General features: G+C 71.7%; 208 protein-coding genes, 2 tRNA genes, 3 pseudogenes and 1 riboswitch (1 of these 214 cut by a window edge). Of the genes and pseudogenes, 110 read left to right on the top strand and 103 right to left on the bottom strand.

Annotation, left to right across the window (positions count from 1 at the left end):
• The 3 genes from cofC to BAY60_RS12105 all read left to right on the top strand — a co-directional run.
• Positions 1-16, top strand: partial view of a 2-phospho-L-lactate guanylyltransferase gene (gene cofC, locus BAY60_RS12115; protein WP_112281052.1) — the 3' portion only. Its footprint begins 602 nt before the window's first position; the window shows 16 of its 618 coding nt (coding positions 603-618); the start codon falls outside the window, past its left edge; the stop codon is at positions 14-16.
• A gap of 64 nt (positions 17-80) precedes the next feature.
• A complete protein-coding gene (locus tag BAY60_RS12110; protein ID WP_245992460.1) occupies positions 81-2,306 on the top strand; it encodes an RNA degradosome polyphosphate kinase in 2,226 nt (741 codons plus the stop codon).
• On the top strand, positions 2,303-3,277 hold the full coding sequence (locus BAY60_RS12105) for an NUDIX hydrolase (protein ID WP_245992459.1): 975 nt from the start codon (positions 2,303-2,305) through the stop codon (positions 3,275-3,277). The genes BAY60_RS12110 and BAY60_RS12105 overlap by 4 nt, the downstream gene beginning before the upstream one ends.
• 73 nt (positions 3,278-3,350) lie before the next feature.
• Here BAY60_RS12105 and BAY60_RS12100 read toward each other — a convergent pair whose 3' ends face one another.
• The 3 genes from BAY60_RS12100 to leuC all read right to left on the bottom strand — a co-directional run bounded on the left by BAY60_RS12100 (position 3,351) and on the right by leuC (position 6,314).
• A complete protein-coding gene (locus BAY60_RS12100; RefSeq protein WP_112281050.1) occupies positions 3,351-4,022 on the bottom strand; it encodes an HU family DNA-binding protein in 672 nt (223 codons plus the stop codon).
• Positions 4,023-4,251: 229 nt separating this feature from the next.
• On the bottom strand, positions 4,252-4,854 hold the full coding sequence (leuD, locus tag BAY60_RS12095) for a 3-isopropylmalate dehydratase small subunit (RefSeq protein WP_112281049.1): 603 nt from the start codon (positions 4,852-4,854) through the stop codon (positions 4,252-4,254).
• Positions 4,855-4,898: 44 nt separating this feature from the next.
• Positions 4,899-6,314, bottom strand: coding sequence for a 3-isopropylmalate dehydratase large subunit (gene leuC, locus BAY60_RS12090; RefSeq protein WP_112281048.1), 1,416 nt, complete (start codon positions 6,312-6,314; stop codon positions 4,899-4,901).
• Between the two features lie 90 nt (positions 6,315-6,404).
• On the opposite strand from leuC, the gene BAY60_RS12085 reads away from it, so the two are divergent.
• Positions 6,405-7,124 carry an IclR family transcriptional regulator gene (locus BAY60_RS12085; RefSeq protein ID WP_112281047.1) on the top strand — a complete coding sequence of 240 codons (720 nt, stop codon included), beginning with the start codon at positions 6,405-6,407 and terminating at the stop codon, positions 7,122-7,124.
• 53 nt (positions 7,125-7,177) lie between these two features.
• Here BAY60_RS12085 and BAY60_RS12080 read toward each other — a convergent pair whose 3' ends face one another.
• Positions 7,178-8,431: an MFS transporter gene (locus BAY60_RS12080; RefSeq protein WP_112281046.1), complete on the bottom strand. Its 1,254-nt coding sequence runs from the start codon at positions 8,429-8,431 to the stop codon at positions 7,178-7,180.
• Between the two features lie 97 nt (positions 8,432-8,528).
• Between BAY60_RS12080 and pdxR the strand changes: the two genes are divergently transcribed.
• A complete protein-coding gene (gene pdxR, locus BAY60_RS12075; RefSeq protein ID WP_112281045.1) occupies positions 8,529-9,941 on the top strand; it encodes a MocR-like pyridoxine biosynthesis transcription factor PdxR in 1,413 nt (470 codons plus the stop codon).
• 61 nt (positions 9,942-10,002) lie between these two features.
• On the opposite strand, the gene BAY60_RS12070 is transcribed toward pdxR, so the two are convergent.
• The 4 genes from BAY60_RS12070 to gltX form a co-directional block, all read right to left on the bottom strand.
• A tRNA-Glu gene (locus tag BAY60_RS12070) sits at positions 10,003-10,075 on the bottom strand.
• A gap of 53 nt (positions 10,076-10,128) precedes the next feature.
• A tRNA-Gln gene (locus BAY60_RS12065) sits at positions 10,129-10,200 on the bottom strand.
• A gap of 91 nt (positions 10,201-10,291) precedes the next feature.
• A complete protein-coding gene (locus BAY60_RS12060; RefSeq protein WP_211330308.1) occupies positions 10,292-11,074 on the bottom strand; it encodes an HAD family hydrolase in 783 nt (260 codons plus the stop codon).
• An 86-nt stretch (positions 11,075-11,160) separates the two neighbouring features.
• Positions 11,161-12,642, bottom strand: coding sequence for a glutamate--tRNA ligase (gene gltX, locus BAY60_RS12055; protein ID WP_112281044.1), 1,482 nt, complete (start codon positions 12,640-12,642; stop codon positions 11,161-11,163).
• 88 nt (positions 12,643-12,730) lie between these two features.
• On the opposite strand from gltX, the gene BAY60_RS12050 reads away from it, so the two are divergent.
• Positions 12,731-13,975 (top strand): FAD-dependent oxidoreductase, encoded by a 1,245-nt coding sequence (locus BAY60_RS12050; protein ID WP_112282326.1) that lies wholly within the window; start codon positions 12,731-12,733, stop codon positions 13,973-13,975.
• 160 nt (positions 13,976-14,135) lie between these two features.
• Here BAY60_RS12050 and BAY60_RS12045 read toward each other — a convergent pair whose 3' ends face one another.
• The 9 genes from BAY60_RS12045 to BAY60_RS12005 form a co-directional block, all read right to left on the bottom strand.
• Positions 14,136-14,906 (bottom strand): fumarylacetoacetate hydrolase family protein, encoded by a 771-nt coding sequence (locus BAY60_RS12045; RefSeq protein ID WP_112281043.1) that lies wholly within the window; start codon positions 14,904-14,906, stop codon positions 14,136-14,138.
• Positions 14,907-14,909: 3 nt separating this feature from the next.
• Positions 14,910-16,550: a citramalate synthase gene (gene cimA / locus BAY60_RS12040; protein ID WP_112281042.1), complete on the bottom strand. Its 1,641-nt coding sequence runs from the start codon at positions 16,548-16,550 to the stop codon at positions 14,910-14,912.
• A 244-nt stretch (positions 16,551-16,794) separates the two neighbouring features.
• Positions 16,795-16,995: a hypothetical protein gene (locus tag BAY60_RS12035; protein WP_112281041.1), complete on the bottom strand. Its 201-nt coding sequence runs from the start codon at positions 16,993-16,995 to the stop codon at positions 16,795-16,797.
• Positions 16,996-17,033: 38 nt separating this feature from the next.
• A complete protein-coding gene (locus BAY60_RS12030; RefSeq protein ID WP_112281040.1) occupies positions 17,034-18,074 on the bottom strand; it encodes a 3-isopropylmalate dehydrogenase in 1,041 nt (346 codons plus the stop codon).
• 318 nt (positions 18,075-18,392) lie between these two features.
• Complete coding sequence (gene serA / locus BAY60_RS12025; RefSeq protein ID WP_112281039.1) at positions 18,393-19,988, bottom strand: phosphoglycerate dehydrogenase; 1,596 nt, start codon at positions 19,986-19,988, stop codon at positions 18,393-18,395.
• 212 nt (positions 19,989-20,200) lie between these two features.
• Positions 20,201-20,461, bottom strand: a complete 261-nt coding sequence (locus BAY60_RS12020) for a DUF397 domain-containing protein (protein WP_112281038.1) — start codon at positions 20,459-20,461, stop codon at positions 20,201-20,203.
• Between the two features lie 108 nt (positions 20,462-20,569).
• Positions 20,570-21,583, bottom strand: a complete 1,014-nt coding sequence (gene ilvC, locus BAY60_RS12015; RefSeq protein ID WP_112281037.1) for a ketol-acid reductoisomerase — start codon at positions 21,581-21,583, stop codon at positions 20,570-20,572.
• Positions 21,584-21,641: 58 nt separating this feature from the next.
• Positions 21,642-22,148, bottom strand: a complete 507-nt coding sequence (gene ilvN, locus BAY60_RS12010; RefSeq protein WP_110342136.1) for an acetolactate synthase small subunit — start codon at positions 22,146-22,148, stop codon at positions 21,642-21,644.
• Positions 22,145-24,007 carry an acetolactate synthase large subunit gene (locus tag BAY60_RS12005; protein ID WP_112281036.1) on the bottom strand — a complete coding sequence of 621 codons (1,863 nt, stop codon included), beginning with the start codon at positions 24,005-24,007 and terminating at the stop codon, positions 22,145-22,147. Before BAY60_RS12005 ends, ilvN begins: the two co-directional genes overlap by 4 nt.
• A gap of 308 nt (positions 24,008-24,315) precedes the next feature.
• On the opposite strand from BAY60_RS12005, the gene BAY60_RS12000 reads away from it, so the two are divergent.
• Positions 24,316-24,786: a PH domain-containing protein gene (locus tag BAY60_RS12000; RefSeq protein WP_170160389.1), complete on the top strand. Its 471-nt coding sequence runs from the start codon at positions 24,316-24,318 to the stop codon at positions 24,784-24,786.
• A 3-nt stretch (positions 24,787-24,789) separates the two neighbouring features.
• Here BAY60_RS12000 and BAY60_RS11995 read toward each other — a convergent pair whose 3' ends face one another.
• Positions 24,790-25,629 carry an alpha/beta fold hydrolase gene (locus BAY60_RS11995; RefSeq protein ID WP_170160388.1) on the bottom strand — a complete coding sequence of 280 codons (840 nt, stop codon included), beginning with the start codon at positions 25,627-25,629 and terminating at the stop codon, positions 24,790-24,792.
• Between the two features lie 43 nt (positions 25,630-25,672).
• Here BAY60_RS11995 and ilvD (BAY60_RS11990) point away from each other — a divergent pair, with 43 nt between their 5' ends.
• Positions 25,673-27,517: a dihydroxy-acid dehydratase gene (gene ilvD, locus BAY60_RS11990; protein WP_112281034.1), complete on the top strand. Its 1,845-nt coding sequence runs from the start codon at positions 25,673-25,675 to the stop codon at positions 27,515-27,517.
• A gap of 77 nt (positions 27,518-27,594) precedes the next feature.
• On the opposite strand, the gene BAY60_RS11985 is transcribed toward ilvD (BAY60_RS11990), so the two are convergent.
• A complete protein-coding gene (locus BAY60_RS11985; protein ID WP_112281033.1) occupies positions 27,595-28,257 on the bottom strand; it encodes a DoxX family protein in 663 nt (220 codons plus the stop codon).
• An 83-nt stretch (positions 28,258-28,340) separates the two neighbouring features.
• Complete coding sequence (locus BAY60_RS11980) at positions 28,341-29,246, bottom strand: 2-hydroxyacid dehydrogenase (protein ID WP_112282324.1); 906 nt, start codon at positions 29,244-29,246, stop codon at positions 28,341-28,343.
• A 72-nt stretch (positions 29,247-29,318) separates the two neighbouring features.
• Here BAY60_RS11980 and BAY60_RS11975 point away from each other — a divergent pair, with 72 nt between their 5' ends.
• Positions 29,319-30,506 carry a PQQ-dependent sugar dehydrogenase gene (locus BAY60_RS11975; RefSeq protein ID WP_112281032.1) on the top strand — a complete coding sequence of 396 codons (1,188 nt, stop codon included), beginning with the start codon at positions 29,319-29,321 and terminating at the stop codon, positions 30,504-30,506.
• A 95-nt stretch (positions 30,507-30,601) separates the two neighbouring features.
• Here BAY60_RS11975 and BAY60_RS11970 read toward each other — a convergent pair whose 3' ends face one another.
• The 4 genes from BAY60_RS11970 to gatC are packed head-to-tail and all read right to left on the bottom strand — an operon-like array spanning position 30,602 to position 34,478.
• A complete protein-coding gene (locus BAY60_RS11970; RefSeq protein WP_112281031.1) occupies positions 30,602-31,129 on the bottom strand; it encodes a hypothetical protein in 528 nt (175 codons plus the stop codon).
• Between the two features lie 7 nt (positions 31,130-31,136).
• Complete coding sequence (gene gatB, locus BAY60_RS11965) at positions 31,137-32,642, bottom strand: Asp-tRNA(Asn)/Glu-tRNA(Gln) amidotransferase subunit GatB (protein ID WP_112281030.1); 1,506 nt, start codon at positions 32,640-32,642, stop codon at positions 31,137-31,139.
• Positions 32,643-32,676: 34 nt separating this feature from the next.
• Positions 32,677-34,182 (bottom strand): Asp-tRNA(Asn)/Glu-tRNA(Gln) amidotransferase subunit GatA, encoded by a 1,506-nt coding sequence (gene gatA / locus BAY60_RS11960; RefSeq protein WP_112281029.1) that lies wholly within the window; start codon positions 34,180-34,182, stop codon positions 32,677-32,679.
• Positions 34,179-34,478: an Asp-tRNA(Asn)/Glu-tRNA(Gln) amidotransferase subunit GatC gene (gene gatC / locus BAY60_RS11955; protein WP_112281028.1), complete on the bottom strand. Its 300-nt coding sequence runs from the start codon at positions 34,476-34,478 to the stop codon at positions 34,179-34,181. Before gatC ends, gatA begins: the two co-directional genes overlap by 4 nt.
• 340 nt (positions 34,479-34,818) lie before the next feature.
• Between gatC and BAY60_RS11950 the strand changes: the two genes are divergently transcribed.
• Both BAY60_RS11950 and BAY60_RS11945 read left to right on the top strand, forming a co-directional pair.
• The gene (locus BAY60_RS11950) at positions 34,819-35,472 is read left to right on the top strand and encodes an ACT domain-containing protein (RefSeq protein WP_112282323.1); all 654 of its coding nucleotides are present in this window, start codon (positions 34,819-34,821) and stop codon (positions 35,470-35,472) included.
• Positions 35,473-35,503: 31 nt separating this feature from the next.
• Complete coding sequence (locus tag BAY60_RS11945) at positions 35,504-36,190, top strand: hypothetical protein (RefSeq protein ID WP_245992457.1); 687 nt, start codon at positions 35,504-35,506, stop codon at positions 36,188-36,190.
• On the opposite strand, the gene BAY60_RS11940 is transcribed toward BAY60_RS11945, so the two are convergent.
• Genes BAY60_RS11940 through BAY60_RS11925 form a run of 4 tightly spaced genes read right to left on the bottom strand, consistent with a single transcriptional unit; the run spans position 36,100 to position 40,515 of the window.
• Complete coding sequence (locus tag BAY60_RS11940) at positions 36,100-36,624, bottom strand: GNAT family N-acetyltransferase (protein ID WP_112281027.1); 525 nt, start codon at positions 36,622-36,624, stop codon at positions 36,100-36,102. The two genes, BAY60_RS11945 and BAY60_RS11940, sit on opposite strands and share 91 nt — an antisense overlap.
• The gene (gene ligA, locus BAY60_RS11935; RefSeq protein ID WP_112281026.1) at positions 36,617-38,758 is read right to left on the bottom strand and encodes an NAD-dependent DNA ligase LigA; all 2,142 of its coding nucleotides are present in this window, start codon (positions 38,756-38,758) and stop codon (positions 36,617-36,619) included. The genes BAY60_RS11940 and ligA overlap by 8 nt, the downstream gene beginning before the upstream one ends.
• Positions 38,759-38,769: 11 nt before the next feature.
• On the bottom strand, positions 38,770-39,468 hold the full coding sequence (locus BAY60_RS11930) for a CBS domain-containing protein (protein WP_112281025.1): 699 nt from the start codon (positions 39,466-39,468) through the stop codon (positions 38,770-38,772).
• Between the two features lie 9 nt (positions 39,469-39,477).
• Positions 39,478-40,515: a uroporphyrinogen decarboxylase/cobalamine-independent methonine synthase family protein gene (locus BAY60_RS11925; protein ID WP_112281024.1), complete on the bottom strand. Its 1,038-nt coding sequence runs from the start codon at positions 40,513-40,515 to the stop codon at positions 39,478-39,480.
• A 132-nt stretch (positions 40,516-40,647) separates the two neighbouring features.
• Between BAY60_RS11925 and BAY60_RS11920 the strand changes: the two genes are divergently transcribed.
• The 4 genes from BAY60_RS11920 to BAY60_RS37055 all read left to right on the top strand — a co-directional run bounded on the left by BAY60_RS11920 (position 40,648) and on the right by BAY60_RS37055 (position 43,155).
• On the top strand, positions 40,648-41,481 hold the full coding sequence (locus BAY60_RS11920) for a nitrilase-related carbon-nitrogen hydrolase (protein ID WP_112281023.1): 834 nt from the start codon (positions 40,648-40,650) through the stop codon (positions 41,479-41,481).
• A gap of 96 nt (positions 41,482-41,577) precedes the next feature.
• Positions 41,578-42,618, top strand: coding sequence for an MBL fold metallo-hydrolase (locus BAY60_RS11915; protein ID WP_112281022.1), 1,041 nt, complete (start codon positions 41,578-41,580; stop codon positions 42,616-42,618).
• 106 nt (positions 42,619-42,724) lie between these two features.
• Entirely contained in the window at positions 42,725-43,000 is a 276-nt protein-coding gene (locus BAY60_RS11910) for a PIN domain-containing protein (protein ID WP_146771001.1), read from the top strand.
• On the top strand, positions 42,997-43,155 hold the full coding sequence (locus tag BAY60_RS37055; protein ID WP_170160387.1) for a PIN domain-containing protein: 159 nt from the start codon (positions 42,997-42,999) through the stop codon (positions 43,153-43,155). Before BAY60_RS11910 ends, BAY60_RS37055 begins: the two co-directional genes overlap by 4 nt.
• A 126-nt stretch (positions 43,156-43,281) precedes the next feature.
• On the opposite strand, the gene BAY60_RS11905 is transcribed toward BAY60_RS37055, so the two are convergent.
• From BAY60_RS11905 to BAY60_RS11885, 5 genes are read right to left on the bottom strand one after another with little or no spacing between them, the layout of a single operon-like run.
• A complete protein-coding gene (locus tag BAY60_RS11905) occupies positions 43,282-44,799 on the bottom strand; it encodes an acyl-CoA synthetase (RefSeq protein ID WP_112281020.1) in 1,518 nt (505 codons plus the stop codon).
• A 24-nt stretch (positions 44,800-44,823) separates the two neighbouring features.
• The gene (gene mnmA, locus BAY60_RS11900; protein WP_112281019.1) at positions 44,824-45,912 is read right to left on the bottom strand and encodes a tRNA 2-thiouridine(34) synthase MnmA; all 1,089 of its coding nucleotides are present in this window, start codon (positions 45,910-45,912) and stop codon (positions 44,824-44,826) included.
• A gap of 3 nt (positions 45,913-45,915) precedes the next feature.
• Positions 45,916-47,127: a cysteine desulfurase family protein gene (locus BAY60_RS11895; protein WP_112281018.1), complete on the bottom strand. Its 1,212-nt coding sequence runs from the start codon at positions 47,125-47,127 to the stop codon at positions 45,916-45,918.
• Between the two features lie 44 nt (positions 47,128-47,171).
• On the bottom strand, positions 47,172-48,527 hold the full coding sequence (locus BAY60_RS11890) for an MFS transporter (RefSeq protein ID WP_112281017.1): 1,356 nt from the start codon (positions 48,525-48,527) through the stop codon (positions 47,172-47,174).
• 49 nt (positions 48,528-48,576) lie between these two features.
• Positions 48,577-49,929 carry a TrpB-like pyridoxal phosphate-dependent enzyme gene (locus BAY60_RS11885; RefSeq protein ID WP_112281016.1) on the bottom strand — a complete coding sequence of 451 codons (1,353 nt, stop codon included), beginning with the start codon at positions 49,927-49,929 and terminating at the stop codon, positions 48,577-48,579.
• 138 nt (positions 49,930-50,067) lie between these two features.
• On the opposite strand from BAY60_RS11885, the gene mtnA reads away from it, so the two are divergent.
• The 3 genes from mtnA (at position 50,068) to BAY60_RS11870 (ending at position 52,513) form a co-directional block, all read left to right on the top strand.
• Complete coding sequence (mtnA, locus tag BAY60_RS11880; protein ID WP_211330306.1) at positions 50,068-51,060, top strand: S-methyl-5-thioribose-1-phosphate isomerase; 993 nt, start codon at positions 50,068-50,070, stop codon at positions 51,058-51,060.
• An 11-nt stretch (positions 51,061-51,071) separates the two neighbouring features.
• Complete coding sequence (locus BAY60_RS11875) at positions 51,072-51,959, top strand: phosphotransferase family protein (RefSeq protein ID WP_112281014.1); 888 nt, start codon at positions 51,072-51,074, stop codon at positions 51,957-51,959.
• A 68-nt stretch (positions 51,960-52,027) separates the two neighbouring features.
• Positions 52,028-52,513 (top strand): pyridoxamine 5'-phosphate oxidase family protein, encoded by a 486-nt coding sequence (locus BAY60_RS11870; RefSeq protein ID WP_170160386.1) that lies wholly within the window; start codon positions 52,028-52,030, stop codon positions 52,511-52,513.
• 83 nt (positions 52,514-52,596) lie between these two features.
• On the opposite strand, the gene BAY60_RS11865 is transcribed toward BAY60_RS11870, so the two are convergent.
• The 3 genes from BAY60_RS11865 to BAY60_RS11855 are packed head-to-tail and all read right to left on the bottom strand — an operon-like array spanning position 52,597 to position 56,300.
• On the bottom strand, positions 52,597-54,273 hold the full coding sequence (locus BAY60_RS11865) for a beta-propeller domain-containing protein (protein WP_112281012.1): 1,677 nt from the start codon (positions 54,271-54,273) through the stop codon (positions 52,597-52,599).
• Positions 54,274-54,324: 51 nt separating this feature from the next.
• Positions 54,325-55,104: an SDR family NAD(P)-dependent oxidoreductase gene (locus BAY60_RS11860; RefSeq protein WP_112281011.1), complete on the bottom strand. Its 780-nt coding sequence runs from the start codon at positions 55,102-55,104 to the stop codon at positions 54,325-54,327.
• 44 nt (positions 55,105-55,148) lie between these two features.
• Positions 55,149-56,300, bottom strand: a complete 1,152-nt coding sequence (locus BAY60_RS11855) for a CaiB/BaiF CoA transferase family protein (protein ID WP_112281010.1) — start codon at positions 56,298-56,300, stop codon at positions 55,149-55,151.
• A 43-nt stretch (positions 56,301-56,343) separates the two neighbouring features.
• Here BAY60_RS11855 and BAY60_RS11850 point away from each other — a divergent pair, with 43 nt between their 5' ends.
• The 5 genes from BAY60_RS11850 (at position 56,344) to BAY60_RS11830 (ending at position 62,564) form a co-directional block, all read left to right on the top strand.
• Entirely contained in the window at positions 56,344-57,051 is a 708-nt protein-coding gene (locus BAY60_RS11850; protein WP_112281009.1) for a GntR family transcriptional regulator, read from the top strand.
• A 111-nt stretch (positions 57,052-57,162) separates the two neighbouring features.
• On the top strand, positions 57,163-58,440 hold the full coding sequence (locus tag BAY60_RS11845) for a hydroxyacid-oxoacid transhydrogenase (RefSeq protein WP_112281008.1): 1,278 nt from the start codon (positions 57,163-57,165) through the stop codon (positions 58,438-58,440).
• A 78-nt stretch (positions 58,441-58,518) separates the two neighbouring features.
• Positions 58,519-61,224, top strand: a complete 2,706-nt coding sequence (locus tag BAY60_RS11840) for an FAD-binding and (Fe-S)-binding domain-containing protein (RefSeq protein ID WP_112282322.1) — start codon at positions 58,519-58,521, stop codon at positions 61,222-61,224.
• A gap of 49 nt (positions 61,225-61,273) precedes the next feature.
• Positions 61,274-62,047 carry a 2-keto-4-pentenoate hydratase gene (locus BAY60_RS11835; RefSeq protein WP_112281007.1) on the top strand — a complete coding sequence of 258 codons (774 nt, stop codon included), beginning with the start codon at positions 61,274-61,276 and terminating at the stop codon, positions 62,045-62,047.
• A 250-nt stretch (positions 62,048-62,297) separates the two neighbouring features.
• Positions 62,298-62,564 (top strand): hypothetical protein, encoded by a 267-nt coding sequence (locus tag BAY60_RS11830; RefSeq protein WP_112281006.1) that lies wholly within the window; start codon positions 62,298-62,300, stop codon positions 62,562-62,564.
• Here BAY60_RS11830 and BAY60_RS11825 read toward each other — a convergent pair whose 3' ends face one another.
• Positions 62,565-63,746, bottom strand: coding sequence for an acyl-CoA dehydrogenase family protein (locus BAY60_RS11825; protein ID WP_112281005.1), 1,182 nt, complete (start codon positions 63,744-63,746; stop codon positions 62,565-62,567). It lies immediately after the preceding gene.
• Between the two features lie 417 nt (positions 63,747-64,163).
• On the opposite strand from BAY60_RS11825, the gene gltB reads away from it, so the two are divergent.
• The gene (gene gltB / locus BAY60_RS11820; protein WP_112281004.1) at positions 64,164-68,696 is read left to right on the top strand and encodes a glutamate synthase large subunit; all 4,533 of its coding nucleotides are present in this window, start codon (positions 64,164-64,166) and stop codon (positions 68,694-68,696) included.
• Positions 68,689-70,140, top strand: a complete 1,452-nt coding sequence (locus BAY60_RS11815; RefSeq protein ID WP_112281003.1) for a glutamate synthase subunit beta — start codon at positions 68,689-68,691, stop codon at positions 70,138-70,140. The genes gltB and BAY60_RS11815 overlap by 8 nt, the downstream gene beginning before the upstream one ends.
• An 86-nt stretch (positions 70,141-70,226) precedes the next feature.
• On the opposite strand, the gene BAY60_RS11810 is transcribed toward BAY60_RS11815, so the two are convergent.
• Positions 70,227-70,415, bottom strand: coding sequence for a hypothetical protein (locus BAY60_RS11810; RefSeq protein ID WP_112281002.1), 189 nt, complete (start codon positions 70,413-70,415; stop codon positions 70,227-70,229).
• A 209-nt stretch (positions 70,416-70,624) separates the two neighbouring features.
• Between BAY60_RS11810 and BAY60_RS11805 the strand changes: the two genes are divergently transcribed.
• The 3 genes from BAY60_RS11805 to BAY60_RS11795 all read left to right on the top strand — a co-directional run bounded on the left by BAY60_RS11805 (position 70,625) and on the right by BAY60_RS11795 (position 73,647).
• Complete coding sequence (locus BAY60_RS11805) at positions 70,625-72,490, top strand: LamG-like jellyroll fold domain-containing protein (protein ID WP_245992456.1); 1,866 nt, start codon at positions 70,625-70,627, stop codon at positions 72,488-72,490.
• 166 nt (positions 72,491-72,656) lie between these two features.
• The gene (locus BAY60_RS11800; RefSeq protein WP_112281000.1) at positions 72,657-72,872 is read left to right on the top strand and encodes a CbtB domain-containing protein; all 216 of its coding nucleotides are present in this window, start codon (positions 72,657-72,659) and stop codon (positions 72,870-72,872) included.
• Positions 72,873-72,888: 16 nt separating this feature from the next.
• Positions 72,889-73,647 carry a CbtA family protein gene (locus tag BAY60_RS11795; protein WP_112280999.1) on the top strand — a complete coding sequence of 253 codons (759 nt, stop codon included), beginning with the start codon at positions 72,889-72,891 and terminating at the stop codon, positions 73,645-73,647.
• On the opposite strand, the gene BAY60_RS11790 is transcribed toward BAY60_RS11795, so the two are convergent.
• Positions 73,638-74,555, bottom strand: a complete 918-nt coding sequence (locus BAY60_RS11790; RefSeq protein WP_245992454.1) for a cobalamin biosynthesis protein — start codon at positions 74,553-74,555, stop codon at positions 73,638-73,640. The genes BAY60_RS11795 and BAY60_RS11790 overlap by 10 nt on opposite strands.
• A 45-nt stretch (positions 74,556-74,600) precedes the next feature.
• On the opposite strand from BAY60_RS11790, the gene BAY60_RS11785 reads away from it, so the two are divergent.
• The 3 genes from BAY60_RS11785 to BAY60_RS11775 are packed head-to-tail and all read left to right on the top strand — an operon-like array spanning position 74,601 to position 77,053.
• Positions 74,601-75,236 carry a bifunctional adenosylcobinamide kinase/adenosylcobinamide-phosphate guanylyltransferase gene (locus tag BAY60_RS11785; RefSeq protein WP_112280997.1) on the top strand — a complete coding sequence of 212 codons (636 nt, stop codon included), beginning with the start codon at positions 74,601-74,603 and terminating at the stop codon, positions 75,234-75,236.
• A gap of 25 nt (positions 75,237-75,261) precedes the next feature.
• Positions 75,262-76,311 (top strand): nicotinate-nucleotide--dimethylbenzimidazole phosphoribosyltransferase, encoded by a 1,050-nt coding sequence (gene cobT / locus BAY60_RS11780; RefSeq protein WP_112280996.1) that lies wholly within the window; start codon positions 75,262-75,264, stop codon positions 76,309-76,311.
• A complete protein-coding gene (locus BAY60_RS11775) occupies positions 76,304-77,053 on the top strand; it encodes an adenosylcobinamide-GDP ribazoletransferase (protein ID WP_245992452.1) in 750 nt (249 codons plus the stop codon). Before cobT ends, BAY60_RS11775 begins: the two co-directional genes overlap by 8 nt.
• Before the next feature lie 348 nt (positions 77,054-77,401).
• On the opposite strand, the gene cobC is transcribed toward BAY60_RS11775, so the two are convergent.
• The 4 genes from cobC to BAY60_RS11755 are packed head-to-tail and all read right to left on the bottom strand — an operon-like array spanning position 77,402 to position 82,341.
• A complete protein-coding gene (gene cobC / locus BAY60_RS11770; protein WP_112280995.1) occupies positions 77,402-78,433 on the bottom strand; it encodes an Rv2231c family histidinol phosphate aminotransferase CobC in 1,032 nt (343 codons plus the stop codon).
• Positions 78,426-79,757 (bottom strand): cobyrinic acid a,c-diamide synthase CobB, encoded by a 1,332-nt coding sequence (locus tag BAY60_RS11765; RefSeq protein WP_112280994.1) that lies wholly within the window; start codon positions 79,755-79,757, stop codon positions 78,426-78,428. Before BAY60_RS11765 ends, cobC begins: the two co-directional genes overlap by 8 nt.
• A complete protein-coding gene (gene cobO, locus BAY60_RS11760) occupies positions 79,751-80,353 on the bottom strand; it encodes a cob(I)yrinic acid a,c-diamide adenosyltransferase (RefSeq protein ID WP_112280993.1) in 603 nt (200 codons plus the stop codon). The genes BAY60_RS11765 and cobO overlap by 7 nt, the downstream gene beginning before the upstream one ends.
• Complete coding sequence (locus tag BAY60_RS11755) at positions 80,353-82,341, bottom strand: putative cobaltochelatase (RefSeq protein WP_112280992.1); 1,989 nt, start codon at positions 82,339-82,341, stop codon at positions 80,353-80,355. Before BAY60_RS11755 ends, cobO begins: the two co-directional genes overlap by 1 nt.
• A 56-nt stretch (positions 82,342-82,397) precedes the next feature.
• A riboswitch (adenosylcobalamin (AdoCbl) riboswitch) is annotated at positions 82,398-82,486 on the bottom strand.
• A 41-nt stretch (positions 82,487-82,527) separates the two neighbouring features.
• On the opposite strand from BAY60_RS11755, the gene cbiE reads away from it, so the two are divergent.
• Together cbiE and cobM are read left to right on the top strand one after the other, a co-directional pair.
• A complete protein-coding gene (cbiE, locus tag BAY60_RS11750) occupies positions 82,528-83,721 on the top strand; it encodes a precorrin-6y C5,15-methyltransferase (decarboxylating) subunit CbiE (protein WP_245992451.1) in 1,194 nt (397 codons plus the stop codon).
• Complete coding sequence (gene cobM / locus BAY60_RS11745) at positions 83,718-84,464, top strand: precorrin-4 C(11)-methyltransferase (RefSeq protein ID WP_112280991.1); 747 nt, start codon at positions 83,718-83,720, stop codon at positions 84,462-84,464. The genes cbiE and cobM overlap by 4 nt, the downstream gene beginning before the upstream one ends.
• Positions 84,465-84,531: 67 nt before the next feature.
• On the opposite strand, the gene BAY60_RS37845 is transcribed toward cobM, so the two are convergent.
• The gene (locus BAY60_RS37845) at positions 84,532-85,596 is read right to left on the bottom strand and encodes a cobalt-precorrin-5B (C(1))-methyltransferase (RefSeq protein WP_245992449.1); all 1,065 of its coding nucleotides are present in this window, start codon (positions 85,594-85,596) and stop codon (positions 84,532-84,534) included.
• Positions 85,597-85,605: 9 nt separating this feature from the next.
• On the opposite strand from BAY60_RS37845, the gene BAY60_RS37840 reads away from it, so the two are divergent.
• A complete protein-coding gene (locus BAY60_RS37840; RefSeq protein WP_245992448.1) occupies positions 85,606-86,394 on the top strand; it encodes a cobalt-precorrin-6A reductase in 789 nt (262 codons plus the stop codon).
• A gap of 11 nt (positions 86,395-86,405) precedes the next feature.
• Positions 86,406-89,597 carry an arabinosyltransferase domain-containing protein gene (locus tag BAY60_RS11730; protein ID WP_112280989.1) on the top strand — a complete coding sequence of 1,064 codons (3,192 nt, stop codon included), beginning with the start codon at positions 86,406-86,408 and terminating at the stop codon, positions 89,595-89,597.
• A 29-nt stretch (positions 89,598-89,626) separates the two neighbouring features.
• Here the strand turns inward: BAY60_RS11730 and BAY60_RS11725 are convergent, their stop codons facing one another.
• The 3 genes from BAY60_RS11725 to BAY60_RS11715 all read right to left on the bottom strand — a co-directional run bounded on the left by BAY60_RS11725 (position 89,627) and on the right by BAY60_RS11715 (position 92,974).
• Entirely contained in the window at positions 89,627-91,138 is a 1,512-nt protein-coding gene (locus BAY60_RS11725; protein WP_112280988.1) for a precorrin-2 C(20)-methyltransferase, read from the bottom strand.
• A 73-nt stretch (positions 91,139-91,211) separates the two neighbouring features.
• Positions 91,212-91,841 carry a precorrin-8X methylmutase gene (locus BAY60_RS11720; RefSeq protein ID WP_112280987.1) on the bottom strand — a complete coding sequence of 210 codons (630 nt, stop codon included), beginning with the start codon at positions 91,839-91,841 and terminating at the stop codon, positions 91,212-91,214.
• A complete protein-coding gene (locus BAY60_RS11715) occupies positions 91,838-92,974 on the bottom strand; it encodes a precorrin-3B synthase (RefSeq protein WP_112280986.1) in 1,137 nt (378 codons plus the stop codon). Before BAY60_RS11715 ends, BAY60_RS11720 begins: the two co-directional genes overlap by 4 nt.
• Before the next feature lie 83 nt (positions 92,975-93,057).
• Between BAY60_RS11715 and cobN the strand changes: the two genes are divergently transcribed.
• Complete coding sequence (gene cobN, locus BAY60_RS11710) at positions 93,058-96,627, top strand: cobaltochelatase subunit CobN (protein WP_112280985.1); 3,570 nt, start codon at positions 93,058-93,060, stop codon at positions 96,625-96,627.
• Positions 96,628-96,905: 278 nt separating this feature from the next.
• Here the strand turns inward: cobN and BAY60_RS11705 are convergent, their stop codons facing one another.
• From BAY60_RS11705 to ilvD (BAY60_RS11695), 3 genes are all read right to left on the bottom strand, one after another.
• Entirely contained in the window at positions 96,906-97,292 is a 387-nt protein-coding gene (locus tag BAY60_RS11705; protein WP_112280984.1) for a DUF7715 family protein, read from the bottom strand.
• Between the two features lie 68 nt (positions 97,293-97,360).
• Complete coding sequence (rpiB, locus tag BAY60_RS11700) at positions 97,361-97,831, bottom strand: ribose 5-phosphate isomerase B (RefSeq protein ID WP_112280983.1); 471 nt, start codon at positions 97,829-97,831, stop codon at positions 97,361-97,363.
• 177 nt (positions 97,832-98,008) lie between these two features.
• A complete protein-coding gene (gene ilvD / locus BAY60_RS11695; RefSeq protein ID WP_112280982.1) occupies positions 98,009-99,682 on the bottom strand; it encodes a dihydroxy-acid dehydratase in 1,674 nt (557 codons plus the stop codon).
• A 33-nt stretch (positions 99,683-99,715) separates the two neighbouring features.
• Here ilvD (BAY60_RS11695) and BAY60_RS11690 point away from each other — a divergent pair, with 33 nt between their 5' ends.
• Together BAY60_RS11690 and BAY60_RS11685 are read left to right on the top strand one after the other, a co-directional pair.
• On the top strand, positions 99,716-102,112 hold the full coding sequence (locus BAY60_RS11690) for a Tex family protein (RefSeq protein ID WP_112280981.1): 2,397 nt from the start codon (positions 99,716-99,718) through the stop codon (positions 102,110-102,112).
• Positions 102,113-102,177: 65 nt separating this feature from the next.
• Positions 102,178-102,639 carry a GreA/GreB family elongation factor gene (locus tag BAY60_RS11685; RefSeq protein WP_112280980.1) on the top strand — a complete coding sequence of 154 codons (462 nt, stop codon included), beginning with the start codon at positions 102,178-102,180 and terminating at the stop codon, positions 102,637-102,639.
• A gap of 119 nt (positions 102,640-102,758) precedes the next feature.
• Here the strand turns inward: BAY60_RS11685 and BAY60_RS11680 are convergent, their stop codons facing one another.
• The 3 genes from BAY60_RS11680 to mftR are packed head-to-tail and all read right to left on the bottom strand — an operon-like array spanning position 102,759 to position 106,692.
• Positions 102,759-104,777 carry a CocE/NonD family hydrolase gene (locus tag BAY60_RS11680; protein WP_170160459.1) on the bottom strand — a complete coding sequence of 673 codons (2,019 nt, stop codon included), beginning with the start codon at positions 104,775-104,777 and terminating at the stop codon, positions 102,759-102,761.
• Between the two features lie 6 nt (positions 104,778-104,783).
• Positions 104,784-106,058, bottom strand: a complete 1,275-nt coding sequence (locus tag BAY60_RS11675) for an ATP-grasp domain-containing protein (RefSeq protein ID WP_112280978.1) — start codon at positions 106,056-106,058, stop codon at positions 104,784-104,786.
• A 28-nt stretch (positions 106,059-106,086) separates the two neighbouring features.
• A complete protein-coding gene (mftR, locus tag BAY60_RS11670) occupies positions 106,087-106,692 on the bottom strand; it encodes a mycofactocin system transcriptional regulator (protein ID WP_112280977.1) in 606 nt (201 codons plus the stop codon).
• Positions 106,693-106,771: 79 nt separating this feature from the next.
• On the opposite strand from mftR, the gene mftA reads away from it, so the two are divergent.
• The 13 genes from mftA to BAY60_RS11605 all read left to right on the top strand — a co-directional run bounded on the left by mftA (position 106,772) and on the right by BAY60_RS11605 (position 119,618).
• Positions 106,772-106,861, top strand: coding sequence for a mycofactocin precursor MftA (gene mftA, locus BAY60_RS11665; protein ID WP_112280976.1), 90 nt, complete (start codon positions 106,772-106,774; stop codon positions 106,859-106,861).
• On the top strand, positions 106,851-107,171 hold the full coding sequence (gene mftB / locus BAY60_RS11660; RefSeq protein ID WP_112280975.1) for a mycofactocin biosynthesis chaperone MftB: 321 nt from the start codon (positions 106,851-106,853) through the stop codon (positions 107,169-107,171). The genes mftA and mftB overlap by 11 nt, the downstream gene beginning before the upstream one ends.
• Positions 107,172-107,261: 90 nt before the next feature.
• A complete protein-coding gene (gene mftC, locus BAY60_RS11655) occupies positions 107,262-108,512 on the top strand; it encodes a mycofactocin radical SAM maturase (protein WP_112280974.1) in 1,251 nt (416 codons plus the stop codon).
• Positions 108,509-110,491 carry a mycofactocin system FadH/OYE family oxidoreductase 1 gene (locus BAY60_RS11650; RefSeq protein ID WP_245992447.1) on the top strand — a complete coding sequence of 661 codons (1,983 nt, stop codon included), beginning with the start codon at positions 108,509-108,511 and terminating at the stop codon, positions 110,489-110,491. Before mftC ends, BAY60_RS11650 begins: the two co-directional genes overlap by 4 nt.
• A complete protein-coding gene (locus BAY60_RS11645) occupies positions 110,488-112,452 on the top strand; it encodes a mycofactocin system FadH/OYE family oxidoreductase 2 (protein WP_112280972.1) in 1,965 nt (654 codons plus the stop codon). Before BAY60_RS11650 ends, BAY60_RS11645 begins: the two co-directional genes overlap by 4 nt.
• Entirely contained in the window at positions 112,449-113,387 is a 939-nt protein-coding gene (locus BAY60_RS11640) for a mycofactocin-associated electron transfer flavoprotein alpha subunit (protein WP_112280971.1), read from the top strand. Before BAY60_RS11645 ends, BAY60_RS11640 begins: the two co-directional genes overlap by 4 nt.
• On the top strand, positions 113,380-114,729 hold the full coding sequence (locus BAY60_RS11635) for an FAD-dependent oxidoreductase (protein WP_112280970.1): 1,350 nt from the start codon (positions 113,380-113,382) through the stop codon (positions 114,727-114,729). Before BAY60_RS11640 ends, BAY60_RS11635 begins: the two co-directional genes overlap by 8 nt.
• An 80-nt stretch (positions 114,730-114,809) precedes the next feature.
• Positions 114,810-115,106, top strand: coding sequence for a ferredoxin family protein (locus tag BAY60_RS11630; protein ID WP_112280969.1), 297 nt, complete (start codon positions 114,810-114,812; stop codon positions 115,104-115,106).
• Positions 115,099-115,953 (top strand): mycofactocin-associated electron transfer flavoprotein beta subunit, encoded by an 855-nt coding sequence (locus tag BAY60_RS11625; RefSeq protein WP_112280968.1) that lies wholly within the window; start codon positions 115,099-115,101, stop codon positions 115,951-115,953. The genes BAY60_RS11630 and BAY60_RS11625 overlap by 8 nt, the downstream gene beginning before the upstream one ends.
• The gene (locus BAY60_RS11620) at positions 115,950-116,729 is read left to right on the top strand and encodes a mycofactocin-coupled SDR family oxidoreductase (protein WP_112280967.1); all 780 of its coding nucleotides are present in this window, start codon (positions 115,950-115,952) and stop codon (positions 116,727-116,729) included. Before BAY60_RS11625 ends, BAY60_RS11620 begins: the two co-directional genes overlap by 4 nt.
• A complete protein-coding gene (mftF, locus tag BAY60_RS11615) occupies positions 116,726-118,045 on the top strand; it encodes a mycofactocin biosynthesis glycosyltransferase MftF (RefSeq protein WP_112280966.1) in 1,320 nt (439 codons plus the stop codon). The genes BAY60_RS11620 and mftF overlap by 4 nt, the downstream gene beginning before the upstream one ends.
• Entirely contained in the window at positions 118,042-118,710 is a 669-nt protein-coding gene (gene mftE, locus BAY60_RS11610) for a mycofactocin biosynthesis peptidyl-dipeptidase MftE (protein WP_112280965.1), read from the top strand. The genes mftF and mftE overlap by 4 nt, the downstream gene beginning before the upstream one ends.
• A 44-nt stretch (positions 118,711-118,754) precedes the next feature.
• A complete protein-coding gene (locus BAY60_RS11605; RefSeq protein WP_112282318.1) occupies positions 118,755-119,618 on the top strand; it encodes a PaaX family transcriptional regulator in 864 nt (287 codons plus the stop codon).
• 113 nt (positions 119,619-119,731) lie between these two features.
• Here BAY60_RS11605 and BAY60_RS11600 read toward each other — a convergent pair whose 3' ends face one another.
• The 6 genes from BAY60_RS11600 to BAY60_RS11575 form a co-directional block, all read right to left on the bottom strand.
• A complete protein-coding gene (locus tag BAY60_RS11600) occupies positions 119,732-120,589 on the bottom strand; it encodes an amidohydrolase family protein (protein WP_112280964.1) in 858 nt (285 codons plus the stop codon).
• On the bottom strand, positions 120,586-122,163 hold the full coding sequence (locus BAY60_RS11595) for a benzoate-CoA ligase family protein (protein WP_112280963.1): 1,578 nt from the start codon (positions 122,161-122,163) through the stop codon (positions 120,586-120,588). Before BAY60_RS11595 ends, BAY60_RS11600 begins: the two co-directional genes overlap by 4 nt.
• 11 nt (positions 122,164-122,174) lie before the next feature.
• Entirely contained in the window at positions 122,175-123,596 is a 1,422-nt protein-coding gene (boxB, locus tag BAY60_RS11590) for a benzoyl-CoA 2,3-epoxidase subunit BoxB (protein WP_112280962.1), read from the bottom strand.
• A 3-nt stretch (positions 123,597-123,599) separates the two neighbouring features.
• Positions 123,600-125,303, bottom strand: a complete 1,704-nt coding sequence (gene boxC / locus BAY60_RS11585) for a 2,3-epoxybenzoyl-CoA dihydrolase (protein ID WP_112280961.1) — start codon at positions 125,301-125,303, stop codon at positions 123,600-123,602.
• Between the two features lie 153 nt (positions 125,304-125,456).
• Positions 125,457-126,758: an NAD(P)/FAD-dependent oxidoreductase gene (locus BAY60_RS11580; RefSeq protein WP_112280960.1), complete on the bottom strand. Its 1,302-nt coding sequence runs from the start codon at positions 126,756-126,758 to the stop codon at positions 125,457-125,459.
• A gap of 9 nt (positions 126,759-126,767) precedes the next feature.
• Positions 126,768-127,001 carry a DUF6480 family protein gene (locus tag BAY60_RS11575; RefSeq protein WP_112280959.1) on the bottom strand — a complete coding sequence of 78 codons (234 nt, stop codon included), beginning with the start codon at positions 126,999-127,001 and terminating at the stop codon, positions 126,768-126,770.
• Between the two features lie 146 nt (positions 127,002-127,147).
• Between BAY60_RS11575 and BAY60_RS11570 the strand changes: the two genes are divergently transcribed.
• On the top strand, positions 127,148-127,327 hold the full coding sequence (locus BAY60_RS11570; protein ID WP_112280958.1) for a hypothetical protein: 180 nt from the start codon (positions 127,148-127,150) through the stop codon (positions 127,325-127,327).
• A gap of 13 nt (positions 127,328-127,340) precedes the next feature.
• Here BAY60_RS11570 and BAY60_RS11565 read toward each other — a convergent pair whose 3' ends face one another.
• Together BAY60_RS11565 and BAY60_RS37050 are read right to left on the bottom strand one after the other, a co-directional pair.
• The gene (locus BAY60_RS11565) at positions 127,341-127,586 is read right to left on the bottom strand and encodes a hypothetical protein (RefSeq protein WP_112280957.1); all 246 of its coding nucleotides are present in this window, start codon (positions 127,584-127,586) and stop codon (positions 127,341-127,343) included.
• Between the two features lie 85 nt (positions 127,587-127,671).
• Positions 127,672-127,830 (bottom strand): hypothetical protein, encoded by a 159-nt coding sequence (locus tag BAY60_RS37050; protein WP_170160384.1) that lies wholly within the window; start codon positions 127,828-127,830, stop codon positions 127,672-127,674.
• A 158-nt stretch (positions 127,831-127,988) separates the two neighbouring features.
• On the opposite strand from BAY60_RS37050, the gene BAY60_RS11560 reads away from it, so the two are divergent.
• The 3 genes from BAY60_RS11560 (at position 127,989) to BAY60_RS11550 (ending at position 132,135) form a co-directional block, all read left to right on the top strand.
• Entirely contained in the window at positions 127,989-129,362 is a 1,374-nt protein-coding gene (locus BAY60_RS11560) for an FAD-binding protein (RefSeq protein WP_112280956.1), read from the top strand.
• A 72-nt stretch (positions 129,363-129,434) separates the two neighbouring features.
• Entirely contained in the window at positions 129,435-130,844 is a 1,410-nt protein-coding gene (locus tag BAY60_RS11555; RefSeq protein WP_112280955.1) for an FAD-binding oxidoreductase, read from the top strand.
• Positions 130,845-130,875: 31 nt separating this feature from the next.
• Positions 130,876-132,135, top strand: coding sequence for an SAM-dependent methyltransferase (locus tag BAY60_RS11550; RefSeq protein ID WP_112280954.1), 1,260 nt, complete (start codon positions 130,876-130,878; stop codon positions 132,133-132,135).
• Positions 132,136-132,186: 51 nt separating this feature from the next.
• Here the strand turns inward: BAY60_RS11550 and BAY60_RS11545 are convergent, their stop codons facing one another.
• Both BAY60_RS11545 and BAY60_RS11540 read right to left on the bottom strand, forming a co-directional pair.
• Positions 132,187-133,467 (bottom strand): RNA polymerase sigma factor, encoded by a 1,281-nt coding sequence (locus BAY60_RS11545; RefSeq protein WP_112280953.1) that lies wholly within the window; start codon positions 133,465-133,467, stop codon positions 132,187-132,189.
• Positions 133,468-133,482: 15 nt separating this feature from the next.
• Positions 133,483-133,902 (bottom strand): YciI family protein, encoded by a 420-nt coding sequence (locus BAY60_RS11540; protein ID WP_112280952.1) that lies wholly within the window; start codon positions 133,900-133,902, stop codon positions 133,483-133,485.
• A gap of 169 nt (positions 133,903-134,071) precedes the next feature.
• Here BAY60_RS11540 and BAY60_RS11535 point away from each other — a divergent pair, with 169 nt between their 5' ends.
• Complete coding sequence (locus tag BAY60_RS11535) at positions 134,072-134,905, top strand: alpha/beta fold hydrolase (RefSeq protein WP_112280951.1); 834 nt, start codon at positions 134,072-134,074, stop codon at positions 134,903-134,905.
• Here the strand turns inward: BAY60_RS11535 and BAY60_RS11530 are convergent.
• A complete protein-coding gene (locus tag BAY60_RS11530; protein ID WP_112280950.1) occupies positions 134,895-136,268 on the bottom strand; it encodes a chloride channel protein in 1,374 nt (457 codons plus the stop codon). The two genes, BAY60_RS11535 and BAY60_RS11530, sit on opposite strands and share 11 nt — an antisense overlap.
• A 60-nt stretch (positions 136,269-136,328) precedes the next feature.
• Between BAY60_RS11530 and BAY60_RS11525 the strand changes: the two genes are divergently transcribed.
• Both BAY60_RS11525 and BAY60_RS11520 read left to right on the top strand, forming a co-directional pair.
• Entirely contained in the window at positions 136,329-136,796 is a 468-nt protein-coding gene (locus BAY60_RS11525; RefSeq protein ID WP_112280949.1) for a MarR family winged helix-turn-helix transcriptional regulator, read from the top strand.
• A 51-nt stretch (positions 136,797-136,847) separates the two neighbouring features.
• Complete coding sequence (locus BAY60_RS11520) at positions 136,848-137,255, top strand: VOC family protein (protein ID WP_112280948.1); 408 nt, start codon at positions 136,848-136,850, stop codon at positions 137,253-137,255.
• On the opposite strand, the gene BAY60_RS11515 is transcribed toward BAY60_RS11520, so the two are convergent.
• The 3 genes from BAY60_RS11515 to BAY60_RS11505 form a co-directional block, all read right to left on the bottom strand.
• Positions 137,252-138,622 (bottom strand): pyridoxal phosphate-dependent decarboxylase family protein, encoded by a 1,371-nt coding sequence (locus BAY60_RS11515; protein ID WP_112280947.1) that lies wholly within the window; start codon positions 138,620-138,622, stop codon positions 137,252-137,254. The genes BAY60_RS11520 and BAY60_RS11515 overlap by 4 nt on opposite strands.
• A 182-nt stretch (positions 138,623-138,804) precedes the next feature.
• Positions 138,805-139,299 carry a GNAT family N-acetyltransferase gene (locus BAY60_RS11510; protein WP_112280946.1) on the bottom strand — a complete coding sequence of 165 codons (495 nt, stop codon included), beginning with the start codon at positions 139,297-139,299 and terminating at the stop codon, positions 138,805-138,807.
• 24 nt (positions 139,300-139,323) lie between these two features.
• A complete protein-coding gene (locus tag BAY60_RS11505; protein WP_170160383.1) occupies positions 139,324-140,112 on the bottom strand; it encodes an alpha/beta fold hydrolase in 789 nt (262 codons plus the stop codon).
• Between the two features lie 169 nt (positions 140,113-140,281).
• Between BAY60_RS11505 and BAY60_RS11500 the strand changes: the two genes are divergently transcribed.
• The 5 genes from BAY60_RS11500 to BAY60_RS11480 all read left to right on the top strand — a co-directional run bounded on the left by BAY60_RS11500 (position 140,282) and on the right by BAY60_RS11480 (position 147,352).
• Positions 140,282-141,466 carry a YncE family protein gene (locus BAY60_RS11500; RefSeq protein ID WP_112280944.1) on the top strand — a complete coding sequence of 395 codons (1,185 nt, stop codon included), beginning with the start codon at positions 140,282-140,284 and terminating at the stop codon, positions 141,464-141,466.
• Positions 141,463-143,490 (top strand): neutral/alkaline ceramidase, encoded by a 2,028-nt coding sequence (locus BAY60_RS11495; protein WP_112280943.1) that lies wholly within the window; start codon positions 141,463-141,465, stop codon positions 143,488-143,490. The genes BAY60_RS11500 and BAY60_RS11495 overlap by 4 nt, the downstream gene beginning before the upstream one ends.
• Before the next feature lie 132 nt (positions 143,491-143,622).
• Positions 143,623-145,194, top strand: a complete 1,572-nt coding sequence (locus BAY60_RS11490; protein ID WP_112282317.1) for a prenyltransferase/squalene oxidase repeat-containing protein — start codon at positions 143,623-143,625, stop codon at positions 145,192-145,194.
• Positions 145,191-146,435: a cytochrome P450 gene (locus BAY60_RS11485; protein WP_112280942.1), complete on the top strand. Its 1,245-nt coding sequence runs from the start codon at positions 145,191-145,193 to the stop codon at positions 146,433-146,435. The genes BAY60_RS11490 and BAY60_RS11485 overlap by 4 nt, the downstream gene beginning before the upstream one ends.
• The gene (locus BAY60_RS11480; protein ID WP_170160382.1) at positions 146,423-147,352 is read left to right on the top strand and encodes a UbiA prenyltransferase family protein; all 930 of its coding nucleotides are present in this window, start codon (positions 146,423-146,425) and stop codon (positions 147,350-147,352) included. The genes BAY60_RS11485 and BAY60_RS11480 overlap by 13 nt, the downstream gene beginning before the upstream one ends.
• Before the next feature lie 19 nt (positions 147,353-147,371).
• Here BAY60_RS11480 and BAY60_RS38300 read toward each other — a convergent pair whose 3' ends face one another.
• The 3 genes and pseudogenes from BAY60_RS38300 to BAY60_RS11470 form a co-directional block, all read right to left on the bottom strand.
• Positions 147,372-147,887 carry an SAM-dependent methyltransferase gene (locus tag BAY60_RS38300; protein ID WP_249043286.1) on the bottom strand — a complete coding sequence of 172 codons (516 nt, stop codon included), beginning with the start codon at positions 147,885-147,887 and terminating at the stop codon, positions 147,372-147,374.
• An 82-nt stretch (positions 147,888-147,969) separates the two neighbouring features.
• Positions 147,970-148,176, bottom strand: a pseudogene (locus BAY60_RS38295) (SAM-dependent methyltransferase); the annotation flags it as partial.
• A 210-nt stretch (positions 148,177-148,386) separates the two neighbouring features.
• On the bottom strand, positions 148,387-150,177 hold the full coding sequence (locus tag BAY60_RS11470) for a thiamine pyrophosphate-requiring protein (protein ID WP_112280940.1): 1,791 nt from the start codon (positions 150,175-150,177) through the stop codon (positions 148,387-148,389).
• 76 nt (positions 150,178-150,253) lie between these two features.
• On the opposite strand from BAY60_RS11470, the gene BAY60_RS11465 reads away from it, so the two are divergent.
• Positions 150,254-151,102, top strand: coding sequence for a phosphoribosylaminoimidazolesuccinocarboxamide synthase (locus BAY60_RS11465; protein ID WP_112280939.1), 849 nt, complete (start codon positions 150,254-150,256; stop codon positions 151,100-151,102).
• A 9-nt stretch (positions 151,103-151,111) separates the two neighbouring features.
• On the opposite strand, the gene BAY60_RS11460 is transcribed toward BAY60_RS11465, so the two are convergent.
• Complete coding sequence (locus tag BAY60_RS11460) at positions 151,112-151,411, bottom strand: DUF3040 domain-containing protein (protein WP_112280938.1); 300 nt, start codon at positions 151,409-151,411, stop codon at positions 151,112-151,114.
• A gap of 131 nt (positions 151,412-151,542) precedes the next feature.
• Here BAY60_RS11460 and BAY60_RS11455 point away from each other — a divergent pair, with 131 nt between their 5' ends.
• Positions 151,543-152,613 (top strand): AI-2E family transporter, encoded by a 1,071-nt coding sequence (locus BAY60_RS11455; protein WP_112280937.1) that lies wholly within the window; start codon positions 151,543-151,545, stop codon positions 152,611-152,613.
• A gap of 3 nt (positions 152,614-152,616) precedes the next feature.
• Here the strand turns inward: BAY60_RS11455 and BAY60_RS11450 are convergent, their stop codons facing one another.
• Entirely contained in the window at positions 152,617-153,078 is a 462-nt protein-coding gene (locus BAY60_RS11450) for a hypothetical protein (RefSeq protein WP_112280936.1), read from the bottom strand.
• Positions 153,079-153,206: 128 nt separating this feature from the next.
• Between BAY60_RS11450 and BAY60_RS11445 the strand changes: the two genes are divergently transcribed.
• Positions 153,207-154,043, top strand: coding sequence for a maleylpyruvate isomerase family mycothiol-dependent enzyme (locus BAY60_RS11445; RefSeq protein ID WP_112280935.1), 837 nt, complete (start codon positions 153,207-153,209; stop codon positions 154,041-154,043).
• Between the two features lie 9 nt (positions 154,044-154,052).
• On the opposite strand, the gene BAY60_RS11440 is transcribed toward BAY60_RS11445, so the two are convergent.
• From BAY60_RS11440 to BAY60_RS11420, 5 genes are all read right to left on the bottom strand, one after another.
• Positions 154,053-154,877, bottom strand: coding sequence for an SAM-dependent methyltransferase (locus BAY60_RS11440; RefSeq protein WP_112280934.1), 825 nt, complete (start codon positions 154,875-154,877; stop codon positions 154,053-154,055).
• 79 nt (positions 154,878-154,956) lie between these two features.
• Positions 154,957-155,766: a carbohydrate ABC transporter permease gene (locus tag BAY60_RS11435; protein WP_112280933.1), complete on the bottom strand. Its 810-nt coding sequence runs from the start codon at positions 155,764-155,766 to the stop codon at positions 154,957-154,959.
• Positions 155,763-156,701: a carbohydrate ABC transporter permease gene (locus BAY60_RS11430; protein WP_112280932.1), complete on the bottom strand. Its 939-nt coding sequence runs from the start codon at positions 156,699-156,701 to the stop codon at positions 155,763-155,765. Before BAY60_RS11430 ends, BAY60_RS11435 begins: the two co-directional genes overlap by 4 nt.
• Positions 156,698-158,062: an ABC transporter substrate-binding protein gene (locus BAY60_RS11425; protein ID WP_112280931.1), complete on the bottom strand. Its 1,365-nt coding sequence runs from the start codon at positions 158,060-158,062 to the stop codon at positions 156,698-156,700. Before BAY60_RS11425 ends, BAY60_RS11430 begins: the two co-directional genes overlap by 4 nt.
• The gene (locus tag BAY60_RS11420; RefSeq protein WP_112280930.1) at positions 158,055-159,062 is read right to left on the bottom strand and encodes a zinc-dependent alcohol dehydrogenase family protein; all 1,008 of its coding nucleotides are present in this window, start codon (positions 159,060-159,062) and stop codon (positions 158,055-158,057) included. The genes BAY60_RS11425 and BAY60_RS11420 overlap by 8 nt, the downstream gene beginning before the upstream one ends.
• A gap of 130 nt (positions 159,063-159,192) precedes the next feature.
• On the opposite strand from BAY60_RS11420, the gene BAY60_RS11415 reads away from it, so the two are divergent.
• Positions 159,193-160,167 (top strand): sugar-binding transcriptional regulator, encoded by a 975-nt coding sequence (locus tag BAY60_RS11415; protein WP_112280929.1) that lies wholly within the window; start codon positions 159,193-159,195, stop codon positions 160,165-160,167.
• 252 nt (positions 160,168-160,419) lie between these two features.
• Positions 160,420-160,812, top strand: a complete 393-nt coding sequence (locus tag BAY60_RS11410; RefSeq protein WP_170160381.1) for a type II toxin-antitoxin system VapC family toxin — start codon at positions 160,420-160,422, stop codon at positions 160,810-160,812.
• Positions 160,813-160,819: 7 nt separating this feature from the next.
• Here the strand turns inward: BAY60_RS11410 and BAY60_RS11405 are convergent, their stop codons facing one another.
• The 3 genes from BAY60_RS11405 to BAY60_RS11395 all read right to left on the bottom strand — a co-directional run bounded on the left by BAY60_RS11405 (position 160,820) and on the right by BAY60_RS11395 (position 163,624).
• Positions 160,820-161,752: an RluA family pseudouridine synthase gene (locus BAY60_RS11405; protein ID WP_112280927.1), complete on the bottom strand. Its 933-nt coding sequence runs from the start codon at positions 161,750-161,752 to the stop codon at positions 160,820-160,822.
• 64 nt (positions 161,753-161,816) lie between these two features.
• The gene (locus tag BAY60_RS11400; RefSeq protein WP_112280926.1) at positions 161,817-162,491 is read right to left on the bottom strand and encodes a response regulator transcription factor; all 675 of its coding nucleotides are present in this window, start codon (positions 162,489-162,491) and stop codon (positions 161,817-161,819) included.
• Entirely contained in the window at positions 162,488-163,624 is a 1,137-nt protein-coding gene (locus BAY60_RS11395; RefSeq protein ID WP_112280925.1) for a sensor histidine kinase, read from the bottom strand. The genes BAY60_RS11400 and BAY60_RS11395 overlap by 4 nt, the downstream gene beginning before the upstream one ends.
• Positions 163,625-163,802: 178 nt before the next feature.
• Here BAY60_RS11395 and BAY60_RS11390 point away from each other — a divergent pair, with 178 nt between their 5' ends.
• Positions 163,803-164,414, top strand: a complete 612-nt coding sequence (locus BAY60_RS11390; protein WP_112280924.1) for a YHS domain-containing protein — start codon at positions 163,803-163,805, stop codon at positions 164,412-164,414.
• Between the two features lie 69 nt (positions 164,415-164,483).
• On the opposite strand, the gene BAY60_RS11385 is transcribed toward BAY60_RS11390, so the two are convergent.
• The 3 genes from BAY60_RS11385 to BAY60_RS11375 all read right to left on the bottom strand — a co-directional run bounded on the left by BAY60_RS11385 (position 164,484) and on the right by BAY60_RS11375 (position 171,550).
• Entirely contained in the window at positions 164,484-168,254 is a 3,771-nt protein-coding gene (locus BAY60_RS11385) for a DNA gyrase subunit A (RefSeq protein ID WP_112280923.1), read from the bottom strand.
• 16 nt (positions 168,255-168,270) lie between these two features.
• Positions 168,271-170,328, bottom strand: a complete 2,058-nt coding sequence (locus tag BAY60_RS11380; RefSeq protein WP_112280922.1) for a DNA gyrase/topoisomerase IV subunit B — start codon at positions 170,326-170,328, stop codon at positions 168,271-168,273.
• A gap of 190 nt (positions 170,329-170,518) precedes the next feature.
• Positions 170,519-171,550 (bottom strand): DNA polymerase IV, encoded by a 1,032-nt coding sequence (locus BAY60_RS11375; protein ID WP_112280921.1) that lies wholly within the window; start codon positions 171,548-171,550, stop codon positions 170,519-170,521.
• Between the two features lie 147 nt (positions 171,551-171,697).
• Here BAY60_RS11375 and BAY60_RS11370 point away from each other — a divergent pair, with 147 nt between their 5' ends.
• The 4 genes from BAY60_RS11370 to BAY60_RS11355 all read left to right on the top strand — a co-directional run bounded on the left by BAY60_RS11370 (position 171,698) and on the right by BAY60_RS11355 (position 174,565).
• Positions 171,698-172,117, top strand: coding sequence for a CBS domain-containing protein (locus BAY60_RS11370; protein ID WP_112280920.1), 420 nt, complete (start codon positions 171,698-171,700; stop codon positions 172,115-172,117).
• Positions 172,118-172,155: 38 nt separating this feature from the next.
• Positions 172,156-173,091, top strand: coding sequence for a ribonuclease Z (locus BAY60_RS11365; protein ID WP_112280919.1), 936 nt, complete (start codon positions 172,156-172,158; stop codon positions 173,089-173,091).
• Between the two features lie 82 nt (positions 173,092-173,173).
• Positions 173,174-173,437 (top strand): WhiB family transcriptional regulator, encoded by a 264-nt coding sequence (locus BAY60_RS11360; RefSeq protein ID WP_112280918.1) that lies wholly within the window; start codon positions 173,174-173,176, stop codon positions 173,435-173,437.
• 393 nt (positions 173,438-173,830) lie between these two features.
• A complete protein-coding gene (locus BAY60_RS11355) occupies positions 173,831-174,565 on the top strand; it encodes a class I SAM-dependent methyltransferase (RefSeq protein WP_112280917.1) in 735 nt (244 codons plus the stop codon).
• Between the two features lie 14 nt (positions 174,566-174,579).
• Here BAY60_RS11355 and BAY60_RS11350 read toward each other — a convergent pair whose 3' ends face one another.
• Positions 174,580-175,482: a DMT family transporter gene (locus tag BAY60_RS11350; RefSeq protein WP_211330305.1), complete on the bottom strand. Its 903-nt coding sequence runs from the start codon at positions 175,480-175,482 to the stop codon at positions 174,580-174,582.
• Positions 175,483-175,574: 92 nt separating this feature from the next.
• Between BAY60_RS11350 and BAY60_RS11345 the strand changes: the two genes are divergently transcribed.
• The 3 genes from BAY60_RS11345 (at position 175,575) to BAY60_RS11340 (ending at position 178,197) form a co-directional block, all read left to right on the top strand.
• Entirely contained in the window at positions 175,575-176,912 is a 1,338-nt protein-coding gene (locus tag BAY60_RS11345; RefSeq protein WP_112280916.1) for an MBL fold metallo-hydrolase, read from the top strand.
• Between the two features lie 71 nt (positions 176,913-176,983).
• The gene (locus tag BAY60_RS37045) at positions 176,984-177,151 is read left to right on the top strand and encodes a hypothetical protein (RefSeq protein WP_170160380.1); all 168 of its coding nucleotides are present in this window, start codon (positions 176,984-176,986) and stop codon (positions 177,149-177,151) included.
• A gap of 74 nt (positions 177,152-177,225) precedes the next feature.
• Positions 177,226-178,197 carry a hypothetical protein gene (locus tag BAY60_RS11340; protein ID WP_146770999.1) on the top strand — a complete coding sequence of 324 codons (972 nt, stop codon included), beginning with the start codon at positions 177,226-177,228 and terminating at the stop codon, positions 178,195-178,197.
• Between the two features lie 40 nt (positions 178,198-178,237).
• Here BAY60_RS11340 and BAY60_RS11335 read toward each other — a convergent pair whose 3' ends face one another.
• Positions 178,238-178,492, bottom strand: a complete 255-nt coding sequence (locus BAY60_RS11335) for a hypothetical protein (RefSeq protein WP_146770998.1) — start codon at positions 178,490-178,492, stop codon at positions 178,238-178,240.
• A gap of 364 nt (positions 178,493-178,856) precedes the next feature.
• On the opposite strand from BAY60_RS11335, the gene BAY60_RS11330 reads away from it, so the two are divergent.
• From BAY60_RS11330 to BAY60_RS11320, 3 genes are all read left to right on the top strand, one after another.
• On the top strand, positions 178,857-179,882 hold the full coding sequence (locus BAY60_RS11330; RefSeq protein ID WP_112280913.1) for a helix-turn-helix domain-containing protein: 1,026 nt from the start codon (positions 178,857-178,859) through the stop codon (positions 179,880-179,882).
• Positions 179,864-181,690 (top strand): LbetaH domain-containing protein, encoded by a 1,827-nt coding sequence (locus BAY60_RS11325; RefSeq protein ID WP_147239504.1) that lies wholly within the window; start codon positions 179,864-179,866, stop codon positions 181,688-181,690. The genes BAY60_RS11330 and BAY60_RS11325 overlap by 19 nt, the downstream gene beginning before the upstream one ends.
• A gap of 73 nt (positions 181,691-181,763) precedes the next feature.
• Positions 181,764-183,347: an alkaline phosphatase D family protein gene (locus BAY60_RS11320; protein ID WP_112280911.1), complete on the top strand. Its 1,584-nt coding sequence runs from the start codon at positions 181,764-181,766 to the stop codon at positions 183,345-183,347.
• A 108-nt stretch (positions 183,348-183,455) separates the two neighbouring features.
• On the opposite strand, the gene BAY60_RS11315 is transcribed toward BAY60_RS11320, so the two are convergent.
• Positions 183,456-184,811, bottom strand: a complete 1,356-nt coding sequence (locus tag BAY60_RS11315) for an IS4 family transposase (RefSeq protein ID WP_112280480.1) — start codon at positions 184,809-184,811, stop codon at positions 183,456-183,458.
• 350 nt (positions 184,812-185,161) lie between these two features.
• Here BAY60_RS11315 and BAY60_RS11310 point away from each other — a divergent pair, with 350 nt between their 5' ends.
• Positions 185,162-185,758 (top strand): chemotaxis protein CheB, encoded by a 597-nt coding sequence (locus tag BAY60_RS11310; RefSeq protein WP_112280910.1) that lies wholly within the window; start codon positions 185,162-185,164, stop codon positions 185,756-185,758.
• Between the two features lie 12 nt (positions 185,759-185,770).
• Here BAY60_RS11310 and BAY60_RS11305 read toward each other — a convergent pair whose 3' ends face one another.
• Positions 185,771-186,514, bottom strand: coding sequence for an ANTAR domain-containing protein (locus tag BAY60_RS11305; RefSeq protein WP_112280909.1), 744 nt, complete (start codon positions 186,512-186,514; stop codon positions 185,771-185,773).
• Positions 186,515-186,570: 56 nt separating this feature from the next.
• Between BAY60_RS11305 and BAY60_RS11300 the strand changes: the two genes are divergently transcribed.
• From BAY60_RS11300 to BAY60_RS11290, 3 genes are read left to right on the top strand one after another with little or no spacing between them, the layout of a single operon-like run.
• A complete protein-coding gene (locus BAY60_RS11300) occupies positions 186,571-187,461 on the top strand; it encodes an ANTAR domain-containing protein (protein WP_112280908.1) in 891 nt (296 codons plus the stop codon).
• 40 nt (positions 187,462-187,501) lie between these two features.
• On the top strand, positions 187,502-187,711 hold the full coding sequence (locus BAY60_RS11295; RefSeq protein ID WP_245992629.1) for a MerR family transcriptional regulator: 210 nt from the start codon (positions 187,502-187,504) through the stop codon (positions 187,709-187,711).
• Positions 187,681-188,364, top strand: coding sequence for a hypothetical protein (locus tag BAY60_RS11290; RefSeq protein ID WP_112280906.1), 684 nt, complete (start codon positions 187,681-187,683; stop codon positions 188,362-188,364). Before BAY60_RS11295 ends, BAY60_RS11290 begins: the two co-directional genes overlap by 31 nt.
• On the opposite strand, the gene BAY60_RS11285 is transcribed toward BAY60_RS11290, so the two are convergent.
• Positions 188,355-189,965: a phytoene desaturase family protein gene (locus tag BAY60_RS11285; protein ID WP_245992444.1), complete on the bottom strand. Its 1,611-nt coding sequence runs from the start codon at positions 189,963-189,965 to the stop codon at positions 188,355-188,357. The two genes, BAY60_RS11290 and BAY60_RS11285, sit on opposite strands and share 10 nt — an antisense overlap.
• Positions 189,966-190,024: 59 nt before the next feature.
• Between BAY60_RS11285 and BAY60_RS11280 the strand changes: the two genes are divergently transcribed.
• Positions 190,025-191,086 (top strand): NAD-dependent epimerase/dehydratase family protein, encoded by a 1,062-nt coding sequence (locus BAY60_RS11280; RefSeq protein WP_112280904.1) that lies wholly within the window; start codon positions 190,025-190,027, stop codon positions 191,084-191,086.
• Here the strand turns inward: BAY60_RS11280 and BAY60_RS11275 are convergent.
• On the bottom strand, positions 191,071-191,520 hold the full coding sequence (locus tag BAY60_RS11275; protein ID WP_112282315.1) for an SRPBCC family protein: 450 nt from the start codon (positions 191,518-191,520) through the stop codon (positions 191,071-191,073). The two genes, BAY60_RS11280 and BAY60_RS11275, sit on opposite strands and share 16 nt — an antisense overlap.
• 70 nt (positions 191,521-191,590) lie before the next feature.
• Between BAY60_RS11275 and BAY60_RS11270 the strand changes: the two genes are divergently transcribed.
• The gene (locus tag BAY60_RS11270) at positions 191,591-192,013 is read left to right on the top strand and encodes a hypothetical protein (protein ID WP_112280903.1); all 423 of its coding nucleotides are present in this window, start codon (positions 191,591-191,593) and stop codon (positions 192,011-192,013) included.
• Here the strand turns inward: BAY60_RS11270 and BAY60_RS11265 are convergent.
• On the bottom strand, positions 191,985-192,623 hold the full coding sequence (locus tag BAY60_RS11265) for a TetR family transcriptional regulator (RefSeq protein ID WP_112280902.1): 639 nt from the start codon (positions 192,621-192,623) through the stop codon (positions 191,985-191,987). The two genes, BAY60_RS11270 and BAY60_RS11265, sit on opposite strands and share 29 nt — an antisense overlap.
• A 97-nt stretch (positions 192,624-192,720) precedes the next feature.
• On the opposite strand from BAY60_RS11265, the gene BAY60_RS11260 reads away from it, so the two are divergent.
• The 3 genes from BAY60_RS11260 (at position 192,721) to BAY60_RS11250 (ending at position 197,654) form a co-directional block, all read left to right on the top strand.
• Positions 192,721-193,914: an FAD-dependent oxidoreductase gene (locus BAY60_RS11260; RefSeq protein WP_112280901.1), complete on the top strand. Its 1,194-nt coding sequence runs from the start codon at positions 192,721-192,723 to the stop codon at positions 193,912-193,914.
• A 9-nt stretch (positions 193,915-193,923) separates the two neighbouring features.
• Positions 193,924-194,397 carry a DUF1707 SHOCT-like domain-containing protein gene (locus BAY60_RS11255; RefSeq protein WP_112280900.1) on the top strand — a complete coding sequence of 158 codons (474 nt, stop codon included), beginning with the start codon at positions 193,924-193,926 and terminating at the stop codon, positions 194,395-194,397.
• A gap of 119 nt (positions 194,398-194,516) precedes the next feature.
• Positions 194,517-197,654, top strand: coding sequence for an ATP-binding protein (locus BAY60_RS11250; protein ID WP_112282314.1), 3,138 nt, complete (start codon positions 194,517-194,519; stop codon positions 197,652-197,654).
• Here the strand turns inward: BAY60_RS11250 and BAY60_RS11245 are convergent.
• On the bottom strand, positions 197,638-198,381 hold the full coding sequence (locus BAY60_RS11245; protein ID WP_112280899.1) for an ABC transporter permease: 744 nt from the start codon (positions 198,379-198,381) through the stop codon (positions 197,638-197,640). The two genes, BAY60_RS11250 and BAY60_RS11245, sit on opposite strands and share 17 nt — an antisense overlap.
• On the bottom strand, positions 198,378-199,322 hold the full coding sequence (locus tag BAY60_RS11240; RefSeq protein WP_112280898.1) for an ATP-binding cassette domain-containing protein: 945 nt from the start codon (positions 199,320-199,322) through the stop codon (positions 198,378-198,380). Before BAY60_RS11240 ends, BAY60_RS11245 begins: the two co-directional genes overlap by 4 nt.
• A 298-nt stretch (positions 199,323-199,620) precedes the next feature.
• Here BAY60_RS11240 and BAY60_RS11235 point away from each other — a divergent pair, with 298 nt between their 5' ends.
• On the top strand, positions 199,621-200,277 hold the full coding sequence (locus BAY60_RS11235) for a DUF1326 domain-containing protein (RefSeq protein ID WP_112280897.1): 657 nt from the start codon (positions 199,621-199,623) through the stop codon (positions 200,275-200,277).
• Positions 200,274-201,089, top strand: coding sequence for a DUF2182 domain-containing protein (locus BAY60_RS11230; protein ID WP_112280896.1), 816 nt, complete (start codon positions 200,274-200,276; stop codon positions 201,087-201,089). The genes BAY60_RS11235 and BAY60_RS11230 overlap by 4 nt, the downstream gene beginning before the upstream one ends.
• Before the next feature lies 1 nt (position 201,090).
• Here BAY60_RS11230 and BAY60_RS11225 read toward each other — a convergent pair whose 3' ends face one another.
• Positions 201,091-202,170 carry an amidohydrolase family protein gene (locus BAY60_RS11225; protein ID WP_112280895.1) on the bottom strand — a complete coding sequence of 360 codons (1,080 nt, stop codon included), beginning with the start codon at positions 202,168-202,170 and terminating at the stop codon, positions 201,091-201,093.
• Positions 202,171-202,254: 84 nt separating this feature from the next.
• Here BAY60_RS11225 and BAY60_RS11220 point away from each other — a divergent pair, with 84 nt between their 5' ends.
• Positions 202,255-202,980, top strand: a complete 726-nt coding sequence (locus tag BAY60_RS11220) for a TetR/AcrR family transcriptional regulator (RefSeq protein ID WP_112280894.1) — start codon at positions 202,255-202,257, stop codon at positions 202,978-202,980.
• Positions 202,981-203,034: 54 nt separating this feature from the next.
• Here the strand turns inward: BAY60_RS11220 and BAY60_RS11215 are convergent, their stop codons facing one another.
• Positions 203,035-203,640 (bottom strand): TetR/AcrR family transcriptional regulator, encoded by a 606-nt coding sequence (locus tag BAY60_RS11215; protein WP_112280893.1) that lies wholly within the window; start codon positions 203,638-203,640, stop codon positions 203,035-203,037.
• Positions 203,641-203,740: 100 nt separating this feature from the next.
• Here BAY60_RS11215 and BAY60_RS11210 point away from each other — a divergent pair, with 100 nt between their 5' ends.
• The 4 genes from BAY60_RS11210 (at position 203,741) to BAY60_RS11195 (ending at position 207,553) form a co-directional block, all read left to right on the top strand.
• The gene (locus BAY60_RS11210; protein ID WP_112280892.1) at positions 203,741-204,478 is read left to right on the top strand and encodes an SDR family oxidoreductase; all 738 of its coding nucleotides are present in this window, start codon (positions 203,741-203,743) and stop codon (positions 204,476-204,478) included.
• A gap of 102 nt (positions 204,479-204,580) precedes the next feature.
• Complete coding sequence (locus tag BAY60_RS11205) at positions 204,581-205,714, top strand: PQQ-dependent sugar dehydrogenase (RefSeq protein WP_245992442.1); 1,134 nt, start codon at positions 204,581-204,583, stop codon at positions 205,712-205,714.
• Between the two features lie 328 nt (positions 205,715-206,042).
• Complete coding sequence (locus BAY60_RS37835; RefSeq protein WP_245992440.1) at positions 206,043-206,768, top strand: hypothetical protein; 726 nt, start codon at positions 206,043-206,045, stop codon at positions 206,766-206,768.
• A 41-nt stretch (positions 206,769-206,809) separates the two neighbouring features.
• Complete coding sequence (locus tag BAY60_RS11195; RefSeq protein WP_245992627.1) at positions 206,810-207,553, top strand: DUF2637 domain-containing protein; 744 nt, start codon at positions 206,810-206,812, stop codon at positions 207,551-207,553.
• Between the two features lie 539 nt (positions 207,554-208,092).
• On the opposite strand, the gene BAY60_RS11185 is transcribed toward BAY60_RS11195, so the two are convergent.
• Positions 208,093-208,653, bottom strand: coding sequence for a cysteine dioxygenase (locus BAY60_RS11185; RefSeq protein ID WP_112280888.1), 561 nt, complete (start codon positions 208,651-208,653; stop codon positions 208,093-208,095).
• 66 nt (positions 208,654-208,719) lie between these two features.
• A complete protein-coding gene (locus BAY60_RS11180; protein ID WP_112280887.1) occupies positions 208,720-209,001 on the bottom strand; it encodes a metal-sensitive transcriptional regulator in 282 nt (93 codons plus the stop codon).
• A gap of 77 nt (positions 209,002-209,078) precedes the next feature.
• On the opposite strand from BAY60_RS11180, the pseudogene BAY60_RS38585 reads away from it, so the two are divergent.
• The 6 genes and pseudogenes from BAY60_RS38585 to BAY60_RS11145 all read left to right on the top strand — a co-directional run bounded on the left by BAY60_RS38585 (position 209,079) and on the right by BAY60_RS11145 (position 214,646).
• A pseudogene (locus BAY60_RS38585) lies at positions 209,079-209,923 on the top strand (P-loop NTPase).
• A 159-nt stretch (positions 209,924-210,082) separates the two neighbouring features.
• A complete protein-coding gene (locus BAY60_RS37530; RefSeq protein ID WP_211330304.1) occupies positions 210,083-211,357 on the top strand; it encodes a SulP family inorganic anion transporter in 1,275 nt (424 codons plus the stop codon).
• 118 nt (positions 211,358-211,475) lie between these two features.
• Positions 211,476-211,739: a metal-sensitive transcriptional regulator gene (locus BAY60_RS11160; RefSeq protein ID WP_112280886.1), complete on the top strand. Its 264-nt coding sequence runs from the start codon at positions 211,476-211,478 to the stop codon at positions 211,737-211,739.
• Between the two features lie 271 nt (positions 211,740-212,010).
• A complete protein-coding gene (locus tag BAY60_RS11155; protein WP_245992438.1) occupies positions 212,011-213,285 on the top strand; it encodes a PQQ-like beta-propeller repeat protein in 1,275 nt (424 codons plus the stop codon).
• A 39-nt stretch (positions 213,286-213,324) separates the two neighbouring features.
• Positions 213,325-213,684: a BlaI/MecI/CopY family transcriptional regulator gene (locus BAY60_RS11150; RefSeq protein ID WP_112280884.1), complete on the top strand. Its 360-nt coding sequence runs from the start codon at positions 213,325-213,327 to the stop codon at positions 213,682-213,684.
• Complete coding sequence (locus tag BAY60_RS11145; RefSeq protein ID WP_112280883.1) at positions 213,681-214,646, top strand: M56 family metallopeptidase; 966 nt, start codon at positions 213,681-213,683, stop codon at positions 214,644-214,646. Before BAY60_RS11150 ends, BAY60_RS11145 begins: the two co-directional genes overlap by 4 nt.
• Positions 214,647-214,758: 112 nt before the next feature.
• Here the strand turns inward: BAY60_RS11145 and BAY60_RS11140 are convergent, their stop codons facing one another.
• On the bottom strand, positions 214,759-215,241 hold the full coding sequence (locus BAY60_RS11140; protein WP_112282311.1) for a hypothetical protein: 483 nt from the start codon (positions 215,239-215,241) through the stop codon (positions 214,759-214,761).
• A gap of 78 nt (positions 215,242-215,319) precedes the next feature.
• Between BAY60_RS11140 and BAY60_RS11135 the strand changes: the two genes are divergently transcribed.
• Positions 215,320-216,051: a DsbA family protein gene (locus BAY60_RS11135; RefSeq protein ID WP_112282310.1), complete on the top strand. Its 732-nt coding sequence runs from the start codon at positions 215,320-215,322 to the stop codon at positions 216,049-216,051.
• Complete coding sequence (locus BAY60_RS11130) at positions 216,048-216,911, top strand: cytochrome c biogenesis CcdA family protein (protein ID WP_112280882.1); 864 nt, start codon at positions 216,048-216,050, stop codon at positions 216,909-216,911. Before BAY60_RS11135 ends, BAY60_RS11130 begins: the two co-directional genes overlap by 4 nt.
• A 234-nt stretch (positions 216,912-217,145) precedes the next feature.
• Here BAY60_RS11130 and BAY60_RS38500 read toward each other — a convergent pair whose 3' ends face one another.
• From BAY60_RS38500 to BAY60_RS11105, 6 genes and pseudogenes are all read right to left on the bottom strand, one after another.
• A complete protein-coding gene (locus tag BAY60_RS38500) occupies positions 217,146-217,388 on the bottom strand; it encodes a Chromate resistance protein ChrB (RefSeq protein ID WP_342769778.1) in 243 nt (80 codons plus the stop codon).
• Between the two features lie 317 nt (positions 217,389-217,705).
• Entirely contained in the window at positions 217,706-218,116 is a 411-nt protein-coding gene (locus BAY60_RS11120; protein ID WP_112280881.1) for a GtrA family protein, read from the bottom strand.
• A 272-nt stretch (positions 218,117-218,388) separates the two neighbouring features.
• A complete protein-coding gene (locus BAY60_RS11115) occupies positions 218,389-218,655 on the bottom strand; it encodes a YgaP-like transmembrane domain (protein ID WP_211330303.1) in 267 nt (88 codons plus the stop codon).
• Positions 218,656-218,712: 57 nt separating this feature from the next.
• On the bottom strand, positions 218,713-218,844 hold the full coding sequence (locus tag BAY60_RS38495) for a HoxN/HupN/NixA family nickel/cobalt transporter (protein WP_342769777.1): 132 nt from the start codon (positions 218,842-218,844) through the stop codon (positions 218,713-218,715).
• Between the two features lie 118 nt (positions 218,845-218,962).
• A pseudogene (locus BAY60_RS38490) lies at positions 218,963-219,529 on the bottom strand (HoxN/HupN/NixA family nickel/cobalt transporter); the annotation flags it as partial.
• Positions 219,530-219,801: 272 nt separating this feature from the next.
• Positions 219,802-221,871: an MMPL family transporter gene (locus BAY60_RS11105; RefSeq protein WP_211330301.1), complete on the bottom strand. Its 2,070-nt coding sequence runs from the start codon at positions 221,869-221,871 to the stop codon at positions 219,802-219,804.
• A 731-nt stretch (positions 221,872-222,602) separates the two neighbouring features.
• On the opposite strand from BAY60_RS11105, the gene BAY60_RS11100 reads away from it, so the two are divergent.
• From BAY60_RS11100 to istB, 7 genes are all read left to right on the top strand, one after another.
• A complete protein-coding gene (locus BAY60_RS11100) occupies positions 222,603-222,995 on the top strand; it encodes a TSUP family transporter (protein ID WP_112280878.1) in 393 nt (130 codons plus the stop codon).
• Positions 222,996-223,021: 26 nt separating this feature from the next.
• Positions 223,022-223,342, top strand: coding sequence for a helix-turn-helix domain-containing protein (locus tag BAY60_RS11095; protein WP_112280877.1), 321 nt, complete (start codon positions 223,022-223,024; stop codon positions 223,340-223,342).
• Entirely contained in the window at positions 223,339-223,554 is a 216-nt protein-coding gene (locus BAY60_RS37830) for a hypothetical protein (protein WP_245992436.1), read from the top strand. Before BAY60_RS11095 ends, BAY60_RS37830 begins: the two co-directional genes overlap by 4 nt.
• An 18-nt stretch (positions 223,555-223,572) precedes the next feature.
• Positions 223,573-223,932 carry a hypothetical protein gene (locus tag BAY60_RS37825; protein ID WP_245992435.1) on the top strand — a complete coding sequence of 120 codons (360 nt, stop codon included), beginning with the start codon at positions 223,573-223,575 and terminating at the stop codon, positions 223,930-223,932.
• A 5-nt stretch (positions 223,933-223,937) separates the two neighbouring features.
• Positions 223,938-224,282 carry an integrase core domain-containing protein gene (locus BAY60_RS37820; RefSeq protein ID WP_245992434.1) on the top strand — a complete coding sequence of 115 codons (345 nt, stop codon included), beginning with the start codon at positions 223,938-223,940 and terminating at the stop codon, positions 224,280-224,282.
• 425 nt (positions 224,283-224,707) lie between these two features.
• Positions 224,708-225,946, top strand: a complete 1,239-nt coding sequence (gene istA, locus BAY60_RS11085; RefSeq protein ID WP_112280876.1) for an IS21 family transposase — start codon at positions 224,708-224,710, stop codon at positions 225,944-225,946.
• Positions 225,946-226,621 (top strand): IS21-like element helper ATPase IstB (gene istB / locus BAY60_RS11080; protein WP_112280875.1); only part of this gene is annotated, 676 nt, incomplete at its 3' end. The genes istA and istB, both read left to right, overlap by 1 nt.

Here is a 226,621-nt window from a genome sequence, read left to right as displayed (position 1 = left end):
CTGCGCCGTCAGCTAGGGATTTACCGAGACGTCGACTTCAGGGGGCGGCATCGCGCCGACTCGTGAGGAACAATGCTGATGTGAGCAACGACGAGAGCACTCCCGCGCCGGAAGGGCCGCCGGACGACGGAAGGCGGGTCACCACCACTCCCCCGCCGGGAGCGACGGGTGGCAACGGGCGGGCCAAGGACGTCACCAGCGCCGTGCCGTCGGCGCCGCCCGCGGCCACCGGCGGCGAGCAGCTGGCCGACGCCCTGCCCGACGACCGTTACTTCAACCGGGAGCTCTCCTGGCAGGACTTCAACGCCCGGGTGCTGGCGCTGGCCGAGGACGAGTCCCAGCCGCTGCTCGAGCGAGCGAAGTTCCTCGCCATCTTCGCGTCCAATCTGGACGAGTTCTACATGGTCCGGGTGGCCGGGCTGAAGCGCAGGGACGAGACCGGCCTCTCCGTGCGCAGCGCCGACGGGCTCACCCCGCGCGAGCAGCTGTCCTACATCGCCAAGCGCAACCAGGACCTGGTGGAACGGCACACGGCGGCCTTCGAGGAGCGGGTGCGGCCCGCGCTCGAGGCCGAGGACATCCGCATCGTGCGCTGGTCCGATTTGGAGGCCTCCGACCGGGCTCGCCTTTCCCACTACTTCAGCGAGCAGATCTTTCCCGTGCTCACGCCGCTCGCCGTCGACCCCGCACACCCCTTTCCGTACATTTCGGGCCTCTCGCTCAACCTGGCGGTCACCGTGCGCGACCCCGAGGGCGGTATGGAGCGCTTCGCGCGGGTGAAGGTGCCCAACAACGTGCCCCGGCTCGTGCGCATCGAGCGCCAGCGGGAGAGCAGGACCGCGACCTTCCTGCCGCTGGAGGAGCTGATCTCCGCCCATCTCGGGGAACTGTTCAGCGGCATGGAGGTGATCGAGCACCACGTGTTCCGCGTCACCCGCAACGCCGACTTCGAGGTGGAGGAGGACCGCGACGAGGACCTGCTGCAGGCCCTGGAACGCGAGCTCGCCCAGCGCCGGTTCGGTCCGCCCGTGCGGCTGGAGGTGGCGCAGGACATGAGCGAGCACATGCTCGATCTCCTGCTGCGCGAGCTGGAGGTCGATCCGCGCGACGTCGTGGAGGTGCCGGGGCTGCTCGACCTCAACTGCCTGATGCAGCTCGCCGCGGTCGACCGCAAGGAGCTCAAGGACCGTCCGTTCGTGCCGGCGACGCATCCGGCGTTCGGTGAGCGGGAGACGCCGAAGAGCGTGTTCTCGACCCTGCGCGACGGCGACGTGCTCGTGCACCACCCCTACGACTCGTTCTCCACGAGCGTGCAGCGGTTCATCGAGCAGGCCGCGCACGACGACAAGGTCCTCGCCATCAAGCAGACGCTCTACCGGACCTCGGGCGACTCGCCGATCGTCGACGCGCTCATCGACGCCGCCGAGGCGGGCAAGCAGGTGGTGGCGCTCGTGGAGATCAAGGCCCGCTTCGACGAGCAGGCCAACATCACCTGGGCGCGCACGCTGGAGCGCGCCGGTGTGCACGTCGTCTACGGGCTGGTGGGGCTCAAGACGCACTGCAAGGTCGCGCTCGTGGTGCGCCAGGAGGGCTCGACCATCCGCCGCTACTGCCACCTCGGCACGGGCAACTACAACCCGAAGACCGCGCGCATCTACGAGGACGTGGGCCTGCTGACGGCCGACCCGGCGATCGGCGCCGACCTCACCGACCTGTTCAACGTGCTCACGGGCTACTCGCGGCAGGCGAGCTACCGCAACATCCTCACCTCACCGCACGGCATCCGGCACGGCATCCTCCGCTGCATCGCCACGGAGATCGACCTCGCCCGCGAGGGCAGGCCCGCGGGGGTGCGCATCAAGTGCAACTCGCTGGTCGACGAGCAGGTGATCGACGCGCTGTACCGCGCGTCCCAGGCGGGCGTCCCGGTGGAGATCGTCGTGCGCGGCATCTGCGCGCTCAAGCCGGGTGTGGAGGGGCTCTCGGACAACATCGTGGTGCGCTCGATCCTCGGGCGGTTCCTGGAGCACTCCCGGGTCTTCCACTTCCGTGGCGCGAACGAGTACTGGATCGGCAGCGCCGACATGATGCACCGCAACCTCGATCGCCGGATCGAGGCCATGGTGCAGGTCAAGGACCCCCGGCTGGCCGCACAGCTGGACGAGGTGCTCGACTCGGCGCTCGATCCGCTGACCCGGTGCTGGGTGCTGGGCGCCGCGGGCGAGTGGATACCCTCCCCCGCCGACACCACCGAGGTGCGCGACCATCAGGTCGAGCTGCTGCGCAAACATGGAGCCATCGGGTGAGTGGAGTGAACCACCGGCCGGACACGCGGGCCGCGGGAGCCGTGCTGTGGCGGCACGGTGCGGGTGCCGAGACGGAGATCGCCGTCGTGCATCGGCCCCGTTACGACGACTGGTCACTGCCGAAGGGAAAGCTCGATCCCGGGGAGACGACCCCCGTGGCGGCCGTCAGGGAACTGGCGGAGGAAACCGGCTTCGCCGCGGTTCTCGGCCGTTTCCTGACGCGCGTGGAATACACCGTCGGTGGAGGGGACAAAACCGTCGACTACTTCTCCGCGCGAGCGGGCGAGGGCGGTTTCGTCCCCAATGAGGAAGTCGACGAACTGCGCTGGCTTTCGCCGGGCGACGCCGCCACGCTGCTCAGCTACGACACCGACCGTGGCGTGCTGCACGCCTTTCTCGAGCTGCCCGCGGACCTGACCACCGTGCTGCTCGTGCGGCATGCCAAGGCGGGCAGCAGGGAGAACTGGACCGGCGACGACGACCTGCGCCCGCTGTCGGCGGCCGGTCAACGCCAGGCCGACGGCCTGCGCCCGCTGGCCCGCGCGTTCGGTGCGGACCGGGTGTTCTCCGCGCCGAGGCTGCGGTGTGTGCAGACGGTGCGGGGCGTCGCCGACGATCTGGGCATCGACGTCGCCCACGAGGCCCTGCTGTCCGAGGAGGGCTACACGGACGACCCCGCCGGCGCCGTGGCACGGCTGCTCGCGATCGCGGGCGGGGGCGGCACTCCGCTCGTGTGCAGCCAGGGCGGGGTCATTCCCGGTCTCGTGCGGGCGCTGGCCGAGCGGGACGGCGTCCGGTTGCCCGCGACCAAGGCCGACGGCGGCGTGGCGAGCAAGAAGGGCTCGCTGTGGCTGCTGTCGTTCGCCACCAGCGCCACGGGCGGCAACGGCAACGGCCCGAGGCTCGTCGCCGCGCACTACCTGCCGAGCCCGCTGCCCTCGCCCGCGGTGCGGCTGTCCGAAACCCCCTGAACATGCGGCAGGGCCCCACGCGGGATGCGCGGGGCCCTGCCGAGCGGTGCCTGGCCTGACGGCCTGATGCCGCTTACTTCTTCTTCCTGGCGGCCGCCGTGGTCTTCTTCGGGGCGGTCGTCTTCTTGGCGGCGGCGGTGGTCTTCTTCGCCGTCGACCTCGACGCCGTCTTCGGCGCCGCCTTGCTGGTGCTCTTCGCCGTGGAGGCCTTGGCGGGGGCCTTCTTTGCCGTCGTCGCCTTCGCGGCGGTGCTCTTCGGCGCCGCCTTGGCGGTGGTCTTGGCAGCGGTCCTCGTCGAGGCCGCCTTGGTGGCGGTGCGGCTCGTCGTGCTGCGAGCCGTCGTCGCACGGGTGCGGGTGGTGGTGCTGCGGGTCGCGGTCGGGCGGCTGGCAGCCGTCCGGCTCGTCGTGCCCGTGCTGCGCGTGCTGGCCGTCGCCCGCTTGGCCGTGGTGGCCTTGGGCAGCTTCTTCGCGCCGCTGACCACGTCCTTGAAGGTCGTGCCGGCACGGAAGGCCGGGACGTTGGTCTTCTTCACGCGCACGGTCTCGCCGGTCCGCGGGTTCCTGGCGGTACGGGCAGCGCGGGCGCGCTTCTCGAACACACCGAAGCCGGTGATGTTCACCTTCTCGCCCTTGTTGACCGTACGGATGACGATGTCGACGAGGTTGTCGACAGCCTGCGCCGCGACCTTCTTGTCGCCCAGGCGCTCGGCGAGCGCCTCGATCAGTTGGGCCTTGTTGGCCATTCCAGTCCTCCAAGAAGAACTACTTGTTACCCGGCCACACCGGCCGACATGCGCACACGGTATTACCAACGCAGCACAAATTCCAAACGGCACGCGGATTTTTTCCTTATCGGGTGCGCCCTTACGCCCCCGATGGCCCCGTTCGGGGCCCCTTCCGGCACCGTTTGGCGTGGTTCGCCGACCCCTCGGACCCGGCCCGGATTCCCTTTCTGAGCAGGGAATCCGTGTCTCAGGAAGCCGCTGAAGGGGTGGTCACGGGCTTCCAGGAGGGCCGCTGGGCCTCGAACGCCGCGATCTCGTCGGCGTGTCGCAGGGTGAGAGCGATGTCATCGAGTCCTTCGAGCAGCCGCCAGCGGGTGTAGTCGTCGATCTGGAAGCCCGCGACGAAGTCCTTGGCTCGCACTGTCTTCGCCTCGAGGTCCACCGTGACCTCCGTGCCGGGCTCGTTCTCCAGGATCTTCCACAGCAGTTCGACGTCCGCCTGCTCGCACTGGGCGGCCACCAGACCCTGCTTGCCGGCGTTGCCCCGGAAGATGTCGGCGAACCGGGAGGAGATGACCACCCGGAAGCCGTAGTTCATGAGGGCCCACACGGCGTGCTCCCGGGACGAGCCGGTGCCGAAGTCCGGGCCCGCGACGAGCACGCTGCCGTTCGCGAACGCCTCCTGGTTGAGCACGAACGTCTCGTCGCCGCGCCAGGCGGCGAACAGGCCGTCCTCGAAGCCCGTGCGGCTCACACGCTTGAGGTAGACGGCCGGGATGATCTGGTCAGTGTCCACGTTGGACCTGCGCAGGGGCACCCCCACGCCCGTGTGCTTGGTGAACGGTTCCATGGTCAGCTACTCCTTGAGTCCAGGCTCGGTGTGCGAGGCGGGGGCTAGTCCAGGTCCTCGGGGGAGGACAGCGTCCCCCGGACGGCGGTCGCGGCGGCCACGAGCGGGGACACCAGGTGGGTCCGGCCGCCCTTGCCCTGCCTGCCCTCGAAGTTGCGGTTGGAGGTGGAGGCGCTGCGCTCCCCCGGCTTGAGCTGGTCCGGGTTCATGCCCAGGCACATGGAGCAGCCCGCCTGGCGCCACTCGGCACCGGCCTTCGTGAAGACCTCGTCGAGCCCCTCGGCCTCGGCGGCCTGCCGGACGCGCATCGAGCCGGGCACGACGAGCATCCGCACGCCGTCGGCCACCTTGCGCCCGCGCAGCACCTCGGCGGCGGCCCGCAGGTCCTCGATCCGGCCGTTGGTGCACGAGCCGAGGAAGACGGTGTCCACCGAGATCTGCCGCAGCGGGGTGCCCGGTTCAAGATCCATATAGGACAGGGCCTTCTCGGCGGAGAAGCGCGCCGTCTCGTCGGCGATCTGGGCCGGGTCGGGCACACTGGCGTCCAGCGGGAGGCCCTGACCGGGGTTGGTGCCCCAGGTCACGTACGGGGTCAGCGTGCCTGCGTCGATGTCGACCTCGGCGTCGAACACCGCGTCGTCGTCGGTGCGCAGCCGGCGCCAGTTGGCCACGGCGGCGTCCCACTCGGCGCCCTTGGGGGCGTGCGGGCGGTCCTTGAGGTAGGCGAAGGTGGTCTCGTCCGGGGCGATCATGCCCGCGCGGGCGCCCGCCTCGATCGACATGTTGCAGATGGTCATCCTGGCCTCCATGGACAGCTGCTCGATGGCGCTGCCCCGGTACTCCAGGACGTAGCCCTGCCCGCCGCCGGTGCCGATCTTCGCGATGACGGCCAGGATGATGTCCTTCGCCGTCACCCCGGGACGCAGGCTGCCGCCCACGTTGATCGCCATGGTCTTGAAGGGGCGCAGGGGCAGGGTCTGCGTGGCGAGCACGTGCTCGACCTCGGACGTGCCGATGCCGAAGGCCATCGCGCCGAACGCGCCGTGGGTGGAGGTGTGGCTGTCGCCGCAGACCACGGTCATGCCCGGCTGCGTGAGGCCGAGCTGCGGCCCGATGACGTGCACGATGCCCTGCTCGGCATCGCCCATCGGGTGCAGCCGGATGCCGAACTCCTTGCAGTTGCGGCGAAGGGTGTCGACCTGCGTGCGGGACACCGGGTCGGCGATGGGCAGCTCGATGTCCACCGTCGGGACGTTGTGGTCTTCGGTCGCGATCGTGAGATCGGGCCTGCGCACCGGCCGGCCCGCCAGCCGCAGACCGTCGAACGCCTGCGGGCTCGTGACTTCGTGCACCAGGTGCAGGTCGATGTAGAGCAGATCGGGCTCGGCGCCTTCGCCGCGGCGGACGGTGTGCGCGTCCCACACCTTCTCCGCCAGTGTGCGGCCCCGGTTGTCAGCCATCAGGGCTCCTTCATTGAACGTGTGCTGGGAGCTGCGGGAACGGTTCCCAGATCCTGGACTTCCCAAAGTACGGGATTATAGTATCGCTTCGTGGGACAGCCTAACCCTGAGAGCCAGCAGAGCGGTATCGGTGTCTTGGACAAAGCCGTCGCGGTACTGCACGCCGTGGCGGAGCAACCGTGCGGCCTCGCCGAACTGTGCTCGCGCACGGGCCTTCCGAGGGCCACCGCCCACCGCCTCGCGGTGGGCCTGGAGGTGCACCGGCTCCTGCGCAGGGGCGCCGACGGGCGCTGGCGTCCCGGTGCCGCGCTGACCGAGCTGGCGGGCGGCACCACCGACCCGTTGCTCGACGCGGCCAGCGTGATCCTGCCCAAGCTCCGCGACATCACCGGCGAGAGCGTGCAGCTGTACCGCAGGGACGGCGTGCAGCGCATCTGCGTGTCCACCGCCGAGCCACCGAGCGGGCTGCGCGACACCGTTCCCGTGGGCTCGCGCCTGCCGATGACGGCGGGCTCCGGGGCCAAGGTGCTCGCGGCGTGGGCGGATTCGCACACGCAGCGCGCCGTGCTCGCCGACGCCGTCTACGGGGAACGCACACTGCTGGAGGTCCGCAGGCGCGGCTGGGCCCAGAGCGTGGCCGAGCGGGAGCCGGGAGTGGCCAGCGTCTCGGCCCCGGTGCGGGACTCCACGGGCACCGTGATCGCCGCCGTGTCGGTGTCCGGACCAGTGGAACGCATCGGCCGCAAGCCCGGAGCCCGCTGGGCCGCCGACCTGCTCGCCGCCGCCGACGCGCTCCAGGAACGTCTCTAGCGGACCTTCCGCCACGAGGCGGCCCCTTCCGGCACCCTCGCGAACGCTCAGTATCAGAAGCAGGTCGCACGGTTCGCGGCCGGCGCGTCGGCACAGCCGCCACACGTGCGTGCGCGCCGCCTCGCCACGGCCCAGCGCAGCGCGGGTCCCGTCGCCAGTGCGGCGCCGAGGAACAGCGATCCCAGCGCCAGCCAGCCGAACACGCCCCACGCGGCGAGCGCCGTCGTCACCACGACCGGGCCCAGCATCCGCGCGGCCGCCATCCCGGAGCCGAAGAAGCCCTGGTACTGCCCCATCGCATCGTCCGGCGCGAGCCCGAACCCAATCTCCCAGGACCCGGACGAATGCAGCATCTCCCCCACCACCTGCAGCACGGCCGCCGCGACGAGCACGCACGCCGCCACCCATCCCGCCGTGCCCGCACCGGACACCGCGTAGACCACACAGGCCGCCAGCAGCAGCACACCCGCCAGCCGCACCGAGCGCGCGGCGGCAGGCAGATCCCGCACGCGCCTCGCCACCCGCACCTGGAACAGCGACACGGCCAGCATGTTCACCACCAGCAGCACCGACACCATCCAGTCCGGCGCCTGGGTGCGCAGCACGATCCACAGCGGAACGCCGATGCTGAGCATCGGCAGATGCAGCAGCAGGATCAGGTTGAGCACCGCCAGTACCGCATACGGCCGGTCGCGCAGCACCGCCGCCGCGGGCGCCCGGCCACCGCGGACCGGCGCCACGGCAGGCACCCGGCGCAGCAACACCGCCGCCACACCGAAACTCACCGCCGCCAGTCCGAAGGCGGCCACGTACGCGGCGCGCTCGCCCGCGTACAGCGCGAGGCCGCCGAGTGCGGAACCCAGTGCCAGCCCGGCGTTTCCCGCCGACTGCAGGCGAGCCCGGATCGCGGTGCGCTCGGCGGGCGCCGCCAGCCCGGCCAGCAGCGCCTGCCTGGCCGCGGCCAGGCCACTGTGGGCAGTCGCGAACAGAGCCGCCACCAGCAGGAAGCCGAGCATCGAGCGCGCGAGCCCGAACGCGGCGACGGCGACACCGGCGACGGCCGCGCAGACGATCGCGACCCGGCGGGCTCCCCAGCGGTCCGCGAGCCTGCCCAGCGGTGTCCCCGCGAGCATCCCCGCGCCCCAGCCGAGCGCGAGCCCCGCACCGAGTCCGGCCGGGGACAGCCCGACGATCGTCGTGAAGTACACGACCACGCACACGAGATAGCCGCCGAGACCCACCGAGTCGGCGAACTGCGTCAGCGCCAGCGTCCGTGACGGCGCCGGCGCCTCACTCCCGCCCGCCATGTCCGGCTCCTTCCTTCGTCCCGCACGCTAATCTCGGCACCGGCCCTGTCGAAGTGCCAATGCGGCACCGGTTGTTCGGGCCAATCGGGAGGCGGGCGTGGACGTGCACGTGAGCATCGAAGGGCCTGGGGACAAGAGCGCGCGGATCTATCGCAGGCTGCGCGACGCCGTGCTGGAGGGCACGTTGCGACCCGGCGAGCGGCTGCCGCCCACCCGCGAACTCGCGCGCACGCTCGGCGTGTCCCGCAACACCGTCGCCACCGCCTACGAACGCCTCACCGCCGACGGGTTCCTCGAAGCGCGAGTCGGTTCGGGCACGTTCGTCACCGAGGGCCTGGACCTTCCCCGCCCTGCACGGTCCGCGCGGCCGGCGGGCGTGCGGCCCCGCGCACTGTGGCGCTCGCCGCCGCCCGTCGCGGACACCGCACCGCCGCCGGTCTTCGACTTCCGGGTGGGCCACCCCGACGGCACACTGTTCCCCCTTCCCGCCTGGCGCCGAGTCGTCAGCCAGGCTCTGCGGCCCTCCATCGCGGCCACCTCCGGCTACGCCGACCCCGCGGGTCCGCTGTCGCTGCGCGACGCGCTGACGCGGCACCTGGCGCTGTCCCGGTCCGTGCGTGCGGACGCCGGCGACGTGGTGGTCACCCAGGGCGCGCAGCAGGCCTTGGACCTACTGGGCAGAGTGCTCATCGAGCCGGGAGATCTGGTGGCCGTCGAGGAGCCGGGCTACCCGCCCGCACGGCGCCTGTTCCACTCGCTCGGCGCGCGCGTGACCGGTGTGCCGGTGGACGGCGAGGGGCTCGACGTGTCCGCGATCCCGGACGGTGCACGGCTGGTGTACGTCACCCCGTCCCACCAGTTTCCGCTCGGGATGCCGATGTCGCTCGCCAGGAGGCTGGCCCTGCTCGACTGGGCCGAGCGCGCCGGGGCCGTGGTGATCGAGGACGACTACGACTGCGAGTTCCGGTTCTCCGCGCGCCCACTGGACCCGTTGCAGAGCCTCGATCCACACGGGCGCGTGTGCTACGTCGGGACGTTCTCCAAGACGCTCGTGCCGTCGCTGCGGGTCGGATTCGTCGTGGCGCCACCGTCGCTGGTGCCCGCGCTGCGCGGCGCGCGACAGCTGTCCGACTGGCATGGCGACGTGGTGACCCAGTCGGCACTGGCGGCGTTTCTCGACGAGGGCCATCTCGCCCGGCATGTCCGCAGGGCCGTCGGCGTCTACGCCGCCCGGCACGCACTCGTCGTCGCGACGCTGGAACGGGATTTCGCCACCGGGCTGCGGGTGGTGCCGTCGGCGGCGGGGCTGCACCTGTGCGCGACGGTGAGCGATCCGGCCATCGACGTGCCCTCGGTGGTGCGCCGCGCGCGTGCGCGGGGTGTGGCGGTGAACACCATCGCGGAGTTCGCGGCCGGGCATCCGGCGCCGGACGGGCTGGCGCTCGGCTATGGCGCCGTTCCGGTCGAACGCATCGGTGAGGGCCTGACCCTGCTCCGGGAAGCACTCTGACCAGAAAGGCCGGACACAGCAGAAGGGGCGCACCGACTCAGTGCGCCCCTTCTGGTGCGAGTACCCCCGATGGGATTCGAACCCACGCTACCGGCGTGAGAGGCCGGCGTCCTAGGCCGCTAGACGACGGGGGCTTGCTCTGTGTTGCTGGAGAAGAACTTACCAGATCGGCTTTTCCGCTCCGCAGCTGGGGTACCAGGACTCGAACCTAGACTAACTGAACCAGAATCAGTCGTGCTGCCGATTACACCATACCCCATCGATGCCTCACCCGAGCACGCTCCGGCTCAGCACCGCTGGACAGAAATACTAGACCACGCCCGGATCGGGCCGGTAACCGGGGTTCGCGCTCAACGCTGAGCGGGCACCCCGACGCGAACGAATTCGGACACCAGCAGCTCGGGCAGATCGCCGAGGCTGGTGAGGACGTGCACGTCGGACGGCACCTCGACAGCGTGGCCCGTCCGGTTCAGCCACACTCCCCCGAGGCCGGCGTCGCGAGCGCCGACCGCGTCGGTCCCCAGCTTGTCCCCCACATGAACGGCCTCGGACGGGTCACAGCCCAGCTTGAAGCACACCGAATGGAACATCACCGGATCGGGCTTGGCGACGCCGACCTCGCCCGCGATGGCGACGTAGTCGAAGAACCGGGCGAGCCCCAGGTTGGCCAGCTTCTCCCGCTGGTGCGCGCCCGAGGCGTTCGTCACAGCCGCCAGCCGCACGCCCGCCGCGGTGAGCCAGTCCAGGCACGGCAGCACGTCGTCGAACAGGCGCAGGCCGCGCCTCAGCCGCTCCTTGCGCCGCGCCTCGAACTCCAGCGCGTGCGCGTGGTCGGCCACCACCCCCAGCTCGGCGAGGAAGGCCTGCGTGCGCCGCGCATGCATGTCCCCGTAGCAGAGATCCCCCGCGACGACCCTGGCCACGTGCTCGTCGGTGATGCGCTCCCACAGTGGCCACATGTCCGTGCGGCCGATCAGAGCCGCCAGCGATCTTCGCCCGGCAGCGGAGAAGTCGATGAGCGTATCGTCGATGTCGAGGCAGACCAGCCGCAGTTCCGGGGGCGCCCACGGCGGTGCGTCGTCACGACCGGAGACGGTTTGCGATGCTGTCGGGGAGCCGAACGCAAAAGCCACCACGCGAGGCTAGGGCACTTTCCGCTTCACCGACTCGGCTGACGAGGTGATAAAAGCTCGTCTGTTTCGGTCCAGCGCGTCTACGCTCAGTTGCGCGGCACGGCGCGACGCAGCCGCCCGAGTGATGTCTCGCGGCCCAGCAACTCCATGGATTCGTACAGCGGCGGAGAAACCGTACGTCCGGTCACCGCCACGCGAACGGGCGCGAAAGCCTTGCGTGGCTTGAGCCCGAGGCCGTCGACGAGCGCGTCCTTGAGCGCCTGCTCGATGGCGGCGGTCTCCCACGACGGCAGCGCCTCCAGCGCCTCGATGGAGGCCCGCAGCACCGGCTCCGCCTCAGGTCCGAGCACCTTGGTGGCGGCGGCCTCCTCGGGCGCGAACGTTTCCTCGTCGACGAACAGGAACCGCACCAGCTCCACCGCGTCGCCGAGCACGGTCACCCGTTCCTGCACCAGTGGCGCGATGGCCGACAGCCTGGCGAGCTGGTCCTCCGCGGGCGGCTCGGGCAGCACACCCGCGGCGGTGAGGTACGGCACGAGCCTGCGCGTGAAGTCGTCGACCGCCAGCGCGCGCACGTGAGTGCCGTTGATGGCCTCGGCCTTCTTCGGGTCGAACCGCGCCGGGTTGGCGCTCACCTTCGTGATCTCGAAGGCCTCCACCAGCTCCTCGACGCTGAACACGTCCCTGTCGTCGGCGATCGACCACCCCAGCAGGGCCAGGTAGTTGAGCAGGCCCTCGCGGATGAAGCCACGGTCGCGGTAGTTGAACAGGTTGGACTGGGGGTCGCGTTTGGACAGCTTCTTGTTGCCCTCGCCCATGACGTAGGGCAGGTGGCCGAACTCCGGGACGAACTCGGCGACGCCGATCCGGCGCAGCGCGCGGTACAGGGCGATCTGGCGGGGCGTCGACGGCAGCAGGTCCTCGCCGCGCAGGACGTGCGTGATACGCATCAGCGCGTCGTCGACAGGGTTGGTCAGCGTGTAGAGCGGCTGGCCGTTGGCCCGCACGAGCACCGGGTCCGGGATCGTGCCCGCCTTGAAGGTGATCTCACCGCGGACCAGGTCGTCCCAGGCAAGGTCCTCGTCGGGCATGCGCAGCCGCAGCACGGGGGTGCGCCCCTCGGCGCGAAAGGCCGCCTTCTGCTCCTCGGTGAGGTCGCGGTCGGCGTTGTCGTAACCGAGCTTCGGGTCCTGACCCGCGTCCCTGCGGCGCTGCTCGACCTCCTCGTTGGTCGAGAACGCCTCGTACAGCTCACCGGCCTCCAACAACCGCCGGGCCACGTCGCTGTAGACGTCGTGCCGCTCGCTCTGCCGGTACGGCCCGTAGGGACCGCCCACCTCGGGGCCCTCGTCCCAGTCGAGCCCGAGCCAGCGCAGCGCCTCGAGCAGCGCGTCGTAGGACTCCTGGCTGTCCCTGGCCGCGTCCGTGTCCTCGATGCGGAACACCAGCGTGCCGCCGTGGTGGCGGGCGAACGCCCAGTTGAACAGCGCCGTGCGGATGAGCCCCACGTGCGGGGTCCCGGTCGGCGAGGGGCAGAAGCGAGCGCGGACAGCCTTGGTCTCAGTCATAGCCCGTCCAGCGTATCGCCCTTGACGGCACGGGTATTCCCGTGCATGGTGAGTTTATTCAACAACCGATGAAATAGGGGTGATGGAGATGACCGAGCGCACGACCTGCGCCGTCATCGGCGGCGGACCCGCCGGCATGGTGCTCGGCCTGCTGCTCGCCAGGGCGGGCGTCGAGGTCACGGTGCTGGAGAAGCACGGCGACTTCCTGCGCGACTTCCGCGGCGACACCGTCCACCCGTCGACGTTGCAGCTACTCGACGAGCTGGGCCTCGGCGAGCGGTTCGCCGCCCTGCCGCAGAGCCGCATGGAGCGGATCGCCTTTCCCGTCGACGACGAGCGCGACGTGGTGATCGGCGACCTGCGCAGGCTGCGCAGGCTCGGGGTGCGCCACCCCTACATCGCGATCGCGCCGCAGTGGGATTTCCTCAACCTGCTGGCCGAGGCGGGCAAGGACGAGCCCGCGTTCACGCTGCGGATGAACACCGAGGTCACCAGCCTCATCCAGGACGGTGGCCGGGTACGCGGAGTGCGGTACCGCACCGCCGACGGCGAGACCGGCTCGCTCGAGGCGGATGTGACCGTGGCCTGCGACGGGCGATGGTCCCTGGCCAGGCGGGAGGCCGGGCTGCGACCGAAGGAGTTCCCGGTGCCGATCGACGTCTGGTGGTTCCGGCTGCCGCGCGCCGACGGCGAGAACTCCGGCACCCTGACGCCACGCATGCGGCGCGGCCGCTTCGCCATCGTCATCCCGCGCAAGGGCTACTTCCAGATCGCCTACGTCGGCAGGAAGGGCACGGACCGGCAGTTGCGGGCCCGGGGCCTCGATGAGTTCCGGCACGACGTCGCCGAGGTGCTGCCCGCGCTCGCCGACCGGACCGCCGCCGTGGAGTCGCTGGACGACGTCAAGCATCTCGACGTGCGGCTGAACCGGCTCCGCCGCTGGCACGTCGACGGGCTCCTGTGCATCGGCGACGCCGCCCACGCGATGTCGCCGATCGGCGGGGTCGGCGTGAACCTCGCCGTGCAGGACGCCGTGGCCGCGGCGACGTTGCTCGCCGGCCCGCTGCGGCGCGGAGCCGCGGGGCCGCGCGTGCTGGCGGCGGTGCGCAGGCGCAGGCTGCTGCCGACGGTGCTGGCGCAGCTGCTGCAGCGGATCCTGCACGCCACGGTCGCCGCGCCCGTCGTGGACGGCAGGCGCGCGGGCCCGCCCAAGCCGATGGTCACGCTCATGAGCCGGGTTCCCCAGCTGTCGCTGATCCCCGGGTACCTGGTCGGCGTGGGGGTCCGCCCGGAACACGCCCCGGACTTCGCCCGCCGCCCCCAGTCCCGCTGACCACCCGCGAGTCCTGCGTCCAGACCCGCGAGTCCTGCGTCCAGACCCGCGAGTTCTGCGTCCGAGCGGCTCCCCAATGCCACATTCGTCACGTTCAACTTCCCCAATGCGGCATTCGCTCCGTCCAGTGGAGCGAATGCCGCATTGGGGAGCTTTGGCGCTAGGCGGACTGCACCGGGTTGGTCAGGGTGCCGATGCCCTCCACCGTGATGGACACCTGCTGCCCCTCGGTGATCGGGCCGACGCCCTCCGGGGTGCCGGTGAGGATGACGTCGCCGGGCAGCAGGGTCATCACCGCCGAGACGAACTCCACCAGCGCGGGGACCTTGTGCACCAGCGCCGAGGTGCGCGCGTCCTGCCTGACCTCGCCGTCCACCTCGGACCGGATGGCCAGGTCGGAGGGGTCGAGCGCGGTCTCGATCCACGGGCCGAGCGGGCAGAACGTGTCGAAGCCCTTCGCCCTGCCCCACTGGCCGTCGGACTTCTGCAGGTCACGCGCGCTGACGTCGTTGGCGACGGTGTAGCCGAGGATCGCCTGCCCCGCGCGGGCTGCGGGCACGTTCTTCACCGGCTGCCCGATGACGACGGCCAGCTCGCCCTCGAAGTCGACCCGCGCCGACGCGGGCGGCAGCTTGATCGCCGCGTTGGGGCCGATCACGCTGGTGGAGGGCTTGAGGAAGATCATCGGCTCGCCAGGGACCTCGTTGCCGAACTCCTGCGCGTGCGCCGCGTAGTTGCGGCCGACGGCGATGACCTTCGACGGCAGGATCGGCGCGAGCAGCCGGACGTCGGCGAGCGGCCAGCGCCGCCCGGTATAGGTCGGCTGCCCGAACGGATGGTCGGCGATCTCCAGGACCTGGGCGTCGTCACCGTCGCCGTCGATCGAGACGAACGCGACGCCGTCGGGGTGAGCAATTCGAGCCAGACGCACGTCTCAGATCCTAACCGGGACGTCCGTGCCCACGCGCAGGCTCTTGTGCACCAGCGCGTCACACAGTGCCAGCCAGCTGGCCTCGACGATGTTCTCGTGCACGCCGACGGTGGTCCACTCCCGCTCGCCGTCGGAGGACTCGATGAGCACGCGGGTGACCGCGTCCGTGCCGGGATGCCCGGCGAGGATGCGCACCTTGTAGTCGGCCAGCTCGACGCTGTCCAACCAGGACAGGTGCGGCAGCAGCGCCTTGCGCAGCGCGGCGTCCAGCGCGTTGACCGGCCCGTTGCCCTCGGCGGTGGCGATGACCCGCTCGCCCGCCACGTGCACCTTCACCGTCGCCTCGGCGATCACCTCGCCGTCGGAGCGGTGGTCGAGCACCACCCGGTAGGACTCGAGCGTGAACGGCGGTTCGGCCAGCGCCGGACCGTCGGCACCGGCGATCTCGCGGCGCAGCAGCAGCTCCAGCGACGCGTCGGCGGCCTCGAACGACCAGCCCTGCGCCTCCAGCGCCTTGACCTTGCGCACGGCACTGGAGACCGCCTCGGGCCGGCCGGCAAGGTCCACCCCGAGCTCACGTCCCTTGAGCTCCAGGCTCGCCTTGCCGGCCATCTCGGTGACCAGCACCCGCATGTCGTTGCCGACGAGACCCGGATCGATGTGGTTGTACAGCAGCGGGTCCACTTTGATCGCGCTCGCGTGCAGCCCCGCCTTGTGGGCGAAGGCCGACGCCCCGACGTAGGCCTGGTGGGTGTCGGGGGCGATGTTGGCGATCTCGGCAAGGGCATGGGAGACGCGGGTGAGCTCGGCGGCGCCCCCGGTGGGGAGCACGTCCATGCCGAGTTTGGCCACGAGGTTCCCGGTGACGGCGAACAGGTCGGCGTTGCCTGCCCGCTCGCCGTAGCCGTTGGCGGTGCACTGCGCGTGGGTGGCCCCGGCCTGCACCGCGGCGATGGTGTTGGCGACGGCGCAGGACGTGTCGTCCTGGCAGTGGATGCCCAGCCGCAGCCCGGTGCGTTCGGCCACCTCACGCACGGTCTCGGCGATGCCCAGGGGCAACTGTCCGCCGTTGGTGTCGCAGAGCACCACCACGTCGGCGCCGCCCTGCCCGGCCGCGTCGAGCACGCGCAGCGCCGTGTCGGGGTCGTGGGCGTAGCCGTCGAAGAAGTGCTCCGCGTCGAGAAACACCCGCCGTCCCTGTCCGACGAGGAACGAGACGGTGTCGCGCACCATCGCGCAGGCCTCGGCGACGTCCACCCGCAGCGCCCGCTCGATGTGGCGCACGTCGGCCTTCGCGACGAGTGTCACCACCGGCGCCTGCGAGTCGAGCAGCGCCCGCACCTGCGCGTCGTCGGCAGCGGCGACGCCGGCCTTGCGCGTCGACCCGAACGCGACGAGCACGGAGTGCTTGAGCACCAGGTCCCCCGCGGCCGCCTTGGCGAAGAACTCGGTGTCCTTGGGCATCGCGCCGGGCCAGCCGCCCTCGATGAACCCGACACCCAGCTCGTCGAGCAGCCTGGCGACGGCCATCTTGTCGGCGACCGAGTAGGAGATGCCCTCCCGCTGTGCCCCGTCGCGCAGGGTCGTGTCATAGAGGTGGAATCGGTCACCGAGCGGGGTGCCTGCGGGTTCCGTGCGGCTCACGGGTTCTCCTTGGGGACTGTTCGGGCAAACAAAAAGACCCCCCGCGGATGCGAGAGGTCTGCGCGCCGGGTGCTTGGGGAAGCACTACCCGGCGCGCCTGCCGATAATGATCACGCGAGACGTGTTCATGCCCCGCATCATGCCACACTCCCGGGCCAGGACCCAACACAGCCCAACACGGCCCGGCGCGGCCGGCGCCGCGCGTGCGCCCGTGACCCGGTTCGTGAGCACCCGCCGCGGGCGCTCACGAACCGCGTTGCCTGCGCTCGGCGCCGGTCTCCTCGTCGTAGCCGCTGTCCTCGCCCTGGGTCCGGCCCACGAAGGTCCCGGTTGGACGCACCGGCCGGGCCTTGGCGACCGCCGGGTCGGTGGCCGCGTCGGCCTCCGGTGCCGTCGACTCGGCGGGCTCCCTGCGCTCCAGCAGTTCCCGTAGCCACTTCCACATGCCGCGAGGATTCCCGGCGCAGGTGGTCTCTACACCCCTCAGCTGGCCTGCCGGGTGTTGGAGGACACGAGTGCGGCCAGCCGGTCGCCGATGGCCTGCGTGGAGCCCGGCGACGACTGGTCCCGTGTGGCCAGGTCGAAGGCCACGGACGCCTCGATCCGCCGCGCCGCCTCCTTCTCGCCGAGGTGGTCGAGCAGCAGCGACACCGACAGCACCGCCGCGGTCGGGTCGGCCAGGTTCTGCCCGGCGATGTCGGGCGCGCTGCCGTGCACGGGCTCGAACATGCTCGGGTTGCGCCGGGAGATGTCGAGGTTGCCGCTCGCCGCGAGGCCGATGCCCCCGGTGACGGCGGCGGCGAGGTCGGTGATGATGTCGCCGAACAGGTTGTCGGTGACGATGACGTCGAACCGGCTCGGGTCGGTCACGAGGTGGATGGTGGCCGCGTCGACGTGGGAGTACGCCACGGTCACGTCGGGGTGCTCCAGCGACACCTCCTCGACGATGCGCGACCACAGCGATCCCGCGTGCTCGAGCACGTTGGTCTTGTGCACGAGGGTGAGGTGCTTGCGCGGGCGCTCCTCCGCGCGCGCGAACGCGTCGGCGACGACCCTGCGGATGCCGAAGGCGGTGTTGACGCTGACCTCGGTGGCGATCTCGTGCTCGGTGTCCTTGCGCAGCAGGCCGCCGTTGCCCGCGTACGGGCCCTCGGTGCCCTCGCGCACCACGATCATGTCGATCTCGCCGGGGTCGGCCAGCGGGCCGCGTACGCCCGGGTAGAGCCGCGCGGGACGGAGGTTGACGTGGTGGTCGAGCTCGAACCGCAGGCGCAGCAGCAGGCCGCGCTCCAGGATGCCACTGGGCACGGTCGGGTCGCCGACCGCGCCGAGCAGGATCGCGTCGTGCTGCCGAAGCTCCCCCAGCACCGACTCGGGAAGGAGTTCACCGGTCGAGTGCCACCGGCTCGCACCGAGGTCGTAGCTGGTGGTCTCCGCGTTCGGTACGACCTCGGCCAGTACCTTCAGTGCCTCGGTGACCACCTCGGGCCCGATCCCGTCACCGGGGATCACAGCGAGCCGCATCCACACACCTCCGTCAGTCGGGCCACCGGTGCCCCGGATGCCCCATCAGCGATCGAACTCCAGCGTCGGCAGGTTACCGGCAGTCGACAATCGATCGAAGGACTACCACCCTTACGCCGCAGCGAGGGCCACGCCGAGCCACCCGATGGTGTCACCCCGCTACCGAAATGATCATCATGGGGTCGGAGCTGGGCCCGGCCGCACCGGCACACCACCGGGCGCGCGCCGGCACGTCCACAAAGGACCACGCCGCCGGCACGCGACCGTCCGTGCCCGCCGCGAGCGGACCCGCGGCGGGCACGCACAGTGACACCTCGGTTACGCGAAGGTGATCGCGCGGATCATCCGGGCGTCGACCGTGGCGCCGATCGGCTCCAGCAGGTGGTCGTCGACGGCCCGGTCCACGCGCAGCAGCATCACCGCGTCGGAGCGGTCGGTGGTCTGGCTGATCTGCGCGGCCTCGATGTTGATGCCGGCCTCGCCGAGCAGGGTGCCGACCCGGCCCATGATGCCCGGCCGGTCCGGGTACTCCAGCAGCAGCATGTTGCCCTCGGCGCGGATGTCGAAGTGCCTGCCGTCGACCTCGATCAGCTTGGCCACTTCCTCCTTGCCGGTGACGGCGCCGGAGACGGTGTGCACGGTGCCGTCGGCCTGCACGGCGCGCACGGTGAGCTGGCTGCGGTAGTTGGGGCTCTCCGGCTCCGTGCTGACGCTCACCTGCACGCCCAGCTCCTCGGCCAGCCGCGGCGCGTTGACGAAGGTGACCTGGTCCTCGACGACGCCGGAGAACACGCCCCGCAGCGCCGCCAGCTCCAGCACGCTCACGTCCTCGCCCGAGAGCTCACCGCTGGCCACGACGGCCACCGACGACGGCGCCTTGGTGCTGAACGCCGACAGCACGGTGCCCAGCTTCTGCGCCAGCGGCAGGTACGGCCGCACCTCGTCGCTGACGGACCCGCCGCCGACGTTGACGGCATCCGGCACGAAGTCGCCGCGCAGCGCCAGCAGCACCGAGCGCGCGACGTCGGTGCCCGCACGGTCCTGCGCCTCGGCGGTCGAGGCGCCCAGGTGCGGCGTGACCACCACGTTCGGCAGACCGAACAGCGGGCTCTCGGTGGTGGGCTCGGTGGCGAACACGTCGACACCGGCACCGCCGACGCGGCCCTCGCGCACGGCGTCGGCGAGCGCCTGCTCGTCGATCAGCCCGCCGCGGGCGGCGTTGACGATGATGACGCCCTGCTTGACCTTGGCCAGCGCGCTCGCGTCGATGAGCCCCTTGGTCTCCGGGGTCTTGGGCAGGTGGACGGTGATGATGTCGGCACGCTGCAGCAGCTCGTCGAGCGACACGAGCTCGACGCCGAGCTGGGCCGCCCGTGCGGGCGAGGTGTAGGGGTCGTAGGCGACGATCTCGGTGCCGAACGCGGCGAGCCGCTGCGCGACGAGCTGACCGATCTTGCCGAAGCCCACCACGCCGACGGTCTTGCCGTTGAGCTCCACGCCGGTGTAGGCGCTGCGCTTCCACTCGCCCCCGCGCAGGCTCTGGTCGGCCGCGGGCACCCGGCGGGCCACCGCGAGCAGCAGCGCCACGGCGTGCTCGGCGGCGGAGACGATGTTCGACGTCGGCGCGTTGACCACGAGCACGCCCCGCTCGGTGGCGGCGGGCACCTCGACGTTGTCGAGCCCGACGCCGGCGCGCGCGACGACCTTCAGCCGGTTGCCCGCCGACAGCACCTCCGCGTCGACCTTGGTGGCGGACCGGACGAGGAGCGCGTCGGCGTGTTTCACGGCCTCCAGCAGCGCCGGACGGTCGGTGCCGTCCACGTGCCGGACCTCGACCTCGTCTCCGAACACGCTGACCGCGGAGGGAGCGAGCTTCTCGGCGAGGAGAACGACGGGCTGGCTGGCATTGGTCACGGTGCGCCTTTCGTAAGCTCGGGTTCGGTTCGCAGACGCGCTCGGCACGGGGTTCACGACGCTGTGCCCCGGACAGCCGCAGTCTAGTCCCAGGATTTAACGCGAACGCAATTCCGTCCACAGGGAGAGACGGCCCGCCTGCGCGTGGGCACGGTGACTCCGCTCACGTCGCCCACCGTCCGCGGTCTCGCGGAGCGTGGCGAAGTGACCACTCAGCGCGGCCGGTCGAACTCGCCGTCGCGGATGCCGGCGAGAAAGGCGTCCCATTCGGACGGTGTGAACACGAGAACGAGGCCGTCCGGATCGGACGCCTGACGCATCGCGACGTAGGTGACACCGTCCGTGTGCGGCACGAAGGAGAACTCGACGGTGTCGGGTCCCTGCTCCAGCCGCCGCCACACGGCGCTGTCCAGGTCCAGCCCGTCCCGGACGGCGACCTTGTCGTCGAGGGCGGCCGGAGAAGACTCACTCATAGGCCGCCACCGTAAGCCACGGCCCCGAAGACCCCAAGGGGACCTCACCCGGGTTCATCCGGCCGAGGTCCCCTTGGGAGGAAACGGAAATCGTGAATCAGGCTCGCATCACGCGGTCTCGGTGATCGGGCGGTCCACCCACGACATGAGGCCGCGCAGCTTGCCGCCGGTCTCCTCGATGGGGTGCTGCTCGCCCGCCTGCTGCAGCTTGCGGAAGTTCGGGCGGCCGGCCTCGTCCTCGGCCACCCACTCGCGCGCGAAGGTGCCGTCCTGGATCTCGCGCAGGATGGCCTTCATGTTCTCCTTCACCTCGGGCGTGATGACCCGGGGGCCACGCGTGAGGTCGCCGTACTCGGCGGTGTCGGAGATGGAGTACCGCATGCGCGCGATGCCGCCCTCGTACATGAGGTCGACGATCAGCTTCAGCTCGTGCAGCACCTCGAAGTAGGCGATCTCCGGGGCGTAGCCGGCCTCGGTGAGCACCTCGAAGCCCGTCTGCACGAGCGCCGACGCGCCACCGCAGAGCACCGACTGCTCACCGAACAGGTCGGTCTCCGTCTCCTCCTTGAACGTCGTCTTGATGACGCCCGCCCGCGCGCCACCGATGGCGGCCGCGTAGGACAGCGCCAGCGCCTGGGCGTTGCCGCTGGGGTCCTGCTCCACCGCGATCAGGCAGGGCACGCCCTTGCCATCCACGAACTGCCTGCGCACGAGGTGGCCGGGGCCCTTGGGGGCGACCATCGCCACGTCCACATTGGCCGGGGGCTTGATGAGCTCGTAGCGGATGTTGAAGCCGTGGCCGAAGAACAGCGCGTCGCCGTCGGAGAGGTTCGGCTCGATCTCCTCGGCGTAGATGAACCGCTGCTTGGTGTCCGGCGCGAGGATCATGATCACGTCGGACTCCTTGGCCGCCTCGGCGGGCGTGAGCACCCGCAGGCCCTCGTCCTCGGCCTTCGACCGCGACTTCGACCCCTCGGGCAGACCGATGCGGACGTCGACCCCGGAGTCGCGCAGGCTCAGGGCGTGCGCGTGGCCCTGGCTGCCGTAGCCGATCACGGCGACCTTGCGACCCTGGATGATGCTCAGATCGGCGTCGTCGTCGTAGAAGATTTCGACTGACATGAGGGGTGGTACTTCCTTTCGCGATGTTCGAACGTGAGTGAAGGCGCTGGTGAGCGGGTCAGCGGGTCGACGTCGCCGTGATCGACCGGGCGCCCCGGCCGACCGCGACCATGCCCGACTGCACGAGCTCACGCACACCGTAGGGCTCCAGCATGCGCAGCAGCGCACCGATCTTGTCGCTGGTGCCGGTCGCCTCGATGGTGAGCGCCTCGGGCGAGACGTCGACGACCTTGGCGCGGAACAGCTGCACGGTCTCCAGGACCTGGCTGCGCACCGTGGCGTCGGCCCTGACCTTGACGAGCAGCAGTTCCCGCTGCACCGAGCTGGCCGGGTCGAGCTCCACGATCTTGATGACGTTGACGAGCTTGTTGAGCTGCTTGGTCACCTGTTCGAGCGGTAGCTCCTCAACGGCGACCACGATCGTCATCCGGGACACCTCGGGGTTCTCCGTGGGTCCCACGGCGAGGGACTCGATGTTGAAGCCCCTGCGGGAGAACAGGCCGGAAACGCGGGCGAGCACGCCGGGGACGTTCTCGACCAGAACGCTCAGGGTGTGGTTGCTCACGGTGCCACCTCGTCATCGTCGAACAGGGGCCGGATGCCGCGCGCGGCCATGATCTCGTCGTTGCTCGTGCCTGCGGCCACCATCGGCCACACCTGAGCATCCTTGCCGACGACGAAGTCGATCACGACGGGGCGGTCGTTGATGTCCATCGCCCTGCGGATGACGTCGTCGACCTCCTCCTTGGTCTCGCAGCGCAGGCCCGCACAGCCGAGGGACTCGGCCAGGAGGGTGAAGTCGGGGATGCGGTGCTTGTGGGTGCCCAGGTCGGTGTTGGAGTACCGCTCGGCATAGAACAGGTTCTGCCACTGGCGCACCATGCCGAGGTTGCCGTTGTTGATGACGGCGACCTTGATCGGCGCGCCCTCGATGGCGCAGGTGGCCAGCTCCTGGTTGGTCATCTGGAAGCAGCCGTCGCCGTCGATGGCCCACACCTGCTTGTCGGGGCAGGCGAACTGCGCCCCCATGGCCGCGGGCACGGCGAAGCCCATCGTGCCGAGCCCGCCCGAGTTGATCCACGTGCGCGGCTTCTCGTAGCCGATGAACTGCGCCGCCCACATCTGGTGCTGGCCGACGCCCGCGGTGTAGATGGCGTCCGGCCCCGCCAGCGCCCCGATGCGCTCGATGACGTACTGCGGCGAGAGCGCGCCGTCGGCGGGCCACTCGTAGCCCGCGGGAAACGTCCGGCGCCACGAGTCGATCTGGGTCCACCACGCGGCCAGGTCGGGCTTGGCGGTGCCGTCGGTCTCCGCCTTCACCGCGGCGATCAGCTCGCCGATGATCTCGGCGCAGTCGCCGACGATCGGCACGTCCGCCTTGCGGTTCTTCGAGATCTCCGCGGGATCGATGTCGGCGTGCACCACCGTGGCGTCCGGCGCGAACGAGTCGAGCCGCCCGGTCACCCGGTCGTCGAACCGCGCGCCCAGCGCCACGAGCAGGTCGGCGCGCTGCATCGCCGCCACCGCCGCCACCGAGCCGTGCATGCCCGGCATGCCGAGGTGCTGGGAGTGCGAGTCGGGGAAGGCCCCGCGCGCCATCAGCGTGGTGACCACCGGGATGCCGGTGAGCTCGGCCAGCTCCCGCAGCTGCTCCGACGCCTGGGCCTTGAGCACGCCGCCACCGACGTAGAGCACGGGCCTGCGCGAGTTCGCGATGAGCCGTGCCGCCTCGCGCACCTGCTTGCCGTGCGGCCGCAGCGTCGGCCGGTAGCCCGGCAGGTGCATCTCCGGCGGCCAGGCGAACGAGGTGGCCTCCTGCAGCACGTCCTTCGGGATGTCCACCAGCACGGGCCCCGGCCGCCCGGAGCTCGCCAGGTGGAACGCCTCGGCGATGACGCGCGGGATGTCGGCGGGGTCGGTCACGAGGAAGTTGTGCTTGGTGATCGGCATCGTGATGCCGCAGATGTCGGCTTCCTGGAACGCGTCGGTGCCGATGAGCGCGCGCGTCTGCTGACCGGTGATGGCCACGAGCGGAACCGAGTCCATGTTCGCGTCGGCCAGCGGCGTCACCAGGTTGGTGGCGCCGGGGCCCGAGGTCGCCATGCAGACACCGACCTTGCCCGTCGCCTGCGCGTACCCGGTGGCCGCGTGGCCCGCACCCTGCTCGTGCCGCACGAGGACGTGACGCACCTTGGTGGAGTCGAGGAGAGGGTCGTACGCCGGCAGGATCGTGCCGCCCGGAATGCCGAATACCACTTCGGCGCCGACCGCCTCGAGCGAACGCACCAGCGACTGCGCGCCGGTCACCCGGACGGGGGTGCCTGCGGGCGGCGCCGGCTTCGGCCGCGCTCCTGGTTGGCTGGGCGACGCCGGGTGCGGTGTCGGCCCGGCGTTCGATTCCGATCGCGAGGTGGCGCTTGTCATCGGTTTCTGCCTCGTGGGTGTGGAGTGCTGATGGGCTCTATGTCGTTGTCCGGGCTGTTCCAGGCATCAAAAAACCCTCGCCGGCCAGGTGGCCGCACGAGGGTCGCGCGTCGACGCAGAGACGCTTCCCTACGCGTCGACGCGCTGGGGAAGTACGAGAATGATCTGCGGTGTCACGTCTGCGACGTTAATCGGTCCGTGACAAGAGTGTCAACTCTGCGGGATGGTGATTCCGGATACTGGACACTCCTACAGTCGGAAGCCCCCCGGATTTGGCGGCCGCTCCCGAACAGGTGCACCATCGAAGCGTGGCCGAGACTTCCCAGCAGGCGGACACCCAGCAGACCGGCACCGAGCCGCCCTCGCCGAGCGGGCCGCCGGTGCCGGCCGAGGGCAGGCGCGCGGTGTTCCGCGTGCCGGGCACCGCGCTGCTGACGATCATCATCCTGCTGTTCTGCATCACCCCGGCGGCCTTCGCGCTGCCCGGGCTGCAGGCGCTGTACCTGATCCCGATCGGGCTCACCGTCTGGATCATCCGGACGCGCACCACGGCCACCCGCGAGGGACTGACCGTCCGCACGATGTTCGGAACCAGGGAGCTGCCCTGGGAGGCGCTGTCCGGGCTCGCCATCACGCCGAAGTCGAAGGTGCAGGCGGTGCTGGCCGACGGCGGCAAGGTCACGCTGCCGACCGTGCGCACCCGGCACCTGCCGGTGCTGTCCCTGGTCAGCGAGGGCCGCGTGCCCGACCCGTCAGGAGTGCTCGCCGAGGAGTCCTGACGCTCAGCGCGGCTGGGTCCCGCTGGGGTGCCGCCGCAGGAACGCTGCCAAGACCTCGCCGATTTCACCGGCATGCGTGAGCGCGAGCGCGTGGTCGGCGCCCTGGATCACCACGTCCTCGGCGTGCGGCAGCCACGCGCGCACGAGTTCGCGCATCTCGGCGAAGAACCGCCCGCTGTCGCTGCCGCCGACGTGCAGGACCGGGCACCCGACGCGCCGGGCGTCCTCGGCGCCGAACCGCCAGCCCAGCAGCGCGGGCAGGTCGGCGTCGAAGAAGGTGAGCACGTCCCGCTCGGCGGGGCTCGCCCCGTGGAACGCGGCGCCGGGGACCACGCGCAGGAACTCCTGGAGGGCGGCCGGGGCTCCGCGCTCCCGCCGGATGCCGATCAGGCGCTCGCAGACGGCGCGGAAGTCGGGCGCGCTCGGCGTCCGGACCGGCGGCGGTTCCAGCAGGGTCAGCGTCTGCACGAGGCCGGGCGCGTCGGCCGCCAGTTGCAGGACCACCGCGCCGCTGTAGGACAGGCCCACGAGGTGGGCCCTGCCGACGCGCAGCGCCGCCAGCAGCGCGCGGCAGTCGGCGGCGTCGCGCACGATCGAGCCCGCCCCGGTGGCCGGGCCGCTGCGGCCGTAGCCCCGCCTGCGGTACAGGATCCTGCGGTAGGGCGCCAGCGCGGGCTGCTCGGCGAGCGGTTCGCACTCGTCGGCCGTCAGCGCGGTCTGGACGAACACCACCGGCTCGCCCCGGCCCCACTCGGCGACCTCCAGTTCGGTCTCCCCGACGGGCACGAGCGTGGTGGCGCGCATGGCAGGCCCTTCGTGTGCGGCCGGCGGCCGTGAAGCCATCCCGAGCAGCATACGCCCGCACACCCGGGCGTAACCTGACCTCATGCCAGCACTGCGTTCCCGTACCACGACCCACGGCCGCAACGCCGCGGGAGCCCGCTCCCTCTGGCGCGCGACCGGCATGACCGACAGCGACTTCGGCAAGCCGATCGTGGCGATCGCCAACTCCTACACCCAGTTCGTGCCCGGCCACGTACACCTCAAGGACCTCGGCGACATCGTGGCGGACGCGGTGGCCGAGGCCGGTGGCGTCGCCAGGGAGTTCCACACCATCGCGGTGGACGACGGCATCGCCATGGGACACAGCGGCATGCTCTACTCGCTGCCCTCGCGCGAGATCATCGCGGACTCGGTGGAGTACATGGTCAACGCCCACCAGGCCGACGCGCTGGTGTGCATCTCCAACTGCGACAAGATCACCCCGGGCATGCTCAACGCCGCGATGCGGCTGAACATCCCGACGGTGTTCGTCTCGGGCGGGCCGATGGAGGCGGGCAAGGCCGTCGTCGTGGACGGTGTCGCGCAGGCGCCGACCGACCTCATCACGGCCATCTCGGCGTCGGCCAACCAGGCCGTCGACGACGAGGGGCTGTCCATCGTGGAGCGCTCCGCCTGCCCGACGTGCGGCTCGTGCTCGGGCATGTTCACCGCCAACTCGATGAACTGCCTCACCGAGGCGCTGGGCCTCTCGCTGCCCGGCAACGGGTCCACGCTCGCCACGCACGCCGCGCGGCGCGCGCTGTTCAGCGAGGCCGGGCGCACGGTGGTGGAGCTGGCCAAGCGCTGGTACTTCGGGGACGACGAGAGCGCCCTGCCGCGCTCGATCGCGAGCCGCGAGGCGTTCGAGAACGCCATGGCGCTGGACATGGCGATGGGCGGCTCGACCAACACCGTGCTGCACATCCTCGCCGCCGCGCAGGAGGGCGAGGTGGACTTCACGATCGCCGACATCGACGCGATCGGCCGCCGGGTGCCGTGCCTGTCCAAAGTGGCGCCGAACTCCGACTACCACATGGAGGACGTGCACCGGGCCGGTGGCATCCCGGCGATCCTCGGTGAGCTGCACCGCGCGGGCCTGCTCAACACCGGCGTGCACGCCGTGCACTCGCCGTCGCTGGAGCAGTGGCTGTCCACGTGGGACATCCGTGCGGAGTCTCCTTCGAAGGAGGCCGTCGAGCTGTTCCACGCCGCACCGGGCGGGGTGCGCACCACCGAGGCGTTCTCCACCGGCAACCGCTGGTCCAGTTTGGACACCGACGCGGAGAACGGGTGCATCCGCGACGTCGCGCACGCCTACACCGCCGACGGGGGGCTGGCGGTGCTGCGCGGCAACCTCGCCGAGAACGGCGCCGTGATCAAGGCGGCGGGCATCGACGAGGAGCTGTGGCACTTCCAGGGCCCGGCTCGCGTCGTGGAGAGCCAGGAGGAGGCCGTCTCGGCGATCCTCGGCAAGCAGATCAAGCCCGGCGACGTCATCGTGGTCCGCTACGAGGGCCCCGCGGGCGGCCCCGGCATGCAGGAGATGCTGCACCCGACGGCGTTTCTGAAGGGCGCCGGGCTGGGCAGGGTGTGCGCCCTGATCACCGACGGCCGGTTCTCCGGTGGCTCGTCCGGCATCTCGGTCGGCCACATCTCGCCGGAAGCCGCGGCGGGCGGCACGATCGGCCTGGTGCAGGACGGCGACCAGATCCTCATCGACGTGCGGGAGCGCAAACTGGAGCTGCTCGTCGACGCCGAGGTGCTCGCCGAACGGCGGGCGAAGATGGAGGCCAGCGAGCGGCCGTGGCAGCCCGTGGACCGCCAGCGCCCGGTGACCGGCGCGCTGCGCGCCTACGCCCGGATGGCCACCTCGGCCGACACGGGAGCCGTTCGCGACCCCGGCAAGTAACCCCGAAGTGACCATCCAAGGTGGGAGCAAGGGACCTTTACTCTCGTTTTCCGGGAGTAAAGGTCCCTTGCTCCCGCTCAGCGGAAGAGAAGGATGACGACGGCGGAGGCGGCGCCTGCCAGCAGGAGACCGAGGATCGCGTAGGGCAGCGGCTTGCGCCGCCACGGGGTGTTCTTGTCGATCGAGACCCGCCCGGCGCCGGTGAACAGCAGGGCGAACGCCGCACCGCCCAGCAGCAGCTCGTACTCGAAGCCCAGGCCGTTCTCGCCGGTGAAGAACCGGCCGCCCAGCGTGTACTTCGCGTAGACGATGTTCGCCGCGACCCCGAGGATCGCGGCGGCGCCCAGCGGCGTGAACAGGCCCAGCACCAGCAGCGCCCCGCCGCCGACCTCGGCCAGCGCGGTGATCCACGCCAGGAGCGTGGTCTGGCTGGTGTAGCCGAACCCGTCGAGCGCCTGGGCGAAGCCACCGATGCCGGGACCGTCGAACAGGCCGAACAGCTTCTGCAGGCCGTGCGCGCCCATCGTGCCGCCGACGAGCACGCGCAGTACCAGCAGGCCGAAGTCGAGCCCGCCGTGCCAGCGGTTCTGCTCGTCCCTGACGTCGTCGACGTCGTCGGGTCGGCTCACCACGCTCGTCTGCTGGTCGAACCCGCCGCCCGGCGAGAACCCGCTGCCGTCGAACTCTGCGCCACGGATCTTCGTCGTCGGCGCGTCGAACCCATCGTCGTGACTGCTCATGCGCGGGCAGAGTAGAGCATTTTCCACCAGATCGCGTGAACCGTGTCCGAATTTCGCGGCAACGGGGACACCCCGCACGGCGGTCAGTACTCGCCGTGCACGAGGTTGTCGGGCAGCTCGCCCTTGACGTAGCGCTCGATCTCCGCGACGGCCACCGCGTACGACCGGCGGCGCGAGCCCTGCACGGAACCCGCCACGTGCGGGGTGATGAGCACACCGGGCGCCGACCACAACGGGTGTCCGGCGGGCAGCGGCTCCGGCTCCGTCACGTCGAGCGCCGCGCGCAGCCGCCCCGAGGACAGCTCCGCCAGCAGCGCGTCCGTGTCCACCACCGCGCCCCGCGCGGCGTTGACCAGCACCGCGCCGTCGGGCATCGCGGCGAGGAACGTGGCGTCGACCATGCCCCGCGTCCGGGAGGTCAGGGGCACCAGCAGCACCACGACGTCGCAGTCGCCGAGCAGCTCCGGCAACTCCCCCACGCCGTGGACGCCGGGACGCGCGGAAAGGCCCACCATCGTCACCCTGGCGTCGAACGGCTCCAGCTTGCGCCGCGCCTGCCTGCCCACGTCTCCCGCACCCACGATGAGCACCCGCTTGCCCTGCAGGCCGTCGGTGACGTGCGGCGCCCACTCCCGCGCCCGCTGGCCGTCCGCGAAGGCGCCCAGGTCGCGGTAGAGCGACAGCAACACGGCCACCACCCACTCGGCGGTCGCGCCACCGTGCGCGCCGCGGCACGTGGACAGCAGCACCCCGTCGGGCAGCACGTCGATCCACTGCTCCGCGCCCGCCGACAGCAGCTGGATCAGCCGCAGCTTCGGCAGCTCGCCGAGCAGGGCCTGCACCCCGCCGCCGCCCGGGATCAGCACCTCGGCGTCGCGCGCCTGCTCGGGCAGGGGCTCGCCCACCCGGTAGCGCACGGGCCGCACCCCCTCGACCTCGGAGAGCGCCACCACACCATCGTCGTCGGGAACCAGAACCGTCACAGTCACGATCACCATCGTGGCGCATGCCCGCGACCCACTTACCCTCGGTTCACGCAGCGCCGCCTAGGCTCGATCATCATGGGGATCCGGGCCCGGAGGTCGTGGCCGCTGGCACTGGCCGCCAGTGGCGCGCTGCTGCTGTCCGGCTGTGCCCAGTTCGACGACAGCGCGGGCGGGCAGTCGTGGGAGCCCGCGCCGGAGCTGACCCCGGAGGTGGGCCCGCAACCCGACCTGCCGGAAGCCGACTCCCGGCGCCTGCCCAGCGAGCCACCGACGTCGCAGACGCCGATTCCGCCGCCGGACGGCTGCAAGGACTTCGACAAGGCCGTGATCGCGACCTGCCTGGACACGGTGTCGGCGGTGGCGGCGCTGCCCACCGACGGCTCGACCGTCAACGCCTACGCCGCCGAACGCAAGAGCGGGCGCGTGTTCCTTGTCGGCAACGGCACGAAGAAGTCGGAGGTCACGACACTGCCGGTCACGGCAGCCGGCGACGGCGGCCTCACCGGCCTTGCGCTCTCGCCCACCTTCACCGAGGACCGGCTGCTCTACGCCTACCTCACCACGCCCACCGACAACCGCGTCGTGCGCTTCGCGGAGGGCCAGCAACCCAAGCCGGTGCTCACCGGCATCCCCAAGGGCACCACCGGCAACCGGGGGGCCATCCTCGCCGACGGCAAGGGCGCGCTGCTCGTGGCCACCGGTGACGCGGGCAACCCGGCGGCCGCCGCCGACCCGAAGTCGCTGGCCGGAAAGGTGTTGCGCATCACACCGGCGGGCAAGCCGGCCGAGGGCAACCCGAAGCCGGACTCGCCCGTGATCGCCAGCGGCCTGCACTCACCGGGCGGCCTGTGCAAGACCACCGACGGCGCGCGGCTGTGGGTCACCGACCGGGGCGGCGCCAAGGACGCGCTGTACCGGATCGAGCCTGGCAAGACGCTCGACGTGCCCGCGTGGACGTGGCCGGACAAGCCGGGCGTCACCGGTTGCGCCGACTGGACCGACATGGTCGCCGTCGCCACGTCCGGCGCGGGCAACATCCAGAATCTGCCGCTCACCGAGGAGGGCTCGGTGGGCGGAAAACCGCAGGTCACGATGGACGGCGCCAACGGAACCAGCTACGGCAAGCTCAGCAGCCTCGATCCGGTGACACCGGACGTCGCCGTCGCGGGCACCGTCAACAAGGACGGCGGCCAGCCGGTGTCCAGCGACGACCGGGTGGTGCTCATCGTGCGCCAGCCCGCCTCCGGCTCCGGCCGCGACTGACCGCCCCAAGCTCCCCAATGTGGCATTCGCTCCACTGGATGGAGCGAATGCCGCATTCGCTCCATCCAGTGGAACAAATGTGGCATTGGGGAGCTTCAGCGGCGGGTGTGGGGGCGGCGGGGGCGACGGGACTCGGCACGGACGGCGCGCACGTCCAGTACCGCCGCCACCAGCGACACCAGCACCGCCGCCAGGCCGAGGTACCGGCCGGGACCGGCGCCGATGGACACGCCGCTCTCGGCAAGCAGGGCACGGGCCTCACCGCTGAACTGCCATTCGATGAGCAGCCAGCCCAGCGCCAGCGCCACGAGCGCCACCCCGGCGGCGATCAGCCACAGGTGCGGCAGCCCGCCGGTGCGCGCCGACGGCACCCTGCCGAACACGGCGACCGCGACCCCGATCGCGAGGATCAGCAGTGGCGGGAACCACGCGAAGAACGTCGAGTCCCACACCGAGCGCGACACGTCGGCGCCGGGCAACTCGGCCAGCACGGCCTGGATCTCGGGCGAGGGCGAGCTCAGCCGCGTCCACGGCAGGAACAGCGACACCGCGGCGAGCAGGCCCGCCGCGAGCCCGAGCCACTCCCGCCACGTGGGCAGACCACGCTGACCGATCGAGGACATGGGTACCTCAGGCGCCGACGCGCTCCAGGATCAGTTCACGCACGCGCTTGGCGTCCGCCTGTCCCTTGGTCGCCTTCATCACGGCACCGACGATCGCGCCCGCGGCCTGCACCTTGCCGCCCCGGATCTTGTCCGCCACGTCCGGTTGCGCGGCCAGCGCCTCGTCCACGGCGGCGAGCAGCGCCGAGTCGTCGGAGACGACCTTCAGGCCCCGCTTCTCCACGACCTCGTCCGGCTCGCCCTCACCGGCCAGCACCCCCTGGACGACCTCACGGGCCAGCTTGTTCGTCAGCTCGCCGCTGTTGACCAGCGCGATGACCCGTGCCACCTGGGCGGGTGCGATCGGCAGGTCGGCGAGCTCGACCTCGCGGGCGTTGGCCTGCTGGGTCAGGTACTGCACCCACCAGCTGCGGGCCTCGCCGGGCTCGGCACCCGCGTCGACGGTCGCGGCCACCAGGTCGGCGGCGCCGGTGTTGACGAGGTCGCGCAGCTCCTCGTCGGTGAGGTTCCACTCGGCCTGGATCCGCTTGCGGCGTTCCCACGGCAGCTCCGGGATCGTCGCGCGCAGTTGCTCCACCCACGCGCGGCTCGGCGCGATCGGCACCAGGTCCGGCTCCGGGAAGTAGCGGTAGTCCTCGGCGGTCTCCTTGGTGCGGCCCGGCGAGGTGCTGCCGTCGGCCTCCTGGAAGTGCCGCGTCTCCTGCGTGATCGTGCCGCCCTCGGCCAGGATCGCGGCCTGCCGGGTCATCTCGTAGCGCACGGCCCGCTCGACGCTGCGCAGCGAGTTGACGTTCTTCGTCTCGGTGCGCGTGCCGAACTCCGAGCCGCCCTTGGGCATCAGCGACACGTTCGCGTCGCAGCGCAGGGAGCCCTGGTCCATGCGAACGTCCGAGACGTCCATGGCACGCAGCAGGTCGCGCAGCGCCGTGACGTAGGCGCGCGCCACCTCGGGCGCGCGGGCGCCCATGCCGACGATGGGCTTGGTGACGATCTCGATGAGCGGCACTCCGGCGCGGTTGTAGTCGAGCAGCGAGTGCTCCGCGCCGTGAATGCGGCCGGTGGCCCCGCCGACGTGCAGCGACTTGCCGGTGTCCTCCTCCATGTGGGCGCGCTCGATGTCCACGCGCACCACCTCCCCGTCGTCGAGCACGACGTCCAGGTGACCGTTGAACGCGATCGGCTCGTCGTACTGCGAGGTCTGGAAGTTCTTCGGCATGTCCGGATAGAAGTAGTTCTTCCGGGCGAAGCGGCACCACTCGGCGATCTCGCAGTTCAGCGCGAGGCCGATGCGGATCGCCGACTCCACGGCCTTGCCGTTGACCACCGGCAGCGCGCCGGGCAGCCCGAGGCAGGTCGGGCACACGTGCGTGTTGGGCTCCCCGCCGAAGAGGTTGGGGCAGCCGCAGAACATCTTCGTATCCGTGGACAGCTCGACGTGCACCTCGAGCCCGAGCACCGGGTCGAACCGTTCGACGACCTCGGCGTAGTCCATCAGGTCGGCAACCGCTGTCATTTCGCCGCCTCCGCGGTAACAAGTACGTCGGCGGTCACGCCGACACTCCCTTCAGCTCCGGAACCCGGTCCAGCAGCGGCCCTCGCGCGACCTCGTAGGCGGCGCCGACCCGGTAGAGCCGGTCGTCGGCCAGCGCGGGCGCCATGATCTGCAGCCCCACCGGGAGGCCGTCGTCCTCGGACAGCCCGCTGGGCACGCTCATCGCCGCGTTGCCAGCCAGGTTCGACGGGATGGTGCACAGGTCGGCCAGGTACATCGCCAGCGGGTCGTCCACCCGCTCGCCGATGCGGAACGCCGTGGTGGGCGTCGTCGGCGACACGAGCACGTCGACCTGCTCGAACGCGGCGGTGAAGTCGCGCGTGATGAGCGTGCGCACCTTCTGCGCCGAGCCGTAGTAGGCGTCGTAGTAGCCCGACGACAGCGCGTACGTGCCCAGCATGATGCGCCGCTTGACCTCCGCGCCGAAGCCCGCCTCGCGGGTCAGCGACATGACCTCCTCGGCGCTGTGGTCGCCGTCGTCGGCCACCCGCAGGCCGTAGCGCATGGCATCGAACCGGGCCAGGTTCGACGAGCACTCGCTCGGCGCGATCAGGTAGTAGGCGGGCAGCGCGTAGGTGAAGTGCGGGCACGACACCTCGACCACCTCGGCGCCCAGCTCCCGCAGCTGCGCCACGGCCGCCTCGAACGAACGCTGCACGCCGGGCTGGTAGCCCTCGCCCGCGAACTCGGTGACCACGCCGACCCGCACACCCTTCAGGTCGCCGGTGGCGCCCTGCCGCGCGGCCTCGACCACCGGTGGCACCGGCACGTTCACCGACGTCGAGTCGAGCGGGTCGTGCCCGGCGATCGCCTCGTGCAGCAGCGCCGCGTCGGTCACCGTGCGCGCGCACGGGCCTGCCTGGTCGAGCGACGACGAGAACGCCACGAGCCCGTACCGGGACACCCCGCCGTAGGTGGGCTTGACCCCGACGGTGCCGGTGACCGAGGCGGGCTGGCGGATCGAGCCGCCGGTGTCCGTGCCGATCGCCAGCGGAGCCTCGAACGCGGCCAGCGACGCCGACGAGCCGCCACCCGAGCCGCCGGGAATGCGGTCACGGTCCCACGGGTTGCGGGTCGGCCCGAACGCCGAGTTCTCGGTGGACGAGCCCATCGCGAACTCGTCCATGTTCGTCTTGCCGAGGATGACGACCCCGGCCTTCCGCAGCCTGCGCGTCACCGTCGAGTCGTACGGCGGCAGCCAGTTCTCCAGGGTCTTCGACCCGCACGTCGTGGGCACGCCCTTGGTGGTCAGCACGTCCTTGAGCGCGAGCGGCACACCGGCGATCGGCGACGCGGGCTGCCTGCCCTCCGCCAGGTCGCCGTCCACCGAGCGGGCGGCCTCGAGGGCGCCCTCGGCATCGACGTGCAGGAACGCGTGCACCGCGTCGTCGACCTCGGCGATGCGGTCGAGGTGGGCCTGCGTGACCTCCACCGAGGTGACCTCGCGGGCATGGATCTTCGCCGCCAGCTCGGCGGCGGTGAGCCTGGTCAGGTCCGTCACTGCTCTTCCCCCAGAATCCGCGGGACCCGGAACCGGCCCTCTTCCGCGGCGGGCGCACCGGCCAGCGCCTCCTGCTGCGTCAGCCCTGGCCGGACCACGTCCTCACGGAACACGTTGGTCAGCGGAACGGCGTGCGACGTCGGCGGGATGTCGTCAGCGGCGACCTCGCCGACCTTCGCCACCGCGTCCAGGATCTGGTCGAGCTGGCCCGCGAAGACGTCCAGCTCCTCCTCGGTGACGGCCATCCTGGCCAGTTTGGCGAGATGCGCGACCTCGTCGCGGGAAATGTTCGACACGCGGGCGACTCCGGAAGGGTGTTCTCGATTCGCTACACCGATGTTGTGGATATGGATGCTCCCCTGGGCAGTCTATGGCGTGCACGGGCGCACTCTCGATCGGGTTGTGCGGGACCGGTGGTGGGGCCGCCCATGTGACGGCGACTCCACTTGGCGTCGCCGTTCTGCCACAATCAGCGCCCGGCATACGCGCTCCACGGCGAGGAGGGAGTGCCCGAGCGGAAGAAGCACTGGAAGCTGCGGTGAGCTGGGTGAACGAGGTGAGGAAGCTGGCGCAGACGCGCACGGGCCGCGGGGATGCCGCGGAGTGCTGCCCGACCACCACCGAGGAGGGCTCGCCGTGTCTTTCCTGATCCGGGTCCAGCTGCCGGACAGCCCGGGCACGCTCGGAGCCGTCGCGACGGCGCTGGGCATGGCCGGAGCCGACATCCTGAGCGTCGACGTGGTCGAGCGCGGCAACGGCATCGCCATCGACGACCTGGTCGTGGAGCTGCCGTCGGGTCGGCTGCCGGACGCGCTGATCACGGCGGCCGAGAGCGTCGAGGGCGTCGAGGTGGACGCCGTGCGGCCGTACGCGGGCGTGCTCGACACCCATCGCGAGCTGGAGCTCGTGGAGGAGATCGCGGCGCGGCCCAGCTCGGGGCTGGACCTGCTGGCCGAAGGGGTGCCCAAGATCATCCGCGCGGGCTGGTCGGTGGTGGTCCAGCACACCGACGGCGGTATCGAGCGCGTCGCGTCCTCGGGCGCCGCGCCGGAGACGCCCATCACCGACATGCCGTGGCTGCCGCTGGAGCGGGCCACGGTGCTCGACTCGGAGGAGTCGTGGATCCCGGAGACCTGGCAGGAGCTGGGCACCGAGCTCGCCGCGACGCCGCTGGGCAAGCCCGACCGGGCACTGCTGGTCGGCCGCCCCGGTGGCCCGATGTTCCGGGCGGCGGAGGTCGCGCGACTGGCCCACCTCGCGGGCATCGTCGCGGTCGTGCTCGACGGCTGAACGCGGGCCTGCCCGCGTAACCTCGCAGGTGATGGGTGGGCAACCGGCACCGCGGGACCGCGCGGAGCGCATCGAGGAGGCGCTGAGCGTCCCCGTGCTCGTCGCGGCGCTCGTGTCGGTGCCCGCCGTCTTCCTCACCACCACCGATGGCACGACGGCGGTGATCGGCAGGACGCTCAACTGGCTGTCCCTGGCGGTGCTGCTGGGCGAGTCGCTGATCCTGCTGTGGCTCTCGGGCAGCGTCGTGACCTGGCTGCGCCGCTACCGCTGGCAGGTCCTCGTGGCCGGAGCCGCGGTGCCTGCCGTGGTGTTCGTGGTGGGCCCGGTGCAGATCCTGCGCCTGCTGCTGGCGGTGGGCGCGCTGCGCGTGCTGCGGGCGGGGCGCATCCTGCGCGCGGCCAGGGTGATCCGGCGCAGGGCCGGGCTGGCGGGCCGCCGGGGCCGGTGGCTGCTGGCCGGTGCGGGCCTGCTGGCGGCCGGGTTCGTCGTGGTGGTGCTGGCCAACCCCGAGTCCCGCAGCAGGAAGCTCCTGGCCGGGCTCGTCAACGGCGTCGGGCCTGTGCCCACCGCGCTGCTCGGCCTGGCCGCGCTGCTGCTCGTCGCCGCCGCGATCGCCGTCGTGCGGCGTTACAGGTCGCGGGCGAAGGCGATGAGCGTGATGCCCGGCACCGGCGTCCAGTCCCGCTCGGGCACCCGCGCGAAGCCCAGGCGCTCGTAGAGGCGGTGCGCGGCGCGCATCGTCCGCATGCTGCACAGCACCACCCTGGCGGCGCCGAGCGCACGTGCGCGGTCGAGCACCGCCCTGGTCAGCGCCGCGCCGACGCCCCGGCCCCTGGCGTGCCGTGCGACGGCCAGCATCCGGAACTCCAGCTCACCCTCCCGTGCCAGTTCGGCATACGGCGTGCCGGGCAGCACAACCGTCACGGTGCCGAGCAGGCGACCGTCGGCGTCGACGGCGGCCAGCAGCTCGGCATGCTCGGCGCGGCGTGCGGCGGCGCGCAGCTCGTCGCCGTACGGTTCGTGGTCGAGGAGGCAGTCGTCGGCGTAGGCCGCGTAGGTCAGCTCGCCGAGCTGCTCCAGCTCCCCCGGCTCAGCCGGGCGGACCCGGATGTCCGTGACCTCAGCGACCTCGGTGACCTCGCTGTCAGCCATCCTTCTCCTCGTTCTCCCCAGCGACCTCCGCGAGCTCCCTGGCGGCGTCGGGGCCGCGGTCGAGCAGCACACGGAAGCCGTCCTCGTCCAGCACCGGCACCTTGAGCTGCACCGCCTTGTCGTACTTGGAGCCGGGGGCGTCGCCGACCACCACGAAGGCCGTCTTCTTGGAGACCGAGCCCGCCGCCTTGCCGCCGCGAGCCATGATGGCCTCCTTGGCCTCGTCGCGCGAGAAGGTTTCCAGCGAGCCGGTGACGACGATCGAGAGCCCTTCGAGGTGACGCGGGATGGAGGTGTCGCGCTCCTCGGCCATGCGCACGCCGGCACGGCGCCACTTCTCGACGATCTCGCGGTGCCAGTCCACGGCGAACCATTCGCGCACGGCGGCGGCGATGGTGGGGCCCACGCCATCGACGTCGGCCAGCTCCTCCTCGCTCGCGCTGTCGATGCGCTCGACGGAGCCGAACTCCCTGGCCAGCGCCTGCGCCGCGGTGGGGCCCACGTGCCGGATCGACAGGCCCACCAGCACCTTCCACAGTGGCCGGTCCTTGGCCGAGTCGAGGTTGGCCAGCAGGCGCTGCCCGTTGGCGGAGAGCTCGCCCGCCTTGGTGACGAACAGGTCCACCTGGCGCAGCTTCTCCTCGTCCAGGTCGAAGACGTCGCCCTCGTCGGTGAGGACGTCCGACTGCAGCAACGCACCCGCGGCCTCCCAGCCGAGCACCTCGATGTCGAAGGCACCGCGCCCGGCGAGATGGAACAGCCGCTCCCGCAGCTGCGCGGGGCAGGAGCGGGCGTTGGGGCAGCGGATGTCGGCGTCGCCCTCCTTCTCGTAGGCCAGGCGCGTGCCGCACTCCGGGCAGTGCGAGGGCATGACGAACTCCCGCTCGGAGCCGTCGCGGACGTCCACCACGGGGCCGAGCACCTCGGGGATCACGTCGCCCGCCTTGCGGATCACCACGCGGTCGCCGATCAGCACGCCCTTGCGCTTGACCTCGGCGGCGTTGTGCAGCGTCGCCATCGCGACCGTGGAGCCCGCGACCTTGACCGGCTCCATCACCGCGTACGGGGTGACGCGGCCGGTCCGCCCGACGTTGACGCGGATGTCGAGCAGCGTGGTGTTGGCCTCCTCCGGCGGGTACTTGTAGGCGATGGCCCACCGGGGTGCTCGTGAGGTGGCGCCGAGCCTGCGCTGCAGCGACACCTGGTCGACCTTGATGACCACGCCGTCGATCTCGTACTCGGCGTCGTGCCGGTGCTCGCCCCAGTACTCGATGTGCTCGATGAGCCCATCGATGGTGTCGATGACCTTGCTGTACGGCGAGACGGGCATGCCCCACGCGGCCAGCGCGTCGTAGGCCTCGGACTGGCGCTCGGGCTCGAAGCCGGTGCGCTTGCCCAGGCCGTGGCACAGCAGCCGCAGCGGCCGCGAGCGGGTGACCTTCGGGTCCTTCTGGCGCAGCGAGCCGGCCGCCGCGTTGCGCGGGTTGGCGAACGGTGGCTTGCCGGCCTCTACCAGCCGGGCGTTCAGCTCGGCGAACTCGCTGACGCGGTAGTACACCTCGCCGCGGATCTCGATCAGGTCGGGGATGCCGAACTCGTCGCTCGGGGTGAGCCGGTCGGGCACGTCCTGCAGGGCGCGCACGTTGAGCGTGACGTCCTCGCCGGTGCGGCCGTCGCCGCGGGTGAGCGCGCGGGTGAGCCTGCCCTTCTCGTAGAGCAGGTTGACGGCCAGGCCGTCGATCTTCAGCTCGCACAGGTAGCGCGTCTGGCCGCCGACCTCGCGTTCCACACGGTCCACCCAGGCGCGCAGCTCCTCGAGGTCGAACGCGTTGTCGAGGCTGAGCATGCGTTCGAGGTGGTCGTGCGCGGTGAACTCGGTGGAGAACATGCCGCCGACGTTCTGGGTCGGCGAGTCCGGCGACACCAGGCCGGGATGCTCGGCCTCCAGCCGCTCCAGTTCACGCAGGAGCCGGTCGAACTCGCCGTCGGAGATGGTGGGTGCGTCCAGCACGTAGTACCGGAACTGGTGCCCCCGGACCTCCTCGGCGAGCGCGCCATGGCGCTCCCGCACGTCCGCAGGGACGTCCTTGATGTCCTCGGCGACCTGTCCCGCTGCGTAGTCCTCGCTGCTCACAGCCCCATACCCTAGTCAGGACCACCGACATCGCCCGCCAGCTCCCGGACGAGGTCGCGCAGTTCCAGCAGCCCGATGGTGCCGTCCGGCTCGGCCACGGCCGTCTCGACACGGCGCAGCCGTTCGGCGGCGAGCCGCTCGCCGAGCGTGGCGTCCAGCGGCAGGAACGTCATCGCGGCGCGCGCGGGCTCCTCCAGCTCCGCCAGCCCGGGGTGGTGCACGGCCACGTCCACCACGCGCTCGATCTCATCCACCTGGGCGACGACCCGGACGTCGGCGAGCGCGATGCGGTGCCCGGCGAGGTTGACGGTGACCTCGGTCGGGTCCGGCACCGGCGGCACCGAGTCGTGGTACTCCCAGATGGCGTCGTCGGGCGGCGCGGCGGCCTTCCAGGCGTCGGTGTAGGGGCGCAGCGCCGGGTCCTCCTGGCCGGACACGACCAGGGCGTAGATCGAGCGCTGCCCGCGGTCGAGGGAGAACTGCAGGTCCGGGTGCAGCCGCGCGACCTCCTCACACAGCAACGTCTCGGCCCGCTGCGGCTCGCCCTCGCCGAGTGCGGCGCTGATGTCCGGCAGCAGTTCCCGCCAGCGGCGCCAGAACGCTTCCGCGGCGGCCTCGGGGTCGGCGGGCACGTCCTGCTCGGGCCACGGCGTCCTCGGATCGGGCGCGTCACGGGGGTCGGTGCTGCGGGAACGCCGGAACCATCGCATTCCCCACTCCTACCAGCCCTCAGGAGGCTCCAGGAACGCTTTGCCCAGATCGCGAGTCAGCGACAGTGCCGTGCGCAGCCACTCGTTCGTCGCGCCCGCCAGCCCGCAGGCCGGCGTGGGCAGGGCGCGCTCGGCGAGGATCGAGCGGTTGAAGCCGAGGCGGTCGACCAGGCGCAGCGCGGGCCCGGCCACGTCGCGCAGCTCCGGCGGCACGGCAGGCGCCTCGGCGGGCACCAGGCCCAGCAGCAGTTCCGTGCCCGCGTCCCACGCCTCGCCGAGTTCGTCCAGCAGGCTGCCGGGTGCACCGTCGAGCAGGGTCGCGTCCAAGGCCAGCGCCCCGGCGCCCGCCGCGCGCAGCAGCGACACCGGCGGACGGGTCGCGCAGCAGTGCACGATCACCGGGGTGCCGGTGCTCTTGCCGACGGCGTCGATGACGTCGGCGAGCAGGGTGCGCGCCTCGGGGGCGGGAACCGCGTCGACGGTGCCGTAGCCGGAGGCGGTGGACAGCGACCCGGCGAGCACGTCGGGCAGGGCCGGCTCGTCGAGCTGCACCACCACCCGGGCGCCGGTGCGCTCCGCCAGCTCGGCGACGTGCGCGGCGAGACCTTCGACCAGCGACGAGGCGAAATCGTGCACGGCGCCGTGGTCGGTGAGCACCCGGTGCCCGCGGGCCAGCTCGACGTGGGCTGCCAGCGTCCACGGCCCGGCGGCCTGGGTTTTCACCACCGCGGGCCTGGCGCCCGCGCGGTCGGCCGCCTCGGCGAAGGCGTCGACGTCCCAGCGCAGCAGGTCCACCGCCCTCCGGTGGTGCCTGCCGGGCCGCGCCGCCACGCGGTAACCGCTGGGCACCTCCTCGACGGCGAGGTCCACCAGCAGGCCCGCCGTCCGGCCGACGAGATCGGCGCCGAGGCCACGGCCGGGCAGCTCGGGCAGGTACGGCAGCTCGGGCAACTCACCGAGTACCACGGCGGCGGCCTCGGCCGCGTCGGTACCCGGCATGGAGCCGATGGCGGTGGCCGCGCCGCTGGGCCAGAGTCGCTCGTTCACGGTGCTGATTGTTCCCCCTGTTACCGCTGGATGAACGCTGGGGCGGCGCGATCCTCACGCCTCGCCTCCCCTGGCACGCGTCCCGTACCGTCGTAGCCATCGAATCCGCTGGGTACTAGGGAGGTGAGACGCATGAGAGTGGCACTCGCGCAGACCGACTGCCGGCTCGGCGACGTGGACGGGAATCTGGCCGATACCGAGCGCCTCATCAAGGACGCCGCGACGGAGGACGCCGACCTGGTGGTCTTTCCCGAGCTGAGCCTCACCGGCTACGCGCTCGGCCAGCTCGCCGACGACATCTCGCTGTGGCCCGACGATCCGCGTCTCGCCGACCTGTCCCGGCACGGCCCGGACGTGGTCATCGGGCTGCTGGAGGACGGCCGCATCCGCAGGCACAACTCGGCGCTGTACCTGTCGAACGGCCAGCTGGTGCACAACCACCGCAAGCTCTACCTGCCCAACTACCTCATCTGGGAGGAGCGCAAGCACGCCAGCCCCGGCCAGCACATGCGGGCCTTCGAGACCAAGCACGGCCGGTTCGCGACGCTGATCTGCAACGACGCCTGGCAGCCGATGCTGCCATGGCTCGCCGCCCAGGACGGCGCCGAGCTGATGATCGTGCCTGCGAACAGCGCCGCGAAACTCACCGGCGGTTCGTTCGACCCCGCCGAGTACTGGCACGACCTGCTCACGTTCACCGCGCGCATGCAGCAGTGCTGGGTCGTCTACGTCAACCGGGTCGGCGACGAGGCGGGCGTGCGTTTCTGGGGCGGCTCCCGCGTGATCGACCCGTGGGGCTCGGCGGTGGCGACCGCCCCGACGTGGGAGGAGTCGCTGACCATCGTCGACATCGATCCCTCGGCGGTGCGCAGGCGCAGGCGGGAGATGCCGCTGCTGGCTGATGCCAGGCTCGGTCTGCTGCGCCGGGAGCTGGAGCGGCTCATCACCGAGAGCGGCAGCGACTGACCGAGCGCGTCGCGGCCACGCTGACTAAGCGACCGTTCAGTGACGTGCGTCTCACCGGGCTCCCTGCGGGAGTGCGAAAGCTGCTCTGATCGGGAGATGGAACCGGTCGACGACGACAACAGCAGCCACTGGGCCGAGCCCGGCGTGTACACGGTGGCGCCCGGCGTGTACCGCATCCCGCTGCCCCTGCCCCACGACGCGCTGCGGGCGGTGAACGTCTACGCGCTCACCGACGGCGACTCGCTCGTGCTCATCGACTCCGGCTGGGCGCTGGAGGAAGCACACACGCAGCTGGAGCGGGCGCTGGGCGGCATCGGTGCGGCGCTCGGCGACGTCAGCCAGTTCCTGGTCACGCACGTGCACCGCGACCACTACACGCTCGCGGTGGCGCTGCGCCGCAAGTTCGGCGGGCGGATCGCGCTCGGGCTCGCCGAGGAGCCGTCGCTGCGGGCCAGCGCCACGCCGGGAACGCGGCCGATGCGTGCACAGCTGCGCCTGCTGCGGCAGGCCGGAGCGCAGCCCGTGCTCGACGAGCTGGTCAGGGCCTTCGCCGACTGGCGTCCCGCCACGGACGAGAGCTTCTGGGAGGACCCGGACGAGTGGCTCACCGAAGGCACGCGCACGGTGCTGCCCGGCAGGCGGCTCGAGGTCGTGCCCACGCCGGGGCACACGGTCGGTCACGTCGTGTTCGACGACGCCGAGGGCGGTCTGCTGTTCTCCGGCGACCACGTGCTGCCGCACATCACGCCGTCGATCGGGTTCCAGCCCGCGCCGTCGGAGTCGCCGCTGCGCGAGTACCTCGGGTCGCTGCGGCTGGTGCGGCAGCGCCCGGACCGGCGGCTGCTGCCCGCGCACGGCGCGGTGTCGCCGAGCGTGCACGCCAGGGTGGACGAGTTGCTGGCCCACCACGAGACACGGCTGGCCGAGATCGGTGAGCAGGTCGCGGCCGGAGCGCGGACCGCCTACGAGACGGCGCTGCGGCTCACGTGGACCCGCCGGGGCCGGGCGCTGGCCGAGCTGGACGTGTTCAACCAGATGCTCGCGGTCCTGGAGACCGGCGCGCACCTGGACCTGCTCGTGGAGCAGGGCAGGCTCACCGCCGCCGAGACCGACGGCGTGCGGCACTACGCCACCTGACGCGGCTGCCCCTCGTCGGCAGCGCTGAAACCGGCACAGTCGACATCACCAACGCCGGCATCGAGGCGATCTTCGCGGCTGAGGACGCCGAGAAGCACGGCAGCCGGTGATGTTACTCGACGTCGGCGTCTGGCTGGCCGCCGTCTGGGCACGGCACGCGCATCATCCCCGGGTGGCGGCATGGTTCGACGAGCAGACCGGCGATCTCCTGTTGTGCCGGGTCACGCAGCTGAACCTGCTGCGACTGCTGTCCAATCCGGCCGTCCTGGGGCCGGACGCGCTCGCCCGCTCCGAAGCGTGGCGAGTGATCGACCAGCTCGGGGCGACGACCGCGTGCGCTGGGTGGCCGAACCCATGCAGGTGGAACAGGTCTGGCGCGTGATCTCGGCACGGGAGGACAACAGTCACAAGCTGTGGACCGACGACTATCTGGCCGCCTTCGCCCAGACGTCCGAGCTGGAACTGGTCACCCTGGACACCGGGTTCGCCCGCCGGTATCCGTCCGTCAGCGTCCGTACCCTGCTCGTCGACCCGTGACCGCGAATCAGCACCGGGCGCTCGGCACCACGATCTGAAGCTCCCCAATGTGGCATTCGCTCCACTGGATGGAGCGAATGCCGCATTCGCTCCACTCAACGTGACGAATGTGGCATTGGGGAGCTTCTAGCCGGTGGTGAAGCGGTCCCGGAGTTCGCGTTTGAGGATCTTGCCGGAGGCGTTGCGGGGCAGGTCGTCGACGAAGCGCACCGACTTGGGCACCTTGAACGACGCAAGCCTGCCCTTGACGTGGCCAAGCAGGTCCTGCTCGCTCACCTCGCCCTTCGGCACCACGACGGCGGTGATGGCCTCGATCCACTTCTCGTCGGCAAGGCCCACCACGGCCACCTCGCCGACCGCCGGGTGCGTGTAGAGCGCGTCCTCGACCTCCCGCGACGCCACGAGCACGCCACCGGTGTTGATCACGTCCTTGATGCGGTCGACGACGTAGATGTAGCCCTCCTCGTCGATCCGCACGAGGTCGCCCGAGTGGAACCAGCCGCCCCGGAAGGCCTCCTCGGTCTCCTCCGGCTTGTCCCAGTAGCCCTCGCACAGCTGCGGCGAGCGGTAGACGACCTCGCCCTGCTCGCCGGGCGCGACGTCGTTGCCGTCGGGGTCCACGACGCGCAGCTCCACGAACAGCGCGGGCCTGCCCGCCGAGTCGGGACGCTGCTCGTGCTCCTCCGGCCGCAGGATCGTGGCCAGCGGGCCGATCTCCGACTGCCCGAAGCAGTTGTAGAAGCCCAGCCGCGGCATCGCCTCGCGCAGCCGGTCCAGCACCGGGCCGGGCATGATCGACGCACCGTAGTACGCCTTGCGCAGCGAGGACAGGTCCCTGGCTCCGAAGTCGGCGTGGTTGGCCAGCGCCACCCACAGCGTCGGCGCGGCGAAGAACGCGCCGTGGCCGTCCTCGCCAATCCGGCGCAGGATCTCCGCGGGGTCGGGCGTCTCCAGCAGGGTGTTCACCGCGCCGACGGCCAGCCACGGCAGCAGGAACACGTGCATCTGCGCCGAGTGGTACAGCGGCATCACGTGCAGCGGGTGGTCGTGCTCGGTGAGGTCCAGCCCGACCACGCACGACAGGTACTCGTGCACCAGCGCGCGGTGCGTCATCATCGCGCCCTTGGGCCGCGACGTGGTGCCGGACGTGTAGAGCAGCTGCACCAGGTCGGTCTCGGCCACCTCGACGTCCACGGCGGGCACCTCTCCCGCGCTCGCCACCGCCAGCACCGAGCCGTCGGCGTCCCGCAACGGCAGCACCTGCTTCAGCGGCAGCGCCAGCGCGTCGAGCTCCCCGCGCAGCGCCGGGTCGGCGAGCGCCACCGTGCTGCCGGACTGCTCGACGAGGTAGCGCAGCTCCTCGCCGGTGAGGTTGTAGTTCAGCGGCACGTGCACCAGCCCCGCCCGCGCGCACGCGAGGAAGCCGATCAGGTAGGCGTCGGAGTTCTTGCCATAGGCGGCCACCCGGTCGCCCTTGGCGAGCCCCAGCGACAGCAGGTGAGCCGCGGCCCTGCTCACCGCGGCGTCCAGCTCGGCATAGGTCCACTCGCGCCCGGCGAAGCGCAGGGCGGTGCGCTGCGGTGTCCTCGCCGCGCTGCGCCGCAGAACGTCGGAGACCGTGCTGGACCGGACCGTGCTCGTCATCGAACCTCCCGCGGCGATCGCCGGTTACGCCGTGGACGAGATCTTCGCACTCCCGAGCACGAGGTCGCCAGCCTCGGCGTCCGGCCGGTAGAGCACGACCACCTGCCCCGGTGCCACGCCGCGCAGCGGCTCGCGCAGCTGAACGGACACGCCACCGTCGACGGCCTCCGCCACGGCGGGCGCGGTGCCGCCATGCGCGCGCACCTGCACCAGGCACTCGGTGGGCCCGGCCAGCGGCCCGGCGGGCCAGATCGGCCGGTCGGCCTCGATCCGCTGGACGGCGAGGCGTTCCGCGGGGCCGACCTTGACGGCCCCCGACACCGGCTCCAGCGCCAGCACGTAGCGCGGCCTGCCGTCGGCGGCGGGGGCGTCGATGCCGAGTCCCTTGCGCTGGCCCACGGTGAAGCCGTGAACGCCGGAGTGCCTGCCCAGCACGGCGCCGGTCTCGGCGTCCACCAGGTCGCCGGGCCGCTCGCCCAGCCGCGACTCCAGAAACGAGCGCGTGTCGCCGTCCGGGATGAAGCAGATGTCGTGGCTGTCGGGCTTGCCCGCCACGGCGAGCTCCCGCTCGGCCGCCTCCGCCCGCACGTCCGGCTTGCGCGAGCCGCCCAGCGGGAACATCGCGTGCCGCAGCTGCTCCGGTGTCAGCGAGGCCAGCACGTAGGACTGGTCCTTGTCCTCGTCGGCGCTGCGCCGCAGCTCCGGCACACCGTCCACAACGGACAGGCGCGCGTAGTGTCCGGTGCACACGGCGTCGAAGCCGAGCGCCATGGCCTTGTCGAGCAGGGCCTCGAACTTGATCTTCTCGTTGCAGGTGACGCAGGGATTCGGGGTGCGGCCCGCGGCGTACTCGCCGACGAAGGTCTCCACGACCTCCTCGGTGAACCGCTCGGCGAAGTCCCACACGTAGAACGGGATGCCGAGGATGTCCGCGGCACGGCGCGCGTCGCGCGAGTCCTCGACCGTGCAGCATCCGCGGGAGCCGGTGCGCAGCGTGCCGGGCTTGGCCGACAGCGCCAGGTGCACCCCCACCACGTCGTGTCCGGCCTCCACCGCGCGCGCGGCGGCCACCGCCGAGTCCACTCCCCCGCTCATCGCGGCCAGTACGCGCATCGGTTACACCTCCTCCTGCTGCTGCCTGCCGTTCTTGCGCATCCCCGCCAGGCCCGCCTGCCGGGCCCGTTCCACGACGCCGCCCAGCTCGCGGGCGAGCGCGTCCACGTCGTCACGGGTGGACGTGTGTCCCAGCGAGAACCGCAGCGAGCCGCGTGCGGACGCGGCGTCGGCGCCCATGGCCAGCAGGACGTGGCTGGGTTCGGCGACACCCGCCGTGCACGCCGAACCGGTGGAGCACTCGATGCCCTTGGCGTCGAGCAGCATCAGCAGGCTGTCGCCCGCGCAGCCGGGGAAGGTGAAGTGGGCGATGCCGGGCAGCCTGCCGTCCGAGCCCGGGGCCTCGCCGTTGAGCACGGCGTCGGGCACCTCCTGCTGCACCGCCACGATCAGCTCGTCCCGCAGCTTGGCCACGGCCTCGGCGGTGGCGGGCCGTTCGCGCACGCTCGTGCGCACGGCGGTGGCGAAGGCGTGGATGGCGGGCACGTCCAGCGTCCCGGAGCGCACCTCGCGCTCCTGGCCGCCGCCGTGCAGCAGCGGCACGCACGGGGTGTCGCGGTCGAGCAGCAGCGCACCGACGCCGTAGGGCCCGCCGATCTTGTGCCCGGTGAGGGTGAGCGCGTTCGCGCCACTGGCGGCGAAGCCGACGTCCACGGCGCCGACCGCCTGCACCGCGTCGCTGTGCAGCGGGATGCCGTGCTCGGCGCAGACACCCGCCAGTTCCGGCACCGGGTTGACGGTGCCGACCTCGTTGTTGGCCCACATGACGGTGGCCAGCGCCACGTCGTCCGGGTTCGCGTCGATGGCCTCGCGCAGGGTCTCCGGCCGCACCCGGCCGTGGGCGTCGACCTCCAGCCACGTCACCTCGGCGCCGGCATGGTCGGCGAGCCACTGCACGGCGTCCAGCACGGCGTGGTGCTCCACGGCGCTCGCCAGCACGCGGCGCCGCGCCGGGTCGGCGTTCCTGCGGGCCCAGTAGATGCCCTTGACGGCGAGGTTGTCGCTCTCCGTGCCACCCGCGGTGAAGATCACCTCGGACGGCCGGGCACCCAGTGCCTCGGCGACCGCCTCGCGGGCCTCCTCGACCACCCGCCGGGCCCTGCGCCCCGACGAATGCAACGAGGAAGCGTTGCCCACGGTGGACAGCGCTTCGCTCATCGCCGCGACCGCTTCGGGAAGCATCGGCGTCGTGGCGGCATGGTCGAGATAGGTCATCGCCTTACCAGGGTAGTCGGCGCCCCGCGGCCGTCACTGCGGCACTAGTCACGCGGGCGGCGCCCGGCCGCCAGCGCCCCGAGCACCGCGACGCCCGCGAACGTCAGGGCCAGCACGGCGACGGCCGGTCCGGGCCTGCTCGCCGAGGCCAGCACGCCCAGCAGCACGCCGCCGAAGCCGATCGCCAGCGCCGAGGTGACCCAGTCGCCGAGCTGCAGCGCCGCGGTGTTGAACCCGCGCTCCGCCTCGGGCGAGTGGCGCAGGAGCAGCACCGACAGCGACGGGAACGCCACGCCCATCCCGGCCCCGCCGACGGCCGCGGCCACGAACGCCGGCCAGCCGGGGCTCCACGGCTGCGACACCACCGCGAACAGCAGCAACGCGGCACCGACCAGCACGAAGCCCGCGCGCACGAGCGTCTCCCTGCGCCAGTCCGGGTGCCTGCCCTGCACGGCCGAGGCGGCCGACCAGCTCAGCGCCGTCACCGTCAGCGGAAGGCCCGCCTGTGCGGGGCCGTAGCCGTGCACGGCCGTCATGGTCAGCGGCAGGTAGGCCTCCAGCGCCGCGAACGTCCCGGCGAGCAGCGCCCGGCAGGCCACGACGGCCGGCACACCGGGCCGGGCGGTGACGGTGCCCGGGGGCAGCAGCCTGCGCAGGGCGAGCGCGAGCGCGGCGAGACCGGCGACGCCGTAGCCCAGCGCGAGGGGGGACGGATGCTGCGCGGCCCAGGTCAGCACCGCCACACCGATTGCCGCCGCCACGGCGGCGGGCACGCTCGCGCTGACCTCCGGGCGGCCCTGCGGGCGCCCGGCCAGGCCGCGCAGCACCGGCGCGAGCATCGCGACGCCCACGGGCACGAGCGGCACCAGGCCGAGAAACACCCACCGCCACCCCAGGTGCTCGGTGACCAGCCCGGCGATCGAGGGCCCGACCACGGCGGGCAGCACCCAGGCCGCGGCGGTGGCGGCGTAGAGGACGGGCCGTTCGCGGTCGGTGTAGACGGCGGCGACGAGCAGCTGGGTGGCCACGAGCAGGGTGCCGGTGCCGAGTCCCTGCAGGAACCGGCCCGCCAGCAGCAGCGCCATGTCCTGCGCCAGCCCGGCCACCAGCAGGCCTGCGAGGAAGAGCGCGGGCCCGGCAAGCAGCGACGGCACAGGCCCACGACGGTCGCAGATCCGGCCGGACAGGACCGTCGCCACGACGCTGGCGACGAGGAACGCGGTGAACGGCCACGAGTAGAGGGCGCCGCCGCCGAGGTCGGCGACCATCGTCGGCATCGCCGTGGCGACGCCCAGGTTCTCGAAGGCGATCAGCGTGATGACGAGCAGGAGCCCCGCCGTGGTGGTGCGGTGTTCCGGCGTCCACAACACCCCTCGGCGGGGCTCCACTGTCTGGGCCATACCCCCAACCTGCACCTTCGAGTGCGGTGGAGGTCCAGTGGTTTTCCCGCTACGGGATGCCCGCCAGCGACGTCTCCAGCGTGTCCTCGGCGAGGTCGTTGTCCACCATCTGCCCGCCGAGGTAGGCCGCGTAGGCGGGCAGGTCCAGGTGCGCGTGCCCGCACAGCGCCGTCAGGATCACCTTCTCCTCGCCGGCCTCCTTGCAGCGCAACGCCTCGCGCACGCAGGCGGCCAGCGCGTGGGTGGGCTCGGGCGCCGGGATGATGCCCTCGCTGCGGGCGAACCGCACCCCGGCCGCGAAGCACTCCTGCTGCGGCACGGCGAGCGCGTCGATGACGCCGAGTTCGTAGATGTGCGACAGCAGCGGCGACATGCCGTGGTAGCGCAGGCCGCCCGCGTGGATCGGGTCGGGGATGAACTCGTGGCCGAGCGTGTGCATCTTCATCAGCGGCGTCAGTCCCGCGGTGTCGCCGAAGTCGTAGGCGTAGCGGCCGCGGGTCAGCGAGGGGCAGGCCGACGGTTCGACGGCGCGGATCTCCGGTGCCATCCGGCCCGCCAGCTTCTCACGCAGGAATGGAAACACCAGGCCGCCGAAGTTGGAGCCGCCGCCGGTGCAGCCGACGATGACGTCCGGGCGGTCGTCCGCGAGCGCGAACTGCTTGATCGCCTCCTCGCCGATCACCGTCTGGTGCAGCAGGACGTGGTTGAGCACGCTGCCAAGGGCGTAGCGGGCGTTGGGGTCGCCCGCGGCCTGCTCGACGGCCTCGCTGATCGCGATGCCGAGGCTGCCGGTGGAGTCGGGGTGCTCGGCGAGCACCTTGCGCCCGGCCTGGGTGAGGTCGGACGGGCTCGGGTGCACGGTCGCGCCGAACGTCTCCATCATGATCTTGCGGTAGGGCTTCTGGTCGTAGGAGGCGCGCACCTGCCACACCTCGCACTCCAGGCCGTAGGTGGCGCACGCGAACGCCAGCGCGCTGCCCCACTGGCCCGCGCCGGTCTCGGTGGTGAGGCGGCGGACGCCCTCGGCGGCGTTGTAGAACGCCTGGGGCACCGCGGTGTTCGGCTTGTGCGAGCCGACGGGGCTCACGCCCTCGTACTTGTAGTAGATCCGCGCCGGTGTGCCGAGCGCCTTCTCCAGCCTGCGCGCGCGGTAGAGCGGGGAGGGCCGCCACAGCCGGTAGACGTCGAGAACCTCGCCGGGAATATCGACAAAACGATCAGTCGTCACTTCCTGGCCGATGAGCGCCTGCGGGAACAGCGGCGCGAGGTCGTCGGGGCCGACCGGCTCCCGCGTGGCCGGGTGCAGCGGAGGGGGCGGCGGCTCGGGCAGGTCGGGAACGACGTTGTACCACTGGGTCGGCATGTCCTCTTCGTCGAGCAGGTACTTGGTACGACTGGTCATCTCGCGCCTCCGCCTCGTTGGTGAGCAAGGGACCTTTACTCTCGCCAGACGCTAGTAAATCTCCCTTGCTCGCTCCTGGCGAGACCGGAGAGGCGTATGTGGGTGAACCGGGTGACCGGACGGCGGGACAATGGGGGCGTGGCCCGAACGATCGACTGGGACGAGCACGAGGCGGCGATCGTGCTCGTGGACCAGTGCGCGCTGCCCGCGACGTACCGGCTGCTGCACGTCGCCTCGGTCGACGACCTGATCGCCGCCATCCAGCGGCTCGCCGTGCGCGGAGCGCCCGCCCTCGGCGCCGCCGGTGCGCTCGGGGTGGCGCTGGCCGCCCGCGTGCACGGCACCGACACCGCCGCCGTGCACGCCGACGCCCAGCGGCTCGCCGCCGCCCGGCCCACGGCCGTCAACCTGCGCTGGGGTGTCGAACGCGCGCTCGCCGCATTGCCGGAAGGCGCCGGCGCCGTGCTGGCCGAGGCCAGGTCGATGCTCGCCGAGGACGAGCGCGTCAACCGCGAGGCCTCGGCCCACGCCGCCGACCTCGTGCTGCAGCGCTGCGCGCGCCGCCCGCTGCGCCTGCTCACCCACTGCAACACCGGCCACCTCGCCGCGGTGGCCTGGGGAACCGCCCTCGGCGCCGTGTGGCACCTGCACGCCGCGGGCCACGTCGAGTACGTGCTCGCCGACGAGACCCGGCCGTTGCTGCAGGGAGCCAGGCTGACCGCGTGGGAGCTGGCCAGGGCCGGGGTGCCCTATCGGCTGCTGCCGGACTCGGCCGCGGCCGCGGCCATGGCCCAGGGACTGGTGGACTGCGTCCTGGTGGGCGCCGACCGCGTCGCGGCCAACGGCGACGTGGCGAACAAGGTGGGCACCTACGGCCTGGCCGTGGCCGCCGCCCGGCACGGGATCCCGTTCGTCGTCGTCGCCCCGTCCTCCACAGTGGACAAGACGGTGCCGGACGGCGGCGCCATCGTCATCGAGCAGCGCGACGCGGGCGAGCTCACCCACGTGGCGGGCGCCCGCATCGCCCCGGACGGGGCGCCGGTGTTCAACCCGGCCTTCGACGTGACCCCGGTGGAACTGGTGACCGCCGTCGTCACCGAGCACGGGATATTCGCTGGCGCGGCCCGCTAGCGTCGACGTTCGTGGAGGAGTTTCCCGTCGCCGCGCTCTGCGCGCGGCTCGGCCTGACCGGCCCTGTCGAGCGTTTCCCGGAGGGCTCGCTGCCCGTCTACGCCGTCGGCGAGGACCTCGTGCTGAAGCTCTACCCGCCCGGCGATGCCGCCGAGGCGCGCACCGAGACCCTGGTGCTGCGTGCCCTCGACGGCAGGCTGCCCGTGCCGACCCCCGCCGTGGTGGGCGAGGGCGAGTGGCGGGGCTGGTGGTGGCTGCTCATGAGCAGGCTCCACGGCGAGAGCCTGGCCTCGGCCTGGCCTCGGCTGTCCACACCGGAACGCGCCGGGCTGGCCACGAGCCTCGGCGAGACGCTGGCCGCCCTCCACGCCGTCGACGATCCCGCGCTAACCGAGCTGGAACCGCGCGACTGGGCCGGGTTCGTGGCGGCGCGGCGCGGGGTGGTGGCCGCCGAGCAGCGGGAGCTGGGCCTCGACGAGCGGTGGCTGCGGCAGCTCCCGGACTTCCTCGACGCCGTCGACCTCGGCGAGCCGGAGCCCGTGCTGCTGCATACCGAGTTCATGCGGGAACACGTGCTGCTGCGCCACGACGGCAAGCGCTGGCACGTGAGCGGGCTGCTCGACTTCGAACCCGCCATGCGCGGCGCGGCCGAGTACGACCTCGTGGCGGCCGGCGTCTTCCTCGCCGGTGGCGACACCCGGTTCCTGCGGTCGCTGCTGCTGGGCTACGGCTACTCGCCCGCCGCGCTGGACGTGTGCTTCGCCCGCCGCTGCCTGGCCTACACGCTGCTGCACCGCTACGCCAACCTGGCAGGCTACCTGCGCCGCCTGCCCGCGCCGCCGGAGCCCACCCTGGACGCGCTCGCCCGCACCTGGTTCCTGCCCGCAGGCCGGGATTGAGCGCCACGCGCATGCACGCGAGCCTCTCGACGATGTCGCGGCAGGCCCGCGCGCGGTTCGCTGGAGCCATGACCACACGCGAGAACAGAACCCACGAGAAGACACTGAAGGCCATCGCGAAGCGCTCGTTCTGCACGCTGGCCACCAGCTCACCCGCGCAGCGCCCGCACGTGGCCGGTGTGCTCTACCAGGCGGTGGGCACCACGCTCTACGTCAGCACCGAACGCGGCAGCCGCAAGGCCCGCAACATCGCCGCCAACCCGCACGTCGCCGTGTGCATCCCGATCCGCCGCCTTCCGGTCGGCACGCCGTCGTCGGTGCAGTTCCAGGGCCGCGCCGAGATCCTGCCCGTCGACCACCCCGAGCTGGTGCGGCTGGCGGGCGCGGGACGGCTGAAGGCGGTCACCAGCCATGGTGAGCTGGAACTGCCGGACGGCTGCTTCCTCCGGATCACACCGATGCGCAGGCTCACCACCTACGGCGTGGGCATGTCGCTCGTGCGGCTGCTGCGTGACCCGCTGAACGCCGCGGGCACCGTCGAGCTGGCGGCCTGACCCCGTGCGGCGCGAGCCGAAGGGCACCGTGGGTACCGGATACGTACCCGAGGGCACCTTGGGCGCGGCCGCGCTGCCGGGCGCTAGGGGAACGGGATCCGGCTCCGCTCGGTGAGCGTCGCGAGGTCGTGCACGAGCGCACCCGAGGCCGACACCGTCCACAGGTCCGCACCGATGACCAGGGCCCGCAACACCGGTGTGGCGTGCGCGATGCGGGTCCGCTCGGTGAGGTTGCCGTCGCCGACGCGCAGCACGAGCGCGTCCGTGTCGGTGGGCAGCACCAGCAGCCGCTCCGGCTCCCAGTACAGGAACGCATGGGTGTCCGACTCGACCTGCGCCAGGCCACCGGTGAGCCGGTGCTGCGCCACGCGGCGCGGCCTGGCCGGGTCGGCGACGTCGAACAGCGACACCTGCATGCCCAGCGCCCTGCCCTGCAGGTCCGCCTCCTGGCCCACCCCGATGAGCCTGCCCTCCCCCGCGCGGTGCAGGTAGGCCGAGTAGCCGGTGATCTTGAGCTCCCCCACCGCCCTCGGCGCGGCCGGGTCGGCGAGATCCAGTGTGTACAGCGGATCGGTCTGCCGGAACGTCACGACGTAGCCGACGGGGCCGAAGTACCGCACGGCATAGATCCGCTCGCCCTTGCCGAGCCCGCCCAGCCTGCCGGCCTCGGTGAGCCGATCGCCCCGGCGCGCGAGCACGGTCACCGTGTTGTCGGCGCCGGTGGTGGTCGCCACGCGCAGGTGACCGTCGTGTTCGGACATCGCGTACTGGTTGAGCAGCGTGCCCTCCACCACGCCCGACGCGACGTGGCGGGCAGGGCCCGCTCCGGTGATGTCGAACGCGTGGATCTCGGTGCGTCCGGTGGCGTCGTGGGCGACGTAGAGGGTCTCGGCCGTGCCGTAGACGACCCGGCCGTCCGCGGCGATCGTCACCGGCTCGCCCGTGCCCAGCTCGCCTGCCAGGTCGATCGAGAGCACTGTCAGCATCCCCGTCGCGGTGTAGCGCCGCGGATGCAGCACCCGGTCGCAGTCGACGAGCCGCCCGCTCTCGCTGCGCCCGCCCGCCTCGAGCTCGTAGCGCGGCAGCCAGTCGTCGAGGGTCATGGCACCGGCCGCCGCCGCGGGCTGCGGCATCGGGACGTCGCGCGGGAACCTCGGCAACGTGTGCAGCACGACCCGCGCCCGCCCGTTCACCAGGCGCGCGTCGACCATCGTGCCGGGAACGCTCAGCGTGCCGATCGTCCGCGGCGCCCCCGCGAGGTCCACGAGGGTGAGCCTCCCGTCCTGGCCCGCGACGAGCGCCCGGTCGCCGTCGAGCAGCAGCCGGCTCGGCCGCCCGCCGCCCGGAAGGTCCAGTGTGGACGTCTGGGTCCTCGTCGCCGCGTCGAGAACGCGCAGGCGGCCGTCGGCGACGGTGACGATGCGGCGCCCGTCGGTCTGCACGATGTCGGGCTCCTCCACGCCCTGCTCGTGGTTGTTGGTCGTCGAGTGCGCGGGCGCCGAGGCCTCCGCCCGCACGTCGGGCACCGCACCCGCGGGCGCCGCACCCTGCGCGACCACGGCTCCCTCGCGGTCGGCGGGCTGCGGCGCCGGCGCCCCCGACCGCAGGGCCTCGCGCAGGCCCTCCAGCGCGGCGTCGCACGAGCCGAAGGCCGCGAGCGATGCCTGTCCCGCCGAGGGCGGCCCGGCCGAGGACCCCGTGCACGCCGGAGCGGTCAGCAACGCAACGGACACCAGCACGCACGCGGCTCGCAGTCTCATGCGCTCTGGACGGAACCCGGCCGCGATCCGGTTGCACGGCCGCGGCGACCGTTACAGCGCGTGCCCTCCGGCGACCTGCAGCACCTGCCCGGTGATCCACCGGGCCTGCCGCGAGGCGAGGAACACCACCGCGTCCGCGATGTCGTCCGGCTCCCCCGCCCGGCCGAGGGGCACGATCGCCCGCACCTGTTCGAGCAGTTCCTCTCCCATCCAGCCGGTCTGCACCGGCCCTGGCGCGACGGCGTTGACCCGGATGCCCGCCGCGGCGAGGTCGAGCGCACTCGCCCTGGTCAGCGCCTCCAGCGCCGCCTTCGACGTGCCGTAGCCGATCTGGCCGGGAAAGGCCCTGGCCGCGTCGGTGCTGATGTTCACGACGCAGGGCGCCTGCCCCGGACCGCTCCTGCGTGCCAGCTCCGCGGTCAGCAGGGCGGGCGCGATCGCGTTGACGCGGTAGGCGCGCTCCAGCGCCTCGGCGCTCAGGCTGTCGACGGTGTCCGGGCTCTCGCAGTGGGCGGCGTTGTTCACCAGCACGTCCACCGGACCGAGGCGGCGCTCCACCTCGCCGAACAGCGTGGCCGCGGCGCCGGGCGAGGCGAGGTCCGCCGCCACCGCGACGGCTCCGCCCAGCTCCGCCGCGAACCGCTCGGCCTGCTCGGCGGGCGTGGTGTGGTGCTCCCAGCTGACCCCGGGCGGCGGCTCCTCCTGCCCGTCCAGGTAGTGCGCCGCGACCCGCGCGCCCTGCGCGGCGAAGGCGCGGGCGATCGCCGCGCCGATGCCACTCGCGGCTCCGGTGACGAGCACGATCCTGCCCTCCAGCGCGGTGTCGATCACGGCCGCGAGTATCGGCCGCCGTCCGCGCGCGGCTCAACCGGATTTCAGCCGCTGCCGAAGCCGAGTTCGGCGCGGATGGCGGCGGTGTGCTCGCCCGCGTCCGGGACCGGGTCGAGGCGCGGCGTCCGGCCCGGCACGTCGATCGGCGGCAGCAGCGTCCGCAACGGGCCGACCGGGGAGCCGACCTCGGCCCACCGCTGCCGAGCCGCGAGCTGCGGGTGCTCGGCGAACTCGCTCATCGTGCGCATACGCGCGTTCGCGATGCCCGCCTCGTCCAGCCTGGCCTCGACCTGCTCGGCGGTGAGCCCCGCCAGTGCCAGCTCGATCAGCTCCGTCAGCTCGGTGTCGTGCTCGACGCGCAGGGTGTTGCTGGCGAACCGCGGGTCCCGCGCCAGCTCCGGCTCGCCGAGCACGTGCTCGCACAGCGCGGCCCACTCGCGCTCGTTCTGCACGCCGATGAACACGGCCGCGCCGTCGCCGGTGGTGTACGGGCCGTAGGGCGAGATCGCCGCGTGCCGGGCCCCGTTGCGGGGCGGTGGCGTGCCACCGTAGGCGGCGTAGAAGTACGGAAAGCCCACCCACTCACCGAGCGCGTCGAGCATCGCCACGTCGAACCCGGTCCCCTCGCCGGTGCGCTCCCGCTCGTACAGCGCCGACAGCACGCCGCTGAACGCGTACATGCCCGCGGCGATGTCGGCGACCGGGATGCCCGCCTTGGCGGGGGCGTCCCCGGTCCCGGTCAGCGACACCACACCGGCCTCGCACTGCACGAGCAGGTCGTAGGCCTTCTTCGTGCGGTAGGGCCCGCTCGCACCGTAGCCGGAGATGTTGCACACGATCAGCCGCGGATACCGCTGCCGCAGCGCGTCCGTGCCGAGCCCGAGCCGGTCGGCCGCGCCGGGCGCGAGGTTCTGCACGAACACGTCGGCCGTGGCCAGCAGCGCCTCCAGCACCGCGCGGTCGCCGTCGTCCTTGACGTCGAGCGCGATGCTCTCCTTGTTGCGGTTGAGCCACACGAAGTGGCTCGACATGCCGCGCACCGTCTCGTCGTAGGCGCGCGCGAAGTCACCGGTGCCGGGCCGCTCGACCTTGATGACCCGCGCGCCGAGGTCGCCGAGCTGGCGGGTGGCCAGTGGCGCCGCGACCGCCTGTTCCAGAGCCACGACGGTGACGCCGTCCAGCGGAAGCCTGCTCATGGAAGCCAACTGTAGCCACGCCGCCACGTGCGAAGATGACCCGATGCGGCAGATCGACACCGACCGGAACCTCGCGAAGGAGATCTTCGAGGAGCTGCGCGGTGCCATCGTCAGCGGCGAGCTGGTGCCGGGGGCGCTGTACTCGGTGCACGATCTCGCCGCCCGCCTCGGCGTGTCCCGCACGCCCGTGCGCGAGGCGCTGATCCAGCTCTCCGAGCGGGGCATGGTGCGCTTCGAGCGCAACCGTGGCATCCGGGTGCTGCAGACCTCGCTGCACGACCTGGAGGAGGTCTTCGCGATCCGGCTGCTGCTGGAGGTGCCCGCGACGTTCCGGGCGGCCGGCCTCGCCGACGGCGACTGGGTGCGGGAGCTGGCCGGGCACCTGCACACGATGCGCGAGGCCGCCGACGCCCATGACGAGGCGGAGTTCATGGCCGCCGACCGGCGCTTCCATGAGACGATCAACGCGGCGTCGGGAAACCTGCGGCTCGCCCGCTACATCGACTCGCTGCGTGACATGGTGCTGCTGCGGGGCACGTCCACCGTCGACCGCTCGCGCGGGCTGCACGACATCCTCGCCGAGCACGAGACCATCCTCGCGCTGATCGAGGACGGCAAGCCCCGCGAGGCGGCCGAGGCCATGCGCGCGCACCTGCTGCACACGGCCCGGCTGCTGATCGGCCAGGAGGCCGCCGAGAGCGGCGACCCGCTGCCCGAGATCTCGCTCGACTGGACCGCGTTCCCCGGCTGACCGGCGGGGCCGTCGTGGCCCCGGTACGGTGTCTTGACCAGTGGCATGTGGCATGCCACTCTCGCGCAGGCCGAGCGGTCTCGTCCGGCACCGTCGGCGGAAGGAGACACCGTGACCGAGTACCTCACCGAGACCGTCTTCACGTGGGGCGCGACTCCGCTGAAGTTCGGCGCGGGCGCCGTCGACGAGATCGGCTGGGACCTGGCCCAGCTCGGCGCCCGGCGCGTGCTGATCGTCACCGACCCCGGCGTCGCCGCCACCGGCGTGCCGCAGCGGGTCGCCGACGCGGCCAAGGCGGGCGGCCTCACCGTCGAGGTGTACGACCGGGCCCACGTGGAGCCCACCGACGCCAGCATCACCGAGGCGGTCGAGTTCGCCCGGCAGTCCGAATGGGACGGGTTCGTCGGCGTCGGGGGCGGCTCGGCGATCGACACCGCCAAGGCCGTCAACCTGCTCACCACCTACCCCGCCGACCTCTTCGACTACGTCAACAAGCCCCTCGGCGAGAGCAGGGCGCCCGCCGGCCCGCTCAAGCCGCTCGTGGCCGTGCCCACCACGGCGGGCACCGGCTCGGAGACCACGCCCGTGTGCGTCATGGACTTCCTCGGGCTGAAGGTGAAGTCGGGCATCAGCCACCCCCGCCTGCGCCCCAGCATGGCCGTGATCGACCCGCTGCTCACGCTGTCGATGCCGCCGGAGGTCACCGCGGCGAGCGGCATGGACGTGCTGTGCCACGCGCTGGAGTCCTACACCGCCAAGCCGTACACGTCGTTTCCCCGGCACAGCCCCGAGACCCGCGTCGCCTACAACGGCTCCAACCCCATCTCCGACGCGTGGACCGAGCAGGCGCTGCGGCTGCTGGCGCGCTCGTTCCGCAAGGCGGTCCTCGACGGCGGCGACCTGCAGGCACGCACGGACATGATGCTGGCCGCCACGTTCGCGGGCATGGGATTCGGCAACGCCGGGGTGCACATCCCGCACGCGTGCGCCTATCCCATCGCCGGGCGCGTGCGCGAGTACCGGCCCGCGAACTACCCGCAGGACGAGGCGCTGGTGCCCCACGGCGAGTCGGTGTCGCTCACCGCGCCCGCCGCGTTCCGGTTCACCTTCCCCACCGACCCCGACAAGCACCTGCACGCGGCGGCGATCCTCGACCCGCGCGCCCCGCGGCAGGCCGAGGCCCGCGAACAGCTGCCATTCGTGCTGTCGTCGCTCATGCGCGACATCGGCATTCCCAACGGCATCGGCGGCGTCGGCTACACCGACAGCGACATCCCCGCGCTGGTGGAGGGCACCATGCAGCAGCAGCGGCTACTCGCCGTCGCCCCCCGCGCCGTGTCCGAGGACGACATCGCCGCCGTGCTCGCCGACTCGGTCGAGAACTGGTGAGCCGTGTTCCTCGACGAGCTCGCCGACGCCATCGCCGGTGAGGTGGAGGGCGATCGCACGGCCCGCGCGGCGTTCAGCATGGACGCCTCCAACTACCGGCACGTGCCCGCGGCCGTGGCGTTCCCCCGCTCGGCCGACGACCTTCGGGCGATCCTGCGGGTGTGCCGGGCGCACGGCGTGCCTGTGACGGCCAGGGGCGCGGGCACGAGCATCGCGGGCCAGGCCCTCGGCGAGGGCGTGGTGATCGACTGCAGCCGCCACCTCAACCGGATCCTGTCCCTCGACCCGGAGAACCGGACCGCCCGCGTGCAGCCGGGCGTGGTGCTCGACGCGCTGCGGGCCGCGGCGGCCGAGCACGGGCTGACGTTCGGCCCCGACCCCTCCACGCACAGCCGCTGCACGATCGGCGGCATGATCGGCAACGACGCCTGCGGCTCGCACTCGGTGGCCTGGGGCCGCACCGCCGACAACGTCGTCGCGCTCGACGTGCTCACCGCCGACGGCACCCGCATGGAGCTCGGCAAGGGCCTGCCTCCCGGGCCGCGCGGCGACGAGCTGCGGGCGCTGGTCGACGGCCATCTCGCGCTGCTGCGGCAGGGCTTTCCCGCACTGCCCCGGCGGGTGTCCGGCTACGCGCTCGACGCCCTGCTGCCGGAGAACGGCGTCGACGTCGCGCGTGCGCTCGTCGGCACGGAGGGCACCTGCGTGCTGCTGGCCGAGGCCACCGTGCGGCTGGTGGCCTCGCCTGCGGCGCGGGTGCTCGTGGTGGCCGGGTACGCCGACGACGTCGCCGCCGCCGACGCCGTACCGCACGTCCTGCCGTTGCACCCGCTCACGTGCGAGGGGATGGGCGCGGACCTCATCGACGCGCTGCTCGTGCGCGGCAGGCGTCCCCCTGCGCTCGACCGGTTGCCCGAGGGCGGTGGCTGGCTGTTCGTCGAGGTCGGTGGCGCGGACGCCGCCGAGGCGCGCGCCCGCGCCGACGAGGTGGCGGCGAGGCTGCACCGCGAGACCGGCGCCGCCACCGTCGTGGCGGCCGACCCCGCCGACCAGCGCCAGCTGTGGTCGATCCGGGAGGCCGCCGCCGGCATCGCCACGCGGCTGCCCGGGGGCGGCGAGGCGTGGCCGGGCTGGGAGGACGCGGCCGTCCCGCCGGAGCGCCTGGGCGCCTACCTGCGCGGCTTCCGCGCGCTGCTGGACAAGCACGGCCTGCACGGCATCCCGTACGGGCACTTCGGCGAGGGCTGCGTGCACGTCCGCATCGACTTCCCCCTCACGACGGCACCGGGCCGGGCGCGCTTCCGGGCGTTCATGGAGGACGCCGCCGACCTGGTGGTCGCCCACGGCGGCTCGCTGTCCGGCGAGCACGGCGACGGCCAGGCGCGGGCGGAGCTGCTGCCGCGCATGTACTCGCCGGAGCTGCTGCGGCTGTTCGAGGCGTTCAAGGCCGTCTGGGACCCGGACGACCTGCTCAACCCGGGCAATCTCGTGCGACCCCGCAAGCTGGACGCCGACCTGCGCTTCGACGGCCCCGTCCGGCAGTTGCCGATCACGCTGCGCTACCCGCACGACGGCGGCAGCCTCGCCACCGCGACCCGGCGCTGTGTTGGCGTCGGCAAGTGCGTCGACACCTCGTCGGGCGTGATGTGCCCGAGCTACATGGCCACGGGCCGCGAGGAGCACTCCACACGCGGCCGGGCGCGGCTGCTGTTCGAGATGATGCGCGGCGAGACGATCACCGACGGCTGGCGCTCCACGGAGGTTCGCGACGCGCTCGACCTGTGCCTGGCGTGCAAGGGCTGCCTTTCGGACTGCCCGGTGAACGTGGACATGGCCTCCTACAAGGCGGAGTTCCTGCACCACCACTACGCGGGCAGGCTGCGCCCGGCGAGCCACTACTCACTCGGCTACCTGCCGCTGTGGGCGCGGCTCGCCTCGGCCACCCCCGGCCTGGCGAACGCGCTGGCGCCGGTCGCCGCGCGGTTCGGCGGCATCACGCCGGAACGCTCGCTGCCCCGGTTCGCGCGCACGACGCTGCGCAGGGCGTTTCGCCGCAGGCCCATGCCCTCGGCGCGCGGGAGGCAGCGGGTGGTGCTGTGGCCGGACACGTTCACCAACTTCTTCTCCCCCGAGATCGGCACCGCCGCGACGCGCGTGCTGGAGCACGCCGGGTTCGACGTCGTGCTGCCGCGCGGCTCGGTGTGCTGCGGGCTGACCTGGTTCTCCACCGGGCAGCTCGGCATCGCCAGGCGCGTGCTGCGGCGCACGCTGCGGGTCCTGGAGCCCGACCTGCGGGCGGGCACCCCGATCGTCGGTCTCGAACCGAGCTGCCTGGCCGTGCTGCGCCACGACGTGCACGACCTGCTCGACGTGCCCGCCCTCAATGCCCTGTCGCTGGCGGAGGTGCTCGACCGGTACGCGCCGGAGGCCGAGTTCGGCAGCCTGGACGCCGACGCGATCACGCAGCAGCACTGCCACCAGCACGCCGTGTTCGGCAACGCCGCCGACGAGCGCCTGCTGCGCAGGGCCGGGGTCGCCAACCGCACGCTGGACTCCGGTTGCTGCGGGCTCGCCGGGAACTTCGGCGTGGAGCGCGGGCACCACGAGGTGTCCGTGGCCGCCGCGAACCGCGTACTGGTGCCGGAGGTGACCGCGGCGGCCGAGGGCACGCTGGTGCTCGCCGACGGGTTCAGCTGCCGGACCCAGATCGGCGACCTCACGCGGCGGCGGGCCCTGCACCTTGCCGAGGTCCTGGACCGGGCCATCCCGGACGCGTCCCGATGAGCGGAACACCCCTCTTGCCCGCGTCACCGCGGCCGGTGAGTGTTGCGGCATGAATGTCGAGGACGTGGCCGCGCAGCTGCTCGGCGCCTACGAGACCGGCAAGCCGATCGCCCCGATCGTCGAGGATCACCCGGAGGCGACGGTCACCGACGCGTACCGCATCCAGCAGGAGCAGGTGCGGACGTGGACCACGGCGGGCGAGGTGGTCAAGGGCCACAAGGTGGGGTTGTCGTCGGCGGCCATGCAGGAGCAGATGGGCGTGGACCAGCCCGACTACGGTCACCTGCTCTCCGGCATGTTCCACCTGGAGCAGCAGCCCATCCCGGCCGGGCGGTTCCTGCAGCCGCGCATCGAGCCGGAGATCGCGTTCGTCCTCGGCCGCCCGCTGGCCGGGCCCGGCGTGACGGCCGCCGACGCCGCGCGGGCCGTGGAGTTCGTGCTGCCCGCCCTGGAGATCGTCGACTCGCGCATCCGGGACTGGAAGATCTCGATCGTCGACACGATCGCCGACAACGCCTCGTCCGGTGGGGTGGTGCTGGGCAGCAGGCCCACCCCGCTGTCCGCGGTGGACCTGCGGCTGGTCGGCTGCACGTTGCACCTCGGCGGCACGCTCGCCGCCACCGGCGCGGGCGGCGCCGTGCTGGGCTCCCCGCTCAACGCGCTGGTGTGGCTGGCGAACACCGTCGGCCCGCTGGGCGTGACGCTGGAACCGGGCCACGTCGTGCTCCCCGGCTCCATGACCCGCGCGTTCCCGGTGACCGCGGGCGATACCGTCCAGGCCACGATGGGCGAGCTGGGCAGCGTCACCGCCGTCTTCACCTGACCGCCGCCCCCAAAGCTCCCCAATGCGGCATTCGCTCCACTGGATGGAGCGAATGCGGCATTCGCTCCATCCAGTGGAACAAATGTGGCATTGGGGAGCCGGGTGGGGACGCTCCGTGGAGGATCGGCGGGGACAAAGGCGACACGAGTGAGACGTATCGCACAAAATCCCTCGACTTTCAGGTGTCGTGGGGTTGAATTGCGGGGAACCAACCGGTATAGGAGCCGGAACGCGAGACCAAGGAGGCACGATGCCTCACGAGAGCAATGACTCAGATCTGAATCACCGTGAGCGCGCCACCCTGCAGGCCGTAGCAGCGGGTGGCGCGGAGATCACGGCCAGCTGCGAACCAGATCTCTTCCTCGACGGTCTCGCGTGTTGCGACCAGGCCACCGCGCACCGGCTCGCCCGCAGGGGCCTCATCGCCCCGGCGTTCGAAGGCAAGCCCGGCCAGCGCGTGCCCGCCGTCCTCACCGAGGCGGGCCGGGCAGCGCTGAGCGTTCCGGTCGCCGCGTAGTCACCCCACCCGGAAGGCGGGGATGCCCGTCACCGCCTGCCCGAGTGACAGGGCGTGCATCTCCTCGGTGCCCTCATAGGTGAGCACGGTCTCCAGGTTGGCCATGTGCCGCATCACCGGGTACTCCAGCGAGATGCCGTTGGCGCCGAGCAACGAGCGTGCCGTGCGCGCCACGTCCAGCGCCGCGCGCACGTTGGCGAGCTTGCCGAAGCTGACCTGGCTGTGGTGCAGGCTGCCCTCGTCCTTGAGCCTGCCGAGGTGCAGCGCCAGCAACCCGGCGCGGTTCACCTCGACCACCAGGTCGGCCAGCTTGCGCTGGGTGAGCTGGTAGGCCGCCAGCGGGTGGCCGAACTGCTCCCTCGACAGCACGTACTCCAGCGCGGCCTCGTAGCAGGCGCGGGCGGCGCCGACCGTGCCGAACAGGATGCCGAAGCGTGCCTCGTTCAGGCACGACAGCGGCCCGCGCAGGCCACGGACCTCGGGAAACACCGCGTCCGCGGGCAGCCGCACACCGTCGAGCACGAGCTCGGCGGTCAGCGAGGCACGCAGCGAGAGCTTGCGCTTGACCTCGTTCGCCGCGAAGCCGGGTGTGTCGGTGGGCACCACGAACCCGCGCACGCCCTCGTCGGTCTGTGCCCAGACCACCGCGACGTCGGCGACCGTGCCGTTGGTGATCCACATCTTGGTCCCGTCGAGGACCCAGTCCGAGCCGTCCCGGCGGGCGCGCGTGCGCATCGACGCCGGGTCGCTGCCCGCGTCCGGCTCGGTCAGCCCGAAGCAGCCGAGCGCCTCACCGGCGGCCATCCTGGGCAGCCACCGCTCGCGCTGCTCCTCGCTGCCCCAGGTGTGGATGGCGTACATCGCCAGCGAGCCCTGGACGGAGACGAAGCTGCGCAGGCCCGAGTCCACGGCCTCCAGTTCCCGGCACGCGATGCCGTACGCCACCGCGGACGTGCCCGCGCAGCCATAGCCCTCCAGATGCATGCCGAGGACACCCAAACGGCCGAATCCCTTCGCCAGCTCCCGCGCCGGCAAGGTTGCCGTCTCATACCAATCGGCGACGTGGGGTTGCAATTCCGCCCGTGCGTACTCCCGGACCGCGTCGCGGATGTCGCGCTCCTCCGCCGAGAGCGACGCGTCGATGCCGAGAAAGTCCCGAGGGTCCATTGCGCTGTCAGCCATGCCGCAGACTGTACCCCGGTGACTTATCGCCGCAGGTCACAGCGCTACCCACGGGTAGGACAGCTGATCGGGCGCTCGTCAATCCTGCAGTGTTGTTTCCCACGTGCAACCGTCGACCTATCCCGATTACAGCGAATTCACACTAGTGTCATAAGACCGGCGAACCCGGGACCAATTGGCGCGCGCCGGAACGGCACCGACACCCAGCGGGCCGGGCCGGGTCGCGCGGTGCTCTAGCGAGCCGCACAACGGAGTGTGGTCCACCCGACGATGCGCGGGCCCAGTTCGGGCTGAACGCCATCGACGACTTCCCTGACTGACCATCGCAGTGATGAGCCGGACCGTTAGCCGATCGGCATCGCCCGATCGGCTGAAAGGCCCGGCTCAGCTGTGCCGAGCCAAGGAGGGCGGCAAGCCGTGACCCGCCACGCACCGGACAAGCCAACCAAGGGCTTGTACGACGAGCAGTACGAGCACGACGCCTGTGGAGTGGCCTTTGTCGCCGATCTCTCCGGTCGCCGAGATCACGAGATCGTGCGCAAGGCCCTCGTCGCCCTGCGGAATCTCGAACACCGTGGCGCCCGGGGCGCCGAGCCCGAGACCGGCGACGGCGCCGGCATCCTGCTGCAGATCCCGGACGCGTTCTACCGGGAGGTCGTGGACTTCACGCTGCCCGAACCCGGCGCATACGCCGCAGGCACCGCCTTCCTGCCCGTCGACGAGACGGCACGCGGCAAGGCCATGTCCACCATCGAGCGCATCGCCGCCGAGGAGCACCTGCGCGTGCTCGGCTGGCGCGACCTGCCGGTGGACACCGACCACGTCGGCCCCACCGCCAGGACCACGATGCCGCACTTCGCCCAGGTCTTCCTCGCGCCGCAGCGGGAGGACGTGACCGGGCTGGCGCTGGAGCGCGCCGCGTTCTGCGTGCGCAAGCGCGCCGAACACGCGCTGGCCGAGCAGGAGGTCTACTTCCCGAGCCTGTCGGCGCGCACCATCGTCTACAAGGGAATGCTCACCGAGCCGCAGGTCGAGCGGTTCTTCCCCGACCTCACCGACGAGCGCGTCACCAGCGCGATCGGCCTGGTGCACTCGCGGTTCTCCACCAACACGTTCCCGTCGTGGCCACTGGCACACCCGTACCGCTACGTGGCCCACAACGGCGAGATCAACACGCTCAAGGGCAACCGCAACTGGATGGACGCCCGCGAGTCGCAGCTGTCCACCGACCTGATCCCGGGCGAGCTGCAGCGCATCTACCCGATCATCACCCGCGGTGCGAGCGACTCGGCGTCGTTCGACGAGGTGCTGGAGCTGCTGCACCTCGGCGGCCGGTCGCTGCCGCACGCCGTGCTGATGATGATTCCCGAGGCGTGGGAGAACCACGAGGAGATGGACCCCGCGCGGCGGGCGTTCTACGAGTTCCACTCCACGCTCATGGAGCCGTGGGACGGCCCGGCGCTGGTGGCCTTCACCGACGGCACGCAGATCGGCGCGGTGCTCGACCGCAACGGCCTGCGCCCGGCGCGCTACTGGGTCACCGAGGACGGCCTCGTGGTGCTGGCCAGTGAGGTCGGCGTGCTGGAGCTGGACCAGTCCACCATCGTCCGCAAGGGCAGGCTGGAGCCCGGCCGCATGTTCCTCGTCGACACCGCCGAGGGCCGGATCATCGACGACGAGGAGATCAAGGGCGGGCTGGCCTCCCTGCACCCGTACGACGAGTGGCTCGAGGCCGGGATGCTGCGGCTGGACGACCTGCCCGAGCGCGAGCGCGAGGTGCCGACGCACTCCTCACTCGTGCGCCGCCAGCAGGCCTTCGGCTACACCGAGGAGGAGCTGGACGTCCTGCTCGAGCCGATGGCGCGCAGCGGCGCCGAGCCGATCGGCTCGATGGGCAACGACTCGCCGCTGGCACCGTTCTCCAGCAGGCCACGGCAGATCTTCGACTACTTCACGCAGCTGTTCGCACAGGTGACCAACCCGCCGCTCGACGCGATCCGCGAGGAGCTGGTGACCGCGCTGGGCACGCAGCTCGGCAGCGAGCCCAACCTGCTGGAAGCCGGGCCGGAGCATTGCCGCAAGATCGTGCTGCCGTTCCCGGTGCTGGACAACGACGAGCTGGCGAAGCTGGTGCACGTCAACGACGACGGCGACCTGCCGGAGTTCCAGGCGTACACGGTGCACGGCACGTACGAGGTCGCGGGCGGCGGCGCGGCGTTGCTGGCCCGCCTCGACGAGATCCGCGCCGAGGTGAGCGAGGCCATCGCGGGCGGGGCGCGGCTGATCGTGCTCTCCGACCGCGGCGTGGACGCCGGCCGGGCGGCGATTCCGTCGCTGCTGCTCACCGGTGCCGTGCACCATCACCTGGTCCGCGAGAAGAGCCGCACCCAGGTGGGGCTCGTGGTCGAGTCCGGCGACGCCCGCGAGGTGCACCACATCGCGCTGCTCATCGGCTACGGCGCGGCCGCGGTGAACCCCTACATGGCGATGGCGACCGTGGAGGAGCTGGCCGAGCAGGGCCGCATCCCGGGCGTGACCGCCAAGGAGGCCACCCGCAACCTCATCAAGGCGCTCGGCAAGGGCGTGCGCAAGACGATGTCCAAGATGGGCGTCTCGACGGTGGCCTCGTACACGGGCGCGCAGATCTTCGAGGCGATCGGGCTCGGCGAGGAGGTCATCGAGACCTGCTTCACGGGCACGACGTCGCGCCTCGGCGGCATCGGTTTCGACGTGCTGGCCAGGGAGGTCGCCGAGCGGCACAGGAAGGCGTTCCCCTCGGACGGCTTCCACGCCAACCACCGCGAGCTGGAGACCGGCGGCGACTACCAGTGGCGGCGGGAGGGCGAGCCGCACCTGTTCAACCCGCAGACGGTGTTCAAGCTGCAGCACTCCACCCGCAGCGGCAAGTACGACATCTTCAAGGAGTACACCCAGGCGGTCGACGACCAGGCCGAGCGGCTGATGACGCTGCGCGGGCTGTTCGACCTCAAGGAGGGCGAGCGCCCGCCGGTGCCGATCGAGGAGGTCGAGCCGGTCTCGGAGATCGTCAAGCGGTTCGCCACCGGCGCCATCTCCTACGGCTCCATCTCGGCGGAGGCGCACGAGACGCTGGCGATCGCGATGAACCGCCTGCACGGCAAGTCGAACACCGGTGAGGGTGGGGAGGACCCGGAGCGGCTCTACGACCCGGAGCGGCGCAGCGCGATCAAGCAGGTCGCGAGTGGACGGTTCGGGGTCACCAGCGAGTACCTGGTCAACGCCGACGACATCCAGATCAAGATGGCGCAGGGCGCCAAGCCCGGCGAGGGTGGCCAGCTGCCCGGCGGCAAGGTGTACCCGTGGATCGCCAAGACCCGGCACTCCACGCCGGGCGTGGGCCTGATCTCGCCCCCGCCGCACCACGACATCTACTCGATCGAGGACCTGGCGCAGCTCATCCACGACCTGAAGAACGCCAACCCGGCCGCCCGCATCCACGTGAAGCTGGTGTCCGAGGTCGGCGTCGGCACCGTCGCCGCCGGTGTGTCCAAGGCACACGCGGACGTGGTGCTGATCTCCGGGCACGACGGCGGCACCGGCGCCTCGCCGCTGTCGTCGATCAAGCACGCGGGCGGGCCGTGGGAGCTGGGCCTTGCCGAGACGCAGCAGACGCTGCTGGCCAACCGGCTGCGCGACCGGATCGTGGTGCAGACCGACGGCCAGCTCAAGACCGGCCGGGACGTCGTCATCGCGGCCCTGCTCGGCGCCGAGGAGTTCGGCTTCGCCACCGCGCCGCTGGTGGTCTCGGGCTGCATCATGATGCGGGTCTGCCACCTCGACACCTGTCCGGTGGGCGTGGCAACGCAGAACCCGAAGCTGCGCGAGAAGTTCAACGGCAAGGCCGACTACGTGGTGAACTTCTTCGAGTTCGTCGCGCAGGAGGTGCGCGAGTACCTGGCGCGGCTGGGCTTCCGCTCGGTCGCCGAGGCGGTGGGCCATGCCGAGCTGCTCGACACCCGCAAGGCCGTGGAGCACTGGAAGGCGTCGGGTCTGGACCTCTCGCCGATCTTCCACGTGCCCGAGCTGGAGCCGAGGGCCTCGCGGCACCAGGTGGTGGCGCAGGACCACGGTCTGGACAAGGCGCTGGACAACACGCTCATCCAACTGGCGGAGGGCGCCCTGTCCTCGGGCGACAAGGTGCGGCTGGAGCTGCCGGTGCGCAACGTCAACCGCACCGTGGGCACCATGCTCGGCTCCGAGCTCACCAAGCGCTGGGGCGGCGAGGGCCTGCCCGACGACACCATCGACATCACCTTCACCGGCACGGCGGGCCAGTCGTTCGGCGCCTTCGTCCCGAAGGGCATCACGCTGCGGCTGTTCGGCGACGCCAACGACTACGTCGGCAAGGGCCTTTCCGGTGGGCGGATCGTGGTGCGACCGCCGAAGGAGGCCGGCTTCGCCGCCGAGGAGCACATCATCGCGGGCAACGTGATCTGCTACGGCGCCACGGGCGGGGAGATCTTCCTGCGCGGCAAGGTCGGTGAGCGGTTCTGCGTCCGCAACTCCGGTGCGCTGGCGGTCGTCGAGGGCGTGGGCGACCACGGCTGCGAGTACATGACCGGCGGGCGCGTGGTGGTGCTCGGCCCGACCGGCCGCAACTTCGCCGCGGGCATGTCGGGCGGCATCGCCTACGTGCTCGACCTGACGCTGGGCCGGGTCAACCGCGAGATGGTGGACCTGGACGAACTGGACGACGCGGACGCCGCGTTCCTGCGGGAAGCCGTCGAGCGGCACTACGCCGAGACGGAGTCGGCGGTGGCGCGGGCGCTGCTCACCGACTGGGAGCTGGCGCTGACGCGGTTCGCGAAGGTCATGCCCAAGGACTACAAGCGCGTCCTGCAGGCGCAGGCCGCCGCCGAGCGGGACGGGCGTGATGTGAACGAGGCGATCATGGAGGCAGCGCATGGCTGACCCGAAGGGTTTCCTGACCACTCCCCGGGAGACGCCGAAGTCTCGCCCGGTGGACATCCGGATCAGGGACTGGCGTGAGGTCTACGAGGACTTCGAGCGCTCGAAGCTGGAGCAGCAGGCGGGCCGCTGCATGGACTGCGGCATCCCGTTCTGCCATCAGGGCTGCCCGCTCGGCAACCTGATCCCGGAGTGGAACACGCTGGTGTGGCGCGAGGACTGGCAGGACGCCATCGAGCGGCTGCACGCCACGAACAACTTCCCGGAGTTCACCGGGACGCTGTGCCCCGCGCCGTGCGAGACGGCGTGCGTGCTGGGTATCAACGACGACCCGGTGACCATCAAGCGCGTCGAGATCTCGATCATCGACCGCGCCTTCGAGGAGGGCTGGGTCAAGCCGCAGCCGCCGACGACCAGGACCGGCAAGAAGGTCGCGGTCGTGGGTTCCGGGCCCTCGGGGCTGGCGGCGGCGCAGCAGCTGACGCGCGCGGGCCACGACGTGGTGGTGTTCGAGCGGGCGGACGCCATCGGCGGGCTGCTGCGCTACGGCATCCCCGAGTTCAAGATGGAGAAGCACCGGCTGGACCGGCGGCTGGAGCAGATGCGGGCCGAGGGCACGGAGTTCCGGGCAGGCGTCAACGTCGGCGTGGACGTCACGGCGGAGCAGCTGCTGGCCGACTACGACGCGGTGGTGCTGGCGGGCGGTGCGACGGCGTGGCGCGACCTGCCCGCGCCGGGCCGCGACGTCGAGGGCGTGTACCAGGCGATGCAGTACCTGCCCTACGCCAACCGCGTCGCCAGCGGCAAGCTCGACTCCCCGCCGATCGACGCGAACGGCAAGGACGTCGTCGTGATCGGCGGCGGGGACACGGGCGCCGACTGTGTCGGCACCGCGCACCGGCAGGGTGCCCGTTCGGTGACCCAGCTGGAGATCATGCCGAGGCCGCCGGAGTCGCGTTCGGACGCTCACCCGTGGCCGATGTACCCGATGATCTACCGGGTGTCCTCGGCGCACGAGGAGGGCGGTGAGCGCCTGTACTCGGTGAATACGCAGGAGTTCCTCGCCGACGAGAACGGCCACCTGCGGGCGCTGAAGCTGGTCGAGGTGCGCAACGAGGGCGGCAGGTTCGTGCCCGTGGAGGGCACGGAGCGCGAGCTGCCCGCGCAGCTGGCGCTGCTGGCGATGGGCTTCGTCGGCCCGGAGCGGGAGGGCCTGCTCGACCAGCTCGGCGTGGAGCTCGACCAGCGGGGCAACGTCGCCCGCGACGGGACGTACAAGACGAGCCTGGACAAGGTGTTCGTGGCGGGCGACATGGGCCGCGGCCAGTCGCTCATCGTGTGGGCGATCGCGGAGGGCCGCTCCGCGGCGGCGGGCGTCGACGCCTACCTCACCGGCCGCGACGTCCTCCCGGCGCCGATCGCGCCCACGGACCGCCCGATCGCGTAGCCGCCGGCACCGCGGCAGGCCACCACACCGACGCGGACGGCCAACACGCCCGGCAGCGGACGTGTTGGCCGCTCGCGTCGCCGGGGTCACACGGTGACGGTGCCGTCCTTGACGGCGGCGGCGATGGCGTGCCACTGCTCGACGCTCAGCTGGACGCGCTGGCCGAAGTCGTCGGTGAGCACCACGCGCTTGTCCTCGGGCGCGTCGTGGTCGAGGAAGAGCTCGGGGCAGCCGCAGTTGCAGTTGCCGCAGAATGTCGCGATGTGCTGGGCCATCGGTCCTCCTTGGTGTGGCATGACGGGGTGGGCCGGCGGACACCGGGGCGGTGGGCCCTCGGGCGGACCGCGCCGGTGTGCTCCGGCTCCAGACCAGGTCGCCCGGCCCGGCGGCCCGGTTTCCCGAGCCCCGGATGATCACCCGTTCGTGGCGCACCGTTCCGCCATCGGTCACCGGACCGCCAGCACCGCGACGGAAGCTGGCGGCCGTGGACAACTCCCCCGAACCCCGTCACGTCCGCCGCCGCCTGGTACTGCAGGCCGCGGTCGGCACCCCGGCGGCCGTCGCCGCCGCCTCGACACTGGGCACCCCGGGCGCGGCGGCCGCCACCATCGGAGGCCGCGCCGACACCGACAGCCCGCGGTTCACCCTCGCCGTGCTGCCGGACACCCAGTACCTCATCGACGAGGGCGGCTCCGACCCCGAACCGGTCCGCGACACGCTGAACTACGTCGTGCGCAACCAGGGCCGCTCCAACACCGTGTTCCTGGCCCACCTCGGCGACGTCACCGAGCACGGCACCGAGGCCGAGATGCGCACGGCCGACACCGTCTTCCGGGCGGTGCACGGCAAGCTGCCCTACAGCGTCCTCGGCGGCAACCACGACGTCTCCGGCGACGACCAGCGTGGTGACACGCCCTACCTGCGCACGTTCGGCCCCAGCCGGTTCGCGCGGATGCGCACCTACCGGGGATCCTCGCCGGACGGCTACAACAGCTACCACGTCTTCACCGCGGGCGGCCGTTCGTGGCTGCTGCTCGCGCTCGACTGGCGGGTCTCCGACGCGGGCCTCGCGTGGACCCGCGGCGTGCTGGCCCAGCACCCGGAGCTGCCGGCGATCCTCACCACGCACGATCTCGTGTGGGCCGACGACGACGGGCACGCGCACCTGTCCGGCCACGGACAGCGGCTGTGGGACGGGGTCATCCGCGGGCACGACCAGATCTTTCTTGCCCTCGGCGGGCACTACTGGCCGCCAGGGCGCACCACCCTCACCAACGACGCGGGCAACCCCGTCCACCTGCACATCACCAACTACCAGGACCGCTACTACGGCGGTGCGGGCATGCTGCGGACGTACTCGTTCGACCTGGTGCGCGGCGCCATCGACGTCGAGACGTTCTCGCCGTGGCTGCTGGGCAAGAAGGAGCACCGGCGCACGCCCCTCGAGGCGGAGACGGTGGAGCTCACCAGCGACGTCGACCACTTCAGCGTGAGCATCGACTTCGCCGAGCGGTTCGCCGGCTTCGCGCCCGTGGTGGTACCGCCGCCGCGCCCGGCGAGCGCCGTGATGCCGCGCGGCACGGTGGCGTACTGGCGCTTCGACGGCGCGGGACTCGGCGAGGCGGGCACCGACGGCAGGGTGATCGCGCCGGGGACCGTGGCACGCGACCTCACCGGCAACGGCAACGACCTGCGGGCACAGCGCCTGCACGACAGCGCGCCCGAGGTGCTCACCTGGTCGGCCGAGCACCACGACGCCCAGCCCGCGCACGCGAGCCTGCGCTTCGACGGCGGCAAGAGCCCCGACCGGGGCGCGGTGCTGCGCACCGGGGCGAACGCGCCGCTGAACAGCATGCGTTTCGAGTCCGGCTACACCATCGAGACGTTCGTCAAGCTGCCCGAGCCGTTCGAGGGTGACCACGCCTGGATGGGGATTCTCAGCTGGGAGGGCAAGGCCCGCGACGCCGGGAAGTTCAGCGGGTGGTCGGCCGACGAACCGACGTGCAGCCTGAACCTCTCCCCCGAACGGTTCCTGCAGTTCGTCGTCTACCCGGTGCCGGTGGACGCCGACCCGACGTCGTGGAGCCACGCGGTGCCGGTGGGCCGGTGGATGCACCTGGCCGTCGTCAACGACGGCAGGCGGACCGTGCTCTACGTGGACGGCTCGCGCATCGCGCGCAACGCGGCGGAGTACTCCCGCGGCATCAGCACGCTGGGCAAACCGTTCGCTCTCGGCGGCACCCAGTTCAACGAGCAGTACGGGCAGGGCTTCTACGGCTGGATCGGCGACACCCGCATCGTGTCCCGGGCACTGCGTCCGGAGGAGTTCCTCACAGCACGGCGCCGTTGACAGCGGTGAGCCTGCGAACTTAGTCTCGACAGGCTGCGCGATGGCGGCCGGAAGCCGGTGAGAATCCGCACGGTCGCGCCACTGTAACCGAGTCCACTCGGGAGTCAGACCCGCCGCCATCGCAACCGTTCCACGAAGGGCCGCGCCAAGCCCGAGGAGGTTTTCGATGTCGCAGGCGAGCATCGCCACCCCGCATCCCGTTCCGCTCCGCATTCCGCTGCGGGAGATCGCCCCGTGGGCGGTCTTCGCCGGCGTGCTCGCCCTGGTGGTGCTGTTCTTCGTCAGCACGGAGGCCGGTGCCGTCGAACTGCTGTCGACCAACGGCCTTGTGCACGAGTTCGTGCACGACGGCAGGCACCTGCTCGCCTTCCCCTGCCACTGACGCAGGGCACGAGACGATGATGAGGACCGTGCTGGTCCGCGGGTTGCTCGCGGGCCTGATCGCCGGTGCGCTCGCGACGGTGTTCGCCTACGTCGTCGGTGAGCCGTCCGTCGATGTCGCGATTGGACTGGAAGAGGCCGGGCCGGGTGCGCACGAACACGGCCACGGCGCCGAGGAGGCCGTCGTCAGCCGCGGCGTGCAGCGCACCGTCGGGCTGCTCACCGGAGTCGGCCTGTACGGCGTCGCGGTGGGCGGGCTGTTCGCGGTGGCGTTCGCGTTCGTCCACGGCAGGCTCGGCGCGCTGCGTCCCCGGCTCACCGCCGCGCTGCTGGCGGCGGGTGCCTTCGTGGTCGTGGTGCTGGTGCCGTTCCTGAAGTATCCGGCGAACCCGCCCGCGGTGGGCCAGCCGGGAACCATCGGCGACCGCACGTCGCTGTACTTCGGGTTCGTGGCGCTGTCGCTGGCGCTCGGCATCGTCGCCGCTGTCGCGGGCCGGGCGCTGGCCGACCGCCTCGGCGCGTGGTGGGGCGGGCTGCTCGCCGCGGGCGGCTACGTGGTGGCCGCGGCGGTGGCCGCCGCGTTGCTGCCGGTGGTCGACGAGGTGCCCCCGGAGTTCCCCGGCTCGGTGCTGTGGGACTTCCGCCTGGCCTCGCTGGCGACGCAGCTGGTGCTGTGGACGTCGCTGGGGCTGCTGTTCGGCGCGTTCGCCGAGCGGGCCTTGCGTGCCGGGGACACCGCGCCAACGGCACCGGCCGGCCTGGCAGGTCAGCGATAGGCGGCCACGGCGCTCACCGCGAGCGCGGCCAGGCCCACCAGCCGCGACAGCCGCACCGACCGGCGCAGATCCGCGGGGCCCGGTGCCGGGCCGTCGCCGAGCATGCCCCGGTTCTCGACGCGGCCGCCGTAGGTGTTCACGCCGCCGAGCCGGACGCCGAGCGCACCGGCGAACGCAGCCTCCACCGGCCCGGCGTTCGGGCTCGGGTGGTGGCCCGCGTCCCGCCGCCACGCCCGCAGCGCGCGGGAGGGGCGGCCACCCACCAGCGGGGCGGCGGCCGAGGCCGCCATCGCGCTCAGGCGTGCGGGCACCAGGTTGGCGAGGTCGTCGGCGCGGGCCGCGGCCCAGCCGAACCGCGCGTGCCGCGGCGACCGGTGCCCCACCATCGCGTCGAGGGTGTTCAGCGCGCGGTAGCCGAGCAGCCCGGGCAGTCCGGCCAGCCCGCCCCACACCAGCGGGGCGACCACGGCGTCGGAGGTGTTCTCGGCGATCGACTCGGTGGCGGCTCTGGCCAGCCCGTCCGCGTCGAGCGTGGTCGCGTCGCGGCCGCACAGGTGCGGCAGCCTTGCCCTGGCGCCGGGGACATCGCCCGCATCGAGCAGACCGGCCATCGCCTCGCCCTCGGCGGCGAGCCCGCGCCCGCCCAGCACGACCCAGGTCGCGGCGGTCGTGGCGGCGAAGCGCGCCAGCGGCCGGGTCCGCGTCGCCCGCTGCACGAGCGCGCCCGCACCGGCGGCCGCGCCCACGCACAGCCCCGTGTAGAGGGCTCCCCGGCCGCGCGAGTCGGCCCACATGCGCCGCTCCAGCGCACCCGCCGCCTGGCCGAACCAGGCCACCGGATGGCCGCGGCGTGGATCACCGAACACCGCGTCGACCGCGTAACCTGCGACGACTCCGGCCGCGGTCACACGTTGGGAACAGACCACAGCGCGAACCCTAGCCGGTGGGAAAGAATGCCGACCATGAATGACAACACCAGGCGCCTGGCCGAGGCCGTGGCCGCCCGCCTGGAGGCCGGGGCCTCGCTGCTGCGCAGGTATGGCCGCGGTCCCCAGGCGGGCGGCCGGGTCCTGATCCTGGGCGGGGTCCGCTCCGGCAAGTCCAGGCACGCCGAGCAGCTGATGGCTCGCTACAACCACGTCGTCTACGTCGCCGCGGGCCTGCCGCCCAGCGACGACGACCCCGAATGGGCGGCGCGCGTGGCCGCCCACCGCGCGCGCAGACCCGCGCACTGGCGGACCGTGGAGACCGCGGACCTCACCACGACACTGCGCGAGACGCGGGCGCCGATGCTCGTCGACTGCCTCGGCACCTGGGTGAGCAGGGTGCTCGACGAGGTCGGCGCCTGGCAGCAGGAAGAGGGCTGGCAGGAGCGCGTCGACGAGCGGCTGCAGGCCTTCGTCGACGTCTGGCAGGCCACGCCGGGACCCGTGGTGGCCGTGAGCAACGAGGTCGGCAGCGGCGTCGTCCCGCCCACCGTGTCCGGGCGCATCTTCCGCGACGTCCTGGGCTCGCTCAACACGGCCGTGGCGGCCCACGCGCACACCACGCGGCTCGTCGTGGCCGGGCGGGTGCTCGACCTGCGATGACCCGACAACAACCGGAGGAGACACGGTGACGTTCGACATCCCGGCACCCGACGAGCGGGCGCGCGGCGAGGCGCGCGAGCGGCTCGACGGGCTGGTGAAGCCACTCGGCGCACTCGGAAGGCTGGAGGAGCTGGCGGCGTGGCTGTGCGCCGCGCACGGCACGGTGCCGCCCCGTCCGCTGGACGACGTGCGCGTGGTGGTGTTCGCAGGCGACCACGGGGTGTCGGCAGCGTCGCCGGTGTCGGCGGTGTCGCCGGTGTCGGCGTATCCGCGCGAGGTCACCGCCGCCATGGTGCGGGTGTTCCTCTCCGGCGCCAGTGGGGTCAACGTTCTCGCCCGCCAGGTGGGCGCGCGGGTGCGGGTGCTGGACGTGGCCGTGGACGGCGACCTGACCGACGTGCCGCCGGAGGTGACCGCGCACAAGGTCCGCCGGGGCTCCGGGGCAATCGACGTGGCCGACGCGCTCGAGCCCGGTGAGGCCGAGCGGGGTTTCGCGGCCGGGCGAGCGGTGGCCGACGAGGAGATCGACGGCGGCGCCGACCTGCTGATCCCCGGCGACATGGGCATCGGCAACACCACAGTGGCCTCCGCACTGGTCGCGGCGTGCCTCGGCCTGCCAGCCGAGGACGTGGTCGGCGCCGGAACCGGCGTGGACGAGCGGGGCCGGGCCCGCAAGGTCGCGGTCGTGGAGGCGGCGCTGGCCCGCGCCGGCTCGCGGGCGCGCGAGCCGTTCGCGCTGCTGACCGCGCTGGGCAGCGCCTGTGCCGCCGCCACGGCCGGGTTCCTGGTGCAGGCGGCGGTGCGCGGTGTGCCCGTGCTCCTGGACGGCGTGTTCTCCGGCGCGGCGGCGCTCGTGGCCAGGGAGATCGCGCCGGAGGCGGCCCGCTGGTGGCTGGCCGGGCACCGCTCCACCGAGCCGTCGCAGGCGTTCGCGCTCAAGGCGCTGGGCCTGGAGCCGATCCTCGATCTCGGGCTGCGGCTCGGCGAGGGCAGCGGCGCGGTGCAGGCGGTGCCGGTGCTGCGCGCGGCCAGGGCCACCCTCGCCGAGATGGGGCGGCTCGCCGACCTTGCGTGACGCCCTGCGCCTGGCGCTGGGCACGTTGACGGCCCTGCCGGTGCCCGCGCCGCGGGTGATCGACCGCCGGGTGGCGGGCGGGGCGATGCTGCTGGCGCCGCTGGCGGCCACGCCGCTCGCCGCGCTGGCGGGCGCGGTGGTGCTGGCCGGTGACGCGACCGGGCTGCCCGCGCTGGCCACCGCCGGGCTGGCGATCGGCGCGGTCGCGCTGGGCAGCCGGGGCCTGCACCTGGACGGACTGGCCGACACCGCCGACGGGCTCGGCGCCTCCTACGACCGCGAACGGGCGCTGGAGATCATGCGCCGCGGCGACTCGGGGCCGACGGGCGTGGCGACCCTGGTGCTGGTGCTGATCGTCCAGTGCGCGGCGCTGGCGGGTGCCGTGGCGGCGGGGCACGGCGTCACCGCGGCCGTGGCCGGGGTCGTCGCCGGGCGTGCCGTGCTGCCGGTGTGCTGCGTGCGCGGGGTGCCGTCGGCGCGCCCGGAAGGGCTGGGGGCGACGGTGGCCGGTGCGGTGCCGGTACCGCTGGCTCTGGCGGTGCCCGTGCTGGTCGGCGGGCTCGCCGTGCTCGCTCCCGGCCTGCCGTGGTGGCAGGGTCCGCTCGCCGTGGCGGCGTCCTGCGCGGCGGCGGGGCTGCTGCTCGCGCGCTGCGTCCGTCGGCTGGGCGGCCTGACCGGCGACGTCCTCGGAGCCGCCGTCGAACTGGCCACGGCGGCAGCCTTGCTGGTCCTCACCCTCTGACCGCGAGTCCTGCACCCGTGCCCGCGAGTCCTGCGTTCGTGCCCGCGAGTCCTGCACTCGTGCCCGCGAGTCCTGCGCTCGTGCCCGCGAGTCCTGCACTCGTGCCCGCGAGTCCTGCACTCGTGCCCGCGAGTTCTGCGCTCGGTACGGCTTTCCGCGGGACGGCAGCCACCGAGCCGGTCATAGTTCCCCAATGCGGCATTGGTAGCGCTGGACGCCACGAATGCCGCATTGGGGAAGTTGAACGCCACGAATGTGGCATTGGGGGGCTCGACTCGCGGGCTTGAGTGCAGGACTCGCGGGCTTGAGCGCAGGACTCGCGGGTCTGAGTGCAGGACTCGCGCGGGGTCAGGTGAGGGTATCGGCGAGGGCGGCGAGGAAGCGGTCCGTCGTCTCCCGGTCCCGGACGGCGATGCGGAGCCAGTCGCCGTCCAGGCCGGGGAAGGTGTCGCCGCGGCGGACCGCGTAACCCGCCTCGCGCAACGCCAGCCGGACCCGCCCCGCCCCGGGCACGCGGACCAGCACGAACGGCGCCCTCGGCACACCGGCCACCTCGACACCGAGCCCGCGCAGGCCCTCGACCAGACGCTCCCGGTCCCGGTCGGCCTCGCGGGCGAGCCGGTTCGCCTCCGCCACGGCGTCCGGACGGCTGCACGCCACCATCGCCACCGCCGCCGGGGTGGACACCGACCACGGCGGCTGGACCGCACGCAGCCGGTCCAGCACCTCCGGCTCGCCGAGCACGTACCCGGCTCGCAGCCCCGCGATCCCCCACGTCTTGGTCAGGCTCCGCAGCACCACCACCCCCGGCAGCCGCTGCCCCGCCAGGCTCTCCGGCTCGCCGGGCACCGCGTCGAGGAACGCCTCGTCCACCACGACCAGCCGTCCGGGCGCGCACAGTTGCCGCAGCGCCTGTGCCGGGTGCAGCACCGACGTCGGGTTGGTCGGGTTGCCGACGAACACCAGCTCCGCGTCCGCGGGTACGGCGTCCGGTGTGAGCACGAACCCGTCGGCGGCGGGCAGCACCACCCGCCGCACCGCCTGCCCCGCGGCGCGCAGCGCGGCCTCGGGCTCGGTGAACTGCGGATGCACCACCACCGCGTTTCGCCCGCGAAACGCACTCGCCAGGAGCGTGAAGGCCTCGGCGGCGCCCGCCGTCGGCAGCACCTCCGAGGGCGGGCGGCCGTGCCGGGCGGCGACGGCCTCCACGGCGCCCCGGACGTCGGGATAGGCGGCGAGCCCGGACAGCGTGTCCGCCAGCTCCCGGCGCAGCCACTCCGGCGGCGCCGCGAGCCGCACGTTCACGGCGAGGTCCACCAGCCCGTCGCCGACCTCCCGGTCGCCGTGGTGGAGCAGGTCGTACTCGCCCTGCTCAGCCACGGTGCACCGCCTCGGCGAAGCGCCGCGCCAGCCCGGGATGCCCGGCCCAGTGGACGTGCAGGTACGAAGCGTGCACCGTGTCCGTCGCGAAGCCCTCCGCCTCGCCGTCCCAGCGCCACGCCGGCGTCGGCCCGTACCGGGGCTCGACCATGGTGCGGTGGAACTCGTGCCCGGTCACCTCCTCACCGCCACCGGTGAGCAGCGTGGCCGACGGCGCGGTGGCCCTGCGGTAGCCGAGCGCCCCGCGCCGGGTCATCCGCGCGGTGGCGTCCAGCGCCCCGACCATGGGCAGGCCGTCGAGCTCCCGGCACAGGTACAGCAGGCCCGCGCATTCGGCGACCACCGGCATGCCCCGCCGCACCGCCCGCGCCAGCTCGCCGCGCAGCGGCTCGTTTCCCGACAGCTCCTCGGCGTGCACCTCGGGGAACCCGCCACCGAAGTACAGCCCGGCGCAGCCCGGCGGCAGGGCGGTGTCGCGCAGCGGGTCCAGGTCCACCACATCCACGCCGTGCGCGGCCAGCAGCTCGGCGGTCTCCGTGTAGCGAAACGTGAACGCCTGCCCGGAGGCCGCCGCAACCACCCGGCGCGGTCCGCCGTACGCGGCGTCCGGCGACCACGGCTGCCCGGCAGGCGGCGGCGCGGTGCGTGCGACCCGGACGACGGCGTCCAGGTCGACGCCGTCGGCGATCCACGCCGCCAGCGCCGGCAGCAGCCGCCGCGACTCCGACTCCCGTTCTCCCGCGGGCACCAGCCCGAGGTGCCTGCTCGGGGCATGGATGTCGTCGCTGCGCCGCAGGGCGCCCAGCACCGGGATGCCGGTGGGCTGCAACGCGGCCCGGATCTCGTCCTCGTGCCGCTGCGAGCCGAGCTTGTTGAGGATCACCCCGGCCAGCTCCAGTCGCGGGTCGTAGCGGGCGAAGCCGAGCACGGTCGCGGCGACGCTGCGGCTGGCGGCGCTCGCGTCCACGACCAGCACCACCGGCGCGGAGACCAGCCGCGCCACGTGCGCCGTCGACGCGTAGCCGTCGGTGCCGAGCATCCCGTCGAACAGCCCCATCACGCCCTCGATCACGGCCACCTCGGCCGCGCGGGAGCCGTGCAGCAGCAGCGGCACCACCCGCTGCTCCCCCTGCAGGAACGGGTCGAGGTTGCGCGGCGGCAGCCCGGTGGCCAGTGCGTGGTAGCTGGGGTCGATGAAGTCGGGACCCACCTTGTGCCCGGAGACGGCGAGGCCGCGCCGGCGCAACGCCGCCATCAGACCGGTGGCGACGGTGGTCTTGCCGTGGCCGGACCCGGGTGCCGCGACGACGATCCGGGCTACCACTCGATGCCCCGCTGGCCCTTCTGGCCCGCGTCCATCGGGTGCTTGACCTTCGTCATCTCGGCCACCAGGTCGGCGGCGTCGAGCAGCTCCCGCGGCGCGTTGCGGCCGGTGATCACCACGTGCTGGCGGCCCGGCCGCTCCCGCAGCGTCTCCACCACGTCGGCGACGTCGATCCAGCCCCAGTGCAGCGGGTAGGTGAACTCGTCGAGCACGTAGAAGTCGTGCCGTTCGGCGGCGAGCCTGCGCTTGATCTCGGCCCAGCCCTCGCGCGCGTTGGCGGCGTGGTCGTCCTCGCTGCCCTTCTTGCGCGCCCAGCTCCAGCCCTCGCCCATCTTGTGCCATTCGACGGGCCCGCCCTGGCCGCTCTCGCCCAGCACGCGCAGTGCGGTCTCCTCGCCGACGCGCCACTTGGCGGACTTGACGAACTGGAACACGCCGATGGACCAGCCCTGGTTCCAGGCCCGCAGCGCCATCCCGAACGCCGCGGTGGACTTGCCCTTCATCACTCCGGTGTGGACGGCCAGGATCGGGCGGTGGCGGCGCTGCCGCGTCGTCAGCCCGTCGTCGGGAACGACCTCCGGCTTTCCCTGTGGCATCAGGCCGCCCTCCGTTTCACCTCGCGCGCCAGCGAATCCGCCGCCACGTCTCCCAGCGCGACGTGCTCCGCGCCGAGCCGGGCCGCGAGCTGCCTGGCCAGGCCCAGTCGCATGCGCCCGGTCTCGCAGTCCATCACGACGCTGGTCACGCCGGTTCGCGCGAGCAGGTCGGCGGCGGCCTGGGACCGGGCCACGGCGTCGGGGCCGCTGGTGGCGCGGCCGTCGGTGACCACCACGAGCAACGGCCGGCGTTTCGGGTCCCGCAGCGCCTCGACGCGCAGCACGTCCGTGGCGCGCAGCAGGCCCTCGGCCAGCGGCGTACGCCCTCCGGTGGGCAGGGTTTCCAGCCGGGACGCCGCCGCGTCGACACTGATCGTCGGCGGCAAGGCCACCTCGGCGGTCGCGGCGCGGAACGTCACCAGGCCGACCTTGTCCCGGCGCTGGTAGGCGTCCAGCAGCAGTGAGAGCACCGCCGACTTCACCTCGCGCATCCGCGAGCGTGCCCCCATCGAGCCCGAGGCGTCGACGCAGAACAGCACGAGGTTGCCCTCCTTGCCCTCGCGCAGCGCGTAACGGAGGTCGTGCGGCCGGACGACGAGTCCGGCACCGGAACGCCCCCGCGCGCGCTGGTGCGGGGCCGCCGCGCGCACGGTCGCGATCAGGTGCGGGCCACCCTCGCGCGCTCCGGCGGGCCGCACACCGACCGTGCGGCCGGTGTCGGTGACCGCGCGCGAGCGGCGCCCGTGCGCGCCCGAGCCGGTGCCGCCCACGGTGAACAGCCGGGCCCGGTACGGCGCGCCGGGCGACACGGTGCGCTCCCCCGCCCCGCCGTGCTGGCCGTTCCCGTCGCCGTGCTGGCCACCCGCGTCGCCGTGCTGGCCGTCCTCGGGCAGTGGCTCGCCACCGGGGCCGCCAGGTCCGCCGGGGTCGTCCGGTCCATCGGGTCCGTCGGGTCCGTCCGGGGGGCCCTGCTCGGGCGGCTCGGAGTCGCGCAGGGCCTCCTCCAGCTGCTCCGGGTCGATGCCCGGCGCGTCGAACGGGTTGCGCCTGCGCCGGTGCGGCAGCGCCAGCTGTGCCGCGACCCGGATGTCGTCGACGGTCACCGTGTCCCGCCCGCACCAGGCGGCGTGCGCGGCGGCGGTGCGCGCCGTGACGATGTCGGCCCGCATGCCGTCGACCTCGAAGGCGGCGCACACCTCCGCGATGCGCACCAGCGCCTCGTCGGTGAGCGTCACCGACGGCAGCAGCCGCTGTGCGGCGTCGATCTCGGCGGCCAGCGCGGCCTCGTCGGCGGCGTAGCGCTCGGCGAAGCCGTCCGGGTCCGCCTCGTAGGCCAGGCGGCGGCGCACCACCTCGGCCCGCTGCGCCGCGTCGCGGCTCGACGCGACCTCCACCGTCAGGCCGAAGCGGTCGAGCAGCTGCGGTCGCAGCTCGCCCTCCTCGGGGTTCATGGTGCCGATCAGCACGAACCGCGCCGCGTGCGACACCGAAACGCCCTCGCGCTCGACCGTCACCCGCCCCATCGCCGCCGCGTCGAGCAGCGTGTCCACCAGGTGGTCGTGCAGCAGGTTGACCTCGTCGACGTAGAGCAGGCCCCGGTGCGCGCCCGCCAGCAGGCCGGGCTGGTAGTCGGTGACGCCGTCACCGAGGGCGCGCTCCAGGTCGAGCGAGCCGACCACGCGGTCCTCGGCCGCGCCGACCGGCAGCTCCACCAGCCGCGCCGGGCGCCGGTGGGCGGGCGAGCCCTCCGGGTGCGGGCCGTCGGGGCACGCGGGGTCGGGCCGCGCCGGATCGCAGGAGAACCGGCAGCCGTCCACGACGTCCACGCCCGGCAGCAGACCGGCGAGCGCCCGCACCATGGTGGACTTCGCGGTGCCCTTCTCGCCGCGCACCAGCACCCCGCCGATCGCGGGCGAGATGGTGGAGAGCACGAGCGCCAGGCGCAGGTCCGCCATCCCGACGACGGCGGTGAACGGGTACGGCCGCACAGGCAACTCCCTCGCTACGGGTGGGTGTCCTCGCCCACGTCTCGTCAGCACACGCGGCGGCCGTCGAAGCTCTGACTCCTGGCATGTCGTGCCAGTCACAGTGGCGGGACCGTCCCGGACTCGCACCGGGTTCCACGACGACCGCGGGCCCGATCCTTTCACACGTCTCGGCTACCGTGCCGAAACGTGACGATCGTCGTGGTGGGAATCGGGGCCGACGGCTGGTCGGGCCTGCCCGAGGCGTCGCGGGCCGAGATCGCCGGATGCGAGGTGCTGCTCGGCGGGCGCAGGCAGCTGGACCTCGTGCCCGACGGCGGCTACGCGAAGCGGCCGTGGCCCAGCCCGCTGCTGCCCGCGCTGGACGGGCTGCTCGCCGAGCACGCCGGGCGCCGCGTCTGCGTGCTGGCCAGCGGTGACCCCCTGCTGTCCGGCATCGGCACCACGCTCGTCGAGCGGCTCGGCGCCGGGGCCGTGCGGATCGTGCCCACCGTGTCGTCGGTGACGCTGGCCCGCGCCCGCCTCGGCTGGCCGGCGGAGACCACCGAGGTGGTCAGCGCCGTGGGCCGCCACGTGCACCGGGTGCTGCGCGCGGTGGCGCCCGGCCGCCGGGTGCTGGTGCTCAGCTCCGGTGCCGCGACCCCCGGCGAGGTCGCCGCCCTGCTCACCGGCGCGGGCTTCGGTGCGAGCAGGCTCACCGTGCTGGAGGAGCTGGGCGGACCGGACGAGCGTCGGGTCGAGGGCACCGCCGCCGACTGGGCGCACCCGCCCGGCGCGGCACTCAACGTGCTCGCGATCGAGTGCGCGGGCCCGCCCGTGCCGCCACCGCTTCCGGGCCTGCCCGACGAGGCGTTCGAGCACGACGGCCAGCTCACCAAACGCGACGTGCGGGCGAGTGCGCTGGCCCGGCTCGCGCCCGCACCCGGCGAGCTGCTGTGGGACGTCGGCGCCGGCGCGGGCAGCGTGGCGATCGAGTGGGCCAGGGCCTGCCCGGCCAACCGGGCGATCGCCGTGGAGTCCCGGCCGGAACGGGCCGCGCGCATCGGCCGCAACGCCGCCCGGCTCGGCGTGCCCGACGTGCGGGTCGTCACCGGCGCGGCCCCGGACGCGCTGGCGGAGCTGGAAACGCCGGACGCGGTGTTCGTCGGCGGCGGCGTCAGCGTGCCCGGGGTGCTCGGCGCCTGCTTGGCCGCGCTGCGGCCGGGCGGCAGGCTCGTCGCCCACGGCGTCACGCTGGAGACCGAGCAGGCCCTCGCCACCGCCTACACCGAGCACGGCGGCGAGCTGACCAGGCTGTCGGTGCAGCAGGCGGGGCCACTCGGCGGCTTCACCGGCTGGACACCCGCCCGCACCGTGACCCAATGGAGTACGAGCAAGCGATGACCGTCCACTTCATCGGCGCCGGTCCCGGCGCCGCCGACCTGATCACCGTGCGCGGGCAGCAGCTGCTCGCGCGCTGCGGCGTGTGCCTGTACCCGGGCAGCCTCACCCCGGTGGACCTGCTGGCGCACTGCCCGCCCGGCGCCCGCCTCGTCGACACCGCCGAGCTCACGCTCGAGCAGATCACCGCCGAGCTGGTGCGGGCCCACGAGCAGGGCGAGGACGTCGCGCGGCTGTGCTCGGGCGATCCGGCCGTCTACAGCGCCGTGGCCGAGCAGATGCGCAGGCTCGACGCCGCCGGCGTGCCCTACGACGTCACGCCGGGCGTGCCCGCGTTCGCGGCGGCGGCCGCGGTGCTCGGGCGGGAGCTGACCGTGCCGACCGTGGGGCAGAGCCTCATCCTCACCCGCGCCCAGGCCCGCTCGACGGCGATGCCGGACGGCGAGGACCTGGCCACCCTCGGCGCGAGCGGCGCGACGCTCGCGCTGCACCTGGCGGTCAACCGCATCGAGCAGGTGGTGGCCGAGCTGCTGCCCAACTACGGCGAGGACTGCCCCGTGGCGGTGGTGGCACAGGCCAGCCAGCCGGAGGAGCGGGTGCTGCGGGGCACACTCGGCGACATCGCCGCCCAGGTGCGCGAGGCGGGCATCACGCGCGCGGCGATGATCTTCGTCGGGCGGGTGCTGGCGGCAGGGAACTTCCCGGACAGCTTCCTCTACTCCGCCGAGCGCCCCCGGAAGTCGTAGCCGGCGCGGAACGGGCCTGCCCGCCACCCCCGCTCCCGTGGACGGCCAACACGGCCCGAGCGTTCGCTCAGGCCCGGCCCACGATCGTTCCCGCCCGGTCCACGGCGACGACGTCCACGGTCACCGGCGCGTCGCCGAGCACGCCCGCCGCGGTGCGCCGGGCCCGCTCGGCCACCAGGTCGCCCAGCGGCACGCCCTCGGCCTGCGCCAGTTCGAGCGCATGCAGGGCCGTGTTGGCCTGCCGCACGGACACCGCCAGCCGCGGGCGGCCTGCTCCCTCGGCCAGTTCCGCCAGCAGGCCCAGGTCCACCTGGGAGCGTTTCGAGTGCAGGTCGAGATGCCCGGCGGCCAGTTTGGACAGTTTCGCGAACCCGCCGGCCAGTGTGAGCCGGGGAACCGGATGCCGCCGCAGGTACTTCAGCACCGCGCCCGCGAAGTCGCCCATGTCGAGCAGCGCGGTCTCCGGCAGCCCGTACAGCTCGGCGACCACGCGTTCCGACGTGCTGCCCACCGCCCCGGCGACGTGGGTGTGCCCGAGCGCGCGGGCCACGTCCACGCCGCGCCGGATGCTGTCGATCCACGCCGAGCACGAGTACGGCACCACCACGCCCGTGGTGCCCAGCACCGAGAGCCCGCCGACGATGCCGAGCCGCGGATTCCACGTGTGCCGTGCCATCTCCTCGCCGTCGGGAATGGAGATCTCCACGACGACGTCGGTGCCGCCACCGTGTTCGCGGGCGACCCGCTCGACGGCCTCGGTCATCAGCCGCCGCGGCACCGGGTTGATGGCGGGCTCACCCACCGGAAGCGGCAGCCCCGGCAGCGTGACCGTGCCCACACCCGACCCGGCGCGAAACGTCACCCCGGAGCCCGGCTCGCCCGCCCGCACGGTCGACACGATCAGCGCGCCGTGTGTGACGTCGGGATCGTCGCCCGCGTCCTTGACGACCCCCGCGCTGGCCACACCGTCGCCCAGCGTCTCCGTGGCCAGTGCGAAGCTCGGCCGCCGTCCCTTGGGCAGCAGCACCTCCACCGGGTCGGGGAACCGCCCGGTCAGCAGCGCCGTGTAGGCGGCGGTGGTGGCGGCCGTGGCGCATGCGCCGGTCGTCCACCCGTACCTCAGCTCAGTCACACTCTCACCGTGGACAGTATCGCCAGCACACGCGTGCTGATCCTCGGCGGCACCGCCGAGGCCCGCGCGCTCGCCTCCGCGCTGACCGGGCACGGGGTGCCGGTCGTGTCGTCGCTGGCGGGCCGGGTGGCCGAGCCGCGGCTGCCCGAGGGCGAGGTGCGGATCGGCGGGTTCGGCGGCCCGGACGGCCTCGCCCGCTGGCTCGCCGGCGAACGGGTGGCCGCCGTCGTCGACGCCACCCACCCGTTCGCCGAGCGCATCGGTGCCTCGGCCGCGACGGCCGCCGCGCGGGCGGGCGTGCCGCTGCTGCGGCTGCAGCGGCCCGGCTGGCGGCCCGGGCCCGGCGACGACTGGCACTGGGCGGACTCCCTCGGCGCGGCGGCCCGGCTGCTGCCCGCCCTGGGCACGCGCGTGTTCCTCACCAGCGGGCGGCAGGGACTCGCCGCGTTCGCCCACCTGGACCGGCTGTGGTTTCTCATCCGCTGCGTCGACCCGCCGGAGCCTCCGCTGCCGCCGCAGTCGGAGGTCCTGCTCAGCAGGGGCCCGTACCGGGCCGCCGACGAGGCGGAACTGCTGCGCCGCCACCGCATCGACGTGCTCGTCACCAAGGACAGCGGCGGCACGATGACCCGGGGCAAGCTGGACGCCGCCCGGCAGCTCGGTGTGCCGGTGGTCGTGGTGCGTCGTCCCGTCCGGCCCCGGGTGTCCGAAGTGACCGAAGTGAACGACGCGTTGACCTGGGCGCTCGAACGGGTGACGGGCTGGCCCGGCGAAAAGTCGGCTCCCGCAGCCCGCTAGCGTGACCTCCGATGCGGCCAGCCACCTCGATCAGTACGGAGACACCGGACCAGGTATCCGACGCCCCCGCCACCCGGGCAGGCGACGCCACGAAACGCGCCAGGTTCTGGCGGCGGCTGGCGGTCGTCCTCGGTCTGGTGGCGGCCGCGTGCGCCATCGCGTCGCCGTTCCTGCCCGTGGTGCAGGACACGGCACGCATCGTCTGGCCCGCGGGAGGCGACGCCTCCCAGGTCAACGCCCCGCTGGCCGGCTACTGGGCGCAGGACCTGCGCGCGGACCTGCCGTGTGAGACCGTCCGCTCGCTCGACGCCCGCACGCCCGGCGAGGCGTTGCTGTTCTCCACCGTGCCCGCCGCGCGCCTCGACGACGGCGCGGGCCTGCAGATGCGGGTCAACGACGGGGTTCTCGTCGCCTACAACGGCCCCGAACAGGTGGCCCGCCAGCCACTGCCCGCGACCGGCTGCGCCGTCGGCCTTTCCTCCGATGCCACGCACACCACGCTCACCGTGGGCGGAACGCCGGTCTACAACCGTGACGGCGACGTACGGCCCCGCGTCCTGGGCATCTACACCTCGATCGACGAGGAGTCCGACCCGATCGCCGGGCTGAACGTGTCGATCACGCCGGACACCCGCTACGAGTCCTCGCCGACCGCGCTGAAACTTACCGTGCTCGTGGTCGGTGTGCTCGCCATGATCGGCTGCCTGATCGCCGTGAACCGGCTCGACACCGGCGTCGCCCGGCGCGCGCCACGCTGGGCGCCGATCGGCTGGTGGCGCCTCACCGGGCGGGACCTCGCGGTGATCGGCGTGCTCGGGGTGTGGGTGTTCATCGGCCCGGTCACGTCCGACGACGGCTACATCCTGTCGATGGCGCGGGTCACCGAGGACGCGGGCTACCTCACCAACTACCACCGATGGTTCGGTGTCGCGGAGGCGCCGTTCGGCTGGTTCTACCACGTCTACCAGGCGATGACGCACGTCAGCGTCGTGCCGCCGTGGATCCGGCTGCCGTCCTTCCTGCTCGGCGTCATCAGCTGGCTGCTCATCAGCCGGGAGGTGCTGCCCCGCCTCGGCAAGGAGGTGCGGCGCAGCCGCGCCGCGGGCTGGGCCGCCGCGACGGTGTTCCTGGTGTGGTGGATGCCCTACAACAACGGCGTTCGCCCGGAGCCGGTCGCGGCCGTGGGCTCGCTGCTGGCGATCTGCGCCGTCGAACGCGCACTCGTCACCCGCAGGCTGCTGCCGCTGTGCCTCGGCCTGATCGCGGCGGCGTTCACCCTGGCGGCCACGCCCACCGGCCTCATCGCGGTGGCCCCGTTCCTGGTGGCGGGCAGACCGCTGTTCCAGCTGCTGCGGCGGCGGGCGCGCGACAGCGGCTGGCTGCACGTGCTGACACCGATCCTGGCGTCCGGCGTCGTCGTGCTGTTCACCGTCTTCGCGGACCAGACCTTCGCGACGGTCGCCGAGGCGACCCGGCTGCGCAACGAGGTGGGGCCGAGCCTGTCCTGGTTCCAGGAGCTGACCCGCTACGAGACGCTGTTCCGCTCCAACGCCGACGGCTCGGCGGCCCGCCGGTTCCCGGTGCTGCTGCTCCTGCTGTGCACGGGCACGTGCCTGGTGGTGCTGCTGCGCCGCGGCCGCATTCCCGGGGCCGCGCTCGGGCCGAGCCGCAGGCTCATCGGCACCGTCGCGCTGTTCTTCCTGCTGATGGCGCTGACCCCCACCAAGTGGACCCACCACTTCGGCGCGTTCGCCGCGGTCGGCGCGGCGATGGCGGCGCTCACCGCACTGGCCACCAGCGGCTCGGTGCTGCGCTCGAAACGCAACCGCGCGGCGTTCGTCTCCGGGCTGCTGGTCATGGCGGCGCTCGCCGTCACCGGGCCGAACGCGTACTGGTTCGTCTCCGACCTCGGCGTGCCCTGGTACAACATCCCGCCGCAGCTGTTCGGTGTCGGCCTGTCGACGATGCTGCTGTTCGCCGCCGCGGTGGCCGCGGTCATCGCCTTCGTCGAGAACATCCGCGCGCAGCGGCCCGGGCTGCCGCCGCCGCTGCCCGAGCGCAGGGGGCTGGCGCTGTGGCGCGGCTCGCTGGCGATCGTCGTGGTCTGCGGCCTCGTGGTCGTCGCGGAGTTCGGCTCGATGGCCAAGGCGATCCAGAAGCAGCAGGGCAGCTACAGCCTCGCCGCCGCGAACGTCGAGCACCTCTTCGGCAAGAGCTGCGGCCTCGCCGACTACGTCATGGTCGAACGCGACCCGGTGGCGAGCGTGCTCACGCCGCTGCCCGGCCCGCAGCAGCGCACCGTGCCCGCCGAGGGCGCAGAGCAGCCGGGGCCGGGCGGCCTGCCCTCACCCGACAGCGACAACGGCCCCACGCAGGTCGGCTTCCACACGCAGCCGCTCATGGGCGGCGACCCGCTCGCGGGCCCGCCGCACGGGTTCACCCCCAGCACGGTGCCGATGTGGAGCAGCTACAAGGAGACCGCCAACCCCACAGGTCGGCTGCGCACCGACTGGTTCGGCGTCGGCGCGCAGCGCGACGGCGGGCAGCTCGCCGTGGCCGTGTACGCCCCTGGCGGCAAGGCCGTCAGTGTCGGCCTGCAGTACGGCGAGCGGACGCCGCAGGGCATGCGGGTGCTGGGCACCAAGGAGGCGCTGGCCGCGGGTGCGGGCGCCGACACGTGGTCCGACGTGCGGCTGGACCTCGACGACGCGCCGCGGGGTGCGACCGCGGTCCGCGTGATCGCGAGGGACGACGACCTCACCGACGACGGCTGGGTCGCGGTCACCGCGCCGCGCATGCCGAGCTTCACCACGCTCACCGAGCGGGTCGGCGACGCCCCGGTGTACATGGACTGGCCGACGTCGTTCGTCTACCCGTGCCTCAACCCGATGAAGGTGCGCGACGGCATCGCCGAGGTGCCCGCCTACCACCTCACGGCAGGTGACCTGGCCAACGAGGCGAACTGGGCCGGGGCCAGGGCAGGCGGCCCCAACGGCATCCTCGAGGAGCTGGCGGACCAGCCGGAGATCCCGAGCTACCTGCGCGGCGACCCCGGCCAGTCGTGGGGGACGCTGGAGAAGGTCGAGCCCTACACCGAGGGCAGGGCACCGACGATCGTCCGCGGCGAGGAAACGCACTTCGGCTGGTGGTCGCCGGGCCCCGGCTACCAGCAGCCGAGCGGCGTGGGCCAGGGCAGCCGCTGACGGCGGTTCCCGGCCCGGCCGGGAACCGCTCAGTAGTGCCGCGGCGTCCACACCACCCGCGTGCCGTCGGGCTGCTCCCGCACGCGGGTGCGCGTCGAGCCGACGATGAGCAGGCACCGCATGTCCACGGTCGCCGGATCGAGCCCGCCCAGCGTGTCCACCCGCACCGACTCCTCACCGCCACCGACGTCCCTGGCGATCACCACCGGGGTGCCGGGCGGGCGGTGGCGCAGCAGCACCTCCCTGGCCGCGCCCAGCTGGGTGGTGCGGCTGCGGGATGCGGGGTTGTAGAGCGCCACCACCAGGTCGGCAGCACCGGCCGCGTCGAGGCGGCGCTCGATGACCTCCCACGGCTTGAGCCGGTCGGACAGCGACAGCACGCAGTAGTCGTGTCCGAGCGGTGCGCCGGCGCGGGCGGCGGCCGCCTGCGCCGCGGTCACCCCGGGAAGCACGCGCACCGGCACGTCTCGCCACTCGGGCCGCTCGGCCTGCTCCAGCACCGCCGACGCCATCGCGAACACTCCCGGGTCGCCGGAGGACACCACGGCGACCGTGCCGCCACCGCGGGCCAGCTCCAGCGCCTCGACGGCCCGCTCGGCCTCGACCCGGTTGCCGGAGGCGTGCCGCCGCTGGCCCGCGCGCTGCGGCACCTTCGCCAGGTAGGGGCCGTAACCGACGAGGTGGTCGGCGTCGGCGAGCACCTGACCCGCCTCGGGCGTGAGCCATTCCGGCCCGGCGGGACCGAGCCCCACCACGACGACCTCACCCGCGGTCGCGGGTTCGCTGCGGGCGGCGTCGGCACCGGACGCGCGGGCCGCGTACGCCGGGCTGGGTACCACGGCCAGCGAGAAGTACGGCACCGTCTCCGGGTCCACCTCGGCGAACGGCTCCACGCGCTGCGCCGTCCACGTGGCCCGCTCGACGTAGAACGCGTCGTCGAGCCTGCCCGACTCGGCCAGCGCCTCGTGCACGGCGCCGAACGTGCGGCCCAGCTTGAGCACGGCCGCGGAGTCGGTGTCGGCGAGCCGCCGCGCCAGCTCCGGCGCGGGCAGCGTCCCGGGCAGCAGCGTCAGCACCTCGTCGCGCTGCACGAGCGGCCTGCCCAGCACCGCCGACGCCGCGCTCACCGACGTCACCCCGGGCACGACGTGTGCCTCGTAGCGGTCGGCGAGCCGTTCGTGCATGTACATGTAGGAGCCGTAGAAGAACGGGTCGCCCTCGCACAGCAGCACCACGGTGCGGCCCGCGTCCAGGTGCTCGGCGAGCCGCTTCGCGGACAGCTCGTAGAACTCGGCGATGGCGCCTTCGTAGCCACCGGGATGGCTGGTGGTCTCGGTGGTCACCGGGTACATCAGCCGCTCCTCGAGCTGGCCCTCGCGCAGGTACGGCTCGGCGACCGAGCGCGCGATGCTGCGCCCGTGCCTGGCGCAGTGGTAGGCGATGACGTCGGCCTCGCCGATCAGCCTCGCCGCCCGGACCGTCAGCAGCTCGGGATCGCCCGGCCCGAGCCCGACGCCGTAGAGGACCCCGGTGCCGCTCACGCGATCTCCTCCCGTGCCCTGCGGGACACCCGCACCCGGTCGATCGCCGCGAGCGCGCTGCGCCGATTGTCACTCACGCGATCTCCTCCTTCGAGGCGATGGCGTTGACAGCCGCCACCGCCATCGCACTGCCGCCGCGCCGCCCGCGCACCGCCAGGTACGGCGCGGGCGCGCGCTCGATCAGCAGTTGCTTGGACTCCTCGGCGCCGACGAAGCCGACCGGGACACCGATGATCGCCGCCGGGGCGCCCACGCCCTCGTCCAGCAGCTCCAGCAGCCGGAACAGGGCGGTGGGCGCGTTGCCGATCGCCACCACCGACCCGGGCAGCCGGTCGCGCCACAGCTCCAGTGCCGCCGCCGAGCGGGTGTTGCCCAGCCGCTCGGCCAGCGCGGGCACGCGCTCGTCGGCCAGCGTGCACACCACGTCGTTGGCCGCGGGAAGGCGCCTGCGGGTGATGCCGCTGGCGATCATCTGCGCGTCGCACAGGATCGGGGCGCCCGCCTCCAGCGCGGCCCGGCCCGCCTCGACGACCTCCAGCGTGTAGGCCAGGTCGTCGACAAGGTCGACCATCCCGCACGAGTGGATCATCCGCACGGCGACGCCCGCGACGTCGTCGGGCAGGATCGCCAGGTCGGCCTCCTCCCGGATGGTCGCGAACGAGTGGCGGTAGATCTCCGCACCGTCCCGGATGTAGTCGATCACTGCTGTCCCTTCGCTGGTCGGCCGCGCAGCGCGCTGGCGAGCTCGGACGGGGAAACGAGAAGGCCGTCGACCCGGTAGCCGTCGTCGGCGGCCACGACGTCGTGGTGCGGGCCGCGAGGACGCCCGCAGCGCCGCTCGCAGCCGGAGAAGTGGGCGCGCACGTCCGGAGCCATCGCGGCGAGCGCGTCGGCGCGCACATCGGCGCGCGCCTTGGCGCAGCCGGGCCTGCCGATGCACGCGCTGACGCCGAGCGAGGGCGCGTCCCGGTCGGTGACCAGCCCGGTGCCCTCCGCGGCGCCGCCGTCGGGCAGCACGAGCGTGCGCCAGGGTGTGACGATCAGCTCACCGCACCGAGCGAGTCTCGCGAGCACGGCGGCGGGAACGTGACCGAGGACGGGCGCGGCGACGACCGCGCCGCCGCGCAGCGGCCCGACCGGCAGCGGCCCGGACAGCGGCAGCGCCACCGGGTGCGTTTCGCGGGCGAACCGTCGCGCGGCGGCCACGAGCGGCGCGGGGTACGCCTCGCGTACCCGCCACGCGCTGCCCCGGGTGCGGCCGAACGCGGCGGCGGCCTCCAGCAGCGCGGCGACCGCATGGCGTGCGGGCACGCGCAGGCCGGTGTCGCTGCCGTCGAGCAGCAGCGCACCCTCGTCACCGTCCACTGCCTGCCAGCACACGTCGGCACCCTCGCCCGCCACGTCGCCGCGGCCGTCGTCGAGGGCGAACAGGAACCGGCCGGGCAGCGCGGCCAGCTCCGGCCGGGCGCACAGCGCGCGGTCGAGGCCCCGGACCAGCGGCCGGATGTCGGTGAGGCCGCCGGAGAGGCCGGACGCCGGGGAGCCGAGGATGTTGCGCACGCGCTCGTGGCCGGGCGCGGGCAGCAGCCCGGCACCCGAGAGCCGCGCGACGAGCTCACCGGTGTCGCGGACGGCCCGCAGCTGAAGGTTCGCCCGCGACGTGAGATGAATCGCACCGTCACCCAGTTCGGCCGCGCACCCGGCCACCACCCCGGCCTGCGCGCCGGTCAGCGCACCGCCCGGCAGGCGCACCCTCGCCAGCGCGCCATCAGCGGCGTCGTGCGTGGCGACGACGCCGGGGCAGGCGTCGGCGCGGAGTCTCGTCGGGGCGGGCACGGACTCACTGTAGGCGGATGCCGGCCCGCGCCCGGGGTGGCCTGCTTGACGATGTCCGGCCGGGCACACGAGAGTGAGGCGCTGTGATCCTGCTGCTGTCCACGTCAGACACCGACCTGCTCAGTGCGCGCGCGTGCGGAGCCGGGTACCGGCTCGCCAACCCCGCGCGGCTCGACCTGGCCGAGCTGCCGGGCCTGCTGGAGGGCTGCCCGATCGTCGTCGTGCGCATCCTCGGCACCGAACGCACCTGGGCCGACGGGCTGCGCAGGGTGCGCGAGAGCGGCGCCCACGTCGTGGTGCTGGGTGGCGAGCAGGCGCCGGACGCCGAGCTGATGGCGCTGTCGACGGTGCCCGCGGGTATCGCCACCGAGGCGCACGCCTACCTGGCACACGGCGGCCCGGAGAACCTGGCGCAGCTGCACCGGTTCCTCTCCGACACGCTGCTGCTGTCCGGTGACGGCTTCGAACCACCCGCCGAGCAGCCCGAATGGGGTGTGCTGGAGCGGCCCGCCGCCGGTGGCGACGGCCCGACGGTGGCGATCCTGTACTACCGCGCGCACCACCTCGCGGGGAACACGGCGTTCGTCGAGACCCTGGCCGAGCGCATCGAGGCCGAGGGCGGGCGCGCGCTGCCGGTCTTCTGCGCGTCGCTGCGCTCCCGCCCGCCGGAGCTGATGGAGCGCCTCGGCGAGGCGGACGCCCTGCTGGTCACGGTGCTCGCGGCCGGCGGGACCCGTCCCGCGGAGGCGGGCGCGGGCGGCGACGACGAGTCGTGGGACGTCGCCGAACTGGCCGCGCTGGACGTGCCCACGTTGCAGGCGATGTGCCTGACCAGCGACCGTGCCACGTGGGAGGACAACGACGAGGGCCTGTCACCGCTGGACGCGGGCAACCAGATGGCGGTGCCCGAGTTCGACGGCAGGCTCATCACGGTGCCGTTCTCGTTCAAGGAGACCGACGCCGACGGCCTGCCCCGCTACGTGCCGGACGCCGAGCGCGCCGGCCGCGTGGCCCGCATCGCGCTCGCCCACGCCCGGCTCCGGCGGATCCCGCCCGGTGAGCGCCGCATCGCGCTGGTGCTCTCGGCGTATCCGACGAAACACTCCCGGGTCGGCAACGCGGTGGGCCTGGACACACCCGCGTCGGCGGTGACACTGCTGCGCCGCATGATCGACGCGGGCTACGACCTCGGCGACGAGCCGTTTCCCGGCGTGGTGCCCACCGGCACCGATCAGCCCGACGGCGATGCCCTCATCCACGCGCTGATCGAGGCGGGCGGGCAGGACCCGGAGTGGCTCACCGAGGAGCAGCTGGCGGGCAACCCCATCCGCATTCCCGCGGCGCGCTACCGCGAGTGGTTCGACGCACTGCCCGAGCGGCTGCGGGCAGACATGACCGAGCACTGGGGCGCGCCGCCCGGCGAGCTCTACGTCGACGACGGCGACATCGTGCTCGCCACGCTCCGGGCGGGCAACGTGGTGCTGATGATCCAGCCACCCCGCGGGTTCGGGGAGAACCCGGTGGCGATCTATCACAACCCGGACCTGCCGCCGAGCCACCACTACCTGGCCGCCTACCGGTGGCTGGAGGAGGAGTTCGGCGCGCACGCCGTGGTGCACCTGGGCAAGCACGGCTCGCTGGAGTGGCTGCCCGGCAAGACCGCGGGGCTCTCGGCGTCGTGCGCACCCGACGCGGTGCTGGGCAACCTGCCACTGGTCTACCCGTTCCTCGTCAACGATCCCGGCGAGGGCGCGCAGGCCAAGCGACGCGCGCACGCCACGATCGTCGACCACCTGATCCCGCCGATGGCCCGCGCGGAAAGCTACGGCGACCTGGCGCGGCTGGAGCAGTTGCTCGATGAGCACGCCAACATCGCGGCGATGGACCCGGCGAAGCTGCCCGCGATCCGCCAGCAGATCTGGACGCTGATCCAGGCGGCCAAGCTGGACCACGACCTCGGGGTCGCCGAGCGTCCGCACGACGCGGAGTTCGACGACTTCCTGCTGCACCTCGACGGCTGGCTGTGCGAGGTGAAGGACGCGCAAATCCGCGACGGGCTGCACGTGCTGGGCGAGGCGCCCACCGGCGAGGCGCGGGTGAACCTCGTGCTCGCCATGCTGCGCGCCCAGCAGATGTGGGGCGGCGCGTACGGCGCGGTGCCGGGCCTGCGGGCGGCGCTGGGCCTGACCGAGGACGCGCCGATGTCCGATGTGGACGCCATCGAGACCACCGCCCGCGAGCTGGTGCAGGCCATGGAGGACCGTGGCTGGGCAGGCGACGCGGTGGAACAGGTGTGCGCGGGGCATCCGGCCGCGGCCGAGGTCCTGCGCTTCGCCGCCACGGAGATCGTGCCGCGGCTGGCGGGCACCGAGGCCGAGATCGACGCGGTGCTGCACGCGCTCGACGGCGGCTACGTGCCTGCCGGGCCCAGCGGGTCGCCGCTGCGCGGGCTGGTGAACGTGCTGCCGACCGGCCGCAACTTCTACACCGTCGACCCCAAGGCCGTGCCGAGCAGGCTCGCGTGGGAGACCGGGCAGGCGCTCGCGGACTCGCTGCTGCGCCGCTACCACGAGGAGAACGGCGACTGGCCACGGTCGGTCGGCCTGTCGGTGTGGGGCACCTCGGCCATGCGCACGTCCGGCGACGACGCGGCGGAGGTGCTCGCCCTGCTCGGTGTCCAGCCGGTGTGGGACGAGGCGTCGCGGAGGGTCACCGGGATCGAGCCCATCCCCCTTGCCGAGCTGGGCAGGCCCCGCATCGACGTGACCGTGCGGATCAGTGGCTTCTTCCGCGATGCGTTCCCCCACGTCATCGACCTGCTCGACGACGCGGTCCGGCTGGTGGCCTCGCTGGACGAGCCGGAATCGCAGAACTTCGTCCGCGCCCACGCGGCGGCCGATCTGGCCGAGCACGGCGACGAACGGCGTGCCACGACCCGGATCTTCGGCTCCAAGCCCGGCACCTACGGCGCTGGCCTGCTGCCGCTGATCGACTCCGGCAACTGGCGCGACGACTCGGATCTGGCCGAGGTGTACGCGGTGTGGGGCGGTTACGCCTACGGCCGCGGCCTCGACGGCGCACCGGCGCGCCCGGACATGGAGAACGCCTACCGCCGGATCGTGGTGGCGGCCAAGAACACCGACACCCGCGAACACGACATCGCCGACTCCGACGACTACTTCCAGTACCACGGCGGCATGATCGCCACCGTGCGGGCGCTCACCGGCTCGGCACCGGTGTCGTACGTGGGCGACAGCACCAGCCCGGACTCGGTGCGCACCCGCACCCTGTCCGAGGAGACAACCCGGGTGTTCCGCGCCAGGGTGGTGAACCCGCGCTGGCTGGCCGCGATGCGCAGGCACGGCTACAAGGGCGCGTTCGAACTGGCGGCCACCGTGGACTACCTGTTCGGCTTCGACGCCACGGCGGGGGTCGTGCAGGACTGGATGTACGACAAGCTCGCCGAGTCCTACGTGCTGGACAAGCAGAACCAGGACTTCCTGGCCCAGGCCAACCCCTGGGCGTTGCGCGGCATCATCGAACGGCTCGACGAGGCCGCCGAACGCGGCCTGTGGGCCGAGCCCGACCCGGAGCTGCTGGAGCGGATGCGCGAGGTGTACCTGCGCATCGAGGGAGACCTCGAAGAGCAATGAGGACATGCCGGGCGCGGCGGCCCTGCTTGACTGCGCGCAGGTAGGGGGCACGAGCGGATCGACGAGCGCCTGCGCACGTTCCTGCTGGCGCAGGCGGTGTCCCCCAAGTGCATGGCGGGCACGTTCGCCGTGCTCGGCGAACACCGGGTCGCGTGCCTCGACCGCACGGGCAGCGGTGCCGGAACTGTGTCAACTCCCGACGCGCGACACCGGCCTCGCCGAGCACTGGGCGAGAACGAACGCGCACAGCATCGATGGGCTACCCGCGCCGGACCAGGTCACGGAGTCCGCTCCCTGACCTGGACGTACTCCAGGCGATGCTCCACGACAGCGCCGTCGGGCAGGTCGTGGATCAGCTCCAGCAGCGAGTCCGCGATCTCCGGTGCGAGGCCGCCGTCGTAGCCCTGCGCGTCGAGGCTCGAACGGATGGCCTCCACGTAGTCGTCGCGGCTGAGCCCTTCCAGCGTGCGCACCATCGCCGTGGTGGTCGCCCGGTGCGAGTTGAGCCCGGCGAACGCCCGACCGCAGCCGCAGCCGCGGTCGGGGTCGAGCCAGTCGTCCGCGCACATCGGCGCGATCCACACCAGTTCACCGTCGACACACCAGTGGTAGTCGCTGTCCCTTGCGCCCTGCGTGGCCGCCGTCGCGACCAGAACCTTGATCATGGTCGGTGATCCCCCCTCGGTTGCCGTCTCCCGACAGGCCTACCAGTAGGCACCGACACAACCGGCGCTCAGCCGGTCTGCGCGCGCTCGCGGTGGCTGCGTTCGATCTGCTCGATCTTGGCGACCTTCGGTGCCGACCGGCCGCCCTGGAACTCCGAGTCGAGCCAGTGGTCGACGATGTCCTTGGCGACCTCACGTGCCACGGTCAGCGCGCCCATGGTGATCACCTGCGCGTTGTTGGACGCGCGGGCACGCTCGGCGCTGTAGGTGTCGCTGGCCTGCGCGGCCCGCACGCCCGGCACCTTGTTGGCGGCGATAGCCATGCCGATGCCGGTGCCGCAGATCAGCACGGCCCTGTCGTGCTTGCCCCCGGCCACCGCCAGCGCGACACGCTCGGCCACGTCCGGGTAGTCCTCGCTCTCCTCGGCGCTCGTGGTGCCGTAGTCGGCGACCTCGTAGCCGCGCTCGGCGAGATGCCTGGCCAGCTCGCTCTTGAGCTCGAAGCCCAGCTGGTCGCTGCCCACGGCGATGCTGCTCATCTGCCCGCTCCTCTCGCCCTCATCACACGATTGACGTGAACAACACACCAACCGTGAGACGCATTCAGGGCACGTCGTGCACGTCCAGGCCGCTCAGGCCCACACGTCACATTCTAGCTGTTATTTCTAACAACTAGAAGGGGGGAATTGAACAGTGTCTGTGTTACCTCCGGTCGCTCAGGAACAGACGGCGCCCTGTGCGGCCGAGCCGACCAGCTTGGCGTACTTGGCGAGCACGCCCGTGCGGCGTGGCACCGCGGGCAGCTGCCACCCTTCGGCCCTGCGTGCCAGCTCGGCCTCGTCGACCCCGAGGTCCAGGGTGCGCTTGTCCATGTCGAGCACGATCGGGTCGCCGTCGCGGACGAAGGCGATCGGCCCGCCGTGCGCCGCCTCCGGGGCGACGTGGCCGATGCACAGGCCGGTGGTGCCGCCGGAGAACCGGCCGTCGGTGAGCAGCAGGACGTCCTTGCCGAGGCCCGCGCCCTTGATGGCGCCGGTGACGGCCAGCATCTCCCGCATGCCGGGTCCGCCGCGCGGGCCCTCGTAGCGGATCACCACCACGTCACCCGCCTTCAGCTCGCCCAGCGCGTCCATGGCGGCCTGCTCGCCGTCGAACACACGCGCGGTGCCCTCGAAGCGGGTGGAGTCGAAACCCGCGCTCTTGACCACCGCACCCTCGGGCGCCAGCGTCCCGTGCAGGATCGTCAGCCCGCCGGTCGGGTGAATGGGGTCGGTGAGCTTGCGGATGACCTCGCCGTCGAGCTCGGGCGGGCCCAGCTCGGCGAGGTTCTCGGCCACGGTCCTTCCGGTGACCGTCAGGCAGTCGCCGTGCAGCAGCCCGGCGTCCAGCAGGGCCTTCATCACCACGGGCACCCCGCCGACGCGGTCGACGGCCGTCATCACGTGCCTGCCGAACGGCTTGACGTCGGCGAGGTGCGGCACCCGGTCGCCGATGCGGGAGAAGTCGTCCAGGGTCAGCTCCACCTGGGCCTCGTTGGCGATGGCCAGCAGGTGCAGCACCGCGTTCGTGGAGCCGCCCAGCGCCATCACCACGGCGATGGCGTTCTCGAACGCGTCCCGGGTGAGGATGTCGCGGGCCGTGATGCCCATGGCCAGCATGTCGACGACGGCCTCGCCGCTGGAGCGGGCGAACCGGTCGCGCCGCCGGTCCACCGACGGCGGGCTGGCCGATCCGGGCAGCGACATGCCCAGCGCCTCGGCCGCGCACGCCATCGTGTTGGCCGTGTACATGCCGCCGCACGCGCCCTCACCCGGGCAGATGGCGCGCTCGATCCTGTCGACCTCCTCGCGGCTGATGAGCCCGCGAGCGCAGGCGCCGACGGCCTCGAACGCGTCGATGATGGTCACCTCGCGCCCGTCGACCGTGCCGGGCAGGATCGAGCCCGCATAGAGGAACACGGCCGCGACGTCGAGCCGCGCGGCAGCCATGAGCATGCCGGGCAGGCTCTTGTCGCAGCCGGCGAGCAGCACGGCGCCGTCGAGCCGCTCAGCCTCCATCACCGTCTCCACCGAGTCGGCGATCACCTCGCGCGACACGAGCGAGAAGTGCATGCCCTCGTGGCCCATGGAGATGCCGTCGGACACCGAGATGGTGCCGAACTCCATCGGGAACCCGCCGCCGCCGTGCACGCCCTGCTTGCTGGCCTCGGCGAGGCGCTGCAGCGACAGGTTGCACGGCGTGATCTCGTTCCACGACGAGGCGATGCCGATCTGGGGCTTGGCGAAGTCCTCGTCGCCCATGCCGATCGCGCGGAGCATCCCGCGTGCTGCGGCCCGCTCGACACCGTCGGTGACCTCGCGGCTACGTGGTTTCAGATCGTGTTCGGCCATAGGGGGATCATGCCTCAGATCGGAGAGGGCACAATGCCCTTCGTGGCTGAGACTGTGCCGACGCTGTCGATTGACCAGAAGATCGCCGAGGAACTCGGTGTCCGCCCCGCGCAGGTGCGGGCCGCCGTCGGGCTGCTCGACGACGGCTCGACCGTGCCGTTCATCGCGCGGTACCGCAAGGAGGTGACGGGCGGCCTCGACGACACGCAGCTGCGCACGCTGGAGGAGCGGCTGCGTTACCTGCGGGAGCTGGAGGAGCGGCGCGCCGCGATCCTCGACTCGATCGCCGCGCAGGGCAAGCTGGACGCCGAGCTGGAGGCGCGCATCAAGGCCGCCGACTCCAAGGCCCGGCTGGAGGACATCTACCTGCCGTACAAGCCGAAGCGGCGCACCAAGGCCCAGATCGCCAGGGAGGCCGGGCTGGAGCCGCTGGCCGACGGCCTGCTCGGCGACCCCACCACCGACCCGCAGGCGGCAGCGGCGGTGTTCGTCGACCCGGACAAGGGCGTGGCCGACGCCGCCGCCGCGCTCGACGGCGCGCGGGCCATCCTGGTGGAGCGCTTCGCCGAGGACGCCGACCTGATCGGCGAGCTGCGTGAGCGGATGTGGAACCGCGGCTGGCTCACCTCGAAGGTCCGCACGGGCAAGGAGGAGGAGGGCGCGAAGTTCGCCGACTACTTCGACTTCGCCGAGCCGTTCACCAAGCTGCCCTCGCACCGCATCCTGGCCCTGTTCCGCGGCGAGAAGGAGGAGATCCTCGACCTCGCGACGGAGCCGGAGGAGCCGCCCGCGCCCGACGCCGGGCCGCGCACCGGGCCGAGCGACTACGAGGTACGCATCGCCGAGCACGCCGGTGTCTCCGACCAGGGCAGGCCCGCCGACAAGTGGCTCACCGACACGGTGCGCTGGGCGTGGCGCACGAAGATCCTGCTGCACCTGGGCATCGACCTGCGCATGCGACTGCGGCAGGCGGCCGAGGACGAGGCGGTGCGCGTGTTCGCCGCCAACCTGCGCGACCTGCTGCTGGCGGCGCCCGCGGGCACGCGCGCCACGATGGGCCTCGACCCCGGTTACCGCACCGGCGTGAAGGTCGCCGTGGTGGACGCCACCGGCAAGGTCGTCGCCACCGACACCGTCTACCCGCACAAGCCGCAGTCGAAGTGGAACGAGGCACTGGTCACGCTGGAGAAGCTGGCGCACGAGCACGACGTGCAGCTCATCGCCATCGGCAACGGCACCGCCTCGCGCGAGACCGACAAGCTCGCCGGTGAGCTGGTGAAGCTGCGGCCGGAGCTCAAGCTCACCAAGATCGTGGTCTCCGAGGCGGGCGCCTCGGTGTACTCGGCGTCGGCGTACGCCGCGCAGGAGCTGCCCGGCTTGGACGTGTCGCTGCGGGGCGCCGTGTCGATCGCGCGCAGGCTGCAGGACCCGCTGGCGGAGCTGGTGAAGATCGACCCGAAGTCCATCGGCGTAGGCCAGTACCAGCACGACCTCGCCGAGTCGAAGCTCTCCCGCTCGCTGGACGCCGTCGTCGAGGACTGTGTGAACGCCGTCGGCGTCGACCTCAACACCGCGTCGGTGCCGCTGCTGAGCCGCGTGTCGGGCATCGGCACCAGCCTGGCGGAGAACATCGTCGCCCACCGGGACGGCAACGGCCGCTTCCGCAGCCGCTCGGCGCTCAAGGAGGTGCCGAGGCTCGGTCCGAAGGCGTTCGAGCAGTGCGCGGGCTTCCTGCGCATCCCCGACGGGGACGACCCGCTGGACGCCTCCAGCGTGCACCCGGAGGCCTACCCGGTGGTGCGGCGCATCCTGGACGAGACGAAGGTCGGCATCCGGGAGCTGATCGGCAACGCCACGGCACTGCGCGGCCTGGACCCTGCGGCGTTCGTGGACGAGAAGTTCGGCCTGCCCACGGTCACCGACATCCTCAGCGAGCTGGAGAAGCCGGGCCGCGACCCGCGCCCGGAGTTCAGGACGGCGACGTTCGCCGAGGGCGTGGAGACGATGGCGGACCTCAAGCCGGGCATGCGGCTGGAGGGCGTGGTGACCAACGTCGCGGCGTTCGGCGCGTTCGTCGACATCGGCGTGCACCAGGACGGGCTCGTGCACGTGTCGGCGATGTCGCACAACTTCGTCAAGGACCCGCGCGAGGTGGTCAAGCCCGGCGATGTGGTGAAGGTCAAGGTGCTGGACGTGGACGTCGCGCGCAAGCGCATCTCGCTCACCCTGCGCCTCGACGACGAGCCCGGCGCCGACCAGCGGGGCTCCGGTGGCCAGGGCGGCCGGGGCGGCGGTGGCCAGCGCAGGGGCAAGCCCCAGCAGGGCGGCAAGCACGGTGGCAAGCAGTCCGGCAAGCAGCGCGACGACCGCCGTGCGCCCGCCGGTGGCGCGATGGCGGAGGCGTTGCGCAAGGCGGGTTACAGCCGGTGAGTGACGCTCGCCGGTGAGGCCGCAATGACGTGGCGAGCCGGGCCGTCAGGCCTGACAATGGTCCAATGACGTCGACCGGAGGCTTGAGCCCGGCTACCCGCGAACGGCTCGAGCGGGAGCTGGAACAGCTACGAGAGCAGCGAGACGCACTGGCACCACGGCTGGGCGACGACCCGCTCGGAGACAGCGCCGACCAGGCCGACCTGCTCGAACGCGCGGAGGTCGCGTCGCGGCTCGACCGGCGGATCGCCGAGATCACCGACCTGCTCGCCGGCGGCCCGATGCCGGACTCGGAGTCCGACCTCCCCTCGGGCACCGAGGTGACGCTGAAGTTCAGCGACGGCAGCGTGGAGGACATGGTCATCGTCGGCATCGCCGAGGAGGCCGACGACGAGTTGTCCGCACTCACCGCCGACAGCCCGCTCGGGCGTGCCATCGCGGGTCACAAGAAGGGCGACACCATCACCTACCGCACCCCGGCGGGCGAGGCGACCGCCGAGATCCTGAAGCTGAAGCCCCCCGCCTGACCCCCGCCCCCCAAAGCTCCCCAATGCGGCATTCGCTCCACTGGATGGAGCGAATGCCGCATTCGTTCCACTCAACGTACCCAATGCCGCATTGGGGAGCTTCTCCCCCGGCTGAAGGGCTACACGTTGTCGCGCGGGATCCTGCGCTGCCAATTGCGGGAGAAGAGGCGGCGCTTGCCCTCGTAGCCGTCGAGGCGCGCGTGCAGCACGAACTCCGTGCGCGTGCAGGACAGTTCCGTGTGCGTCACGGTGGTGGCCTCCCAGTCGCCGCGGGCGAACGTCATCGTCCACTCCGTCTCACCGCGGGCGGAGGCGAAGTCGTCGGCCTGCGACGCGTACCGTTCGCGAGCCCGCCTGGTCACCGACAGGTCGATGTCGGGGAAGTACAGGGTGCCGCTGTCCTTGAGGATCTCCAGTCCCGACTCGTATTGCACGAGGTCCCGCGACACCTGCCAGCGGCGGTCGCCGGGCTCGGTCACGACCGTCGGCATCGGCTCGGCGCCCTCGGGCTCGCCGAACACCGGCGACGGCAGTTCGTCGCCCTGCGTGCGCACCGGCAGCGTGAGGCTGCTCGCCCCGGTGTGCACGGTCAGCCGCGCCGCCTCGGGCGGCGGCCACGCCAGCGGCCAGTACGACGACGACAGCGACAGGCGGATCCGGTGACCGGGCGGGAACGCCTGCGCCACCACGTTGAGGTGCACGCTCACCCGGTAGCGCTTGCCGGGCTCCAGCGGCTCGGGCTCGTCGTGGCCGTTGCGGTGGGCCAGGTTCAGCAGGCCGTACGTGGCCCTGGTCGCGCGGCCGTCCGGCAGCACGTCCGACAGCCGCACCGCCACCATCGCGACGGGCTTGTCCGCCTCGACGTCCAGGTGCACGACGGGTGAGCCGAGAATCTCGACCCGCTCGCTCAGCGGCTCCGTCTCGAACACCAGCGAGCCGCCGTCCTCCTCGCGCTGGTCGTAGGGCAGGTCGGGCGGCGCGTTGTAGGACGCCCACTTGCCGGAGAACTGCCCGACCGACAGCGGCGACTGCACGGTGATCGCCTCCTCGGGCACCTCCTCGCCCTGCTCCCCGAGCCGGTGCCGGGCCAGCGGAAGCTCGACAGGACGCACGTTCGGCGAGGGCCACGACGCCTCACCCACCCAGCGGCCGGGCCGGTCCTCGTACGACGTCGACGGCGGCACGCTGTCCTGCATCCACGTCAGCAGCATCGGGCCGTCCATGACGCCGTTGTCGATGTCCTTGAGCCAGTGGTCCCACCAGCGCACGAGCTCCTGCAGGTACCCGATCGCGGGCCCGGGCTCGCCCAGGTGCGGGTACTTGTGCGACCACGGCCCCACCAGGCCCTTGCGCGGCACGTCCAGATGGGCCAGCAGCCGCGACACGGCGTTGGAGTAGCCGTCGGCCCAGCCGCTGGTGGCCAGCACGGGGCAGCGCACGTCGGAGTAGGTCTCCGACACCGAGGCGTGCAGCCAGTACTCGTCGCGACGCTGGTGCTCGAGCCACTGGTCCACCCACGGCCCGGTGGCCTCGACGCGCTCGCGCCACATGTCGCGCCAGCGCTCGCCCACCAGCGCCGGGTCGGGGGGCAGGGTGCCGTAGGCGAACATCGTGCCCGCCTCGGCGAGGTTGTCCGACAGCAGACAGCCGCCCATGTAGTGGAAGTCGTCGGCGTAGCGGTCGTCGGTGAACGACGAGATGGCGATGGCGTGCAGGCTCTTCGGCTGCCGCACGGCCACCTGCAGCGCGGCGAACCCGCCCCAGGAGATGCCCATCATGCCGGTCCGGCCGGTGCACCACGGCTGGCTGGCGATCCAGTCCAGCACGTCCTCGGCGTCGCGCTGCTCCTGCTCGGTGTACTCGTCGGTGAGCACGCCCTCCGACTCCCCCGTGCCGCGCAGGTCGACCCGCACGCACGCGTAACCGTGCCCGGCGAGGTACGGATGGTGGATCGAGTCGCGGATCGCGGTGAGGTCCCGTTTGCGGTACGGGATGTACTCGAGGATGCCGGGCACCGGCTCGTCGTCCGACCCGGCCGGCCGCCAGATGCGGGCGGCCAGCCGGGTTCCGTCCGAGACGGTGATCCAGACGTGTTCTTCCTCGGTGACCTCACACGGCAGCGAGCCGACCGTGCGCAGCAACGGCTATCCCTCCTCGGCGAACTCGAACGGCAGGGCCGCGATGCAGCGCTCGTACTTGTCCTTCAGCTCCGCCTCGTCCCGGGCGCCGGCGAAGACGTGGGCGAGTTCGAAGCTGTAGCTGTCCTGGCCGGGCAGGTCCGAAAGGCGCATGCCCTCGCTGGGCACGATGTCCACGATGACACCGGGAAGGTCGCGCTGCACCTTCTCGATCTCGGCGGCAGTGGGCACCCGGCGTACGAGCGCGTCGGAGAACCGGCGATGGTACCACTTGGCCGCGATGCCGTAGGGGCCCTCGCGGTGAAGCGGCTCGGGGTCCTGGCCGAGCCCCACGCGGACCATCGTCTCGTGGTTGGGCACACCGTCGACGTAGGCGAACATCTCGGCGTGCGACTGCGAGTGCCGCGGGTTGATCTCCAGCAGGCACACCTTGCGGGCGTCGGGGTTGTAGAAGAACTCGATGCTGAACGTCGAGTCGTCCATGCCCACCTGCTTGATGGTGCGCACGGAGGTGTCGACGAGCTGCTCGATCGCGTCGGCGGGCAGCTGCGAAGGGTACTGGTGCCGCAGGAACGACGAGCGGCCCGGGTAGTCGATGGAGTCCAGCACGCCGTAGACCACGACCTGTCCCTTGTGCACATAGCCCTCGGTCGCGCACTGCACCCCCGACATCGCCTCCTCGGCCAGGCAGGCGGCGCCGCCGACGTCGGCGATCTCGGCAGGCAGGTCGAGCTTGCCCATGAGGTAGTCGAAGGGCTTGCCGACCCGGTCGATGCCCTCGCGGATCTCGGCCACCGCGCCGTCGAACTCCTCGTCGTCGCGCACCTGGAAGGCCAACTCCGACGAGTAGGACTTCACGGGCTTGAGCCACATCGGGTACCGGACGCCGTCGGGCGGGCGCGGGTCGTCGGTGTCCAGATCGACGATCCCGAAGTGCGGGTAGGCGTCGATGGCCTTGCGCTGCTCCAGCCTGCTCCAGTACTTGTGTTCACATTTGACGATCGACTCCAGCGAAGGCCCTGGCAGGCCGTACTTCTCGCACAGGATCGCCCGAAGGGTGGACACCGGGAAGTCCCAGTAGCCGACGATGGCGTCGATCGAGCCGTCGAAGGCGTCCAGCTGCGCCTCGGCCTTCTGCAGCAGCTCCTCCACCTCGATGTCGCCGACTTGGCATTCTTCGACGCTCAGCAGGCTGTGGAACCGGTAGTCCTCGGCACCGCGGATCCGGTTCAGGGTCCGCGTGTTCTCCTCGTCGAGGGCAAGTACGAAGATGTTTTTCACACGGCCGGGTTTTCCGATCGGCGAAACGCTAAACGTCACCGAAGCCGCGGGCCAGTTCCGCCATGGCCGTGTCCAGCACGTCACACAGTTCGACGCCCGGATGGGCGAGCCAGTGCTCGTAGGCGGCCAGCGCCACCCCGAGTGCCGCGTAGGCGATCGACTGCGGCACGAGCGAGGCAGGCTCCACGCCGAGCCGCGCGGCGGCGAACTCGGCCACCACGGCCCGCCAGTCGCCGTACCGGAGGGTGGAGTGGGCCTGGAGCGCGGGCACCCGCAGGATCAGCTCCAGGCGCCTGCGGTGCCGGGGCACCTCGGCCTCGTCGACCCGGTTGAACTCCACCACGACGGCGCGCACGGCGGCCATCAGCGGCTCGTCGGCGGGGCGGCGGGCGAACTGCTCGCGCATCCGGCCGAGCTGGTCGGTGAACGCGCCCCAGACCACGTCGTTCTTGGAGTCGAAGTAACGGAAGAAGGTACGCCGCCCGATGCCCGCCGCGCGGGCGATGTCGTCCACCGTGGTGGCGTCGAACCCGTCGCGCTCGAACAGCTCGAAGGCCACCCGCTCCAGCTCGTGCTGGCTGGTCGAACGGCGCCGACCTGGCCGAACGGGTAGTTCTGCGGGCTTCTCGGGCATGACCCCTTCCATTTGGCACCGGGTGCCATTATCGTCGTGTCCACGGTCACAACAACTGCTCAGTGAGGAGTAGCTTGCCATGAACGAGTCCGAAGCCACCGAGGTTACCGTCGAGGACGACCTGCTGGTCGAGGAAGTCTCGATCGACGGCATGTGCGGTGTCTACTGAGCCGCTCGCCGCGCCGAGGTTCGATCCGGACCGGCCGTACCGGCTCTCGTCCAGCGTCGCTCTGCGGCCGGAACCGTTCGGCGCTCTCGTCTACGACTTCCACACGAGGAAACTCTCCTTCCTGAAGACGCGACTGCTCGTCGACGTCGTTCGCGACCTGGAGAACCAGCCCGACGCACGGTCCGCGCTCGGCTCCGCCGCCGTGCCCGAACAGGAGCACGCGCGGTATCTCGACGCGCTGGCCGGGTTGCTGTCCGCGGGCACGATCGAAAGCCGGGATCAGCACGAGTGTGCCGGCCCACGCGACTGACGGGGCGGCACACTGCCGAGATCCGAGCGCGCTGACCGGAGGAACGCGATCGTGGCGGCGGGGCGCCCGCACTGCGGCAAAGGGAGAAACATGACCAAGGCAAGTCCCGGCGACGCGATCGCGTCGCGCGCAGACCGGCCGAAAAGGCTGGTCGAGCACTTCCAAACCGGACTGGACGCTCCCATCTGCCTGACCTGGGAGCTGACCTACGCCTGCAACCTGTCCTGCGTGCACTGCCTGTCCTCCTCGGGCCGCCGCGACCCCCGCGAACTGTCCACTGAGGAATGCAAGGCGGTCGTCGACGAACTGCAGCGCCTGCAGGTCTTCTACGTCAACATCGGCGGCGGTGAACCCACGGTCCGCTCGGACTTCTGGGAGATCGTCGAGTACGCCGTGAACCATCAGGTGGGCGTCAAGTTCTCCACCAACGGGGTGCGCATCACGCCGGAACGCGCCCGCTGGCTGGCCGCGACCGACTACGTGGACGTGCAGCTGTCGCTGGACGGCGCCACCGCGGAGGTCAACGACCACGTGCGCGGGCCGGGCTCGTTCGACACCGCCCTGCGCGCCATGGAGAACCTGCGCGACGCCGGGTTCACCGGGTTCAAGATCAGCGTGGTGATGACCCGGCACAACGTGGCTCAGCTGGACGAGTTCAAGCGGCTGGCCGACGACTTCGGCGCCCAGCTGCGCATCACCCGGCTGCGCCCTTCCGGCCGCGGCGCCGACACGTGGGACGAGCTGCACCCCACGGCGGACCAGCAGCTCCAGCTGTACGAATGGCTGATCGCCAACGGGGAGGACGTGCTCACCGGCGACTCGTTCTTCCACCTCAACGCGCTCGGCTCCACGCCACTGCCGGGCCTGAACCTGTGCGGCGCGGGGCGCGTGGTGTGCCTGATCGACCCGATCGGCGACGTCTACGCGTGCCCGTTCGCCATCCACGACGAGTTCCTGGCGGGCAACGTCCGCGACGAGGGCGGCTTCACGTCGGTGTGGCGCACCTCGGAGCTGTTCGAGCGGCTGCGCACCCCGCAGACCGGCGGCGCGTGCACGTCCTGCTCGGCCTACGACTCGTGCCAGGGCGGCTGTATGGCGGCGAAGTTCTTCACCGGGCTGCCGCTGGACGGCCCGGACCCCGAGTGCGTCAAGGGCAACGGCGAGCGCGCACTGGCGCTGGTGGGCGCCGGGGCCGAGAAGCCGAGGCCGGACAAGGACCACTCGCGCCGGGGACGCCAGCGCGACCGCGTGCCGGTGGCCATCGGCTGGGGTCCGCCCGAGCCCGACCGGCTGCCCGACCGCGCCTGCGACACCAGCCCGCTCGCGGGCTTCCGGCCGTGACCACGTCGAGTCCCGGCGACGGGATCGCGTCGCGGGCGAACGCGCCGGGGATACGGATGCTCACAGAGCCGGTCTCGCTGGCCGGCCGCAGCGCACCGTCGCGGGTCCTGTTCGGTCCGCACGAGACGAACCTGGCCAGGGGCAGGGCGATCTCGGAGGCCCACGTCGCTTACTACGAGCGGCGCGCCCAGGGCGGCGCCGGGCTGATCGTCACCGAGACGGCGAGCGTGCACGAGTCCGACTGGCCCTACGAACGCGCCCCGCTGGCGGCCGACTGCCAGGCGGGCTGGGCCTCGGTGGCCGCCGCCTGCCGTCCACACGGGACACTCGTGCTGGCCGGGCTGGGCCACGCGGGCTCGCAGGGCTCGTCGGCGTTCTCGCAGCAGGCGCTGTGGGCGCCCTCGCGGGTGGCGGACGTCGCCAGCCGCGAGATGCCGATGGAGATGGAGGCCGCCGAGATCCGCGCGATCGTCGCCGGGTTCACCCGCGCCGCCGAGTCCGCCGCCGAGGTGGACCTGGACGGGGTGGAGGTGGACGCGGGGCAGCACGCGCTGCTGCGCCAGTTCCTCTCCGGGCTCACCAACCAGCGCGGTGACGCCTACGGCACCGACAAGGCGCTGCTGTTGCGCGAGGTCCTGGCGGCCGTGCGCGCCCGCATCGGCCGCGAGCGCGTGCTCGGGCTGCGCCTGTCGTGCGACGAGCTGGCCCCGTGGGCGGGCATCACGCCGGAGCAGGCCGAGGAGCTGGCTCGCGATCTCGCCCGCGAGGTGGACTACCTGGTGGTCGTGCGCGGCTCGGCGATGGGCACGTCGGCCACCCGTCCCGACTCGCACACCGAGCCGGGCTTCAACCTCGACCTGTGCCGCCGCATCCGCGGGGCCGTCCGGGACACGACCGGCGCGACCTCGGTGATCCTGCAGGGCTCGGTGGTCGATCCGGACCAGGCCGGGCAGGCGCTCGCCGACGGCGCCGCCGACCTGGTGGAGATGACGCGCGCGCAGATCGCCGACGCCGGTCTCGTGCGCAAGCTCGCCACGCCGGAGCGGATCCGGCCGTGTGTGCTCACCAACCAGAAGTGCCGGGTGCGGGACAACCGCAACCCGATCGTCAGCTGCCTCGGCGACCCCCGCAGCGGGCACGAGACGAGCGATCCGCCCGAGGACGGCGCGGACGCCCCGCGCGAGGTGCTCGTCGTGGGCGGCGGCCCCGCCGGGCTGGAGGCCGCGCGGGTGCTCGCCCTGCGCGGGCACCACGTGCGCCTCGTGGAGGCGAGCGACGAGCTGGGCGGCATGCTCACCCTCGCCGCCCGGGTGCCGGGCAGGCAGCGGCTGGCCAGGCTCGGCGCCTGGCTCGTCTCCGAGGTGCGCAGGCTCGGCGTCGACGTCGCCACCGGCACCGCCGCGGACCTGGCAAGGCTCGGCGCCGGCGACGTGATCGTGGCGACCGGGTCGGTGCCAGGGCCCCGCCCGTACACCGTGCACGAGGGCGGCCAGGTGCTCGACGTCGCCGACCTGCTGCGCACGCCGGACGCCCTGCCCGAGGGCCCGGTGGCCGTCCACGACCCGGTGGGCGACGCGGTGGGCGTCGGCGTCGCCGAACTCGCCGCCGCCGCGGGCAGGCCGACCACGATCATCACGCAGGACCAGGTGGTGGGCACGCAGCTCGCGCTCACCGGCGACCTGGCCGACGCCAACGCGCGCCTGCAGCGGGCGGGCGTCCGGCTGGCCAAGCGCAGCGTGCTGCGCGAGGTGCACGCGGACCACGTCGTCGTCACCGACTCCTTCACCGGCGCACCGAGGGAGCTGGACTGCGCCACGCTCATCCACTGTGGACACCGGCTGCCCGACCCCACCCCCGTGCCGGACGGTGTGGCGGAGGCGGGCGACCGCGTCGCGCCGCGGACCGTGCACGAGGCCGTGCTGGAGGGCCGCAGGGCCGCGCTGGCACTGGCGCGAACTCCCGTGGCGGTGCGATCATGAGCGCGGCCGGCCGGTACCGGTACCTGTTCACGCCACTCAAGGTCGGCGCCGTCACGCTGGCCAACCGGGTGGTGTTCTCGGCCCACCTCACCAACTACGCCGTCGACGGCCTGCCGAGCGCGCAGCACGCCGCCTACTACGCCGCCCGCGCGGCGGGCGGGGCGGGGCTCATCATCACCGAGGAGCACTCGACCCATCCGACCGACTGGCCGTACGAGAAGCTCATCCACGGCTTCCACCCCGAGGTGATCCCGGGTTACCGGCGGATCACCGAGGCCGTGCACGCGCACGGCGTGCCGATCTTCGCGCAGCTCAACCACAACGGCGGGCAGGCGTCCAGCATGTACTCGCGGCTGCCCGTGTGGGCGCCGTCGCCGGTACCGGATCCGCTGTTCCGCGAGGTGCCCAAGGCCGTGACCACCGACGAGATCGACGAGATCGTCGCCGGGTACGCCACCGTGGCCGGGCACTGCAGGGCGGGCGGCTTCGACGGCGTGGAGCTGCAGTGCTCGCACTCCTCGATCGTGCGCGGGTTCCTCTCCCCCGCCACCAACATCCGCACCGACGACTACGGCGGCTCCCTGGCCAACCGCGCGCGGCTGCTGCTGCGGCTCGTGGAGGCCGTGCGCGAGGCCATCGGCCCGGACCTGGCGCTGGGGGTGCGGCTGTGCGGCGACGAGCTCATCGAGGGCGGCACCACCATCGACGAGGCCGTGCAGGTCGCCCGCTGGGTGGAGGCCACCGGCAAGGCCGACTACATCAACACCTCGATCGGCGTCGCGACCTCCACGCTCTACATGATCGAGGCGTCGATGAGCGTGCCGCCCGGCTATGCGATGTTCATCCCCAGCGCCCTGCGCAAGGCCGTCGACCTGCCGGTGGTGGGCGTGGGCCGGTTCAAGGACCCGCTGCAGGCCGATCGCGCGCTCGCCGAGGGCCACGCGGACCTGATCGGCGTGGTGCGCGGGCAGATCGCCGACGCCGACTTCGTCGCCAAGGCCCGCTCCGGGCACGCGGGCGACATCCGCACCTGCCTGTCGTGCAACCAGGAGTGCGTCGGCCGGATGGGGCTGAACCGCTGGCTCGGCTGCATCGAGAACCCGCGCACCGGCAGGGAGAGCGTCCCGCTGCCGATGCCGGCGCGGCGCGGGCGCCGCGTGGTCGTGGTGGGTGGCGGGCCCGCCGGGCTGCAGGCCGCCGCCACCGCCGCCGAGCGCGGCCACCAGGTGACGCTGCTGGAGCGGCAGCAGGCCACCGGCGGCCAGGTGAGCGTGGCGGCGAGCGTGCCGAGCCGCGCGGAGTTCCTGGACGTGGTGCGCAACTCGCTCGCCGAGTGCGGCCGCCACGGCGTCGACGTGCGCACGGGCGTGACCGCCACCGCCGAGGTGATCCGCGAGCTGAACCCGGAGGTCGTGGTGCTCGCCACGGGCGCGCGGCCGCAGCCGCCGTACTGGGCCGGCGGGCTGGAGCGCGTCGTGGACGTCCGCGACGTGCTGGTGGGCAGGGCCGCGCCGGAGGGTGAGGTGGTGGTCATCGACGACCTCGGGTTCCACCAGGCGACGTCGGTGGCGGAACTGCTGGCCGACCGCGGCTGTTCGGTGCGCATCTCCACCTCCGGCATGGTCGTCGGGCAGGACCTCGGCGTGACGCTGGACATGGAGACGTTCACCGTGCGCGCGGCCGAGAAGGGCATCACGCAGACCACGGACGAGGTGGTGCTGGGTGCCGAGGAGGACGCCGGTGGTGTGCGGCTGCAGGTGCTGACGCACACCACCGGATCAACCAGCGAGGTCCGCTGCGACTGGGTGGTGTGCGCGACGCACCAGGCGCCCGAGGACGCGCTGTGGCAGGAGCTGTCCGGCTCGGCGGAGTTCGAGGTGCACCGCGTCGGCGACTGCGTGGCGCCGCGCCGGGCACACGCGGCCGTGGTCGAGGGACACCGGGTGGCGGTGGCGCTGTGAACGGGTTCGACACCGGCACGCTGGCCGTCCTGGTGGTGCGCGGTGGGGTGCCGCCGCTGGGTGGCGACGAGGCCGTGGCCGAGGCCGGTGGCGCCGCGCTGCTGGTCGGCACCGGGTGCGCGGACGCCGTCACCGCCCTTCCGCCGCTGCGCAGGGCCTGGTGCGCCGAGGCGGGAGGCTTCGCCGCCGGGGCGTGGTCGCGCGCGCTCGCCCCGCTGCTGGAGCCCGTGGGCCGCCTGGTGCTGCCCGCCTCCGCCGACGGAAGGGACCTCGCGCCCAGGCTCGCCGCCGAGTTGGGCAGGCCGCTGCTGGCCGGGGCCGTCCGCGTCGGCGAACGCTGCGCCGAGCTGGCCCGCCGTGACGGCCGGCTCGCCGTCACCGTGGAGACCTCGCAGCCCTTCGTCGCCACGCTCGTGCCCGGCGTGCGGGGTGCGCTGCCCTACGACGGCACACCCGACGTGGGCACGGTGGAGCTGACCATCGAACCGGGGCACGACGCCCGGGTACTGGAGGTGCTCGAGCCCGACCCGGCCACCGCCGACCTCGCGGAGGCGCCGCGCATCCTCGGCGCGGGCGCGGGGCTGGCCAGGGGGCCGCTGTCCGGGCCCGACGCCGTGGCGCTGCTGGGCAGGGTCGCGGCGGCGCTCGGCGCGTCGGTCGGCGCGACCCGCGTGGTCACCGACGCGGGCTGGGCGCCCTACGAGCGGCAGATCGGCACCACCGGCGTGGTGGTGGACCCGGAGGTGTACGTGGCCTTCGGCGTGTCGGGAGCGACGCAGCACACCGGGGGCCTCGGCACGCCGCGGCACGTGGTGTCGGTCAACACCGACGCCAGCTCGCCGATGACCGCCATGGCCGACCTCGGGCTGGTCACCGACGCGCAGGCGTTGCTGCGTGAGCTGGCCCGGCGACTGGAGAGTGACGACGATGCGTGACAGGGCAGGCCCGGCGGGCGCGGCGGTCACCGTGGCCGAGCCCGAGCGTCCCGCGTTCGACGCGATCGTCGTCGGCGCGGGCCCGGCGGGCTCGGCGGCGGCGCTGGAGCTGGCCAGGGCGGGGCGCTCGGTGGCGCTGATCGAGCGCGGACCGTTCCCCGGCTCGAAGAACGTCTACGGCGGGGTGGTCTACGGGCGGGTGCTCGACGAGCTGATCCCCGGCTGGTACGAGCGGATGCCGGTGCAGCGCTGGATCACGCGGCGGCAGACCATGCTGCTGTCCGGCGAGCGGTCGATGACCGTGGACTTCCGTTGCCAGAGCTGGGGACGGGCGCCCTACAACGGCGCCACGGCGTACCGGGCGGAGTTCGACAACTGGCTCACCGAGCACGCGCAGAAGGAAGGTGCTCTGCTCGTGCCGTCCACTGTGGTCACCGCTGTGCTGCGTACGGCCGAGGGCCGCGTGGTGGGCGTGCGCACCGACCGCCCGGACGGCGACCTCACCGCCAGGGTCGTCATCGCGTGTGACGGCGTGAACTCGTTCGTGGCCAAGCAGGCGGGGCTCTACCCCGAAGGGCAGGCCGAGCACACCACGCTCGGCGTGAAGGAGACGCTGGCGCTGCCGAAGGAGACCATCGACGAGCGGTTCGGCGTCTCCGGCGACGACGGGGTGGACATCGAGATCCTCGGTGGCACGCAGGGCGTGCCGGGCGGGGCGTTCCTCTACACCAACCGCGACACGCTCAGTGTCGGGCTGGTGCTGGGCCTTCCCGGACTGGCGGGGCAGGGACGGCGGCCGGAGGAGATCCTGGCCGAGCTCAAACGCCACCCTTCGATCGCGCCGCTGGTGCGCGGCGCGGAACTGGTGGAGTACTCGGCGCACCTCATTCCGGAGGGCGGCTACCACTCGATGCCGCGGCTGGTCGGCGACGGCCTGCTGGTGGCGGGAGACGCGGCCGCGATGTGCCTCGCCGCCGGGATCTGGCTGGAGGGCGTGAACTTCGCGCTGGGCTCGGGCATGTATGCCGGGCGCGCGGCGGCGCGGGCGCTTGCGGCCGGCGACCTGCGCAGGCTGCGTGACTACCGGAGCCTGCTGGAGTCGTCGTTCGTGCTGGCCGATCACAAGAAGCTGCGCAAGGCCCCGGGCCTGGTGCTCTCCGAGCGCGTGCAGCACCGCTACCCCGGCCTGGTGTGCGACCTCGTGGAGGGCGTGTTCACGGTGGACAACCCCAAGCCGAAGCCGGGCATCCGGCGCCTGCTGCGCCGCTCGGCCAGGAGCAACGGCGTGCGGATGCGCGAGCTGGCCCGTGACGCGCTGACCGGCCTGCGGTCGTTCGGTTAGGGACCGGCGAGAGAGTGGACGAACTGCGATGGCGACCACACGACGCGCTCGGCGCCGTTGTCGATAGGTAGGAGCAGTCCATGAACCAGCGCTACGCCGACGTGGCGTTCGAGGACCGGATGTCGCACGTGGACTTCCGGGTGGCGGAGAAAGCGCACATCGTCGTGGACACCGACGTGTGCCGGTCCTGCACCACCAAGGCGTGTGTGCACGCGTGCCCCGCGAACCTGTTCGTGCCCACCGACGACGGCGGCATCCTGTTCAACTACGAGCAGTGCTTCGAGTGCGGCACGTGTTACCTGGTGTGCGACGGCGGCAACGCGATCAGCTGGAGCTATCCGGACGGCGGCCAGGGTGTGGTGTTCCGCCATGGGTGAGCTGCTGGTCGTTGTGGCGCTGCGCTGGGCGGACGGCAGGGCGCGGGTCGATCCGCTCACCGGCGAGGTGGAGACCGACCCGCGCGGGGCGGGTGCCGGGGAGGCGGACCGGTGCGCGCTGGAGCACGGCCTGCGGATCGCCGGGGCCGCCGGGGGCCGCTGCGTCGCCGTCACCGTGGCGCCGCCGCAGGCCGAGGAGATGCTGCGCGACGCCCTCGCGTGCGGCGCGGACGCCGTGCTGCGGGTGGACGTGCCCGAGTGGGACCCGCGGCTGGCAGATTCCGGCTCCGGGACGGCGCAAGCGCTTGCGCAGGCGGTGCGGGCGGAGTTCGGCGAGCCAGGCCTGGTGCTCACCGGGGACCACTCCGCCGACCGGGGCACCGGCAGCACCCCGGCGTTTCTCGCCGCCCGGTTCGGCTACGCGCAAGCGCTTGGCCTCGTGGAGCTGGCCTACGCCGACGGCGCCCTGACGGCCGTGCGCAGGCTCGACCGGGGCCGCCGCGAACGGCTGGCGGTGCCGCTGCCCGCCGTGTGCTCGGTGGAGCCCGCCGGGGTGCGGCTGCGCAGGGCGGGCCTGCCCGCCACGCTCGCCGCCCGCACCGCGGACGTGCCCACGGTGCCGGGGGCCGTGGCCGGGGAACCGGTCACCGTGCATGCCGCGCGCCCGTACCGGCCGAGGGCCAAGGAACTGCCTCCGCCGCCGGAGCCCGACCCGCGGCTGCGGCTGCTGCGGCTCACCGGAGCCCACGAGCAGCGCGACCCGCCCCGGGTCGTGGTCACCGACGATCCGGGCGAGGCCGCCGACGAGCTGCTCGGCTACCTGAAGGCCAAGGGTTACCTCGCATGAGGACGGCTCTGGTGACGGGTGCGGCGCGGGGCATCGGCGCGGCGGTGGTGCGCCGCCTCGCGGGCACGGGCTGGCAGGTGGTCGCGGTGGACCGGTGCGCCGACGACCCGCGGGTGCCGTATCCGCTCGGTACCAGGGAGGAACTGGCCGCGCTGGCCGCCGAACATCCCGGCAGCGTGGTGGACGTCGTGGCCGACGTGCAGGATCTGCCCGCGCTGCGCGACGCCGTCGCGGTGGCCGAGGAACGCTTCGGCGGGCTCGACGCGGCCGTCGCCTGCGCGGCACTGCTGGCGGGAGGCCGTCCCCTGTGGGACAGCGACGACGCCGAGTGGGACGCGCTGTTCTCCGTCGGCGTCGCCGGTGTCGCCAACCTCGCCCGCGCGGCGGTGCCCGCCCTGCTGCGCCGTCCCGAGCCACGCACCGGCCGGTTCGTCGCGCTCGCCTCCGCCGCCGCGCACCACGGCCTGTGGCACCTCGCCGGGTACAACGCCGCCAAGCACGCCGTCGTCGGCCTGGTGAAGGGACTCGCGACCGACCTGCGCGGCACCGGCGTGTGCGCCACCGCCGTCTCCCCCGGCTCGACCCGCACCGCCATGCTGGAGGCCACCGCGCGGCTCTACGACCTCGGCGACGCCGAGGAGTTCGCCGCGCACCAGCTCAGCGGGCGGCTGCTGGAACCGGACGAGGTCGCCGCCGTCGTGTGCTTCCTGTGCTCCGCCGAGTCCTCCGCCGTCACCGGCAGCGTCGTGCACGCCGACGGCGGCTTCACACCGTGAAACCCGGCACCCGGTTCACGCTGGACGGCTCCGTCCGCAGGCGCGGGCCACTGCTCATCGGCGGCTCGCCGCTGCGGCTGGTCCGCCTCGGTGCGGGCGGGACGCGGCTGCTGGACCGCTGGCTCGCCGGGACGCCGCTCACCGAGTCGCCCGCCGAGGCGCGGCTCGCCCGCAGGCTCGTCGACGCGGGCCTGCTGCATCCGGTGCCGCCACCGGAGCTCACCCCCGCCGACGTCACGCTGGTGGTGCCGGTGAAGGACAACCCCGCCGGGGTGCGGCGGTTGCTCGCGGCGACCCGCGACCTGGGCTGCCACGTGGTCGTGGACGACGGCTCCCGCGAGCCCGTGCCGGGCGCACCCGTGCGGCACGAGCGGCCCGCGGGGCCCGCCGCGGCCCGCAACGCGGGCGCCGGCCTCGCCACCACCCCGCTGATCGCGTTCCTCGACTCCGACACCGTGCCGGAGCCCGGCTGGCTCGACGCCCTGCTGCCGCAGTTCACCGACCCGGCGGTGGTCGCGGTGGCACCGCGCATCCGCAGCGCGCCGGGGCACGGCGCAGTGGCGCGGTACGAGGCCGACCGGTCGAGCCTCGACCTGGGCGGGCGGCCCGCGCCGGTGCGGCCGATGAGCCGGGTGAGCTACGTGCCGAGCGCGGCGCTCGTGGTGCGCAGGCGGGCACTCGCCGAGGCGGGCGGGTTCGACGTGGCGCTGCGGTTCGGCGAGGACGTCGACCTCGTGTGGCGGCTGCTGGAACAGGGCGCGGTGCGCTACGAGCCGTCGGCCGTGGTGACGCACGACCCGCGCGCGGACCTGAGGGCGTGGCTGCGGCAGCGCTACGAGTACGGCACGGCGGCGGCGCCGCTGGCCGCCCGGCATCCGGGCCGGTTGTCGTGTGCGCGGATGTCGGCGTGGAGCGCCGCCTCGTGGGCACTGCTGGTGGCGGGCCGCCCCTGGGCGGCGCTGGCACTCGCGGCGGGCACCACGGCGCTGCTGCCCCGCAAGCTCCGGCCGCGCGGCGTCCCGGCCGGTGAGGCGCTGCGGCTGGCCGCACTCGGCCACCTCGGTGCGGGCCGTCTGCTCGCCGACGCCACGCGCAGGGCGTGGTGGCCGGTGGCGTTGCTGAGCAGGCGGGGCAGGCGCACGCTGCTGGCGGCGTTGCTGCCGTGCCTGGCCGAGTCGCTGGGCAAACCGCCGTCGTGGCTGGCCCTGCGCGTCGCCGACGACCTCACCTACGGCGCGGGGGTGTGGGCCGGCTGCGCCCGGCACCGCACGCTCGCGCCGCTGCTGCCGCAGTTCACCGAGGGCTCCCTGCGATGACGGCGCTCGGCAGCCGTGTCTGGCCCGGCGTCGGGCCCTCGGTGCTCGCCGTGCCGCTGGGCGCCACCGAGCAGCACGGTCCCCACCTGCCGCTGGACACCGACACCACCATCGCCGCCGAGCTGTGCCGCCGTCTCGCCGGGCGGGTGCCCGATGTGCTGGTGGCGCCCGCGCTGCCGTACGGCTCCAGCGGGGAGCACGCCGGTTTCCCTGGCACGCTGTCGATCGGCCGGTCCGCGCTGGAGCACGTGCTGGTGGAACTCGTGCGCTCCGCCGACCACTTCGCCGGGGTCGTGCTGGTCAACGGCCACGGCGGCAACCTGGCTGTGCTGCGTCGCGCGGTGCGCACACTGCGCGAGGAAGGCCGGCGCGTGCTGGCGTGGTCACCCAGCGGGCGCGCCGACGACACGCACGCCGGGCGCACCGAGACGTCGGTGCTGCTGCGCCTGCGCCCGGCCGACGTCCGGCTCGAGGCCGCCGAGCCCGGCGTCACCACGCCGCTGCCGGACCTGCTGGACCGGCTGGTCGCAGGCGGCGTCCGAGCGGTGAGCCCGAACGGTGTGCTCGGCGATCCGGCGGGAGCGTCGGCCGAGGAGGGCGAGGCGGTGCTCGCGGCGTGGGCGGACGCGCTGGCCGCCGCCGTGCACGACTGGCTGGGGCGGTGACGCTACCCTCGACGGACACGATCAGCGACGAAAGTGGTGACCCGATGTCAGCACCGCGAGAGGGACGCGGCAGCCCGGTCGTCAGCCGCCGCCGGGAGGTCAGTCACAAGAGTGCGCGCTCGTTGCTGATGACGCTGCTCGGTGAGTTCGTGCTGCCGCGTGACCATCCCGTGTGGACGTCGGTGCTCGTCGACGCGCTGGCCATGTTCGGGGTCGAGGAGAAGTCGGCGCGGCAGGCGCTGGCCCGCACCGCCGCCGAGGGCTGGCTCGAGTCCGAGCGTGTGGGCAGGCGCGTGCGCTGGTCGCTGACGCCGCCCGGCCGCAAGCTGCTCACGGAGGGTGCGCGGCGCATCTACGACTTCGGCAGCGTGGAGCGCCCGTGGGACGGCCGCTGGCTGCTGGTGCTGGTGTCGGTGCCCGAGCCGAAGCGCGACCTGCGGCACCAGCTGCGGACCAAGCTCACGTGGGCAGGGTTCGGCTCCCCCGACCCCGGCGTGTGGATCACCCCGCACACCACCCGGGAGACCGAGGCGCTCGACATCCTGACCGAGCTGGGCCTGCGCGACGCGATGTCGTTCGTCGGGGCTCACGGCGCGGTCGGCGACGAGGCGACCATGGTGGCCAAGGCGTGGGACCTGCGGGACCTGGAGACACGGTACGAGGAGTTCGTCGCCGAGTTCGCCGGTCTGGAACCCGCCAGCGGGGACGCCGCGCTCGACGCGCAGACCCGGCTGGTGCACGAGTGGCGACGGTTCCCCTTCCTCGACCCCCAGTTGCCTGCCCCGCTGTTACCGGAGGGCTGGAGCGGAGCCAGGGCGGCGGAGGTCTTCCACGGCAAGCACACCGAATGGCGCCCCGCCGCCCAGCAACGCTGGGACGAACGCCTCGCCGAAGAGGAAGCCGCCTGACGACGCCCCAGTGGCTCCCCAATGCCACATTTGTAGCGCTCAACGCTACGAATGCCGCATTGGTGGCGTTGAACGCCACGAATGCCACATTGGGGAGCTTGGGTGGCTCCGGGTCAGATGGCGACACCGGGGAACAGTTTCGCGGCGTTGCCTGACAGGATGCCGCGCAGCACGTCGTCGTCGAACCCGAGGTCCATGAGCGCGCGCACGTTGCGGGCCGTACCGGGAACGCCGGGCCAGTCGGTGCCGAACACGAACTTCTCCGCCAGCCTCGCCAGGTCGAAGCGCGCGTAGTACTCCGGAAGCTTCTTCGGCGGAAGGCCCGCGAGGTCGAGCCACACGTTCTCCTTGGCCTGCGCCAGAAACGCCGCCACGTCGTACCACCAGCCACGCCCACCGTGCGCGAGCACGAACGGCACACCTGCGAAGTCCTCCACCACGTCCAGCAGCAGCTCCGGGTCGCCGAACCGCGCCCGCGCGCCCGGGAAGCTGCTGGTGCCCGAGTGCAGGATCACCGGAACGCCGCGCTCCTCGCACACGCGATACGCCGCGTACAGCTCCTTGTCGGCGGGCGAGAACCCGGCGTGCACCGGATGCAGCTTCAGCGCCACCGCACCGAGGTCCAGCTGGCGCTCCACTTCGGACGCCAGCGGATGGTGCAGGTGCGGGTTGACGTTGGCCACGAGCCGGAACCGCTCGGGGTTGTGCCCGGCGATCGGCAGGTTGTCCTCGATGGGTTGGATGCCGGTGGCGCGGGGACTGTACTCGCAGAACAGCAGGGCCCTGTCCACGCCCTCGGACTCGAGCAGGGCGTCGAGGCGTTCGGGCACCGGATTGCCCGCCTGGTCGTAGGCGTCCCGCCAGGGATGCGGGCCGGAGAAGCGGTCCGCCCAGTCGAGCCACGCGGGTTTGACCGTGGCCAGACGCGGCACGTGGACATGGGCGTCCACGACGGCGAAGCCGTCGATCACGGGGCTGCCGCCTCGGCCGGTGCCGCCACGGGCTCGCCCGTCACCCCGGGTGATCTCACCAGATCCCGCAGGACGTTGCGGCGGATCTTGCCCGTCGCCGTCTTCGGCAGCTCGGCCAGCTCCACCACCGCCCGCGGGCGCTTGAACGCCGCGAGTTCCTCCCGGCACCACTGGATCAGGTCGCCCTCGTCGACGTGCCTGCCCGGCATGGGCACCACGCACGCCACGGGCTTGTCCAGCTCGTCGGAGTCGGGCACCGCCACCACCACGGCCTCGGCGACGTCCGGGTGCTCCAGCAGCCGGTCCTCCACCTCGCTCGGCGTCACCCAGATCCCGCCTGCCTTGATCATGTCGTTGAACCGGCCGAGACACGTGTACGTGCCGTCACTGTTGCGCACGTAGGTGTCGCCGGTGCGCGTCCACTCGCCGAGGAACACCTTGCGCGACGTCTCCGCCCGGCACCAGTAGCCGACCGCGGCGCTGTCGCCCCGCACGTACAGTTCCCCGGGCGTGCCGTCGGTGTCGATGACGGCGCCCAGCTCGTCGCGGATCTCCACCTCGTAGCCGGGCACGGGGATGCCGGACGACGACGGGCGCGCCTGCCCCGGCCGGTTGGAGATGAAGATGTGCAGCATCTCGGTGGAGCCGATGCCGTCGAGCACCTCGACGCCGAACTGCTCGCGCATGCCCTCCAGCATGCGCGCCGGCAGCGCTTCCCCCGCCGACACGCCCTGCCGGACCGTGGCGAACGCATCGCGCGGCACGTCGGCCGCCAGCAGCGGGCCCCAGAAGCTGGGCGTGCCGAACAGCAGGGTCGCGTGCTCGGTCATGGCGCGCGCGGCCACCAGCTGCGGCGTGGGCCGTGCGGCCTCCAGCAGCGCCGCGGCACCGACCGACAGCGGGAAGAACATCGAGTTGCCGATGCCGTAGGCGAAGAACAGCTTCGCCACCGAAAGGCACCGGTCGTGCGGCGCGATACCGAGCACCCGCTGCCCGTAGTTCTCGGCCACGAACCGGATGTCGGTGTGCCGGTGCATCGCGGCCTTCGGCATCCCCGTGGTGCCCGACGTGTAGAGCCACAGCGCGGGCGAGTCCTCCCAGGTGGCGTAGGGCCGCTCGGCGAGGCCCGCGCCCCGCAGCCGTTCCCACTCGTCGGTGAGCACGACGGTCTCCACGTCCGGCGCCTGCTCGACGGCGGCCCGCACGGTGTCGGCGAACTCCACGGAGCCCAGCACGACGCGCGTGCGCGAGTCCGCGATGAGCTTGCCCAGCTCCCCGCCGGTGAGCATGGTCGAGCACGGCACGGCGACGGCGCCGAGATACATCGCGCCGAGGATGGCCGTGAACAGCTCGATCTCGTCGACCATGCACATCAGCACGCGTTCCTCGGACCGCACGCCCAGCTCGCGCAGCCCCGCCGCGACCCGCCGCACCTCCTCGTCCAGCTCGGCGTAGGTCAGCGTGCGGGTGTTGGACACGACGGCGGTCCTGGCACCGTCACCGGCGTCGACATGCCTGCCGACCAGGTAGCCGGTCGCGTTGAACGTGGTGGGAACTGCGGTCGGCACGGGCATGGGTTCCGCCTTCAGCTCAGGTAGACGTACTCATAGTCGAACGGTTTGCCGTTGATGCCGTTGGTGGGAGGCGCGACCCAGCTGGCGATCTTGCCCCGCTCGTAGACGGGATGCATCAGCGACCGCACGAACGCGAGGTCCTCGCTCGTGGGCAGCCATCGCCGCGTTCCCTTCTCCCACGTGTGCTCGTCGACGATAGTGCCGTCGGGGGTCACGTGGTAGCCCGCGTTGACGCCGACCTTGCGGTTGAAACCGGGGTGCGGCAGGTACAGCTGCCGGTCGATGCCGTTGTCGGCGAGGATCTTGTTCCAGCGCTTGAGCCCGGTGCGGCAGTCGGCGATGTACTCGCCGCGCAGGTCGAGGTTGAGCAGCAGGATCGACTGCAGCTCCTCCTGGGTCCACGTGCCGTCGTCGGCGGGTCGTTCCAGCACGGCGCTGTCGTCGGTGAGCTTGTGGTCGTCCTTGCGCCGGGTCTCCCTCCACCGGCCCTTGAGCCCGGCCGTGTAGTAGTTGGCGGCGTTGGTGGAGGTCTCCGAGCCGAACAGGTCGAGCGAGACGCTGTAGTGAAAGTTGATGTACTTCTGGATGACGTCCAGCGGGATGCCGCCGTGCGCGGCGATGTCGGCCGTGTCGTGCTCGCGCATCAGCTCGGCGGTGCGGGTCACCACGCGGTCGACACCGGTGGTGCCGACGAACATGTGGTGCGCCTCCTCCTTGAGCATGAACTCGCACGTGCGCGACAGCGGGTCGAACGCCGACTCCTTGAGCGTGCCCAGCTGGTACTTGCCGTCGCGGTCGGTGAAGTAGGTGAACATGTAGAAGGCCAGCCAGTCGGCGGTCTCCTCGTTGAACGCGCCGAGGATGCGCGGCGTGTCCGGGCTGCCGGAGTTGCGGTAGAGCAGCGCCTCGGCCTCCTCGCGGCCCTCCCGGCCGAAGTAGGCGTGCAGCAGGTACACCATGGCCCACAGGTGCCTGCCCTCCTCCACGTTGACCTGGAAGAGGTTGCGCAGGTCGTAGAGGCTGGGCGCGGTGAGCCCGAGCAGGCGCTGCTGCTCCACGGAGGCCGGTTCGGTGTCGCCCTGGATGACGATGAGCCGCTGCAGGTCGGCGCGGTACTCGCCGGGCACCTGCTGCCACACCGGCTCGCCCTGGTGCTCGCCGAAGGCGATCGTCCTGCCCGGCTCGCGTTCGGCGAGGAAGATGCCCCACCGGTAGTCCTCGGGCACCACGTGGTCGAAGTGCGCCCAGCCCTCCCTGCCGACGCTGACGGCGGTGCGCAGGTACACGCCGTGGGTCTCCAGCGTGGGGCCCATCTCCGACCACCAGTTCATGAAGCGCGGTTGCCAGCCCTCGAGCGCGCGCTGCAGCCTCCGGTTCGACGACAGGTCGACGTTGTTGGGGATCTTGCTGTCGTAGTCGATCTTTTCCGGCATGCGTCACACCCGTTTCCGGTCGAAGACGGCTTTCTGCCCGGTGCCGTAGCGGCGCAGCGCGCCGTCCTGGCCCGAGGCGTTCGGTCTGTTGAAGATCCAGTTCTGCCAGGCCGACAACCGGCCGAAGATCTTGGTCTCGACGGTCTCGGGGCCGACGAACCGGTGGTTGGCCTCCATGCCGGTGAGCGCGTCGGGCGACAGCGAGCGCCGTCCCTCCACCACGAGCCGGATCTCGTCTTCCCAGTCGATGTCGTCGGGTGCGTCGGTCACCAGGCCCAGCTCCGCCGCCTCCGGCGGGGAGAGGTCCCGGTCGCGCTCGCGGCCGAGCCGGTCGAGGTGCTCGTCGTGGCCGTGGAAGCGGGAGGCGAGGCGGGACAGCCCGTTGCCCATCGGCAGCGCGCCGAAGTTGACGCCGGACAACTGGATGGCGGCCCGCTCGTCCGAGTCCTCGTCCTCGAGCGGAGGACCGTCCAACATGTACTGGCGGTCGCAGGCCAGCGCCAGCTCCAGCAGCAGGCCCGCGAAGCAGCTGCCGGGCTCGATCAGGGCGAGCAGGCTGCGGCTGGTGACGTCGAGCCGCTTCAGCGTGCGTTTGTAGTAGTGCAGGATCTCGCGGCACAGCCAGTCGGTGCCGGCGTGGTCCACCACCAGCCGCTCGTGAGCGAGCACGCGCCGCGCGTCGCCGGTGGTACGGACGACCCAGGTGCCCAGCTCGGGCTCGTTGGCGCGCAGCCGCAGGATCGCGTCGTCCAGCTCGCGGGTGAGCGCGAGCAGCCAGAACCGCGCGCCCTGGGCGTGCACACCCGCCACGTCGGCGGGCGGGTCGTCCTCCGGGCCGCGCACGGTCAGCTCGACGGTGCCCGCCGCGCGGTCGTAGGCAGCCGACACGTGGCGGTAGAACAGGCCCTCCGGCGAATCCTGCCGGGTCAGCGGGGTCAGCTCGATGCCGGTGGCGTCGCGGGGCCGGTCGCTGCGCGCGGCCAGCTCGGCCGCCCTGCGGGTGACCGTCTCGGTGAACTCGCGGCGCGGGGCGAGCGCGTCGACGAGGCCCCACTCGACGGCGGCGCGGCCACGCACGCCGTCGCTGCGGGTGGCGAACACGTCGGCGCGGTCCCTGCGCACGTGCCGCTTGTCGACCACCCGGGTCAGCCCGCCGGTGCCGGGCAGCACGCCGAGCAGTGGCACCTCGGGCAGCGCCACGGTGGAGGAGTTGTCGTCGACGAGCACGATCTCCTCGCACGCCAGCGCCAGCTCGTAGCCGCCGCCCGCGCAGGCGCCGTTGACGGCGGCGAGGTAGGCCTGTCCCGAGTGCTCGGTGGCGTCCTCCATCCCGTTGCGGGTCTCGTTGGTGAACTTGCAGAAGTTCACCTTCCACTCGTGGGACGAGGACGCGAGCATGCGGATGTTCGCGCCCGCGCAGAACACGCCGTCCTTGCCGGAGGTGACGACGACGGCGCGCACGCCGGGGTGCTCGAAGCGCAGCCGCTGCGTGGCGTCGTACAGCTCGATGTCGACGCCGAGGTCGTAGGAGTTCAGCTTCAGCTCGTACCCGGGCACGAGCCCGCCCTCGGGGTCGACGTCGAGTTCCAGCCAGGCCAGTTCGCCCTCGACCCGCATCCGCCAGTGCCGGTACGAGCCAGGATGCGCGTCGAACGACACGGCCGGGTCGGCGGCGGTCTCGACGACGTCGTCAGTGGCGGCAGTCACACCCCCAGTTTCTACGCATCGGGCGCCATGCGTCAACCTTGTGTAGAATCAGATCGCGACGGCACCGAGCCGAAGGTGCCCTCGGGTCCGTGCCCGGTACCCAAGGTGCCCTTCGGCTCGCCGCCGCCGGACCGGCTGTGATCGGCAGGCTGCCTATGGTCCGCGCTTGCCCGCCGCTTCCTCGAACGCCCCGCGAGGTTCCTCGCGGGAACCGAAGTCCACGACATCGTGCCCGAACGGCATGCCGACCAGCCAGTCCCCGAGTACGCGAATCTTGCGGTTGATCGTGGGAATCTGGCTCGCGTAGTAGGCGCGGCGTGCCGTCCAGGCGAGCACACCGTCGAACTTGCGGCCGAACGCCTCCCCCACGGCCTTGTTCTTGCCGAGGGTCACGAACTCGCCGCGGCTGCGGTAGCGGAACGGCTGAGGCCGCTCGCCCCGGAGCGTGGCCACCAGGTTGTCGCCGAGCTGCGTCGCCTGCCGCACCGCGTGCTGCGCGGTCGGCGGGCACACGCCGCCGGACTCCAGATCGGGCACGGCCGCGCAGTCGCCCGCCGCCCAGATGTGGTCCTGCCCCTCGAGCCGCAGCGTCTCGTCGACGACGAGCCTGCCCCGCTCGTCGGTGGCCAGCCCGAGCTTGCCGACCACGGTCTGCGGCCGGGTGCCCGCGACCCACACGAGCGTGCTGGCGCGGAACTTGCTGCCGTCCGACAGCTTCAGCAGACCACCCTCTGCCGACTCCAGCTGCGTGCCGAGCCGCAGGTCGATGCCGCGTGCGGTGAGCTCGGTTGCCGCGCGTTCGGCCAGGTCCTCGCTCACCGTGGTGAGGATGCGGTCCAGGGCCTCCACCAGCACCCAGCGCATCTCCGACGCCTCCAGCCGCGGATAGCCCGCCAGCACGTCGTGAGCCATGTCCTGCAGCTCGGCGATCGCCTCGACGCCGGTGTAGCCGCCGCCGACGAAGACGAACGTCAACGCGCAGCGCCGCAGCTCCGGATCGTTGGTCGCGGAGGCGATCTCCAGCTGGCGCAGCACGTGGTCACGCAGGTGCGCCGCCTCGGCCAGCGAGTTGAACCCGATGCCCGACTCGGCGAGGCCCTCCACGGGCGCGAGTTTCGCCATCGCGCCCATGCCGAGCACCAGCTCGTCGTACTCCAGGTCGATCGGCGGGCCCGCGGTCGGCTCGACCGACACCACCTTGCGCTCGGTGTCGACGCTGGTGAGGCTGCCCGCCACGAAGCGCGTCCTGCGCAGCACTGCGCGCAGCGGCACCACGGCATGCCGGGGTTCGAGGGTTCCGGACGCCACCTCCGGCAACAACGGCCGGTAGACCATGAAGTTCTCCGGATTGACGACGACCACCTCGGCCTCGCCGCGGGCCAGTCGCTTCTGCAGGCGCAGTGCGGTGTACAGGCCCACGTAGCCACCGCCGGCGATCACGATCCTTCTCGGCACTCGAACCTCCTACCCAGCGTTGAAGATCACGACGTACGCGATGAGGAAGCCGGCCACCACCAGCACACCCACCACGATCGCCACGAGCCAGCCGACGGCCATGCCCTTGGACTGCTCTGGTTCGCGGTGGGAGACACCGGATGTCTGCGCGGAGTCCGGCGGCGTGTCACCGGGCTGGACTCCACCGCCCTCCTCAAGGCCGGGTGTCCGGCGGGGATCCGGGTCCGGTGGTGGCGCGGTCATGGCTCCCTCTCGTGCCGGGATCTCACAGCGTTCCCCGGACGGGTACCCACGCCGGGCAGCGCAAACCCGCGTTTCGCGGCGTCGTGGCAGGGGTAGGCCCGGTTGACCCGGGGATGCCAGGCACAACGGGGAAGGAGGCTCGCAACATGCACCGCGAGAGCGACCGGCACGGGCCGCGTGAGGACGACGAGCTCAAGTCCGAGCTGCAGGGCATGCTCAAGGGCAACCGGCCGAGCCGGGCCGAGGAATGGCGGGATCCCGAGCCGCCCGCGGACGACGACTACACCGTGCCGCCGATCGACGAGCACGAGGAACCCGAGCGCTGAGTGGACCCAGACGTCACGACGGCCGGGCCGCTCCGGCCGTCAGGGCGGCGGGGGTGACCCCGCCGTCGACGGCGTCGAGCTCGTCGGCCCGGTCCAGCAGGTCCGTGGAGAGGCCGCGCAGGTGTATGCCGAGCGCACGAAGCCCCGCGGCGGGCAGCTCACCACCGTCCTGATGATGGATCAGCTCCACGACGGCCTCACCGAGCCGCGTGTTGACGGCGGACAGGCGTGCGAGTAGCTCGCGGTCCTTCCGGATCACGGGTCATCACCCCTCGAGACGATGTGCTGATGCGTAGCACGCTACAGCACATCGTTGCGGCAGTGAAGTAGTGGGCTACCTCTTGTCACTCCCTGCCACGGACGATCGTCGGCTCGAGCTCGTCGTCCTCGTCGCGCGGGACGGGAATCCGCATGTTGCCCGCGGAGTCGCCTGCCCCGCCGTGCATACCCGGCTGCACCGGTTCCACGACGTCCACTCGTGTCTCGGTATCGGGCGTCCGCATCACCGGCTCCTTCCACTCGTCCGTGCAGCGCCTGCGCGCATCCGACGATCTTGATATACCCCGGAACGTGAGCCCGGTAACACAGGGCGATCCCAACCTGAATGGCTGAAAGCTTCCAGCCGGATGCCGTAGCGCGGCCCCACGCTAGAGTCCCGCGAATGCCGGACTCCCCACTCGATCTCGCCGACCTCCCCGCCATCGAGGGCGACGTCCTCGACGACGAACCGGCGCTCGCCGCCGCTGCCCGGGACTGGGGCCACATCGTGCAGGCCCGTCCGCGCGCGGTGGTGCGCGCGGCCTCGGCGGCCGACGTGGCCGCCGTCGTGGAGTTCGCCGCGGCCAGAGGCGTGCCGGTGGCCCCGCGCGGCGCGGGGCACTCGCCGTTCGGGCAGTGCCAGGCCGACGGCGGCATCGTGCTCGACCTCACCGGCCTCGCCAGGGTGCACGGCGGTGAGGGCGACACCCTGGTGGTCGACGCGGGCGCGCGCTGGCAGCGGGTGCTCGGCGCGACCCTGCCCCGCGGCCTGACCCCGCCGGTGCTCACCGACTACCTGGAGCTGACGGTGGGCGGCACCCTCTCCGTCGGCGGTCTCGGCGGGGCGAGCCACCACCACGGCGCGCAGACGGACACGATCACCGAACTGGAGGTCGTCACCGGCACCGGCGAGCTGGTCCGCTGCTCGGCCGAGCACCACAGCGACCTGTTCGACGCGGTGCGGGCCGGGCTGGGGCAGTGCGGCATCATCACCCGCGCGACCGTCCGCCTGCGTCCCGCCCGGCAACGCGCCCGGCGCAGGCAGCTGTACTACGACTCGCTCGGCACGTTCCTCGCCGACGCCCGCACCGTGGTGAAGGACGGCCGGTTCGACTACGTCGAGGGCCAGCTCATCCTCGACGACGACTCCGGCACCTGGCGGCACATGCTGGAGGCGACGAGCTACTTCTCCCTGCCGCACGACCTCGACGAGGCCGCCCTGCTCGGCGACCTTGCCGACGACCGGGACGCGGCGGAGTCGGAGGAGATGACCTACCACGGCTTCCTCGACCGAATGGCCGACGGCGAGACGGTGCTGCGCGAGGAGGGCAGCTGGTTCCACCCGCACCCGTGGCTCAACGTGTTCCTGCCCGACGACGAGGTGGCCGACGTGGTGACGGAGACGCTGGCCGCCACCGAGGGCGCCGACCTCGGCGACTCGGGGCTGGTGATGCTCTACCCGATCCGCGCCGACCGGCTGTCCACACCGCTGCTGCGGGTGCCCTCCTCGGAGCTGGTCTGGCTGTTCGCGCTGCTACGCACCGGCAGGCCCTACGACCCGGAGGGGGTCGCGCGGATGATCCGGCTCAACGCCGAGCTGGCCGAGCGGGTCAGGCCCCTCGGCGGCACGGTCTACCCGGTGAACTCGATGCCGATGACGCCCCACGACTGGAAGGACCACTTCGGCGGCGCGTGGGACGCACTGGAGACGGCGAAACGGACATACGACCCACACGGTGTGCTCACTCCCGGACAGGGAGTCTTCGCACCAGGGTGATCGTCCGCACCCGGCGGGAAAACCCCCGGAAATGACCTGGCAACCGGCGCCGTCCGGGACAATCATGGGGGCATGGCGCTGACGAACCGGGGTGGCGGCGACCGGCAACTCTCGTCCGCGTGGGTCACCACCTCCGGAACCCGCGAAGGCCACGAGGCACGTGTGGCGGCGCTGCGCTCACAGCTGGCCGCGCTGCCCCGGGAGGCACCCGTGCGGCTGGCCAAGCGCACCTCCAACCTGTTCCGGCCACGCTCCGACGCGGACGGCGGCCTCGACGTCTCCGGGTTCACGCACGTGCTGAACGTCGATCCCGAGACCCGCACCGCCGACGTCGAGGGCATGGTCACCTACGAGCAGCTTGTGGACGCGACGTTGCCGCACGGGCTGATGCCGCTGATCGTGCCGCAGCTCAAGACCATCACGCTCGGCGGTGCGGTCACCGGGCTCGGCATCGAGTCGTCGTCGTTTCGCAACGGCATGCCGCACGAGTCGGTGCTGGAGGCCGACATCCTCACCGGCGACGGCGAGATCGTCACCGCGACGCCCGGCAACGAGCATCGGGACCTGTTCTTCGGCTTCCCCAACTCCTACGGCACGCTCGGGTACGCGCTGCGCCTGCGCATCGAGCTGGAGCCGGTGCGGCCCTACGTACGGCTGCGGCACCTGCGCTACAGCGACGCGCAGGAGTACTTCGCGGCGTTGCGCGAGGCCTGCGAGCAGCGGGACGCCGACTTCGTCGACGGCACCGTGTTCGGGCGCGACGAGATGTATCTCACCCTGGGCACCTTCACCGACACCGCGCCGGAGACCAGCGACTACACGTGGCTCGACATCTACTACAAGTCCATTCGTGAGCGGACGGTCGACCACCTCCCGGTGCGCGACTACCTGTGGCGCTGGGACACCGACTGGTTCTGGTGCTCGCGGGCGCTGGGCGTGCAGAACCGGCTCGTGCGCCTGCTCGTCGGGCCCAGACTGCTGCGGTCCGATGTGTACTGGAAGGTCGTCGCGTTCGAACGCCGGCACCAGCTGCTCGCCCGGCTGCGGCGGCGCCTCGGCCTGCCCCGGGAGGAGGCCGTCGTGCAGGACATCGAGGTGCCGGTGGAGCAGGCCGCCACGTTCCTCGACTTCTTCCACGCCGAGATCCCGATCAGCCCGGTGTGGGTGTGCCCGGTGCGGCAGCGCGACCCGCGGCGGCGCTGGCCGCTGTACGAGCTGGACCCGGACACGCTGTACGTCAACTTCGGGTTCTGGTCCGCCGTGCCGCTGGACGAGGGGGAACCGGACGGAAGCCACAACCGGCTCATCGAGCGCACGGTGGACGAGCTGGGCGGGCGCAAGTCGCTGTACTCGGAGAGCTTCTACGACGAGGACACGTTCTGGCGGCTCTACAACGGACCCGTCTACCGGTCGCTGAAGGACCGCTACGACCCCCGGCGGAGGTTGCTGGATCTGTACGACAAGTGCGTCAAGGCGAAGTAGCACAGGCAGCACAGGGTGAGGTGAGGCACGGATGGCACAGGACGAACTCGGGAGTGTGTTCGCGCGGCTGCTCGATGCGGACGCCCCCGTCGCGGTCACCGCGTACGACGGCAGCACCGCGGGCAGCCCGGACGCACCGGTACGCATCGACGTGCGTTCCCCGCTTGCCCTGAGCTACGCGCTGTCGGCCCCGGGGGAACTCGGGCTCGCCCGGGCGTACGTCACCGGGCATCTCGACGTCTCCGGCGATCTCTACACCCTGCTCAAGGGGATGAGCAGGGTGATCGACGGGCTGGGTCCGAGGGAGGGGCTGCGCATCCTGCGCAGGCTGGGCCCGCGTCACCTGCGGCCGGTGCCCGTGCCCGCCGAGGAGGCACCCGGCCGCATCCGCCGCGGCCTGCGCGGGCTGCGGCATTCCAAGGCGCGCGACAGCGCCGCGATCTCCCAGCACTACGACGTGTCCAACCGGTTCTACGAGTTGGTGCTCGGCCCGTCGATGGCCTACACCTGCGCGTGCTACCCCGCCGCGGACGCCTCGCTGGAGCAGGCGCAGTTCCACAAGTTCGACCTGGTGTGCCGCAAGCTGGGCCTCGAACCGGGGATGCGGCTGCTCGACGTCGGCTGCGGCTGGGGCGGCATGGTGGCGCACGCGGCCGAGCACTACGGCGTGCGCGCGCTCGGGGTGACGCTGTCCAGGGAGCAGGCACAGTGGGCGCAGAAGGACATCGTGTCCCGCGGCCTCGCCGACCGCGCCGAGGTGCGGCATCTCGACTACCGCGACGTGCGCGAGTCCGGCTTCGACGCGGTGTCGTCCATCGGGCTCACCGAGCACATCGGCGCCCGCAACCTGCCGTCGTACTTCCGGTTCCTCGCCTCGAAGCTGCGCGAACGGGGGCGGCTGCTCAACCACAGCATCACGCGGCCGCGCAACACCGAGCCCGCGCACACGGGTCCGTTCATCGACCGCTACGTCTTCCCGGACGGCGAGCTGGAGGGCGTCGGCATGATCGTCTCGGCGATGCAGGACAACGGCTTCGAGGTGCGCCACTCGGAGAACCTGCGCGAGCACTACGCCAGGACGCTGGCGGCCTGGTGTGCCAACCTGGACGCCAACTGGGACGAGGCCGTGCGCGAGTCCGGGGTGCGCAGGGCGCGCATCTGGGCGCTGTACATGGCCGCGTCCCGGCTGGGCTTCGAACGGCGCCAGATCGAGCTGCACCAGGTGCTCGGCGTGAAGGTCGGCGAGGACGGCGACTCCGCGGTGCCGCTGCGGCCGGACTGGGGCGTCTGAGCCGCGAGCCGGGCGGGGGGCGGCGGCCTCGACCCCGCCTCCCGCCCGGGTTCAGCCGAGGTCGGCGAGCTTGCGCTGCAACACCGAGCGCTCGCGCTCGTTGCCGCACAGCTCGACGGCGCGGTTCAGCTCGGTCCTCGCCTCGTCGCCGCGGCCGAGCCGGATGAGCAGCTCCCCCCGGACGCTGGGCAGCAGGTGCGAGTTCGCCAGCGCTCCCCCGGCCATCAGCTCGTCCACGATGGACAGCGCGGCGGAGGGTCCCCGCGCCATCGACACCGCCACCGCCCGGTTCACCTCGACCACAGGAGACGGCGCGAGGCGACCGAGCGCCTCGTACAGCAGCACGATGCGGTCCCAGTTCGTCGCCTCGACCGACTCGGCGACGGCGTGGCATTCCGCGATCGCTGCCTGCAGGCCGTAGGCACCGAGGCCACGTCCTGCCCGCTCCGCGCGGGCCAGCGCCGCCCGGCCCCGGCGGATCGCGGCGCGGTCCCAGCGGCGACGGTCCTGGTGCTCCAGCAGCACCGGCTCGCCGTCAGGACCGGTGCGAGCGGGAAACCGCGCCGCTGTCAGTTCCAGCAGTGCCAGCAGGCCGTGGACCTCCGGCTCGCCGGGCATGAGCCGGGAGAGCACCCTGGCAAGGCCCTGTGCCTGGCTCGCGAGATCGAGCCGGATCAGGTCGTCACCGGAGCTCGCGGAGGACCCCTCGGTGAAGATCACGTAGATCACGTTGAGCACCGAGCCGAGCCGCTCGGCACGCTCCTCGGGAGGCGGCACCGCGAACGGCACCCTGGCCGCCCCGAGTGTCTTCTTCGCCCTGGTGATCCTGGCCTGCACCGTCGCGGTCGGGACGAGAAACGCCTTGGCGATCTCGTCACTGGTGAGGCCACCCACGACCCGCAGGGTGAGCGCCACCCTCGCCTCCCGCGAGAGCACGGGATGGCACGAGATGAACATCAGGGCGAGAACGTCGTCGTCGATCTCGTCCGGATCCCACAGCACGTCCTCCCCTGCCGGGGCCGCCGGCGCGCTGCCCGTGGCGGCGCCGCCCTCGCCCAGGTTGTGGGCGAGGGCGGCGTACCGCTCGTCAAGGGCGGAGCGCCTGCGGAACGTGTCGATCGCGCGGCGCCTGCCCACGGCGAGCAGCCAGCCCGCGGGGCTGCGGGGTATGCCGTCGCGCGGCCAGTTCACGAGGGCCTCGGCCAGCGCCTCCTGGGCGAGGTCCTCGGCCAGCGCGAAGTCGCCGGTGTAGCGGGCGAGCGCGCCGACGATCCGCGCGGACTCGATCCGCCAGACGGCGGCGACGGCCTCCCGGCCAGTGTGCTCGGCCATGTCCCCTCGATCCGCTCAGAGCTGGCCGGTGGCCTCCCGCCACGCCCGCTCCTTCTGGATCCACTCGTTGTCCTGCGGGAACTCGTCGATCGTGGTGACCCGGCGGATCTCGGTCTTGAAGCCCGGCCCGCTGATCGGCGAGCGCTTGGCCCACTCGATCGCCTCCTCCTTGGAGGCCACGTTGAGGATGTAGAACCCGTTGAACAACTCCTTGGTCTCGCCGTAGGGGCCGTCGGTCACGACGGGCGGCTCGGACGAGTAGTCGACGACCACGCCCTCCTCCGCGTCCGCGAGTCCCTCGGCGGCCACGAGCACGCCGGCCCGGATCAGCTCGTCGTTGAACTTGCCGACGGTCGCGATCATCTCGTTGAAGTCGAAGTCCCCCATCTTCGCGAAGGCCTCGTCGGTGGCGCGCATGATCAGCATGTACTTCATGGTTGGTCTCTCCCTGTATGTCGTGGCCCCCCTCGCGGGAGCCTCTCATCCCTAGGTCGAATGGGGAACGTCGCGGATCAACACGTCGCCCGGATTTTTTCCCGAGCCCCCGGATCCGCCTCCGACACCGGCCGCGGTGCTGGTCAGCCGACGCCTTAGGGTTCGGGCCATGATCGAGCAGCTCACCATCCCGACACCGGCCGGAGCGTTCGACGCGATCGCGGCGGGCCCCGGGGACGGCCGGCCGGTGCTGTTGCTGCACGGCTTCCCCGAGGCGGGGGTGCAGTGGGAGCACCAGGTGGCCGAGCTCGGCGCCGACGGCTACCGCGCCGTGGCGCCCGACCAGCGGGGCTACTCCCCCGCCGTGCGGCCGGAGGACCCCGCGGAGTACGGCATCGCCGAGCTGGTGGGTGACGTGCTCGCGCTGGCCGACGCACTCGGCTGGAGCCGGTTCGACCTGGTCGGCCACGACTGGGGCGCGGCCGTCGGGTGGTGGACGGCGGCGGAGCATGCCGCGCGGCTGCGCACGCTCACCGCGGTGTCCACCCCGCATCCGGCGGCACTGGCACAGGCCATCCGCACCGACGAGGACCAGGCGATGCGCTCGGCGTATCTGAGCGAGTGGCGGCAGACCCGTGCCACCGAGAAGCGGATGCTGGCGAACGACGCGGAGGCGCTGCGCCGGATGTTCGAGTGGAAGGTGCCGCGCGGCCACGTCGAGGACTACGTGCTGCGGCTGTCCGAGCCGGGCGCGCTCACGGCCGCGCTGAACTGGTACCGCGCAGGCCGCCCTGACGGCGAGGCGGGCCCGATCGAGGTGCCCACCCTGTACGTGTGGGGCACCGAGGACGTGGCGTTCGGCTCGACGGCGGCGCTCGGCACCGAGAACTGGGTCACCGGGCCGTACGAGTTCCGGATGTTCGAGGACGTCACGCACTGGCTGCCCGAGGAGGTGCCCGAGGCGTTCACCGCCGTGCTGCGGGAGTTCCTGGCTACGCGCTGAGCGTGCGCCGGGGCGGCCCGCCGGCGGCGCCGGTGGCGTCGAGGTCGATGCCCCTGCGGCGCAGCTTCGCCGTGTAGATGGTGTCGCGGGACAACGCCCTGCCCGCGAGCGTGGCGATCACGATGGCCGTCATGAGCGGCAGGATGACGGTGTACTGGCCGGTGAGCTCGAAGAGCACGATCACCGCCGTGATCGGGGCGCGGGCCGCGCCGGCGAACGCCGCGCCCATGCCGATGAGGCCGTAGACGCCCGCGGGCGCGGTGATCGCGGGCAGCGCCGAGTGCACCACCATGCCGAACGCCGTGCCGCCCATGGCACCGATGAACAACGACGGCGCGAACACCCCGCCGGAGCCGCCGATGCCGATGGTGAGGCTGGTGGCGAAGATCTTGCCGGCGAGCAGCACCAGCAAAAAGCCCCACAGGTACTCGCCCTGCACGGCGCTCTGCAGTACGGGATAGCCCACCCCGTACATCTCGGGAAGGGCCAGCAGCAGCGCGCCGTGCAGCAGCCCGCCCGCGGCGGGGCGCAGCCATTCCGGCCCGCGCCACACCCGGTCGCAGACGTCCTCGACGAGGTAGAGCACGCGGCTGAACGCCACACCGACGCCTCCGATCACGAGGCCGAGCACCACGAACAGGACGTACTCCACGGGGCTGTGCAGGCTGAACGGCGGCAGGTCGAGGAACGCCTCGTTGCCGAGCACGGCGCGGCCGACGACGGTCGCCGTGACGCTGGCGAGCACCACCGCGCCGAACGACTCGGCGGCGAAGCTGCGCAGGATCAGCTCCATCGCGAAGAACGGCCCGGTGAGCGGCGCGTTGAACGTGGCGGCGATGCCACCCGCGGCACCGCAGGCCACGAGCACCCGCAACCGGGAGTCGGGCAGCCGGACCGCCCTGCCGAGGGCCGACCCGAGCGCGGAGCCGATCTGGACGATCGGCCCTTCCCTCCCGACCGAGCCGCCGGAGCCGATGCAGAGCGCCGAGGCGAGCGCCTTCACACCGCTGACCTGTGCCGGGATCCGGCCGCCGCGCGCGGCGACGGCGTACATCACCTCGGGCACGCCGTGACCGCGTGCCTCGGGGGCGAAGCGCTGGACGAGCGGGCCGTGGACCAGCCCGGCGAGCACGGGGACGAGCAGGAGGAACCACGGCCCCAGCGCAGGCAGCCACGGGTGGGCGGCCCCGTCGGCGGCCGCGTAGTCCTCGTGCCCGGAGAACAGGCGGGTGAAGGCGTCGATCAGCCAGCGGAAGACGATGGCGCCGGCACCGGCGCCCGCACCGATCGTGATGGCGAGCACGGCAAGCCCGCTCACGCTCTCCCGCATCCAGCGGCTGACCTGCTGACGGAGAGCAACCATGATTGCAGTGTGCAACACTTGTCCGGGGCACGGGTACCGATTGTGAGGTAGAACGGTTCCATGTCCGACGACGTGGACACGATCACCGACGCCGTGCTGACCGCATCCCGGCTGCTCGTCGCCGTCTCGGCCCGCTCCATCGCCGAGGTGGACGACGCGATCACCATCCCGCAGTTTCGCCTGCTCGTGGTTCTGGAGAGCCGGGGCCCGAGCAAGCTCGCGACACTGGCCGAGAATCTCGGGGTCAACCCCTCCACGGCGACCCGGATGGTCGACCGGCTCGTCGCCGCGGGGATGATCAGCAGGGAGGCCAACCCCGCGTCCCGCCGGGAGCTCGTCGTGACGCTCACCGAGGCAGGCCAGTCCGTCGTCAGCGAGGTGACCAGGCGCAGGCGCGCGGAGATCACGCGCATCGTCAGCCGGATGCCGCAGTCGACGCGGCAGGGGCTGGTGCGCGCACTGACCGCGTTCACCGAGGCCGGTGGGGAACCCGCGATCTCGCAGCAGACCGACGCCCTGTGGGTGTGAGGCCGCTTCTCTGCCGGGTTCTGTCGGCCTCCTGAGCTACGGTCGGCAACCGTGATCGCGCATTCGGGCAAGGCCCTGTTCTCCGCCATCGGGCGGCTGGTGGTGCTCGTCGACGACGCCGACGCGGCGCTGGCGTTCTACCGGGACGTGCTCGGCTTCCGCGTCCTGCACGACCAGACGGCGGGCGGGTACCGGTACCTGCATGTCGGCGTGCCTGGGCAGGAGTCCGCGGGCCTGTGGCTCATGCCCGCCGTCACCGACCAGGAACGTGCGCGCGTCGGGCGGCAGTGCGGGGACCAGCCGCTGCTCGTGCTCTACACCGACGATCTGGACGCCGTCGCAGGGCGGCTGCGGGAGCACGGCGTGCGGGTGTGGGCCGAGCGGGACGACGCCGACAGCAGGTCCCTGCATTTCGCGGACCTCCACGGCAACGTCCTCATCGCGGCACAGCTGCGCTAGGCGGCCGAGCGCAGGATGTCCAGTGCCTCCTCGACATGGGGGCGGTGCGTGCGGTGACTGAGGATGCACAGCCGCGGCGTGTATCTGCCGTCGAGCACGGTGCTGGACAGGAAGATCCGCTTGCTCGCGTTGGCGGCCTCGAGCAGCCGCCGGTTGGCGCCGTCGCCGCCGGGCACCCGGAACACGAGCACGGTCAGGTCCGGCGGCACGGGAAGGTCGGCGAACTCCCGCAGCTCGCGGTGGGCGAACGCCGCGAGGTCCAGCTTCTCGTCGAGGGCCGCCCTGAACGCCCCCGCACCGTGCAGCCGCAGCGGCAGCCACAGCCGCAGGCCCCGGAAGTCCCGCGTCAGCTCCACACCGAGGTCGGCGAAGTCGGGCAGCACACCGTCGTGGTGCAGGTCCTGCAGGTAGTCGGCGTCGGCCACGTGCGCGGCCCGCAGGGCATTCTGGTCCCGCACGAGCAGCACACCCGTGCCGTAGGGCAGAAACAGCGACTTGTGCGGATCGAGCGTCACCGAGTCCGCCGCCTCGATGCCCGACAGGATCGCCCTGCCCCGGCCGGTCAGCTGGAACCCCCCGCCGTAGGCGGCGTCGACATGGAACCACAGACCCTCCTGCCGGGCCAGTTCGCCGAGCTCGGGCAGCGGATCGACGGTGCCGGTGCTGGTCGTGCCACCCGTGCCGACGAGCAGGAAGGGCCTGCGGCCCGCCGCCCGGTCGCGCCGGATCGCTTCGCGCGCCGCGTCCGGGTCCATCCTGAGCTCTGCGGTGACCGGCACTTCGCGCACCTGATCGGCCGTGAGCCCGGCGATCCGGGCGGCCTTCGCGACGCAGTGGTGGGTGTGCTCGGTGACGTAGACCGTGCCCGCCGGGGATGGACCGCCCAGCACCTGTTGCCGGGCGGCGCCGAGGGCCGACAGGGTCGCGGTCGAGGCTCCGGTCGTGACGACCCCGCCGGAGCCGGACGGCAGGCCGAACTCGTCGCACAACCACCGGATCACGCCGTGCTCCATCGCGACGAGCGCGGGAGCCAGTGAACTGACACCGGTGTAACGGTTCACCGTTGCCGCGAGGAGGTCGGCCAGCGCCGAGGCGAACAGGCCACCGGCCGGGAAGTAGGCCAGGTACCCGGGTCCCGCCGTCTCCACCGCGTAGGAGGCCGCCTCGCGGACGGTGGAGAGCAGTGACCCGAAGTCGCCCGGCTCCTCGCCGGGCGGGCCGAGCAGGTCGGGGACCAGTGCCTGACCGTCACCGAGCCCGGCCGCCGGGGCGGTGGGCAACCCTTCGAGGAAGTCGGAGACGAAGGAACTGGCGGCGTTCATCATCGCGGCGATCTCGTCGCGGGTCGGGTCCAGGGCCGGCTGCATAGCGCCACGCTACCTGCGAATCACCCCATCGGGTTCGCTCATCTGTTCGAGTATCGCGCTACCATTGCCGGACATCGAGATGGTCACCCACAGCCGGCCGGGCGGACGCCACGCGCCGGAGCACGCAGAAGGAGCCGCCATGGAGACGCACCCGCTTGTCGCCGCAGGGTACGGCCGCGCCGTCATCGGACGCCGGCGTCACCAAGGCCGCCGCTACCAGGGGAGTAGACCTGCAACAGCCGGGGCGACGAGGCGAATCCCTGCCTCTCGTAGGCCCGGATCGCCCGCGGGCTGGAGTGCACCGTCACCCGCTCCAACCGCAACTGTGCCGCCAGCCGCAGCACGGAGTCGACAAGCCGGCCGCCGATGCCGCCATCGCGCTCCTCCGGCCGGACGTAGACGGACTGCACGTCACCGGACAGGCGCCGACGGGCGTTCGGGGTCGGCACGCGCTGGACGACGGCCAGCCATGCCATGCCAACGACGGCGGTGCCGCGCAGGGCGATCACACACCGGTGCGAGGCCCGGTTCTCGCGCGCCCAGGCCGAGAACAAGCGCGTGAACTCCTCCTGCGTGGCGGCTGGGGTGTCACCGTTTTCTCGCACCCATCGCCAGCGCAGGTCGGCGATCCCCGGAAGGTCGTCGTCCTCCGCCGGGCGCACGATGATGTCGGCCATGCCGCCAGTGTGGCCGCATCGGCGTCACGGCCGCAGGAACTCGACCAACGCGGGCACGATCGCGTCGGCGGCCGGGCCGTGGCCCTGGCCGGGCAGCACACGCCGCGTCGCGTTCGGAAGGGCGGCCGCCACGGCGTCGGCGGCCTCCGGCATGCCGGGGAAGGTGGCGTCGCCGGAGAACACGACCGTGGGCACGGTGACGCCTGCCCATCGGGTGCGCCAGTCCGGGCCGGTTCCGACATCGTGCACGGCGGAAAGGTCGTAGACGAAGGTCGGCGCCACCGAGACCATGCCCGCCCACGAGGGGTCCTGCGCCATGCCTTCGACGGCCTCCTCGGGCAGGCCCATGACGTGGACCATGGTGTGGCGCACGGCCTCGTCGTGCCTGCCCTCGGCGATCAGGGCGCGCAGGGCGGAGAGGTCCTCAGCGTGCCCGGCCCCGGGGAACAGGGGCGGCTCGTACAGCGCGAGCGCCGCGACGCCGACGCCCTCGCTCGCCGCCGCCAGGCCGACCGTGGCTCCCGAGGAACTCGTGTAGAGGGTCGCCGGTCCGCCGACGGCGTCGATCAGGGCGGCCACGTCCTCGACCTCGCGGCGCAGGTCCCAGGGCGCCATGTCGCCGGACCGGCCGCGCCCGCGGCGGTCGTAGTCGATGGCCGTGAAGCCCTCGGCGGCGAGCTTCGTGGCGATCTCGGTGGTGCCCTGGTCGATCGCGCGGTGCTGGGTCATGCCACCAATGAAGATCACCGGGTGGCCCTGGCCGTAACGGTCGTAGTCGATGACCGTGCCGTCGGAGGAGATGACCGTGCTCATGCCGGAACCTCGATTCTGCCGTGGGCGGGGAGCGGCGTCCCCTCGTCGACGGGTAAGACCGCTCCCGCTGCCGAAAATCATCGCCGCTCCCGGGCAGGCCTTGCGCTCACCGTCCGAAGCAGCCACACTCGTGAAACTCATTCATGTCTACTACAGGGTAGGTAGAGTCATGAGGACGTGCCTCGCGCGGCTGGGCGCCCTGGCCGCCACGATCCTGCTGACGACGGCGCTCGCCCCCGCCGCGCACGCCGCACCCCCCGCCCGCGACGTCATGTTCGTGGGCAACAACTGGGACGGCACCGTGGACCTGGTGGACGCGAGAACCTTCGAGAAGTACCAGCGCATCAACGTGGTGCCCGACCTCGCCGAGCGCAAGGCCGGCATGACGCCCGACCAGCTCGTCGCGATGCTCGTCATCCGGCAGACGGCGGGCGAGGGGCACGACCAGCTGGTGGACGACATCATGGTCTCGCCGGACGGCAGGACCATGTACGTGTCCCGGCCGAGTCTGGGCGACGTCTCCGCCTTCGACGTGGCCACCGGCGCGCAGCGCTGGTTCACCCGCGTCGACGGCTACCGCTCCGACCACATGGCCCTCTCCCCCAACGGCCGCACGTTGCTCGTCTCGGCCACCACCGCCAACGTCGTGAACGTCGTCGACACCGCCACGGGCGAGATCACCGGCCGCATCCGCAGCGGCGACTTCCCGCACGAGAACCAGTTCTCCGCCGATGGCTCCACCATCTACAACGCCACCATCGGCAACGTCGTCGCACCCGACGCACCGCTGCTGGACGCCGCCAAGGGCAGGCGCTGGCTGACCATCGCCGACGCGGCCACCCTGCAGGTGAAGAAGGTCATCGACTTCGGTGTCGGCATCCGCCCGTTCGTGGTCATGCCCGACCAGCGCACCATGTACGCCCAGCTGTCGTTCCACAACGGCTTCGTGGAGTACGACCTGGCCGAGGAGCGGATCACGCGGACCGTGCACCTGCCGCTGTCCGAGGAAGCCAAACGGATGAAGCGTGAGGACTATCCGCTCGACTCGGCCCACCACGGGCTGGCGATGAACGCCGACCGCAGCAAGATCTGCGACGCGGGCACCATCTCCGACTACGCGGCGATCCTCTCGGTGCCCGCACTCACCGTCGACGAGATCGTGCCGACGGGCAAGAAGCCCTACTGGGCGGCGACCTCACCCGACGGCAGGCATTGTTTCCTGTCCAACAGCGAGAGCGACGACATCTCCGTGGTGTCGTACGACAATCCACGCGAGGTGGCCAGGATTCCCGTCGGTGACCACCCGCAGCGCGTCCGCGGCTACACCGTGCCCTCCGACGTCCTCGCGTCATGAGGATCCGCGCGCTCGCCCTCGCCGTGGCCGCGGGCCTCGGAACGCTCACCGCACCGGTCACCACGACCGCGCCCGCGGCGCCCTCCGGACAGGCGGAACCGTATCTCGTCGGACGCGGCATCGCCGATGCCACCGGCGAGGTGGCCGAGGTCGGCATGATGGGATACGGCCGGTTCGACCAGCGGGCCGAGGGCTTGCACAACCGGTTGCGGGCGCGCTCGTTCGTCATCGCCGACCGCGCCACCGGCGAACGCGTACTGCTGGTCGTGGTGGATTCGCCGATGATCTTCACCAGCGTGCGCCAGGCCGTCCTGCGGCAGCTGGCCGAGCGCTACGGGAATCTCTACACCGAACGGAACGTGCTGATCACCGGCACGCACACCCATGCGGGCCCCGGCGGCTACTCACACCATCTGCTGTACAACCTCACCACCATCGGATTCCACCGCAAGACGTTCGACGCGATCACCGAGGGCATCGTGGAGTCGGCGATGCGCGCGCACGCCGACGCCGCACCCGCCTCGCTGACGCTCACCCACGGTGAGCTGACCGGCGCGAGTGCCAACCGCTCCCGGGAGGCGTTCGAGCGCAACCCGGCCGCCGACCGGGACTTCTTCCCCGACGCGATCGACCCGCAGACCTCGCTGCTGCGCATCGAACGGGACGGGCGCGCGGTGGGGGCGATCAACTGGTTCGCGACCCACAACACCAGCATGTCGGGCGACAATAGGCTGATCAGCGCCGACAACAAGGGCTACGCGGCCTACCACTGGGAACACGACGTGGAGGGCGTGGACTACCGGACCTCCGATCCGGGCTTCGTCGCGGCGTTCGCACAGACCAACGCGGGAGACATGTCGCCGAACCTCGACCTCACGCCGCCGTCGACGCCCGAGGACTTCGCCCGGACCCGCGACATCGGCAGGCGCCAGTACGACGCCGCCGCGGCGCAGGTGAACGCGCGGGGCACCCGCCTGGACGGTGGCGTCGACTCGCGCCTCGTCAACGTCGATCTGTCCGAAGTGGAGGTCCGGCCCGAGTTCACCGGCGACGGCAGGCATCATCGAACCTGCGATCCCGCCGTCGGCGCCGCGATGGCGGCGGGCAGTACCGAGGACGGTCCGGCGTTTCCGCTCTTCGCCGAGGGCCAGAACCCGTTGTGGGACACGGTGTCCGGATCGGTGCTCTACACGGCGTCGCCCGAGCTGAGACAATGCCAGGCGCCCAAGGGCATCGTGGTGCCGATCGGCGCGATGAACGCTGCGTACCCGTGGGTCGCCGAGCGGGTGCCCGTGCAGCTCGTGCGCGTGGGAACGCTGTACCTGCTGGGAGTCCCCGGCGAGGTCACGATCGCGGCGGGCCTGCGGTTGCGCCGCACGGTGGCCGAGGTGGTCGGCGCCGACATACGGGACGTGCTCGTCGCCGGGTACAGCAACGGCTACATCCACTACGTCACCACGCCGGAGGAGTACGACGCGCAGCAGTACGAGGGCGGCAGCACGTTGTTCGGCAGGTGGCAGCTTCCCGCTCTGCAGCAGACCGCGGCGGAACTCGCCTCCGCCCTGCGTGACGGCCGCGCACTGGCGCCGGGCAGCGCGCCCGCCGACCTGTCCGGACGGCAGCTGTCCCTGCAGCCCGGCGTGGTCCTGGACTCGCCTCAGCCGGGCAGGCGTTTCGGTGACGTGCTCGCCCAGCCCGCACCGCGTTACGCGCGTGGCGAGCAGGTGTCCGTCACGTTCGCGGGCGCACACCCGGGCAACGACCTGCATCGCGGTGGCACCTACCTGGAAGTTCAACGCAGGCAAGGGAGTTCCTGGCACACCGTCGCCGATGACGGTGACTGGTCGACGACCTTCCGCTGGACTCGCGACGGAGTCGCCGCGTCCAAGGTCACGATCGGGTGGACCGTGCCCGCGGACGCCGAGGGCGTCTATCGCGTCCGTTATCACGGCGACGCCAAGGGTCTGCTGGGCCGCGTCACCGCGTTCACCGGCACGTCCAACCAGTTCACGGTGGCCGGTTGACCAAGGTCACGCTGCTCCGATCGGCTCACGGCTGGTGTGACATCTTCGCGGCAAGTGCTACTTTGAGTGTCCGTCCGATTACCGGAGGCGGGCGCACGACAGCTCAAGCCCGCGGTGGCCGAGGAGTACCAGATGCACTCGCACGCTTCGTGGCTGGGTAAGGCAACCGAGACGGTCGCGGCGCTGTTGTCCGAGATGTCCTCGGATCCCTCCGGACGGTTCTCGCCTTCCGTCTACGAGACGGGCAGGCTGGTCGCGATCACGCCGTCGCTGGAGCGGCACGCGGAGCGCGTGCGGTTCCTGCTCACCGAGCAACGACCCGACGGCCGTTGGGGCGGGCCCGGTGACTACGACATCGTCCCCACGCTCAGCGCCACCGACGGACTGCTCGCCGAAGCGGCGCGGCCCACGGCGACACCGGCCGTCGCGGCCGCGGCCGAGCGCGGGCTGCGCGCGCTCCGGAACCGCCTGCACCCCACCGGGTCGCTGCCCGACACGGTCGCGGTGGAGATCGTGGTGCCAAGCCTCGTGGACAGCCTCAACGAGCGGCTGCGGCTGCGTGGCGCCGCACCGCTGTCCACGCCACGGGACACCTACGGTGCGCTGCTGGCCGGGCTGCGCGACGCCGTGGCGCGCGGGCACACGGTGCCGGACAAGCTGCAGCACTCGCTGGAGGTCATCGGCGCGCCCGCCCAGGGCGCGGCGTTCATCACGCCCATGGCGGGTGGCGTGGTGGGCTGCTCCCCGGCTGCGACGGCCGTCTGGCTCGGCGACGAGCAGATCCGCGAAGGCGGGCATCCGTCGATCGACTACCTGCGCGGGGTGCAGGACGCCGGCGGCGGGGTGCCCGTCGCCGCGCCGCTCGCGCTGTTCGAACGGTCGTGGGTACTGTCCACGCTCGCGGACTCCGGCATCGAGTTCACCGCACCCGCCGAACTGGTGCGCAGCCTGCACGACGCGTTCGACGAGGACGGCGCGGCGGGTGGGCTCGGGCTGCCACCCGACGCCGACGACACGGCCACGGCGCTGTATGCCCTGGCGCTGCTCGGCAGCCCGCGTTCTCCGGAATGCCTCTGGGCGTACCAGTCGGGCGAGCACTTCAGCTGCTTCCCCGAGGAACGCACACCGTCGACGAGCACGAACGCGCATGTGCTGCAGGCGATCGGCGCGTCGCTGAGCGGGGACCTGCCCGGGCGGGAGCGTTACGCCCGCGCGCTGACGGCCGTGACGGGGTGGCTCGTGGAGCAACAGAGCGCCGACGGAACATGGCAGGACAAGTGGCATGCCTCGCCGTACTACGCGACGGTGTGCTGCGCCACCGCGCTCGCCTGCTACGGAGGCGAGGCCGGCTCGCAGGCCGCCCGCACGGCCGTGGGGTGGGTGCTGGACAGCCAGCGGGCCGACGGCTCCTGGGGTCGTTGGGAGGGCACCAGGGAGGAGACCGCCTACGCACTCCGCACCCTGCTGCGAACCGGGGTCGCCAGGGACGACGACGCGATCGAGCGCGCGGCCGCGCGCGGCTGCGCGTTCCTGCTCGCGGTCGATCCCGGCCGCAGGCACCCGGCGCTGTGGCACGACAAGGACCTGTACACGCCGCTGCGCGTCGTGGACACGGAGATCTTCGCCGCGCAGCACCTGGCCCTGAGTGACCCCAGGATCGCCGCGCTCGTCGCCCGCGAGGAGACGAGAATCGAGGCGTCGTGAACCGCACCGAGCTGCGCATGGCCCTGCGGCCACTCGCCTTCCTCGACGCACACGCGCACTCACCGCACCGCTATGTGGAGCTCTCCCAGGAACCGGCGCCGAAACTCCTGGTGTGGGATCCGGACACAGTGGACTGGATTTTTCGCTCCGATCACTCCCTCGGCCACCCTGGCAGCCGCGCGATGCGGCCCGTCCTTGGCTCGAAGTCGCTGCTGTGGACCGACGGTCCGCGCTATGCCGCCTACCGGCGGGTACTCGGTCCCCCGCTGGGTACCCGTAGGCTGGGCGACTACCACGACCTCATCACCGGCATCGCAGGCCGTGCGATCGACGCACTCACGCCGGGCACGGTGTTCACCCTGGCCGACTGGACCCGTCAGGTGACTCTGAAGGTGGCGGCCACGATCGTGCTCGGGCGCGCCGACACCGCCGTGCTGGGGCAGTTCACAGCCTGGATCGACCGGGCACTCGCCTCAGTGCCTCGTACGTTCGCTTACCGCCTGCTGCGCGGCGGGCTCCCCACGTCGAGCAGGGAACTGGACCGGGCGCTCGTCACGCAGGCTCGCGCCGGGGTGTCCGGGCCGCAGGCCACGCTGGCCTCGTTGCTGCTGTCCGACGACAGTCCCGTGGGAGCCATCGACGACGACGAGCTCCGCGACCAGATCGTGTCGTTGCTGTTCGCAGGCCACGAGACCACCGCGTCCGCCACCGCATGGACGCTGTTCTGGCTCGATCGCCACGATGACGTCCGGCACGACGTGCTCGCGGAGCTTTCATCCACGTCGGACAGCGGTGCCGACGCGAAGGCCGTTCCGCTGCTTCAGGCATGCGTGCAGGAGGCCCTGCGGATCACCCCGCCGGTGCCCGCGGCGGGCAACCGCAGGCTGCCCGGCGACACGGAGCTGCTCGGAAGGCGGCTGCCTGCCGGATCGGTTGTCGCGCCAAGCATCTACCTGGCACATCGCCAGCCCGATTCCTTTCCCGGCCCACGCCGCTTCGACCCTGCTCGTTTCCTCGGCAGGCGGCAGCCGCCCCAGCACTACCTTCCCTTCGGCGGCGGCGCGCGGCACTGTCTCGGCAGCCAGCTCGGCCAGCTGGAGGTCCGGGTCATCGCCGCTGCGCTGCTGCGCCGGCGCTCCCTGCGCTGCATCGATCCGCATGCCGGTGTGCCGGCCCTGCGTGGCCACGCGATGGCACCAGCACGGGCACTGCGGATGGAGGTGACCGCGTGCCACGACTAGCGCGTGGCTCGGTGTGGCGTGATCTCGTCGCCGTGCACCGCCTCGAGTACACGCTGCCGGTCAACTACCTGTGCTACGCCACGTGGGGCGCCGGTTTCGCCGCAGCCGGCACCGACGGGGCAGGTGCCCTGCCCACCGGGCCCGTGCTCGTCGCCGTACTCGCCAACCTGCTGCTGATCGTCGGCCCCCTCGCGCTGAACGTCGCCGTGGACGTGACGACCGACGAGCGGCACGGTGAGAAGGGCTACCTGGCGAGTGCAGTGTCCCGGATCGGGCGGGTGCGCATGCTGCGCTGGGCCATCGCCGAGCTTGCCTCCGGACTCGTACTGTCCATTGTGGTCACCGTGTGGACCGGCTCGTGGTTGCCCGCCGTCGCCGGCACCATGCTGGTCGCGGCACAGCTGGCATACAACGTGGAGCCGGTACGGCTGAAACGGCGCGGCTTCGCGGGGCCGGTCGCTTTCGGACTGGCATCCGTCTCGCTGCCTTTTCTCGTGTCCTACGGCGCTCTCAGCGCTGTTCTCCCGGCGGCGGTGTGGCTGCTCGTCGCGGGCGTCGGTGTGCTCTCGATCGGGCGGACGGTGTGGTGGTCGTTGCCCGACCGGATGGTGGATACCGCATCAGGCGTCACGACGCCCAGCGTGCGATACGGGGTTGCTCGCACGGTAGTGGCCTGCGCAGGCATTCTGCTGTCCGGGGCGGTGGCCGTCGCCGGTGCGCTGTGGTGGCTCTACGGACCATTGTGGGCACTGCTCGGCATCGTCGCCCACGCCGTGTACATCGGCGACGCAGCACGGCTCCTCACTCAGGTGTCCGATCACTCGCTGCCGAGTGCCCGCCGCATGCTCAAGCGCGCCATGCCGCTGGTCACGCTGGGCGACGTACTGCTGCTCGTGGTGGCGCTCGCGAACCTCTGAGCCGTGCGAGCGCGCCTGGTCAGGGCTTGCGACCGAGCCCGGCGTGCACCGGCACCCGGTCCGGGTTCTTGACGAGGCCTTCCGCCTCCGGCTTCCACAGCGGCACCGGCACGACACCCGGATCCTCGACGTCGAGGCCATCGAGGAACTCGACCACGCGGTCACCGTCGCGCAGCGTGACGGCAGGCGGGGTGCCGAACATCCTGCTGAACAGCCCGAGCCCGTTGGCCAGTTCCTCGTCCTCGCTGAAATGCACGATACCCACGTAGCTGCCGGAGGGCAGCCGGTCGACATAGGACCTGACCACGTACGCCGGATTCTCGGAGTCGGACAGGTACAGCAGCGTCTCGATGAACAGCACGGCGAGAGGCTGGTCGAGATCGAACAGCCTGCGGGCCTCGGCGGAGCCGAGAATCGCCTCCGCGTCGCGGACGTCGGCGCAGAGATAGGCGGCGTTGTCGTCGCCTTCGAGGATCGTGGCACCGTCGGCGGCAACCGAGGGCTCCAGATCCACATACAGAACCCGCGCGTCCACACCCTGTTTCTGGGCGACCCTCGTGCACGTGCCCGAGGGTCGGGATGCCGGAGCCCAGGTCGAGGAACTGGCGTACTCCCTGAGCGAGCAGGTGCGTCGTCATGCGGCGGAGCAGCTCGCGTGACTCCCGCACGAGGTACGGAATCTGCGGAGCGCACAACGCGATGCGGTTGGCGAACTCCCGATCATCCTCCGAGTGGTGCGCTCCTTCCAGCCAGCAGTCGTTGATGCGCGCGATGCTCGGCTGGCCAGAGCCGTTCTGGCCTTCGGTCTCGACGGGGAGTGCCACTCTGAGTACGCCTCCTCGGGTCACGACCCGCTTCGGTCCCGGCTATGTCCGCCACACAGGGCACCAGATTCTACTGCGAACGGCAGCGGAATCCAGGCGCGGGCACACCATGCCATTCTGCCGGATGACATCGTTTTCCGGTACCACGCAAGGAAAAGCGGCACGCCGCGTCGTAGCGCGCTACGCCGCTTTGGACGGTGGTGCCGCGAGTCAGCGACCGCCGGGCAGGAGCTCCTGCGCCTTGGTCTTCGCGCCCTGCACCAGCACGTGCCAGGCGTTCGGGTCGCCGGAGAGCAGGGCCTGGGTCGTCGACCTCACCTGCTCGAACGTCGCGTGCGGCGGGATCGGTGGCACCTCGGGATCACAGCGCACGTCGAGCACCGCCGGGCGGTCAGCGGCGAGCACCCGGTCCCACGCGGCGCCGAGCTCCGCAGGGTCGTCCACGGACACGGCCTCCAGCCCGAGACTCGCGGCGAAGTCGGCGTAGGACACCTCGGGCAGCGACTGTGACTCCTCGAACTTCGGCGCGCCGCCCATTGCCCGCAGTTCCCACGTCACCTGGTTGAGGTCGTTGTTGTGGAAGACGCACACCACCAGCCGCGGGTCGCTCCACAGCCGGTGGTACCGCGCGATGGTGATCAGTTCCGCCAGTCCGTTCATCTGCATCGCACCGTCGCCCGCGAGCGCGACCACCGGCCTGTCGGGGAAGGCGAACTTGGCGCCGATGGCGTAGGGCACCGCCGGGCCCATCGTGGCCAGCGACCCGGAGAGGGAGCCGCGCATGCGCCCGCGCATCCGGAGGTTGCGGGCGTACCAGTTGGTCGACGAACCCGAGTCGGCGGTGACGATCGCGTCCTCGGGGAGGCGCGGCGACAGCTCGTGCACGACGCGGATCGGGTTCACCGGCTTCGCGTCGAGCATGGCCTGCTGCTCCATCGTCTCCCACCACGACGCGACGTTGCCCTCGATCGTCTCCCGCCAGGAACGCTCCTCGTGCCGGTCCAGCAGCGGCAGCAGAGCCCGCAGCGTGGCCTTGGCCTCTCCCACCAGCCCGACCTCGGTCGGGTAGCGCATGCCGAGCACGCTCTCGTCCATGTCGATCTGCACGGCCCGCGCCTGGCCGAACTCGGGCAGGAACTGCGAGTACGGCAGGTTGGAGCCGACGATCAGCAGCGTGTCGCAGTCACGCATCAGCTCGTAGCTCGGGCGCGTGCCGAGCAGGCCGATCGCGCCGGTGACGTAGGGCAGGTCGTCGGGGAGCACGTCCTTGCCGAGCAACGCCTTCGCCACCCCGGCGCCGGTCACGTCCGCGACGTGCCGGACCTCCTCGGCGGCGTTGCGCGCGCCCTGGCCGATGAGTATCGCGACCTTGCGCCCCGCGTTGAGCACGGCGGCGGCGTGTGCCAGCTCGTCCTCCGGCGGCACCAGCACCGAATGCGGCGTGCTCGGCGGGCTGGAGGGTACGTGCTTGAACTCGTGCTCCGGCGGACTGTACTCCTCCTCCTGCAGGTCGGCGGGCACGATGACAGCGGTGGGCGCCTGCCGGGCCCTGGCGGCGCGAAACGCGCGGTCGAGGGCGTTGGGCAGCTGCTCGGCGACGTTGACCTCCACCAGGTAGGCGCCGGCCACGTCCTTCAGCAGCGGCTGCAGGTCCACCTCCTGCTGGTAGCTGCCGCCCATGGCGCTGCGGGCGGTCTGGCCGACGACCGCCACCACCGGCACGTGGTCGAGCTTGGCGTCGTAGAGCCCGTTGAGCAGGTGGATGGCTCCGGGACCGGAGGTGGCCAGGCACACCCCCACCTCGCCGCTGAACTTGGCGTAGCCGACGGCCTGGAACGCCGACATCTCCTCGTGCCGGGACTGGACGAACCGGGGCTGGTTGTCGGCGCGGCCGAAGGCGGCCAGGATGCCGTTGATCCCGTCCCCGGGGTAGCCGAACACCTGCTCGACGCCCCACTCCCCCAGCCGCCGCACGACCTGGTCGGCCACCGTCTCGGCCATGTCGCCTCCTCGCTCGCTGCCGCCGCTCGGCCACCGGCTACCCGAAGTGGCTGCGGGCAATCCCCCGGCCCTTACGATGTCGGGCGTGAAGCACATCCACGCCGGCAAGGTCCGGGACCTCTACGAAGACGGCGGGGACATCCTGCTCGTCGCCTCCGACCGGGTTTCGGTCTACGACGTGACACTGCCGACGCCGATTCCCGGCAAGGGTGCTCTTCTCACGCAGCTCTCGCTGTGGTGGTTCGATCGCCTGCGCGACGTCGTGCCCAACCACGTGCTCTCGGCCACCGAGGTACCGCCGGAGTTCGCCGGCCGGGCCATCCGCTGCAAGCCGCTGGACATGGTGAAGGTGGAGTGCATCGCGCGCGGCTACCTCACCGGCCTCGGCCTGCGCGAGTACCAGGCCAACGGCACGGTGTCCGGGGTCGCGCTGCCCGAGGGGCTGCAGGAGGGCAGCCGCCTGCCGGAGCCGATCTTCACGCCGACGACCAAGGCCGATGTCGGCCACGACGAGTTCATCACCTTCGACGACGTGGTCGCCCAGGTCGGCGGCGACCTCGCTGAGCGCCTGCGCGCGCTCACGCTCGACATCTACCGCGCGGGTGCCGAGCACGCCGCCGCGAGGGGCATCATCGTCGCCGACACCAAGCTGGAGTTCGGCCTGGACGAGGACGGCGTGCTGACCCTCGGCGACGAGGTGCTGACCTCGGACTCGTCGCGGTTCTGGCCCGCCGACCAGTGGGAGCCCGGCCGCCCGCAGTTCTCCTTCGACAAGCAGTTCGTCCGCGACTGGGCGACCGGCACCGGCTGGGACAGGACCCCGCCGGGACCCGAGGTGCCTCCCGACGTCGTGGAGGCCACGCGCGCCCGCTACGCCGAGGTGTACGAACGCATCACGGGCAACACGTGGGGCCGGCCGGCGTAGGCGACGCCGCTACTCGGCGAGCCCCCGGCGCTCGCCCCGCTCGGAGGACGGCCAGCCGGACACGTGCAGGCAGGCCGCCACGGCGAGCACCAGCGCGCCGAGGAAGAGCAGTCCGAAGTTGAGAGTCACGATCCCCAGCACGATGACCACCGCGGCCAGTGCGTCGATGGCGAACCGGGAGATCCGGCCTCGCCCCCGCGCGGCCGACGGCGTGGTGCCCTGGCCGAGCGCCTGCGCCAGATCGGGATCGTCGAGTTCGAACCAGTGCTGTATACGCTCGAGCTCCTGCCTTTCGTGGTGACTCAGCATCGCGGCTCCTCGGGCATCCGGACTTCACGCGGGACGTGGTCGATGCGAACTGACTACCCCGTGCGAGCCCAGGCAAACGGCACCACCCGAGCGCCGGGTTTCCGCGGGAGGCCGCCGGGCAAACCGGTGGCGTGGACCAAGCATCCGATCCGGAACCGCGTATCCGGCTGACCTCGGGCACACTGCGCCGCGCGGCGATCGTCTCGGTGCAGCTGCTCGTGGTGCTCGTCCTGCTGTGGGCCCTGCGCAACGTGGTACAGCACCTCAGTTACGTGCTGATCCCGCTGCTCGTCGCCCTGCTGCTCACCGCGATGCTGGAACCTCTCGTCGGCTGGCTCTGCAGGCATCGCTGGCCCCGGCCGCTGGCGGCGTTCGCCGCACTGCTGGCCGGGCTGGTCGTCGCGGGCGGCATCGTCACGTTCGTCGTCATCGCCATCATCCAGGGCTGGGACGAGCTGCGGCAGCGGGTTTCGGAGAGCATCGGCCAGATCCAGCAGTGGCTCGCCGGCAGCCCGTTCCACCTTGGAGGAAACCTGCTCGATCGGGTGCGGCAGTGGCTGGAGGGCAACCAGTCCGCCGTCGTGTCACAGGCGATGGGCGCGTTCACCACCGTCGGTTCCGTGCTCGTCGGCCTGCTGCTGGCCCTGGTGCTGCTACTGATGTTCCTCTACGACGGCCCGAAGATGTGGCACGGCATCCTGCGGCTGTGGCGGCCCGGCGCCCGGGAGATGGTCGACCAGGCGGGCCGGCGCGCCTTCCACGGCATCGTCCAGTACGTGTGGGTGACCGCCCTCGTGGCACTCATCGACGCCATCGGCATCGGCATCGGGCTGGCCGTGGTCGGCGTACCGCTGACCGTGCCGCTGGCCGCGCTCGTGTTCCTCGGCGGTTTCGTGCCCTACGTGGGCGCCGTGGTGTCCGGGTTCCTCGCGGTCGCCGTCACCCTGGTGAGCAACGGCTGGGTCTCCGCGCTCATCATTCTCGGCGTCGTGCTCGCCGTGCAGCAACTGGAGGGGCAGGTGCTGCAGCCGATCCTGCAGGGCAACGTCTCCCGCCTGCATCCGGTGATCGTGTTGCTGGCGCTGGTCGTCGGCGGCACGGAAGGCGGCATCGCGGGGGTGCTGTTCGCCGTTCCCGTGGTCGCCGCGTTCCGGGCAGTGGTACTCACGGTGGCCGAGCACCGGGCCCGCGAGCAGACCTGACGCTCACTCGACGTTGCGCGCCTCCTCGACGCGACGGGCGAAGCCCATCTCCAGCGCGGACAGCAGCAGATACACCACGGACGCGGCGAACGAGGCGACGAACCAGCCCAGCGTCACCGGCAGCAGGACGGCCACCAGCCACGCCGCACCGACGCCGACGGAGATGGACAGGGCGCTCAGCGCGGTGCCGAGTGCCACCACCGTGGTGCTCTCGCCGGACTGCAGCGAACGGCGGAAGCCGCTGGTGGCGATGGCCTCGACCAGCAGGAAGCTGGCGCCGCCGCCGAGCACGAACAGGAAGATCTGCCCTGGTTCCGGCGTGCTGTGGACGGTCGAGAGCATCGCCAGCGAGCAGGTGATCATCACCGAGTAGCCGTAGGCCCCGGCGTTGTTACGCAGGGAGAGCTTGACCTCGTGGACGTAGAGCCCCTTCGGCCGGTCACGCTTTGCGGTCTTGCCCGGCATCCGATCACCTCGCCTTTCCGACGCCCGTGGACGGGTCGGCGGGTTCCCACGGGATGTGAAATCGGCGTCAAGTTCCGGGCGCGAAATTCGATCGCGCCAACACCCGGAGCATCCGCCACCATGACGACATGACGATCTTCGGGCCCCCGGTCGATGTCCGGCCGCTGTTCCCCCGGGAACGTTTCGCCCTGCTCGAGCTGCTCGGCTCGCTCGATCGCTCCGACTGGGCCAAGCCGACGATCTGTCCCGGCTGGGACGTGCACGACGTCGTGGCTCACCTCGTCAACGACTACGTTCGCAGGCTTTCCGGAAGCCGCGACGGCCACCACGGCGCCGGGTTCCACCCTGGCGAGTCGCTCCCCGCCTTCATCGCCCGTATCAACGAGGAGTTCGTCAGCGCCGCGCGGCAATGCAGCCCTCGGGTGCTGATCGACCTGCTCACGCACCTGGGCCCGCAGCTCGACGCGCTGTGGGCGGAGCGGAACCTCCACGACGCCGCCGATCTCGACGTGTCGTGGGCGGCGACGGACCTACCGAGCCCGGCGTGGCTCGACATCGCCCGCGAGTACACCGAGTTCTGGGTACACCAGCAACAGATCCGGGACGCGGTCACACGACCCGGCGCCGACCAGCCAGAACTGCTCGGCCCCGTGGTGGACACGTTCCTGCGGGCCTTGCCCAGCACGCTCGCCGCCGAACCACGCCAGGACGGCACCACCCTGCGATTCCAGGTCACTGGTCCAGCCGGCGGAGTGTGGACCGCCATCCACGACGACGGCCGCTGGCGAGTCACCACCGGCGCGACGTCGACAGACCCCGCAGCCACCGTGACGATGGATCAGCACACGCTCTGGCGCCTGGCCAGCAGGGGCCGGACGGCGGAACAGGCGCGAGCACAGGCGACCCTCGTCGGCGACCGAAGCCTCGCGGAGACAGCGACCAGCCTGCTCGCGATCATCCGGTGAACGGCGCGGTCAGCGCTTGATGCCGACTCCGCCGGTCATGAACCGGACGCCGATGGTCGTCGCGTCGGTGACGATCTCGTCCGGGCGCCACAACGGCAGCGGCACGATGCCCGGGGGCAGGATCTCCAGGCCGTCGAAGAACCGCTCCAGCTCCTCCGGCGTGCGCACCCGGCCCGTGCCGAGCTGCGACAACAGGACCCGCTCCAGCTCCTCGCTCTCCGGAGAATCACTCAATCGCGTGAAATTCGTGATGAAGAAGTAGGAACCGGACGGAACGGCCTCGCGGAGGGCCTTGACGATTCCCTCCGGGTCCTCCTCGTCGAGGATGTGGTGCAGGATGCCGCACAGCATCACGCACACCGGCTTGCTGAAGTCGATCATCTCCTGCACGTCCGGGTGCGCGAGCACCTCGGCGGGCTTGCGGATGTCCGCGGTGACGACCCGGGTGTTGGGGTTGTCCTGCAGCAACGCCCTGCCGTGCGCGAGCACGATCGGGTCGATGTCGACGTACACGACCTTGGCCTCGGGGTTGGCGTCCTGCGCCACCTCGTGGGTGTTGCGCACGGTCGGCAGCCCCGAACCGAGGTCGAGGAACTGCGTGATGCCCTCGTCGGCGGCGAGATGACGCACCACACGATGCAGGATCGCTCTGTTGTGGATGGCGATCTCCTTGAGCTCCGGCATCACCGCCAGGCTCGCCTCCGCGACCCGCCTGTCGATCGCGTAGTTGTCCTTGCCGTCGAGCATGACGTCGTAGACCCGAGCCGCCGTGGGCACGCCGTTGTCGAGAACGACGACCTCGGACTCGGTCTGCTCTGCGCTGTCGGAGGACATCGAGATTCGCTCTCCTCACCATCGTCCCGGATTGCCCGTCATCGTAGCGGTTTCGGCACTGCGCGTCACCGCCCCGGGGCTACTTGACAGCGCCCATCGACAGGCCACGGACGAGATGGTTCTGCGCGATCCAGCCGACGATCATCACGGGCAGTGACGCCAGCAGCGCCGCCGCCGACAGCTGGGCCCAGTACAGCCCCTCGCTGGTGATGAACCCGGACAAGAACACCGGCACCGTGCCGGCCCGCGCCGCGGTGAGGTTGATGGCGTAGAAGAACTCGGTCCACGAGAAGATCACGCAGATCAGCGCCGTCGCGGCGATCCCGGGGGCCACGACGGGCAGGATGATCCGGGACAGCAGCGTGGGCAGCGTCGCGCCGTCCACCCTTCCCGCCTCGATCATCTCCCTGGGCACCTCCAGGAAGAACGACCGCATCATCCACACCGCCAGCGGCAGGTTCATCGCGGTGTAGAGGATGACCAGTGCCCACACGTTGTCCAGCAACTGCACGTTCTGGGAGATGACGTAGAGCGGGATGATCGCCGCGACGATGGGCAGCATCTTGGTGGACAGGAAGAAGCCGAGCGCATTGCCCGTGCCCTTGACCGGCGCGATCGACAGTGCGTAGGCGGCGGGAATGCCGAGCACCAGTACCGCCAGGGTCGAAAGGACCGTGACGAAACCCGAGTTCGCCAGGTACGGCAGGAACCCTCGTTCGAACACGCCGGCGAACTGCTCCAGCGTCGGGGAGAAGAACAGCTTCGGCGGATCGGTGTAGGCGTCGGCCTCCTGCTTGAACGCCGTCAGCACCATCCACACCAGCGGGAAAACGAACAGAATCGCCACCAGCCACGTGAACGCGGTCAGCGAGACCCGGCCGAGCCTCATTTCACTCCTCCGCTCACCTCGAAGGTCCGGAACATCAGGCGCAGCGCGAAGGTGGCGACGACGAGCGTGAGCACCACGACGATGACGCCCATCGCCGACGACTGGCCGACGTCGAAGCCCTCGAACGCGCGCTGGTAGATGTAGAAGGGCAGGTTCGTGCTGGCGGTGCCCGGACCGCCCTGGGTCATCAGGTAGATCGCGTCGAACGAGTTCACGATGTAGATCGCGCCGAGCAGGGCCGCCAGCTGCAGGTAGCGGCTCAGCTGCGGCAGCGTGATGGAGGCGAACGTGCGCCAGCGGCCCGCGCCGTCGACCTGCGCGGCCTCCAGCACCTCCTTCGACTGCCCCTGCAGCCCGGCGAGGATCAGCAGCGTCATGAACGGCGTCCACTGCCAGACCACCTGCGTCATCACCGAGGCCAGCGGGAACTCCGACAGCCAGTCGGTGTTGCCGCCGAAACCGACGTTGAGCAGCCCGTACGTCGGGTCGAACATCGTCGTCTTCCACAGCAGCGCACCCGCGGCGGGCAGGATGAGAAACGGCGTGATGATGAGCGTGCGCACCACGCTGCGGCCGACGAACTTGCGGTCCAGCAGCAGCGCGAGGCCGAGCCCGAGCAGCATCGAGACGAACACGCACACCACGGTGAGCAGGACCGTGTTGAGCATCGCGCCCCGGAACTGGCTGTCGGCGAACACGTCGACGTAGTTCTGGACACCGACGAAGTGCTGGGATCCGGGCCGCACGAGGTTCCACGACTGGAACGAGTAGAACACCGTGACCAGGAACGGCACCTGCGTGACGGCGATGGTGAACAGCAGCGCGGGCAGCAGCGGAGCCCTGCGCTTCCAGGGATTGGCGCGCCTGCGCGGCGCGGAGACCGGCGCGGCCTCGCTGACGGGTGGTGGCGTAGGAGCCGCTGTCGTCGTCGTCATCGGGTCTCCCGGTAGGCCTGGCCGACTGTCTCGGCGTACTCCTGCGACTGGCGCAAGGCCTCGTCGACCGTCTTCTGGCCGGCGATCGCCGCGGAGAGCTGCTGGCTCACCCGGGTGCCCAGGTCCTGGAACTCGGGGATGCCGACGAACTGGATGCCGGGGTAGGGCACCGGTTCGGTCATGGTGCTGTCCTGGTCGGCGTTCTCGATGCCGTTGAGGGTGGGTCGCGCGTAGGCCTTCGCGGCCTCGAGGTACTCCGGGATCTCGTAGGTGGAGCGGCGGCAGCCCGGCGGCACCCGGTTCCAGCCGAACTCCTCACCGACCGTCCGCACGAAGTCCTTGCCGGTCATCCAGCGCATGAACTCCCAGGCGGCCTGCTTGTGCTCGGTGGCCTTCGGCATCGCCAGCGACCAGGTGTAGAGCCAGCCGCTGGAGTCGGTCTTGTTCACGGGCGCGGCCACGTAGCCGGACTTGCCGACGATCCTGCTGCTCGAAGGGTCCTCATTGGTCCCGGCCATGACGGTGGCGTCGTACCACATGGCGGCCTGCCCCTGGGCGTAGCGCGTGCCGCACTCGGAGAAGCCCGCGCTGGCGGCGCCCGGCTCGCCGTGCTCGCGCAGCAGGTTGACGTAGAACTCCGCGGCGGCGCGGAACTCCGGCGAGGTGAGCTGCGCGTTCCAGTTCCGGTCGAACCAGCGGCCACCGAAGGTGTTCACGACAGTGGTGAACGGTGCGAGGCTCTCGCCCCAGCCGGGCTTGCCGCGCAGGCAGATTCCGGCGATGCCGGCCCGCTTGTCGTCCAGCTTCGCCGCGAATTCCGCGATCTGCCGCCACGTCGGGTTCGCCGGCATCGTCAGGCCCGCCTTGGCGAACAGATCCTTGCGGTAGGCCAGGAAGGACGACTCGCCGTAGAAGGGCACGGAATACATGTCGCCCTGGTAGGACAGGGAGTCCCGGATGCTGGGGATGAAGTCGCCCGCGTCGTAGCCGGGGCTGGAGTCGATGTAGGGCTGGAGGTTCTCCAGCCAGCCGTTCTCGGCCCACTGCGGCGTCTCGTAGTTGCTGATCATCACCACGTCGAACTCGCCGCCCTGGGTGGCGGTCGAGGCGGTGATCTTCGCGCGCGCCTGGTTCTCCGGAAGCGACACGAACCGCAGGTTCACGCCGGGGTGCGCGCGTTCGAACCGGTCGGACAGGGCGATCGCGTCGTTCATCTGCGGGTTGGCGACGATCGCGATCACGAGCGTCTTGCCGCCCGCGCCCAGCGCCCCGGCTCCGGCGCATCCGGAGGCCAGGAGCAGGACGGCGAGCAGGAGCAGCGGCAGCCGGCGCCGTCGCCGACCGCCAGGGGCGTCAGGCATCGTTGCCGCCTCCCGGAACCACCTGCACCTTCAGACCGGCGCCACTGCGCATCAGGGCCAGCGCGTCGGGATACCGCTCGAGGGGAAGCGTGTCGGTGAGCAACGCCCCGGTGTCGATGGCACCGGAGGCGACGAGCTCCAGCGCGGCGCCGAAGCTGTTGAGCACGGCCATCGACCCGACGACGGTGATCTCGTCGTTGTAGATGCGAAACGGCGACAGCGCGACCCGGTCCTGTTCGGGCGCGACACCGAAGACGAGCAGGCGCCCGCCCCTGCGCAGCGCGTCGAACGCCGCCTCGATGGCGGGCACCGCACCCGTGCAGTCGGCCGCGGCGTCGAAGCGACGGCCGTCGAGTTCGGCGACGTCGCCCGCGACGGCCGCGGCGCCCAGTTCCGTGGCCCTGGCCAGCCGCGCGGTGTTGCGGTCGACGACGGTGACCGACGCGCCGGAGCGCTGCAGCAGCTGCTGCATGATGAGCCCCATCGTGCCCGCGCCCATCACCAGGAAGTGCTCGCCCGCCTCGACTCCGACGCGGCGCACGCCGTGCACGGCACACGACACCGGCTCCACGAGCGCGCCCTGCTGGTAGGTCAGCTCGTCGGGCATGCGGTAGCAGGTGGCGGCGGGCACGGCGACGTACTCGGCGAAAGCGCCGTCCACCGTGTCCCCGGTGGCCCCCCAGTTGGCGCACAGGTTGCCGTGGCCGCTGCGGCACGGCGTGCAGTAGCCGCAGAACAGCGACGGGTCGACGGCGACCCGGTCGCCCACCCGCCATTCGCCCGGCACACCCGCGCCGAGCTCCACGATCTCGCCCGCGAACTCGTGGCCGGGCACGATCGGGTACGGCGTCGGCGGGAAGTGCCCGTCGGCGATGTGCAGGTCCGTGCCGCAGATGCCGCAGGCCCCCACCTTGACGACGACCTGCCGCTCCCCCGGTTTGGGATCCGGCACGTCACCGACCCTCACGGAGCCGGGTTGGTCGACGATCGCGGCACGCATGCCATCCCACCTTTCACCGCTCATATGAGCACTTTGCGAATCATTCACTCGATCGCATGTGCCTGGCATTGAAAGGGTCTTCCTGGTGTTACGTCAACCTTTCCTTCAAATTTCGGGCTATAGTGCTCATATGAGCGCCAAACGCCGCCCGCTGGGCTTCACTGACTCGGTTCAGGCCGCCTCGATCGCCCACCGGTTCTACGTGCGGGGCCGGTCCAAGCTGGAGATTGCCCACGAGTTCGGGATGAGCCGGTTCAAGGTCGCCCGGATACTCGACCTGGCACGGGAGTCCGGGCTGGTGAGAGTGGAGTTCGACCTCCCGGCCGCCGTCGAGCCCGGCCTGTCGGCCGACCTTCGTTCCGCCTACGGACTGCAGCAGGCCCTGGTGCTCGAACGAGCGGACCGGCGGGAGACCCGGCCGGAGATGCGCAGGCGCATCGGCACCCTCGCCGCGCGCTTGCTGGAGGAGATCGCCACCAAGGACGACGTGATCGGCCTGTCCTGGGCACGGTCGGTGAACGTGATGACCGAGGAGATCACGGCGTTGCCGCGCTGCCCGATCGTGCAGTTGTGCGGCGTGCAGGCCGGAATGGACATGCGGGACCGCTCGGTGGAGACGGTCAGCAGGCTGGCGACGGTGTCGGGCGGGGAGGCGTACCCGATCTTCGCGCCGCTCGTGCTCCCCGACCGGCGCACCACCGAGACGTTGCGCAGGCAGCCGGGCATCGCCGAGACGTTCGGCCAGTTCCGCCACCTCACCAAGGCGGTCGTGAGCATCGGCGCCTGGGAGCCCGGCGAGTCCACTGTGTACGACTCCCTCACCCCCGCCGAGCGCGACGCGATCAGCAAGCGCGGCGCCAAGGCGGAGGTGGCGGCGCGGCTGTTCGACGCCGACGGCAACGCCCTGTCCACCGGCCTGGCCCACCATGTGCTGGCCATCAGCCACGAGGAGCTGCGCCAGGTGCCCGAGGTGGTCGCGCTCGGCTACAGCGCACCGAAGGCCGAGGCCATCGACGCCGTCCTGCGCTCCGGCATGGTCACCACCCTCATCACCGACGCCGAAACCGCGGAGCTGACCCTCCGCCTGGCCCAAAGCCGCGGCTAACGCCGCGAGTCTTGCGCTCAAGCCCGCGAGTCCTGCACTCAGGCCCGCGAGTTCTGCACTCTAGCCCGCGAGTCCTGCGCTCGGGCCCGCGAGTTCTGCGCTCAGCGCCGACCCCGAGCGAGCGGCTCGCCGCAGTCGGTCAGTACCGGCCCGCTGACGGCAGTCTGCTGGAGCTGGGGCCCCGCCGGAGGCTCCCGAGGGGGCACGCCCGCTGGGTGACGTCATCGCCGAGATGCGGGACGAGGAACGCTGGTGATCTACCTCCACACCTCGGCCTTCGCCAAACTGGTGTGGAAGGAGCCGGAATCCGCGGCGCTCAGGGAGTACCTGGCCGCTCGACCGGGAGAGGGCCACGTATCCAGCACGCTGCTCGCGATCGAGGCGCGCCGCGCGGCCCTGCGCGCCGGTGGGCAGGCACTGCCCCGGGTGGACGTCGCTCTCCAGCGCGTCGGTCTGGTGGACATCAGTGCCGCGGTCGTCGAATCCGCCAGCCGCATTCCCGAGCCGACGCTGCGTTCGCTCGATGCCATCCATCGGGCCACGGCCTTGCTCCTGGAAACCGATGTGAGCGTACTGCTCACCTACGACAACCGGCTTGCGGAGACGGCGACGGCGATCGGGCTCGCGGTGGCCGCGCCGAGCTGATCGCGCGTCAGGGCCCAGCCGTCCAGGCGCGGTAGTCCGTCCACGCCTGCAGGCTCGCGCGGCTGTCGAACCGGCGGGGCTCGCCGGTGAGCGGATCGGTGAACTCCAGTGTCGCGGCGAGCAGCTGCAGCGGGCGGCGGAAGTCGTCGAGCGCGGTCTCGGTGAGCACGGGATAGAAGGTGTCGCCGAGAATCGGGATGCCGAGCGACGCCAGGTGCACGCGGAGCTGGTGGGTTCGCCCGGTCGCGGGCAGCAGCCGGTACCGCCCGAGGCCTTCCCTGTGCTCGATCAGCTCCACCGCGGTCTCGGCGTTGGGCTCGCCCGGCACCTCCCGCGCGGTGACGATGCCGCGTTCCTTCACGATCCGGCTGCGCACCGTGCGGGGCAGCTCCAGCGCCGGATCGTAGGGCGCGATCGCCTCGTACACCTTGCGCACGCGGCGATCGCGGAACAGGTTCTGGTACGCGCCACGCAGCTCGCGCCGCGTCACGAACATCAGCAGCCCGGCCGTCACGCGGTCGAGCCGGTGCACCGGGCTCAGCTCGGGCAGCCCCAGATCCCGGCGCAACCGCACCAGCGCCGTCTCCACGACGTGCCTTCCGCGCGGGATCGTCGCCAGGAAATGCGGCTTGTCCACCACCAGCAGGTTCTCGTCGCGGTGCACGATGCCGATGTCGAACGGCACCGGCACCTCCTCCGGCAGGTCTCGGTGGAACCAGAGGAAGGCGTTCGGGGTGAACGGCGTCTCGGGGGTGATCGGCCCGTCGAGGCCGACGATGCGCTCCTCGCGCAGCATCGCGTCGATCCGCGCCGGATCCAGCCGGGGCAGCCGCTCGACAAGGTGGTCCCGCACCGTCGGCCACTCGCCCTCGGCGGGCAGCTTGATCCGCGCGGCGTCGAGGCCGTGCCGCTGCGGAAGGGGAGACGCCGGACGTTTCATCGAGCGCCAGCCTACTGCCGTCGCACACCGTCCGGCCCCTGATCGTCGGCGCGGACGGGCAGGTCTATCCGTCGGCCGAGCCGCGCTTCGGTGACACCAGTCCCGACTCGTAGGCGAACACCACGAGCTGGGCGCGGTCGCGGGCACCCAGCTTGGTCATCGCGCGGCTGACGTGGGTCTTGGCGGTCAGCGGGCTGATCACCATGTGCGCGGCGATCTCGTCGTTGGACAGCCCGCGCGCGACCAGCGCGACCACCTCGCGTTCCCGCCGGGTCAGCAACGCCAGGTCGCCGGTGACGTCGCCGTCGGGGGCGCGCGCGGTGAACTCGCCGATCAGCCTGCGTGTCACCGACGGAGCCAGCAGCGCGTCGCCACGCGCGGCCACGCGCACGGCGTGGAGCAGGTCGGCGGGGTCGATGTCCTTGACCAGGAAGCCGGTGGCGCCCGCGCGCAGCGCGTTGAACACGTACTCGTCCAGGCCGTAGTTGGTCAGGATCACCACATGCACGCCGGTCAGGCGCGGATCGGCCACGATCCGCCTGGTCGCCTCGATACCGTCGGCCACCGGCATCTGGATGTCCACGAGCGCGACGTCCGGCACGTGCTCGGCGGCCAGCGCCGCGCCCTCGGCGCCGTCGGCGGCCTCGGCCACCACCTCGATGTCGTCCTCGGCGTCGAGCAACGCGCGGAATCCGCCCCGGATCAGGGCCTGGTCGTCGACCAGCAGGACCCGGATCACGCGGGCCGCCCCACGGGCAGGCTGGCCTCGACCCGGAACCCGCCCTCGGCGCGCGGGCCGGCGCGGAGCCTGCCGCCCAGCGCGCTGACCCGCTCGCGCATGCCGATCAGCCCGACCCCGGGCACGGGCTCGTTGCCCGGCGCGGCGCTGCCGTCGTCCTCGACGACGATCGTCAGCGCGTCGGCGCCGTAGGCGAGGCGCACCGATGCCGTGGCGGCGCCCGCGTGCCTGACCACGTTGGTGAGTGCCTCCTGCACGATCCGGTAGGCCGCGCGGTCGACGTCGGCGGGCAGTGTGCGTTCGGGGCCGTCGACCGTCACGGTCGCGGGCACCCCCGCGCGCTCCACCAGGTCATCGAGCCGGGCGAGACCGTGGCCGGGCCCCTCCCCGTCGCTGTCGCGCAGCACCTCCAGCGTCGCCCGCAGCTCCCTGGTGGCCTCGCGGCTGGCCTCCTGCACGGCCAGCAGTGCCTCCGACACGTCCTCGCCGCGTTTGCGGGCCAGGTGCACGGCGACACCCGCCTGCACCTTGATGATCGAGATCTGGTGGGTGAGCGAGTCGTGCAGTTCGCGGGCGATCCGCAGCCGCTCCTCGCTCGCCCTGCGCAGGGCGACCTCCTCGCGCGTGCGCTCGGCCTCCGCGGCCCGCTCCTCCGCCTGGCGGACGTAGGCCCTGCGGTGCCGCGCCACCTCTCCGAGGACGTACCCCGCGACGAACCAGCCGACCGGCAGGATCGCCTCCTGGATCGCCTGCCCAGCGGGCGTCGCGTCCTCGGTGGCGGCGAGGTTGCTCGCCACGGCGAACACCAGCAGCGGCGCGGCCACGCCGAGCCCGAGCGCGCGGTGTCCGAGGCTGACCACCGTGTAGACGGCGACCAGCACCGGCACCGTCGCGATCGGACCGGGCTCGACCCGCGCGGTGTAGGCCAGTCCCGCCAGCAGCGTCACCGCGAGCACCACGCGCGGCGCGCGGCTGCGGGCGGCCAGTGCGAGCGTTCCGGCAAGCAGCAGCACGTAGCCCAGCACACCGGCTTCCGAGGAGCCGAGCACGGCATCGGCGAGCGCCAGCCCGGTCACGCCTGCGGCGAGCGCGGCGTCGAGCAGCGCCGCGCGACGCCCGCGATCCGTTGCCATGAGCGCACCCTAGAGCAGGACCGCACCGATTTCGTTCCCCATCCGGCGTACTCCCCACGAAGTAGTGCCCGCCGCACCCGCCTCGAGTGGAGCAGCGGCAACGCCTTCCCGCGTGCGACGACGCCGGGCGGCGCGGCGAGCACGCTGGACGGGGTCAACCGACGAGAGGGAGGCTCACATGCTGTTCGCCGAAGTGCTCACGCCCCGCGGTCTGCTCACCAGAGAGCAGCGGGACCGCATCGGGCACCGGTTCGTCGCCGACCTGACCGGCACCGGCGAGGACGCGGCCGCGCCCGCCGAGGTGCTGGAGGCCGCCCGCGCGCTGTACCACGTCGTGTTCCGGGAGGCCGACGACTGGTACGTCGCCGGGCGCCGCGCCGAGCAGGGCTGCGCCCAGGTCATCGTCCGCGTGGCCGTGCCCGAGGGCTGGCGTGAGGAGATGAGCGGCTACGTCGTCACAGCGTTCACCGCCACGCTGGCCGACGTCCTCGGCGACCCCGGGATCTACGACGCGCCGCGCGCGATGATCCACGTGACCGGTGTCCCGGACGGCGGGGTGGGCCTGTTCGGCAAGGCGATGACGGCGAACGATCTCGTCCGCCTCATCACCGAGCCGGTCCGCGGGGCGCCCGTCCCCGCGGACCTGCCGCCGGGCACCGGCTACGACCCCGTGTGCGGCATGCGGGTGCCCTACCAGCACGCGGCCGCCGTCGCCGAGCACGGCGGCACCACCTACGCCTTCTGCAGCAACGGCTGCCACGAGGTGTTCACCGAGGAACACGCCGCCTGAGGGCTGCCCGAACGCAGAACTCGCGGGCCTGAGCGCAGAACTCGCGGGCCTGAGCGCAGGACTCGCGGGTCAGCCGCGTTCGATCAGGTGCCCGATGACGTCCGGTCCGGGGTGCGCGGCTCCGGAGCCGTCACGACGCGGATCCGGCTCCGGCAGTTCGACGGCGTCGCCGTTCTTCGTCGCCCCGGCCGGGCGCGGGCCGATCCACGCCACCCGCAAGGCCGTCTCCCCCTTGAGGAAGCGCTGCGCGCGCACACCTGCCGTCGCCCTGCCCTTCGCCGGGTACTCGGCGAACGGCGTCATCTTGACGCTGGCGCCGGTGGCGGTGACGACCATCGGCTCGCCGTGCTCCTCGTCGTCGGTGCGCACCGCGCCGAAGAACACCACCTCCGCATCCGAGGGCAGGTTGATGCCCGCCATGCCGCCGCCCTTGAGGCCCTGCGGCCGCACCAGCGACGCCGGGTACCGCAGCAGCGCCGCCTGCGAGGACACGAACGCCAGCGTCTCCTCGCCGTCGGTCAGCCACGTGGCGCCGACCACCTCGTCGCCGTCCTTGAGGGAGATGACGTCGAACTCGTCGGAGCGCACCGGCCAGTCCGGCGAGCACACCTTCACCACGCCCCGCCGGGTGCCCAGGGCGAGCCCTGGCGAGCCCTCGGCCTGCTCACCGAGCGGAGCGATGCCGACCACCCGCTCGCCCTTGTCCAGCGGCACGAGTTCCCGGGCGGCCATGCCGCCGCGCAGCGACACGGTGCCCACCCGGTCGGGCAGCACGGGCAGTGGCAGCACATCGACCTTGAACGCCCGACCGGTGTTCGTGACCAGCAGGATCTGCCCTCGCGCGGTGGTGTGCACCATCGCGGAGACCGCGTCGTGCTTGGCCCGCCCGCTGCGCCGTCTGCCTTCGGTGACCTCCTCCGACTCGGCGGCGGTCCTGGCGACGAGTCCGGTGGCCGACAGGATCACCTGGCACGGGTCGTCGGCGACCTCCAGCGGCCCCGCGGGCTTCGAGGCGGCCAGCACCTCCTTGAGGTCGCCGTCGATCAGCGCGGTGCGGCGCTCGGTCGGGAAGTCCTTGGCGATCTTGGCCAGTTCCTGCGAGACGACCTTCTTCAGCTCGCGCTCGTCGTCGAGGATCCTGGACAGCTCCGCGATCTCCTCGCGCAGCCGGTCCTGCTCGGCCTCCAGCTCGATGCGGTCGTACTTGGTGAGCCTGCGCAGTGGCGTGTCAAGGATGTAGGTGGCCTGGATGTCGGAGAGCTTGAACCGCGTCATCAGGCCGTCCTTGGCGGCCTGCGCGTTCTCGCTCTGCCGGATGAGCCGGATCACCTTGTCGATGTCCAGCAGCGCCTTCAGCAGGCCCTCCACCAGGTGCAGGCGCTCCTCGCGCTTGCGCCGCCGGTACCGGGTCCGGCGGGTGACGACCTCGTAGCGGTGGGCGAGAAAGACGTCGAGCAGCTGCTTGAGCCCCAGCGTCTGCGGCTGCCCGTCCACGAGCACGAGGTTGTTGATGCCGAACGACTGCTCCAGCGGCGTCAGCCGGTAGAGGTCGGCGAGCAGGGCCTGCGGGTTGACGCCGACCTTGCACTCGATGACGAGCCGGGTGCCGTTCTCCCGGTCGGTCAGGTCCTTCACGTCGGCGATGCCGGTGAGCCGCTTGGACTTGTTCACCTCGTCGGTGATCCGCTCGATCACCTTCTCGGGCCCGACGCCGTACGGCAGCTCGGTGACCGTGATGCCCTGCCGCCTGCTGCCCTCGATCGGACCCGTCTCGACCGTGGCGCGCATGCGCACCACGCCGCGCCCGGTCTCGTAGGCCTTGCGCACCTCGTCCAGGCCGAGCAGTTGCCCGCCGGTGGGCAGGTCCGGCCCCGGCACGAACTCCATGAGCTTGTCGAGCGAGGCGTTCGGGTGGTTGATGAGCCAGCGCGCGGCGGCGATGACCTCGCCCATGTTGTGCGGGATCATGTTCGTCGCCATGCCCACGGCGATCCCGGACGTGCCGTTGACCAGCAGGTTCGGAAACGCCGCCGGGAGCACGGTGGGTTCGAGCAGCTCGCCGTCGTAGTTGGGCCGGAAGTCGACGGTGTCCTCGCCCAGCTCACCGACGAGCAGCATCGCCTCCGGCGACATGCGTGCCTCGGTGTTGTGGTTGACGAATCCACCGGCAAGGAACGAGTGGTCGCCGGAGTCCACGCGCACCGAGTACACCTCGGCGGGTTCGGCCGCCTCGACCTCCGTGATCTCCTCGAACCGGTAGCCCGAGTCCATGATCGGCAGGATCGTGGCGAGGACTTCGGAGTCGGCGATGTGGTCGATGATGTGCAGTCGCTCCGTCTCCCAGCGCTCGACGCGGTCGACGTTGTGCGTGGTCAGCCACTTTCGCCCGCTGCCGGACCGGTCGAAGTCCAGCGCGCTCCGGACGTAGTCCGCGACGAAGGGGACGCGATCCTGGCTGAGCCGGGGCGCGCGCAGCGGCGAGCGGCTGAGCAGCTCGCGCAGATGCGCCTGCTTGGTCTTCAGGAAACCGACGCGCTCGGCGAAGGCCTTGACGTTGCGCAGGCCCGAGACGACGAGCCGGTACTCCGCGGAACCGCTCGGCCGCCGGTTGCGACAGCGGCGCGCGATCACACCGAACTCGGCGAGCAGTTCCTGGATCTCCCCCGCCAGGCGTTCGCTGTACGTGCTGTACTGCACGGTGACGGAACCGTCGGCTGCGCGGCAACCGCCGTCGCCCTCGAACGCCGCCATCAGGAACGCTCGCTTGACGCCGGTGTCACCCGCCCACACGAACTCGGGAACGACCGTCTCGGCCGAGGAGTAGCCGATGCACTCGCCAAGAGGGCTCGCCCGGAGCGCGTCCATCCCGCCGGCGCAGTCCTGGATGTCGAGTTCGTGGACCAGCTTGTGGTCCCGGCGGGTGTGCCGCCGCGACACAGATCGCTTGCCACCGACGATCTGGTCGTACGCGTGCACCACCTCGTTGAAGAAGTGCTCGTCGGTGTTGGTGAAGCCTGCGCGTGATTCGCTGGCGAAGCCTCCGGTGACCCACGCTCCGGCCAGCACGCCGAGCATGTACTCCCGCGCGGTGGGCTCCACCTGCAGCCAGGCATTGCGGGCCACACACACCACCGTGCCCGGCTTGACCTCGTCCAGCCTCCGCCACTGGAACAGTGGCACACCCATGGGCGCCTCGAGACACAGCACCAGGTGGTTCTCGCTACCGCGCAGGGAGAAGCCGGACTCCGTCGTGATCCGCAGCGTGGGATGGACGCCGGAGTTGAAGACCTTGTCGACCCGGACGGCCTTGCCGTCCTTGTCCAGTACCTCGAAGTCCGCATCGGCTTCGGAGTCCGGCGGCAGGTCGACCACATCGGCGATCCGGGGGCTGGAGCCGTCGGCAAGGCGGATCCGGGTGTCCCCGACAACGCAGTACCGGCTCGCTGCCGGGCCATCGTCGGGACTTCCGAAGTTTCCGTGCCCGTCCACCAGCGGCACGTTCATCGAGAAGTCCTGCGCCAGGCGGACCATCGCATCGTAGATCGCCGTGTCGCCGTGCGGGTGGTAGCGGCCCATCACGTCACCGACCACACGCGACGACTTCACGTAGGCGTGCGTGGGCCGGTAGCCGTTCTCGTTCATCGAGAACAGGATCCTGCGATGCACGGGCTTGAGCCCGTCGCGGGCGTCGGGCAGGGCGCGCGAGTGGATGACCGAGTAGGCGTACTCCAGGTAGGAGTCCTCGATCTCGGTCTTCAGCGAGTTGTCGAAGACCTGGGCACCGGCCTGGTCGAAGGCGGCCGGATCGACCCGCGTGACAGTGTTCTTGCGGCGTGCCATGGCTTGTCGCTAGCTCCTAGATGTCGATCGCGGCCTCGTCCACCCGTGCGGCGGAGGAGACCAGCCAGTTCCGGCGCGGTTCGACCTTCTCGCCCATCAGCAGCTCGAGAGCGGCCTCCGCGGCGTCGACGTCGTCGAGGGTGATGCGGCGCACCGCGCGGGTCGCCGGGTTCATCGTGGTCTCCCACAGCTCGTCGGCGTTCATCTCGCCGAGGCCCTTGAACCGGGGCACGGGCTTCTTGATCGTCTTGCCCGCCTTCTCCAGTTCGGCGACCTTGGCCTGCATCTCCCGCTCGGTGAACGTGTAGTGCGTCTCCTCTTTGCGCCCCTTGGTGACGACCTTGTGCAGCGGTGGCATGGCGGCGTAGAGCCTGCCGTCCTCGATCACCGGGCGCATGTAGCGCGCGAACAGCGTGATGAGCAGCGTGCGGATGTGCGAGCCGTCGACGTCGGCGTCGGCCATGAGGATCACGCGGCCGTAGCGCATGGCGGAGATGTCGAACGTGCGCCCCGTGCCCGCGCCGAGCACCTGCACGATCGAGGCGATCTCGGCGTTCTTCAGCGCGTCACCGAGGCCCGCCTTCTGCACGTTGAGGATCTTGCCGCGCAGCGGCAGCAGCGCCTGGTACTCCGACACCCGCGCCTGGCGCGCGGAGCCGAGCGCGCTGTCGCCCTCCACGAGGAACAGCTCGCTGCGCGACACCCCGGTGGTGCGGCAGTCCACGAGCTTCGCGGGCATCGCGGCGCCCTCCAGCGCCGTCTTGCGCCGAGCCGCGTCCTTCTGCTGCTTCTGTGCGATCCGCACGCGGGAGGCGTCGACCACCTTCTGCAGCACGGTCTTGGCCTGCGCCTTGGTCTTGCGGTGCTCGGTCCAGGCCTTGACCTGCTTCTCGACGATTCCCTGGATGACCTTGGTGATGCCCGCCGTGGACAGCTCGTCCTTGGTCTGCGAGGTGAACTGCGGCTCGGGGATCCGCACGTGGATGACCGCGGTCATGCCCTCCTGGACATCGTCCACAGTGGGCAGGTCCTCCTTGGGCTTGAGCAGGCCGCGTGTCTTGGAGATCGCGTCCTGCAGCGACCGCAGCAGCGCGCGGTCGAATCCCCTGCGGTGCGTGCCGCCGTGCACGTTGCGGATGGTGTTGGTGAAGCACTCGACGGTGCGCTCGTACCCGGTGCCCCACCGCAGCGCCACCTCGACCTCGGCCTTGCGCTCCACATTGGACTGCATGACGCCGTTCTCGTCCGCGGCGTTCTCCTTGTAGGTGCCCTCGCCGGTGATGACGAGCGTGTCGCACACGGCGCGGTCGCCCGCGGGGGCGAGGAAGTCGACCATGTCGACGAGCCCGTTGGGATAGTGGAACGTCTCCTCGTTGATGGCGCCTTCGGTGGCGGCGCGCAGCACGTAGGTGACACCGGGCACGAGGAACGCGGTGTTGCGCAGCTTCTCCCGCACCGCCTCGATGCCCAGCTCCGCGCCCTTCTCGAAGTAGCGGGCGTCGTGCCAGTACCGGATGGTGGTGCCCGTGGACTCCCCGCGCTTCATCTTGCGGACGACGCGGAGCCCGGACTGCCGCGTGAACCTGGCCTTCGGTCCCGGGCCGTCGAACACGCCGGGCACCCCGCGGGCGAAGGACATCTCGTGCACCTTGCCCGCGCGCTTGACGGTGACGTCGAGCCGCAGCGACAGCGCGTTGACCGCCGAGGCGCCCACGCCGTGCAGACCACCGGAGGCCTTGTATCCGGAGCCGCCGAACTTGCCGCCCGCGTGCAGCCTGGTCAGCACCAGTTCGACGCCGGAGAGGCCGGACTTGGCGTGCACGCCGGTGGGGATGCCGCGCCCGTCGTCCTCGACCTCCACGCTGCCGTCGGCGTGCAGGGTGACCACGACCCGGCTCGCATGGCCCGCGACGCCCTCGTCCGTCGAGTTGTCGACGATCTCGGTGAAGAGGTGGTTGACGCCGCGGCTGTCCGTGGACCCGATGTACATGCCGGGCCGCTTCCGGACCGCTTCCAGACCCTCGAGGTGGGTCAGGTCGTCAGCCCCGTAGAGGGTCTCAGCAGAAGCAGTCACAGGGTCGCTCTCTCCCAGATCCAGGTCGCCAGATCGTGATCGTCGCGGGGTGCGGGGCGCGGGATGTCCCGCCGTCCGGCCAGCGCACCACCGTAGTGCAGAGTATCCGGCGCGCACGACATTTCGTCGCGTGCTTCACCACCCGCGTCGCGCGCGGCGGGTCACGAATCGGTCGCGACTGTGACCCCGGTCACGTGCGCTCGAACTCGGCCTTGACGCCGAGCAGCCGGACGGGCCTGCCGAGCTCGAACTTCCCGAGCACGGTCAGTGCCGCCCGCTCGAGGGCGGCCGCCTCGCTGGTCGGACTCTCCAGGGTAATGCTTCGCGTCTGCGTCAGAAACGGCGCGAACCGCACCTTGACCCCGACCCGCACCGCAGGCCTTCCCTCGGCGACCACGTCGTCGGCCACACGCCGGGCCAGCAGCGTGACCTGCTCGGCGAGCGCGGCCGCGTCGGTGAGGTTGCGCTGGAACGTCGTCTCCCTGCTGCGCGAGCGCGGCACGTACGGCGTCGCGGTGACCTCCCTGTCCCCCGCGCCGTGGGCCAGGATGCGGAAGTAGGGGCCCATCGTCGGGCCGAACCGCGCGGCGAGGTCGGCCGGATCGGCGGCGGCCAGCCCAGCGACGGTGGTGATCCCCGCCTCGGCGAGCTTCCTGGTGGTCTTCGCACCGATGCCCCACAGGGCGTCCGGTGGCCGGTGGGCCATCACCTCGGTCCAGTTCCGGCTGGTGAGCCGGTAGATCCCGGCCGGTTTGGCGAACCCGGTGGCGATCTTGGCGCGGGCCTTGTTGTCGCCGATGCCCACCGAGCAGGACAGGCCGGTCTCGGCGGTCACCGCGCGCTGGATGTCGGCGGCGAGCGCCTCCGGGTCGGCCACCGGCGCCGCGACGAACGCCTCGTCCCAGCCCATCACCTCGACGACGAGGCCGAGCTCTCGCAACGTGGCCATGACCCGCTCCGACACGGCCTCGTAGGCGGGCGGGTCGGAGGGCAGGAACACCGCGTCCGGGCAGCGCTTGGCCGCCGTCCGCAACGGCATTCCCGAGTGCACGCCGAACTCGCGCGCCTCGTAGGAGGCGGTGGCCACCACCGCGCGCTGGGTCGGGTCGCCCTGGCCTCCGACGACCACCGGCTTGCCGCGCAGCTCGGGGTGTCGCGCGATCTCGACCGCGGCGATGAACTGGTCGAGATCGACGTGCAGGACCCAGTCCCTTGTGGACATGGATCCAGTATGTGCCCTCCCCCGCCGTCTGCCCAGCGGACGGCTACCGATGACACGGATAAAACCGATGAGACGGATGAATAGGCTCCCCGCGCCGGTGGGTAGGCGGGCCGTGGAGGCAGGACGACCACAGGAAGGAGGCTCATCATGGCTCAGCTGGTTCGCGAGCTGATGACCGAAAGCCCCGTCACCCTCGCTTCCGACACGCCGCTGCGGGAGGCGGCTCGCCGCATGCGAGACCAGGACATCGGCAACGTGCTGGTGGCCGACGGCGATCAGGTGCGGGGCATCGTCACCGACCGTGACGTGGTGATCCGCGCCGTGGCCGAGAGCGGCGATCTCGCCGACTGGAGGATCGGCGACGTGTGCAGCGAGCGGCTGGTGACAGCGGCGCCGAACGAGGAGGCCGACAACGCGATCGCACGGATGCGGGAGCACGCCGTGCGCCGGATCCCCGTGGTCGAGGACGGCAGGTCGATCGGGATGCTCTCGATCGGCGACGCCGCGATGGAGCGGGACCCGCGCTCCGCGCTGGGCGCCATCAGCGCCGCCGCGGGCAACGCCTGATCGGCACGGCCAGGCGGTGAGGTTCTAGGGTCGCTTCCGTGTCGGCCCGGGAACTGGTGGTGCTTGGCAGCGGAAGCCAGGCGCCTTCGCGCACCCGCAACCACAACGGCTACCTGCTCCGCTGGGATGCCGAGGGGCTCCTCTTCGACCCCGGGGAAGGCACCCAGCGGCAGCTGTTGTTCGCGGGCGTGCCCGCCAGTGCGATCAGCCGCATCTGCCTGACGCACTTCCACGGCGATCACTGCCTGGGAGTGCCGGGCATCGTCCAGCGCCTTTCGCTGGACGGCGTGAGCCGGCCCGTGCGGGCCCACTACCCCGCGTCGGGCCGGCACTTCTTCGCCCGACTGCGCTACGCCAGCGTCTTCCACGAGCGGGCGGACGTGGTGGAGGAGCCGGTCGATGGCGACGGCGTCGTCGCCGAAGGCCCGTTCGGCCGGCTGTGTGCCCTGCGCCTCGACCACCCCGTCGAGGCCTTCGGCTACCGGCTCGTCGAGCCGGACGACCGCACGATGCTGCCCGATCTGCTGGCCAGGGCCGGTGTCCACGGTCCCGAGGTCGGACACCTGCGCAGGCACGGTTCGCTGCGGGGCGTCCGGCTGGAGGACGTGAGCGTGGTCCGGCCGGGCCAGCGGTTCGCGTTCGTGATGGACACGCGGTTGTGCGACAACGCGTTCGCCCTCGCGGACGGCGCGGACCTGCTGGTGATCGAGTCCACGTTCCTGGCAGAGGACGCCACGCTCGCCCGGGAGTACGGGCACCTGACGGCGGCGCAGGCGGGCAGGATCGCCGAGGAGAGCGGCGTCGGAAGGCTGGTTCTCACGCATTTCTCCCAGCGCTACCCCGAGCCGCGGCGGTTTCACGACGAGGCCGCGGAGGTATTCGGGGGCGAGATCGTGGTGGCGGAGGACCTGGCGCGGGTCGCCGTGCCGCGACGCGGGCGGCCCGGCGGCAGCGCGGCGGTCGACCCGGAATAGCACCGCCCGGGGTCGCGTTGGAACAGGGCTTGCCCACTGTGTCCGGGCGAGCGAATCCCTGCCAGGAAGGAGGCGGCACGCCATGGAAAAGATCGACTGGCGGCACCGTGCCGCCTGCCGTGACGAGGATCCCGAGCTGTTCTTCCCCGTGACCGAGATCGGTCCGGGTGCACAGCAGACCGCGCGGGCCAAGGCGGTCTGCGCGCGCTGTCCGGTGCGGGCGCAGTGCCTGGAGTACGCGCTGGACGCCGGGCTCGACTACGGGGTCTTCGGTGGTGCCACCGAGGGCGAGCGCCGTGACCTCGTGCGGCAGCGTCGCAACCGCGGGCAGCCGAAGGCTGCCTGAACCGCCTGACCCGGCTCGCCGGGAGCCGGGAACATCGGCAGCGCCGCCGGTGTTGAACAGACCGGCCGATACGCACCGTGTCCCCCGGGCCTCACCCCTGTATGCCTTCGCGGAATACCGTCTGGCTGGAGCCGCGTCGTGCCCTTCGCCGAGAGGCGATACGTGCGTATCGGCCCCTGACTTCGTTCCCGGGTTCACTGGGTAGGGTCCTCGACGCGCCCAGTGAGCCCGGATTTCCTTCTCCGTCACGGTCACGTTACGATCTCGCTGAAGCGACAATTGCATCAATTCGCGTATATCGCCCTGCGAGCCGGGGCTGGTCGCTGCCGCTCCGGCGTGGTGTCCGCCACCCGGCCCCCGCCGCCGCGAGGGCGTCTCACCACGGGAGGTGGCGTGACCAAGGACGAGCAAGGCCAGGGCCAGGGCGCATTCAACGCGGCGACCGGCCGGTCACTCGAAAGCGACAACGGCAAACCCCGCTACCTCGCCTACCAGCGTGAGCTGATCCGCCCGCACTGCGGGCGCTCGGCGCTGGAGGTGGGCGCGGGTCTCGGCGAGTTCGCCGAGGGGTTCACCGGGCTCGACCGCTACGTCGTCACCGACGTCGACCCGGATGCCGTGCAACAGCTGAAGAACCGGTTCGCGCATCGCGCCGAGGTGGAGGCACAGCAGTTCGACGTCGACGGGCAGAGTGCGCTCGCCGACCCGGTGGAGACGCTCATCGCCATCAACGTGCTGGAGCACATCGCCGACGACGTCGACGCGCTGCGCAGCCTCGCCAAGTCGGTCACCGCGGGGGGCTCCATCGTGCTGTTCGTCCCGGGTTACCAGCAGCTCTACGGCGACTTCGACCGCAAGGTCGGGCACTACCGCCGCTACACCCCCGCCACCGTCAGCGCCGCCGCGCGTGAGGCCGGGCTCACCGTCGAGGTGGCAAGGCCGGTGAACTTCCTCGGTGCGTTCGCCTGGTGGGCCGCCGTGCGCAAGGGCGGCGTCGGTGCGCCGAACCCCAGGCTGGTCGCGGCCTACGACCGGTTCGTCGTGCCGGTCACCAAGGCCATCGAGCAGCGCGTGCGCGTGCCGTTCGGCCAGTCGGTGCTCTGCGTGGCCCGCAAGTCGGCGAGCTGACCGGCCACGCTCACTCACCTCGGCGCCTGCTCCTCGCTCGGTTCGTCCTCCTCGGTGGCGCCCTCGCTGCCCTGGAGGACGGGCGAGCGGGCGAGCAGGATCGTGCAGGCGGCGATGAGGGCGGCTCCGATCACCTGGCCCGCGATCCAGCCGCCGCCCCGCACCTGCTCGCCGAACACCACCACGCCCCAGCCGATCGACACCAGCGGGTTGGCCAGCGTCAGGCCCGGCTGGGAGGCGACGAGGCTGCCCGCGCGCAACGTGTTCTGCAGCAGGACGAACCCGAGCGGGCCGACGACGAGCACCGCGTACGTCTGCCAGGCACCGAACACCGCGCCGATACCTCCGGCGAACGCCGCCGTCATGCCGCTGACCAGCGCGGCGAGGAACCCGAAGTACATGCCGCTCGCGATGCCGAGATAGGCGGCCCTGTGCGCGTAGTGCTTGCGGAAGGCGACGACGATCAGGGCGCCGATCAGGGCGAGCGTCACCCCGCCCGCCAGGCCCCACTCCAGCAGTGGCACAGCCCGCACGTCGCCGCTTCGCGGCCGCAGGGACACGAGCAGCAGCGCGATGCCGGCTGTCATCCCCGCCGCCGCGCTCCACTCCCTGGCGTGCACCCCGGCCCGCAACAGCAGCCGGGACAGCACGAGCGTGAAGCCGAGCTCGGTCACCAGGAGCGGCTGGATCAGCGTGATCGGCCCGGTGGCCAGCGCCGCCGCCTGCAGCACGAACCCGGTGAGGATGGCCACGACACCCGCCAGCCACGGGGGCTCGTGGGCCAGGTCCCACAGCATCCGCAGCGACATCGAGCGATCCTCGGACTGCCGCCGCGCTCCCTTGCGCTGCAGGACCGACGAGGTGGCGTTCGCCAGGGCCGCCAGCACCGCGAACACCACGCTCAGCACCACGTGCATCACCGGTTCCCGGTACCCGATTCGAACGAGGGGGAAACGTTCGATACCCCCGGTGGTAATAATGGCTGCACCGTAGAGAGGGAGCGAAACCGATGGAGATCCTGTCGATCGACACCCCGTCGCTGGGCGACCGCAGCTACCTGGTGCACCACGCCGGGGTGGCGTTCGCGGTGGACCCGCAGCGCGACATCGACCGGCTGCTGGCGCTGCTGGAGGACCACGGCGTGCGCCTGCTGCACGTGTTCGAGACCCACATTCACAACGACTACGTGACCGGTGGTCTCGCGCTGGCCGAGCTGACCGGCGCCACGTACCACGTCAGCGCCGACGACCCGGTCACGTTCGCCCGCAGCCCCATCCGCGACGGCGACGTCGTCGAGGTCGGCGAGGTGCGCGTGCGCGCACTCGCCACGCCGGGGCACACGTTCACCCACCTGTCCTACGCGGTGGAGGCGCCCGGCGAGACCCCGGCCGTGTTCACCGGCGGGTCGCTGCTGTTCGGCTCCACCGGCAGGCCCGACCTGCTCGGCCCGCAGCACACCGGCCGGCTGGTGCGGGCGCAGTACGGCTCGGCCCGCAGGCTCGCCGAGGAGCTGCCCGACGAGACCAGGGTGTTCCCGACACACGGGTTCGGCAGCTTCTGCTCGGCCACGCCCACCTCCGGCGACGAGTCGACGATCGGCAGGGAGAAGCGGGTGAACCCGGCGCTGACCGCCGACGAGAGGTCCTATGTGGACAGCCTGCTGGCGGGGCTGGACGACTACCCGGCCTACTACGCGCACATGGGGCCTGCCAACCTCGCCGGGCCCGGCGCCCCCGACCTGACCCCGCCCCGGCAGGCCGAACCCGGGGAGCTGCGCAAGCGCGCCGAGTCCGGCGAGTGGGTGGTGGATCTGCGCACCCGCACGGCGTTCGCGGCAGGCCACGTCGCCGGGACGCTGAACTTCGGCATCGACGGCGGGTTCGCCACCTACCTCGGCTGGCTGCTGCCGTGGGGCACGCCACTGACGCTGATCGGCGACACCGGACAGCAGGTGGCCCAGGCTCAGCGGGAACTGGTGCGCATCGGGATCGACCGGCTGGAGGCGGCCGCCACCGGCGACGTGCGCGAGCTGCCGGGTGAGGGCGAGCTGCGCTCCTACCCCACCGCCGGGTTCGCCGAACTCGCGCAGGTCCGGCACCACCGGCCGGTCAGCGTGCTCGACGTGCGCAGGGAGCAGGAGTGGCAGGCGGGCCATCTCGACGGTGCCGTGCACATCCCGCTGCACGAGCTGCTCGATCGCATGGACGAGGTGCCCGGCGGCGAGGTGTGGGTGCACTGCAAGTCGGGCTACCGCGCTTCGATCGCCGCCTCGCTGCTGGACGCGGCCGGTCATCGCGTGGTGGCCGTCGATGACGAGTTCGACGAGGCCTCCGCTGCCGGGTTGTGAGCGGCACCGGCGCGGTCGGAGTCCGGCGCACGGCGGGGGGTGAGCCCACGCGAAGCGGGTACCCGCCGGGTATGACGACCAGTCCTTTCGAACCCGCGCCGGAAGCCGAGAGTGACGGCATTCCCGCTGCCGACCCGGGCCGCGGCGCGCCCGAGACCGCGCCCGGGTACGGAGCGGAAGGCCACGAGCCCGACCCGAACGAGCCCGCTCCCGAGGACGAGAACTCCGGCGAGCGGTAGGCCGCCGGGCACCTGACGGCGTATCGTCGGCTACCACGGCCGCCAGCGCCGGAGGAGCCGAAGGGGGCGCCGCCGTGACCGAGCCGAGCCGAGGACCCCGAAGACGCGGCTGCGCCGTGTTCGCCGTGACCGTCATCGTCGTGGCCATCCCGCTGACGGCCTACCTGGCGGTCCGGTTGGCCAGCACGTCGGCGGCGCCGGAGCTGGAGCACCACCCCGGCTGGCGGTGGGAGTCCTACCGCGGCGTGGAGGTCCGCGTGCCCGCGACGTGGGGCCACGGGGTGGCGGTGACCGACTGGTGCGCCACGGACTCGGATCCACCGCGCGACGGCGCCGTCGGCAGGCCGGGGGGAACGCACTCGGTTCGCTGTCCCACGAAGTACCCGCCGCCCGACGAGCGCGAGCAGTGGCTGACGTTCGGCGACAGTGGCACTGCGGGCGTGCGGCCAGCCGACGCGGGGTGGACCGAGGAGACCCGGCAGGCAGGGCAGGTGTTCGTCACCGTGTTCTCCGACGACGACGCGCTGCGTACGCGCATCCTGGACTCCCTGCACACGGTGACCGGCAACAACGTCCACGGCTGCCCCGTCGAGCATCCGGCCACGGACCCGGAGTACCGGCCCGGCGGGAACGCCGCGCTTCCCACCCCGGCGGGCGTCGACTCGGTCTCGGTGTGCCAGTACACCCTGGGGGACAGCTCGCCGGAGCGTCCGCCGATCCTGTCGAGCAGGCTGCTGACCGGCGCCGCGGCCGACGAGCTGGCCAGGGCGGTCGGGGCGGCGCCGGAGGGTGGCGGGCCCGACCGGGCCCGAGGGTGCGTGCCGCGGCTGCGGCACGGTGACGACGTGGTCGTGCTGCGGTTCTCGGGCCACGAGGGTGACCGCGAGGTGCTGGTGCGGTACTCGGGGTGCGCGGGCAACGGGATCTACGCCGGGGGCGGCGTGCGCGCGCTGACGGGCGAGCTGCTGACCCCGCTGCTGTCCGGCCCGCACGCGGGCTACGGAACCATCCACGAGGTCGCGGAACTGCTCCGTCCGGCGGGGTGAGCCCGCTGGGCGCCGGCGACGCTGCCGACGCCCAGCGGGTTCACAGTTGCAGCCAGGACATTCCGGCGGCGACGACCAGCGTCACCACCACCAGCACCGCGAACGCGGCGAAGAGCGGGGCGACCACCGTCTTGGCGACGGTGATGAGCCCCTGCACCGCGCGCAGGAGCACGGACACGGCTGCGATCAGGGCGAACACGGCGATGAACAACAGGCTCGGCGCCACAGTGGACACCGGCGCGGCCGCAGGTGGCAGCTCGTTTACGGCTGCCACGGCCAGAGGTATCGTGGACACGGCGAACTCCTCGTCTTGGGAACGGCAGACCCGGGAACGGGGTTCGTGACTCGCGCAGCACCCCCGGTCGCGACCACACGATGTCCGGGGGTGTTGCCGTCAGTGCAGGCCGAAGCACAAGGCCGGCCTCAGTCGAGAAGACTCCCAGTACCACCTCCCCACCGGCTTGCTTCACCACTTCAGTGAAGTTTGCCCAGGCGGTGTAACGCGGCGTCCTCAGATTACGACGCCACACGAACCAGGGTCAACGCTGTGGAGTGTTTCGTCTTGCTCTAGAAATGACGAAGTGGCAGGATTCGCTGGTCTTCAGTGGTGCGGTGAAGTTCGGTGAAGTCGTCGATCCACCGGGAAGGGAACCCGACGCATGGGGCGACCGAGGCGGCAGGGCGAGCCGGACGAGCTGTCGCGCAGGCTGCGACAGCTGCGGCTGGACAGACGCCTGACGCAGCCCGCGCTGGCCGGTGCGCTCGGCGTCGCCGTGTCCAGCGTCTCGTCGTGGGAGAACGGGGCCAAGGTCCCGCCGCCCGCCCGGCTGGCCGACTACGCGGCCTTCTTCGCCACCCCGCGTACCGCCGGGACCGCACGGCTTATCGGCGTCGCGGACCTCACCGAGGACGAGCGCCTGGAGTACCACCGGCTCAAGAACGAGCTGGAGCGGCTGCACGGGGTTCAGGGCACCGGCGCGGGTGAACCCCAGAGCGGCTTCTGGCATTTCCCGGACGACGGACCGGTGCGCATCCTGTGCGGCAAGCTGCCCCGCGACGACCGGGCACCGTTCGCCTCGGGCACCAACCACAACTACATGGCGCTGTCCGCCTACGCCGACCTCGACTCGATGGTGGAGTTGTTCGGCCACGTCCGGGCCGCCAACCCGGGTGCGGACGTCGGCTACGAGCTGGCGCCCCGGCTGGAGTCCGACGACCTGCAGGCCCACCTCGTGGTGCTCGGCAGCGCGGCGATCAACCAGTCGGTGTGGCTGCTCGCGCAGCAGCTGGAGCTGCCCGTGCGGCAGGTCGAGGACCCGGACGTCGGTGACGGCGAGGTCTTCGAGCTCACCGGCGACGCGAGGCGGCGGTTCCGGCCGCAGTTCGGCGCCGACGGGCGCCTGCTCGAGGACGTCGGCCTGCTCGCCCGCGTGCCGAACCCGCACAACGTCAGCAGGACACTGACCATCTGCAGCGGCGTGTTCACCCGCGGGGTGTACGGCGCCGTACGTACGCTCACCGACGACAACGCCCGCGGGCACAACTTCGAGTACGTGCAGGCACATTTCGCCTCCACCACCAACTTCGGGCTCCTCATCCGGGTCCCCGTGCTCGACCACGCCACCCCGACTCCCGACCTGCGCAGCCCCCACACCCGCCTCCAGGAATGGCCCGAACTGCTGTGACCGCGCCCTCGCTCTCGGCCCCGGCCTGCCGAGGCACCCACCGCCGGCTGTTGCGGATCCCGTCCGGACGCTCCGCCCGGACGCTGGACGCCGTCGTCGTGGCCACCACCTGGTCGGTCGACGCCCTCGGCGGCGCCGCCGCACTCGCCCGCGAGCTGGGCGCCACACTGGTGGCGTTGTGCAGCCGCGAAGCCACGGCCTCCGACGTGGCCACGCTCGCGGACCGTCTTTCCACAATGGACGATGGGTGTGAACCGGACCGGTTGGACTGGCTCGCCGTCGACGTGCCCGACGGCTACCAGCACCCGCTGTTCGGCTTCGCCACCTCGCGGGCGAGCGAGGCCAAAGTGGAGCGGCTCGGCGACCTGAGCCTCAAGCGCAACCTCGGGCTCACACTCGCGACGCTGCTCGGCTGGGAGTCGGCGCTGTTCCTCGACGAGGACATCACGGACCTGGACGCCGACGACGTCCGGCACGCCACCGCCTCGCTCGGCGAGCTGGCCATGGTGGGCCTGGAGGTCGCCGACTTTCCCGACAACTCCGTGGTCTGCCACGCGCACCGCCTCGCGGGTGGCAGGCAGGACACGTTCGTCAGCGGCTCGGCGCTGCTCGTGGACGTCGGCCAGGCCGAGTCGTTCTTCCCCGACGTCTACAACGAGGACTGGCTGTTCCTCTTCGACGCGGCCTGCCTGCGCTTGGTGGGCCGCACCGGAGAGGTGGGCCAGCTGCCCTACGAACCGTTCCGCAACCCGGAGCGGGCCGTGGGCGAGGAGTTCGGCGACGTGCTCGCCGAAGGACTGATGGAGCTGGCACACCTGCGGCTCCCCCGCGCCGTGGCCGACGACCCCGGCTACTGGCACCGCTTCCTGGCTCGCCGCCGGGAGTTCATCGCGCAGATCGCGGGCCGGATCACCGACCTGCCCGCGTCCCCGCTGCGCGCGCAGGCCCTGACGGCCCTGCACGCGGCCGAGGACCGGCGGGCCGCCATCACGCCCGCCTCCTGTGCCGCCTACCTGCGTACCTGGGACGCCGACACCCGTGCCTGGGCGTCCCGCACACGCGACCTGCCCCGCACCAGCTCACTCCGCTCCGCCCTGGAGCTGCTCGGCCTCGCCGGAGACGCGATGTCGCCGCGGCTGGACGGACGGACCCGGAAAGGAACGACCATGATCCCCGGCACCGTCGACTGCGCGGCCACCGCGCGCGTCGCCCCGACCGCACAGCTGGGCGCCCCGTACCGCCTGCTCCAGGAAGGCGAGTGGGACCGCCTGCACCGGCCCACCGTCATCGGCGAGGGCTGCGACATCGGGCACTTCTGCGTCGTCGGCGAGGAGGCCCAGCTCGGCGCGGGCACGATCCTCGACACCTACTGCCTCGTCGAAGGGGGCGCCACACTGGGCGAGCGGGTCATCGTCACCCATCGCGCCTCGGTCGGGGCCAGGGCCGTCGTCGGCCACGACAGCGTCATCGGCTGCTCGCTGGTGTGCGAGCGGAGCAGGATCGGCAACCGCTGCCGCGTGTTCGGCGACCTCGTGCACCGGCAGCTCGACCCGACCAGGCCGTGGGACGCGCCCGAGGCGGAGGAGAGCTCGCCGATCCTCGAGGACGGCGTGTTCGTCGGCTGGGGCGCCACCGTGGTCGGGGGCATCACGATCGGCGAGGGCGCCTACATCTGCGCGGGCGCGACCGTCACCAAGGACGTGGCCGCCGGGCGGATCGTCACCGGCAGCAACGACGTCTCCAGCCCACAGGACTGGAAGGGCTCGCTGGGCAAGTCCGAGTTCTTCCGCAGCGCCGTCGCCGGTTGAGTCCCCCGAGACCTCACCGCCAGTTCATCCCCGGCTGGCCTGCGGGCCATCCACGGCGGCTAGACAGGCTCACATGACCCCACCGAACCCCGGCGGCCTCGGCAGGCGCCGCTTCCTCGCGTCCGTCTCCGCCGTCGCGGGCGCCGCCGCGCTCGCCCAGCTGCCCGTCGGCCCCGCCGCCGCGACGCCCAAGCCCGCCGGCGGCGGCTACCCGTTCCGTCTCGGCGTGGCCAGCGGTGAGCCCGCGTCGTCCGGGGTGGTGCTGTGGACCCGGCTGGCGCCCGAACCGTTCGCACCCGGTGGCGGGATGCCGCCCACCCGGGTGCCGGTGCAGTGGCAGGTGGCGCGGGACGCGCGGTTCCGGCACGTGGTCCGCGCGGGCTCGGCGTGGGCACTGCCGGAGCTGGCGCACTCGGTGCACGTCGAGGTGCACGGCCTCGCCCCGGACCGGGAATGGTTCTACCGCTTCCGCTACCGGACCGAGACCTCGCCGACCGGGCGCACCCGCACCGCTCCCGCGCCGTGGGCCCCGGCGGGGGCGCTGGCGTTCGCATTCGTCTCGTGCCAGAACTGGACCGACGGCTACTACCCCTCCTACCGGCACCTGGCGGGCGACGACCTGGACCTGGTGCTGCACCTCGGCGACTACGTCTACGAGGGCGCCATCCCGGCCGACGGCGGCTACCGCCGGGTCGCCACGCCCGACACGCTGCGCTCGGCCCCGCAGGACCTCGAACGCTGGCGCATGCAGTACGCGCTCTACAAGAGCGACCCCGAGCTGCAGGCCGCGCACGCGCGCTTCCCGTGGCTGGTGACGTGGGACGACCACGAGGTCAAGAACGACTACGCGAACACCCGCCAGGAACACGCAGGAGACATCAGCGCTCTGCGGGCCGCCGCCTACCAGGCCTGGTACGAGCATCAGCCGGTGCGGCCGCCGTCGCGCCCGGACGTCGCGGGAGGTCCGCGCATCCACCGGCGGCTGGAGTGGGGCAGGCTGGCACAGCTGAACCTGCTCGACGGCAGGCAGTACCGCAGCGTGCCGCCGTGCGGCTGGGGGGAGGCCGACGCGTGCCCCGCCGCGTACGAGCCGGACGTGACCATGCTCGGCTTCGAGCAGGAGCGCTGGCTTTACGGGGGCCTCGCCGCCTCGCGGGCGCGGTGGAACATCCTCGGCAACAACGTGATGCTCGCCAGGCTCGACCACGACGGCCCGGACGGCAGCAGGCTGTGGCACGACGCGTGGGACGGCTTCCCCGCCGCCCGCAAGCGGCTCACCGACACGTGGATGCGCCACGGTGTGGCCAACCCGGTGGTGGTGACCGGTGACTGGCACTCCACGTTCGTCAACGACATCCACGCCGACTTCGACCGCCCGGACTCGCCGGTGGTGGGCACCGAGATCGTCGGGACGTCCATCTCGTCCAATGGGGACGGTGAGGTGTACGGGCCGTACTACGGGCCGATGATCAAGCACAATCCGCACATCCGGTTCTTCGACGGCGACCGGCGCGGATACGTGCGCTGCCGGGTCGGCAGGCGGGAGCTGCGGGCGGACCTCAAGGTGGTGAGCACGGTGAGCACCCGCGATGCCCCGGAGTCGACGTTCGCCTCGTTCGTGGTGGAGGACGGCCGCCCGGGAGCCCACCGCGTGTAGCACCCTTCAGGCACGGAGCCGGCCCCGGCGAGCCGACCGACGTGCCCCACCGCGAGCCGAAGGGCACCTTGGGTGCCTACCGTGTACCCAAGGGCCAAGGCCGGGTAGTTAGGGCGGGGTGGTGCGTGTCAACGGGCTTGTTGCGGCGTTGGTGATGGTTATTTCGATGGTGATGGTGTGGCAGGTGGGGGGTTGGTGGGGTTTGTTGTAGGCGTATTTGGATAGTGGTCGTTTGACGGTTCGGGGGCAGGTGCGTGCTCGGCGGGCTGGGAGCAGGCTGGCCAGGATGTGGGTGCCGATGGTGCCGATGAGGTCGATGTGGGTGCCGGCGATGATCGACTGGGCGGTGATGACCTGGTCGCGGGCGGCGTGTAGCGCGACGCTGAACCCGGCCCGGTCGGGGGTGAGGCCGGGGCGGGAATTGGTGGCGTCGGTCATCGCGATGCGCAGGATTTGATAGGTCGCCAGCAGTGCCCAGAGTTCCTGCTGGGCTCCGGTCGGGGTCTGCGAACGCAGGACCCGCCCGCGGGTGAGGGTGTGTTTGAGGGCGAGGTAGGCGGTTTCGATCTCCCAGCGCTGGTGGTAGAGCTCGATCAGGTCGGTGGCCGGATAACGCTGGGGGTCGAGCAGGGTGGTGACCAGCCGGTAGTGCTCGCTGCGGTGGGACCCGTCGGCTGTGGTGACGGTGACCAGGGCTTCGATGACCCGGACTTCGACGCCGCCGATGATCGAGCGGATCGACCCGTCGGTGTGGCGGCCCAGCAGTGGTGGGCGTCGGTTGCCTTTGAGCCGGATCAGCAGGTCCGCGCCGGTGCTGGCGGTGCCGGCGAGGAAGGTCGCGGCGTCGAAATTGCGGTCGGCGAGCAGCACCATCCCCGGACGCAGCCGGTTCAGCAGGGTGGCCGCGTAGGCCAGTTCTCCGTCGGCGGGGCTGCCGAACACCGCCGCGATCAGCGCGCGGGTGCCGCACTCGACCAGCGTGACCAGCCGCAGCAGCGGATACCCGGCCGAGGGATGGGAGGCGGTGCGGCTCATCTGGGTCCAGGCCCGGTGGGGTTCGCTGTCGGGGATGGCGACCTGCGTTCCGTCGATCGCGACCAGTCGCAGGCCCCGCCAGCAGGCGCCGGGGGTGCGGGGCCGGGCCACCGGCCCGGCCAGCAGAGTGAACAACGCGGCCAGCGGGCCCGGCCCGAGGCGGGACCGGGCTTGCCGCAATGCCGACGCCGTCGGCGTCGCCGGCCGCAGCGCACCCAGACCGGCGGTCAGCGACGCAAACACCCCGCGATAGCCACGCTCGGGGAACAGGCCCATCGCCAGCAGGAAGTACACCGTCACCCGGGCCGGCAACAACCGCACCCGCCGCTGCGTCGCCGCGGGCGCCTCGGCCAGCACCGCATCGACCATCTCGAAGGGCACGACCTGGGTCAGCTCACCAAGGTGACCCGGCGCGAACACACCAACCATCCGGGATATGACAGACTGCGCAGACAACGGAGCTCCCGCCGAACGTTGATCTTGGTCGACAATGTTCTAGCGGAAGCTCCGTTGTCCTACTCCACCAGGGTTGACACCACACCCACGCCCCTAACTACCCGGCATTGACCCAAGGGCACCTTCGGCTCGCCACCCGCCGACAGCGGCGAACGCCCGGCCCGACCAGCCCCACCGCGAGCCGAAGGGCACCTTGGGTGCCTACCGTGTACCCAAGGGCACCTTCGGCTCGGCGCCTGGCGACCAGCCGAGCCGCTCGTTCCCAGCCGGCGAGGACGTAGGCTGAGACCCATGCCCGCCCAGGTGCGTTCCGGCTCCGGCTGATGGCCGCGACCGGCTCCACTCCCGCTGCGCCGTCGGTCGTCGTCGTCGGTTCGTCGGCGGGCGGGGTGAGCGCGCTGAGCAGGCTGTTGGGCGCGCTGCCCGCCGAGCTCGGAGTGCCGGTGATCATCGTGCAGCATCTCGACCGCAGGCACCCGACCCTGCTGGCACAGGTGCTGGCCCGGGTGTCGGCGGTGCCCGTGAAACTGGCCGAGGACGGCGAGCTCGCCAGGCCGGACGTCGCCTACCTGGCCCGGCCCGACCATCACCTGCTCATCGGGCCGGGCGGGCGGCTCACGCTCTCGCACACGGGTCTCGTCCACTTCGTGCGGCCGTCGGCGGACGTGCTGTTCGAGGCCGCCGCACAGGCCTACGGCTCCCGCGTCGTCGCCTGCGTGCTCACCGGCACGGGCGTCGACGGCGCCGAGGGCATCGCGGCGGTCAAGGCCCGAGGCGGCGTCACGATGGCGCAGGATCCGGACACCGCCGAGTACCCCTCCATGCCGACGGCCGCCGTGGCCTCCGGCGCCGAGCTGGTGCTGCCGCTGGAGGACATCGCCCCGGCGATCGGTGAGCTCGTCACCGCCAGGACGCCGTGACCCGGCCCCGGCTCATCCGGGACGGCGCTCGGTGACCAGCGCGCTGACCGGAAGTGCCCCGTCGACGGCGGCGCCGGCGGCCTCGGCCAACGGCAGGCCGTGCCTGCGCGCGTACCCGCGAAGCCTCTCGAACGCCGCTGCGGGCGACACCCCCAGCCGCGCGGACAGCACGCCCTTGGCCTGCTCGATCACCACCCTGCTGTCGAGCGCCTGCTGAAGCTGGCTCGTCACCCGGTGGCTGGCGTCCAACTCCCGGCGGCGCAGCACGTCACCGGCGGTCACCCGCAGCACCGTCCGGGCACACCGCAGCTCGGCCTCACCCGTCGGTGCCCCCGAGGGAGCGAGGACGCCCGCGGCGCCGAGCCGGCCGCCCGGCCCCTGCAGGGGAATCGCGGTGACCCGTGCGTACCCGCGCTCGCGCGCGGCCGGAGCGAACCGTGGCCACCGGCCGGCCAGCTCGGTCAGGCGCTCGTCCACGGCCGCCAGCCCACCCCGGAAGCTCCACAGCGTGGGCCCCTCACCGGTCTCGGTCTCCAGGTCGAACAGTCCGGCGACGCGGGGGCTGCTCGACGCGGCCGGCGCTGGGGCTGCCGCGCCTTCGTCGCCGAAGAACCGCAGACCCACGTCGGCGGGAGCCAGCAGTGCCGCCAGCGCGCCGGTCACCGTGCCCGCGATGTCGCGCTCGTCGGCGTCCGCGTCAAGACAGTCCGCCAGTTCGGCAAGCGTCTCGTTCAACCAGTGCTCTCGCTTGTCCACGGATACTGCCTCTCGCGACCGCTGCTGACCGGTCTCCGGGCGGCAAGATTGAGCAGGTGTCCGACGGCGATGCTACCCGCGCGACCATCGCGGGGCTATGGCACAGAGTCGCGCTTGAACGGCAGCGAGCAGACCGGGCCGCCGCGATCGCCGCGCGCTGCGAGGCCGGCGCCGCCGGTGCGCCCGCCCGGCTGCGCGACACCCGGCTGCGGATGGCCGCACTGCACCGGCGGACGGGAGAGCGCCACCTGACCTCGGCGCGGCTGCAGGCTCTGCACGCCATCCGGCTGCAGGCCTGGCTCGACGGCACGGACCCCCGCGCGGCGCGGCCCGCTTTCGTCGCCGCCGTCGGCGCCGCGCTGGGCGTGCCGAGCGTCCTCATCACCCTGCACGGCACCCGCGCCGGTGTGGGTGTGGCCGCGGCGTCGGACAGGACGGCCCGCGCGGCGCACGATGCCGAGACCGTGCTCGGCGAGGGCCCGTCCACCACCGCCGTCAGCAGCGGGGCCCTCGTCGTCGCGGGGCGGCAGGCGTTACCACGGCGCTGGCCCCACTACGGGGCGGCCATGCGTGAGGCGGGAGTGCACTCCGTGCTCGCCGTGCCGCTGCGGCCGCGGGAGGGCGACTGCGCGGGAGCGCTGTGTGTGCTCGGGGCCGCACCCGCCGTCGGCGGGGACCTGGTGGCCGCCTCCGACGTGGTGGCCGACGCGCTGGCCCGTGCCGTGTTGCAGCCGCCCCACCGGCCGGACGGCGACGATCCCCTGTGGCTGTTCGAGGACACCCACTTCGAGGACGTCGTGCACCAGGCCATCGGCATGGTGACCGTGCGGTTCGGGTGCGGCGCCGACGACGCGTTCGCGTTACTGCGGGCACGGGCCTTCGCCGAGGGCGCGCTGCTCGGGGACGTGGCCAGGCGCGTGGTCGACGACGGCCACGGTCTCGACTGACCACCACGCCGGCCGGTGCGCCGGACGAGCGGATGTGACGATGGTGCGCGTGCCGCAGGCTGATCACGCCGAACCGGGACCCGGCGCCGTCTGGACGGCGGGGCGGGTGGCCCGCGAGCTCGGCATCGCCGAGTCCACGCTGCGGGCCTGGCATCACCGCTACGGCGTCGGCCCGCACAACCCGCGCCCCGGGCGCTACCGCCGCTACACGCCGAGGACGTGCGCGCGCTGCGCCGGATGCGGGACCTGATCGCCTCCGGCGTGCTGCCATCCGACGCGGCGCTGACGCTGGCTTCCGGTCGCCAGGACGCGCCCAGCGAACTCGTCGCCGAGGTGGTCGCGGCGGCACGGGCGCTGGACTCCGGGCGCTGCTGTGCCGTGCTCGGCCGGTCGGTCGCCGAGCACGGCGTGGTCTGGACGTGGGACCGGCTGCGCAGGCCGGCCCTGCGCACCGTGGACGCCGACCAGCGCACCGACCCGGATCGCGTCGACATCGAGCACGCCCTGTCCTGGTCGGTCTCCGTGGCCCTGCACCGGGCCCCGCGCGGCGGCGAGGCGGGGCCGCCGTCGGTGCTGCTGGCGTGCACGGAACCGGAGCTGCACGCGCTGCCGTTGGAGGCGCTGGCGGCCGCGCTCGCCGAACGCGGCTGCCCGGCCCGGATGCTCGGAGCCGCCACCCCGGCCCGCGGTCTCGTCCGCGCCGTCGCCGCCACCCGTGCGGAGTCGGTGGTGCTGTGGTCGCAGACAGCGGCGACCGCCGAGGACGCCGCGCTGCGGGAACTGGGCTCCGCGCGGGCACGGCGGATCACGGCAGGGCCGGGCTGGCCCGGCGGGCCCCGCCAGGGTGACGCCCACGTCACGAGCCTCGGTGGCGCGCTGGAGCTGTTGACCGGTCAGCGGTAGATGGCGCCGTGGAGCCGTTGGATCACCTCGCGATAGGCCGCCCCGCCCCGGCCTGCCCTGCGCAGCGCGGCGCGGGCGGCGTTGGCGCCGGGCCCACCGTGCACGGCCCCGCCCGGATGTGCGGACGCCCCGGCCAGATACAGGCGATCGACCGGAGTGTCGGCCCGGCCCAGCCCCGGCACCGGCCGCAGGAACAGCTGCTGGTGCACGGCTGCCGTTCCGCCGTTGATCGCGCCACCCACCAGGTTGCCGTCCACGTGGTGCAGGTCGTCGGGCCCCTGCACATGGCGCGCCTCGATCCGGGAGGTGAAGCCGGGCGCGTGCCGTTCCACGATCGATTCCAGCCGATCGGCGAACCGGCGCAGCGCATCGCGGTCCCAGCTCAGCCGCTGCGGCACGTGGGTGTAGACCCAGGCCGACTCGGTTCCCTCCGGCGACCGGCTCGGATCGGCGGTGCTCATCTGCCCGAGCAGCAGGAACGGCGGGTCCGGGATGCGGCCCGTCGACAGGTCGGCGTGGTAGTCGGCGAGGCCGGTGAGGTCGGCCTCCAGGTGCACGGTGCCCGCGCCGCGCACGTCGGCGTTGCTCCACGGAATCGGCCCGGACAGCGCCCAGTCGACCTTCACCGTCGCGTCGTCCCAGTGGAAGCCGCGCAGGTCGCGCAGCAGCCGGGGCGGCAGCGTGCCCTCGGCGAGCAGGTCGCGGTAGAGGGTCGGTGCGGGCACGGTGGCCAGCACGGCCTTGCGGGCCCTCGTCATCCGCCCGGTGGCGTCGGAGACCCCGACCGCCTCGCCCGCGGCGGTGTGGACGCGCGTGACCGGGCGGCCGCACGCGACGCGGCCACCCGCGGAGGTGAGCCGGTCCACGAGCGCGTCGGTGAGCCGCCCCGCGCCGCCCTCCGGCACCGGGAAGCCGACGTCCTGGGCGAGCATCGTGAGCAGCCAGCCGAACACGGCACTTCCCGCGTGCCCGGGTCCGAGGTCGCTGTGCTGGGCGTTGCCCGCGAACAGCACCCTGGCGCCCTCGCCCTGGAAACGCTCGTGGACCAGCGCCCGCACGGGCATCGTGAGCAGCCGGGCGAGCCGCAGGCTCTCCGCGGCGCCGAGCGTGCGGGCCAGCCGCAGTCCGGCGCGTACGGGAGGGAAGGGACGGAACAGGGCGTCGAGCAGGGGTGCGCGCAGCCGCTGCCACGAGGCGAACTCCGCGTGCCAGGCGTCGCCGTCGGCGGGGGCGAACGCGCTCACCGACTCCGCGGTGCGGTCGAGGTCGCGCGAGATCACGGCGCTGCGGTCGTCGGGCAGCACGTGCGCCAGTGCCAGCGGAGCGTGCAGCCAGCGCAGGCCGTGCGCGCCGAGGTTCAGCCCGGAGACGACCGGGGAGGCGGCGGCGAGCGGGTAGAAGGCGCTGCAAACGTCGTTGCGGTAGCCCGGCGCGGTGAGCTCGGCCGTGCGAACGGCGCCGCCCGGGGTGTCCTGCTCTTCCAGGACGAGCACGTCCCACCCGGCGTCGGCGAGCAGGTTGGCGGCGACGAGCCCGTTCGGCCCCGCGCCCACGACCACCGCGTCCACCGTCTCGGCCTTGGCGTTCATGGCATTGGCCATACCCGCTGCGCTCCCTTTTGATCCGTTTCGGTCACCCGCTCCGGGGGGATCCAGTAGCAATGCGCGTCGTCGTTACCGGTGCGACCGGGAACGTGGGAACGGCCCTGCTGCGGCTGCTGCGGGGCCCGGACTGGCACGTCACGGGTCTGGCGCGTCGGGTGCCGCCTCCCCGGGGTGCCTACGCGGCGGCCGAGTGGGTGGCCTGTGATCTCAGCTCCGCGGCACCTCCGGACGAGGTGTTGCGCGACGCCGACGCCGTGGTGCACCTGGCGTGGGCGATCAACCCCAGCTCGGCCGATCCGCCGATGGAGGCGACCAACGTCGGCGGCACCCGCCGGGTTCTCGACGCGGTGGTCAGGGCCGGTGTGCCCCGGCTGGTGTGCGGGTCGTCGATCGCGGCGTACCGGCCGGCACCGCGCTGGCAGCGAGTGAGCGAGACCTGGCCGGTCGACGGGGTGCGGGGCAGCGCGTACAGCAGGGGTAAGGCCGAGCTGGAGCGCACTCTTGACGCGTTCGCCGAGCATTATCCGCAGGTGCGGGTGACGCGGCTGCGGCCGTGCGGCATCCTGCAGCGCGATGCAGCCGGCCAGATCGGACGCTGGCTGCTCAGCCCGCTGATTCCGGCCGAGATGCTCAGTATGCCCCGGTTCCCGCTGCCGCTGTGGCGGGAGCTGCGCCTGCAGCTGGTGCACGCCGACGACGTAGCAGAGGCGATCCGGCTGGCTTTGCTCACCGAGTTCGACGGGCCGGTCAATCTCGCTGCCGAGCCGGTGCTGCGGCCTGACGACCTGGCGCAGCTGTTCGGCGCCACTCACGTGCCAGCGCCCCGGCAGGTGCTTTCGGGCGTCACGCGAGCCCTGTGGCGCATCGGTGTCCACCCCCTGCATCCCGGCTGGCTGGAGCTGGCCGACCAAGCACCGCTGGTGGACACAACCCGGGCACGGGAAACCCTCGGCTGGCAGCCCGCGCATGACACGCGGGAGGTACTCACGGCGTTTGCCGGTGGGCTGCGCGGCAGGGCTGGCACGGCGAGCGAGGCACTTGCGCCCCGGGCACGCGGCGTGTGGCAGCGGCTCGCGGCGACCCCGCCCGGCAGGCCCAGCCATCAGTCGCAGGACTGAGACTCGCGCCCGACGGCCAAGTCGCCAAGCCTGCGCAGGGACTCGGCGTTACGCGGCCAGAGCAACAGCCCGGCCAGGACCCCCGGCACGAGCTTCGCGGGCCCCGCGATGAGCACTTCCTCCATCGTCACGCGTGTGCGCGCGTGACCGACCGGTTCGAGGGCGATTCGAATGTCGGCCGTCCCGAGCAACCACAATTCGGCCCTCAGCCGCAGGTAGCGGCCCGGCTCGACATCGGTGACCACCGTGACGTCGTTGATTCGCAATGGCCACACGCCCGCGCTGTGCAGGATCTTGGTCCCCCGCTCGGGCCAGCACGCGTCCACCCTGCGGATGCGGGAGTTGCCCACCACCCACGACCCGTAGGTCCAGCCGTCGGCCAGCACCCGATACACCGCGCCGGGATCGCACGCCACCTCGCGACTGACTCTCATGTCCGCGCCCTCCCACCACCGTTGCAACGGTCGTGCATCGTTTCGTGAGCCCGGGGGTACCCGGCCGGGCATGAACCACACGCCGGACACCGCACAGACCGAGACGGTGGACGCCGTCGGCAAGCTCACCGAGGCGCTGGAGACGGTCGAGGTGGCGCGCGGCCACCTGTACGCGTTCCACCAGCTGACCGGCAGCGCCGACTTCGCGCTCGGGGACGCGATCGCCCTGCTGAGGCAGGCGGGCCACACCGCACTGGCCGACCGGCTCGACGCGGAGCTGCTGGGCCGCAACGTCCTGCCGGGCCGCTGGACCTACCAGGTGATCGAGGAGTACGAGGACACCTACTACCGGGTGTTCCAGGCCTTCGCGCGCGAGGCGCGGGAGCTCACCGGCGGGCACCGGCACCTGCACGAGGCGCGGCTCAAGGCCGAGCGGCACAGCCCGGGCCAGGAGGCCGTCCCGGTCAGCACGAACGCCCACCGCGACGGGTGACCGGCCTCAGCTGCGGGGCATCGCCGGAGCTGAGGCCGGTGACCAGCGCGGTGACCACGTCGCGGATTCGGGTGCGGGCATCGGCCTCGCCGGGGGCCGTGAGCATGACGTGGTGGACCACGCCGACCAGGGTCAGCGCGAGGGCACCCGGGTCGGCCGCCTCGACGACGCGGCCGAGCCGTTGCTCGCGGCGAAGGTACGTCGCGGCGGCGCCCTCGATCGCGTCGAGGCCCGCGGTCCGCTCCCCCAGCACGGCACGGACGCGCCCGGTCAGCTCCGGCCGCGAGACCAGCAGCCGGGTCAGCGCAGGCAGGGTCACCGGCGGCGTCGCGAGCACGGCGTCGCACAGGTTCCCGGCGACGCTGCCCGAGCCCGCGCGGCGCGGCAGGTTCGCCGCCTCGGCCGACACCAGGAAGCCCCGGTCGACGGCGTAGGCGGCCAGGAACTCGTCGAGGTCGGCGAAGTGCGCGTAGAGCAGCCCCGAGGCGACCCCGGCCTGCCCGGTCACGGCACGGCCGCTGAGCTTGGCGGGCCCGTCGCGGACGATCACCTGCTCGGCGGCGGCGAACAGGTGCTGCCGGATCTCCGGAATGGCGACGCCTCGGGGCACGCCGCTCAGTCTAGGACCCGCCCGGCCGCCGTGATGAGCACGTGTTCATACTGAGGTTTGAGCACGTGCTCATACTTCGCGGGAGACGGGAGCGGTGATGACGGCGAGCAAGAGCGGCGGGCGGCGGAACCGGGCGGTGGTGGTGGGAGCGGGGATCGCCGGACTGGCGACCGCGCTGCGGCTGTGCCGGGCCGGGTGGGAGGTGCTGGTGGTCGAACGGGCCCCCGTCCGCCGCAGCAGCGGTTACCTGGTGAACCTGCTCGGGCACGGCTACACGGCGGCGGAACGGCTGGGACTGCTGCCCGCGCTGGAGGGCAGGGACCTCGGTGTGTTCACCACGATCCTCGTCAGGGCCGACGGGCGGGCGAAGTTCACGGTTCCGGCCGCGATCGCGCAGGGCGCCCTCGGCGACCGAGCGCTCTCCGTGTTCCGCGGAGACCTGGAAACCGCCCTGTACGAGGCGGTGCGCGGGCACGCCGTGCTCCGCTTCGGCACCACCGTCGAGGCGGTCACGCAGGAGCGGGACGGTGTCCGGGTCGCGCTGAGCGACGGCACGACCGTGGACGCCGACCTGCTCGTCGGCGCGGACGGGGTGCACTCGACGGTGCGCGAGCGGGTGTTCGGCCCGGAGGCGGACCACCGGGTGGATCTGCGGCACGTCGTGGGCGCGTTCGTCCTGGACCGTGTGCCGGACCAGGTGCCCGAGGGCACGGGCACCACGTTCATCGGCCCCCACCGCACCGCGGCGGTGATGAACCTCGGGCCGGGCCGGTCGTCGGCGTTCTTCACCTACCACAGCGCCGACCCGGCTGCCGAGCTGGAACGCGGCCCGGCGCGGGCGCTGGCGGCGGCGTTCGGGGATCTCGGTGGCGGGGCGGCCGACGCGCTCGCCCAGCTCGGCCGTGACCCGGGCGGCCCCTACTTCGACTCGGTGAGCCAGATCGTGCTGGACGGCTGGAGCCGCGGCCGGGTCGTGCTGCTCGGCGACGCGGCCTGGTGCGTCAGCCTGTTCGCGGGCTACGGTGCGGCACTCGCGCTGACCGGTGCCGACCGGCTCGGCACCGCGCTGGAGGAACACGGCGCCGACCTCCCGGCCGCACTCACCGCCTGGGAGAACGGCCTGCGCGCCGAGGTTCGCCAACGCCAGGCCATGGCACGCAGGGGAATCGCCCGGTTCGCACCGCCCACCAGAGCACACGTGTGGGCCCAGGAGCTGACGATCAGGGCGATCCGGCTTCCGGGCGTGCGCGGGCTGATCCGGCGCTCGATCGAGCGCGCGCAAGCGCCCTAGAATTCCGGCATGGAAAATGCGGACGACGGCGAGATCCGCATCAGCGACGCCGAGCGAGATGAGGCCGTCACCGCGCTGGGAGCCCACATGTCCACCGGCAGGCTCACCCTGGCCGAGTACGAGGACCGCTGTTCGCGGGCCCTCGCCGCGCGGACCCGTGGCGAGCTGGAGCAGCTGTTCGGCGACCTGCCCGCGCCGCATCCGGACCTCCGCTCGGCCACCAGGCCCGCGCAGCTGGTGCGCAGCGCGGGCAGGCGCGTGCGCGACGCGAACGCGCGCAGGGGCTCCGACGAGCTCGTGGCGACCCCGGCCAGCGCGGCGCTCGGTTTCGTCGCCGCGCTGAGCCTGTTTCTCGGCATCCCGGCGGCGATCCTGCTGACGGTCGTCGCGGGCGTCTGGTGGGTGTTCATCCCGGTCGGCGTGGTGCTGATCGTGGCGGGCGCCTCCTCCGAAGCCGCGAAGAAACCCAAACCCGGAACCTGAGCGCCGGCCACGCGGAGGCGTCCCTTCGCCGCGTGCCCGGCCCGGTAACCGGCATCGAACCCGGTCACTCGTGCTGCTCAGCGGGAGGCATGCCGATCACCCGTGGCAAAATCAGCCGGGTGCTGATCGGGATGCTCGGGCCGTTCGAGGTCCGTACCGACGACGGCGGCATCGCCGACGTGCCGGGCGCCCGGTTGCGCGCACTGCTGGCCGCCCTCGCTCTCGACCCCGGCCACGTTGTTCCGAAGTCGGCGCTCATCGACTGGATCTGGGGCGGGCACCCGCCCGCCGACGCCGCGAATGCCTTGCAGCGCTTGGTTTCCCGGCTACGAAAGGCACTGCCGGACGGGCTCGTCGAGGGCCACCCGGAGGGCTACCGGTTGCGGGTGGACCCCGGCGCCGTCGACGCGGTGCGGTTCGAGCACCTCGTCGGCCAGGCGCGGCGCGACGACGGTCCGCGGCGCGTGCGGACGCTGCGCGAGGCCCTCACGCTGTGGCGCGGCGCGGCCATGCAGGACGTCGGCCTGCAGGACAGCGCCGCCTTCGACGCGGCGGTCACCCGGCTCGAGCGGCTGCGGCTGACCGCGCTGGAGGATCGGTTCGACGCCGAGATCGCCCTCGGCCACGGTGCCGAGCTGATTCCCGAACTGACCGATCTGGTGGCCGCCCATCCGGTGCGCGAACGGCTCTGCGCCGCGTTGATGCGGGCACTGGCCGAGGCAGGCCGCGACAATGAGGCGCTGCTCGTCTACGAGCGCACCCGCGAGGCCCTGGCCGACGCGCTGGGCGCCGACCCCTCACCGGAGCTGTCGGCACTGCACGTCGCGCTCCTGCGAGGGGAAGTGGGACGCCGGGAGCGGGCCCGCAAGACCAACCTGCGCGCCGAGCTGTCCAGCTTCGTCGGCAGGGACGCCGACGTGGCCGAGGTCCGGCGGCTCATCACGCAGAACCGGCTGACGACGCTGATCGGGCCGGGCGGCTCGGGCAAGACCAGGCTGGCCGTGGAAACCGCGCGCACCCTGCTCGACGACGTGCCGGACGGGGCGTGGCTGGTGGAGCTCGCCCCCATCGGGCCGGACGGCGACGTGGCGCAGCCGACGCTCACCGCGCTCGGCCTGCGCGACACCCTGCTCGGCGACGCGCCGAGCGCGGAGCCGGCGGACCGGCTCGTCGCCGCGATCGGCGAGCGGGAGGCGCTGCTCATCCTGGACAACTGCGAGCACGTGATCGAGTCGGCGGCGGCGTTCGCCCACCGGGTGCTCGGCGAATGCCGGCGGCTGCGGATACTGGCGACGAGCAGGGAACCACTCGGCATCACCGGCGAGACGTTGTGGCCGGTGGTGCCGCTGGCCCTGCCGGACGGCGACGCCGGCCCCGGCGACGTCGAGTCCGTTCCCGCCCTGCGGCTGCTGCGCGACCGCGCGAGCGCGGTACGCAAGGATTTCGCGGTCGACGCCGGCACGGTGCGGACGATGGTGCACATCTGCCGGGCACTCGACGGGATGCCGCTGGCGATCGAACTGGCCGCGGCCAGGCTGCGCACCATGTCCGTCGGCCAGCTCGCCGACCGGCTCGACGACCGGTTCCGCCTGCTGACCGGAGGCAGCCGGACCGCGTTGCCCCGGCACAAGACCCTGCGTGCCATGGTCGACTGGAGCTGGGAGCTGCTCACCGACGCCGAACGCACGGTCCTGCGCAGGCTCTCGGTGTTCTCCGGCGGCGCGAGCCTGGAGGCGGCGGAACGTGTCTGCGCGGGCGACACCGTCGAGCCGGGCCAGGTGCTCGAACTGCTGACCACGCTGGCCGAGAAGTCGCTGCTGGTCGTGGCCGGCGAGGGCGCCCCGCGGTACCGGATGCTCGGCACGATCGCCGAGTACGCCGCACAGCGCCTCGCGGAGGCGGGGGAAGGTGAATCGGCGCGCCAGGCACATCTGGCCTACATCACCGAACTCGCCGAGACCGCGGAACCGCATCTCCGCCGCGCCGAGCAACTGGCGTGGCTCACCACGCTCACGTCCGAGCACGACAACATCAGCGCCGCGATGCGGGGCGCGCTCGCGGCAGGCGACGCGCACGGCGCGATGCGCCTCGCGGCGGCCGCGGGCTGGTACTGGTGGCTCAGCGGGCACAAGGCCGAGGGCAGCGAGCTGATGATCGCGGCCACCGAGACGCCCGGCGAGGTGCCCGACCACATCCGGGCCATGGTGTACCTGCTCGTCGTGGGGTTCCTGACCGCGGGGCGGGGCTCCGACGAACGCCAGGCCGCGGACCTGATTCACCGGACCTACGAGCTGGCGACGAGCATCCAGGCCCCCGACCCGATGCTCGGGTTGATCGGACCGCTGGAACACATGCTGCGGGGATCGGACCCCGTGCGCGCGTGGGAGCCGGTGCTGGACAACGAGCACCCCTGGGCACGCGCACTGGCCAGGTTGCATCTCGGCAGGTCACGAATTCTCTTTGGACAGTCCGGGCCGGAGGCCGACGCCTGCCTTGAGCAGGCACTCGCCGAGTTCCGGGCGCTCGGCGAACGTTTCGGGATCTCGTTCGCCCTCACCGAACTGGCGGGCAGCAGGGCCATGCGCGGCGAGTTCGCCGCCGCCTGCGAGTACTACGAGCAGGCGATCACGGTCGTGCAGGAGGCAGGCTCCCTCGAGGACACCATCCGGTTGCGGTCGGGGCAGGCGCCGCTGTACTGGCTGCTGGGTGACGAGCAGGCCTGTGCGGCCGCGCTCGCCGAGGCAGACCGGCACGCGGAGCGGGTCACCTGGCCGGACGCGCTGGTGGAACTGGCGCTCGCGAAGGCGGAGATCGCCCGCTGGGCCGGCGACGCCGGCGAGGCTCGCCGGCAGCTCGACGTCGCGACGACCATGCTGGGGGACAAGGCGCAGCGGCCGAACATCCAGGTGCTGCTGCACGACCAGCTGGGCTACCTCGCCGACGATCTCGACGAGGTTCGCGAGCACCGCAGGGCGGCCTGCCGGGCGGCCGCCGAGGTCGGATACCCACCGGGGACCGCGCGGGTCCTCGTCGGCGTCGCGGACCTGGCCCTGCGCCGCGGCCAGTACGAGCAGGCCGCGCGGCTGCTCGCGGCGAGCACGGCCGTGGCCGGGCAACCGGATCGGTGCATCCCGGACACGGACCGGATCGAGCAGGCAGCGCGAGACCGCCTCGGCGACGCGGGGTTCGCCGAGGCGGCTCGGGAGGGAACGGAGACGAGCTGGGAGCAGCTCGTCGAGGTCACGCTCGCTTGGTGAAGGTGGCGGACGCCCACACGTAACCGAGGACGGCGATCCCGGCGCACCAGGCGATGGCCACGATCACGTCGCTGCCCGCCGGTGAGCCGCCCAGCAACCCGCGCAGCGTTTCGATGATCGGCGTGAAGGGCTGGTACTGCGCGAACTCCCGGAGCCCCGGCCCCATCGTCTCGGCCGGCACGATCGCGCTGCTGAAGAACGGCAGCATCACCAGCGGCACCGCGGCCATGCCCGCGGTCTCCGGGGTTTTCGCCGCCAGCCCCAGCGCGACGGTGAACCAGGCCAGCGCGACACCGAGCAGGGCGACGATGCCCAGCAGGCCGAGCCAGTCCAGGACGCTCGCCGACGGGTCGAAGCCCAGCAGCAGTGCCACCCCGACGAGCGCCGCGATGGCGAGCAGGTTGGTCAGCACGCTGGCGATGACGTGACCGGTCAGCACCGCGCCACGGGAGATGTCCATGACCTTGAACCGGTTGATGACGCCCTTGGTCATGTCGGAGTTCACCGACGTCGCAACGGAGCCAAGGCCGTAGCACACGGCCAGCAGGATCAGGCCCGGCGTCGCGTAGTCGACGTAGTCGACACCGACGCTGAACGCGTCGCCGAACATGTACACGAACATGAACAGCATCACGACCGGCATCAGGACCGCGTTGAACACCGTGGTCGGATTCCGGGCGATGTGCTTGAAGTTGCGGCGCAACATCACCATCGAGTGGGCCTTCATTTCGCGGCAACCTCCGTGGTACGGCCCGTCAGGGCGAGAAAGACGTCATCAAGGTCGGGCCGGTGCACGGAGAACTCCTCCGCGCCGAGTGAGTACTCGTCGAGCCGGTCCAGCACGGCGCGCAGCGACGCCGTCCCGCCGTCGCTGGGCACCCGCAGGGTCAGGGCCTCGTCGTCCCGCGTGGACTCGGGGAACAGCCGCGCGGCGGCGTCGAGCTCGGCGGCGGTGGTGAACCGGAGCCGGACGTGGGTGCCGGCGATCTGGCGTTTGAGCTCGTCCGGGGTGCCCTGGGCGACCAGGTGGCCCTGATCGAGCACCGCGACGCGGTCGGCGAGCTGGTCGGCCTCCTCGAGGTACTGGGTGGTGAGGAAGACGGTCACGCCGCCGGCCACCAGGTCGCGGATAATCGACCACATGGTGCGGCGGCTGCGCGGGTCCAGCCCCGTCGTCGGCTCGTCCAGGAAGATGATCCGCGGGTCGCCGACGAGCGTCATCGCGAGGTCCAGCTTCCGGCGCATGCCCCCGGAGTAGGTCGACGCGGGCTTGCCGGCCGACTCGACCAGGTCGAAGCGCTCCAGCAGCTCCGTGACGATCCGCTTGCCGTCGCCCGCGTGGATCCGCCGGTTCAGATCCACCATCAGCTGCAGGTTCTCCCGCCCCGTCAGCAGCTCGTCCACGGCCGCGAACTGCCCGGTCACGCCGATCGCCGCGCGCACCGCCCTGGCGTCGGTCGCGACGTCGTGCCCGGCGACCCGCACCGTCCCGCCGTCGGCCTTCGTCAGCGTGCTGAGCACGTTCACCGTCGTCGTCTTGCCCGATCCGTTCGGCCCGAGCAGGGAGAAGATCGAGCCCTCGCCGACCTCCAGGTCGATGCCGTCGAGGACGACCTTGTCCCCGAAGGCCTTGCGCAGCCCCGAGGCCGTTATCGCTGAGTTCGTCATGCGGACCACCATCGCGGCCCGCCCTGACACGCCCCCGCCACGGCGCTGACACGGCCCTGGCGCACCGCGTCAGCGCGTGGCGGCGGATGTCAGGCCGCCCCCGGCGAGCGTGGCCGCCAGCGCGGGCGAGCCGAAGGTGCCCCTGGGTACGTCCCGTGTACCCGCGGGCACCTTCGGCTCGGTCACGAAGTGAAATTCTCGTACCGCCTGCTGGCTTCGCTGTGGCCGCCCGGGAGCGCAGAATGAGGATCGACCCTGGTCAGACCCACTCCGGGCGGCTCGAAGGGAGGACGGTGCGATGGGCACTCCGGCGGTTCAGCAATGGCACCTGAAAGGCGAATGGTTCGACGCGTGCAAATGCGCGATTCCGTGCCCGTGCTCCTTCGCGCAGCCACCGACCTACGGTGACTGCGACGGCGTGCTGGTGTGGCACATCCGGGAGGGCAACTACGGCGACGTCCGGCTCGACGGACTGAACGTCGTGATGCTGGGCTCGTTCGTCGGCAACGTGTGGGCCGAGCACAGCGATGCCTTCGCCGCCGTGTTCCTCGACGAGGCCGCCGACGACAGGCAACGCGAGGCCCTGCAGACGATCTTCGGCGGGCAGGCGGGCGGCTGGCCCGCCGAGTTCGGCGCCATGTTCGGTGCGGAGATCCGTGGCATGGAGGTCGTTCCCATTCACGCGACGATCGCGGACGACCACGCCACCTGGAGCGTCGACATCCCGGGCAAGGCGAGGGCCACGGTCGAGGCGCTGAGCGGGCCGACCGCGGCGGAGGGCGCCCGGGTGGAGGTGCACAACCTGCCGGGCGCCGAGGTCGGTCCGGGGCAGCCGCCTGCCGTCTGGGGCCGGGTCACCGACGAGCAGGCGGACGCGTACGGGTTCACCTGGCAGCGCAGCGGCAACTCCAGCAAGCTCATCCCGTTCGACTGGACCGGCCCGGACGAGTCATGACCTCGCCACCGGCCAGGCACGGCCCGGCGCCGGGGCTGTGGCGGCTGCGCCGCTGGTCGCGTGCCGAGCTGCTCCTCGCGGCGGTCCTTGCCGGATCGGCCGGTGTGGCGTGGCTGCTCACGAGCCGGCTCGCCATGCCTGACATGCGCGTCGGCATCCTGACCGGCGGGCCCGGCATGGACGGTATGGACGGCGCCATGCGGCCCTGGCCCGCGGAGGCGGCGCTGTTCCTCGGCGTGTGGGTCGTCATGATGGCGGCGATGATGCTGCCCAGCATCGTGCCGTTCACGGCGTACCTGACGCGGCTGCTGCGCGCCCGCGGAGCGCCGACTCACGGTCTGCTTGCCGGATACTTTCTCGTGTGGACCGGGGTGGGCGTCGTGGCTTTCGGGCTCGTGCGCGTCGCGGAGGCCCTCGTCAGCCCCGGCGTCACCGCCGTCCGCGTGGGAGCCGTGGTCGTGCTGGCCGCCGGGCTGTACCAGTTCACCCCGCTGAAGCGGGTCTGCCTGCGCCACTGCCGGTCGCCGGCCGCGCTGGCTCTCGCGCATGGCGAGGCGGCCACGCGCGGCCGGTGGGGTGCGCTGCGGGCAGGCATCGGGCACGGCGGCTACTGCGCGGGGTGCTGCTGGGGGCTCATGGCGCTGCTGCTCGCCGTCGGCATGATGAACCTCGCCTGGATGGCCGCGTTCGCCGTCGTCATCGCCCTGGAGAAGGTGAGCCGGCGCGGGGAGGCGATCAGCCGGGTCCTGGGTGTGCTGCTGACGGTGGCGGCCGCCGTCCTCCTCGTCCAGCCGAGCCTGCTGGCGGGGTGACCTACCCCGCGCGGCGATCCGCGTCCGGCCCCTGACGTGATGGCGTTGCGCTCAGCGTGGCCGGCCACCCGTGGCCGGTCAGCCGCTCCCAGTTGCCCGACCCGATGGCGGCCTTCTCCTCGTCGGTGAACGGAGCGTTCTCGAGGAAGGACCGGGCGACGCCGCCGCTGGTGTCCAGGTAGGGGAAGCCGCCGGGCCGCGTGCCGAAGGTGTACGGATAGTCGGTCGAGTAGAGCATCCGGCCGGTTCCGACGATCTCGGCCGTCCACCGCAGGTAGCGCTCGCTGACCGTGCCACTGCCTGCCACCCAGAAGTTCTGCCGGAAGTAGTCGGCGAGCGGTCGCGGCAGCTTGGCCATGTCCTGCAGGAAGCCGATGTGGTCCAGGTAGAACAGGATGACCTCGCCCCAGTGTCCGGCGATCACCTGCAGTCCGGGATGACGGTCGAACACCCCGGAGAAGATCATCCGGAGGTACTGCACGCCGAGGTCGTAATACCAGCCCAGCCCTGCGGTCGCCAGCGCTGGGCCGACTCCGTGGGGCAGTCCCGCGTAGTAGGCCTGTTGCACCGCGGGCACCGGGGCCTGCGGGTGGAAGTGCAGCGGGACGCGGAGCCGTTCGGCCGTTCCGTAGAGGTCGTCGAACTCGGGTGCGTCGGCGAGGGTCTCGCCGGTGCGGCCGTAGAGCATCGCACCGCGGAAACCGAGCCGGGTGACCGCGCGCTCCAACTCCGCCGCGGCAGCCTTGGCGGAGGCTGTCGGGATGGCGGCGAAGGCCTGGAAGCGCTGCGGGTGGGCAGCAACGATTTCGGCGAGCGCATCGTTGGCCTCACGCGCGACGCTCACGGCATCGGCCGCCGGGAGATTCTGCACACCCGGGGTGGCCAGTGACAACACCGCGACGTCGATGCCCTGGTCGTCCATGTCGGCCAGGCGTCCCTCGCCGACGTCGCGCAACCGGCGGGTGACCGGGTGGTCGTCGCCGTAGACGTTCGGCTGAACCCCGGCCCTCTCCCACGCGTCGAGCAGGATCGGCAGGACGACGTGCTCCTCAAGGCCGACGATGTGCAGCTTGCCGTTCATGTCTCAGCTCCTGTTTTCGATGATAACGACTCGACGATATCACCGGAAACATCGCTGGAAACAAGTTAGTGTTATCGTTGATATATGGAGGGCGTGGACCGGGATGTCGCCGTGCGAGACGTCTCCCGGCAGCGGGTGATCGAGGCGGCCGCGGATCTGCTCGCGCGCGAAGGACGGGACGCGGTCACCACCCGTGCGGTCGCCGCTGCCGCCGGGGTCCAGCCCCCGGTGATCTACCGCTTGTTCGGCGACAAGGACGGGCTGCTGGAGGCCGTGACCGAACACGGCTACGCCACGTTCCTCGCCGTGAAACACGCCGACACCCGCCCCCGCGATCCCGTCGCGGACCTGCGCGCGGGCTGGGATCTCTCGGTCGAGTTCGGGCTCGTCAACCCCGAGCTGTACGCGTTGATGTACGGCGAGCCCCGGCGCGGCACGAACTCGGCCGCCTTCCACGCCGGCATGCGGATCCTGCTGCATCGCATCCACCGCCTCGCCGCGAGCGGCTTGCTCCGCGTCAACGAGGAACTCGCGGCCTCGCTCATCCACGCGACCGCGCGCGGTGCCGTACTCACCTGGCTCTCGCTGCCCGACGACCGGCGCGACCCCGCCCTGCTGACCGCCATGCGCGAGGCCATGGTCTCCGCCGTCACTCTGGACAAGCCTGCCGTGCGCGAACCGGGCCCCGCCGGTGCGGCCCGGGCCCTGCGCGCCGCCCTGCCCGAGCAGACAGCACTCAGCAGCGGGGAGCAACACCTGCTCGGTGAATGGCTCGACCGGCTGACCGCAGACACCGACGCGCGCGACTGACTCGACGACACGCACGCCTTCGCCCATGCGCCATTGTGGAGAGGCTGCCGATGGTTACTCCAGGCGGGCGGCACCGTAGAGTGCCTGGTCGACCAGCCGGGGAACGAGAGTCTCGTCGAAGGGCACTTTGAGGACGAGCAGCCGGTGGTAGCAGGCACCCCAGAGCTGGTCGACGATCACGTCAAGGTCGGCGTCCTCGCGTAGCTGTCCCTCCTGCTGGGCGACCTGCAGTCGCTTTCGGGCCAGTTCGCGTCGCGGCCGCGCATACTCTTCGGCCCACGCCCTGGCGACGTCAGGGTCTGCCTGCGCGGCGCCGACCAGCTCGGCAACGGGGGTAGCGGCGCCCTCGCGGGTCAGCCAGCGCACGAAGGCCGTCAACTGCGAGACGAGGTCCGCCCGGATGTCCCCGGTGTCGGGGAACTCCAGGACCGGCGCACTCTGGGCGAAGTAGGCCTCCGCGGCCAGAGCGCCTGGCGAGGGCCACCACTTGTAGAGCGTGACCTTGCTCGATCCCGCTTCCCTGGCGACGCGGTCGAAGGTCACCGCCTGCAGCCCCTCCTGCAGCAGCAGGCGGCCGGTCGCGGCGAGCACGTCCGCGCGGACTTCCGCCGCCGGCCTGCGACCCCGGCCGCGCCGGGGAGTCGTGCGCTGTTCGGCCATCGATACTCCAGCCCGGCTCGCATTATGTGAACCACTTGTACATTTCCGGGATTCGCATTAATGTACTTGTTGTTCACATCCTAGCGAGGAGGCCTCCCCCATGACCAGCACCGGCGAGCGCGTCGCGATCGTGACCGGCGGCTCCGGCGGCATCGGCCGGGCCAGCGCCCTGCGCCTGGCCGCCGACGGGATCGCGGTTCTCGTGCACTACAACGGCGGCAAGGAGCGCGCCGAGGAGACCGTCGCGGCCATCACCGGATCGGGAGGGCGTGCGGTGGCCGCCGGCGGCGACATCGCGGAAGAGGAGACCGCCACGGCGCTGTTCGACGTGGCCCAGCGAGAGTTCGGCGGCGTGGACGTGCTCGTGCACACGGCGGGAATCATGCCGCTGTTCCCGATCGCGCAGCTGGACCTCGAGGTGTTCGACCGGGTCCAGCGCGTCAACGTGCGCGGCACCTTCGTCGTCGACAAGCTCGCCGCCCAGCGGATCCGTCCGGGTGGCGCGATCATCAACTTCTCGACCTCGATCACCCGCTTGCAGACCCCGGCATACGGCGCCTACGCGGCATCCAAGGGCGCGGTCGAGGCGATCTCGCTGATCCTGGCCCGCGAGCTGCGTGGCCGGGACATCACCGTCAACACCGTCGCCCCCGGTCCCACCGCGACCCCGCTGTTCCTGGACGGCAAGAGCCCGGAACTCATCGAGCAGATCGCGGGCAACAACCCGTTCCAGCGACTGGGCACCCCGGAGGACATCGCCGAGACGGTGGCGTTCCTGGCCGGCCCCGCCCGCTGGGTCAACGGCCAGACCATCTTCGTCAACGGCGGCGCCGCATAGCGCCTGCCCCGTCCCGCAAGGAGCACGATGCGTGTCCTTCGTCAACACCCGCCCACTCCGAGGCAACGGTCCGCCGCCCGGTCGTACCGCCGAGCGGCGGCCGTGACCGTCGGCTGCCTGTTCCTCGGTGTCGCCCTGACCGGCTGTACGAACGCGGAAACCGAACCACCCGTCCAGCCCGAACCACAGACCACGACCACCGCCCCCGCCGACTCGACGCCCGGACACGGATCCGTCGCGACGCTGGGCGAACCGGAAGAGCTGACCACCGGCCTCGAAGCGCCATGGGGACTGACCTTCCTGCCTGACGGGACCGCACTCGTCTCCGAGCGCATCAGCGGACGCATCCTGCGCGTGCCCGCCGACGGTGGAGATGCCCAGACCGTCGGCGTCGTGCCCGACGTCGACGTCTCCTCCGAAGGCGGGTTGCTCGGCATCGTCGCCTCTCCCGGCTTCGTTGAGGACCGCACGGTGTACGCGTCCGTCTCGGGTACCGACGAGAACCGGATCGTCGCCCTCACGATCGCCGACGACTTCTCCTCCCTCGCCGTCGACCGGGTGCTGCTCGACGGCATCCAGACCGCCGATCGCCACCATGGTGGACGCATCGTCATCGGCCCTGACGGGCACCTGTGGATCGGAACCGGAGACGCCTTCGAACCCCACAACGCCGCCGATGACGACTCCCTCAACGGCAAGATCCTGCGCATCACCACCGACGGCTCCATCCCCGCGGGGAACCCGGACGACTCGCCCATCTACTCCAGCGGGCACCGCAACGTCCAGGGCATCGCCTTCGGACCCGACGGCACCGCCTACGCCTCCGAGCTCGGACACCGCACCTGGGACGAGATCAACGTCCTCCGCCCCGGTGAGGACTACGGCTGGCCCGAGACCGAAGGCATCGCGGGCGACACGGGCGTGGAACCGATCGCGACGATCCACCCCGACGACGCCAGCCCCTCCGGCGTGGCCTACGCCGCAGGCTCGCTGTGGATCGGGGCACTGGGCGGGCAACGACTCTGGCAGCTCCCCGTCGAGGGGCGCACAGCCACAGCCGAACCAATCGACCACCTGGTCGGCACCTACGGCCGCATCCGCACCGTCGAAGCCGCCCCCGACGGAACGCTCTGGCTCATCACCTCCAACACCGACCGCGCCACCTGGGGCGGGACCGACCCGCGCCCCGGCGACGACCGCATCCTCCGAATCCACGTGAACGAACCCGCGTCGTGAGCCGGCCTGGTTGTCGTGCGTCATGGCTTCTGGCAGGACCGATGAGCTGGTCCAGACCAAAACTCAAGTCCATGGTCCTGTCAAGCCTGCCCCGCATCGGGCTCGTACGCCGAGCCAATCCCGACACCGTGCAGGTGACCCCCCCTCCCGATCAAGCGCGCGGTCCCAGCGGAGCTGGAATCCCGCCAAGGCAGGGGACATCGAGGAATAGCGGCCGCGACAGAAACAGACGCGCCTACGCCCGGCTGCTCAACACCGCGACGCAGCCGTTCGACGCCGCGAACCATGCCGATTCCGCCTCGCCGGAACGCTGCTCACTCCATGCCGAATGGGCATGATGCTCGACCGGGTGGTCGCAGCCCTACCCCGCACGCTCGACGCCGAGACCGACCTCACCTGCGGTAGGCACCGTCCGGCACGACGGGATCGGTTCTTCCAGGACTTCATGACCGTCGCCGGTGTCTACCGCTGCCGACCTGGCATTCGACACCTTGGGGAACATTTTCTGACGAAACAGCCGACACTGCTGCCACCCCCCTACAGGTCGCTCACCTGTGGATTTGTGACCCATATGGGGTGGCGCTGGGGTTCATCTGTGGAGGTTAGGGGACCTTACTCGAACATAAAAGACCAGTTCAGAGCGCTGGAAGAGCTCCGTGAGAGGCTTCCCAGCCTCGATACCCCCGAGCCGCCGTCGATCAAGCTCGACCGCCCCCGCCGCGCCCGGCAACTCGGCTCCGAGCAAGTGGTGCAGCTGATCGCCGACTACCAGTCCGGTGCGACGGTATACGAGTTGGGTGACCGGTTCGGCATCGAACGCCGCACGGTCAGCAACATCCTCCACCGACACGGCGTGCCGATGCGCCGCCGCGGCCTGTCCGAGGACCAGATCGATAAAGCCGTCCAGCTCTATAACCAGGGGTGGTCGCTGGCCCGCATCAGCGCGCGCATGGACGTCGACAAGTGGACCGTGCGTCAACGCCTATTCGAGCGCGGAGTCGAGATACGCGACCCCCAAGGACGGCCCCGGCCTCGGGCAGGTGAAGCCCGATGAGCACCCATCCAGCCACGTCCAGTCCCGGCCCGAACTGATCGCTGCGCCTGCAGTGCGGGTGCACGCTGCTGGTGGCCGTGGGAGCGGCCTACGTCTCTTACCGACACGGCCGCGAGTTCGCCCTGCGTTTCGGCGCTGACGAGACCACCGCCACCCTGTGGCCGCTGATTGTCGACGGCCTGCTGACCATGGCCACCATCGAGCTGTGGCAAGCTGGCCACCGCCACCGCGCGAGCGGCCAGTGGAAAGCCTGGGGATCGTTCACTCTCGGAATCGGACTATCACTATGCGCCAACATCTCCTCCGCACTCGAACTGAACACCTTCGCCATCGCCGTAGCCGCCTGCCCACCGCTAGCACTCTTGCTGTCGGTGGAACTCCTCAACCAAGCACTGAAACGACACCGCGCGGAGGCCACGACCGGAGGCGATCATAAGTCCGAGGACGTCGCAACATCGGTTGCACACACCGCGGATTCGGGCGAGCGGAAGCCATTACCGAAGTCGGTGCCGGACGCTGAGAATGCGCCAGCGCTGCGCACGGTTGCGAAAACCATGCCTGGTCACAGAATCAACGCAACTACGGAGACGCTGTCCAGCCAGGATGGTGATCCGCTACGCGCGCAGGCATACCAACTCGACGCAGAGCACTGGAACCTCCACCAGCGTCCGATCTCAGCCGACACGCTCCGCCGACAACTCGGCATCGGCTCACGCCGCGCCCGCGCCTTGACCCGCCACATCGACCAGCACCAATCACCCGCAGCACTGGCGGCAGTGGACTGAACGCCGGGACCCCGACGCAGACGTCTACTGATACCGTTCACAGCCCCTGGTCCGTGGAGAGCCGAGCCCCCAAGCTAGTGCCCGGCTTTCCGCGACCGTAGCGGTCAGCGGCCGAACAGCTTCCACCACTTCCGCTCGGAACCGCGCCGCCCGGGCTGGCACTGACACCGTCGGGACTCGGGCACGCCGGCCAGCACCTGCTCGACGTGGCGGCCACATCCGGTATAGGTGGCCTTCCCGCAGGTCGAACACACAGCACGCTGACACATCGTGAACCTCCTCTGACGATTACAGCACCATCATATACCCCCGAGGGTATATCTGAGTGTGCTGGTGGGGCACTGCCTCCGCACGTCGCCGGACATCGCCCGTGCACGGCAGGGACAGCGACGGGGCCAGCGCGAACCGGTTGCGCGGCCAGACGTGTGTGACATCGGGCCGCTCGGACAGGCAACGCTCGGTGCTGGTGACGGCCACATGGCCTCGCTTTCCCGCTCACGACATCACCGGCCTACCTGCGGCCGAGCTCCGGGGTATCCTCAGCCGGACGTTCGGGGCGACTCCTTGCAGCGCTGATGGGCATGTGGGCCGCCCTTGACGAGCAGGTGCAGCGAGACCGTGGTACTCGGCGCGGCGCAGGCGGCCTGGTGAATGTCTCCCGCCGCGAAGAGATACCCGCCACCGACGGGGGCGAGTTGTTCGTCGAAGAGGGTCAGCTGATCCGGGCAAGTGCCGCGGTAGCGGCGGTTACTCTCTACCCCCATGACGGTCGCCGCCGCGCCCCAGCTGTCGTGGTCATGCGGCGGGGTTTGCTGGCCCGGGGTCATCACCACGGCCGCCAGTGACCACCCTGCCGGGTCGTCGTGCACACAGTGCACCCCGTACGAACCGTCCGGATCCGCCTCACGCAGAAAGGCAGGCATATCTGTGTGCGCCGCGGTGTCGACCGCGAAGTCGGCGAGCAAGCGCAGTAACCTGCGTCGTGCGGTCATCTCCGCCTCGACCGTGGCCAGCGGGCCCGCCGCGGCCACCAGCCGCGCCAGCCGTGCCTGGAAACAGTGTGACTCGCTCACCTGCGGTGGCGACGTCGAATCGAGCATCCGGTCCTCACCTCCCGCGGGATGCCGTCACATGCGCACCGGGGCCCTTCCCGACGCACGCCCGTATCACGCGAGTCGCAGGAACAGTTTCTCCAGTTCGGCTACATCCGCGCGTGCCTCGGCGGACGCCGTGTCGTCGCCGTTGCCGGCGAGCACGCACTGCCGCATCCCAGTCGCGATGATCTTGAATCCGGCTCGATCGAGCGCGCGTGAGGCGGCGGCGAGCTGCGTGATCACCTCCTGGCACTCACGGCCGTCTTCGATCATCTGGATGACCCCGCCGACCTGCCCCTGAATGCGCCGTAGCCGCACCAGCACGTCGGCGAGGATTTGCTTGTCCATCTCCACGCTGCTACCCCACCTTCTGTGATACCCCCTAGGGTACCATTTCGTGTGCGGTGCTCCGGCTGCCGCTTCGCGAGCGAATGCGGGCCGACGTCACGGCAGCCGCCGCCGCGGTGCCCGGGGTCAGCGGCGTCGAGGTCACCTTCACGACGCTGTCCGAGCGGGAGCGCCTGGCACTCGCGCAGCAGCTGCGCAGCCCACGCGGCATGTCGCTCGGCGCGGACACCCGCGTCTACGCCGTCGCCAGCGGCAAAGGGGGCGTGGGCAAGTCATCCGTCGCGGCCAACCTCGCGGTGACGCTCGCCCGCTCGGGCAGCAGCGTCGGGCTGCTGGACGCGGACGTATGGGGCCACTCGGTGCCGCGGCTGTTCGGCGTGCGGCGCAACCCGGTCGCACTCAAGGGGCTGATGCTGCCGGTCGAGGCCCACGGCGTGCGGCTGATGTCGGTCGGCTTCCTCGTCAGCGAGGGCGAACCGGTCATCTGGCGCGGGCCCATGCTGCACAAGGCGCTGGAGCAGTTCCTCACCGACGTCCACTGGGTGAGCTCGACGTGCTGCTGCTGGACCTCCCGCCCGGCACTGGGGACGTCACGCTGTCCCTGCTGGAGCTGGTGCCTCAGGCCGCCCTGCTTGCCGTGACCACGCCGCAGCCGTCCGCGCAGACCGTCGCCTCGCGCGCCGGCCGCATGGCCAGGGACATGCGCATGCCGATCGCCGGGGTGGTGGAGAACATGAGCGCGCTGGCCTGCGCGGGCTGCGGCGAGCGGACCGCGCTCTTCGGGGCGGGTGGCGGGCGGCTGCTCGCCGACGAGCTCGGCACCGAGCTACTGGGCCGGTCCCGCTCGACACCGCGCTGCGCGAGGCGGGTGACGCCGGCGTTCCCGTGGTGGTGCGCGATCGCGGCGCCGCCTCCACCGTCGCCCTGACGGAGGTCGCGCACCCCCGTGATGCGGCGAAGCCTGGCCGGGCTCCCACTGCCGCTGACGGTCGTGGGCCGAGCGGGGACATCGTGCGACTGGCGCGTACCGGTCGCGTCGGGCGGATACGACCGGCAAAGACCATGCTGTACGACGCGGTCGCCGGGGGTGAGCGTGGCGATGGTCGGCGTCCCGCAGTCGCTCGCCTACGCCGAGCTCGCCGGGATGCCGCCGATCGCCGGGCTGTACGCGGGCGCGCTGCCACCGATGGTGGCGGCCATCTTCGCCTCGTCGCCATACCTGCAGACCGGGCCGGTCGCGATCACCGCCCTGCTGACATACGCGACGCTCAGCACCATGGCCACCCCGGGCAGCCGGGACTATGTCGGGCTCGGCCTGGCGCTGGCTCTCGTGATCGGCGCGGTGCGGCTGCTGCTCGGCGTGCTGCGGGCAGGATGGCTGGCCTACCTGATGTCCGAGCCGATGCTGCTGGGCTTCGTGCCCGCGGGCCGCGATACTCAGCATCGCGGTCTCCGCGCTGGGGTTCTACCCGGCAGCGGTGGTCGGCGACATCCCGGGCGGCTTCCTGCCGTTCACGCTCGACGAACGACCGTGGGACCGGCTCCCCGAGCTGCTACTGCCGGGCGCCGTGATCGCGCTCATCGGGTTCACCGAGGCCGCATCCATCGCGCGCCGCTTCGCCTCCCAGGAGCGGCGACGCTGGAGCGCGCCGATCGGGAGCTCGTCAGCCAGGGTGTGGCCAACCTCGCGGCGGCGGCTGTCGGTGGCATGCCGTGCGGCGGATCGTTCTCGCGCAGCTCGGTGAACCGGATGTCCGGGACACGAACCAGATGGTCGGGTGCGTTCGCCGGGCTGGCCGTGCTGGCGTTCCTGCCGTTCGCCGCGGTCCTCCGGCCGCTTCCGCTCGCGGTGCTCGGCACGATCGTCATCATCGCCGTCGTCGGGCTCCTGCGGTTTCACCCCCTGTTCCGGCTGGGGCGGCGCTCGCTGCCGCAGGCGGTGATCGCGTGGAGCACGTTCTTCGCGACGGTGCTGCTCGCCCCCCGGCTCGACGTTGCGGTGCTGACCGGCATCGGACTCTCGGTCGCCGTCTTCCTGTGGCGATCGCTGCAACTGGACGTCGACGTGGACGCCGAGGACGACCTACTGACGTTCACCCCGCGCGGCGTGCTGTGGTTCGGTACGGCGCAGCGGCTGGACCGCGCGCTGCTCGACGCGCTCGACGCGCACCCTGCAGCGCGACGGCTCGTCATCGACCTCACCCGGCTCGGCCGGATCGACACCACCGGCGCCCTGGTGCTGCGCTCCGTGCTCGACCAGGCCAGGGACGCCGGCCTGGCGGCCCGGATACGGGGTGTTCCCCCGCAGTCACGGCGACTGACCGAACGCATCCTCGGCCCGCCGACCAGCCCATTGGAGTGAGCGGAGCGCGCTGATGTGCACCAGCGGCACGCCTCGCCGCGGCACCGATGCGCATGCACGATCGATATACGGGGTGGGGTACACTGAGTCCGGAGCGGACGCGAAGCGAGGTGTGTTTATGACCGGGGACGAGGACACCATCGGCCAGGTACTCAACAGGGTGCGCCGCGCGCAAGGGCAGCTCGCGGGGGTCATCACCATGATCGAAGAGGGCCGCGGCTGCAAGGACGTCGTCACCCAGCTTGCCGCCGTCTCACGCGCTCTTGACCGCGCTGGGTTCAAGATTGTCGCCACTGGCATGCGACAGTGCCTCACCGGCAACGACGACCCGGAACACATGACCGAGGCCGAACTCGAGAAGCTGTTCCTCGCCCTCGCCTGAGCCCGGCTGCCCCGTCAGACGCTGCCGGCCATGCCGAGACGACGGTGTCCTGACCCCGTTCCAGCCCCGGCTGGCACAGGAGACCACTAGACCGTGATAGGTATCTGCTCGCGGTGTCCACGCTGGCAAGCCCGCCGTGGACACCGCGATCGACTACTCGACGCCGCATGGGGCCATGGGATCATCCCCACCGCACCCCATCACTACTATGACATATAGTAGTGATGGGATCGGAGGATCGATGCAGCACCGCGCGTCCAGACGGCTGGCCGTGACCATCGTGGCGGCTGCGGTTGCCCTGTCGGCGTGCAGTAGCGACGGCAGCAACAGCAGCGCTGAAACGACTGGCGCCGCACTGCCCCTGCCGGAACTGGTGACCGCGACCAAGCCACCGGTGCCACCGCCCGAGGTCGCGCAGTGGCGGGCGCCCGCACTATCGGGTCCCCAGCCGGCCTGGAAGGCGCCGTTCGACGACGTGCCCCTCGCCGCGGGAGACACGCTGGTTGGCGTGGTATTTCCCGTCGACACTCAGTCGGATCTGTCCATTGTGGGTGTCGATCTCTCCGGCGCGACCCGGTGGCGGGTGTGGACGAATCCGTCCTGCGTCGGTTATGGCGTGACCCGCGTCAACGACCGACCCGCCGCGGTCGTGCTGGCCAGCAACGCCGACAACCGCGGTGACAAGGTCGCCACCGAGACCACCGCGAATGCGTATGACGCCCAGGACGGACACCGAGTGTGGGGCCCGGTGCGCGTTCCCGGACCGCTGCAGGGGCCAGGCCTGATTTTCGGAAAGGTCACCGCCTCGGTGGTGGGTGGTGAAACCGGGCCGCGGGTCATGCTCAACACCGACACAGGGGAACCGGTCGAGCCACCCACGAGGGATGCGGTGCCGCTCTACGAGCACGACGGCCTCGGGCTCTTCGGCAAGGACGGCACCCTCACGGCCGTCGACACCAGCACGGGAGAGGTGCTGTGGACCTCGACCGAGCTCCACCTGCCGCCGCAGTGGCCGAGCCGGGCTCGTTCTGTCGAGCTGCTGAGCAGCACGCAGGCCTCCAAGGCGGGGGTGGTGGCCCTGCGCTGGTCCGGGAGTGACGGCGACGGCGCGGCAAGCGCACCGCGAACCGCTCTGCACGATCTGCGCACCGGCAACCTGCTGGTAGCACTCGGGAACGAGACCGACGTTCGGACCGTCGTGGCCGACCAGGGTAAGGCGGCGATCGTGGCTGGCCTCAACGGCTTTACCGAGACACGCGCCTACGACCTTGACTCCGGACAGCTGGACTGGACCATCAATGGTGGCGGGGCTGGGCTGGTGGACATCACGGTCGCGGACGGCGGAGTGGGCTTCGGTACGCGGGCTGGACAGTCGGTCGCAGTCCAGTTGGCCACCGGCCGGATCCTCGAGCAAGGCGACTGGCCTGCCCCCGTCGCAGCCAACAAGGGCACCCTCCTCACCGCCCTGCCGCGTGATCCGGCTGCCGAACCGAACGACCGTCTCGCTGGGGCAGGTCCGGGCTTCGTCGCCTACCGGACACGGTGAATCGAACCGACAGGCCGACGTTGGCGAAAGGGTGGTCGGATGCGAGGTCTTGGGGAACTGGAAGCCAGGGTCATGGACGTGCTGTGGTCCGCGACACGCCCGTTACGTGTGCGTGACGTGCTGGAACGGCTCGACACCACACGGCCACTCGCCTACACGACCGTGATGACCGTGCTGGACAAGCTGCACGGGAAGGGCTACGCCCGGCGCGCTCGGGCAGGACGCGCCTACGAGTACACGGCAGCCGAGTCGCGCGAAGAGGTCGGCGCGAAGCTGCTGCGGGAAGTGCTGCAGACCAGCGGCGACTCCGAACGCATCCTACTGCACTTTGCCCGATCGATGACCCCCGAGGAGTCGGACATTCTGCGGCGCGCACTGCGATCGAAGGGGCAGCGGTGACGATCGCACTGGGCCTGCTGGCGGCGGCTGTCGTGATGGGCGTGGCCGCGCCGAGCTACCTGCGTACCGCCGCGACGCCGAGCCTACGTCCGGGGCTCGCGCTCGCCGGCTGGGTCAGCTCAACCGCGATGATGCTGGTTGCTGCACTCGGGGCGGCTGTGTTGCTGGTGCTGCCTCGCTCGGTGGACGTCGACGGGCTGATCGGCATGGCCAACAGTTGCGTGAACATCATCCGTGGCGGCGAGATCGTGGCCGAGCACATCGTGCGGCTCGGTCTCACCGGTGTCATTATCGGGCTGGCCGCCCGGTCGGCCGTCATTGCCGTCCGCCGGGTGCGGCAGCACCGGTGCTGGCGGCGTGCACACCTCACGTTGCTGCGGTCCGTGTGCCAGGGCGAGCGGTCCGTCCTCTGGATTGAGGAGGCGAAACCGGTGGCCTACAGCGTGGCTGGGCGGCGCCGCGGCGCCATCGTGGCCACCACTGGCGTGCGACGGCTGGGAGCCCTTCGGTGCGCGGCGGTGCTCGCGCACGAACGAGCCCACCTGCGTGGCAGACACCACCTGCTGATACTGGCCGCCGACATCCTCTCGGCCGCGTTGCCATTCGTTCCGCTCGCTCGGCGGGCGCCAGGAGCCATCCGGATCCTGTCCGAACTGGCTGCCGACGCCTCGGCCGCACGAAGCCATGGATCTGAACCGCTACGTTCGGCGTTACTGGCCATGAGCCAGGGTGGCACCCCAGCGCCGACGCCGCTCGGTCCCCACAGCGGCGCGCTGGAGATGTCCCGCGAGTCCGTCGAGGCGCGACTGCTGTGGCTGTCCACGGAGCGGGCAGGGCTGCGGAGGCTCCCCGTACAGCTTGACTACGTCGCGGGAGCCGCGCTGACCGCCATACCGACAGTGGCCTCCCTCGCCGTGGTCGCCACACTGGTGGCGCTCTACTGCCTCGGCGTCACGGGATAACCAGCAGCCACCCGAACCGGCGAACCGCGGAGAAGACACCGACCCAAAGCGCGCGGTATGCCGACGCAGAGAGTGACACCCCGGCGGGACCGCGGAACACAGCCTGTCTTCGTCAGGCTGATGTCGTGGATCCTGGCGCGGGACACGTGTTATCCGCGCAGTGGCGACGCCGCCAGCGTTGGGTAACGGCGAAACCGAGCAGGCCCAGCGAGATCAGCGCCAGGAACGGTTGGACCGGCTGCCAGATACTCAACGCGCCGGATGTACCGAGCGCGATGAGCACCAGCTTGTTGCACACCGGGCACCCCACCGCGAACACCGACAGCAACACCCCGCCGAGCGGGGTGCGCCGAGCGCGGTCGGAGGATGTCGGCCCCTGGATGGCGAACCACGCCCCGGTGAGCGCGACGGTGGCCACCAGCACCGGGTACTCCCACCAGCGGACCGGGATTCCCCGGGAGAACAGCGGCGTGTCGACGATGTCGGTGGGCACCCCGACTACCAGCAGGGCGAGACCGCTCATGACAGTGGCGCGCAGCAGCCTGCCGCGGGTTCGTGGGGTGGACCGGTCTGTCGAACTCGTCGTGATCGCCATGGGGCACTTCCAGTTCCTCTCGAACACATCGCTACTATCATTCATAGTAGTTGGGGTCCGGGATGGATTGGAGTGTCGATGTCGAAAACCTCGGGGCGGGACACGTGGAAGCGCGATGCCGTGCTGGTCGTCGTGCTGGTCCTCGTCGCCGCAGGCCTGATCACGTACCTGCTCGCCAAGCCCCCCGGGCAGGACGCCGCGGCCCCACCCGGGCAGCCCCCGTCGCAAGAACAAGCCGCTGCCCAGGGCGAGAACCCATTGGCAAACCTCGCCCGCCGGGAGCAGGGCGACCCGCTAGCAATCGGCGACGTCGACGCTCCGGTGACCATGGTCATGTACTCCGACTACCGCTGCCCGTTCTGCGCCAAGTTCAGCCGCGACACCGAGCCGATCCTGGTGGAACGTTATGTCCGGGACGGTGTCCTGCGCATCGAGTGGCGGGATCTGCCGATCTTCGGCACGCAGTCGATGGAGGCAGCCAGGGCCGGCCGCGCAGCGGCCGAGCAGGGCAGGTTCTGGGAGTTCAACCGCGCCGTTTTCGGGGACTCGCCACCGACCGGCCACCCCGACCTCACGCAGGAGAAGCTGCGTGGCTATGCCCGCGAGGTGGGGATGCCGGATATGGCGAAGTTCACCGCCGCGATGGACGACCAGCGCTTCGACGAGGCGATCCGGAACGATCTCACCGAAGGCGCCTCGATTGGCGTGTCCAGCACCCCGACGTTTGTGATCAACGGAGAGCCCATCCTGGGTGCTCAACCACTGGAGACCTTTGTCAGCGCGATCGACCGCGCGGCGGCGCAGTCATGATCGAGATCGGATTACTGGGCGCCTTCCTTGGCGGGCTGTTAACGCTGGTCAGCCCGTGCTCGGCGCTGTTGCTGCCGTCGTTCTTCGCCTACGCTTTCGACCGCGTCGGTGCGCTCGCGCGCCGCACCGCAGCCTTCTACGCGGGGCTGCTGATCGTGCTCGTGCCGCTGGGTGCGGGAGTAGCCGTGGTCGGAGCCGTGCTGACGCAGTACCGCGGTGTCACCACCACGGTTGGCGGTGTCGTCTTGATCCTGTTCGGCATCGCTATGATCGTGGGCAGGGGCTTCGGCATCAGCACAGCTCAACGCGCCGCCGCGAGAATCAAGATCGCTTCGGGGGCGTCGGTCTTCGCGCTGGGCACCGTCTACGCTCTCGCTGGGTTCTGCTCGGGGCCACTCCTGGGCAGCGTTCTCACCGTATCGGCAGCAGGCGGCGACCCAGCCTACGGTGGCGTGCTGATGGCCCTCTACGCGCTGGGCATGGCCGCTCCGCTGTTCGTGCTGGCACTGTTGTGGGATCGCCTCAACCTGGGGCGCAAAACCTGGTTGCGAGGCCGCGACATCACCATGGGGCCGCTGCGCACCCACACCACCAGCCTGATCTCCGGACTGTTGTTCATCGCCATTGGTGCGCTCTTCCTGTTCACCGAAGGCACAGCAAACCTCGGCGGACTCACTAGCGTCGATACCCAGTTCACGCTGCAGGCCTGGCTGCAGGACCTCACCTCGAACGTCTCCAACGCAGCGGTAATCCTGGCGCTCGTCGCCGGGGCCCTGACGGTGCTCGTCGTGCGCCTCGCCCGCGCCCGGCACCAGCGCCACAAGCAGCCCAGGCAGCCCGACGACAGCGGCGTCCAGTGAGACGCTCTCGGGTTGGCCTGCCAACCGTCCTCTCGCATGAGTGGAGGGACCCGCGCAGCGCTTGCTGGATCAGCTTTCTGATCAACGTCAGGCGCACTTTCGGCCCAGGAACCGGGACACCAGCCAGTCTTACCCGTCCGGGGAGAAGGCCACATTCCCTGCGTCCAGGCCGAACACCTGCCCGGAAGCGACGAGCGCGCCGACAGCGATGCAGCGTCTGTAGCCAGCCGGGTCTCAAGCGCCCGCCTCGCCGTCCAGTCCGTGCGCGGCGCGAAATGCCCGCTCCGTGTCGTCCTGCAACCGCAGGACGCAGACTCTCACGCGCTGTTCGGCCCCTGCCACCGCAGGTGCGCCGAACAGGTCGCGGATCTCCAGGCCGCCGTGCCAACGGCACAGCCGCTCCAGACTCTGCTCCTCTTTTTCCAGTTTGGCAACGGTAAACCTGTCTTGCCGATCTCGGTATCGAACTTGCTCCAGTCGGCGAGAAACTCGGTCCTTTCCTCTTGGCGGCGTCGTCCAGCCCCGTGGCCACAGCTCAAGCGCTCCGATCGGGCGCAGATCTCGCTAGATTGCCACACGGTGACTGGAGGCTTCCGCTGGCACCCGAGCCACCAGAACGATCGACCTCGGTTGAAAAGACGCATATGCCATCACAATCAATGTGGCAGGCGTTACATTTGACACGTAGCACGTCATTGTTGTCGAACAGTCGCTTGCTGCTTTTCCCAGACCGGCCGAGCACACGATCCGGCTGTCAATACGGCCTCCGTACCGCTCGGGGCCGGAGATTCAGCCTACCTGCGTCTGTTCTGGGAAGGGAACACCCATTGCCGCAACACGATGAAGCGTGTGGCTCCCGCAAATGCGCTGGCCGTGACGACCACCAGTGCTTCGGTAAGCAGACTGTAGGTACCTGTGACGGCGTCCAGTATGGCGAGTGCCGCGGATCCATGCAGTACGTAGAACACTGCGGAAACCAGCGTTTGCGCGTGTCGACGCAGTTTTCTGTCGGGCGCTCCCGCGAAGGTGACACGGCGGTGAAACTCGGTGTTGGCTACGGTACTCAATCCAGTTGCGAGCACATTGCTGCACGACGCATCGCACGGCGTGCGAAGAACGATGAATAGTAATCCCTGCACCAGAGTAGCTGCCGCACCGGCGGAGAGGTACCAGCCAGCCTGCCGGAGAAAATCTGCACGTGCCATCCGCTACCTGCCATTGGAACCAATTTCGTCTGCGTGGAGGCCCAGAGCCCCCAGCTTCCGCAACCGGCCGACCGGCTCACTGGGACGACACCTGTCAGGCCAACTGCGATCCATTCAATTCTCCGCAGTCGATAAGCCCTCCAAGTATGTATTCTACCGCATTTCGTGCGTCGAGTGCTGCCGGACCGTCGGAGATTGCCGCAATCCATCGTCGGCTATCATTTCAGGATTGATTATGATCGCGGCACTATCAGCAACAGCCTCGGGCGGGCTCACCACTTACATGACCCTTTTACGCCGATACGGCGGAGGATCAACGAGGCTGGGCAAAACCCGGTTGCGGAAAACAACAATTGGTTGACCCCAACCATTGCAATAATAACCAGAAACCATTCACTGACGATGACGGAAAGAAGCAGGCCGGTCAGATTCAAGGTTCCCGCCAGCGCGAAGAGAACTCGTTCGAGCTGCCACTTTGGCGACGTCGCCCGGGCATCCGGTGAAGTTGCTCCGGGAACGTCGTAAGAGGAGTCGGACAATCTAGTCTCCTTCGTCGTATCGAGATCGCACATCGTGTGCGATCTCCGCCTTCAGGTTTAGGCGAGCAGTGACGCCAGTTGCACCGTGCCAATGAGAAACGCGCCGCCGACGGACAGCGCCGTGATCATGATGTTGTAGAACACCCGGCGAAATGGTTTGATGAGCGCCCACTCGTAGGCGACGTTCATGAGAACACCCTCGGCTGTGTCGAACGTGGTCATACCTGCTGTGAAGAGCGGCCGGTAGTACGAGGATGGCGTACCACGGTAGGGATAGGGCGGCCCCGCCGGCGAGCACGAGCAGACCGATCTCGGTGGCGGTGTCGAATCCGAGGCCGAAGAGCAGGCCTGCTGGATAGATGTGCCACGGTTTGCGAACTGTCTTGGTGGTGCCTTTGATGAGGCGATTGAGGAACCGGCGGTGGTCGAGTTGTTGATCGAGATCCGCTGCTCCGGCCGCCTGGTGGCACATCCGTCGGTACACCCTGAGTATCCCGACCAGCGTGACAAGGTTCGTGATGGCGATGGCGTAGAGGAAGACACCGGACACCGCCGAGCCGAGGACGCTGGTCGTGTGATGCAGGGTGGATGTCTCGTCGCCGACTGCGCCGCTCAGCCCTCGCACCCCTATAGCCAGCGCTGTCGAAAGCGCGAACACGATGGTGGAGTGGCCGAGCGAGAACCAGAAACCCACTGACAGCGGACGTTGTCCCTGGGACAGGAGGGTGCGGGTGGTGTTGTCGATGGCGGCGATGTGGTCCGCGTCGAAGGCGTGGCGGGCGCCGAGTGCAAACGCGGTGACACCGAGCCCGAAACCGAACACGGTTGAGCCGTTCAGGGCATGGTGCTGCGGTGCGACAACGAAAGTCAGCATCCCCCAGCCGAGTGCGTTGAGAGCCACGATGAAGCCGGCCACGCCACCGATCGAGCGCCACGCCCGCGGCACCGGGGCCGGTCCCGCCCGGGCTACTGTGGGCTTGGTCATGGCTTGGTCGCCTCCATTGCATGGTCCACGACAGGGTCGGCAGGAACAACGCTGGCGCCGGAATGGTTGGGTTCGTCTCGTCGCCCTGATCACCCGCCTGTGCGGTCCGGGGCCGAGGGGTGGCCGGGACGCCGGTGCCCCGCGGCCACCCCTCGGGCGGGTCAGTGGGAGAAGCGGATGGTGGGCAGCATCTTGCGCAGCCAGCGGGGTGACCACCAGGCTCCGTGCCCGGTGAGCCGGAGCAGTACGGGCAGCAGCACGAGCCGGATGAGTGCGGCGTCGAGCAGGACTGCGATGCCGAGGATGATGCCCATCTCCTTGGGGGGCAGCGGGTCGGCGAGGGCGAAGGTGAAGAACACGGCGACCATGACGGCGGCGGCCGCGAAGATGACGCGTCCGCAGTGGGCCAGGCCGTCGACCTTGGCTCGCCGGGGTTCGCCGGTGAGCTCGTAGTGTTCCTTGGCAGTGGCGAGCAGGAACACGGTGTAGTCCATGGCGATAGCGAAGATCATCGCGAAGAAGAACACCGGTCCCCAGCCGTCGAGGAACCCTTGGGGGGTGAAGCCGAGCAGCCCGGAGAGATGCCCGTCCTGGAAGATCAGCTTCGCCACGCCGAACGCGGCGCCGGTGGAGAGCAGGCTGACGATGGTGCCCAGCAGCGCGATGACCGGGGCTTGCAGAGCGACCAGGAGCAGGAGGAACCCGAGCGCCAGGATCACACCGACGACCAGCGGCAGGTAGTCGTTCAGGGCGTCTTGCAGGTCGAGATTCTCCGCCGGCGCGCCGCCGACGAGCGCGCCGCTGGGCAGGGTGTCGCGAAGCCGGTCGAGGGTGTCGGCCAGCTGCGGCGAGGACGGGTCGACGGTGGGCATGGCCTGTAGCAGGGTGTAGTCGGAGCCGTCGGAGGCGGGTTGCGGTGGGGTGACCATCGCGATCCCGTCGGTGCCCTTGGCCTGGGCGGCGGTGGCCTGGGCGTCGGTGGCGGGGGTGACGATCTGCAGCATGCCGGGAGCGCCCTCGCCGAAGCCGTCCTGAACGGCCTCATAGCCTTGCCGGACCGGGGCGTCCTCCGGAACGACCTGGATGGAGGGCATCGCGACCTTGAGCCCGAACACCGGCAGAGACAGGGCCACCAGCACCAGCACTGCGCCGAGGGCGAACGGCCATGGCTTGCGGCTCAGCAACTCGCCCCATCGTGTGAACCGTGGTGAGCAGGCCTCGGCGCGCTTGGCCCAGGGCAGGGCGAGGGCGTTGACCCGGGCGCCGAGCTTGCCCAGCACGGCCGGGAGCAGGGTGAGGGTGGCGGCGAGCACGAAGACGACGGCGAGCATGATGCCCACGGCCATGGTCCGCACCGCCGGCGCGGGCACGAGCAGCACGGCGGAGAGGCTGACCAGCACGGTGATGCCGGACAACAGGACCGCCTTGCCGGCGGTGTCCATCGTTTCGGCCACCGCGGCCCGCGCGTCACCCAGCTTGCGCAGGGCGTCGCGGAAGCGAACGACGAGGAAGAGCGCGTAGTCGATGCCCAGGGCGAGGGCGAACATCATCGCGAAGTTCATCGCCCACACCGAGATCGGGGTGACCTCGTTGAGCAGCACCAGCGCACCGGCGGAGGCACCGAGGCCCGCGAGGGTCAGCAGCAACGGGAGCCCCGCGGCCACGAGCGAGCCGAAGGCGAGCACCATGATCGCCAGGGTGACCGGCCATGACACCATTTCGGCCTGGATCATGGCGTCGTGGTTGGCCTTGTTGAAGTCGCTCCACAACGCGGATGCCCCGGTGGGATACACCTGCACCGAGGAGGTGGACAGCCCGGTCAGGTCGGCCTTGAGGTCGTCGACCGCGCGGACCATATCGTTGGTGTCGGCGTTGGCCCCGGCGAGCAGGATGCCGGTGCGACCGTCCGGGCTGATCGTCATCCCCGGTTGCGGCGGCACGACCTGCCCGATCCGACTGTCCTGGGTGAGCACGTCGGTGGCCTGATCGAGGACTCGTTGCACGGCCGGGTCGCTGATCACGGCGTCGTCGGACTGCACGACGACCTGGATGGCCGAGGACGCGTTGCCGCCGAAGTGCTGCTGGGCGAGTTCGCGGACCTGCACCGACTCGGATCCGTTGGCCTGCCACCCGGCGCCGGCCAGCGACGTGAACACCGTCGGAGCGAACGAACCCAGCGCGCCGACGACCAGCACCCAGGCCGCGACCACCCACCACGCGCGGGCGGCCATGCGCGTCCCCAGCCTGCCCAGCGGGCCGCTTCGCTGCACAGAGCGTGTCGCGGTATCGGGCGGGTGGCTGTCGGTACGGGTTACACCGATCATCCGGTTTCCTCCACATTCTGGTAAGGCTGCTTGCTCGGGCGTGCGACGACCGCCGCTCCGGAGCGGGGCGACGGACTCGCTGGGTCAGGCGAGGCGGCCTGGGCTGCCACCGCGGGCGCCGGAAAACCGTCTGCTGCGCTGAGAGCTCTGACCACGGTGACGGAGCGCGCATCTCAGCGCAGACGGTGACCGACTGGCCGGGCAGGCCGGCTCGGGTCCGTGGCGAGTTGGCCGAGTCCGATGTGACGGGCTTGTGGCGCGTGGTCGCTGCGCCACTCGCTCGCTCCGCACCTGCCCGCTCACGACGGGAAGGCCGGCGCGAGTCCACCCTGCCTGGCCGCAACGCAGGCGAGGAACCTGCCGGTTCTGCTGCACGTGGACATCCCCTCGGACGATCACCGCGGCCACTATACCCTACGGGGTACGGTAGTGCTGGCGACGGCCGGGAGCACCTGCCGCTGCTGTCCACACACCTGCCCACGCTGCGAGACGGCGATGGCGGGAGTGCGCGTCGCGGCAGCGGGCGAGCTGGGTTTGGCGGAATACCCCGCTGGGTAGTCGCCCAACGAAGGGAGGGTCTGGATGCAGTCGGCGACCGGAACCGATGGAGCCGGTGCTTCCCTCGCCGGGAAACCTGAATGATCCTCGCGGCGGGTTTCGGGCTCCTGATCGGCGTGGCCCTGGGATTGCTCGGCGCCGGGGGGTCGATTCTGGCGGTGCCCGCCCTGGTCTACGGGGTGGGTGAGCCGGTGCGCCAGGCGATCCCGGCGTCGTTGGTGGTGGTGGGGCTGTCGGCGCTGGGCGGGGTCATCCCGCGGCTGCGCCAGGGCGTGGTGCGGTGGCCGATCGCCGCAGTGTTCGGCGCGGCGGGTGCGGGGGCGTGCACGGTGGCCGGTGGACGGGTGAACTGGCGGGCGTGTCTGCCTCGCGCGTTGGGCGTGGGCGCGGTCGTCGGGTTTCTGACCGGCCTGTTCGGGGTCGGGGGCGGGTTCCTGGTGTCGTGCGTCATGATTTCTGGCAGGACCGATTAGTTGGTTCAGACCAGAAGGAGTGTGTGATGTCTCGTCCGCCTGCGGTGCCGGTGGAAGAGAAGATGCGGATCGTGTTGTCGATCTTGTCCGGGGAGATGAGCGTGGCTGAGGCCGCCCGTCGGAACAAGGTGTCCGAGACATCGGTCGGCAAGTGGAAGCAGCGGTTCCTGGAGGCTGGCCGGGCAGGCCTGGAGCCGGGTGGCCCCGGCGGCTCGAGCAGCGCGGAGGACGCACTGCGGGCCGAGATCGAGGAGCTGAAGACCGCGCTGGGTGAGGCCGCGGTCGAGCTGCGGGTGTGGAAGCGGTCGGCCGAGCATCGGCTGGGCCCTTTGAGGACCTCGAGGTGATCCGGGTACAGGCGGGGATGCCCACGTCGAGGTTCTGCCAGCTCATCGGCATCCCCGAACGAACCTATCGTCGATGGCAGGCCCGCACGGTGGCCGGTGAGCCCACCACGGGACCGTGGCCGATGCCGGTGACCGAGCGGGTCGAGCCGTACGTGGTCAAGCACGCCGAGGCGCACCCGGAGTGGGGCCATCGCAAGGTCTGGGCGCTATAGCGCTACGACGGCCATGACGTGTCGGCCTCGACCGTGGAGCGGATCATGCGCCGCCGCGGGCTGCTGCTTGAGCGCAGCTACACCGCCGAACGTCGGGCGTTGGCGGCCGCGCGGCGGCAGGCGTTCACCGAGCCACCCGAGCGGCCGAACCAGGTCTGGCAGCTCGACATCTCGGAGTTCGAGACCGTGCATGGCGGGACCTGGCGGATCGCCGGGGTGGCCGATCACTACGCCAAGTACGAGTTCGGCTGGCACCTGGCTACCACCCAGGCAGGTCGGGACGCGATCGCCGCCGTCGAGCTCGCCCTGGCCGAGGTGCACGCGTTGAGTGGGCACTCGCTGGCCGAGCTGCTGCCCCGCGATGACAAGGGGCGCTGATCCCGGTGCGGCTGGCCACCGACAACGGGCCTGCGTTCAAGGGAGCCGAGTTCGCCCGGTTCCTGGCTCGTCACCCGGAGCTGGCGCATGTGCGCACCCGCAACAGGGCACCGCACACCAACGGCGTCCGCGAGCGTGCCTACGGGTCGCTGAAGTACGAGCGCCTCTACCGGGAAGAGATCACCGACGGGCCGGCGCTGGCCGAACACGCCCACGACTACCGGCGCGAGTTCAACCACGTCCGACCCCACGAGCACCTCTCGTGGAACCGGCCCATCGACGTCTACCTCGGCCGCGCCCGACCCGACCTCCCCGACTTTCCCGAGCCGAAAAACCTGCCAATTTCTTGACGCGGGACAATCATGCGGGGGAAGCCGCCGATGTTGCTTGTAACGGGCCTGATCGGGGACGCGGCTATTCGGGTGAGGTCGGCATAATTTCGCGTCACGGGTGATGGGTTCTCCGCCTGGATCAGTGCCAGTACGAGATCCGGACAGGAGGAAATCGTGACGTGGTCTCGTGCACGGCTGGAGATATCCGGGCCGTTGGCCTCATATGAGGCGGGGTTCACCGAGTGGTTGGTGCGTAAGGGTTATGCGCCTGCTGTGGTGCGAATCCATCAGCGTCGCATGATGCATCTGAGCTCGTGGATGCAGTCTGAGCAGATCGGCATTGCTTCGTGTCGACGGCAACCGAATACTGAGCAGGGCGCGGCAACCGAAAATTGACCAGCTTCCCCGAGACCCTGGCTGGAGTCGAGCCAGGGAGGAAGCAGGTGTTGGGCGTGGAGGATTGGGCTGAGATCCGCCGGCTACGCCGGGCGGAGGGTGTGGCGATCTCGGAGATCGCGCGGGTGCTGGGGATCTCGAGGAACACGGTGCGTTCGGCGCTGGCCAGTGATGGTCCGCCGCGATATGTGCGGCGGCCGATGGGCTCGGTGGTCGATGCGTTCGAGCCGCGGATTCGGGAGTTGTTGCAGGCGGTGCCGACGATGCCGTCGACGGTGATCGCCGAGCGGATCGGCTGGCCGTACTCGATTCGGACGCTGTCGGGTCGGGTGGCCGAGCTGCGGCCGGTGTATTTGCCGCCGGACCCGGCCTCGCGCACCAGCTACGTCGCCGGCGAGATCGCGCAGTGCGATTTCTGGTTCCCGCCGATCACGCTGCCGGTGGGGTTCGGGCAGGCTCGCACGGCCAAGCGGCTGCCGGTGTTGACGATGGTGTGCGGGTATTCGCGGTGGGCCTCGGCGCTGCTGATCCCGTCCCGGGAGGCTGAGGACCTCTTCGCCGGGTGGTGGGGGCTGATCGAGCAGCTGGGCGCGGTGCCGCGGGTGCTGGTCTGGGACGGCGAGGGCGCGATCGGCCGCTGGCGCGGCCGCCGCAGCGAGCTCACTCAGGACTGCCAGGCCTTCCGGGGCACCCTGGCCACCAAGGTCATCGTGTGTCGCCCGGCGGATCCGGAGGCCAAGGGCCTGGTCGAGCGGCTGCACGACTACCTGGAGCGCTCGTTCCTGCCCGGCCGGGTGTTCGACTCACCGGCCGACTTCACCACCCAGCTGGCCGGGTGGCTGGAACGGGCCAACACCCGACACCATCGGTCCCTGGGCTGCGCCCCGGCGGATCGGGTCGTGGCCGACCGGGCGGCCATGCTGTCGCTGCCGCCGGTGGCGCCGAGCCTTGGGTGGCGGCGCTCTGTGCGGCTGCCGCGCGATCATTACGTGCGGCTGGACGGCAACGACTACTCGGTGCACCCGGCCGCGATCGGCCGCCGCGTGGAGATCGTGGCCGACTTGCAGCGGGTCCGGGTGTTCGCCGCCGGCCAACTGGTGGCCGACCATGAGCGGATCTGGGCCAAGCACCAAACCCTCACCGGCGCCGAGCACCTCGCGGCGGCGCGGGCGCTGCGCCGGGACCGGCTCGAGCTCATCCACACGCCCACCGGTGAGCCGGAGGTGGAGCAGCGCCGGCTGGTCGACTACGACCTCGTCCTGGGCATCGACGGTGGGGTGGCCTGATGCCCGCCACCAAGACCAGCCGGGACCTGACCGCCGAGGTCGCGTTCCTGACCCGCGCACTCAAGGCGCCCACCCTGCGCGAATCGGTGCCCCGGCTGGCGGAGCGGGCCCGCACGGAGTCCTGGACGCACGAGGAGTTCCTCGTCGCCTGCCTGCAGCGGGAGGTCTCCGCCCGCGAAGCCCACGGCGGGGAAGGCCGCATCCGCTCGGCCCGCTTCCCGGCCCGCAAGAGCCTGGAGGAGTTCGACTTCGACCACGCCCGAGGCCTCAAACGCGACACCATCGCCCACCTCGGCACCCTGGACTTCGTCACCGCCAAGGACAACGTGGTCTTCCTCGGCCCGCCCGGCACCGGCAAGACCCACCTCGCGATCGGCCTGGCCATCCGGGCTTGCCAGGCCGGGCACCGCGTCGCCTTCGCCACCGCCGCCGAGTGGGTCGCCCGCCTCGCCGAGGCCCACCACACCGGCCGACTCCAGTCCGAGCTCGTCAAGCTAGGCCGCATCCCGCTGATCGTGGTCGACGAGGTCGGCTACATCCCCTTCGAAGCCGAAGCCGCCAACCTGTTCTTCCAGCTGGTCTCCAGCCGCTACGAACGGGCCAGCCTCATCGTCACCAGCAACAAACCCTTCGGCCGCTGGGGCGAAGTCTTCGGCGACGACATCGTCGCTGCGG

The sequence above is a fragment of the Prauserella muralis genome, from assembly GCF_003202285.1.
Classification (GTDB): domain Bacteria; phylum Actinomycetota; class Actinomycetes; order Mycobacteriales; family Pseudonocardiaceae; genus Prauserella_B; species Prauserella_B muralis.
This window is presented reverse-complemented; position numbering and strand designations above follow the sequence as displayed.

What these genes read in the sequence shown, in the direction of transcription:
- BAY60_RS12100 (WP_112281050.1), bottom strand. Translation starts at nt 4,022, where the DNA reads ATGGCCAACAAGGCCCAACTGATCGAGGCGCTCGCCGAGCGCCTGGGC.
- leuD (WP_112281049.1), bottom strand. Translation starts at nt 4,854, where the DNA reads ATGGAACCGTTCACCAAGCACACGGGCGTGGGGGTGCCCCTGCGCAGG.
- leuC (WP_112281048.1), bottom strand. Translation starts at nt 6,314, where the DNA reads ATGGCTGACAACCGGGGCCGCACACTGGCGGAGAAGGTGTGGGACGCG.
- BAY60_RS12080 (WP_112281046.1), bottom strand. Translation starts at nt 8,431, where the DNA reads ATGGCGGGCGGGAGTGAGGCGCCGGCGCCGTCACGGACGCTGGCGCTG.
- gltX (WP_112281044.1), bottom strand. Translation starts at nt 12,642, where the DNA reads ATGACTGAGACCAAGGCTGTCCGCGCTCGCTTCTGCCCCTCGCCGACC.
- BAY60_RS12050 (WP_112282326.1), top strand. Translation starts at nt 12,731, where the DNA reads ATGACCGAGCGCACGACCTGCGCCGTCATCGGCGGCGGACCCGCCGGC.
- BAY60_RS12035 (WP_112281041.1), bottom strand. Translation starts at nt 16,995, where the DNA reads ATGTGGAAGTGGCTACGGGAACTGCTGGAGCGCAGGGAGCCCGCCGAG.
- BAY60_RS12030 (WP_112281040.1), bottom strand. Translation starts at nt 18,074, where the DNA reads ATGCGGCTCGCTGTGATCCCCGGTGACGGGATCGGGCCCGAGGTGGTC.
- BAY60_RS12020 (WP_112281038.1), bottom strand. Translation starts at nt 20,461, where the DNA reads ATGAGTGAGTCTTCTCCGGCCGCCCTCGACGACAAGGTCGCCGTCCGG.
- ilvC (WP_112281037.1), bottom strand. Translation starts at nt 21,583, where the DNA reads ATGTCAGTCGAAATCTTCTACGACGACGACGCCGATCTGAGCATCATC.
- BAY60_RS12005 (WP_112281036.1), bottom strand. Translation starts at nt 24,007, where the DNA reads ATGACAAGCGCCACCTCGCGATCGGAATCGAACGCCGGGCCGACACCG.
- BAY60_RS11995 (WP_170160388.1), bottom strand. Translation starts at nt 25,629, where the DNA reads ATGGCTTCACGGCCGCCGGCCGCACACGAAGGGCCTGCCATGCGCGCC.
- ilvD (WP_112281034.1), top strand. Translation starts at nt 25,673, where the DNA reads ATGCCAGCACTGCGTTCCCGTACCACGACCCACGGCCGCAACGCCGCG.
- BAY60_RS11985 (WP_112281033.1), bottom strand. Translation starts at nt 28,257, where the DNA reads ATGAGCAGTCACGACGATGGGTTCGACGCGCCGACGACGAAGATCCGT.
- BAY60_RS11975 (WP_112281032.1), top strand. Translation starts at nt 29,319, where the DNA reads ATGGGGATCCGGGCCCGGAGGTCGTGGCCGCTGGCACTGGCCGCCAGT.
- BAY60_RS11970 (WP_112281031.1), bottom strand. Translation starts at nt 31,129, where the DNA reads ATGTCCTCGATCGGTCAGCGTGGTCTGCCCACGTGGCGGGAGTGGCTC.
- gatB (WP_112281030.1), bottom strand. Translation starts at nt 32,642, where the DNA reads ATGACAGCGGTTGCCGACCTGATGGACTACGCCGAGGTCGTCGAACGG.
- BAY60_RS11945 (WP_245992457.1), top strand. Translation starts at nt 35,504, where the DNA reads ATGGGTGGGCAACCGGCACCGCGGGACCGCGCGGAGCGCATCGAGGAG.
- BAY60_RS11940 (WP_112281027.1), bottom strand. Translation starts at nt 36,624, where the DNA reads ATGGCTGACAGCGAGGTCACCGAGGTCGCTGAGGTCACGGACATCCGG.
- BAY60_RS11930 (WP_112281025.1), bottom strand. Translation starts at nt 39,468, where the DNA reads ATGCGATGGTTCCGGCGTTCCCGCAGCACCGACCCCCGTGACGCGCCC.
- BAY60_RS11920 (WP_112281023.1), top strand. Translation starts at nt 40,648, where the DNA reads ATGAGAGTGGCACTCGCGCAGACCGACTGCCGGCTCGGCGACGTGGAC.
- BAY60_RS11915 (WP_112281022.1), top strand. Translation starts at nt 41,578, where the DNA reads ATGGAACCGGTCGACGACGACAACAGCAGCCACTGGGCCGAGCCCGGC.
- BAY60_RS11905 (WP_112281020.1), bottom strand. Translation starts at nt 44,799, where the DNA reads ATGACGAGCACGGTCCGGTCCAGCACGGTCTCCGACGTTCTGCGGCGC.
- mnmA (WP_112281019.1), bottom strand. Translation starts at nt 45,912, where the DNA reads ATGCGCGTACTGGCCGCGATGAGCGGGGGAGTGGACTCGGCGGTGGCC.
- BAY60_RS11895 (WP_112281018.1), bottom strand. Translation starts at nt 47,127, where the DNA reads ATGACCTATCTCGACCATGCCGCCACGACGCCGATGCTTCCCGAAGCG.
- BAY60_RS11890 (WP_112281017.1), bottom strand. Translation starts at nt 48,527, where the DNA reads ATGGCCCAGACAGTGGAGCCCCGCCGAGGGGTGTTGTGGACGCCGGAA.
- BAY60_RS11885 (WP_112281016.1), bottom strand. Translation starts at nt 49,929, where the DNA reads ATGACCAGTCGTACCAAGTACCTGCTCGACGAAGAGGACATGCCGACC.
- BAY60_RS11870 (WP_170160386.1), top strand. Translation starts at nt 52,028, where the DNA reads ATGACCACACGCGAGAACAGAACCCACGAGAAGACACTGAAGGCCATC.
- BAY60_RS11865 (WP_112281012.1), bottom strand. Translation starts at nt 54,273, where the DNA reads ATGAGACTGCGAGCCGCGTGCGTGCTGGTGTCCGTTGCGTTGCTGACC.
- BAY60_RS11855 (WP_112281010.1), bottom strand. Translation starts at nt 56,300, where the DNA reads ATGAGCAGGCTTCCGCTGGACGGCGTCACCGTCGTGGCTCTGGAACAG.
- BAY60_RS11850 (WP_112281009.1), top strand. Translation starts at nt 56,344, where the DNA reads ATGCGGCAGATCGACACCGACCGGAACCTCGCGAAGGAGATCTTCGAG.
- BAY60_RS11840 (WP_112282322.1), top strand. Translation starts at nt 58,519, where the DNA reads ATGGACGCCTCCAACTACCGGCACGTGCCCGCGGCCGTGGCGTTCCCC.
- BAY60_RS11835 (WP_112281007.1), top strand. Translation starts at nt 61,274, where the DNA reads ATGAATGTCGAGGACGTGGCCGCGCAGCTGCTCGGCGCCTACGAGACC.
- BAY60_RS11830 (WP_112281006.1), top strand. Translation starts at nt 62,298, where the DNA reads ATGCCTCACGAGAGCAATGACTCAGATCTGAATCACCGTGAGCGCGCC.
- BAY60_RS11825 (WP_112281005.1), bottom strand. Translation starts at nt 63,746, where the DNA reads ATGGCTGACAGCGCAATGGACCCTCGGGACTTTCTCGGCATCGACGCG.
- BAY60_RS11815 (WP_112281003.1), top strand. Translation starts at nt 68,689, where the DNA reads ATGGCTGACCCGAAGGGTTTCCTGACCACTCCCCGGGAGACGCCGAAG.
- BAY60_RS11810 (WP_112281002.1), bottom strand. Translation starts at nt 70,415, where the DNA reads ATGGCCCAGCACATCGCGACATTCTGCGGCAACTGCAACTGCGGCTGC.
- BAY60_RS11800 (WP_112281000.1), top strand. Translation starts at nt 72,657, where the DNA reads ATGTCGCAGGCGAGCATCGCCACCCCGCATCCCGTTCCGCTCCGCATT.
- BAY60_RS11795 (WP_112280999.1), top strand. Translation starts at nt 72,889, where the DNA reads ATGATGAGGACCGTGCTGGTCCGCGGGTTGCTCGCGGGCCTGATCGCC.
- BAY60_RS11785 (WP_112280997.1), top strand. Translation starts at nt 74,601, where the DNA reads ATGCCGACCATGAATGACAACACCAGGCGCCTGGCCGAGGCCGTGGCC.
- cobO (WP_112280993.1), bottom strand. Translation starts at nt 80,353, where the DNA reads ATGCCACAGGGAAAGCCGGAGGTCGTTCCCGACGACGGGCTGACGACG.
- cobM (WP_112280991.1), top strand. Translation starts at nt 83,718, where the DNA reads ATGACCGTCCACTTCATCGGCGCCGGTCCCGGCGCCGCCGACCTGATC.
- BAY60_RS11730 (WP_112280989.1), top strand. Translation starts at nt 86,406, where the DNA reads ATGCGGCCAGCCACCTCGATCAGTACGGAGACACCGGACCAGGTATCC.
- BAY60_RS11705 (WP_112280984.1), bottom strand. Translation starts at nt 97,292, where the DNA reads ATGATCAAGGTTCTGGTCGCGACGGCGGCCACGCAGGGCGCAAGGGAC.
- rpiB (WP_112280983.1), bottom strand. Translation starts at nt 97,831, where the DNA reads ATGAGCAGCATCGCCGTGGGCAGCGACCAGCTGGGCTTCGAGCTCAAG.
- ilvD (WP_112280982.1), bottom strand. Translation starts at nt 99,682, where the DNA reads ATGGCCGAACACGATCTGAAACCACGTAGCCGCGAGGTCACCGACGGT.
- BAY60_RS11690 (WP_112280981.1), top strand. Translation starts at nt 99,716, where the DNA reads ATGCCCTTCGTGGCTGAGACTGTGCCGACGCTGTCGATTGACCAGAAG.
- BAY60_RS11685 (WP_112280980.1), top strand. Translation starts at nt 102,178, where the DNA reads ATGACGTCGACCGGAGGCTTGAGCCCGGCTACCCGCGAACGGCTCGAG.
- mftR (WP_112280977.1), bottom strand. Translation starts at nt 106,692, where the DNA reads ATGCCCGAGAAGCCCGCAGAACTACCCGTTCGGCCAGGTCGGCGCCGT.
- mftA (WP_112280976.1), top strand. Translation starts at nt 106,772, where the DNA reads ATGAACGAGTCCGAAGCCACCGAGGTTACCGTCGAGGACGACCTGCTG.
- mftC (WP_112280974.1), top strand. Translation starts at nt 107,262, where the DNA reads ATGACCAAGGCAAGTCCCGGCGACGCGATCGCGTCGCGCGCAGACCGG.
- BAY60_RS11645 (WP_112280972.1), top strand. Translation starts at nt 110,488, where the DNA reads ATGAGCGCGGCCGGCCGGTACCGGTACCTGTTCACGCCACTCAAGGTC.
- BAY60_RS11635 (WP_112280970.1), top strand. Translation starts at nt 113,380, where the DNA reads ATGCGTGACAGGGCAGGCCCGGCGGGCGCGGCGGTCACCGTGGCCGAG.
- BAY60_RS11630 (WP_112280969.1), top strand. Translation starts at nt 114,810, where the DNA reads ATGAACCAGCGCTACGCCGACGTGGCGTTCGAGGACCGGATGTCGCAC.
- BAY60_RS11625 (WP_112280968.1), top strand. Translation starts at nt 115,099, where the DNA reads ATGGGTGAGCTGCTGGTCGTTGTGGCGCTGCGCTGGGCGGACGGCAGG.
- BAY60_RS11620 (WP_112280967.1), top strand. Translation starts at nt 115,950, where the DNA reads ATGAGGACGGCTCTGGTGACGGGTGCGGCGCGGGGCATCGGCGCGGCG.
- mftE (WP_112280965.1), top strand. Translation starts at nt 118,042, where the DNA reads ATGACGGCGCTCGGCAGCCGTGTCTGGCCCGGCGTCGGGCCCTCGGTG.
- BAY60_RS11605 (WP_112282318.1), top strand. Translation starts at nt 118,755, where the DNA reads ATGTCAGCACCGCGAGAGGGACGCGGCAGCCCGGTCGTCAGCCGCCGC.
- BAY60_RS11595 (WP_112280963.1), bottom strand. Translation starts at nt 122,163, where the DNA reads ATGCCCGTGCCGACCGCAGTTCCCACCACGTTCAACGCGACCGGCTAC.
- boxB (WP_112280962.1), bottom strand. Translation starts at nt 123,596, where the DNA reads ATGCCGGAAAAGATCGACTACGACAGCAAGATCCCCAACAACGTCGAC.
- BAY60_RS11575 (WP_112280959.1), bottom strand. Translation starts at nt 127,001, where the DNA reads ATGACCGCGCCACCACCGGACCCGGATCCCCGCCGGACACCCGGCCTT.
- BAY60_RS11570 (WP_112280958.1), top strand. Translation starts at nt 127,148, where the DNA reads ATGCACCGCGAGAGCGACCGGCACGGGCCGCGTGAGGACGACGAGCTC.
- BAY60_RS37050 (WP_170160384.1), bottom strand. Translation starts at nt 127,830, where the DNA reads ATGCGGACGCCCGATACCGAGACACGAGTGGACGTCGTGGAACCGGTG.
- BAY60_RS11560 (WP_112280956.1), top strand. Translation starts at nt 127,989, where the DNA reads ATGCCGGACTCCCCACTCGATCTCGCCGACCTCCCCGCCATCGAGGGC.
- BAY60_RS11555 (WP_112280955.1), top strand. Translation starts at nt 129,435, where the DNA reads ATGGCGCTGACGAACCGGGGTGGCGGCGACCGGCAACTCTCGTCCGCG.
- BAY60_RS11550 (WP_112280954.1), top strand. Translation starts at nt 130,876, where the DNA reads ATGGCACAGGACGAACTCGGGAGTGTGTTCGCGCGGCTGCTCGATGCG.
- BAY60_RS11545 (WP_112280953.1), bottom strand. Translation starts at nt 133,467, where the DNA reads ATGGCCGAGCACACTGGCCGGGAGGCCGTCGCCGCCGTCTGGCGGATC.
- BAY60_RS11540 (WP_112280952.1), bottom strand. Translation starts at nt 133,902, where the DNA reads ATGAAGTACATGCTGATCATGCGCGCCACCGACGAGGCCTTCGCGAAG.
- BAY60_RS11535 (WP_112280951.1), top strand. Translation starts at nt 134,072, where the DNA reads ATGATCGAGCAGCTCACCATCCCGACACCGGCCGGAGCGTTCGACGCG.
- BAY60_RS11530 (WP_112280950.1), bottom strand. Translation starts at nt 136,268, where the DNA reads ATGGTTGCTCTCCGTCAGCAGGTCAGCCGCTGGATGCGGGAGAGCGTG.
- BAY60_RS11525 (WP_112280949.1), top strand. Translation starts at nt 136,329, where the DNA reads ATGTCCGACGACGTGGACACGATCACCGACGCCGTGCTGACCGCATCC.
- BAY60_RS11515 (WP_112280947.1), bottom strand. Translation starts at nt 138,622, where the DNA reads ATGCAGCCGGCCCTGGACCCGACCCGCGACGAGATCGCCGCGATGATG.
- BAY60_RS11510 (WP_112280946.1), bottom strand. Translation starts at nt 139,299, where the DNA reads ATGGCCGACATCATCGTGCGCCCGGCGGAGGACGACGACCTTCCGGGG.
- BAY60_RS11505 (WP_170160383.1), bottom strand. Translation starts at nt 140,112, where the DNA reads ATGAGCACGGTCATCTCCTCCGACGGCACGGTCATCGACTACGACCGT.
- BAY60_RS11500 (WP_112280944.1), top strand. Translation starts at nt 140,282, where the DNA reads ATGAGGACGTGCCTCGCGCGGCTGGGCGCCCTGGCCGCCACGATCCTG.
- BAY60_RS11495 (WP_112280943.1), top strand. Translation starts at nt 141,463, where the DNA reads ATGAGGATCCGCGCGCTCGCCCTCGCCGTGGCCGCGGGCCTCGGAACG.
- BAY60_RS11490 (WP_112282317.1), top strand. Translation starts at nt 143,623, where the DNA reads ATGCACTCGCACGCTTCGTGGCTGGGTAAGGCAACCGAGACGGTCGCG.
- BAY60_RS11470 (WP_112280940.1), bottom strand. Translation starts at nt 150,177, where the DNA reads ATGGCCGAGACGGTGGCCGACCAGGTCGTGCGGCGGCTGGGGGAGTGG.
- BAY60_RS11465 (WP_112280939.1), top strand. Translation starts at nt 150,254, where the DNA reads ATGTCGGGCGTGAAGCACATCCACGCCGGCAAGGTCCGGGACCTCTAC.
- BAY60_RS11460 (WP_112280938.1), bottom strand. Translation starts at nt 151,411, where the DNA reads ATGCTGAGTCACCACGAAAGGCAGGAGCTCGAGCGTATACAGCACTGG.
- BAY60_RS11450 (WP_112280936.1), bottom strand. Translation starts at nt 153,078, where the DNA reads ATGCCGGGCAAGACCGCAAAGCGTGACCGGCCGAAGGGGCTCTACGTC.
- BAY60_RS11445 (WP_112280935.1), top strand. Translation starts at nt 153,207, where the DNA reads ATGACGATCTTCGGGCCCCCGGTCGATGTCCGGCCGCTGTTCCCCCGG.
- BAY60_RS11440 (WP_112280934.1), bottom strand. Translation starts at nt 154,877, where the DNA reads ATGTCCTCCGACAGCGCAGAGCAGACCGAGTCCGAGGTCGTCGTTCTC.
- BAY60_RS11435 (WP_112280933.1), bottom strand. Translation starts at nt 155,766, where the DNA reads ATGAGGCTCGGCCGGGTCTCGCTGACCGCGTTCACGTGGCTGGTGGCG.
- BAY60_RS11430 (WP_112280932.1), bottom strand. Translation starts at nt 156,701, where the DNA reads ATGACGACGACGACAGCGGCTCCTACGCCACCACCCGTCAGCGAGGCC.
- BAY60_RS11425 (WP_112280931.1), bottom strand. Translation starts at nt 158,062, where the DNA reads ATGCCTGACGCCCCTGGCGGTCGGCGACGGCGCCGGCTGCCGCTGCTC.
- BAY60_RS11420 (WP_112280930.1), bottom strand. Translation starts at nt 159,062, where the DNA reads ATGCGTGCCGCGATCGTCGACCAACCCGGCTCCGTGAGGGTCGGTGAC.
- BAY60_RS11415 (WP_112280929.1), top strand. Translation starts at nt 159,193, where the DNA reads ATGAGCGCCAAACGCCGCCCGCTGGGCTTCACTGACTCGGTTCAGGCC.
- BAY60_RS11405 (WP_112280927.1), bottom strand. Translation starts at nt 161,752, where the DNA reads ATGAAACGTCCGGCGTCTCCCCTTCCGCAGCGGCACGGCCTCGACGCC.
- BAY60_RS11395 (WP_112280925.1), bottom strand. Translation starts at nt 163,624, where the DNA reads ATGGCAACGGATCGCGGGCGTCGCGCGGCGCTGCTCGACGCCGCGCTC.
- BAY60_RS11390 (WP_112280924.1), top strand. Translation starts at nt 163,803, where the DNA reads ATGCTGTTCGCCGAAGTGCTCACGCCCCGCGGTCTGCTCACCAGAGAG.
- BAY60_RS11385 (WP_112280923.1), bottom strand. Translation starts at nt 168,254, where the DNA reads ATGGCACGCCGCAAGAACACTGTCACGCGGGTCGATCCGGCCGCCTTC.
- BAY60_RS11375 (WP_112280921.1), bottom strand. Translation starts at nt 171,550, where the DNA reads ATGTCCACAAGGGACTGGGTCCTGCACGTCGATCTCGACCAGTTCATC.
- BAY60_RS11370 (WP_112280920.1), top strand. Translation starts at nt 171,698, where the DNA reads ATGGCTCAGCTGGTTCGCGAGCTGATGACCGAAAGCCCCGTCACCCTC.
- BAY60_RS11360 (WP_112280918.1), top strand. Translation starts at nt 173,174, where the DNA reads ATGGAAAAGATCGACTGGCGGCACCGTGCCGCCTGCCGTGACGAGGAT.
- BAY60_RS11350 (WP_211330305.1), bottom strand. Translation starts at nt 175,482, where the DNA reads ATGCACGTGGTGCTGAGCGTGGTGTTCGCGGTGCTGGCGGCCCTGGCG.
- BAY60_RS11345 (WP_112280916.1), top strand. Translation starts at nt 175,575, where the DNA reads ATGGAGATCCTGTCGATCGACACCCCGTCGCTGGGCGACCGCAGCTAC.
- BAY60_RS37045 (WP_170160380.1), top strand. Translation starts at nt 176,984, where the DNA reads ATGACGACCAGTCCTTTCGAACCCGCGCCGGAAGCCGAGAGTGACGGC.
- BAY60_RS11330 (WP_112280913.1), top strand. Translation starts at nt 178,857, where the DNA reads ATGGGGCGACCGAGGCGGCAGGGCGAGCCGGACGAGCTGTCGCGCAGG.
- BAY60_RS11325 (WP_147239504.1), top strand. Translation starts at nt 179,864, where the DNA reads ATGGCCCGAACTGCTGTGACCGCGCCCTCGCTCTCGGCCCCGGCCTGC.
- BAY60_RS11320 (WP_112280911.1), top strand. Translation starts at nt 181,764, where the DNA reads ATGACCCCACCGAACCCCGGCGGCCTCGGCAGGCGCCGCTTCCTCGCG.
- BAY60_RS11315 (WP_112280480.1), bottom strand. Translation starts at nt 184,811, where the DNA reads ATGGTTGGTGTGTTCGCGCCGGGTCACCTTGGTGAGCTGACCCAGGTC.
- BAY60_RS11310 (WP_112280910.1), top strand. Translation starts at nt 185,162, where the DNA reads ATGGCCGCGACCGGCTCCACTCCCGCTGCGCCGTCGGTCGTCGTCGTC.
- BAY60_RS11295 (WP_245992629.1), top strand. Translation starts at nt 187,502, where the DNA reads ATGGTGCGCGTGCCGCAGGCTGATCACGCCGAACCGGGACCCGGCGCC.
- BAY60_RS11285 (WP_245992444.1), bottom strand. Translation starts at nt 189,965, where the DNA reads ATGGCCAATGCCATGAACGCCAAGGCCGAGACGGTGGACGCGGTGGTC.
- BAY60_RS11280 (WP_112280904.1), top strand. Translation starts at nt 190,025, where the DNA reads ATGCGCGTCGTCGTTACCGGTGCGACCGGGAACGTGGGAACGGCCCTG.
- BAY60_RS11275 (WP_112282315.1), bottom strand. Translation starts at nt 191,520, where the DNA reads ATGAGAGTCAGTCGCGAGGTGGCGTGCGATCCCGGCGCGGTGTATCGG.
- BAY60_RS11270 (WP_112280903.1), top strand. Translation starts at nt 191,591, where the DNA reads ATGAACCACACGCCGGACACCGCACAGACCGAGACGGTGGACGCCGTC.
- BAY60_RS11260 (WP_112280901.1), top strand. Translation starts at nt 192,721, where the DNA reads ATGACGGCGAGCAAGAGCGGCGGGCGGCGGAACCGGGCGGTGGTGGTG.
- BAY60_RS11255 (WP_112280900.1), top strand. Translation starts at nt 193,924, where the DNA reads ATGGAAAATGCGGACGACGGCGAGATCCGCATCAGCGACGCCGAGCGA.
- BAY60_RS11245 (WP_112280899.1), bottom strand. Translation starts at nt 198,381, where the DNA reads ATGAAGGCCCACTCGATGGTGATGTTGCGCCGCAACTTCAAGCACATC.
- BAY60_RS11240 (WP_112280898.1), bottom strand. Translation starts at nt 199,322, where the DNA reads ATGACGAACTCAGCGATAACGGCCTCGGGGCTGCGCAAGGCCTTCGGG.
- BAY60_RS11235 (WP_112280897.1), top strand. Translation starts at nt 199,621, where the DNA reads ATGGGCACTCCGGCGGTTCAGCAATGGCACCTGAAAGGCGAATGGTTC.
- BAY60_RS11230 (WP_112280896.1), top strand. Translation starts at nt 200,274, where the DNA reads ATGACCTCGCCACCGGCCAGGCACGGCCCGGCGCCGGGGCTGTGGCGG.
- BAY60_RS11225 (WP_112280895.1), bottom strand. Translation starts at nt 202,170, where the DNA reads ATGAACGGCAAGCTGCACATCGTCGGCCTTGAGGAGCACGTCGTCCTG.
- BAY60_RS11220 (WP_112280894.1), top strand. Translation starts at nt 202,255, where the DNA reads ATGGAGGGCGTGGACCGGGATGTCGCCGTGCGAGACGTCTCCCGGCAG.
- BAY60_RS11215 (WP_112280893.1), bottom strand. Translation starts at nt 203,640, where the DNA reads ATGGCCGAACAGCGCACGACTCCCCGGCGCGGCCGGGGTCGCAGGCCG.
- BAY60_RS11210 (WP_112280892.1), top strand. Translation starts at nt 203,741, where the DNA reads ATGACCAGCACCGGCGAGCGCGTCGCGATCGTGACCGGCGGCTCCGGC.
- BAY60_RS37835 (WP_245992440.1), top strand. Translation starts at nt 206,043, where the DNA reads ATGGGCATGATGCTCGACCGGGTGGTCGCAGCCCTACCCCGCACGCTC.
- BAY60_RS11185 (WP_112280888.1), bottom strand. Translation starts at nt 208,653, where the DNA reads ATGCTCGATTCGACGTCGCCACCGCAGGTGAGCGAGTCACACTGTTTC.
- BAY60_RS11160 (WP_112280886.1), top strand. Translation starts at nt 211,476, where the DNA reads ATGACCGGGGACGAGGACACCATCGGCCAGGTACTCAACAGGGTGCGC.
- BAY60_RS11150 (WP_112280884.1), top strand. Translation starts at nt 213,325, where the DNA reads ATGCGAGGTCTTGGGGAACTGGAAGCCAGGGTCATGGACGTGCTGTGG.
- BAY60_RS11140 (WP_112282311.1), bottom strand. Translation starts at nt 215,241, where the DNA reads ATGGCGATCACGACGAGTTCGACAGACCGGTCCACCCCACGAACCCGC.
- BAY60_RS11135 (WP_112282310.1), top strand. Translation starts at nt 215,320, where the DNA reads ATGTCGAAAACCTCGGGGCGGGACACGTGGAAGCGCGATGCCGTGCTG.
- BAY60_RS11130 (WP_112280882.1), top strand. Translation starts at nt 216,048, where the DNA reads ATGATCGAGATCGGATTACTGGGCGCCTTCCTTGGCGGGCTGTTAACG.
- BAY60_RS11120 (WP_112280881.1), bottom strand. Translation starts at nt 218,116, where the DNA reads ATGGCACGTGCAGATTTTCTCCGGCAGGCTGGCTGGTACCTCTCCGCC.
- BAY60_RS38495 (WP_342769777.1), bottom strand. Translation starts at nt 218,844, where the DNA reads ATGAACGTCGCCTACGAGTGGGCGCTCATCAAACCATTTCGCCGGGTG.
- BAY60_RS11105 (WP_211330301.1), bottom strand. Translation starts at nt 221,871, where the DNA reads ATGGCCGCCCGCGCGTGGTGGGTGGTCGCGGCCTGGGTGCTGGTCGTC.
- BAY60_RS11100 (WP_112280878.1), top strand. Translation starts at nt 222,603, where the DNA reads ATGATCCTCGCGGCGGGTTTCGGGCTCCTGATCGGCGTGGCCCTGGGA.
- BAY60_RS11095 (WP_112280877.1), top strand. Translation starts at nt 223,022, where the DNA reads ATGTCTCGTCCGCCTGCGGTGCCGGTGGAAGAGAAGATGCGGATCGTG.